The organism is Actinomadura latina NBRC 106108 (assembly GCF_001552195.1).
In the GTDB taxonomy this organism is placed as follows: Bacteria; Actinomycetota; Actinomycetes; order Streptosporangiales; family Streptosporangiaceae; genus Spirillospora; species Spirillospora latina.
The window spans coordinates 1-227029 of record NZ_BCQS01000007.1 but is presented as its reverse complement, the minus strand read 5'-3'; the positions used below and the strand labels follow the sequence as shown (position 1 = coordinate 227029).

The 227029-nt window shown below is 72.1% G+C and carries 218 protein-coding genes, 2 tRNA genes and 3 pseudogenes (1 of these 223 cut by a window edge); 100 read left to right on the top strand and 123 right to left on the bottom strand.

The features are described from left to right. From AL2_RS13145 to AL2_RS13125, 5 genes are all read right to left on the bottom strand, one after another. A protein-coding gene (locus tag AL2_RS13145) for a sensor histidine kinase (protein ID WP_067633512.1) crosses the window boundary here: on the bottom strand, window positions 1-2084 show its 5' portion. The gene continues 625 nt to the left of window position 1, outside the view; 2084 of the gene's 2709 nt are visible here — the first part of the coding sequence; its start codon is at window positions 2082-2084; its stop codon lies off the left edge, out of view. Window positions 2085-2201: 117 nt separating this feature from the next. Further along, window positions 2202-2852 (bottom strand): GTP-binding protein, encoded by a 651-nt coding sequence (locus tag AL2_RS13140; RefSeq protein ID WP_083946468.1) that lies wholly within the window; start codon window positions 2850-2852, stop codon window positions 2202-2204. Continuing rightward, window positions 2833-3213, bottom strand: a complete 381-nt coding sequence (locus AL2_RS13135) for a DUF742 domain-containing protein (protein WP_067633510.1) — start codon at window positions 3211-3213, stop codon at window positions 2833-2835. The genes AL2_RS13140 and AL2_RS13135 overlap by 20 nt, the downstream gene beginning before the upstream one ends. Before the next feature lie 3 nt (window positions 3214-3216). After that, window positions 3217-3672, bottom strand: a complete 456-nt coding sequence (locus tag AL2_RS13130) for a roadblock/LC7 domain-containing protein (RefSeq protein WP_439951365.1) — start codon at window positions 3670-3672, stop codon at window positions 3217-3219. Continuing rightward, window positions 3669-6164, bottom strand: a complete 2496-nt coding sequence (locus AL2_RS13125) for a sensor histidine kinase (RefSeq protein ID WP_067633508.1) — start codon at window positions 6162-6164, stop codon at window positions 3669-3671. The genes AL2_RS13130 and AL2_RS13125 overlap by 4 nt, the downstream gene beginning before the upstream one ends. A 426-nt stretch (window positions 6165-6590) precedes the next feature. On the opposite strand from AL2_RS13125, the gene AL2_RS13120 reads away from it, so the two are divergent. Next, entirely contained in the window at window positions 6591-7433 is an 843-nt protein-coding gene (locus tag AL2_RS13120) for a sirohydrochlorin chelatase (protein ID WP_067633506.1), read from the top strand. A 28-nt stretch (window positions 7434-7461) separates the two neighbouring features. Here the strand turns inward: AL2_RS13120 and AL2_RS13115 are convergent, their stop codons facing one another. Both AL2_RS13115 and AL2_RS13110 read right to left on the bottom strand, forming a co-directional pair. Further along, complete coding sequence (locus AL2_RS13115; RefSeq protein ID WP_067633504.1) at window positions 7462-8259, bottom strand: enoyl-CoA hydratase/isomerase family protein; 798 nt, start codon at window positions 8257-8259, stop codon at window positions 7462-7464. A gap of 4 nt (window positions 8260-8263) precedes the next feature. Next, on the bottom strand, window positions 8264-9166 hold the full coding sequence (locus AL2_RS13110) for an SDR family oxidoreductase (RefSeq protein ID WP_067633503.1): 903 nt from the start codon (window positions 9164-9166) through the stop codon (window positions 8264-8266). Window positions 9167-9377: 211 nt separating this feature from the next. On the opposite strand from AL2_RS13110, the gene AL2_RS13105 reads away from it, so the two are divergent. Beyond that, window positions 9378-10445 (top strand): NAD(P)H-dependent amine dehydrogenase family protein, encoded by a 1068-nt coding sequence (locus AL2_RS13105; RefSeq protein ID WP_067633501.1) that lies wholly within the window; start codon window positions 9378-9380, stop codon window positions 10443-10445. Here the strand turns inward: AL2_RS13105 and AL2_RS13100 are convergent. Continuing rightward, window positions 10442-11128, bottom strand: coding sequence for a DedA family protein (locus tag AL2_RS13100; protein ID WP_067633498.1), 687 nt, complete (start codon window positions 11126-11128; stop codon window positions 10442-10444). The two genes, AL2_RS13105 and AL2_RS13100, sit on opposite strands and share 4 nt — an antisense overlap. A 147-nt stretch (window positions 11129-11275) precedes the next feature. On the opposite strand from AL2_RS13100, the gene AL2_RS13095 reads away from it, so the two are divergent. The 6 genes from AL2_RS13095 (at window position 11276) to AL2_RS13070 (ending at window position 18637) form a co-directional block, all read left to right on the top strand. Further along, entirely contained in the window at window positions 11276-12184 is a 909-nt protein-coding gene (locus tag AL2_RS13095; RefSeq protein ID WP_067633496.1) for a glutathione S-transferase family protein, read from the top strand. 61 nt (window positions 12185-12245) lie between these two features. After that, entirely contained in the window at window positions 12246-12914 is a 669-nt protein-coding gene (locus tag AL2_RS13090; RefSeq protein ID WP_067633494.1) for an AIM24 family protein, read from the top strand. Between the two features lie 84 nt (window positions 12915-12998). Then, a complete protein-coding gene (locus AL2_RS13085; RefSeq protein ID WP_083946466.1) occupies window positions 12999-16715 on the top strand; it encodes a multifunctional oxoglutarate decarboxylase/oxoglutarate dehydrogenase thiamine pyrophosphate-binding subunit/dihydrolipoyllysine-residue succinyltransferase subunit in 3717 nt (1238 codons plus the stop codon). Window positions 16716-16815: 100 nt separating this feature from the next. After that, window positions 16816-16995 (top strand): DUF6104 family protein, encoded by a 180-nt coding sequence (locus AL2_RS13080; protein WP_067633492.1) that lies wholly within the window; start codon window positions 16816-16818, stop codon window positions 16993-16995. Between the two features lie 91 nt (window positions 16996-17086). After that, on the top strand, window positions 17087-17911 hold the full coding sequence (locus AL2_RS13075) for a DUF4097 family beta strand repeat-containing protein (protein ID WP_067633490.1): 825 nt from the start codon (window positions 17087-17089) through the stop codon (window positions 17909-17911). Between the two features lie 3 nt (window positions 17912-17914). After that, window positions 17915-18637, top strand: a complete 723-nt coding sequence (locus AL2_RS13070) for a helix-turn-helix transcriptional regulator (protein WP_067633488.1) — start codon at window positions 17915-17917, stop codon at window positions 18635-18637. A 27-nt stretch (window positions 18638-18664) separates the two neighbouring features. Here AL2_RS13070 and AL2_RS13065 read toward each other — a convergent pair whose 3' ends face one another. The 4 genes from AL2_RS13065 to AL2_RS13050 all read right to left on the bottom strand — a co-directional run bounded on the left by AL2_RS13065 (window position 18665) and on the right by AL2_RS13050 (window position 22419). Next, the gene (locus tag AL2_RS13065; RefSeq protein WP_067633486.1) at window positions 18665-19633 is read right to left on the bottom strand and encodes a zinc-binding dehydrogenase; all 969 of its coding nucleotides are present in this window, start codon (window positions 19631-19633) and stop codon (window positions 18665-18667) included. A 78-nt stretch (window positions 19634-19711) separates the two neighbouring features. Then, complete coding sequence (locus AL2_RS13060; RefSeq protein WP_067633768.1) at window positions 19712-20464, bottom strand: amino acid ABC transporter ATP-binding protein; 753 nt, start codon at window positions 20462-20464, stop codon at window positions 19712-19714. A gap of 127 nt (window positions 20465-20591) precedes the next feature. Further along, window positions 20592-21506 (bottom strand): amino acid ABC transporter permease, encoded by a 915-nt coding sequence (locus AL2_RS13055; RefSeq protein WP_067633484.1) that lies wholly within the window; start codon window positions 21504-21506, stop codon window positions 20592-20594. A 4-nt stretch (window positions 21507-21510) separates the two neighbouring features. Further along, window positions 21511-22419: an ABC transporter substrate-binding protein gene (locus tag AL2_RS13050; protein WP_067633482.1), complete on the bottom strand. Its 909-nt coding sequence runs from the start codon at window positions 22417-22419 to the stop codon at window positions 21511-21513. Between the two features lie 359 nt (window positions 22420-22778). Here AL2_RS13050 and AL2_RS13045 point away from each other — a divergent pair, with 359 nt between their 5' ends. Both AL2_RS13045 and AL2_RS13040 read left to right on the top strand, forming a co-directional pair. Then, window positions 22779-23969, top strand: coding sequence for an NAD(P)-dependent malic enzyme (locus AL2_RS13045; protein WP_067633480.1), 1191 nt, complete (start codon window positions 22779-22781; stop codon window positions 23967-23969). 209 nt (window positions 23970-24178) lie between these two features. Continuing rightward, complete coding sequence (locus AL2_RS13040) at window positions 24179-24742, top strand: CGNR zinc finger domain-containing protein (RefSeq protein ID WP_067633478.1); 564 nt, start codon at window positions 24179-24181, stop codon at window positions 24740-24742. Here AL2_RS13040 and sodX read toward each other — a convergent pair. Continuing rightward, window positions 24643-25119 (bottom strand): nickel-type superoxide dismutase maturation protease, encoded by a 477-nt coding sequence (gene sodX, locus AL2_RS36255; protein ID WP_083946465.1) that lies wholly within the window; start codon window positions 25117-25119, stop codon window positions 24643-24645. The two genes, AL2_RS13040 and sodX, sit on opposite strands and share 100 nt — an antisense overlap. A 185-nt stretch (window positions 25120-25304) precedes the next feature. On the opposite strand from sodX, the gene sodN reads away from it, so the two are divergent. After that, on the top strand, window positions 25305-25709 hold the full coding sequence (gene sodN / locus AL2_RS13030; RefSeq protein WP_207923816.1) for a superoxide dismutase, Ni: 405 nt from the start codon (window positions 25305-25307) through the stop codon (window positions 25707-25709). A 78-nt stretch (window positions 25710-25787) separates the two neighbouring features. Here sodN and AL2_RS13025 read toward each other — a convergent pair whose 3' ends face one another. Then, on the bottom strand, window positions 25788-26258 hold the full coding sequence (locus AL2_RS13025) for a GNAT family N-acetyltransferase (RefSeq protein ID WP_067633474.1): 471 nt from the start codon (window positions 26256-26258) through the stop codon (window positions 25788-25790). A 199-nt stretch (window positions 26259-26457) separates the two neighbouring features. Here AL2_RS13025 and AL2_RS13020 point away from each other — a divergent pair, with 199 nt between their 5' ends. Together AL2_RS13020 and AL2_RS13015 are read left to right on the top strand one after the other, a co-directional pair. Continuing rightward, window positions 26458-26886, top strand: a complete 429-nt coding sequence (locus AL2_RS13020) for an ATP-binding protein (RefSeq protein ID WP_067633472.1) — start codon at window positions 26458-26460, stop codon at window positions 26884-26886. A gap of 89 nt (window positions 26887-26975) precedes the next feature. Continuing rightward, entirely contained in the window at window positions 26976-27734 is a 759-nt protein-coding gene (locus AL2_RS13015) for an RNA polymerase sigma factor SigF (protein ID WP_026401215.1), read from the top strand. Between the two features lie 58 nt (window positions 27735-27792). On the opposite strand, the gene AL2_RS13010 is transcribed toward AL2_RS13015, so the two are convergent. After that, a complete protein-coding gene (locus tag AL2_RS13010) occupies window positions 27793-28299 on the bottom strand; it encodes a hypothetical protein (RefSeq protein ID WP_245666606.1) in 507 nt (168 codons plus the stop codon). Window positions 28300-28350: 51 nt separating this feature from the next. Here AL2_RS13010 and AL2_RS13005 point away from each other — a divergent pair, with 51 nt between their 5' ends. Both AL2_RS13005 and AL2_RS13000 read left to right on the top strand, forming a co-directional pair. Then, window positions 28351-29292: a diacylglycerol/lipid kinase family protein gene (locus AL2_RS13005; protein ID WP_067633767.1), complete on the top strand. Its 942-nt coding sequence runs from the start codon at window positions 28351-28353 to the stop codon at window positions 29290-29292. A 327-nt stretch (window positions 29293-29619) separates the two neighbouring features. After that, window positions 29620-29880, top strand: a complete 261-nt coding sequence (locus tag AL2_RS13000; RefSeq protein WP_067633470.1) for a WhiB family transcriptional regulator — start codon at window positions 29620-29622, stop codon at window positions 29878-29880. A 73-nt stretch (window positions 29881-29953) separates the two neighbouring features. Here AL2_RS13000 and AL2_RS12995 read toward each other — a convergent pair whose 3' ends face one another. Further along, window positions 29954-31618, bottom strand: coding sequence for a GAF domain-containing sensor histidine kinase (locus AL2_RS12995; protein WP_067633468.1), 1665 nt, complete (start codon window positions 31616-31618; stop codon window positions 29954-29956). A 76-nt stretch (window positions 31619-31694) separates the two neighbouring features. Here AL2_RS12995 and AL2_RS12990 point away from each other — a divergent pair, with 76 nt between their 5' ends. After that, window positions 31695-32858 carry an 8-amino-7-oxononanoate synthase gene (locus AL2_RS12990; RefSeq protein WP_067633466.1) on the top strand — a complete coding sequence of 388 codons (1164 nt, stop codon included), beginning with the start codon at window positions 31695-31697 and terminating at the stop codon, window positions 32856-32858. Between the two features lie 112 nt (window positions 32859-32970). Further along, the gene (locus tag AL2_RS12985) at window positions 32971-33699 is read left to right on the top strand and encodes a GntR family transcriptional regulator (protein ID WP_067633765.1); all 729 of its coding nucleotides are present in this window, start codon (window positions 32971-32973) and stop codon (window positions 33697-33699) included. Window positions 33700-33703: 4 nt separating this feature from the next. Here the strand turns inward: AL2_RS12985 and bioB are convergent, their stop codons facing one another. Together bioB and bioD are read right to left on the bottom strand one after the other, a co-directional pair. Next, the gene (gene bioB / locus AL2_RS12980) at window positions 33704-34714 is read right to left on the bottom strand and encodes a biotin synthase BioB (protein ID WP_067633464.1); all 1011 of its coding nucleotides are present in this window, start codon (window positions 34712-34714) and stop codon (window positions 33704-33706) included. Beyond that, on the bottom strand, window positions 34711-35442 hold the full coding sequence (bioD, locus tag AL2_RS12975) for a dethiobiotin synthase (protein ID WP_067633462.1): 732 nt from the start codon (window positions 35440-35442) through the stop codon (window positions 34711-34713). Before bioD ends, bioB begins: the two co-directional genes overlap by 4 nt. A 114-nt stretch (window positions 35443-35556) precedes the next feature. Between bioD and AL2_RS12970 the strand changes: the two genes are divergently transcribed. Further along, window positions 35557-36360, top strand: a complete 804-nt coding sequence (locus tag AL2_RS12970; RefSeq protein ID WP_067633460.1) for a hypothetical protein — start codon at window positions 35557-35559, stop codon at window positions 36358-36360. Here AL2_RS12970 and AL2_RS12965 read toward each other — a convergent pair. The 3 genes from AL2_RS12965 to AL2_RS12955 form a co-directional block, all read right to left on the bottom strand. Further along, complete coding sequence (locus AL2_RS12965) at window positions 36357-38021, bottom strand: carotenoid oxygenase family protein (RefSeq protein WP_067633459.1); 1665 nt, start codon at window positions 38019-38021, stop codon at window positions 36357-36359. The two genes, AL2_RS12970 and AL2_RS12965, sit on opposite strands and share 4 nt — an antisense overlap. A gap of 221 nt (window positions 38022-38242) precedes the next feature. Next, window positions 38243-38425, bottom strand: coding sequence for a biotin synthase auxiliary protein BsaP (gene bsaP / locus AL2_RS12960; protein WP_083946464.1), 183 nt, complete (start codon window positions 38423-38425; stop codon window positions 38243-38245). Between the two features lie 14 nt (window positions 38426-38439). Further along, window positions 38440-39780 carry an acetyl-CoA carboxylase biotin carboxylase subunit gene (locus AL2_RS12955; protein ID WP_067633457.1) on the bottom strand — a complete coding sequence of 447 codons (1341 nt, stop codon included), beginning with the start codon at window positions 39778-39780 and terminating at the stop codon, window positions 38440-38442. Window positions 39781-40114: 334 nt separating this feature from the next. On the opposite strand from AL2_RS12955, the gene AL2_RS12950 reads away from it, so the two are divergent. Continuing rightward, window positions 40115-41053, top strand: coding sequence for a hypothetical protein (locus tag AL2_RS12950; protein WP_067633455.1), 939 nt, complete (start codon window positions 40115-40117; stop codon window positions 41051-41053). Continuing rightward, on the top strand, window positions 41050-41484 hold the full coding sequence (locus AL2_RS12945) for a DoxX family protein (RefSeq protein ID WP_067633453.1): 435 nt from the start codon (window positions 41050-41052) through the stop codon (window positions 41482-41484). The genes AL2_RS12950 and AL2_RS12945 overlap by 4 nt, the downstream gene beginning before the upstream one ends. Window positions 41485-41535: 51 nt before the next feature. On the opposite strand, the gene AL2_RS12940 is transcribed toward AL2_RS12945, so the two are convergent. The 3 genes from AL2_RS12940 to AL2_RS12930 all read right to left on the bottom strand — a co-directional run bounded on the left by AL2_RS12940 (window position 41536) and on the right by AL2_RS12930 (window position 45544). Next, window positions 41536-42357 carry an SCO6745 family protein gene (locus AL2_RS12940; RefSeq protein WP_067633451.1) on the bottom strand — a complete coding sequence of 274 codons (822 nt, stop codon included), beginning with the start codon at window positions 42355-42357 and terminating at the stop codon, window positions 41536-41538. Window positions 42358-42769: 412 nt separating this feature from the next. After that, on the bottom strand, window positions 42770-44803 hold the full coding sequence (fusA, locus tag AL2_RS12935) for an elongation factor G (RefSeq protein ID WP_067633449.1): 2034 nt from the start codon (window positions 44801-44803) through the stop codon (window positions 42770-42772). Between the two features lie 108 nt (window positions 44804-44911). Continuing rightward, a complete protein-coding gene (locus AL2_RS12930) occupies window positions 44912-45544 on the bottom strand; it encodes a GntR family transcriptional regulator (protein ID WP_245666601.1) in 633 nt (210 codons plus the stop codon). A gap of 80 nt (window positions 45545-45624) precedes the next feature. On the opposite strand from AL2_RS12930, the gene AL2_RS12925 reads away from it, so the two are divergent. Further along, window positions 45625-46389 carry an NAD(P)-dependent oxidoreductase gene (locus AL2_RS12925; protein ID WP_067633445.1) on the top strand — a complete coding sequence of 255 codons (765 nt, stop codon included), beginning with the start codon at window positions 45625-45627 and terminating at the stop codon, window positions 46387-46389. Window position 46390: 1 nt separating this feature from the next. On the opposite strand, the gene AL2_RS12920 is transcribed toward AL2_RS12925, so the two are convergent. From AL2_RS12920 to AL2_RS12900, 5 genes are all read right to left on the bottom strand, one after another. Beyond that, complete coding sequence (locus AL2_RS12920) at window positions 46391-47338, bottom strand: catechol 2,3-dioxygenase (RefSeq protein WP_067633443.1); 948 nt, start codon at window positions 47336-47338, stop codon at window positions 46391-46393. Beyond that, window positions 47335-48378: a 4-oxalomesaconate tautomerase gene (locus AL2_RS12915; RefSeq protein ID WP_067633441.1), complete on the bottom strand. Its 1044-nt coding sequence runs from the start codon at window positions 48376-48378 to the stop codon at window positions 47335-47337. The genes AL2_RS12920 and AL2_RS12915 overlap by 4 nt, the downstream gene beginning before the upstream one ends. Then, on the bottom strand, window positions 48375-49073 hold the full coding sequence (locus AL2_RS12910; RefSeq protein WP_067633439.1) for a 4-carboxy-4-hydroxy-2-oxoadipate aldolase/oxaloacetate decarboxylase: 699 nt from the start codon (window positions 49071-49073) through the stop codon (window positions 48375-48377). Before AL2_RS12910 ends, AL2_RS12915 begins: the two co-directional genes overlap by 4 nt. Next, complete coding sequence (locus tag AL2_RS12905; RefSeq protein WP_067633437.1) at window positions 49070-49810, bottom strand: PIG-L deacetylase family protein; 741 nt, start codon at window positions 49808-49810, stop codon at window positions 49070-49072. The genes AL2_RS12910 and AL2_RS12905 overlap by 4 nt, the downstream gene beginning before the upstream one ends. A gap of 169 nt (window positions 49811-49979) precedes the next feature. After that, the gene (locus tag AL2_RS12900; RefSeq protein WP_067633435.1) at window positions 49980-51218 is read right to left on the bottom strand and encodes a YncE family protein; all 1239 of its coding nucleotides are present in this window, start codon (window positions 51216-51218) and stop codon (window positions 49980-49982) included. Window positions 51219-51359: 141 nt separating this feature from the next. On the opposite strand from AL2_RS12900, the gene AL2_RS12895 reads away from it, so the two are divergent. Next, window positions 51360-52022: a TetR/AcrR family transcriptional regulator gene (locus tag AL2_RS12895; RefSeq protein ID WP_245666599.1), complete on the top strand. Its 663-nt coding sequence runs from the start codon at window positions 51360-51362 to the stop codon at window positions 52020-52022. Between the two features lie 123 nt (window positions 52023-52145). Here the strand turns inward: AL2_RS12895 and AL2_RS12890 are convergent, their stop codons facing one another. From AL2_RS12890 to AL2_RS12855, 8 genes are all read right to left on the bottom strand, one after another. Next, window positions 52146-52952, bottom strand: a complete 807-nt coding sequence (locus AL2_RS12890) for a VOC family protein (protein ID WP_067633431.1) — start codon at window positions 52950-52952, stop codon at window positions 52146-52148. Between the two features lie 106 nt (window positions 52953-53058). Further along, the gene (locus AL2_RS12885; protein ID WP_067633429.1) at window positions 53059-53859 is read right to left on the bottom strand and encodes a VOC family protein; all 801 of its coding nucleotides are present in this window, start codon (window positions 53857-53859) and stop codon (window positions 53059-53061) included. Window positions 53860-54004: 145 nt separating this feature from the next. Beyond that, window positions 54005-54562 carry a hypothetical protein gene (locus AL2_RS12880; RefSeq protein ID WP_067633427.1) on the bottom strand — a complete coding sequence of 186 codons (558 nt, stop codon included), beginning with the start codon at window positions 54560-54562 and terminating at the stop codon, window positions 54005-54007. A gap of 68 nt (window positions 54563-54630) precedes the next feature. Further along, window positions 54631-55884, bottom strand: coding sequence for an alpha/beta hydrolase (locus AL2_RS12875; protein ID WP_083946463.1), 1254 nt, complete (start codon window positions 55882-55884; stop codon window positions 54631-54633). A gap of 145 nt (window positions 55885-56029) precedes the next feature. Further along, window positions 56030-57565: an FAD-binding oxidoreductase gene (locus tag AL2_RS12870; RefSeq protein WP_067633425.1), complete on the bottom strand. Its 1536-nt coding sequence runs from the start codon at window positions 57563-57565 to the stop codon at window positions 56030-56032. Between the two features lie 220 nt (window positions 57566-57785). Continuing rightward, the gene (locus AL2_RS12865; protein WP_067633423.1) at window positions 57786-58268 is read right to left on the bottom strand and encodes a PraA/PraB family alkane oxidation protein activator; all 483 of its coding nucleotides are present in this window, start codon (window positions 58266-58268) and stop codon (window positions 57786-57788) included. Window positions 58269-58767: 499 nt separating this feature from the next. Further along, entirely contained in the window at window positions 58768-59736 is a 969-nt protein-coding gene (locus tag AL2_RS12860) for a TIGR03557 family F420-dependent LLM class oxidoreductase (RefSeq protein WP_067633421.1), read from the bottom strand. A 46-nt stretch (window positions 59737-59782) separates the two neighbouring features. After that, window positions 59783-60319, bottom strand: a complete 537-nt coding sequence (locus AL2_RS12855) for a ferritin-like domain-containing protein (protein ID WP_067633419.1) — start codon at window positions 60317-60319, stop codon at window positions 59783-59785. Window positions 60320-60543: 224 nt separating this feature from the next. Between AL2_RS12855 and AL2_RS12850 the strand changes: the two genes are divergently transcribed. The 4 genes from AL2_RS12850 to AL2_RS12835 all read left to right on the top strand — a co-directional run bounded on the left by AL2_RS12850 (window position 60544) and on the right by AL2_RS12835 (window position 63790). After that, window positions 60544-60840 carry a hypothetical protein gene (locus AL2_RS12850; RefSeq protein WP_067633417.1) on the top strand — a complete coding sequence of 99 codons (297 nt, stop codon included), beginning with the start codon at window positions 60544-60546 and terminating at the stop codon, window positions 60838-60840. 99 nt (window positions 60841-60939) lie between these two features. Beyond that, a complete protein-coding gene (locus tag AL2_RS12845; protein WP_067633415.1) occupies window positions 60940-61185 on the top strand; it encodes a hypothetical protein in 246 nt (81 codons plus the stop codon). Next, window positions 61185-62528 carry a hypothetical protein gene (locus AL2_RS12840; RefSeq protein WP_067633413.1) on the top strand — a complete coding sequence of 448 codons (1344 nt, stop codon included), beginning with the start codon at window positions 61185-61187 and terminating at the stop codon, window positions 62526-62528. Before AL2_RS12845 ends, AL2_RS12840 begins: the two co-directional genes overlap by 1 nt. Before the next feature lie 341 nt (window positions 62529-62869). Continuing rightward, a complete protein-coding gene (locus AL2_RS12835) occupies window positions 62870-63790 on the top strand; it encodes an alpha/beta hydrolase (RefSeq protein ID WP_067633760.1) in 921 nt (306 codons plus the stop codon). Between the two features lie 9 nt (window positions 63791-63799). Here the strand turns inward: AL2_RS12835 and AL2_RS12830 are convergent, their stop codons facing one another. Together AL2_RS12830 and AL2_RS12825 are read right to left on the bottom strand one after the other, a co-directional pair. Next, window positions 63800-65029: a PP2C family protein-serine/threonine phosphatase gene (locus AL2_RS12830; protein WP_067633411.1), complete on the bottom strand. Its 1230-nt coding sequence runs from the start codon at window positions 65027-65029 to the stop codon at window positions 63800-63802. Between the two features lie 38 nt (window positions 65030-65067). Further along, complete coding sequence (locus AL2_RS12825; protein ID WP_067633409.1) at window positions 65068-65556, bottom strand: MSMEG_6728 family protein; 489 nt, start codon at window positions 65554-65556, stop codon at window positions 65068-65070. Window positions 65557-65811: 255 nt separating this feature from the next. On the opposite strand from AL2_RS12825, the gene AL2_RS12820 reads away from it, so the two are divergent. Genes AL2_RS12820 through AL2_RS12810 form a run of 3 tightly spaced genes read left to right on the top strand, consistent with a single transcriptional unit; the run spans window position 65812 to window position 69313 of the window. Beyond that, window positions 65812-66675, top strand: a complete 864-nt coding sequence (locus tag AL2_RS12820) for a HalD/BesD family halogenase (protein WP_067633407.1) — start codon at window positions 65812-65814, stop codon at window positions 66673-66675. A gap of 10 nt (window positions 66676-66685) precedes the next feature. Further along, complete coding sequence (locus AL2_RS12815; protein ID WP_067633405.1) at window positions 66686-67495, top strand: methyltransferase type 12; 810 nt, start codon at window positions 66686-66688, stop codon at window positions 67493-67495. Window positions 67496-67519: 24 nt separating this feature from the next. After that, window positions 67520-69313, top strand: a complete 1794-nt coding sequence (locus AL2_RS12810) for a choline/carnitine O-acyltransferase (RefSeq protein ID WP_067633403.1) — start codon at window positions 67520-67522, stop codon at window positions 69311-69313. On the opposite strand, the gene AL2_RS12805 is transcribed toward AL2_RS12810, so the two are convergent. Next, window positions 69314-69907 (bottom strand): antibiotic biosynthesis monooxygenase, encoded by a 594-nt coding sequence (locus tag AL2_RS12805; RefSeq protein ID WP_245666597.1) that lies wholly within the window; start codon window positions 69905-69907, stop codon window positions 69314-69316. Window positions 69908-69969: 62 nt separating this feature from the next. Continuing rightward, window positions 69970-71208, bottom strand: coding sequence for an FAD-binding protein (locus AL2_RS12800; RefSeq protein WP_067633401.1), 1239 nt, complete (start codon window positions 71206-71208; stop codon window positions 69970-69972). Window positions 71209-71349: 141 nt separating this feature from the next. On the opposite strand from AL2_RS12800, the gene AL2_RS12795 reads away from it, so the two are divergent. After that, complete coding sequence (locus AL2_RS12795; protein WP_067633399.1) at window positions 71350-74130, top strand: ATP-binding protein; 2781 nt, start codon at window positions 71350-71352, stop codon at window positions 74128-74130. A 126-nt stretch (window positions 74131-74256) separates the two neighbouring features. After that, on the top strand, window positions 74257-75381 hold the full coding sequence (locus AL2_RS36250) for a phosphotransferase (RefSeq protein WP_083946459.1): 1125 nt from the start codon (window positions 74257-74259) through the stop codon (window positions 75379-75381). Here the strand turns inward: AL2_RS36250 and AL2_RS12785 are convergent. Together AL2_RS12785 and AL2_RS12780 are read right to left on the bottom strand one after the other, a co-directional pair. Next, window positions 75280-76017, bottom strand: coding sequence for a nucleotidyl cyclase domain-containing protein (locus AL2_RS12785; RefSeq protein WP_067633395.1), 738 nt, complete (start codon window positions 76015-76017; stop codon window positions 75280-75282). The two genes, AL2_RS36250 and AL2_RS12785, sit on opposite strands and share 102 nt — an antisense overlap. Window positions 76018-76170: 153 nt before the next feature. After that, on the bottom strand, window positions 76171-76986 hold the full coding sequence (locus AL2_RS12780; protein WP_245666595.1) for a helix-turn-helix domain-containing protein: 816 nt from the start codon (window positions 76984-76986) through the stop codon (window positions 76171-76173). 297 nt (window positions 76987-77283) lie between these two features. On the opposite strand from AL2_RS12780, the gene AL2_RS12775 reads away from it, so the two are divergent. From AL2_RS12775 to AL2_RS12760, 4 genes are read left to right on the top strand one after another with little or no spacing between them, the layout of a single operon-like run. Then, window positions 77284-78570: an ATP-binding protein gene (locus AL2_RS12775; protein ID WP_067633394.1), complete on the top strand. Its 1287-nt coding sequence runs from the start codon at window positions 77284-77286 to the stop codon at window positions 78568-78570. After that, window positions 78567-79031: a roadblock/LC7 domain-containing protein gene (locus AL2_RS12770; protein ID WP_245666593.1), complete on the top strand. Its 465-nt coding sequence runs from the start codon at window positions 78567-78569 to the stop codon at window positions 79029-79031. Before AL2_RS12775 ends, AL2_RS12770 begins: the two co-directional genes overlap by 4 nt. Next, complete coding sequence (locus tag AL2_RS12765; protein ID WP_067633392.1) at window positions 79028-79384, top strand: DUF742 domain-containing protein; 357 nt, start codon at window positions 79028-79030, stop codon at window positions 79382-79384. The genes AL2_RS12770 and AL2_RS12765 overlap by 4 nt, the downstream gene beginning before the upstream one ends. Continuing rightward, window positions 79362-79973, top strand: a complete 612-nt coding sequence (locus tag AL2_RS12760; RefSeq protein ID WP_067633390.1) for a GTP-binding protein — start codon at window positions 79362-79364, stop codon at window positions 79971-79973. The genes AL2_RS12765 and AL2_RS12760 overlap by 23 nt, the downstream gene beginning before the upstream one ends. A 41-nt stretch (window positions 79974-80014) precedes the next feature. Here AL2_RS12760 and AL2_RS12755 read toward each other — a convergent pair whose 3' ends face one another. Next, entirely contained in the window at window positions 80015-81214 is a 1200-nt protein-coding gene (locus tag AL2_RS12755; protein ID WP_083946458.1) for an RNA-guided endonuclease InsQ/TnpB family protein, read from the bottom strand. A gap of 110 nt (window positions 81215-81324) precedes the next feature. Here AL2_RS12755 and AL2_RS12750 point away from each other — a divergent pair, with 110 nt between their 5' ends. Continuing rightward, the gene (locus AL2_RS12750) at window positions 81325-82509 is read left to right on the top strand and encodes a cytochrome P450 family protein (RefSeq protein ID WP_067633388.1); all 1185 of its coding nucleotides are present in this window, start codon (window positions 81325-81327) and stop codon (window positions 82507-82509) included. Here the strand turns inward: AL2_RS12750 and AL2_RS12745 are convergent. After that, window positions 82478-83479 carry an SPFH domain-containing protein gene (locus AL2_RS12745; protein WP_067633386.1) on the bottom strand — a complete coding sequence of 334 codons (1002 nt, stop codon included), beginning with the start codon at window positions 83477-83479 and terminating at the stop codon, window positions 82478-82480. The genes AL2_RS12750 and AL2_RS12745 overlap by 32 nt on opposite strands. A 53-nt stretch (window positions 83480-83532) precedes the next feature. On the opposite strand from AL2_RS12745, the pseudogene AL2_RS36245 reads away from it, so the two are divergent. Next, window positions 83533-85359: pseudogene (locus AL2_RS36245) on the top strand (bifunctional copper resistance protein CopD/cytochrome c oxidase assembly protein); the annotation flags it as partial. 11 nt (window positions 85360-85370) lie between these two features. Here AL2_RS36245 and AL2_RS39150 read toward each other — a convergent pair. From AL2_RS39150 to AL2_RS12720, 5 genes are all read right to left on the bottom strand, one after another. After that, window positions 85371-86702 (bottom strand): HD-GYP domain-containing protein, encoded by a 1332-nt coding sequence (locus AL2_RS39150; protein ID WP_067633384.1) that lies wholly within the window; start codon window positions 86700-86702, stop codon window positions 85371-85373. Beyond that, a complete protein-coding gene (locus AL2_RS12735) occupies window positions 86699-88051 on the bottom strand; it encodes an HD-GYP domain-containing protein (RefSeq protein ID WP_067633382.1) in 1353 nt (450 codons plus the stop codon). Before AL2_RS12735 ends, AL2_RS39150 begins: the two co-directional genes overlap by 4 nt. A gap of 636 nt (window positions 88052-88687) precedes the next feature. After that, on the bottom strand, window positions 88688-89614 hold the full coding sequence (locus AL2_RS12730) for an NAD-dependent epimerase/dehydratase family protein (RefSeq protein ID WP_067633380.1): 927 nt from the start codon (window positions 89612-89614) through the stop codon (window positions 88688-88690). 81 nt (window positions 89615-89695) lie between these two features. Further along, window positions 89696-89992 carry a mycothiol system anti-sigma-R factor gene (gene rsrA, locus AL2_RS12725; RefSeq protein ID WP_067633378.1) on the bottom strand — a complete coding sequence of 99 codons (297 nt, stop codon included), beginning with the start codon at window positions 89990-89992 and terminating at the stop codon, window positions 89696-89698. Further along, the gene (locus tag AL2_RS12720; protein ID WP_067633376.1) at window positions 89989-90594 is read right to left on the bottom strand and encodes a sigma-70 family RNA polymerase sigma factor; all 606 of its coding nucleotides are present in this window, start codon (window positions 90592-90594) and stop codon (window positions 89989-89991) included. The genes rsrA and AL2_RS12720 overlap by 4 nt, the downstream gene beginning before the upstream one ends. 318 nt (window positions 90595-90912) lie before the next feature. Between AL2_RS12720 and AL2_RS12715 the strand changes: the two genes are divergently transcribed. Next, window positions 90913-91749 (top strand): class I SAM-dependent methyltransferase, encoded by an 837-nt coding sequence (locus AL2_RS12715; protein WP_067633375.1) that lies wholly within the window; start codon window positions 90913-90915, stop codon window positions 91747-91749. A gap of 34 nt (window positions 91750-91783) precedes the next feature. Here the strand turns inward: AL2_RS12715 and AL2_RS12710 are convergent, their stop codons facing one another. Next, window positions 91784-92125: a TraR/DksA family transcriptional regulator gene (locus AL2_RS12710; RefSeq protein ID WP_245666591.1), complete on the bottom strand. Its 342-nt coding sequence runs from the start codon at window positions 92123-92125 to the stop codon at window positions 91784-91786. A gap of 25 nt (window positions 92126-92150) precedes the next feature. Next, the gene (locus AL2_RS12705; protein ID WP_067633373.1) at window positions 92151-92945 is read right to left on the bottom strand and encodes an SOS response-associated peptidase; all 795 of its coding nucleotides are present in this window, start codon (window positions 92943-92945) and stop codon (window positions 92151-92153) included. 77 nt (window positions 92946-93022) lie between these two features. Between AL2_RS12705 and AL2_RS38505 the strand changes: the two genes are divergently transcribed. From AL2_RS38505 to AL2_RS38355, 6 genes are all read left to right on the top strand, one after another. After that, window positions 93023-94066 carry a DoxX family protein gene (locus AL2_RS38505; protein WP_067633371.1) on the top strand — a complete coding sequence of 348 codons (1044 nt, stop codon included), beginning with the start codon at window positions 93023-93025 and terminating at the stop codon, window positions 94064-94066. Window positions 94067-94192: 126 nt separating this feature from the next. Further along, entirely contained in the window at window positions 94193-94786 is a 594-nt protein-coding gene (locus AL2_RS12695) for a sigma-70 family RNA polymerase sigma factor (RefSeq protein ID WP_083946454.1), read from the top strand. Next, window positions 94783-95523 (top strand): anti-sigma factor family protein, encoded by a 741-nt coding sequence (locus AL2_RS12690; protein ID WP_067633367.1) that lies wholly within the window; start codon window positions 94783-94785, stop codon window positions 95521-95523. Before AL2_RS12695 ends, AL2_RS12690 begins: the two co-directional genes overlap by 4 nt. A gap of 44 nt (window positions 95524-95567) precedes the next feature. Then, entirely contained in the window at window positions 95568-96839 is a 1272-nt protein-coding gene (aroA, locus tag AL2_RS12685) for a 3-phosphoshikimate 1-carboxyvinyltransferase (RefSeq protein ID WP_067633365.1), read from the top strand. Between the two features lie 57 nt (window positions 96840-96896). Further along, window positions 96897-97862, top strand: a complete 966-nt coding sequence (rsgA, locus tag AL2_RS12680; RefSeq protein ID WP_218003652.1) for a ribosome small subunit-dependent GTPase A — start codon at window positions 96897-96899, stop codon at window positions 97860-97862. Window positions 97863-97901: 39 nt separating this feature from the next. Further along, a complete protein-coding gene (locus AL2_RS38355; protein ID WP_176579694.1) occupies window positions 97902-99422 on the top strand; it encodes a serine/threonine-protein kinase in 1521 nt (506 codons plus the stop codon). An 18-nt stretch (window positions 99423-99440) separates the two neighbouring features. On the opposite strand, the gene AL2_RS12670 is transcribed toward AL2_RS38355, so the two are convergent. Further along, a complete protein-coding gene (locus AL2_RS12670) occupies window positions 99441-100295 on the bottom strand; it encodes a hypothetical protein (RefSeq protein WP_067633359.1) in 855 nt (284 codons plus the stop codon). Window positions 100296-100429: 134 nt separating this feature from the next. On the opposite strand from AL2_RS12670, the gene hisN reads away from it, so the two are divergent. From hisN to lhgD, 3 genes are all read left to right on the top strand, one after another. After that, a complete protein-coding gene (hisN, locus tag AL2_RS12665; RefSeq protein WP_067633750.1) occupies window positions 100430-101233 on the top strand; it encodes a histidinol-phosphatase in 804 nt (267 codons plus the stop codon). Between the two features lie 180 nt (window positions 101234-101413). Further along, the gene (locus AL2_RS12660; protein ID WP_067633357.1) at window positions 101414-101605 is read left to right on the top strand and encodes a tail-anchor membrane protein; all 192 of its coding nucleotides are present in this window, start codon (window positions 101414-101416) and stop codon (window positions 101603-101605) included. 26 nt (window positions 101606-101631) lie between these two features. Next, window positions 101632-102819 carry an L-2-hydroxyglutarate dehydrogenase gene (lhgD, locus tag AL2_RS12655; RefSeq protein WP_067633355.1) on the top strand — a complete coding sequence of 396 codons (1188 nt, stop codon included), beginning with the start codon at window positions 101632-101634 and terminating at the stop codon, window positions 102817-102819. Here the strand turns inward: lhgD and AL2_RS12650 are convergent. Together AL2_RS12650 and AL2_RS12645 are read right to left on the bottom strand one after the other, a co-directional pair. After that, window positions 102816-104333, bottom strand: coding sequence for a carboxylesterase/lipase family protein (locus AL2_RS12650; protein ID WP_067633353.1), 1518 nt, complete (start codon window positions 104331-104333; stop codon window positions 102816-102818). The genes lhgD and AL2_RS12650 overlap by 4 nt on opposite strands. 76 nt (window positions 104334-104409) lie before the next feature. Beyond that, complete coding sequence (locus tag AL2_RS12645) at window positions 104410-105048, bottom strand: TetR/AcrR family transcriptional regulator (RefSeq protein WP_067633748.1); 639 nt, start codon at window positions 105046-105048, stop codon at window positions 104410-104412. Window positions 105049-105153: 105 nt separating this feature from the next. Here AL2_RS12645 and AL2_RS12640 point away from each other — a divergent pair, with 105 nt between their 5' ends. Continuing rightward, entirely contained in the window at window positions 105154-106041 is an 888-nt protein-coding gene (locus tag AL2_RS12640; RefSeq protein ID WP_067633351.1) for an oxygenase MpaB family protein, read from the top strand. Between the two features lie 3 nt (window positions 106042-106044). On the opposite strand, the gene AL2_RS12635 is transcribed toward AL2_RS12640, so the two are convergent. The 5 genes from AL2_RS12635 to AL2_RS12615 form a co-directional block, all read right to left on the bottom strand. Next, the gene (locus tag AL2_RS12635) at window positions 106045-106854 is read right to left on the bottom strand and encodes an SDR family oxidoreductase (RefSeq protein WP_067633349.1); all 810 of its coding nucleotides are present in this window, start codon (window positions 106852-106854) and stop codon (window positions 106045-106047) included. Next, window positions 106851-108206 (bottom strand): cytochrome P450, encoded by a 1356-nt coding sequence (locus AL2_RS12630; RefSeq protein WP_067633347.1) that lies wholly within the window; start codon window positions 108204-108206, stop codon window positions 106851-106853. Before AL2_RS12630 ends, AL2_RS12635 begins: the two co-directional genes overlap by 4 nt. A 99-nt stretch (window positions 108207-108305) precedes the next feature. Then, on the bottom strand, window positions 108306-111329 hold the full coding sequence (locus tag AL2_RS12625) for an AMP-binding protein (protein WP_067633345.1): 3024 nt from the start codon (window positions 111327-111329) through the stop codon (window positions 108306-108308). 56 nt (window positions 111330-111385) lie between these two features. Next, a complete protein-coding gene (locus AL2_RS12620; RefSeq protein ID WP_067633343.1) occupies window positions 111386-113032 on the bottom strand; it encodes an AMP-binding protein in 1647 nt (548 codons plus the stop codon). A gap of 136 nt (window positions 113033-113168) precedes the next feature. Beyond that, a complete protein-coding gene (locus AL2_RS12615; RefSeq protein ID WP_067633747.1) occupies window positions 113169-113537 on the bottom strand; it encodes a DUF3054 domain-containing protein in 369 nt (122 codons plus the stop codon). Window positions 113538-113684: 147 nt separating this feature from the next. On the opposite strand from AL2_RS12615, the gene AL2_RS12610 reads away from it, so the two are divergent. Next, window positions 113685-114635 carry a DUF5996 family protein gene (locus tag AL2_RS12610; protein WP_083946453.1) on the top strand — a complete coding sequence of 317 codons (951 nt, stop codon included), beginning with the start codon at window positions 113685-113687 and terminating at the stop codon, window positions 114633-114635. Window positions 114636-114766: 131 nt separating this feature from the next. Here the strand turns inward: AL2_RS12610 and AL2_RS12605 are convergent. Next, window positions 114767-114840: transfer RNA gene (locus AL2_RS12605), tRNA-Met, on the bottom strand. Window positions 114841-114961: 121 nt separating this feature from the next. Between AL2_RS12605 and AL2_RS12600 the strand changes: the two genes are divergently transcribed. Then, a complete protein-coding gene (locus AL2_RS12600) occupies window positions 114962-116167 on the top strand; it encodes a cytochrome P450 (protein ID WP_067633339.1) in 1206 nt (401 codons plus the stop codon). On the opposite strand, the gene pruA is transcribed toward AL2_RS12600, so the two are convergent. Next, complete coding sequence (gene pruA, locus AL2_RS12595; RefSeq protein WP_067633336.1) at window positions 116164-117795, bottom strand: L-glutamate gamma-semialdehyde dehydrogenase; 1632 nt, start codon at window positions 117793-117795, stop codon at window positions 116164-116166. The genes AL2_RS12600 and pruA overlap by 4 nt on opposite strands. 13 nt (window positions 117796-117808) lie before the next feature. Then, window positions 117809-118717, bottom strand: a complete 909-nt coding sequence (locus AL2_RS12590; protein WP_067633334.1) for a proline dehydrogenase family protein — start codon at window positions 118715-118717, stop codon at window positions 117809-117811. Window positions 118718-118835: 118 nt separating this feature from the next. Between AL2_RS12590 and AL2_RS12585 the strand changes: the two genes are divergently transcribed. After that, window positions 118836-119939, top strand: coding sequence for a PucR family transcriptional regulator (locus AL2_RS12585; RefSeq protein WP_067633332.1), 1104 nt, complete (start codon window positions 118836-118838; stop codon window positions 119937-119939). Here the strand turns inward: AL2_RS12585 and AL2_RS12580 are convergent. From AL2_RS12580 to AL2_RS12560, 5 genes are all read right to left on the bottom strand, one after another. Next, window positions 119936-121510, bottom strand: a complete 1575-nt coding sequence (locus AL2_RS12580; protein WP_245666589.1) for an acyl-CoA synthetase — start codon at window positions 121508-121510, stop codon at window positions 119936-119938. The genes AL2_RS12585 and AL2_RS12580 overlap by 4 nt on opposite strands. Window positions 121511-121805: 295 nt before the next feature. After that, a tRNA-Met gene (locus tag AL2_RS12575) sits at window positions 121806-121879 on the bottom strand. 50 nt (window positions 121880-121929) lie between these two features. Continuing rightward, entirely contained in the window at window positions 121930-122979 is a 1050-nt protein-coding gene (locus AL2_RS12570) for a YlbL family protein (protein ID WP_067633328.1), read from the bottom strand. A 27-nt stretch (window positions 122980-123006) separates the two neighbouring features. Beyond that, window positions 123007-123450: a molybdenum cofactor biosynthesis protein MoaE gene (locus AL2_RS12565; RefSeq protein ID WP_083946452.1), complete on the bottom strand. Its 444-nt coding sequence runs from the start codon at window positions 123448-123450 to the stop codon at window positions 123007-123009. Window positions 123451-123479: 29 nt separating this feature from the next. Further along, window positions 123480-124016, bottom strand: coding sequence for a PPA1309 family protein (locus AL2_RS12560; protein WP_083946451.1), 537 nt, complete (start codon window positions 124014-124016; stop codon window positions 123480-123482). A gap of 173 nt (window positions 124017-124189) precedes the next feature. On the opposite strand from AL2_RS12560, the gene AL2_RS12555 reads away from it, so the two are divergent. Then, entirely contained in the window at window positions 124190-127054 is a 2865-nt protein-coding gene (locus tag AL2_RS12555; RefSeq protein WP_312032913.1) for a UPF0182 family membrane protein, read from the top strand. 43 nt (window positions 127055-127097) lie between these two features. Here the strand turns inward: AL2_RS12555 and AL2_RS12550 are convergent, their stop codons facing one another. Then, window positions 127098-128180, bottom strand: coding sequence for an NAD-dependent epimerase/dehydratase family protein (locus AL2_RS12550; RefSeq protein WP_067633324.1), 1083 nt, complete (start codon window positions 128178-128180; stop codon window positions 127098-127100). Window positions 128181-128269: 89 nt separating this feature from the next. Between AL2_RS12550 and AL2_RS12545 the strand changes: the two genes are divergently transcribed. Genes AL2_RS12545 through AL2_RS12540 form a run of 3 tightly spaced genes read left to right on the top strand, consistent with a single transcriptional unit; the run spans window position 128270 to window position 130432 of the window. Continuing rightward, window positions 128270-129685 carry a zinc-dependent metalloprotease gene (locus tag AL2_RS12545; RefSeq protein ID WP_067633322.1) on the top strand — a complete coding sequence of 472 codons (1416 nt, stop codon included), beginning with the start codon at window positions 128270-128272 and terminating at the stop codon, window positions 129683-129685. After that, window positions 129682-129858, top strand: coding sequence for a hypothetical protein (locus tag AL2_RS37385; RefSeq protein WP_157438125.1), 177 nt, complete (start codon window positions 129682-129684; stop codon window positions 129856-129858). The genes AL2_RS12545 and AL2_RS37385 overlap by 4 nt, the downstream gene beginning before the upstream one ends. Window positions 129859-129871: 13 nt before the next feature. After that, window positions 129872-130432 (top strand): NUDIX hydrolase, encoded by a 561-nt coding sequence (locus tag AL2_RS12540; RefSeq protein ID WP_067633321.1) that lies wholly within the window; start codon window positions 129872-129874, stop codon window positions 130430-130432. Window positions 130433-130479: 47 nt separating this feature from the next. Here the strand turns inward: AL2_RS12540 and AL2_RS12535 are convergent, their stop codons facing one another. The 3 genes from AL2_RS12535 to AL2_RS12525 all read right to left on the bottom strand — a co-directional run bounded on the left by AL2_RS12535 (window position 130480) and on the right by AL2_RS12525 (window position 132653). After that, on the bottom strand, window positions 130480-131130 hold the full coding sequence (locus AL2_RS12535; protein ID WP_210748747.1) for a hypothetical protein: 651 nt from the start codon (window positions 131128-131130) through the stop codon (window positions 130480-130482). Beyond that, window positions 131127-131726 carry a M48 metallopeptidase family protein gene (locus AL2_RS12530; RefSeq protein ID WP_168444864.1) on the bottom strand — a complete coding sequence of 200 codons (600 nt, stop codon included), beginning with the start codon at window positions 131724-131726 and terminating at the stop codon, window positions 131127-131129. The genes AL2_RS12535 and AL2_RS12530 overlap by 4 nt, the downstream gene beginning before the upstream one ends. Before the next feature lie 126 nt (window positions 131727-131852). Then, window positions 131853-132653: an enoyl-CoA hydratase/isomerase family protein gene (locus AL2_RS12525; protein ID WP_067633318.1), complete on the bottom strand. Its 801-nt coding sequence runs from the start codon at window positions 132651-132653 to the stop codon at window positions 131853-131855. Between the two features lie 233 nt (window positions 132654-132886). Between AL2_RS12525 and AL2_RS12520 the strand changes: the two genes are divergently transcribed. Next, window positions 132887-134236, top strand: coding sequence for an ABC1 kinase family protein (locus AL2_RS12520; protein WP_067633739.1), 1350 nt, complete (start codon window positions 132887-132889; stop codon window positions 134234-134236). 209 nt (window positions 134237-134445) lie between these two features. Here AL2_RS12520 and AL2_RS12515 read toward each other — a convergent pair whose 3' ends face one another. The 4 genes from AL2_RS12515 to AL2_RS12500 form a co-directional block, all read right to left on the bottom strand. After that, on the bottom strand, window positions 134446-134646 hold the full coding sequence (locus tag AL2_RS12515; protein WP_157438124.1) for a hypothetical protein: 201 nt from the start codon (window positions 134644-134646) through the stop codon (window positions 134446-134448). Window positions 134647-134737: 91 nt separating this feature from the next. Next, window positions 134738-135016 (bottom strand): WhiB family transcriptional regulator, encoded by a 279-nt coding sequence (locus tag AL2_RS12510; protein ID WP_067633301.1) that lies wholly within the window; start codon window positions 135014-135016, stop codon window positions 134738-134740. A 121-nt stretch (window positions 135017-135137) separates the two neighbouring features. Further along, on the bottom strand, window positions 135138-135458 hold the full coding sequence (locus tag AL2_RS12505) for a hypothetical protein (protein WP_067633292.1): 321 nt from the start codon (window positions 135456-135458) through the stop codon (window positions 135138-135140). A 177-nt stretch (window positions 135459-135635) separates the two neighbouring features. After that, on the bottom strand, window positions 135636-136799 hold the full coding sequence (locus AL2_RS12500) for an epoxide hydrolase family protein (protein WP_067633290.1): 1164 nt from the start codon (window positions 136797-136799) through the stop codon (window positions 135636-135638). Between the two features lie 138 nt (window positions 136800-136937). Here AL2_RS12500 and AL2_RS12495 point away from each other — a divergent pair, with 138 nt between their 5' ends. Then, window positions 136938-139157, top strand: coding sequence for a sensor histidine kinase (locus tag AL2_RS12495; RefSeq protein WP_067633288.1), 2220 nt, complete (start codon window positions 136938-136940; stop codon window positions 139155-139157). On the opposite strand, the gene AL2_RS12490 is transcribed toward AL2_RS12495, so the two are convergent. From AL2_RS12490 to AL2_RS12480, 3 genes are all read right to left on the bottom strand, one after another. Continuing rightward, window positions 139083-139688: a response regulator transcription factor gene (locus AL2_RS12490; protein ID WP_067633286.1), complete on the bottom strand. Its 606-nt coding sequence runs from the start codon at window positions 139686-139688 to the stop codon at window positions 139083-139085. The two genes, AL2_RS12495 and AL2_RS12490, sit on opposite strands and share 75 nt — an antisense overlap. A gap of 40 nt (window positions 139689-139728) precedes the next feature. Further along, on the bottom strand, window positions 139729-140601 hold the full coding sequence (gene tesB, locus AL2_RS12485; RefSeq protein WP_067633284.1) for an acyl-CoA thioesterase II: 873 nt from the start codon (window positions 140599-140601) through the stop codon (window positions 139729-139731). Between the two features lie 131 nt (window positions 140602-140732). Then, the gene (locus AL2_RS12480) at window positions 140733-142799 is read right to left on the bottom strand and encodes an ATP-dependent DNA helicase UvrD2 (protein WP_067633282.1); all 2067 of its coding nucleotides are present in this window, start codon (window positions 142797-142799) and stop codon (window positions 140733-140735) included. Window positions 142800-142936: 137 nt separating this feature from the next. Between AL2_RS12480 and AL2_RS12475 the strand changes: the two genes are divergently transcribed. Beyond that, complete coding sequence (locus tag AL2_RS12475) at window positions 142937-143227, top strand: mycoredoxin (protein ID WP_067633738.1); 291 nt, start codon at window positions 142937-142939, stop codon at window positions 143225-143227. A gap of 85 nt (window positions 143228-143312) precedes the next feature. Here AL2_RS12475 and nudC read toward each other — a convergent pair whose 3' ends face one another. Then, on the bottom strand, window positions 143313-144221 hold the full coding sequence (nudC, locus tag AL2_RS12470) for an NAD(+) diphosphatase (protein ID WP_067633280.1): 909 nt from the start codon (window positions 144219-144221) through the stop codon (window positions 143313-143315). Window positions 144222-144243: 22 nt separating this feature from the next. After that, window positions 144244-145635 (bottom strand): dipeptidase, encoded by a 1392-nt coding sequence (locus AL2_RS12465; RefSeq protein WP_067633278.1) that lies wholly within the window; start codon window positions 145633-145635, stop codon window positions 144244-144246. Between the two features lie 106 nt (window positions 145636-145741). On the opposite strand from AL2_RS12465, the gene AL2_RS12460 reads away from it, so the two are divergent. After that, window positions 145742-146017 carry a DUF4031 domain-containing protein gene (locus tag AL2_RS12460; protein ID WP_067633276.1) on the top strand — a complete coding sequence of 92 codons (276 nt, stop codon included), beginning with the start codon at window positions 145742-145744 and terminating at the stop codon, window positions 146015-146017. Here AL2_RS12460 and AL2_RS12455 read toward each other — a convergent pair. Further along, the gene (locus AL2_RS12455; protein WP_245666587.1) at window positions 146007-146552 is read right to left on the bottom strand and encodes an HD domain-containing protein; all 546 of its coding nucleotides are present in this window, start codon (window positions 146550-146552) and stop codon (window positions 146007-146009) included. The genes AL2_RS12460 and AL2_RS12455 overlap by 11 nt on opposite strands. Before the next feature lie 235 nt (window positions 146553-146787). On the opposite strand from AL2_RS12455, the gene AL2_RS12450 reads away from it, so the two are divergent. Genes AL2_RS12450 through AL2_RS12435 form a run of 4 tightly spaced genes read left to right on the top strand, consistent with a single transcriptional unit; the run spans window position 146788 to window position 152220 of the window. Further along, entirely contained in the window at window positions 146788-147963 is a 1176-nt protein-coding gene (locus AL2_RS12450; protein WP_067633274.1) for an ATP-grasp domain-containing protein, read from the top strand. After that, entirely contained in the window at window positions 147960-149546 is a 1587-nt protein-coding gene (locus AL2_RS12445) for an IucA/IucC family protein (RefSeq protein WP_067633272.1), read from the top strand. Before AL2_RS12450 ends, AL2_RS12445 begins: the two co-directional genes overlap by 4 nt. Next, window positions 149537-151147 (top strand): IucA/IucC family protein, encoded by a 1611-nt coding sequence (locus AL2_RS12440; protein ID WP_067633270.1) that lies wholly within the window; start codon window positions 149537-149539, stop codon window positions 151145-151147. The genes AL2_RS12445 and AL2_RS12440 overlap by 10 nt, the downstream gene beginning before the upstream one ends. Beyond that, the gene (locus AL2_RS12435; protein WP_067633268.1) at window positions 151144-152220 is read left to right on the top strand and encodes an alanine racemase; all 1077 of its coding nucleotides are present in this window, start codon (window positions 151144-151146) and stop codon (window positions 152218-152220) included. The genes AL2_RS12440 and AL2_RS12435 overlap by 4 nt, the downstream gene beginning before the upstream one ends. Here the strand turns inward: AL2_RS12435 and AL2_RS12430 are convergent. Then, on the bottom strand, window positions 152212-153102 hold the full coding sequence (locus tag AL2_RS12430) for a maleylpyruvate isomerase family mycothiol-dependent enzyme (RefSeq protein WP_245666585.1): 891 nt from the start codon (window positions 153100-153102) through the stop codon (window positions 152212-152214). The two genes, AL2_RS12435 and AL2_RS12430, sit on opposite strands and share 9 nt — an antisense overlap. An 86-nt stretch (window positions 153103-153188) precedes the next feature. Between AL2_RS12430 and AL2_RS12425 the strand changes: the two genes are divergently transcribed. Next, on the top strand, window positions 153189-153743 hold the full coding sequence (locus tag AL2_RS12425; protein ID WP_067633264.1) for a dihydrofolate reductase family protein: 555 nt from the start codon (window positions 153189-153191) through the stop codon (window positions 153741-153743). A gap of 92 nt (window positions 153744-153835) precedes the next feature. On the opposite strand, the gene AL2_RS12420 is transcribed toward AL2_RS12425, so the two are convergent. Together AL2_RS12420 and AL2_RS12415 are read right to left on the bottom strand one after the other, a co-directional pair. Continuing rightward, a complete protein-coding gene (locus AL2_RS12420) occupies window positions 153836-154480 on the bottom strand; it encodes a maleylpyruvate isomerase N-terminal domain-containing protein (RefSeq protein ID WP_067633262.1) in 645 nt (214 codons plus the stop codon). Between the two features lie 26 nt (window positions 154481-154506). Continuing rightward, the gene (locus AL2_RS12415) at window positions 154507-155571 is read right to left on the bottom strand and encodes a DUF222 domain-containing protein (protein WP_083946448.1); all 1065 of its coding nucleotides are present in this window, start codon (window positions 155569-155571) and stop codon (window positions 154507-154509) included. Window positions 155572-156424: 853 nt separating this feature from the next. Between AL2_RS12415 and AL2_RS12410 the strand changes: the two genes are divergently transcribed. Next, window positions 156425-157852, top strand: coding sequence for an AMP-binding protein (locus tag AL2_RS12410; RefSeq protein WP_245666583.1), 1428 nt, complete (start codon window positions 156425-156427; stop codon window positions 157850-157852). A 51-nt stretch (window positions 157853-157903) separates the two neighbouring features. Here AL2_RS12410 and AL2_RS12405 read toward each other — a convergent pair whose 3' ends face one another. From AL2_RS12405 to AL2_RS12355, 11 genes are all read right to left on the bottom strand, one after another. Further along, on the bottom strand, window positions 157904-158209 hold the full coding sequence (locus AL2_RS12405) for a hypothetical protein (protein ID WP_067633258.1): 306 nt from the start codon (window positions 158207-158209) through the stop codon (window positions 157904-157906). 54 nt (window positions 158210-158263) lie between these two features. Further along, complete coding sequence (locus AL2_RS12400) at window positions 158264-159043, bottom strand: class I SAM-dependent methyltransferase (protein ID WP_067633256.1); 780 nt, start codon at window positions 159041-159043, stop codon at window positions 158264-158266. Between the two features lie 94 nt (window positions 159044-159137). Next, complete coding sequence (locus AL2_RS12395) at window positions 159138-162488, bottom strand: ATP-dependent helicase (RefSeq protein WP_067633255.1); 3351 nt, start codon at window positions 162486-162488, stop codon at window positions 159138-159140. Between the two features lie 21 nt (window positions 162489-162509). Continuing rightward, window positions 162510-165683 carry an ATP-dependent helicase gene (locus AL2_RS12390; RefSeq protein WP_067633253.1) on the bottom strand — a complete coding sequence of 1058 codons (3174 nt, stop codon included), beginning with the start codon at window positions 165681-165683 and terminating at the stop codon, window positions 162510-162512. Window positions 165684-165833: 150 nt separating this feature from the next. Then, window positions 165834-166142, bottom strand: coding sequence for an MGMT family protein (locus tag AL2_RS12385; protein ID WP_067633251.1), 309 nt, complete (start codon window positions 166140-166142; stop codon window positions 165834-165836). Continuing rightward, entirely contained in the window at window positions 166126-167352 is a 1227-nt protein-coding gene (locus AL2_RS12380) for a S8 family serine peptidase (protein ID WP_245666581.1), read from the bottom strand. The genes AL2_RS12385 and AL2_RS12380 overlap by 17 nt, the downstream gene beginning before the upstream one ends. Continuing rightward, window positions 167340-168107 carry a hypothetical protein gene (locus AL2_RS12375; RefSeq protein ID WP_067633733.1) on the bottom strand — a complete coding sequence of 256 codons (768 nt, stop codon included), beginning with the start codon at window positions 168105-168107 and terminating at the stop codon, window positions 167340-167342. The genes AL2_RS12380 and AL2_RS12375 overlap by 13 nt, the downstream gene beginning before the upstream one ends. 25 nt (window positions 168108-168132) lie before the next feature. After that, window positions 168133-169512 carry a S8 family peptidase gene (locus AL2_RS12370; RefSeq protein WP_083946447.1) on the bottom strand — a complete coding sequence of 460 codons (1380 nt, stop codon included), beginning with the start codon at window positions 169510-169512 and terminating at the stop codon, window positions 168133-168135. Next, a complete protein-coding gene (locus tag AL2_RS12365; protein WP_157438122.1) occupies window positions 169506-170396 on the bottom strand; it encodes a hypothetical protein in 891 nt (296 codons plus the stop codon). The genes AL2_RS12370 and AL2_RS12365 overlap by 7 nt, the downstream gene beginning before the upstream one ends. Window positions 170397-170474: 78 nt before the next feature. After that, window positions 170475-170669 (bottom strand): CsbD family protein, encoded by a 195-nt coding sequence (locus AL2_RS12360; RefSeq protein ID WP_067633247.1) that lies wholly within the window; start codon window positions 170667-170669, stop codon window positions 170475-170477. A 73-nt stretch (window positions 170670-170742) separates the two neighbouring features. Then, on the bottom strand, window positions 170743-170922 hold the full coding sequence (locus AL2_RS12355; RefSeq protein ID WP_067633245.1) for a hypothetical protein: 180 nt from the start codon (window positions 170920-170922) through the stop codon (window positions 170743-170745). Window positions 170923-171146: 224 nt separating this feature from the next. Between AL2_RS12355 and moeZ the strand changes: the two genes are divergently transcribed. Continuing rightward, on the top strand, window positions 171147-172328 hold the full coding sequence (gene moeZ, locus AL2_RS12350) for an adenylyltransferase/sulfurtransferase MoeZ (RefSeq protein ID WP_067633243.1): 1182 nt from the start codon (window positions 171147-171149) through the stop codon (window positions 172326-172328). Between the two features lie 52 nt (window positions 172329-172380). On the opposite strand, the gene AL2_RS12345 is transcribed toward moeZ, so the two are convergent. Continuing rightward, window positions 172381-172668, bottom strand: coding sequence for a hypothetical protein (locus AL2_RS12345; RefSeq protein ID WP_067633241.1), 288 nt, complete (start codon window positions 172666-172668; stop codon window positions 172381-172383). 177 nt (window positions 172669-172845) lie between these two features. Between AL2_RS12345 and AL2_RS12340 the strand changes: the two genes are divergently transcribed. Both AL2_RS12340 and AL2_RS12335 read left to right on the top strand, forming a co-directional pair. Further along, on the top strand, window positions 172846-173700 hold the full coding sequence (locus AL2_RS12340) for a helix-turn-helix domain-containing protein (protein ID WP_067633239.1): 855 nt from the start codon (window positions 172846-172848) through the stop codon (window positions 173698-173700). Further along, the gene (locus tag AL2_RS12335) at window positions 173697-173945 is read left to right on the top strand and encodes a DUF397 domain-containing protein (protein ID WP_312032896.1); all 249 of its coding nucleotides are present in this window, start codon (window positions 173697-173699) and stop codon (window positions 173943-173945) included. Before AL2_RS12340 ends, AL2_RS12335 begins: the two co-directional genes overlap by 4 nt. A gap of 13 nt (window positions 173946-173958) precedes the next feature. On the opposite strand, the gene AL2_RS39145 is transcribed toward AL2_RS12335, so the two are convergent. From AL2_RS39145 to AL2_RS12315, 4 genes are all read right to left on the bottom strand, one after another. Beyond that, complete coding sequence (locus AL2_RS39145; protein ID WP_245666579.1) at window positions 173959-174249, bottom strand: PIN domain-containing protein; 291 nt, start codon at window positions 174247-174249, stop codon at window positions 173959-173961. Between the two features lie 274 nt (window positions 174250-174523). After that, entirely contained in the window at window positions 174524-175645 is a 1122-nt protein-coding gene (locus AL2_RS12325; RefSeq protein WP_067633235.1) for a helix-turn-helix domain-containing protein, read from the bottom strand. Between the two features lie 111 nt (window positions 175646-175756). Continuing rightward, window positions 175757-177169 carry an MFS transporter gene (locus AL2_RS12320; protein WP_067633233.1) on the bottom strand — a complete coding sequence of 471 codons (1413 nt, stop codon included), beginning with the start codon at window positions 177167-177169 and terminating at the stop codon, window positions 175757-175759. Between the two features lie 192 nt (window positions 177170-177361). Continuing rightward, window positions 177362-178084 carry a TetR/AcrR family transcriptional regulator gene (locus AL2_RS12315; protein ID WP_067633231.1) on the bottom strand — a complete coding sequence of 241 codons (723 nt, stop codon included), beginning with the start codon at window positions 178082-178084 and terminating at the stop codon, window positions 177362-177364. A 151-nt stretch (window positions 178085-178235) separates the two neighbouring features. Here AL2_RS12315 and AL2_RS12310 point away from each other — a divergent pair, with 151 nt between their 5' ends. The 3 genes from AL2_RS12310 (at window position 178236) to AL2_RS12300 (ending at window position 183074) form a co-directional block, all read left to right on the top strand. Beyond that, complete coding sequence (locus AL2_RS12310; RefSeq protein WP_067633229.1) at window positions 178236-180383, top strand: MMPL family transporter; 2148 nt, start codon at window positions 178236-178238, stop codon at window positions 180381-180383. Window positions 180384-180510: 127 nt separating this feature from the next. Further along, on the top strand, window positions 180511-182787 hold the full coding sequence (locus AL2_RS12305; protein ID WP_067633227.1) for an MMPL family transporter: 2277 nt from the start codon (window positions 180511-180513) through the stop codon (window positions 182785-182787). Next, the gene (locus AL2_RS12300) at window positions 182772-183074 is read left to right on the top strand and encodes a hypothetical protein (protein WP_083946444.1); all 303 of its coding nucleotides are present in this window, start codon (window positions 182772-182774) and stop codon (window positions 183072-183074) included. Before AL2_RS12305 ends, AL2_RS12300 begins: the two co-directional genes overlap by 16 nt. 20 nt (window positions 183075-183094) lie before the next feature. On the opposite strand, the gene ku is transcribed toward AL2_RS12300, so the two are convergent. Next, complete coding sequence (gene ku, locus AL2_RS12295; protein ID WP_067633225.1) at window positions 183095-183979, bottom strand: non-homologous end joining protein Ku; 885 nt, start codon at window positions 183977-183979, stop codon at window positions 183095-183097. A 113-nt stretch (window positions 183980-184092) separates the two neighbouring features. Between ku and ligD (AL2_RS12290) the strand changes: the two genes are divergently transcribed. From ligD (AL2_RS12290) to AL2_RS12255, 8 genes are all read left to right on the top strand, one after another. After that, complete coding sequence (gene ligD, locus AL2_RS12290; RefSeq protein ID WP_067633223.1) at window positions 184093-185067, top strand: non-homologous end-joining DNA ligase; 975 nt, start codon at window positions 184093-184095, stop codon at window positions 185065-185067. Window positions 185068-185094: 27 nt separating this feature from the next. Beyond that, window positions 185095-186003 carry a non-homologous end-joining DNA ligase gene (gene ligD / locus AL2_RS12285; protein WP_067633221.1) on the top strand — a complete coding sequence of 303 codons (909 nt, stop codon included), beginning with the start codon at window positions 185095-185097 and terminating at the stop codon, window positions 186001-186003. A 108-nt stretch (window positions 186004-186111) separates the two neighbouring features. Beyond that, on the top strand, window positions 186112-187467 hold the full coding sequence (locus AL2_RS12280) for a dihydrolipoyl dehydrogenase family protein (RefSeq protein ID WP_067633219.1): 1356 nt from the start codon (window positions 186112-186114) through the stop codon (window positions 187465-187467). After that, the gene (locus AL2_RS12275; protein WP_245666577.1) at window positions 187464-187730 is read left to right on the top strand and encodes an Rv3202a family protein; all 267 of its coding nucleotides are present in this window, start codon (window positions 187464-187466) and stop codon (window positions 187728-187730) included. Before AL2_RS12280 ends, AL2_RS12275 begins: the two co-directional genes overlap by 4 nt. Before the next feature lie 212 nt (window positions 187731-187942). Then, window positions 187943-188572, top strand: coding sequence for a TetR/AcrR family transcriptional regulator (locus tag AL2_RS12270; RefSeq protein WP_067633217.1), 630 nt, complete (start codon window positions 187943-187945; stop codon window positions 188570-188572). Between the two features lie 146 nt (window positions 188573-188718). Further along, window positions 188719-188943 (top strand): DUF3107 domain-containing protein, encoded by a 225-nt coding sequence (locus AL2_RS12265; RefSeq protein ID WP_067633725.1) that lies wholly within the window; start codon window positions 188719-188721, stop codon window positions 188941-188943. A gap of 125 nt (window positions 188944-189068) precedes the next feature. Then, window positions 189069-189362, top strand: coding sequence for a GlsB/YeaQ/YmgE family stress response membrane protein (locus AL2_RS12260; RefSeq protein WP_067633723.1), 294 nt, complete (start codon window positions 189069-189071; stop codon window positions 189360-189362). A gap of 569 nt (window positions 189363-189931) precedes the next feature. Next, on the top strand, window positions 189932-191422 hold the full coding sequence (locus tag AL2_RS12255) for a DEAD/DEAH box helicase (RefSeq protein ID WP_083946443.1): 1491 nt from the start codon (window positions 189932-189934) through the stop codon (window positions 191420-191422). A gap of 47 nt (window positions 191423-191469) precedes the next feature. Here the strand turns inward: AL2_RS12255 and AL2_RS12250 are convergent, their stop codons facing one another. Further along, a complete protein-coding gene (locus AL2_RS12250) occupies window positions 191470-192180 on the bottom strand; it encodes a glycerophosphodiester phosphodiesterase (RefSeq protein ID WP_067633213.1) in 711 nt (236 codons plus the stop codon). A 102-nt stretch (window positions 192181-192282) separates the two neighbouring features. Here AL2_RS12250 and AL2_RS12245 point away from each other — a divergent pair, with 102 nt between their 5' ends. From AL2_RS12245 to AL2_RS12235, 3 genes are read left to right on the top strand one after another with little or no spacing between them, the layout of a single operon-like run. After that, on the top strand, window positions 192283-193176 hold the full coding sequence (locus tag AL2_RS12245) for an IS982 family transposase (RefSeq protein ID WP_067633211.1): 894 nt from the start codon (window positions 192283-192285) through the stop codon (window positions 193174-193176). Between the two features lie 36 nt (window positions 193177-193212). After that, window positions 193213-194088 (top strand): alpha/beta fold hydrolase, encoded by an 876-nt coding sequence (locus tag AL2_RS12240; RefSeq protein ID WP_067633209.1) that lies wholly within the window; start codon window positions 193213-193215, stop codon window positions 194086-194088. A 55-nt stretch (window positions 194089-194143) separates the two neighbouring features. Next, entirely contained in the window at window positions 194144-194965 is an 822-nt protein-coding gene (locus AL2_RS12235; protein ID WP_157438121.1) for a helix-turn-helix domain-containing protein, read from the top strand. A gap of 41 nt (window positions 194966-195006) precedes the next feature. Here AL2_RS12235 and AL2_RS12230 read toward each other — a convergent pair whose 3' ends face one another. Then, window positions 195007-195930, bottom strand: a complete 924-nt coding sequence (locus AL2_RS12230) for an SDR family oxidoreductase (RefSeq protein ID WP_067633205.1) — start codon at window positions 195928-195930, stop codon at window positions 195007-195009. A gap of 90 nt (window positions 195931-196020) precedes the next feature. Between AL2_RS12230 and AL2_RS12225 the strand changes: the two genes are divergently transcribed. Next, a complete protein-coding gene (locus tag AL2_RS12225) occupies window positions 196021-196587 on the top strand; it encodes a TetR/AcrR family transcriptional regulator (protein ID WP_067633203.1) in 567 nt (188 codons plus the stop codon). 1 nt (window position 196588) lies between these two features. On the opposite strand, the gene AL2_RS12220 is transcribed toward AL2_RS12225, so the two are convergent. Further along, on the bottom strand, window positions 196589-196969 hold the full coding sequence (locus AL2_RS12220) for an ATP-binding protein (protein ID WP_247612214.1): 381 nt from the start codon (window positions 196967-196969) through the stop codon (window positions 196589-196591). A gap of 5 nt (window positions 196970-196974) precedes the next feature. Between AL2_RS12220 and AL2_RS12215 the strand changes: the two are divergent. Both AL2_RS12215 and AL2_RS12210 read left to right on the top strand, forming a co-directional pair. Beyond that, a pseudogene (locus AL2_RS12215) lies at window positions 196975-197325 on the top strand (DUF5753 domain-containing protein); the annotation flags it as partial. Between the two features lie 33 nt (window positions 197326-197358). Further along, on the top strand, window positions 197359-197637 hold the full coding sequence (locus tag AL2_RS12210) for a DUF397 domain-containing protein (RefSeq protein WP_067633197.1): 279 nt from the start codon (window positions 197359-197361) through the stop codon (window positions 197635-197637). A 234-nt stretch (window positions 197638-197871) separates the two neighbouring features. Here AL2_RS12210 and AL2_RS12205 read toward each other — a convergent pair whose 3' ends face one another. After that, the gene (locus AL2_RS12205; RefSeq protein WP_067633195.1) at window positions 197872-199449 is read right to left on the bottom strand and encodes an FAD-binding oxidoreductase; all 1578 of its coding nucleotides are present in this window, start codon (window positions 199447-199449) and stop codon (window positions 197872-197874) included. Window positions 199450-199503: 54 nt separating this feature from the next. Here AL2_RS12205 and AL2_RS12200 point away from each other — a divergent pair, with 54 nt between their 5' ends. Then, window positions 199504-200364, top strand: coding sequence for an oxidoreductase (locus AL2_RS12200; protein WP_168444731.1), 861 nt, complete (start codon window positions 199504-199506; stop codon window positions 200362-200364). A 21-nt stretch (window positions 200365-200385) separates the two neighbouring features. On the opposite strand, the gene AL2_RS12195 is transcribed toward AL2_RS12200, so the two are convergent. Next, window positions 200386-200898: an Imm21 family immunity protein gene (locus AL2_RS12195; protein WP_210748428.1), complete on the bottom strand. Its 513-nt coding sequence runs from the start codon at window positions 200896-200898 to the stop codon at window positions 200386-200388. 145 nt (window positions 200899-201043) lie between these two features. Here AL2_RS12195 and AL2_RS12190 point away from each other — a divergent pair, with 145 nt between their 5' ends. Both AL2_RS12190 and AL2_RS12185 read left to right on the top strand, forming a co-directional pair. Then, a complete protein-coding gene (locus tag AL2_RS12190) occupies window positions 201044-201229 on the top strand; it encodes a DUF1059 domain-containing protein (RefSeq protein ID WP_218003651.1) in 186 nt (61 codons plus the stop codon). Window positions 201230-201234: 5 nt separating this feature from the next. Further along, entirely contained in the window at window positions 201235-201531 is a 297-nt protein-coding gene (locus tag AL2_RS12185) for a hypothetical protein (RefSeq protein ID WP_067633189.1), read from the top strand. 95 nt (window positions 201532-201626) lie between these two features. On the opposite strand, the gene AL2_RS12180 is transcribed toward AL2_RS12185, so the two are convergent. The 3 genes from AL2_RS12180 to AL2_RS12170 all read right to left on the bottom strand — a co-directional run bounded on the left by AL2_RS12180 (window position 201627) and on the right by AL2_RS12170 (window position 203906). Continuing rightward, window positions 201627-201920 carry a DUF1330 domain-containing protein gene (locus AL2_RS12180; protein WP_067633187.1) on the bottom strand — a complete coding sequence of 98 codons (294 nt, stop codon included), beginning with the start codon at window positions 201918-201920 and terminating at the stop codon, window positions 201627-201629. An 82-nt stretch (window positions 201921-202002) separates the two neighbouring features. Continuing rightward, a complete protein-coding gene (locus AL2_RS12175; protein ID WP_067633185.1) occupies window positions 202003-203421 on the bottom strand; it encodes an MFS transporter in 1419 nt (472 codons plus the stop codon). A 26-nt stretch (window positions 203422-203447) separates the two neighbouring features. Further along, complete coding sequence (locus AL2_RS12170) at window positions 203448-203906, bottom strand: MarR family winged helix-turn-helix transcriptional regulator (protein WP_245666575.1); 459 nt, start codon at window positions 203904-203906, stop codon at window positions 203448-203450. A 128-nt stretch (window positions 203907-204034) separates the two neighbouring features. Between AL2_RS12170 and AL2_RS12165 the strand changes: the two genes are divergently transcribed. Beyond that, window positions 204035-204943, top strand: coding sequence for an oxygenase MpaB family protein (locus tag AL2_RS12165; RefSeq protein ID WP_067633181.1), 909 nt, complete (start codon window positions 204035-204037; stop codon window positions 204941-204943). Here AL2_RS12165 and AL2_RS12160 read toward each other — a convergent pair. Genes AL2_RS12160 through AL2_RS12150 form a run of 3 tightly spaced genes read right to left on the bottom strand, consistent with a single transcriptional unit; the run spans window position 204940 to window position 207360 of the window. Beyond that, complete coding sequence (locus AL2_RS12160) at window positions 204940-205776, bottom strand: RecB family exonuclease (RefSeq protein WP_067633179.1); 837 nt, start codon at window positions 205774-205776, stop codon at window positions 204940-204942. The genes AL2_RS12165 and AL2_RS12160 overlap by 4 nt on opposite strands. A gap of 2 nt (window positions 205777-205778) precedes the next feature. Then, complete coding sequence (locus AL2_RS12155; RefSeq protein WP_067633177.1) at window positions 205779-206483, bottom strand: MBL fold metallo-hydrolase; 705 nt, start codon at window positions 206481-206483, stop codon at window positions 205779-205781. 10 nt (window positions 206484-206493) lie between these two features. Next, window positions 206494-207360 carry a PHP domain-containing protein gene (locus AL2_RS12150; protein WP_067633175.1) on the bottom strand — a complete coding sequence of 289 codons (867 nt, stop codon included), beginning with the start codon at window positions 207358-207360 and terminating at the stop codon, window positions 206494-206496. A gap of 167 nt (window positions 207361-207527) precedes the next feature. On the opposite strand from AL2_RS12150, the gene AL2_RS12145 reads away from it, so the two are divergent. From AL2_RS12145 to AL2_RS12125, 5 genes are all read left to right on the top strand, one after another. Continuing rightward, complete coding sequence (locus tag AL2_RS12145) at window positions 207528-209138, top strand: pyranose oxidase (RefSeq protein WP_067633173.1); 1611 nt, start codon at window positions 207528-207530, stop codon at window positions 209136-209138. Window positions 209139-209146: 8 nt separating this feature from the next. Continuing rightward, window positions 209147-210043: a myo-inosose-2 dehydratase gene (gene iolE, locus AL2_RS12140; RefSeq protein ID WP_067633171.1), complete on the top strand. Its 897-nt coding sequence runs from the start codon at window positions 209147-209149 to the stop codon at window positions 210041-210043. 80 nt (window positions 210044-210123) lie between these two features. Continuing rightward, entirely contained in the window at window positions 210124-211020 is an 897-nt protein-coding gene (locus tag AL2_RS12135) for a sugar phosphate isomerase/epimerase family protein (RefSeq protein ID WP_067633169.1), read from the top strand. Window positions 211021-211046: 26 nt separating this feature from the next. Then, the gene (locus tag AL2_RS12130; RefSeq protein ID WP_067633167.1) at window positions 211047-211445 is read left to right on the top strand and encodes a PPC domain-containing DNA-binding protein; all 399 of its coding nucleotides are present in this window, start codon (window positions 211047-211049) and stop codon (window positions 211443-211445) included. Next, window positions 211442-213277, top strand: a complete 1836-nt coding sequence (locus AL2_RS12125) for a glycoside hydrolase family 15 protein (protein ID WP_067633165.1) — start codon at window positions 211442-211444, stop codon at window positions 213275-213277. The genes AL2_RS12130 and AL2_RS12125 overlap by 4 nt, the downstream gene beginning before the upstream one ends. On the opposite strand, the gene AL2_RS12120 is transcribed toward AL2_RS12125, so the two are convergent. Continuing rightward, window positions 213255-214064 carry a bestrophin-like domain gene (locus AL2_RS12120; protein ID WP_067633164.1) on the bottom strand — a complete coding sequence of 270 codons (810 nt, stop codon included), beginning with the start codon at window positions 214062-214064 and terminating at the stop codon, window positions 213255-213257. The genes AL2_RS12125 and AL2_RS12120 overlap by 23 nt on opposite strands. A 149-nt stretch (window positions 214065-214213) precedes the next feature. Between AL2_RS12120 and AL2_RS12115 the strand changes: the two genes are divergently transcribed. Continuing rightward, the gene (locus AL2_RS12115) at window positions 214214-214585 is read left to right on the top strand and encodes a helix-turn-helix transcriptional regulator (protein ID WP_067633162.1); all 372 of its coding nucleotides are present in this window, start codon (window positions 214214-214216) and stop codon (window positions 214583-214585) included. Here AL2_RS12115 and AL2_RS12110 read toward each other — a convergent pair. Then, window positions 214552-215208 (bottom strand): DUF6758 family protein, encoded by a 657-nt coding sequence (locus tag AL2_RS12110; protein WP_067633160.1) that lies wholly within the window; start codon window positions 215206-215208, stop codon window positions 214552-214554. The genes AL2_RS12115 and AL2_RS12110 overlap by 34 nt on opposite strands. A gap of 84 nt (window positions 215209-215292) precedes the next feature. Here AL2_RS12110 and AL2_RS12105 point away from each other — a divergent pair, with 84 nt between their 5' ends. Beyond that, a complete protein-coding gene (locus AL2_RS12105; RefSeq protein WP_067633158.1) occupies window positions 215293-215682 on the top strand; it encodes an NUDIX hydrolase in 390 nt (129 codons plus the stop codon). On the opposite strand, the gene AL2_RS12100 is transcribed toward AL2_RS12105, so the two are convergent. Both AL2_RS12100 and AL2_RS12095 read right to left on the bottom strand, forming a co-directional pair. Further along, entirely contained in the window at window positions 215677-216795 is a 1119-nt protein-coding gene (locus AL2_RS12100) for a CPBP family intramembrane glutamic endopeptidase (protein ID WP_083946441.1), read from the bottom strand. The two genes, AL2_RS12105 and AL2_RS12100, sit on opposite strands and share 6 nt — an antisense overlap. Window positions 216796-217030: 235 nt before the next feature. Next, a complete protein-coding gene (locus AL2_RS12095) occupies window positions 217031-217969 on the bottom strand; it encodes an HpcH/HpaI aldolase/citrate lyase family protein (RefSeq protein ID WP_067633156.1) in 939 nt (312 codons plus the stop codon). Between the two features lie 39 nt (window positions 217970-218008). Here AL2_RS12095 and AL2_RS12090 point away from each other — a divergent pair, with 39 nt between their 5' ends. After that, window positions 218009-218509: a hypothetical protein gene (locus AL2_RS12090; RefSeq protein WP_067633154.1), complete on the top strand. Its 501-nt coding sequence runs from the start codon at window positions 218009-218011 to the stop codon at window positions 218507-218509. Here the strand turns inward: AL2_RS12090 and AL2_RS12085 are convergent, their stop codons facing one another. Beyond that, complete coding sequence (locus AL2_RS12085) at window positions 218510-219406, bottom strand: RNA polymerase sigma-70 factor (protein WP_067633151.1); 897 nt, start codon at window positions 219404-219406, stop codon at window positions 218510-218512. Window positions 219407-219653: 247 nt separating this feature from the next. Here AL2_RS12085 and AL2_RS12080 point away from each other — a divergent pair, with 247 nt between their 5' ends. Continuing rightward, window positions 219654-220952: a magnesium transporter MgtE N-terminal domain-containing protein gene (locus AL2_RS12080; RefSeq protein ID WP_067633149.1), complete on the top strand. Its 1299-nt coding sequence runs from the start codon at window positions 219654-219656 to the stop codon at window positions 220950-220952. Between the two features lie 17 nt (window positions 220953-220969). Then, window positions 220970-221449 carry a DUF1003 domain-containing protein gene (locus tag AL2_RS12075; protein ID WP_210748431.1) on the top strand — a complete coding sequence of 160 codons (480 nt, stop codon included), beginning with the start codon at window positions 220970-220972 and terminating at the stop codon, window positions 221447-221449. A 57-nt stretch (window positions 221450-221506) separates the two neighbouring features. Here the strand turns inward: AL2_RS12075 and AL2_RS12070 are convergent, their stop codons facing one another. Continuing rightward, window positions 221507-221962, bottom strand: coding sequence for a MarR family winged helix-turn-helix transcriptional regulator (locus AL2_RS12070; protein ID WP_245666573.1), 456 nt, complete (start codon window positions 221960-221962; stop codon window positions 221507-221509). 111 nt (window positions 221963-222073) lie between these two features. On the opposite strand from AL2_RS12070, the gene AL2_RS12065 reads away from it, so the two are divergent. Then, window positions 222074-223213 (top strand): Mrp/NBP35 family ATP-binding protein, encoded by a 1140-nt coding sequence (locus tag AL2_RS12065; protein WP_067633145.1) that lies wholly within the window; start codon window positions 222074-222076, stop codon window positions 223211-223213. A gap of 97 nt (window positions 223214-223310) precedes the next feature. Here AL2_RS12065 and AL2_RS12060 read toward each other — a convergent pair whose 3' ends face one another. The 4 genes and pseudogenes from AL2_RS12060 to AL2_RS38030 form a co-directional block, all read right to left on the bottom strand. After that, window positions 223311-223664: a sec-independent translocase gene (locus AL2_RS12060; protein WP_067633143.1), complete on the bottom strand. Its 354-nt coding sequence runs from the start codon at window positions 223662-223664 to the stop codon at window positions 223311-223313. Window positions 223665-223759: 95 nt separating this feature from the next. Then, complete coding sequence (locus tag AL2_RS12055) at window positions 223760-225505, bottom strand: trypsin-like peptidase domain-containing protein (protein WP_083946439.1); 1746 nt, start codon at window positions 225503-225505, stop codon at window positions 223760-223762. 102 nt (window positions 225506-225607) lie between these two features. Further along, a complete protein-coding gene (locus AL2_RS12050; protein ID WP_083946438.1) occupies window positions 225608-226777 on the bottom strand; it encodes a sigma-E factor regulatory protein RseB domain-containing protein in 1170 nt (389 codons plus the stop codon). Beyond that, window positions 226774-227029 (bottom strand): annotated as a pseudogene (locus AL2_RS38030) (hypothetical protein); the annotation flags it as partial. The gene AL2_RS12050 and the pseudogene AL2_RS38030, both read right to left, overlap by 4 nt.

The window sequence follows — 227029 nt, the reverse complement described above, 5'->3', positions numbered from 1 at the left end:
GTCGGGCGGCGCACGGCCGGCTCCGGGTCGGCGGCGTTCTCCACGATGAGCGAGGCGGGGATCAGCGCGATCGCGGTCGTCCCGCCGTAGGGGGACGGGCGGAGGGTGACCGTGATGCCGTGCCGCTGGGCGAGCCGCGCCACGACGAACAGGCCGAGCTGGGCGCTGTCGGACGGGTCGAACTCGGGCGGGTTCGCGAGCCGCTCGTTGGCGGCGCGCAGCCCCTCCTCGGTCATCCCCAGGCCGCGGTCCTCGACCTCGATCGCGAACCCGCTGGCGACGACCTGCCCGCTGACCCGCACCGGCGACTGCGGCGGCGAGAACGTGGTGGCGTTCTCCACCACCTCGGCGAGCAGGTGGATGACGTCGGCCACGGCGGAGCCGAGCAGCGCGACGCGCGGCAGCGGCTGCACCCGGACGCGCGGGTAGTCCTCGACCTCGGCGACCGCGCCGCGCACCACGTCCACCAGCGGGACGGGACGGCGCCAGCCGCGCCCGGCGGTCTTGCCCGCGAGGATGACCAGGCCCTCGGCGTGCCGGCGCATCCGGGTCGCGAGGTGGTCGAGGCGGAACAGGTCCGACAGCTCGGACGGGTCCTCGGTGCGGCGCTCCATCGTGTCGAGCAGGCTGAGCTGGCGGTGCAGCAGCGCCTGGTTGCGGCGCGCGAGGTTGACGAACACCTCGCTGATGCCGCGCCGCGCCGCGACCTCGCCCTCGGCGGCCACCAGCACGGCCTCGCGGGCGCGGTCGAACGACTCGGCGATCTGCCGGATCTCGGTGATGCGGTAGTCGAGCGCCGGTTCCGGCTCCGGATCGGCGGGATGCCCGGCGATGATCTGCTCGGCGAGCTTCGGCAGCCGCTTCTGGGTGAAGTCGACGACGCCGCCGGCGAGCGTGCGGCACTCGCGCACCAGCCGCCGGGAGACGCGGACCGCGATGAAGGACGACAGCACGATCGCGACGAGCCCGAGCCCGCCGGCGAGGCCGAGCCGGGTGAACGCGCCGATCGCGATCTGCTGGCCCTGGTCGGTGACCTCGTCGAGGACCTGGTTCTCCATCTGGTACAGCCGCCCGTTGGCCTCGTCGGCGACGGACCGCCAGACGGACGGCTCGATGACGGCGGGGCCGCGCGCGGCGGACTGCCCGGTGCCGCCGGGGGGCTGGGCTCCATGGCCGTGCGACGGGGTCGTGGCCGCCGTCCCGGTCCCGGTCGTTCCCGTTGCCGCCGTTCCCGTTCCCGCCGTCCCGGTCCCGGAGGCGCCGGGCGTCCGGCCGCGGGCCACGGCGGCGGCGTTCGGCGGTTCGGCGCCGCGGATGACCTGGTCCTCCAGCTTCATCATCCGCATGAACGGCGGGGAGGCCATCAGCCGGTCGTAGCGGGCGCGGGCGGGGGTGGGCAGTTCCCGCGCGCTGACCTCGTGGAGCGTGTGGTGCGCCCCGACCAGCTTGGCGAACTCGGAGCGCTCGGCGGCGGTGATGCGGCCGGCGGCGAGCGCCCCGGTCAGCAGGGCGTCCTCGCGCGCCATGTACTCGCGGGCGAGGCCGAACGAGGTGAGCGTGCGGGCGCTGGCGGCGATCCGGCCGTCCGCGGGGGTGGTCGCGCTGTACATGGCGAAGCCCGCGTCGATGAGCTCGCCGTACTCGCGCAGCACCTCGGCGCGGCCGCCGGTCCGCTCGTCGACGCTGCGGCGCAGCGACTTCAGCGTGCCGAGGCGGGCCACGAGGTCGTCCAGCCGCTTGACGACGCCGGGCAGGATCGCGCCGCGCAGCCCGTCGTCGCGGGACCCGGCGCGGACGGCGGCGCCCGCGTCGTCGGTGGCCTGCCGCTGGGTGCGCATGATGCCCGGGTCGCTGCGGGCGCCGCCGAGCTCGGCCACCGACAGGCGCCGCTCCTTCTGCAGCGCGTCGATGAGCTGCTGCGTGGGCAGCACCGTCTTCTGCTGGAAGTCGCGGCTCTGCAGCAGCTGGTGCGCGTCGCCGTAGGTGATGCCGGTGAGGAACACCCACAGTGAGGCGAGCGCGAGCAGCGGCACGAGGACCAGGAGTGTGATCCTCGCCCGGATGGAGGCGAAACCGCGGGCCATCACGGCTGGCGGACCCTGCTCACTGTCTCGTCCTCCTGCACTGGTTCGTACGGCACTGGGGGTGGGACATGCGGGGAACCTCCCGATGCGTGTAGTACGGGGGTGTGCGGGAGCCTACTACGTCGCGGGTTCGCGATGATCGGGCATCCGATCACCGCCTGCCGCCCCCTCTCCGGCGGCTCCTTCGTCGGGCCAGGTCAGGACGTGCTCCATCAGCGCGACGAGCACCTCCTTGGACGACTCCCGGCGGCGGACGTCGCAGAGCACCACCGGGACGCCGGGGTCGAGGTCGAGCGCGATCGCGATGTCCTCGGCCCGGTGCGTCCGCAGCCCGTCGAAGCAGTTCACCGCGACGACGAACGGGACGCCGCGCCGCTCGAAGTAGTCGACGGCGGGGAAGCAGCTCTTCAGCCGCCGCGTGTCGGCGATCACCACGGCGCCGATCGCGCCGGTCGCGAGCTCGTCCCACATGAACCAGAACCGCTCCTGGCCGGGCGTGCCGAACAGGTAGAGCAGCAGCTGGTCCGACAGCGTGATGCGGCCGAAGTCCATCGCGACGGTCGTGGTCGACTTCGCGCCGACGCCGGACACGTCGTCCACCCCGATGCCGCGGTCGGTCAGCGGCTCCTCGGTGTGCAGCGGCCTGATCTCGCTGATCGAGCCGACCATCGTGGTCTTGCCGGCGCCGAACCCGCCCGCGATGAGGATCTTCGTGGTGACCGGCGGGCGGGACGCGAGGCCCGTCCCCTCAGAGTGCGCGGAGACCATTGAGCACCTCCCTCAGCACGCCGTTCGGCGGGCGGCGGCCCGCCGCGGGCTGCGCCTCGGCGACCACCGCGACGAGCCTCTCGTCCCGCAGGTCGCCGAGCAGGACCCGGACGACGCCGATGGGCAGCCCGAGGTCGGCCGCCAGGTCGACGACCGGGACGGGCGACGCGCAGCGCCGCAGCACGCGCGTGTGGTCGGGGCTGTAGCGCAGCCGGTCACCGGGCGGGACGCCGGTGGCGGCGACGACCGCGATGAGCTCGAAGCCGGCGCCGTCGGGACGGGTCCGGCCCCGCGTCATCGCGTACGGGCGCACGACCGGACCGGCGTCCCGGTCCAGCCACCGCTCTGCCGACGGGTCCATCGGTCAGAAGCCCCGCGGCGCGGTCCCCCCGGCGCCTCCGAAGTCCTCGCCGACCGCCTCCGTCCCGAACCTCGGGCCCGCCTGCAGGTGCTGCCCGACCCGTTTGACCAGCACGGCCATCTCGTAGGCGACGAGGCCGGCGTCGGCCTCGGCGTCGGCGAGGACGGCGAGGCAGGTGCCGTCGCCTGCGGCCGTCACGAACAGCAGCAGCGCGTCCATCTCGATGATGGTCTGCCGGACGTTCCCGCCGGCGAAGTGCCGGCCGGCGCCGCGCGCGAGGCTCTGCACGCCGGACGCCAGCGCGGACAGGTGCTCGGCGTCCTCGCGGGCCAGCTCGTTGGAGGCGGCCACGGCCAGGCCGTCCCGCGACAGGATCACCGCCTGCCGCACCGTCGTCACCCGCTCGGCGAAGTCGTTGAGCAGCCAGTTCAGCTCACCGGTCACGGTGTTGTGCATCATCGGGTTCCCTCTTCCCCCACATCCGTCGCGCGGCCGCGCCGCCATCCCTGCTGTATCGACGCCATCAGCGAGCGTGCCTCCTCGGGCGAGCGTGCGATGCCCCCGGACGCGGTCCCGCCAGGCGGCGCCGGGGGCGGCGGGGGTCTCTTGCGCAGCTGCGGCGCCAGGTTCTTCTGCCTGACCCGGCGGGGCAGCCCGGCGTGGGTCCCCGCCGGCTCCCAGTCGTCGTCCTCGGCGGCCTGCGGCACGGTCGCCACCGGCTGCGGGACGGCGTCGTCCGACCACGGGTTCGGCGCGGGACGCGGCGGGACCGCGGCGGCCGGGCGCTCGGGGGCGCCCCACGGGCCGGTGAGCTCGGGCAGCACGGGCGGCGCCTCGACGGGGTCCGCGGGCTCGGCCGCCGCGGGCCCGGCCTCCACGAGTTCGGCCTCCACAAGCTCGGCCTCCACGGGCTCCGCGTCCGCGCGGTCGGTGTCGCGCAGCGGGACGACGGCCTCGGAGGGCGGCGCGGGCACCAGCACGGGGCTCTGCCCGTCCTCGGCACCGCCGTCGGTGAGCGTGTCGAGCGGGGACGCCTGGGCCGGCTCCGATGCCGGGGGCAGCATGCCCGCCGCCATGTGCTCCGCCGGGACGACCAGGTCGTGCGGCAGTAGGACCACCGCGGTCACGCCGCCGTACGGGGACCGCTGCAGCGTCACGGAGATGTCGTGCCGGGCGGCGAGCCGCGCGACGACGAACAGGCCGAGCTGGTCGGTGTCGACGAGGTCGTACTCGGGCGGCTCGGCGAGCCGCCGGTTGGCCTCGGCGAGCAGCTCCGGCTTGACGCCGAGGCCGCGGTCCTCGATCTCGACGGCGAAGCCGGCGCCGACCCGCTCGGCCTTGACCCGCACCTCGGTGCTCGGCGGGGAGAAGGTCGCGGCGTTCTCGATCAGCTCGGCGAGCAGGTGGATGACGTCGGTGACGGCGGAGCCGACCAGGCCGTCCTCGGAGTCGGTGAGGACGGTGGCGCGGGTGTAGTCCTCGATCTCCGAGACGGCGGCGCGCAGCACGTCGGCGAACCGCACCGGCTGCCGCCAGCCGCGTCCGGGGGTGGCGCCGGACAGGATGATCAGGCTCTCCGCGTGCCGCCGCATGCGGGTGGTGAGGTGGTCGATGCGGAACAGGTCTTCCAGGTCGTCGGCCTCGGCGCGGCTCTCCAGGCCGTCCAGCATCGTGAGCTGGCGGTGCAGCAGCGACTGGTTGCGGCGGGCGATGTTGAGGAAGATGCGGCTGACGCCGGCGCGCAGCTCGGCCTGGCCGACGGCGGCGTCGACGGCGGTCCGCTGCACCTTGGCGAACGAGCCGGCGAGCCGGGCGATCTCGGTGGTGCTGCCCGCGTGCAGCGGCGGCGCCTCCGCGGCGACGTCCACGCTCTCGTTGCGGCTCAGCCGCGCGACGACGCCGGGCAGCCGCCGGTCGGCCAGCTCCTCGGCGGAGCCGCGGAGCCCGACCAGCTCGCGGACGAACCCGCGCGCGAACCGCAGCGACAGCAGCACCGACGCGAGGATCGCGAGCAGGCCGAGCCCGCCGACGACGCCGAGCCTGACGTAGGCCTCGCGGCCGAGCTCGTCGGCATGCTCGGCGGCCTGCTTGGAGTTGGCCAGGACCATCTCGTTGATCGACTGGATCAGCGGGTCGGCGGTCCGCTGCCACTCCTGGGTCCCGATGGGCAGCGTCCGGCGCGAGTCCGCGCCGGCGATCCGGTCCTCGATCGCCTTGAAGCTCTGGTACCGCGGGGACGCGAACACCGGCGCGACGCCGGTCCGGTAGACGACGGGGTCCAGCAGCGTGCGCTGCTTGATCCACTGCCAGCGCTGCTCGCCGACCATCTCGACGAACAGCCGGTGCTCGGCCGCCGTCATCCGGCCGTTGGTGACGAGCGCGGAGGCGATCAGCGCGTTCTCCCGCTGCAGCAGCTCCATGCCGCGGGCGGCGTGCCGGGTGGACAGCGTCCAGCCGTAGACGCCGGCGTCGTCGATGACGATGAGGCCGTCGTACAGCCGGTGCACGTCGTCGACCATCGTGCTGTAGCCGTTGATCGCGGTCAGCCGGTCGACGAGCCGCCCGTCCACCGCCGAGCGGAGCCCGCCGAGGCCGCCGAACGCCCGGAGCACGTCGGTGACGCGGCTCTCCATCTCCTCGGTCGTGGCGTCCCGCGCGGCCTCCGAGCCGGCCTCGCGGCGGAACCGCTCGACGGCCTGGTCGACGCGGGTGCGCTGGGCGACGAGGGAGACGGGCGTCCCGCCGGGGGTGGAGCGCGGCGTGCTGAGGAACGTCGCGGACATCTGCCGTTCCCTGCCCAGCTCCACCAGGACGCTCTGGCCGCTCGGCCCGAACGTCCGGTCGAGCGTGTGGTACTTGCGCTGGGCGAGGGCCTCACGGCCGCTGACGCTCGCGGCGTACCCCCACAGCGCGACGAGGGAGAGCAGCGGCACGAGCAGCAGCGCGGTCACCTTCGAGCGAATCGATCGCGTACGGGGGGTTTTCATGTGACCTCGAACGTTCCGGCCAGGAGGGTCCATGGATCATAAAGGTGGCCCGTGACGAGACCGCAACCCCTTTGGCGCCTTTCGGACGCATTGGCATCATTCCGTGTCACCTGCGGCGATGCGCCCGGGCCGGGTGATCTTGCCGCATCCGCCGCAACCGGATAGCGGCAAATCAGGACAATTTACTTCATTTCCCCCTGTTGCTCCGGAGGATTGCGCCATACTCTGCTTCTTCACCACCGCTCGCGTCGCGCCGGCACGGGAAGGAGATCCGCGATCCATACAGGCAACGACGGAGGCCGGAACGAGGTCGCTCCCGCCGGGCCCAGGGACACGGTCCACCGGGCCGGGAGGACGGCTCCCGGGCCCGAGGGCGTTACGATTCCCGCCGTGAGTCCCGAAAGCCAGGCATCCGAGGCACTGCCGTCGCGACGGCGCCGCACCCCCCGCGGCGGCCGGCACCGCGGCGACGAGTCCTTCCTGCTGCCCCCCGGATCCCCCACGCTGATCCTGGCCGTCCCCGGGCACGCCCGGCAGGCCGGCACCGAGACCGCCGCCGAGCTGGCCCGGCTCGTCGAGATCGAGCACACCGGCCAGCCCGCCTACGTCGGGTACCTGGACGGCGACGAGGCGGGCCTGCACGGCATCCTCGCCGCGCTGCGGCAGGAGCAGGACGAACTCACGGCCGTCGTGGTGCCGCTGTCCACCGGTCCGGACCCGCGGCTCGACCGCGCCGTGCACGCCGCCGTGGCGGGCGCGCCGGTGCGCGCCGTCGCCGCCGAGCCGCTCGGCCCGCACCCGCTCATCGCCGAGGCGCTGCACGACCGGCTCGCCGACGCCGGCCTCGCCCGCGCCGACCGGATCCGGCTGATGACGATGGTGACCGCCGCGTCCGGCGTCATCGTCGCGACGCCCGGGGACGCGACCGCCGTCCGGCAGGCCGAGGTCACCGGCGTGCTGCTCGCCTCCCGGCTGGCCGCGCCGGTCTTCACCGCCTCGCTGAACGACGAGGCGTCCGTGAAGGTCGCGGCGGAGCAGCTGCGCGCCGCGGGCGCCGCGTCCATCGCGGTCGCGCCGCACCTGATCGGCCCCGAGCCGGAGGCCGCGGTGGTCGCGTCCGCCGCCGCGATCGTGGGCGCCGCCCATTCGGCCCCGCTGGGCGCCCACCCGGCCCTGGCCCGCCTGGCCGCCCTGCGCTACGTGGAAGCACTCTCCACCGCACTCGCCGAGTAGCCCAGGGGGTCGCCCCCCTGGGCCCGGCTCAGCGGTTCTTGAACTCGGGCGTGCGCTTCTCCAGCGTCGCCGTCATGCCTTCGGCGAGGTCCTCGCTGAAGAAGGCGAGCGTCTGGACGGCCGTCTCCGCGGCGAGCTGGCGGCGGAGGCCGGGGGCGTCCAGGGACGCGTTGAGCAGCTCCTTCGTACGGCGCAGGCCGTACGGGGACTTGGTGAGCAGTTCATCGGCGAGCGCATCGGCGCCCGCCAGGTCCGCGCCCTCGGCGGTGATCTCGGTGATCAGGCCGAGTTCGGCGGCGCGGTGCACGTCCAGCCGCTGCGCCCGGTAGGAGATCTCCGCGGCCTTCGCCGGGCCGATCAGGCGCGGCAGCAGCCAGGAGAGCCCGCAGTCCCCGGCCGACAGGCCGAGGTCGGTGAACGGCACGACGAACCGGGTGGTCGGGTCGGCGACCCGCAGGTCGCAGGCCAGCGCCCAGGACACGCCCATGCCCGCGACCGGGCCGTGCAGCGCCGCGATGACCGGCTGCGGGATCTCCCGCAGCCGCGCGGTGACCTCGGCGCCGCGCGCGATGCCCCGGTAGAGCCGCTGGACGCGGCCCTCGGCGGTCTCGCCGCCCGGGTCGCCGCCCTGGATGTCCATGCCCGAGCAGAACCCGCGGCCCTCGCCGGTGAGCACGACCACGTGCGTGGACGGGTCTCGCGCCAGCTCGTTCAGGGCGTCGAGCATCTCCTCGGTGACGGCGCCGTCGACGGCGTTCAGTCGCTCCGGCCGGGACAGGGTGATCGTGACCACCCCGTCCCGCCGGTCGAGCTTGATCCCGCCCAACGGCTCAGGAGGTGAGCTGCTGGATCAGGGGGCCCATCTGCTCGCCCACGTTCTTGAACACCGTCAGCGGCTCGGCCGCGCTGATGGCCGCCCAGTTGTCCCGGACGTCCTCGACCGACAGCGTGCTGTTCTGCCCGTAGCCGGGGCCCTCCGCCACGAAGATCTTCGCGATCCGGCCGCCGCCGACGGTGTAGACCTCGCCGGAGTCCTCGTTGCTCTCGTGGACGAGGTAGGCGACGAGCGGCGTCACCTGGTCGACGCCGAGCTTGTCGGCGAAGTCGGCGGGCAGCAGGTCCTCGGTCATCCGGGTCCAGGCGACCGGGGCGATCGCGTTGGCCTTGATGTTGTACTTGGCGCCCTCCTGCGCGAGGGTCTTGGTGAACCCGACCAGGCCCATCTTCGCGGTGGAGTAGTTGGCCTGGCCGAAGTTGCCGAACAGGCCCGCCGGCGACGAGGTGTTCACGATCCGGCCGTAGCCCTGCTCGCGCAGGTGCGACCAGGCGGCGCTGGACACCAGGAACGAGCCGCGCAGGTGGACGGCGATGACCGCGTCGAACTCCTCCACGGACATGTTCTTGAACGACTTGTCGCGCAGGATGCCCGCGTTGTTGACGACGATGTCGACCTTGCCGAACGCGTCGAGCGCGGTCTTGATGACGCCCTGCGCGCCCTCGGGGGTCGCGACGTTGCCGGGGTCCGCGACGGCCTCGCCGCCGTTCTTCTTGATCTCGTCCACGACCTCCTGGGCCGGGCCGGCGGAGGCGCCGACACCGGACCGGTCGCCGCCGAGGTCGTTGACCACGAGCTTGGCGCCGCGCGCGGCGAGCTCCAGGGCGTGCTGGCGGCCGAGGCCGTGGCCGGCCCCGGTCACGACCGCGACCCGGCCGTCGTAGCGCAGTTCCGACATTCGCTTCTCCTCACATCGTGGGGCCCGCCCCCAGGAAATCATCCGGGGGTTACCAAGTGGTACCACTAAACCGAATCTCACTCGGGCAGGCTCCACCGGGGTCGTTCCCGCGTACCATGGACAGGACGGAAGTTGCGCTGATTGCCGCAATTCGCCGAAGCCGCCGCGTAGTCTCGGGCGAACCGCGAGGAGCAACGGAGGTCCCGTCTCGATGATTTCCGTCGACGCGCCGACCGCAGGCCGCCGCCCGTACCGCGTCGTGCAGTGGGCGACGGGCGCCATCGGACGCAGCGCGATCAGGGGCGTCCTCGACCGCGACGACATGGAACTCGCCGGGGTCTGGGTGCACACCCCCGCCAAGGAGGGCGCCGACGCCGGGGCCCTCGCCGGCCGCGACCCGATCGGCGTCGCCGCGACCCGCGACATCGAGGACATCCTGGCCCTGGACGCCGACTGCGTGATCTACGCCCCGAGCCCCGTCCACGACCGGTTCGCCGAACTCGACACGATCTGCGCGCTGCTGGCGTCCGGCAAGAACCTGATCTCTGTCAGCGGGCTCGTCTACCCGCACGCGCACGGCCCGCAGTTCACCGGCGAGCTGGAGCAGGCGTGCAAGCGGGGCGGGACGTCCGTGCACGGCAGCGGCGTGAGCGGCGGCTTCATGGCCGACGTCATGCCGCTCGTGCTGTCGCGGCTGTCCCGGCGGATCACCCACGTCTACGCCCGCGAGTGCTCGGACTTCGCCCGCCACCCGTCCTGGCGGATGGTCCACGACATGCTCGGCTTCGGCAAGACCGAGGAGGCGTACCAGCGGGCGCTGCGGCCGAACCGGGCCGCGATGCGCGCGATGTTCGGCGAGAGCCTGCACCTGGTCGCGGCGGGCCTCGGCGTCGACCTCGACGAGATCGACGTGGACGTCGACTACCGGCTCGCCGGGACCGACCTCGCCACCGCCGCCGGGCCGATCCCGCACGGCACCGTCGCGGCGGCCCGCTGGACGTTCAGCGGGCTGGCCGCCGGCCGGCCCGTCATCACCGTCGAGGTGGTCCACAAGGCCAACGCCGCGCGGATGTCGGACGAGTGGGGCCGCCCCGGGTACTCGCTCCGGGTGGACGGCCGCCCGTCACTGACGTTCGCGATCGACGAGGACTGGGTCTCCGACGTGATCTCCGCGGCGTCCGCGCACGCGCTGAACTCCGTCCCGGCGGTGTGCGCCGCCGATCCCGGGATCCGCACCTACCTCGACCTGCCGATGATCAGCGGCCGGATGCACGTCTAGGTCTCCGGGACGGTTCGCGCGGGTTCCCCGTCCAATCCGGGCTCCCCGGCGCCGGCCTCCGCCGCGGCCTCCTCGAGCGCCTCCCTGCGGCGCTTGCGGACGGTCCACACCGCCAGCCCGGCGACGGCCGCCACCGCGAGCCCGATCGCGAGGCCCCGGCCCGCCAGCTTCGCCGCGTGCTCGAACGCCGTGCCCGCGAAGTAGCCGCCGAGCGTGAACGTCGCCACCCAGGCCACGCCGCCGATGACGTTGAAGACCAGGAACTTCGGATACGGCAGCCGCGAGCTGCCCGCCAGCGCGGGCATGAGCGCCCGCAGCAACGCCGTGAACCGCCCGATGAACACCGCGAACGCGCCCCGGCGGCGGATCAGGTCCTGCGCGCCGGCGACCTTGGCGCGGTGTTTTCGCATGACCCCGACGTCCAGCAGCCGCGGCCCGTACTTGCGGCCGATCTCGTAGCCGACCGAATCGCCCGCGACCGCCGCGGCCACCGCGATGGCGAGCAGCAGCGGCAGCGCCAGCACGTGCTGGCTGGCGAGGACGCCGCCGACGACGATCGCGGTCTCGCCGGGGAACACGAACCCGACGAACAGCGCGGCCTCGGCGAACACCAGCGCCGCGATGACGAGGTAGATCATCGCGGGCGGCAGCCCGTCCACCAGGGCGTTGAAGTGCTCGAGCATGGACCCCCGCCATCTCGTTCCCGGCGCGACCGCGTCCGCGGTCGTTTCACACCTGCTACCGACGGTTATGGTATCCGCGAGGTTCCCGGCCCGGATCGGTCATTCGGACGATGATCCGGGACGGGCGAGCGGCTGCGGGAGGCACGCGTGAGCGTTCAGGAGGTCGAGGCAGGCCGGTTCGTCCGGCAGGCGAACCGGTTCACCGGCCGGATCACCGCGGACGGCTCGTCCGGGTTCCCCGCCGAGCCCGGCCGGTACCGGCTGTTCGTTTCGTACGCGTGCCCGTGGGCCCACCGCACCCTGATCGTCCGGCGCCTCCTCGGCCTGGAGGACGTCATCGGCGTCGCCGTCGTCGACCCCATCCGGGACGAGAAGGGCTGGCGGTTCCCCGACCGCGACCCCGTCACCGGCGCGGTCTTCCTCTCCGAGCTGTACCTCGCCACCGACCCGTCGTTCGAGGGCCGCTACACCGTCCCGTCCATCTGGGACACCGAGACCGAGAGCCTGGTCACCAACGACTTCCCGAACATCACCACGATGTTTGAGACGGAGTTCACCGCGCACCATCGGCCGGGCGCGCCCGACCTGTACCCGGAGGCGCTCCGCCCCGAGATCGACGAGCTGAACGAGCTCGTCTACACGACCGTCAACAACGGGGTCTACAAGGCCGGGTTCGCCACGTCCCAGGGCGCCTACGAGGAGGCGTTCGACGCCCTCTTCGACACGTTCGGCCGGCTCGAAGAGCGCCTCTCCACCCGCCGCTACCTGTTCGGCGACGAGATTACCGAGGCCGACGTCCGCCTCTACCCCACCCTGGCCCGCTTCGACGCCGTCTACCACGGGCACTTCAAGTGCAACCTGCGGCGCCTGGTCGACTACGAGAACCTGTGGGCGTACGCGCGCGACCTGTACTCGGTCCCCGCGTTCGGCGAGACGACGAACTTCGACCACATCAAGCGCCACTACTACGTGACGCAGCGCAACATCAACCCGTCCGGCGTGGTCGCGAAGGGCCCGCTCGTGGATTGGACGGTTCCACACGGCCGGGACCTCTGACTCCGACCCGTCGTTATGCTGGCGGATCTCCTGTAATCCGCACGAAAGGCATGACCCGACCATGCGCAGCCAGTTCTTCGGCAACCTCGACCAGGGCCAGCTTCCCGGCCACTTCGCCCTCCAGAACTCCAAGATGCTCCGCGTCCACCTGAACGGGGACGTCCTGGCCCGGCAGGGCTCCATGGTCGCGTTCCAGGGCCAGATGGAGTTCGACTACGAGGGCTCCGGCGGCATCGGCAAGTTCATGAAGAAGGCCCTGACCGGCGAGGGCGTGCCGCTGATGCGCGTCAAGGGCCAGGGCCTGCTGTTCGTCGCGAACGACGCCGACGACATCCACCTCTTCTACCTGGAGAACGAGGGCATCACCGTCAACGGCAAGAACATCCTCGCCTACGACTCGACGCTGCAGTCCGACATCCAGCGCGTCCAGGGCGCGGGCATCGCCGCCGGCGGCCTGTTCAACACCACCCTGCAGGGCACCGGCTGGGTGGCGCTCACCACGCACGGCACCCCCGTCATGCTCGACTGCGGCCGCGCCCCCACGTTCGCGGACGGCCAGTCCGCCGTGGCGTGGAGCACCAGCCTCCAGGTCGGCGTCAACCGCACCTTCAAGGCGGGCGCCCTCATCGGCCGCGGCAGCGGCGAGGCCATGCAGCTGGCGTACCAGGGCCAGGGCTTCGTCCTCGTCCAGGCCAGCGAAGGCCCGACGGTCGCTCCTCACAGTCACTGAGGCACGCGGCCGGGCCTTCACTACAGTAGCCTGGGGTGCGTCTCAGAACTCACCTGCGAGCAGCGGAAGAGGGCGATCTCCGCCGTGTCGACAGAGTCGTCGCAAACTAGTGCCGACCCAAAGATCACCGATTTCGGCGCCAACGAGTGGCTGGTCGACGAGCTGTACCAGAAGTACCTCGAAGACCCGAACTCCGTTGACGAGGCCTGGTGGAACTTCTTCGCGGACTACCAGCCGGACAGCCGGCCGTCGTCCGCGACCCCCGCGTCCCCACCGGCCACCACCGACGGCGCGGCCCCGGCGGCCGCGAACGGCACCGCGGCCGCTCCGCCGACATCGCAGCGGCCCGCGGCACCGCCGGCGGCGCCCGCGAGGCCGGCCGCCAAGCCCGCGCCGAAGGCGGAGAAGCCCGCCCCGCCGCCGGTGCCGGCGGGCGCCGAGGAGGTCCGGCTGCGCGGCGTCGCCGCCCGGACGGCCACCAACATGGAGGCCAGCCTCGGCGTGCCGACGGCGACGAGCGTGCGGGCCGTGCCGGCGAAGCTGCTGGTCGACAACCGCATCGTCATCAACAACCACCTGAAGCGCGGGCGCGGCGGCAAGGTCTCGTTCACGCACCTGATCGGGTACGCGATCGTCCGGGCGCTCGCGGCGATGCCGGAGATGAACGCCGCGTTCACCGAGGTGGACGGCAAGCCGGTGCTGGTCCGGCCCGAGCACGTCAACTTCGGGCTGGCCATCGACCTGCAGAAGAGCGACGGCTCCCGGCAGCTCGTCGTGCCGAGCATCAAGGCCGCCGAGACGCTGGACTTCCGCCAGTTCTGGGCCGCCTACGAGGAGATCGTCCGCAAGGCCCGCGGCGGCAAGCTCACCCTGGAGGACTTCCAGGGCACCACGATCAGCCTGACGAACCCGGGCACGATCGGGACCGTCCACTCGGTGCCGCGGCTGATGCCCGGCCAGGGCACGATCATCGGCGTGGGCGCGATGGAGTACCCGGCCGAGTTCGCGGGCGCGTCCGGCGACACGCTGTCGCGCATGGGGATCAGCAAGGTGATGACGCTGACCTCCACCTACGACCACCGGATCATCCAGGGCGCGCAGTCCGGCGACTTCCTGCGCCGCATCCATCAGCTCCTGCTCGGCGAGGACGGCTTCTACGACGAGATCTTCGAGGCGCTGCGCATCCCGTACGAGCCGGTGCGCTGGGTCAAGGACATCTCCGCCGCCCATGACGACGACGTCGCCAAGGTCGCGCGCGTCCACGAGCTGATCCACGCCTACCGGGTCCGCGGCCACCTGATGGCCGACACCGACCCCCTGGAGTACAAGCAGCGCCGCCACCCCGACCTCGACATCCTCAAGCACGGCCTCACCCTGTGGGACCTGGAGCGCGAGTTCGCGACCGGCGGGTTCGGCGGCGAGCCGACGATGAAGCTGCGCGACATCCTCGGCGTGCTGCGGATGGCGTACTGCCGGACGGTCGGCATCGAGTACATGCACATCCAGGACCCGGAGGAGCGCGCCTGGATCCAGGAGCGCGTCGAGGTCCCGCACGAAAAGCCGTCGCGCGAGGAGCAGCTGCACGTGCTGCGCCGGCTCAACAGCGCCGAGGCGTTCGAGACGTTCCTGCAGACGAAGTTCGTCGGGCAGAAGCGGTTCTCGCTGGAGGGCGGCGAGTCCGTCATACCGCTGCTGGACTCGGTGATCTCGGCGGCGGCGAAGGAGAGCCTCGACGAGGTCGTCATCGGGATGGCGCACCGCGGCCGGCTGAACGTCCTCGCCAACATCGTCGGCAAGTCCTACGCGCAGATCTTCGGCGAGTTCGAGGGCAACCTCGACCCGCGCAGCGCGCAGGGCTCCGGCGACGTGAAGTACCACCTCGGCGCGTCCGGCGACTTCGTCGCCAGCGACGGTTCCAAGATCCACACCGAGCTGGTCGCGAACCCGTCCCACCTGGAGACGGTCGACCCGGTGCTGGAGGGCGTCGTCCGCGCCAAGCAGGACGTCCTGGACGTCGGCGAGGCCGGCTTCACCGTGCTGCCGATCCTGATCCACGGCGACGCCGCGTTCGCCGGGCAGGGCGTGGTGGCCGAGACGCTGAACCTGTCGCAGCTGCGCGGCTACCGCACCGGCGGCAGCGTGCACGTGATCATCAACAACCAGGTCGGCTTCACCACCGCCCCCGAGTACTCGCGGTCCAGCGTCTACGCGACCGACGTGGCCCGGATGATCCAGGCGCCGATCTTCCACGTGAACGGCGACGACCCGGAGGCGTGCGCCCGGGTCGCGCGGCTGGCGTTCGAGTACCGGCAGACGTTCAAGAAGGACGTCGTCGTCGACATGGTCTGCTACCGGCGCCGGGGCCACAACGAGGGCGAGAACCCCTCGTTCACCCAGCCGCTGATGTACGACCTGATCGACGCCAAGCGCTCGGTGCGCAAGCTGTACACCGAGGCGCTGATCGGCCGCGGCGACATCACGGTGGAGGAGGCCGAGCAGGCGCTCCGCGACTACCAGGAGCAGCTGGAGCGGGCCTTCACCGAGACCCGCGAGGCGGTGAAGAAGCCCCTCGAACCGGGCTCGGTGGTCAAGCCGGACGTCGAGGAGCGCATCCCGATCGACCACGGCAAGGCCGGGTCGGCGATCCCGCCGGAGACCGTCAAGCGGATCATCGAGACCCAGGTCAGCCTGCCGGAGGGCTTCACCCCGCACCCGCGGCTCCAGCCGATCCTGCAGCGCCGCGCCCAGATGATCGAGGACGACGCGATCGACTGGGCGACCGGCGAGCTGCTCGCGATGGGCTCGCTGCTGATCGACGGCCGCCCGGTGCGGCTGGTCGGGCAGGACACCCGGCGCGGGACGTTCGGCCAGCGGCACGCGGTCCTCGTCGACCGCAAGACCGGCGAGGAGTACACGCCGCTGAAGCAGTTCGGGCAGGGCGTGTCGAAGTTCTACGCGCACGACTCGCTGCTCAGCGAGTACGCGGCGATGGGCTTCGAGTACGGCTACTCGATGACCCGTCCGGACGCCCTGGTCTGCTGGGAGGCCCAGTTCGGCGACTTCGCCAACGGCGCCCAGTCGGTGGTGGACGAGTACATCTCGTCCGGTGAGCAGAAGTGGGGCCAGCACTCCAGCGTCGTGCTGCTGCTGCCGCACGGCTACGAGGGCCAGGGGCCCGACCACTCGTCCGCGCGGATCGAGCGGTACCTGCAGCTGTGCGCGCAGGACAACATGACCGTGGCGTACCCGACCACGCCGGCGAACTACTTCCACCTGCTGCGCTGGCAGGTCCTGTCGGGCCGGCACAAGCCGCTGGTGGTGTTCACGCCGAAGTCGCTGCTGCGGCTGAAGGCGGCCACGTCGCCGGTCGCGGAGATCACCGAGGGCGCGTTCCAGCCGGTCATCCCGGAGAGCGACCCGGCGATCGACCCGGCGGGCGTGCGGCGGGTGCTGCTGACCACCGGCAAGATCTACTACGACGTGGTGAAGGCGCGCCGCGCGGCGGGCGCGAACGACACCGCGGTCGTCCGGGTCGAGCGGCTCTACCCGCCGCCGGTGGACGAGATCAAGGCCGAACTCGCCAAGTACCCCGCCGGCGCCGAGGTCGTGTGGGTGCAGGACGAGCCCGCCAACATGGGCGCCTGGCCGTTCATGGCGCTGAAGCTGCCGCACCACATCGAGGGCCTGAAGATGTCGCGGGTGTCGCGCCCGGCGTCGTCGTCGCCCGCGGTCGGTTCGGCGAAGCTGCACCAGGCCGAGCAGGAGGCCCTGATGGCGAGACTGTTCGGCGAGCGGAAGTAGGCCGGGCGGAGAAGGAAGCAGGCAGACCCGAGGGCTCCGGTGCGTCGCGCCGGGGCTCTCGGCGTCCCGAGGGCAAGATCAAGAAAGAAGACACCGCTACATGTACTTCACCGATCGGGGCATCGAGGAACTGACGGACCGGCGCGGCGCGGAGGAGGTCAGCCTGACGTGGCTGGCCGAGCGGCTCCGCGAGTTCGTCGACCTGAACCCGGAGTTCGAGACGCCCGTCGACCGCCTCGCCACCTGGCTCGCCCGCCTGGACGACGAAGACGACGAGTGACCCACCTCGCACAACACGCGATATGTCTTGACTTTCCCGTGACGCGACATATCGTGTCTACTGACGGAGGAGCCGGACGAAGGGCATCGTGATGTCGCGCTGGACGATCGACGAACCCACCACCCTGGACTTCGACGGCGTGGTCGCGCTGCGGATCACGCTGATCGCCGGCAGCGTCTCGGTGCTCGCCTCCGACGAGCGGCCGTCCATCATGGTCGGCGACGTCGAGGGCCCCCCGCTGGTGGTCACGCACGAGGCCGGCATGCTGACCGTCACCCACGAGAAGCTGTGGGAGGGCGTGCTCAGCTGGCTGCGCACCCACAAGGCGAGCGCCGCGATCACGGTGACCGTCCCGCACGACTGCCCGGTCTCGCTGAACCTCGTGTCGGCGGACGCGATCGTGACGGGCATGACGACCCGCACGTCCATCAAGAGCGCCTCCGGCGACGTCACGCTGGACGGGGTGGCGGGCGCGATCGACGCCAACACCGTGTCCGGCGCGATCGAGGCGCAGGGCCTGGACGGGACGGTCTCGTTCACCTCCGTGTCCGGCGACCTCGCGCTCGCCGGCGCGTCCATCGACCGGCTCGGCGCCCGCACGGTCAGCGGCCGCGTCGCCGCCGACGTCGAACTGCCCGGCAGCGCGAGCGTGGACGTCAACACGGTGTCGGGCGAGGTGGCGCTGCGCGTTCCGGAGTCCGCCGGCGCGCAGGTCTCGCTGAACTCGGCCGCCGGGCGCATCGAGACGTCCTTCCCCGAACTCTCCCGGCAGGACCGCACCATCGCGCAGAGCGTCACCGGCAAGATCGGCGACGGTTCCGGACGGCTGGCGGTCAACACCGTCTCCGGCGCGATCACCCTCCTCGGCCGCGACGACGCCCCCGAGACCATCACCGGCCCCCGAATGGAGAAATGAGACGTGAGCCCCGTTTTCGGGCACGGTCGGTTGCGGCTGTACCTGCTGAAGCTGCTGGAGGAGAGCCCGAGGCACGGCTACGAGGTGATCCGGCTGCTGCAGGACCGGTTCCTCGGGGTCTACTCGCCCTCCCCCGGCACGATCTACCCGCGGCTCGCCCGGCTGGAGTCCGAGGGCCTGGTCACGCACGAGGTGATCAAGGGCAAGAAGGTGTACTCGCTGACCGACAAGGGCCGCGAGGAGCTGGAGCGCCGGATGGACGAGCTCGCCGAACTGGAGGAGGAGATCTCCGCCTCGGCGCAGGAGTTCGCGCGCGGCGTGCAGGAGGACGTCCGGCAGACGGTCCGGACGCTGCGCGAGGAGCTGACGCAGGCCGCCCGGACGATGCGCGACCAGGGCAAGACCACGTCCAAGGAGGCGTGGAAGGAGACGACGGAGCGCCAGAAGGACGAGTGGAAGCGCCAGAAGGAGCACTGGCGCGAGCAGAAGCAGACGTGGAAGGAGGAGTGGCGGCAGAACTGGGACGACGCCTGGAAGACGGCGACCGGCACCAGCGAGGACGTCGCCCGCCTCAAGCTGGAGCGGCTGCTCCGCAAGTTCGTCGAGGACGTCCGCAAGTCGGCGAAGAAGGCCGGCCTGGACGACGACGGCCTCGCCGCGGCCCAGGCCCTCCTCGACGAGACCCGCGAACGCCTGAAGAACGAGATCTTCCGCAAGGAGCCGTGACCGGCCGCCCGGCCACGGCTCCCCGGCTCACGGCGTGAAGACGATCTTCCCGAAGAGGTCGCCCTCCGCCATCGCGGCGAACCCCTCGGGCGCCCGGCTCAGCGGCAGCGTCCGGTCGATCAGCGGCTTGGTGCCCGTCTTGACGAGGAACCGCGCGAGCCGCTCCAGCTGCGCCCGCGTCCCCATGGTGGAGCCGACCACCGACAGCTGCAGGAAGAACACCCGGTTCAGCTCCGCCGGCGGCACCTGGCCGCTGGTGGCGCCGGACACCACGATCCGCCCGCCGGGCCGCAGCGACTTCAGCGAGTGCGACCAGGTCGCCTGCCCGACGGTCTCGATGACGGCGTCGACCCGCTCGGGCAGCCGCGCGCCCGTCTCGAACACGGCGTCCGCCCCGAGCTCCTGCGCCCGCTTGCGCTTGCCCTCGCTGCGGCTCGTCGCGTAGACCCGGAACCCGGCGGCCGACGCCAGCGCGATCGCGGCCGTCGCCACGCCGCCGCCGGCGCCCTGCACCAGCACGGACGACCCGGGCTGCAGCCCGGCCTTGTCGAACAGCATCCGGTAGGCGGTGAGCCACGCCGTCGGCAGGCAGGCCGCCTCCTCGAACGACAGCTCGGCGGGCTTCGGCACGAGGTTGCGGCGCGGCACCGCGACCTTCTCCGCGAGCGCCCCCTGGTGGACCTCCGACAGCAGCGACCGCTTCGGGTCGAGCGTCTCGTCGCCGCCGCCCCGGTCCGGGTCGCCGATCACCGAGTGCACGATGACCTCGTTGCCGTCCTCGTCGACCCCGGCGGCGTCGCAGCCGAGGATCATCGGGAGCCTGTCGGCGGGCAGGCCGACGCCCTTCAGCGACCACAGGTCGTGGTGGTTGAGCGCGGCGGCCTTCACCGTGACGGTCGTCCAGCCGTCCGGTACCTCGGGATCGGGCCGCTCCCCCAGCGTCAGCCCGTTCAGCGGATTGTCTGCGTCGATCTGCGTGGCCGTGACAGCGAACATGAACCGACACTAACCGTCCGGCCGGGACGGCCGGCGGCCCGCCCCCGGCGTGGGGACGGGCCGTGGGCCCAGGTCGGGTCACAGCACCTTGGAGAGGAAGTCCTGGGTGCGGCGGTGCCGGGGGTTCGCCAGGACGTCGCGCGGGGTGCCCTCCTCGACGACGACGCCGTCGTCCATGAAGACCAGCGAGTCGCCGACCTCGCGGGCGAAGCCCATCTCGTGGGTGACCACGACCATGGTCATGCCGTCGAGGGCGAGCTGCTTCATGACCTCGAGCACCTCGCCGACGAGTTCGGGGTCGAGCGCGGACGTGGGCTCGTCGAACAGCATGAGCGCCGGCTCCATGGCGAGCGCCCGCGCGATCGCCACCCGCTGCTGCTGCCCGCCGGACAGCTGGCCCGGGTAGCTCTGCGCCTTCTCCGCGAGCCCGACGCGCTCCAGCAGTGCGAAGGCACGCTGCCTGGCCTGCTCCCTCGGGATGCCCTTGACCCACACCGGCGCCCCCATGATGTTCTCCAGCGCCGTCTTGTGGGGGAAGAGGTTGAACCGCTGGAACACCATGCCGATCTCGCGGCGCTGGGCGGCCACCTCGCGGTCGCGCAGCTCGTAGAGCTTGCCGCCCGACTGCCTGTAGCCGACCAGGTGGCCGTTCACCCACAGCCGCCCGGCGTTGATCTTCTCCAGGTGGTTGATGCAGCGAAGGAACGTCGACTTGCCGGACCCGGACGGCCCGACGACGCACATGACCTCGCCGGGCTTCACCTCCAGGTCGATGCCCTTCAGCACCTCCAGCCGGCCGAACGACTTGTGCACCTTCTCGGCCTTGACCATCGGGCCGCCGTTCGCGGGGCCGCCGCCGCTCCACTTGCCCGCGGACACCTCGGCGGCGAACTTCTCGAGGTTCGCGGAGGGCTCGCTCTGCGCTTGCTTCCGGCGTCTCACCATGCCGTTCCTCCGCTCACTGGCCACCGCCCCCGCCGCGGAAGCGGACCCGCTGCGCGCGCGGTTCCCTGCCCCGGCCGATGCCCCGGCTGAAGTGCCGCTCGAGGTAGTGCTGGCCCACCATCATCAGGGAGGAGAGCAGCAGGTACCACAGGCACGCCATCACCAGCATCGGGATGATCTTGTAGGTGCTCGCGTAGATGGTCTGCGCGGTGAACGTCAGCTCGGAGAACGGGATGGCCGCGACGAGCGAGGTGTTCTTCATCATCGAGAGCGCCTCGTTGCCGGTCGGCGGGATGATGACCCGCATCGCCTGCGGCAGCACGATCCGGCCCATGGTCTGCAGCCGGGACATGCCGAGCGCGCTCGCCGCCTCCTGCTGCCCCTCGTCCACCGACAGGATCCCGGCCCGGATGATCTCCGCCATGTAGGCGGCCTCGTTGAGGATCAGCCCGAGTCCCGCCGCGATCATGGCGGTGACGAGCGACTGCGTCTGCCAGGTGTGGAACTCCGGCCCGAACGGGATGCCGATCCCGACGGTCGGGAACAGCGAGCCGATCGCGCCCCAGATGAGCAGCTGGGTGTAGAGCGGCGTGCCGCGGAAGAACCACAGGTAGAACCAGGACGAGCCGCGCAGCAGCGGATTGGGCGACAGCCGCATCAGCGCGAGGACCGTGCCGAGCAGCACACCGCCGATCATCGCGGCGATGGTCAGCAGGATCGTGTTGCGGACGCCCTTGAGCACGGCGACGGACAGGATGTACTTCCGCTGCTCCGCCCAGTCCAGCGCGTCGCTGGTGAGCAGGAAGTGGACGAACATCGCGACCAGCACCAGGACGACCGCCGCCGCCACCCAGCGGCCCGGGTGCCGGACGGGGACGGCCTTGATCGTTTCGGGCCGTCCCCCCTCGACGTCGGTGTCGACGGTCATGCGATCAGCTCTGCGCCGCGTTGATCGCCGGGTCGGAGATCGCGCCGCTCTCCACGCCGTTCTCGGTGAGGATCTTCTTGTAGCTGCCGTCGGCGATGAGCGCCTTCAGCGCGCCCTGCACGGCCTCCTTGAACTGGCCGGAGTTCTTGCCGAACGTGTAGCCGTAGGGGGCGGTGTCGTAGACCTGGCCGATGATCTCCAGCTTGCCGGTCTTCTTGACCGCGCCGCCGACGATCGGCGAGTCGGCCGCCATGGCGTCGACCTTGCCCGCGACCAGGTCGTTGTTGACCTCGGTCTGCTGCTTGCGGACGACCTGCTTGATGGCCGGCTTGCCCGCGTCGGTGCACTTCTTGCTGCGCGCCGTCAGGTCGTCGACCTGCACGGTGCCCTGCTGGACGCCGATGCTCTTGCCGCAGGCGTCGTCGGGGTTGACGCCCTTGGGATTGCCCTTGAGCGCCGCCCAGGCCGTCCCCGCCGAGTAGTAGGTGACGAAGTCGACGGCCTGCTCGCGCTCCTTGGTGTCGGTGAAGGAGGAGACACCGGCCTCGTACTTGCCGGACTGGACTCCCGGGATGATCGTGTCGAAGCCCGCGTTGTGGTACTCGGTCTTCAGCCCGAGCTTGGCCGCGACGGCGTTGAACAGGTCGACGTCCCAGCCGACGATCTTCTGCGACGCGGGGTCGACGGATTCGTTGGGCGGGTAGGACGCGTCGGTGCCGATCGAGATCTTGCCGTCGCTCTTGATGGCGTCCGGGACCATGGCCGCGAGCTTGCTGTCAACGCTCGTGTTCGGGGCGGCTGCGCCCGAGTCGCCAGAATCGTCGCTGTCGCCACATGCGGACAGGGCGAGAGCGCCGGTCAGCACGAGAGCGCTCGCCGCGGCAAGGCGGCGGCGCAGAGAACCGGTGGTCATGGTCCCCCTCCAGGTGGTTACGTCGGATCTGCGTAGATCCGAAGGTCAGGTGCACAGTTTGGCGCACAACCTCCCTGATCTGGATAAAGGGTCCGAAACAATCACGCAACGAGGTAGCTCCGGAACGGCGCGCCGACACCTCCCTTACCCACCGTGTGCTACCGGATCGCTACATGTGGCGACCGTCACGTGACGGCCGACACCCACCCCGGGCCCGAGGGGCGCGCAGGCCCGTGTGGCACAATCGGACAACGGGTGACCCCCGTACGTCGCGAGATGACCACCAGGTGACAGGCCACCACGCCACCACCACCGCGGCGGCATCGCAAGAAAGCCAACTTTCACTGACAGGGGTCGCTGTGGCTGCTGAGCCCATTACCACCGAACCGCTCTCGCTGGACGACGATCCGGCCTTCGCGCTGCACCGCGGCGGGAAGCTGGAGATGCGGTCGACCATCCCGGTCCGCAACAAGGACGATCTCTCGCTGGCCTACACGCCGGGCGTCGCCCGCGTGTGCACCGCCATCGCCGACAACCCCGAGCTGGCCCACGAGTACACCTGGACGTCCAGGGTCGTCGCGGTCGTCACCGACGGCACCGCCGTGCTCGGCCTCGGCGACATCGGCGCCGCCGCGTCCATGCCGGTCATGGAGGGCAAGTCCCTGCTGTTCAAGGAGTTCGCCGACGTCGACTCCGTGCCGATCGCGCTGAGCTGCACGGGCGTGGACGAGATCGTCGACACGGTGATCCGGATGGCGCCGAGCTTCGGCGGCATCAACCTGGAGGACATCAGCGCCCCCCGCTGCTTCGAGATCGAGGACCGGCTGCGCGCCGCGCTCAACATCCCCGTCTTCCACGACGACCAGCACGGCACCGCGATCGTCGCGCTCGCCGCGCTGACGAACGCGGCCCGCTTCGTCGGCAAGCCGCTGTCGGAGCTGCGCGCGGTCGTCGCCGGCGCGGGCGCGTCCGGCATCGCGGTCTCCAAGATGCTGATCGAGGGCGGCATCGGCGACATCGCGCTGTCCGACAGCAAGGGCCTCATCCACGAGGGCCGGGACGGCCTGAACCCGGTCAAGGAGCGCATCGCCGCGATCACCAACCGGTCGCACCTGAAGGGCTCCACCGAGGAGGCGCTGCGCGGCGCCGACGTGTTCATCGGCCTGTCCGGCAGCACCGTGCACGAGTCGTGCGTCGCCACGATGTCGGAGAACGCGATCGTGTTCGCGCTGTCCAACCCCACCCCCGAGGTCCACCCCGAGGTCGCGCGGCGGCACGCCAAGGTCGTCGCGACCGGCCGCAGCGACTACCCGAACCAGATCAACAACGTGCTGGCGTTCCCGGGCATCTTCCGCGGCGCGCTGGACGTCCGGGCGCACACGATCACCGAGGGCATGAAGCTGGCGGCGGCGAACGCGCTCGCCGACATCGTCGGCGGCGACCTGACCGCCGACTACATCATCCCGAACCCGTTCGACGACCGGGTCGCCCCGGCCGTCACCGCCGCGGTGGCCGAGCAGGCCCGCCGCGAGGGCGTCAACCGCATCTGACCCCCGTCCCGGACGGCCTGTGCCCCCACCGGGGCGCGGGCCGTTCGATTGGTCCATAAACTCGGCCATCGCCGGGCCGAATTGGAGTAATTTCGCGCCGCGGTCTCTACAGCGACCGCATATTTTCCCCCGAAACAGGTGTAATCCGCGTCAACGGGGAATAGATCCTGGCACTTCGTCCGAACAGGTGGAGTCCGTCGGGAGCGACAGTGAATCTGGCCTCATACGCAGACCTGGCGATCGATCTCGTGAACACGCACCGTCCCGACGGGGACGACCTGTGCGATCTCGAAGGGCTGCGGGCGCTGCTCGCGCACCGGCCGCATCTCGGGGGCCGGATCGCGCACCGCGATCTCGACGCCATGCGGGAGCTGCGCGCGCAGCTCCGCGCGATCTTCACCGCCGTCGCGCACGGGGACGAGGACGGCGCCGTGGACCGCCTCAACACGATGCTCATCCACCATCCCGTCCATCCGAAGGTCTCCCGGCACGACGGCAAGGACTGGCATCTGCACTTCAACGAGGCCGGCTCCGTCACCGACCGCTACGCGGCCCGCGCCGCGATGGGCCTCGCCGCGAAGATCGCCGCCCAGGGCCTGGCGCGGCTCGGCACCTGCCGGGCGGACGGCTGCGAACGCGTGTTCTTCGACACGACCGCGAACCGCTCCCGGCGCTACTGCTCCGACCGCTGCGCGGGACGTCCCAGCGTGACCGCCGCCTGCCGTCCGGACGGCGCCCGCGTGACCGTCCCCGCCCGCGAGAGCGGCCAGTAGCGGGCGACGACCCGGCCGGCGACGAGCGCGTCCGGGACGGAGCCGAAGTCCCAGCTGTCGCGGCGGCCCGGGGCGCGCTGGTTGTCGCTCTCCAGCCACCACCCGTCCGCCGCGCGGTGGCCGGCGCGCTTGACGATGAGGAGCCCCGGCCGCTCCGGATGCTCCGCGACGACGACCGCGCCGGGCCGGAGCCGCGCGCCGCGCCGCACGACCAGCCGGTCCCCCGGCCGCAGCGCGGGCAGCATCGAGTCGCCGGCGACCTCCACCACCCGGAACCGCCGGGCCCCCGCCGCGAGCGCCGCCGCGAGCGCCGCCGCGAGCGCCGCCGCGCCGGCGAGTGCCCAGAGCACCGGACGGCGCGGCCCCCGGATTCGCATGCTCCTCCTCGCTCGCCCGCATACATCGGCGGACCGTGGTGACAACTCTGCCAGGAAGGGCTCCGGGCCGCGCGCGGCCCGGGTCTTAGGCCGAAATACCGAGCGCCCTGGCCGGACGCGCCCAGGGGCACAAGGGTAATGTCGGTGACCTGAGCATGATCCGCAACGAGGGAAGGGATGAGCAGGTGTTGCTCAAGCTTCTGCGCCCGAAGACCACGGTGTCCGCGCACTGCGACCTGCCGTGCGGCGTTTACGACCCGGCGCAGGCCCGGATCGAAGCCGAGTCGGTCAAGGCGATCTGCGAGAAGTACGCCGCCAACGAGGACCCGGAGTTCCGCGCCCGGGCGATCCTGATCAAGGAGCAGCGCAGCCAGCTGGTCAAGGAGCACCTCTGGGTGCTCTGGACCGACTACTTCAAGCCGCCGCACTTCGAGAAGTACCCGCAGCTGCACCAGCTGTTCAACGAGGCCACCAAGCTCGCCGGCGGTGGCGGCGGCACCAAGGCCACCATGGACGTCAAGGTCGCCGAGGACCTGCTGGGCAAGATCGCGGAGATCGACAAGATCTTCTGGGAGACCAAGCAGTCCTGACCTGCGCGAACATCGAGGCCCAGCCCGCGACGGGCTGGGCCTCGCCCATGTCCGGGCCAGCCCCGCCGGTGTCCGCTGCTACGAGCGGGCGGCTTCGGCGAGGGCGTCGCCGGTCAGGCGGTAGACCGTCCACTCGTCCTGGGGACGGGCGCCCATGGCCTTGTAGAAGCCGATCGCCGGCTCGTTCCAGTTCAGCACCGACCACTCGACGCGGCCGTAGCCCCGGGCGTCGGCGATGCGGGTCAGTTCGGTGAGGAGGGCCTTGCCGTAGCCGTGGCCGCGGATGTCCGGCTCGACGAACAGGTCCTCCAGGTAGATGCCGTGAGTGCCGTTCCATGTGGAGAACGTGAGGAACCACAACGACATCCCGACCACGCGGCCCTCGTGCTCGGCGACGTGGGCGAACACCTGCGGGTCCTCGCCGAAGAGGCGCGCGTGCAGCTGCTCCTCGGTGGCCTTCACCTCGTGGAGGGCGCGCTCGTAGTCCGCGAGCTCGCGGATCAGCCGCAGGATCTCCGGGACGTCGTCTGGGGTCGCGTAGCGAATCACCCCGGCAGGGTATTCGAACGGGACGTATGGGGCGTGCGGGCGCGCGGGGGCGTGACTCACCCCTCGCCCGCCGGAAGTTTGGGACGCGTCCGGTCAGGTCGGCGCGGCGTTCGTAGGAAAGCCACGCGCGCCGAAGTCTCCGAGCACGCCCCGCAGGCGGTAGTTTCGAAGCAGCGGGACCATCCTGCGAGGGAGTGACGTGACCGAGGAAACCGCTGCAATGCCGGCCAGTACGAAGTTGTCCGTCCGCGACGTGGTGACGGTGAGGCTGCCGGCCGCGAGCGCCTACCTGTCCGTGCTGCGGACGGCGACCGCGGGACTCGCGGCCAGGCTCGACTTCACCCTGGACGAAATAGAGGACCTGCGCATCGCCGTGGACGAGGCGTGCGCGATGCTGCTCGCCCAGGCCGTGCCCGGGACCGACCTGACGTGCGAGTTCGAGCTGACCGGGGACGCGATGCGCATCTCCGTGTCGGTGCTGACCGTCGACGGCGAGGTGCCCAGCCGCGACACCTTCGCCTGGACGGTGCTGTCGTCCCTGGCGGGCGAGGTGGACGCCGAGGTGGGCTCCGACGACCGGGTCACCGTGACGCTGCAGAAGCGGCGCGGTGCGGCGGGGGCCCCGTGACGGAGAAGACGACGACGGAGGAGACGACGCCGGAGACGACGCCGGTCCCCGCGCCGAGCAGCGAGCGGAGCGAGCGGTCGGAGTCCGGGGTGCCCGACCGGGCCCGGGCGCGCGCGCTGTTCGAGCGGCTCGCCGAGCTCCCGGAGGGCGATCCGGAGCGCCAGCGCATCCGCGACCAGCTCGTGGAGCTGCACCTGCCGCTGGTGGAGTATCTCGCCCGCCGCTTCCGCAACCGCGGCGAGTGGCTGGACGACCTGATCCAGGTCGCCACCATCGGCCTGATCAAGTCGATCGACCGGTTCGACCTGGAGCGCGGCGTGGAGTTCTCCACCTACGCGACGCCCACGATCGTCGGCGAGATCAAGCGGCACTTCCGCGACAAGGGCTGGGCCGTCCGCGTCCCGCGCCGGCTGCAGGAGCTGAAGCTGTCGCTGACCAAGGCGATCAGCGACCTCGCGCAGCGCGAGGGCCGCGCGCCGACGGTGAGCGAACTGGCCGCGCACCTGCAGATGAGCGAGGAGGAGGTGCTGGAGGGCCTGGAGTCGGCGAACGCCTACTCCACCGTGTCCCTGGACGCCCCCGACTCCGGCGACGAGGACGCGCCCGCGGTGGCCGACTCGCTCGGCATGGTGGACGAGTCGCTGGAGGGCGTGGAGTACCGCGAGTCCCTCAAGCCGCTGCTGGAGAAGCTGCCCGCGCGCGAGAAGAAGATCCTGCTGCTGCGGTTCTTCGGCAACATGACGCAGTCGCAGATCGCCGCCGAGCTCGGCATCTCCCAGATGCACGTGTCCCGCCTGCTCGCCCGGACGCTGGCGCAGCTGCGCGAGGGCCTGACCGCCGACGAATAGCGATCGTGCGGATGCCGAGGGGCCCCGGGTTCGTTCCCGGGGCCCCTCGGCATCTCGGTCAGTTCTTGGTGGGCTGTTCCTTGAGGCGGTCCATGAGCCGCCGCCCCAGGGAGCGCGGCTCCGCCGGCTCCGCAGGCTCCGCCTGGGCGGGCTCGGCGTCCTCGCGCGGTTCCGCGGCGTCGTCGTCGTGGTCGTCGATCAGCCAGGCGGTGCTCGGCGGGCTGAGCACGGTGATCAGCGCGAGGACGGCGACGGCGCCCATCGGGATCGCGATGCCGGGCCGGTCGCTCTGCCACAGCGACCACGCGATGGGCAGCGCGAACAGCTGGGTGAGCACCGTGGGTGCGCGGCTCCACTGGTCGGCGCGCAGCAGCCCCCGGGCGCAGCCGAGCATGCCGAGCCCGCCGGCGAGGGCGAGGACGGTGACCCCGATCGCGCTGACCGGGTCGACGGCGGCGCCGACGGCCGTCTCCACGCCGGTGTAGACGCCGAACCCGACGGCGGCGAGACCCTCCGCGGCCTCCAGGGCGGCGGCGGCCTGGACGGTGATGGGGCGCTTGCTCACACCTGAACCCTACTGGTCGCGTTGACGTACGCGTCCCATACCCTGGCGCACGTGCGCGCCATGCTCATCGCCAATCCCAAGGCGACCTCCACCTCCCGGCGGGCCCGCGACATCCTCGTGCGGGCCTTCACCGGCGACCTCGACCTCGTGCTCGCCGAGACCGGCCATCGCGGCCACGCGACCGAACTGGCCCGGCAGGCCGCGGTGGACGGCTACGACGTCGTGATCGCGCTCGGCGGCGACGGGACGGTGAACGAGGCGGTCAACGGCCTGCTCGCCGAGGGCCCGTCCCCCGATCTCCCGGCGCTGGCGGTGCTGCCGTGCGGGAGCGCGAACGTGTTCGCCCGCGCGCTCGGCCTGCCGGACGACCCGATCGGCGCGACGACGGCGGTGCTGGAGGCGCTGCGGGCGGGCCGGCACCGGACGGTCGGCCTCGGCACCGCCTCCCTGCCGGACGGCGGGGAGCGGTACTTCACGTTCTGCGCGGGCGTCGGGCTGGACGCCGAGGTCGTCCGGGAGGTGGAGCGGCGGCGTGACGCGGGGGTCCGCGCGGACCCGTCGCTGTATGTGCGGACCGCCGTCCGGCATTTCTTCTCCGGCACGGATCGGCGGCGTCCCGCGCTCACTTTGGAACGGCCCGGACGCCCGCCGATATCGGGGCTGTTCCTCGCGTTCATCTCCAATACGTCGCCGTGGACTTTCATGGGCCGCATGCCGGTGAATCCGAGTCCGAAGGCGAACTTCGGCCGGGGCCTGGACGTGTTCGGGATGCGTTCGCTGGAGGTCGGCGCAACAGTGGGGGCGCTTGTCCAGATGCTGACCACGCGCACGCGTCCGCTGCAGGGACGCCACGTGGTGAACGTCCACGATGCGGCGGAGATCACCTTGAGCGCGGCGCGCCCGGTGGCCTTTCAGCTGGACGGCGACTACCTCGGTGAACAGCGGAGCGTGACCTTCCGGTCGGTTCCGAAGGCCATACGCATCGTCATTTGAGTGCGCGGCCGTTCGCGGAGCGGGGTCATTCGCGGCGCACGGGCGGCCAGGTGAGAGCCAAGTAACACGCCCGACCCGCGGGTGTGACACATGCGACACCCATACTTTGAGAATCCTTTCTCAAAGGTCTTGCGTCGCCCCGCGCCGCCCTGACACGCTCAAAGTGCGCCCGCTGGACGGGGACCCCGACGCCGCCGGTCCCCTGCTCACGGCCGCCGCCGAACATTCACCCCTGGACCTGACCCACCGGCCTCCCGGGCGTTCGCGACATGTGAAACCGTTCACAAAAGTGGAGTTTCTCCACCACCTGACGAAGGAGTGGACCGCATGGACTGGCGCCACCGCGCAGCCTGCCGTGACGTGGACCCCGAGCTGTTCTTCCCGATCGGCAACACCGGGCCCGCGATCCTGCAGATCGAAGAGGCCAAGCAGGTGTGCCGACGCTGCGACGTGACCGACGCGTGCCTGCGCTGGGCGCTGGAGTCCGGCCAGGAGTCGGGCGTCTGGGGCGGGATGGGCGAGGACGAGCGCCGCGCCCTCAAGCGCCGCGCCTCCCGCGCCCGGGCCCGCGCGAACGCCGCCCTCTGACCCTTCCCGGTTCGCCGCCTCGCGGCGCCACCGCCTCCCAGCCCCGGCGGGAGAGCATGTGGCGCCGCCGCGGTCAGAACCTCCGGTGGTGGTGGTCCAGCGGGACGTCCACCACCACCTCGGTGCCCCCGCCCGGACGGGGGCGGAAGTCCAGCCGGCCGCCCAGCTCGCCCACGATCAGCGTGCGGACGATCTGCAGGCCGAGGCTGTTGCTGCTCTCCACGTCGAAGTCCGCGGGCAGGCCCACGCCGTCGTCCGCGACGGTCGTCACCAGCCGGCGCCCGGACGGCTGCTCCCCCGTCTCCGCCGCCTGCGGGGCGCGCGGCTCGTCGGCCCCCGGCGCCGACCATTCACCCCAGACCGCCACGCCGCCCGGCTCGCGGCGCTCCTCCCCCTCGCCGTAGCGCCGCGCGGCGACCTCCAGCGTCCCGAACCGGTTGGCGAGGCCGTGCTCCAGCGCGTTCTGCAGCAGCTCGGTGAGCGCCATCGCCAGCGGTGTCGCGACCTCGGCGGGCAGGACGCCGAAGCTGCCGGTCCGCTTCGGGGCGACCTTGGTCTCCGGCGTCGACACCTCCCCCGCCATCGTGATCACGCGGTCCGCGATGTCGTCGAAGTCGATCAGCTCGTCCGGGGTGTGCGACAGCGTCTCGTGCACGATCGCTATGGACCCGACGCGGCGGACCGCCTCGTCCAGCGCGGCCCGTCCCTCCGGGATCCGCAGCCGGCGGGCCTGCAGCCGCAGCAGCGCCGCGACCGTCTGCAGGTTGTTCTTCACCCGGTGGTGGATCTCCCGGATCGTGGCGTCCTTGGTCATCAGCTCCCGGTCCCGCCAGCGCAGCTCGGTGACGTCCCGGCACAGCACGATCGCACCGATCCGCGTCCCGCCGACCACCAGCGGGATCGTCCGCAGCTGCATGATCGACCCGCGTGACTCGACCTCGACCTCGCGCGGCGCCCGGCCGGACAGGACGACGCTCAGCGCCTCCTCCAGCGGCTCGCCGGTGTCGCACAGGTCCGCGGTGATCTGGCCGAGCGCCTCGCCGACCAGGTCCGCCGGGAAGCCGAGCCGCCGGTACGCCGACTGCGCGTTGGGGCTGGCGTAGGTGACCTTGCCGGCGCGGTCGAGGCGCATCAGCCCGTCGCCGACGCGCGGCGAGCGCACCATGTTCGGCTCCTCGCCGGGCACCGGGAACCGGCCCTCGGAGATCATCGTGGCGAGGTCGCTGGCGCTCTGCAGGTAGGTCAGCTCCAGCCGGGACGGGGTGCGCGCCGAGCTGAGGTTCGTGCTGCGCTGGATCACCCCGAGGATCTTGGCGCCGCGCCGCACCGGGATGGACTCCTCCCGGACGGGGATGCCGCTGCCCCACTCCGGGTCGCCCTCCCGGACGATCCGGCGCTCCCGCCACGCCACGTCGATCAGCTTGCGCCGCCCCGTCCGGACGACCTTGCCGACGAGGTCCTCCGAGTAGGCGGTGGGACCCGTCGTGGGGCGTATCTGCGCGATCGCCACCCAGCCGGGGACGGCGGCGCCGGTGTCCAGCAGGCCCCGCTGGCGTCCACCGCGGGACGCCGCCTCGGCGGGCAGCGCGTCCGCCGACCGCAGCGGGACCCACAGCAGCAGGTCCGCGAACGACAGGTCTGCGAGGAGCTGCCAGTCGGACACGAGCGCGTGCAGCCATTCCAGGTCGGTCTCGGTGAGATCGGTGTGATCACGGACCAGATCGGTCAAGGTAGGCACGCGACCATCATCGCCCATGCTCTCCGGTGGCCGGGCGGGTCCCCCGGCCCGTCCGCGGCCTGGCAGGATTCCCGGCATGACCGCAGGAAGAGACCCGCTGGCAAGGCTCCGGGACGCGGCCGCGCGGCGGGCCGCGGACGGGCTGCGCCGGACGCTCCGCCCCCGCCCGGACGGCCTCACCGACCTGGCGTCCAACGACTACCTCGGCCTCGCCGGCGACCCCCGGCTGGTCGAGGGCGCGTGCGCCGCGGCCCGCGCGTGGGGCACCGGCTCCACCGGGTCGCGCCTGGTCACCGGGACGACCGGGCTGCACGCCGAGCTGGACCGGCGGCTCGCCGCGTTCACCGGCAGCGCCGCCGGTCTCGTCTTCTCCTCCGGCTTCCTCGCCAACCTCGGCGCCGTCACCGCCCTCGCCGGGCCGGGCACGCTCGTCGTGTCCGACCAGGTCAACCACGCTTCGATCGTGGACGCGTGCCGGCTGTCGCGGTCCCGCGTCGTGATCGTCCCGCACCGGGACGCCGCCGCCGTCGAGCAGGCCCTCGCCGGCCGCGACGAGGAGGACGCCCTCGTGGTCACCGACGCGGTGTTCTCCGTGGACGGCGATCTCGCGCCGCTGACCGCGCTGCACGCGGCCGCCCGGGCGCACGGCGCGCTGCTGGTGGTCGACGAGGCGCACGCGCTCGGCGTCGTCGGCGACCACGGCAGGGGCGCCGCGCACGCGGCCGGGCTCGCGGGCGAACCCGACGTGATCCTGACCCTCACCCTGTCGAAGGCGCTCGCGTCCCAGGGCGGCGCGGTCCTCGGCGCCCCCGAGGTGATCGAGACGCTGATCGACACCGGACGGTCGTTCATCTTCGACACCGGCCTGAACCCGCCCGCGGCGGGCGCCGCCCTCGCCGCCCTCGACGTGCTGGAATCCGACCCCGGCCTGCCCGCACGCGCGCGGGACCGCGCCGTCCGGATCTCAAACCTCGCGGCCGGTTCCGGCCTGGAGACCGCCGTTCCGGCGGCCGCCGTCGTCCCCGTCTTCCTCGGCGAGCCGCACGCCGCGCTGCGGGCCGCCGAGATCTGCGCTGAGCACGGGCTCCGCACCGGCTGCTTCCGCCCGCCGTCGGTGCCCAAGGGCCGCGCCTGCCTGCGCCTGACCGCCCGCGCCACGCTGGACGAGCCGGACCTCACACGCCTCGGGGAGGCCCTGGCGGAGGTCGCGATATCTACCGCCCGTAGTCTGCACGCATAACATCGGGGAGAACCGGTGATGAACGTGAGGAGTAGCCGTGACGGAGGTCAGGGGCGGACCCCGGCACGGGGGCGGATACGAGCACGGGTTCGACCGTGCCTCGCTCGCCGGCATCGGTAAGCGCCACCCGAACCAGGCGCCCCGCATCCCGAAGTACTACAAGCTCAAAGAGCTGCTGGTGGAGCTGATCCAGTCGCTCCCGGCCGGCAGCCCGCTGCCTCCCGAGCGGTCCCTCGCCGAGAAGTACGAGACGTCCCGCACCACCGTCCGGCAGGCGCTGGCCGAACTCGTCGTCGAGGGACGCCTCCAGCGCATCCAGGGCAAGGGGACCTTCGTCGCCAAGCCGAAGGTCGCGCAGGAACTCCAGCTCGTCAGCTACACCGAGGACATGCGGCACCACGGGCTGCGCCCGGAGACCCGCATCCTGGAGGCCGGCTACGTCAGCGCCGACGAGAGCCTCGCCACGCTCCTCTGCATCCGGCCGGGCGGCCGCGTCCTGCGCGTCCACCGGCTCCGCCTCGCCGACGGCGAGCCGATGTCGATCGACACCTCGCACCTCCCGGCCCGCCGCTTCCCCGGCCTGCGCCGCGAGCTGTCCCGCCACCACTCCCTCTACGAGACGCTCGCCACCGCCTACGACGTCCACCTGACGGAGGCGGAGGAGACCATCGAGACCGTCCTCGCCACCCCCCACGACGCCCAGCTCCTCGGCGTGGACGTGGGCCTGCCGATGCTGCTCCTCTCCCGGCACGCCTTCGACGCCACGGGCCAGCCGGTCGAGTGGGCCCAGTCCCTCTACCGGGGCGACCGCTACAAGTTCATCACCCGCCTGAGCCGCTAGGCCGTCACAGCGTCCGGCTGAGCGCCTTGATGGGCATCTGCAGGTCGGTGAGCAGGTCCAGGTCCTTCTGGGCGGGACGGCCCAGGGTCGTCAGGTAGTTGCCGACGATGATGGCGTTGATGCCGCCGAGCATGCCTTCGCGGGTGCCGAGGTCACCGAGGGTGAGTTCGCGTCCGCCGGCGTAGCGCAGGATGGTCCGGGGCAGGGCGAGGCGGAACGCGGCGATCGTCTTCAGCGCCTCGGTGCCCTCGACCAGCGGCCGGTCCGCGAACGGGGTGCCGGGACGGGGCGCGAGGAAGTTCAGCGGGACCTCGTCGGGCTCCAGCTCGGCGAGCTGGGCGGCGAACTCGGCGCGCTGCTCGATCGTCTCCCCCATGCCGACGATGCCGCCGCAGCACACCTCCATGCCGGCGTCCTTCACCATGCGGAGCGTGTCCCGGCGCTCTTCCCACGAGTGGGTGGTGACCACGTTCGGGAAGTGGGAGCGCGCCGTCTCCAGGTTGTGGTTGTAGCGGTGGACGCCCATCGCGGCCAGCTCGTCCACCTGCTCCTGGGTGAGCATGCCGAGCGAGCACGCGATGTTGATCTCGACGGCGTCGTTGATGGCCTTGACGCCGTCGCGGACCTGCGACATCAGCCGCTCGTCCGGGCCGCGGACGGCCGCGACGATGCAGAACTCGGTGGCGCCGGTCCGCGCGGTCTCCTTCGCCGCCTCGACCAGCTCCGGGATGTTCAGCCACACCGACCGGACGGGCGACTCGAACGTGCCGGACTGGGAGCAGAAGTGGCAGTCCTCGGGGCAGCCGCCGGTCTTCAGCGACACGATCCCCTCGACCTCGACCTCGGGCCCGCACCAGCGCATCCGGACGTCGTGGGCCAGCGCGAGCAGGTCCTCCAGCCGGTCGCCGGGCAGGGTCAGCACCTGGAAGACCTGGTCTTGCGACAGGCCCCTGCCCTCGTCCAGAACCTGCCGGCGGGCGGTTCCGAGGATGTCCGGGTCGAGGATGTCCGTCACGTGTTCTCCTTGTCGAGGCCGTAGCTGTCGCGGAAGGCGGCGGCGTCGAACCCGCCGCCGAGCGAGGGGGCCAGGCCGCGGTGCGCGGCCGGCAGGAACTCCGCCGGGTCCAGGGCGGCGGCCCCGGCGGGCAGCGCGCCCGACAGCGGGCGGGCCGCGATGGTCTCCAGGTCGCGGATGTTGCTGCGCATGGCGAGGTCCGGGTCGTCCGGCCATGCGCCGATCACCACGCCGGCGAGCTGCACGCCGCGGTGCGCCATCGCCTCCAGGGTGAGCGCGGTGTGGTTGAGCGTGCCGAGGCCGGGGCGCGTCACGACGACGGCGGCGGCGCCGAGCCAGCGCGCCAGGTCGGCGATCGTGGTGCCCTCGTCGTCGTAGCGGACGAGGAGTCCGCCGGCCCCCTCGACGAGGACGAGCCGGTGGCCGTCCGCCAGGGCCCGGACGCGTTCGGCCGCTTCCGGCAGCCGGAGCGGCGGCAGCCCGGCGCGGCGGGCGGCGGCGGCCGGGGACAGCGGGTCGGGGAAGCGGGCGAACTCGTGCACGTCACCGATCCCGGCGAGCCGGCGCACCTCGTCGAGGTCGCCGGGCTCCCCGCCGCCCGTCCCGGTCTGGCCGGGCTTGACGACGGCGACCGACGCGCCGCGGGCGGCGGCGACCGCGGCCAGCGCCGCGGTGACGACCGTCTTGCCCACGCCGGTACAGGTCCCGGTGACCACGAGCACACTCACAAGGCGGCAGACTAGCGCGGGCCCGCGTCGCGGACTCCCGCCGGATCCCACAGTCTTCGGCGGGCGTCTTTGTCACGGCCGGAACCCCGTGGCGCGGCGGAGCGTCCAAGCTCCATGGCCGGTCCGTACACACGTTCCCGCTGGGTGCCGGCTCTCGCCTGCGCGGCGCTGACCGCCTGCGCGTCGACGGCCTGCGGCGACGGCTCCGGTGGCCCCGGATCGTCGACGCTCCCCGCACCCTCCACGTCCACTTCCGCGTCCGCGTCCACGACGCCGTCCCCCGCCAAGGACACCCCCGCCGGCGAGCATCTCGTCCTGCGCCGGCGCACGACCGGAGGCATCGCCGGCATCGGCGGTCCCGGCTCCGTCCCCGACTTCTCCCTCTACTCCACGGGACGCGCGGTGTCCGCGTCCCAGGGCGCGCTGACCGAGTACCACCTGAAACCGGGCGCGCTGCAGCGGCTGCTGGCCGAGGCGCGCGCGGCGGGCCTCGGCCGTTCGCACACGGTCGGCTCCGACAGGATCGCCGACGCGCTCGTCACCGTGGTCACCATGGGCGGCGCGACGACCCGCATCATCCAGCCCGAGTCGCAGGCCGGCCGGGAGGCCCGCTTCCTGAAGAAGCTGGACCCGGCCGGCTGGCCCGCGTCCGACCAGTCCGCGAAGCCCGAGCCGTACACACCGGAGAAGACGGCGGTCCTGGCGGGTGAGTCGGCCGCGACCGGCACCGCCGAGAAGTGGCCGCTGGAGCCGCTCGGCGACGGGGTGCGGGTGGCCGGAGCCATCTGCACCCTCGCCCCGTCGGCCAAGGTCCCCGACACGAGGCAGGTCACCGCCTGGCGGAGCGAGGGCAAGAACTACTCCGTCCGGCTGCGCCCCCTCCTCCCCGGCGAGTCATCCTGCCGGGACCTGGGTTAGCGGGCGTCCAGCTCCTCGGCGACCTCCCGGGCCGCCGCCGCCAGGTCCGGGTCCAGCCGGTCCAGGCGCGCGTCGAGATCGTCGGCGAAGCGGAGCCGCTCCACCTCCGGCGCCGGGACCGCCTCGGGCATCCACGCGGAGTGGATCAGGAACGGCACCGTCGTGCCGTTCGGCGGGGCCAGGACGGCGACGGGCCCCCGTCCGACATCGGCCGCGTCGAACAGTTCGACGCGGAACCGGTCGTCGTTGTGGACGGCCACGACCAGGTAGCCCTCGTGCCCGCCGGGCTCCGCGCCCGCGTACCGGCTGCCGCCGCGCCCGCGCGGGACGAACGACGGCGAGGTCGGGTAGTCGTCCAGCGCGAACGTCCACTCGGACAGGGCCTTGAGGTCCTCCCGGTCGTGGCTGACCAGAACCGCCGGGGTCTCCTCCGCCGGGAACAGCGACGGGTCGACGCGGCCTTCGTAGTTGCGCAGGGCGCGCCGGTTGACCGCCTCCGGATGGAAGCCGAGGTAGACGAGGTGGTGCCGGGTCGGGGCGGTCTGCCCTTCGATGCTCCAGTCGATCGCGGACAGCTCCGCCTGCCACCACCGCTCCGGGTCGCGCGCGCGGGCGCGCTCGGTGATCCGGCCGGTCTCCGGATCGAACTGCAGGACGGTCGTGAGCGCGGGCGCCATGCCGTGGCAGTACATGCCGCGCAGGGCCGGGTCGATCGGGCGGCCATGGACGTCGACGTCGTCCTCACGCAGGTACATCCCGATGTCCACGCCCTCGCCGTGCTCCATGACGACCTGGATGCCGTCGGAGTCGTCGTAGCGGGCGTAGAAGTGGTTGACCTCCGGGGCGAGGCGGAACTCCGTGCAGGTGACGGCGCCGCGCCCGGGGACCAGGTCGTCCTTGCGGATCAGCAGGACGGGCCCGTCGGGGTTGTTGGGGGCGGTCCGGTCCCCGCCGAAGATCTCCTCCACCTCGATCTTGAAGGCGGTGTCGGCGAGGACGAGCCAGTCGCGGGTCTGGGTGATGGTGTGGGTGGACTGCGGCAGCACCGCGCCCTCGACGTCCCAGCGCTGGACGCGGGTACCGGACCCGTCGTAGCGGATCACGGAGACGGCGCCGCTCAGCACGTCCCGGCTGACGCTCCACAGGCAGCCCCGCTCGGGATCGATCACCGGGTGGGCGGTGGTGGAGATCAGCGGCAGCACCGCATGGTCCATGGCGGGCTTCCAGTCGTCGCGGTGCCCGACCTCCGCGACGAACTCCAGCGTGACCGGGTCGACCTCGACCGGGCGGCCGGCGTCCCATGTCGTGAAGAGCCGGTCGCCCCACGGGAGCGGCGCGGTGTTGGCGGCGTTGACGAACCCCCACGGCGAGTCGGTGCCGACCGGCCCGGCGGTGAACAGGTCGGGCCGCCTGCCGCGCAGCCGCACGGACGGGGTGTCGATGACGCGGGCGCGCCAGGCGAACCGCCCGCCGGGGCCCGGCCTGAGCGGCATCCGCGCGATGATCCCGTCGCCGAAGAACGCGTGCCGGGGCCGTGTCCGCTGGTCGGACGTGCTGACGACGTAATGGCCGCGCACATCGTCCGGCCACGCGCCCGCGACGACCTCCAGATCCATGTCGCTGACGTCCTGCTTGCCGAGGATGGAGCGAGGAACCGGCATCAGCCCTCCAGACACTATTGACTGCCCGCCAATCAACAGCCCGCCGCACACCACCGTCAAGGCCCGGCACCGCGCCGTCCATGGTCGGGGATGACTCGCGCGCCCGCCGGGCGCGCGCGTCCGTCCGCCGGTACCGCTACGGACGGTGAGGATCGACGGCCGAACAAGTGGGGCCTGGCAACGCGCTGGAGACGCTCCGCTGGACCTGACGCGCCGGCGTTCTAGGGCGCGTCCTGCAGGGCGCCGTGCTGGGAGCAGCGGGCCGTCCAGCCGAGCGGGGTCACCTGGACGATCATGCGGCGGCGGCAGTGCGCGCAGTAGCGGGGCGGTTCCATCTCGCGGGCGGCGCGGCACACGGTGTGGTCGCCCTCGGCGGCGGGCTCGCCGCAGCGGTCGCAGTACACGCGCCCCAGCCTATTCAGCGGGCCGTCCGCATGCGGCCCACGACCCCGGTGTCGTAGGTGCCGTCGGCGAACTCGGGGTGGGCGAGCAGCTCGCGCAGGAAGGGCAGGTTCGTCGGCGGGCCCTCGATGCGGAACGCGTCGACGGCCGCGCGGGCCCGGGCGAGCGCGTGGGCGCGGTCGTCGCCGTGGACGCACAGCTTGGCGAGCAGCGGGTGGTAGGTGGGGGTGACGGTGTTGCCCTCGGCGTAGCCGGCGTCGATGCGGATGCCGTCGCCCACGGGCTCCTCCCACACCTTGATCTCGCCGGAGCCGGGCAGGAACTCCTGAGGGTCCTCGGCGTGGACGCGGAACGCGATCGCGTGGCCGTGCGGCGTCGCGCCGGTGAACGAGACGGGCTCGCCGGCGGCGACGCGGAACTGCTGCTCGACGAGGTCGATGCCGGTGGTCGCCTCGGTGACGACGTGCCCGGACGGCAGGCGGGTGCTCATCTCCAGGAAGGAGAAGTCCTGCGCGGCGGGGTCGACGAGGAACTCGATGCTGCCGGCGCCCCGGTAGCCGATGGCCTCGCCCACGCGGACGGCGGCGGCCAGCATGCGCGCGCGGAGGGCGGGCGTGACGCCCGGCGACGGGGTCTCCTCGACGATCTTCTGGTACCGGCGCTGGACGGAGCAGTCGCGCTCGCCGAACGGGACGATCGTGCCGTCCGCGAGGCCGAGGATCTGCACCTCGATGTGCCGGGCGCCCGGCACGTACCGCTCCAGGAGCACCTCGCCGTGCCCGAAGACGCGGTCGGCGGCGGTGCGGGCCGTCTCGTAGGCGGCGCGGAGGGACGTCGCGTCGTGCGCGACGGCCAGCCCGACGCCGCCGTCGCCCGCGGCGGGCTTCACCATGACGGGGTAGCCGATGCGCTCGGCCTCCTCGGCCGCCGTGCCGGCGTCCGGGACCGGCTCCCACACGCCGGGCCCGACGGGGACGCCCGCCTCCTTCATCAGGTTCCGGGAGTTGATCTTGTCGCTCATCCGCGCGATGGTGAGCGGCGGCGGGCCGACCCAGGCCATGTCGTGCTCGGCGACCTGCCGGCCGAGCGCGGCGTTCTCGGCGAGGACGCCGTCGCCGGGGTGGATCGCCCGCGCGTTCGTGCGGCGTGCGGCCTCCAGGATCGCGGGGACGTTGAGGTAGCTGCGGGCCGGGTCGGCGGGGCCGATGAGGACGGCCTCGTCCGCCTCGGCGACGAACGGCAGGTCGGCGTCGGCCGCGGAGTACACGGCGATGGCCTTGAGGCCCATCGCGCGGGCGGTGTGCAGGATCCGGCCGGCGATCTCCCCGCGGTTCGCCACGAGCACGGACTCGAACACTGCGGACCCTCCCTCACGACCGGCCGGGACCGGATGCCCCGCGCCCGACGCAGCCTAGTCCGGATCGCGGGCGTCGTGTCCCCCGGCGGGCGTATCGGCGAAATCACCGGTCCGTGTCCGAAGGCGTCCGGTGGAATGGCAGCTCAGGCGGGCGCAACGCCATCACTGTGAACCGGCACAATTGACTTGGCACCGGCCGCAGTTCACTGTGTGGGCGTCGCGGCCGACCATTCCCGCATCGTCGCGGAACCCCCTTTCCCGCCGGTCGGCCGCCGCATGCACAAAAGTGCGCCGCGGTTCCCCGCGCGGCGCGGCTCCCCCAAGGAGGAGACCCTTGTCCCTCAGACGATTCCTCGTCCTGATCGGTGCGGTGGCGGCGCTCGCCGGCACCGCGATGTCCCCCGCCACAGCCCAGGCCGCACCGCCCGCGCGGGCCGCGGCGCCGCAGACCGTGACGCTGCGGTACGGGCCCTACACCATTCCGAAGGCGGCGAACGGCGAGCACGGCATGCTGCCGAACCAGCTCGCCTTCAACGTCCAGAAGCCGTGCGAGAACTGCTACGTCACGGGATTCAAACCGAATCTCGTGTACGCGGACGGCAGCAACGCCAACGTCAACACCGGGCCGATGCTGCACCACGCGGTCATCTTCAATTCGGCGGCCTGGGACACCGTGTGCGGCGGGCCGCGGCGCGTCCTCGCGTCCGGGAACGAGCGGATGGAGAGCGTGTTCCCGGCCGGCTACGGGTTCCGGATCGGCGCGTTCGACCGGTGGACGCTGCTCGCCGACCTGATGAACCACTCGCACGAGGAGAAGACCGCCTACCTGGAGTTCACGTTCACCTACCAGCCGGTGCTCGGCTCGCACATCACACCGGTCGTCCCGCTCTGGCTGGACGTCGGCGGCTGCGCCGACTCGACCTGGGACACCCCGGCCGAGCAGAGCGAGAAGTCGCGGACGTGGCGGTCGACGGTCTCCGGGAACCTCGTCCACATCCGCGGGCACCTGCACCACGGCGGCATCGCGGTGCAGACCGAGAACACCAGCACCGGGCAGCTGCTCTGCCGCAGCGTGGCCGAGGAGGGCGGCACGCCCGAGTTCATCGACCACCACGGCATGACGGAGATCTCGAACATGCCGTCGTGCAGCGGCTCCCCCATCGGCCGGATCGAGCGGGGCGACACCCTGAAGATCACCGCGTCGTACAAGGCGTCCGAGGCGGGCCTCACGGACGTCATGGGCATCATGCACGGCTGGGTGACGGAGGGATGATCCCGGTGGACCGGCTGACCGGGCCCGTTCTCGCGCTGTTCCGCGCGGTCGTCGGGCTGCTGTTCCTGTGCCACGGCGTGGCGTCGCTGTTCGGTGTCCTCGGCGGCAACCGGGGCAGCGGCCACGCGATCGAGGCCGGTGCGTGGCCGGGATGGTGGGCCGCGCTGATCCAGTTCGTGTGCGGCGCGCTGGTCCTGGCCGGGCTCGGCACCCGCGCGGCGGCCGTGCTCGCGTCCGGTTCGATGGCGTACGCGTACTTCACCGTCCACCAGCCGCACGCGCTGCTCCCGCTGCGCAACGGCGGGGAGAGCGCGGCGATGTTCGCCTGGGCGTTCCTGCTCATCGCGGTGGTGGGGCCGGGCGCGTGGGCGCTCGACTCCTACCTCGCGGGCCGGCGGCGCGAGCCGGTGAGCGTCCCGTCCCGCACCTGATCCCGCTCATGGAGGAGGGGCCCGGCCACCGCCGGGCCCCTCTTCATGCGGCTAGGCGAGACCGAAGAGGCCGTTGTCCATGACGGCCCTGCCGAAGGGGCGGGCGAGCTCCGCGAGGCGCTCGCAGTCGTCCTCCCCGAGGGCGGCGTAGGCGGGCAGCGCCAGCGCGTCGGTGCGGTCCTCGATGCTCTGCCGGAACGCCTCGCCCTCGGCGGTGAGGGAGTCGCCGTCCAGCAGGCCGCGGGCGCGGAGGCGCTCCGCGGTGGCATCCCACTGCTCGGCGGGCCAAGCCCGCGTCGCTGTGAGGAACGTCTTGGGCATGGTGCCGGTGGCCGCGTGCAGCACGAGGGCCTCGATCGGGGTGACGCCCTCGGCGGTGAGGACGGCGATGTGCCCGTCGCCCCGGAACTCGCGGAGCAGGGTCTGGGCCCACCAGAGCTGGAGGACCGGCTCGTCCGGCCAGGGCAGGGCCGCGTGCGCCGCGTAGAGCGGCCTGCCCGGGGCGTGGCCGCCGGCCGCCTCCGCGGCGCGGCGGGCCAGGGCGGCCGTCTCCGCCAGGCCCGGGAGCCGGTCGATGCCGCCGCGGCGGAGCGCGGCGCCGGCCGCGTCCAGCCTGGCCGCGAGCAGCTGCTCCGGGGTCGTCTTCTCCCAGGCCGCCGGGATGGCGCCGCGGACGACCTCGGGGTTGAAGTTGTAGAACGTCGCGATGACGACCTCGGCGGAGGCGCGGCCGAAGGCCGCCGCGCGGGAGGCGAAGTAGGCGGTCTGCGCGTCCAGGCCGAGTGCCGCGTACCGCTCCGTCGCCTCCGGGACGAAGTAGATCATCGCGTGCACCGGTTCCAGCCGCCGCCATGCCCGCCGTGCCGCTCGCATCCGTCCGCCTCCGTGTCGTCCTGGGTGCCGTGGTCGCCCGGGCGGAATGGGAACATACCGACCGGTCGGGATCCGAATCTAATTCTGGTCGCGACCGGCCGTCAACACTCAGTGGCAGTGACCCTCCGCAAGCACCGACAGGGCGATCTCCGGCGCGGTGCGGGCCTGCCGGACGGGACGATGGAGGGGTTCGGACGAGGGCCCGGTCGCCCTGGCACGCCACCACGCTGGCGCCCGACCGGCGCCCGCCGCTCGCGGGCGCGTTCCGGCGCTTCCTCGCCACCGCCGAGGCGCTGCACATCATGCGCTCCCCCGGTTCGGGCGTCCCGCCGTCCCGCTTCCGTCCCCCGGTCTACGTGACGATCTGGAGCTGAACCGGGGCCGCACGCTCCCGTGCGGCCCCGGTACCCCGTCAGCGGCCGATGATCTTCTCGGCGGCCGAGGCCGGGACCTCGGCGTACGCCGCGAACCGCATCGTGAACACGCCCCGGCCGGACGTCATGCCGCGCAGATCCCCGACGTAGCCGAACATCTCCGCCAGCGGGACGAGGGCCTGGACGACCCACGCGCCGCCGCGCTCACGCGTCCCGCCGACCCGGCCCCGGCGGCCGCCGAGGTCGCCGATGACCGCGCCCAGATGCTCCTCCTGGGCGGTGACCTCGACGGCCATCACCGGTTCGAGCAGCACCGGGGACGCGCGCCGGACCGCCTCCTTGACCGCCAGCGAACCGGCGATCTTGAAGGCGAGCTCGGACGAGTCGACGGGATGGAAGTCGCCGTCGGTGAGGACGACCCGCACCCCCGTCATCTCGTACCCCGCGAGGACGCCGGTCCGCAGCGCCTCCTGGCAGCCCGCGTCCACCGACGGGATGAACTCCTTCGGGATCCGCCCGCCGGTGATCCGGTTGACGAACTCGTACCCGTCCGCGATGGGTTCGAGGGCGAGCCGCACCTTCGCGAACTGGCCCTTGCCGCCCGTCTGCTTCCGGTGCGTCAGGTCGACGCGCTCGACCGCCCGCCGGACGGTCTCGCGGTAGGCGACGCGGGGACGGCCCACGTTGGCCTCGACATGGAACTCCTCCTTCATGCGGTCGACGAGGATCTCCAGGTGCAGTTCCCCCATGCCGCCGATGACGGTCTGCCCGTCCTCGTCGCGGACCTGGAAGGACGGGTCCTCCTCCGACAGCCGGTGGACGGCCGCGCCCAGCTTCTCCACGTCGCCTCTGGACCTCGGCTCGATCGCGACCTCGATGACCGGGGCCGGGAAGTCCATGGACTCCAGGACCACCGGATGCGCGGGGTCGCACAGCGTCTCGCCGGTGGTCGTCCGCTTCAGGCCCATGACGGCGACGATGTCGCCCGCGCCCGCCGACTCGATCTCCACCCGCTTGTCCGCGTGGACGCGGTAGATCTTGCCGATCCGCTCCTTCCGTCCCTGCACGCTGTTGAGCACCGCGGCACCCGACACCAGGCGTCCGGAGTAGATCCGGACGAAGGTGAAACGGCCGAGGTGCCGGCCGGTCATGACCTTGAACGCGAGTGCGGACAGCGGCGCCTCGTCCGGCACCTCCCCGGAGTCCAGCGGCTGGACGTCCAGGGGCGACGGCAGGTAACGCACGACCGCGTCCAGCAGGGGCTGGACGCCCTTGTTCTTGAACGCGCTGCCGCACAGCACCGGGGTCGCGGCCGACGCGACGGTCAGCCTCCGGATCGCCGCGTGGAGCTGCTCCACGGGCGGCTCGACGCCGTCCATGTACAGCGCCATCAGCTGCTCGTCGTGCTCGGCCACCGTCTCGATGAGCGTGCGCCGCCAACGCCTCGCCTCCTCGATCAGGCCGGACGGGACGTCCACGACGGCGTGGCGCTCGTCCGGCCAGACGTGAGCCCGCATGGAGACGAGGTCGACGACGCCCTCGAACCCGGCCTCGGACCCGATCGGCACCTGCACGACCAGCGGAACGGCGCCGAGCCGCTCGCGGATCATCCGCACGCACCGGTGGTGGTCGGCGCCGGCCCGGTCGAGCTTGTTGACGAAGCAGACGCGCGGCACCCCGTACCGGTCGGCCTGCCGCCACACCGTCTCCGACTGCGGCTCGACGCCCGCGACGCCGTCGAACACGGCCACGGCCCCGTCCAGCACGCGCAGGCACCGCTCGACCTCGATGGTGAAGTCGACGTGGCCCGGCGTGTCGATGAGGTTGAGCGTGTGGCCGTCGCCTTCGACGGCCCAGTGGCAGGTCGTCGCGGCCGACGTGATCGTGATGCCGCGATCCCGCTCCTGCTTCATGAAGTCGAGCGCGGCGGCGCCGTCGTGCACCTCGCCGATGCGGTGGGAGACGCCGGTGAAGAACAGGATCCGCTCGGCGAGCGTCGTCTTGCCGGCGTCGATGTGCGCCATGATCCCGATGTTGCGGACCTTGGCGAGAGCAAGGGCTGTGGTTGTCATCGGGATCCTCCTTCGCACTCGATGACGGCCGCCGCCGGACAAGATCGTCCGTCGCGGCATGCGCGACGGTAACCGGCGGCGCCCCGCGAGCGCGAAGGGTTTTCCGCGTCAGGAGAGGAGGCCGCGGCCGACGTCCGGGAGGGTCTCGATGACGCTGCGCAGGTGGTCGCGGGCGGCGCGCTCGGCGGCGTCCGGGTCGCCGGCGGCGATCGCGTCGATGATGGCCAGGTGCTGCGGCAGCGACGCCTGCGGGCGGCCCGGGTGCATGGCCAGCCGGAACTGGTGGCGGACGTTCTGCGCGCGCAGCCGTTCGAGGACGTCCGCGGCCGTCCGCTGCCCGCTGATCTCGCGGACGCGGCGGTGGAGGCGCTCGTTCAGCCGGGAGTAGCCGAGCACGTCGCCGGACTCGACGGCGGAGCGCATCGCGTCCCCGATCTCCCGCAGTCCGGCGGCGTCGGCCGCGGTGGCGCGCTCGGCGGCCTTCGCCGCGCACAGGCCCTCGACCACCATCCGGACCTCGGAGATCTCGACGGCCTCGGCGAGGGAGACCGCGCGGACGCGGGCGCCGCGGTTCTGCACGCGCTCGATGAGGCCCTCGTTGGCCAGGTCGGCGAGGGCCGCGCGGACGCTGGCGCGGCTGGCGGCGAACCGCTCGGACAGGTCCGCCTCGATGAGCCGCTGGTTCGGGACGAACTCGCCGCGCAGGATCGCCTCCCGGATCCCGCCCACCACGTCGCTCACCGGCACTCCCGAATTGTCGCCATTTTTGTCGCTGATCTAGGGTAGCCGCAGCGGGAGGTCGGGCGAGGGAGGGGAACGGCATGCCGGTCATCGCGGTGCTGGGACTGGGCGAGGCGGGCGGCGCCATCGCGGGCGGCCTCGTCGCGGCGGGCGCCGTCGTCCGCGGCTACGATCCCGCCGTTCCCGCGCCGGACGGGACGGTCGCCTGCGCGAGCGAGGCCGGCGCCGTGGCCGGAGCCGATCTCGTGCTGAGCGTCAACAGCGCGCACGACGCCGCCGCGGCGCTCAAGGCGGGCGCGGGGGCGGTCGCCGACGGCGCGGTCTGGGCCGACCTGAACACCGGCTCCCCCGGCCTCAAGCGGGAACTCGACGCGATCGCGAGAGAGAACGGCGTCCGGTTCGCCGACGTGGCCATCATGGCGCCGGTGCCGGGACGCGGGCTCCGCACGCCGCTGCTGATCAGCGGAGAGGGCGCCGCCGAGGTCGCGCAGATCCTCACCCCGCTCGGCGCGGAGGTCCAGGTGCTGGACGGCGCCGCCGGGCTGGCCGCGGAGCGCAAGCTGCTCCGCAGCGTGTTCTTCAAGGGCCTCGCCGGGTCGGTCGTCGAGGCCCTCGAAGCCGCGCGGGCCGCCGGCTGCGAGGACTGGCTCCGCGCGAACATCGTCGCGGAGCTGACCGCGGCCGGCGAGCACACCGTCGACCGCCTCGTCGGAGGCACCTACAGGCACGCGGTCCGCCGCGCCGCCGAGATGGACGCGGCGGCGGCCATGCTGGACGAGCTGGACGTCCCGAACCCGATGGCCGCCGCCAGCCGCGACCTGCTGAGGCGCCTGTCCGCCGGCTGACCTAGTCAACCGGCGGGGTGCCATGGGTGTGGAACGACTCGATCGTCTTCAGGCCCCACGCCTGGCCCTTGGCGCGCTCGGCCTCCGTCCAGGTGATCGTCTTCCAGTCGGGCGCCAGGACGAGCCGGGCGCACGGGTTGCACAGCTCGATGCGGTTGCCGCCCGGCTCGTAGACGTAGAGGAAGAACGTCTGCTGGATGGCGTGCTTGTGCGGCCCGGTCTCGATGAAGACGTCGTTGTCGAGGAAGATGTCGGCGGCGCGGAGGATGTCCTCGCGGGTGTCGGTGGCGAACGCGATGTGGTGCAGGCGGCCGTTGGCGCCCGTCCAGTCCCGCGTGTAGACGATGTCGTAGGACTTGTTGGTGAACGTCATCCAGCGCGCGCCGATGGTGCCGTCGTCCAGCTGGATCTGCTCGGTGGCGTGCGCGCCCAGGACGTCCCGCAGGAGGTCGGTGCTCGGCACGACGTCGGCGGCGAGGAAGTTGACGTGGTCGAGGCGGCGGACGCACACGCCCATCGCCGGGTACGCCTGCGCCTGGTTCTTCAGCGCCGGCGCCAGCTCCGGCGGCGCCTCGTACCACTGCGACTCCCAGTAGATCTCCAGCTCGTGGCCGTCGGGGTCGCGGAACACGTAGGTCGGGCCGAGGCCGGGGTCGCCGTCCCGCCAGCCGATGCCGAGCCCGGCGTCCTCGATGGCCTGGACGCGCCGGTCGAGGGCCTCCTGCGAGGACGTGCGCAGCCCGGTCCGCCGGATGCCGGACGTGCTGTGCGCGGTGAGCTTGAGCGTGTGGTGCTCGTAGTCGTCCCATGTCCGCAGGTACACCGAGTCGCCCTCGGCGCCGACCTCGGTGAGGCCCATGATCCGGGTGAAGAACCACAGGCTCTTCTCGGGCTCGGGCGTCAGCAGCTCGACGTGGGCGACGTGCGCGATCTCGTGCTTGATGTTCATCGGGTGCTCCGGGGGAAGACGGTGCCGTCGAAGAGTTTGCGGGCCGTCCGGACGACGCTGGACCGCCGGACGGCGGTGCCGTCCAGCTCGACCACGACGTCCAGGCGGCCGGCCGGATGCTCGATGCCCATGGGTGCGCCCGGCGGCGGGACATCCGCGAGGTCGTGCCCCACGGCGCCGTCGACCAGCAGCGCGGTCGCGACGCTGACCGCGCCGAGGACGCCGATCGAGGTGTGCATGCGCAGCGGGATGAACGTGCGGGTGCAGATCGTCCCGCCGTCGCGGGGCGGCGCGACGAGGGTCGTCTTCGGCACCGAGGCGGCCGACACGTCGCCGAGGCCCATCAGCTCGCCCGCCTGGAGCCGCAGCGACTGGATCCGGTCCCGCAGGTGGGACAGGTCGGTCTCGTAGCCGGTGACGCCGAGGTCGGACGCGGCGGCGACCACGACCGGCATGCCGTTGTCGACGCAGGTGACGTCGATGCCGTCGATCCGGTCGCGGGGACGGCCGGTGGGAAGCAGCGCCCCGCAGGCGGATCCTTCCGTCCCCGCGAAGTCCAGATCGATCCGCGCCGCCGTGCCCGGCACGCCGGAGATGGCGGTGCCGCCGCCGTAGTCGACCGCGCCGCCGGGCGTCGGGAACGTCGCGGTGGCGATACTGCCGGAGTTCAGCATCCGGACGCGGACGCTCGTCCGGTCGCCGCCCGCCGACACGAGCCCGCGCTCGACGGCGAACGGCCCGACGCCGGCGAGCACGTTCCCGCAGTTCTGCCGGCCGGAGACCGTCGGCTCCTCGACCCCGAGCTGCAGGAACAGGTAGTCGACGTCGGCTTCGTCGCCGGCGGACGGCGACACGACCGCGACCTTGCTGGTCAGCGGGTGCGCGCCGCCGATCCCGTCGATCTGCCGCGGGTCGGGAGTGCCCATGATCCGCAGCAGCAGGTCGTCGCGTTCAGCCGGGTCGGACGGCAGGTCCCCGGCCAGGAAGTACGCGCCCTTGGACGTCCCGCCGCGCATGAGCATGCAGCGAATACCGGTCATCGCCCGATGTACTCCGCGTAGTCGACGTACTCGATGCCCATCCCGGGGAGCCGGTCGCGCAGCCCGTACCGGTCGAGGCCGAGTTCGCCCTGCCGGAAGGCGGCGCGGGTCGCGGCCTCCTTCTCCTCGCGGGCCCGCGCGGCCTTCACCGCCTCCGCGGCGGACTCGCGCTCGACCCGGACGACCCCGTCATCGTCGGCGAGGACCACGTCGCCCGGCCGGATGAGCTGCCCGCCGATCGTGACCGGCACGTTCACCGCGCCCGGCGTGGCCTTCACCGTGCCCTGCGCGCTGACCGCCGCCGACCACACCGGGAAGCCCATCTCATGCAGTTCCGCGACGTCCCGCACCCCCGCGTCGATGACGAGCCCGCGCACGCCCCGCCGCTGCAGCGCGGTCGCGAACAGCTCGCCGAACATGCCGTCGGTGGACGGCGACGTGGTGGTCACCACCAGCACGTCGCCGGGACGGCACTGCTCGACCGCGACATGGATCATCAGGTTGTCGCCCGGCCACGACAGGACGGTCACCGCCGTCCCCGCGATGCGCGACCCGAGGTGCACCGGCCGGATGGACGGCCCGAGGAAACCGGTGCGTCCCATGGCCTCGTGGACGGTGGCGACGCCGTACCCGGCGAGGGAGTCCACCGCGGCGGCGCCGGCGCGCGGCGGGTTCGTGACGACGACCGTCCTCATGCCAGCTCCGCCGTGGTCTGCGGGTACAGCCGGACGTACGCCTCGGCGCGCGTGTCGTGCGGCAGCCCCAGGTTGGGGCCCGCGTTCCGCTTCAGCTGCACGCCCCGCCGTTTCGCGAGGTCGGTGTAGTAGTCCCACATGTGGACCTGCGCGGGCAAGCACTCCATCGCCGCGCGCTTCTTGCCGAACACCGGGGTGATGTCGAGCAGCACGTCCGGCTTGAACTCGCACTGCTCCGGCTGGTGCGGCTCGAAGAAGAACACCGGCGGCGCGCCGAGCGGCTCGCCGGGCGCGTCGTAGCCGATGGCCTGGGCGAGCACGCGGGCCTGCAGCGCCATCCGCGCCGCCGCCGGGTGGTCGCCGTTGTACGGGTCGGCGAGGGTGTGCGTCAGGACGACGGCCGGCACGAACTCCCGGTAGATCCCGACGAGCCGGTCGACCAGCTCCCGCGACTCGACGAGGGGGTAGTCGCCGGCGTCCAGGAACTCGATCTCGGCGCCCAGCACAGCCGCGGCGGCCTCGGCCTCGCCCCGCCGCAGCTTCTTGATCTCGTCCAGCCGCATGCCCTCGCGCCAGGCGCGGGCGGACTCGCCGCGCTCGCCGTAGCTGAGGCACACCACCTTGGCGCGGTCGCCGCGCGCGGCGGCCAGCGCGATCGCGCCGCCGGCGCGCCAGACGAAGTCGCCCGCGTGGGCGCTGACGACGAGCAGCGGGCTGGGAGAGGCCGAAGTACTCATGGCGGCACCCTCCACCCCGTCACCCAAATTGTCAACAATTATGGAGCCAAGTCATGCGCCAGTTCTCCCGCGCCGGGCCTCCAACCACGGGGCGGGAACGGAAGGGCCACCGCGCGGCCCGCCGGATGTGGGTGGCGGCGGGCCCCGCGGTGGCGGTTTCGGGGGCGGGTCAGCCCTTGGCCGGGTCCAGGGACGCGAGGGCCTCGGGGGTCAGCTTGGCGGCCCGTTCCCGCTGCGGGAAGCGGCCGACGTCGATGCGGGCGACCTCCCTGGCGGTCCGGTAGTCGACCACGGAGATCTGGTCGTCCTCGGCGAGCGAGACGAAGCAGTCGTGGCCGTTCGGGCTGGTCTGCGTCCAGTACGGCAGGGCGTCGGTGGCGTAGGTGACGGTCCCGTCCGTGGTGAGGCCGGACCGGGAGACGATGGAGACGTAGTCGTCGATCGTCCCGGCCACGCACAGCTTGGACTCGTCGGCGTTCATCGCCATTCCGTGGTGCGCGGAGTTCTGCGGGTAGTCGTCCGGCTTCATCTTGGCGGCCTTGTCGCTGAACGGCATGGTCACCGTCCGCGTGATCTTCCCGGCCGCCAGGTCGTACTCGACGAACCCGTTGAGGTAGGACAGCTGCGCGTACATCGTCTTGTTGTCGCGGGTGAACACCGCCGGGCGGATCCCGTACTCGAACTGGTACGTGCGCAGCGGCTTGAACGTCGCGGCGTCCACCGCCGTGACGGCCCGCGACCCCTTGAGCCCGTTCAGCAGCTTGGGCAGCGAGGTGATGCCGATGCTGGAGTTGTAGAGGATCGTCCCGTCGGGCGAGTAGTCGTTGGCGTGCGGGTAGGCGCCGGTCGCGAAGCTCGTCCGCAGCGCGCCGGTCGCGGTGTCGATGACCTCGGCCTTGCTCGCGGTGGTGGCCGAGACGATGAACTGCCTCCCGTCCGCCGACAGCGCGGCGTGGTCGGCCTTGAAGCCCTCGGTCTTGTGCCGCCACAGCATCTTCTTCGTGGCGATGTCGAACGCGACGGCGTCCGACAGCGCGCCCCGCGAGATGTAGAGCGTCCGGCCGTCCGGGGAGACGGCCATGTCGTCGACGAGCTTGCGGTAGCCCTGCGCGGCGTTGACGGCCTCGTAGCCGACGCGCTCCACGACGGTCATCGAGTCCAGGCGCTGCTGCAGGTCCGGGACGACGTTGATGGAGCCGAGGTTCTGGTAGGTGGCGGTGTCGATGAAGCTGACGGTGCCGCCCTGGCCGTTGCCGACGGCCATCACGTCGCGCAGCGCCGCCGCCTGGGCCGGCTGGGCGGGCTGCACGGGCTGGGCCTGCGCGGGGAGCGCCCCGGACATCGCGGTCGCCGCGAGGACGGCGCAGCCGAGCAGTGCGGTTCGTCTTCGGAGACTTCGGGAAGGCATCGCGTCCTCCAGTGGGGGGGGTAGGTCTCCAGTCTGAAAACGGCCGTGTTCCGACTCGGTTACTGGACAGTAATCCAGGGTGATGTGCGACACAAGACCCGGATGCGGGAAAATGCCGTCCGGGCCATGGGGAGGAGCGAGGTGGCGGAGAGGCGCGCACGGCCGACCGGCAGGTACGGGGGCAGATCCGCGGCCGAGCGGCGCGCCGAGCGGCGCCGCAAATTCCTCGACGCCGGGCTGGAGATGTTCGGCCGCGGCCCCGGCTACCGGGGCACGACGGTCGCCGCGCTGAGCGAGGCCGCCGGCCTGTCCACCCGCCAGTTCTACGAGGAGTTCAGCACCCTGGAGGACCTCCTCGCCGAACTGCACCTCGAGGTCAACGACGGCGCCGAACGCGACGTCGTCGCCGCGCTCCCGTCCGTCCGGGGCCTCGACCTCGCCGAACGCACGGCGCGGCTCTTCCGCGCCTACGCCGCCAGCGTCACCGCCGACCGCGCCCGGATCCGGATCGCGTTCGTCGAGATCATCGGCGTCAGCCCGCGGATGGACCGGCAGCGCCTCACCCGCCGCGCCCGCTGGGTCGACTTCCTCTGCGCCGAGGCGGCCGCCGCCGCCGCGCGCGGCGAGATCGCCGACCGCGACTACCGGATCGCCGCGACCGCCTTCATCGGCAGCATCAACGGCCTCCTGCACGACTGGAGCGCCGGCTGGGTCGACGCCACCCTCGACGAGGTCATCGACGAACTCGTCCTGATGCTCCTCGGCCGCCTGCACGCCCCTGACCGGCGGCATCCCTCACCTTGACCGCGCTTCATCAAGCCAGCGACGAATCCGGGGCCGCCCGGCTGTCACCTGGGCACGGAGACCCGCCCGTGCCCTCCACCGACCCCTGGCGTCAGCGAAGCCCTGTCGCGGCCGTAGCTCCGGTCAGGGACGGCTCCGGACGGCGGCGTGATCGGGGACGGCCGGGGTGAGGAGCGCCAGGCGGGCGCCGGTCGGGTCGGTGACGATGCAGAAGCGGCCCGGCTTGACGTCGGTCGGCGGGATGTGGACCCGGCCGCCCAGCTCGGCGACCTTGGCGGCGGAGTCGTCGCAGTCGGACACCCAGAAGTACGGGATCCAATGGGCCGGGTAGCCGGGCGGCCAGTGCTCGTCCATCGAGACCATGCCGGCCACGGACCAGTCGCCGACCTTCCAGTTGGTGTAGACGGAGCTGTAGTAGTCGCGGTCCACGGCCTTCCAGCCGAAGACCTGGCCGTAGAAGCGGCGGGCGCCCTGGATGTCGCGGCAGGCCAGCTCCACCCAGCACATCGCGGCCGGCTCGTCCACCACGCCCGCGCCCTGCAGGTGGTACGGGTACCAGAGGGCGAAGTCGGCGCCCTCCGGGTCGGAGCACAGCGCCATCTGCCCCAGGTCGGCGATGTCGGTCGGCTCCACCAGGACCAGGCCGCCCGCGCCGCGGACGGAGTCGAGGCAGGCCGGGATGTCGTCGGTGCGGAAGTAGCACGTCCAGGACGAGGGCAGGGAGTCGTCCGCGAGGGTCTGCATCCCGGCGACCTCCGGCCCCTGGACGCCGCCGAGCGTGAAGACCTCGTACTCGCCGACGTCGGCGGTGAGCGTGTAGGAGTACCAGCCGAACAGGCGGCAGTAGAAGTCCTTCGACCGCTCCGGGTCCGGGCCGGCCAGCTCAACCCAGCTCGGAAAACCGGGGGCGAATGAGGTCACCTCGGGCATAGCCCGCCCCTGACAGCTCGCATGCCTCCAACGCTAGGGCGGCGCGCGCAATCTGCGCTGTCCGGAATCGCCAAGATCGTCCCAACGAGTCCGAATCCCCGCCCGGTCACCGGCGGGGATGGAACCTGTCGCGTGCCCCGGCGGCCGGCGTCAGGACCGCGAAGCGGGCACCGGTCGGGTCCGTCAGGATCGAGAAGCGGCCGGTCTCCACGTCGCTCGGCGGGACGCGGGACTTGGCCCCCAGCTCCACCGCCCGGGCGGCGTACGCGTCGCAATCGGGTACCCAGAAGTACGGGATCCAATGGGCCGGGTAGTCGGCCGGCCAGCGCTCGTCCATCGACACCATGCCCGCCACCGCCCAGTCGCCCACCTTCCAGTTGGTGTAGACCGAGCCGTAGTAGTCGCGGTCCACGGCCGTCCAGCCGAACACCTCGCCGTAGAAGCGGCGGCTCTCCTGGACGTCCCTGCAGGCCAGCTCCACCCAGCACATCGTCGCCGGCTCGTCGGCGACGGGAATGAGGCTCGGGTCGGCCGGCTCGTAGAGCGCGAACCCGGCGCCCTGCGTGTCGGAGCACAGCGCCGCGCGACCCATGTGGGCGACGGTGGCCGGCTCCATCAGCGCCTGCCCTCCCGCGGCCTGGACGGCGTCGAGCGAGGCCCCCATGTCGTCCGTGTAGAAGTAGCAGGACCAGGACGGCGGCTGGGTGTCGTCGGTCAGCGGCTGCATGCCGCCGACCTCCGGGCCATTGACGTCACGGAGAGTGAACATCATGTAGTCGCCGTACCCTCCGGTGGCCAGCGTGTAGGCGTACCAGCCGAACAGCTCGCCGTAGAAACGGCGTGACACCTCGACGTCGGGGCTGGCGATCTCCACCCAGTAGGGCGTCCCGAGGACCCGCCCCGTCATCTCGTACCCGCCCAGCCGTACGCTGCGTCCATGTGCCCACGCTAGGGGCGGGCGCGCAATCTCCATGATGTCGGCGGCAAGGGCGCGCGCCAAAGTGGTTCCAACGTTCGGCAAGGTCGGCCGCGCCGGCACCCTCGGCGCGTTCTCACGTGCTCACCACCGTCTGGAGGAGTCCCCAGACGAAATGCGCGACGTAGGTGTCCCCGTCCGGCATGGTGATCATCGCGTGCCAGCGGCTCGGCGCGTCGCCGTCCTGGTGGGCCACCGCCCCGAACCGCGCGTCGATGTCACTCACCGTGCACGACCACGGGACGAGGTCGTCGGCGCTCGCCAGCTCCGGCACGGGGACGCCGTCGTCCCGGACGAGCCACTCCTGCATGACCGAGCCGTCCGGCGCCATCATGATCTCGAAGCGGAGGCCGGGCCACAGCGGCAGCGGCGGCCACCACGCGGTCGCGCACACGACGTCGCCGATCCGCCGGTCCGCGGTGCCGGCGGCCGGGCCGAGGACGGCCTCGTAGCGGCGCCGGCCGCGCGGGAACGTCCGGGACCGCAGGACGCGCTGCCAGCGGGCGTTGGCCTCCCGCATCTCGGTGCGGGACGCGCCGAGCGCGCGCATCGCGTCCTCGACGAGGCCCGGCTGGTAGTCGGCCATGCGGCGGAGCAGGACGAGCTGGAACTCCCGCCGCGCGAATCCCTTCATCGCCGGCCACGCTACCCCGCGCGTCCCGGCCGGGGTCGCCGATTCCGGTCAGTGGCGGTTCCGGCCGGTCAGGACTTGCGGGCGCCGATGGAGGCGGCGATCTTCGGCCAGCTCGCGGCCAGCTCCCGCTTCCAGTACTTCCAGTTGTGCATGCCGGGCCCGTACAGGTGCGAGGTGACCGGGACGCCCGCGTTCTTCGCGGCGGCGACGAAGTTGTCGTTCATCGTCCCGGCGAGCTGCTCGCCGATCCGCCCCGCGTCCAGCGGCGGCGTCTCGGGCTTGTCGTAGGGGCCGGGCTCGCCGTTGCCGGACGAGACGTAGACGCCGATGCCCTTCAGCTTGGCCACGTTGACGGCCGCGTCGTGCGCCCGCCAGTTCGCCCGCGCGGTGAGCGGGTCGCCCCAGATCGCGGTGCCCGCCTGCCGGTTCATGGACGTCAGGATGACCGGCATGCCCGGCGCGGTGATGTTGAGGGCGCCGCTGTAGGACGCGGCGTACTTGAACTTGCCGGGGTGCCGCTCGGCGTAGGTGATGGCGCCCTGCCCGCCGGACGACAGGCCGATCGCGGCGCGCACCGACCCGGCGTGGAAGTTGCGCTCCATCAGCGGGATGACCTCTTCGATGTGGAAGGTCTCCCACTCGGGGATGCCGCCCTTGCCGCCGTTCCACCAGTTGGTGTACGAGCCGTTCCAGCCGCCCTCGGGCATCACGACCATCGCGTCGTACGGGCCGATGATCTGCTCGATGTTGGAGTCCTTGGTCCAGGACGTGTAGTTGTTGTTGCCGCCGTGGTAGGCGTACACGACCGGCCACGACTTGGTGGCCGTGGACTTCCAGCCCTTGGGGATCATCACCCGGGTCTTCACGGCCGCGCCCAGCGCGGGCGAGGCGATGGTGACGTCGAAGGTCCGCGAGGTGACCTTCTTCACCTCGGTGATCGCGGCGCCGTCCGGGGCCTTGGCGTACTTGCTGGACCCGGTGCCGGGCGGCAGCTGCGGCTTCTTGCCGTGGCTGCCGTTGTCGGTGTCGGGGTTGCCCGGGGCCGGCGAGCCGCCGCCCGTTTTGAACGGGTTGGTGCCGAGCGGGACGCTCGGCAGCTTCGCCGTCTTCGGCGGCGCACCGGGGGACGCGGGGCCGGCGGGCGCCGACGGCTGCGTCGCGGGCCCGAACGAGGGGATCGTCTGGGAGTTGCCCGACGCCTCCGACTTGCCGGTCGGCACGCCGATCCCGGCCTGCGCGAGGCCGACCATCACGGTGGGCAGCAGCACGGCCGCCGCCGCGGTGCCCGCGATGGCGATCTTCCTGTCGGTACGCTTCTTCATGGACTCCCCAGCCGCCCGGACCGCCCCGGGCCCGACGCTCTGCTCGTCCGGACGAAACTACTGTCCCGGACGTCACAGCCGCAAGTATTGGCAACAAATGCAATAAACATGAGACGGGCGTCCGTGACCCAAGTCACTCCCCTGCTCAGGGGCGGATCGACTGCGCGTGCCTGAACACGTTGCACGGGTCCCAGTACCGCTTGACCTCTTGGAGTTTCGTGTAGGCGTCCTTGTAGTAGAGCGTCTCCCACGACTGCTCCGACGTGTTCCACCGCTGATCACCCAGGTCGGCGTCCGGATACCCGATGTAGCAGCCGTCCGTGGTGTCGCCGTCCGCGACGGGCACGCCGCCGGTCGCCTCGAACGTCGCCTTGTACGCGTCGCGTATCCACGCGATGTGCGCGTCCTCGCCGGGGTCCTGTTTCGCCCAGTAGACCTGGTACTGGAGTTTCAGAATGGAGTCGCGCTGCCGCGCCGCGGTCCGGTGCAGCGGCCTGTTGACGGCACTGCCGTACGAGTCGACCTGAATGAGCGCCTGCCGGTTGGCGTAGCCGGTGTACTTCTCGTTGCCGAGATAGGCCCACATCGCATTGGTCTGCTGATCCGTGAAAGGCTTCCGCAGATAGGCGGACTTGTACTTGCCGCAGCGGTTCTCACCACTGGAATTGAGCGCCTGCGTCGCCGTCAGCCACGGCATCGCCCGCGGAATGTCCAGGTGGACGAAGTGCTCCCCCATCACCGACCGCATCTTCGTCGCGGCCGGCCCGATACGCCCGTCGAGGGCCGCGACGAATTCCGCCATCGCCTGCGCCCCGTCCGGATCGTCCGCGTCCACCTGCGCAAGAAGCCCGATCTGCCCGTTGCTCACGTGGTTGAGCTTGAGCATCGCGAACAGCTTCCCGGCCGCCGTCGACGGGTTCTGATGGTCGCGGAAATACTCCCCGAACGCGGTCAGCAGCGCGGCGAACCCGTCCTTGGTGAAGTCCTTCCAGTCCCATGCCAGCGCGGCCAGAAGCACCTGTCTCGGCGGCTGCGGAAGCCCCCGGAACCAGAACCGGGTGACCACGCCGAAGTTGCCGCCGCCACCGCCCGTGTGCGCCCACCACAACTCGTGCAACTTCGCGTCCTGGTCGTCGCGCCTGGCCACCACCAGCTTGACGTTCCTGTCGGCATCGACCACGGCCACCTCGACCGCGTAGAGGTAGTCGACGGTCAGCCCATGCTGCCGCGACAGCAGCCCGAACCCGCCCGCAGGGATGTGCCCGCCCAGCCCCACCGAGAAGCACGACCCGCCCGGCAGCACCTTCCCGCTGACTGGATACAGATGGCCGTACACGTGCCCCAGCGTCGCCCCGGCCTCGACGCAGTACGCCTTCATGGAACTGTCGTAGGACACGCCGCACATCGGGCTCACGTCCAGGATGACCCGCACGTCTTCTCCGCAGACGAAGTCCTCGTAGCAGTGCCCGCCGGCCCGCACCGTGATCCGCGTCCGCGCCGGGTCCTCCGGCTCCTCGCCGACCGCCGCCGCGAGCGCCGCCCGCGCCTCCTCGGGCGTCCGGACCAGCCGCACGTACTCCGGCGCGGCGATCCACCGCTGGTTGAATCCCCGGCTGAGCGCCGGATACCGCTTGTCACCGGACCGCACGACCGTGGTCGGCAGTGTCGACAGCTCACTCATGCCCGCAACGCCCCCGCGCACCTCGGAAAAGGACGCGAAGAACCCTTCCCCACCCACCTCCTACGTAGTCGATCAGTAACACATGGTTAACGCCTTGGAGAGGTCGCCGAGCAGCACTTCAGCGGCCTCCCTGGCCGACGGCGCCGTGCCCCCGGCGGGGGCCGGGGGCACGGCGGTGGGAGCGGCTCGGGTGACGTCGGGCCGGCCGGTCCCGAGGGGGCTAGGAGGCGGCGAAGTCGTAGGTGGCGGTGACGGTGGCGGAGCCGGGGCAGAGCCAGCCGCTCTGCTTCTGGACGGTCTGGTTCGCGAACGTGGCGCTGACCGGCAGGTCGGTGCCGGAGAAGGACCCGCTCAGGTTGCCGCCGTAGGTGCAGCCGATGGCGCTCATCGCGAAGCCGTTGATGGTGGCGACGCCGTTGTCGAGCTTGCCGCTCCACGGCAGGTTCTTCGGCGTGACCGTGACACCGCAGCCGCCGACGGAGGCCGAGGTGACGGAGAGCGTGCCGTCGGACGCGATGGTGCCGGACAGGGTGGAGCTCGTGCAGGAGGCGGAGACCCCCGCGTCGATGGTCATGGTCCCGTTGAGGGTGGCCGTGAAGCCGCCGGCCGTCCAGGCCAGGGCGGGGGTTGCGGTCATGGCGACGGCGACGGCGGCCGCGGCCGTGATCGAGGCGATCGCGGCCGGCTTCTTGGTGCGGGACAAGGGAGTCCTCATTTCGAACGGTGGGCGTCGCGCCTGCACCCGGGGAACGGGGTGGGAGGCCCGATTCGCAGCCGTCACCGCGCCCTTGGCCAAAGGACGGCGGGACGTCGTGAATCGAGGACCGGGAGCCGGGAGCCGTCCAGCTTCATCGCCCGGGACTCGGCGGCTCCAAGTAGAACGCGTTCTATCAAGGACAGTAAGGAAAAGTTCTTTGGCGGTCAATGACCGGACGGAGACGTTCTTCATACGCCCCTTCTCGGGCGTCCGCAACGCAGCTTTCCGAGTGTCCGATAGGGAGTCTCCGCTGGACTTACGGCACTTGGGCGGGCTGCGGCCTCCGCCCGGCCCGGACCGTCCCCCATGCGCCGCCAGCAGCGGGTTCGGCTGCGGGACCGGCGATGAGAACGTGTTGCATCTGGGGGACGTGAACCAATGGACGAATGGCTATATTCGGACCCCGGGTCCCCTCGTCTTTCGGATGGGCGAAATGGGCTCCGGGTCAGCCGAAGCGTTCGCGGAGGACGGGGAGGAGGTCCGCCTCCGCCCAGGTGCGGAAGTCCTTCTGGCGGTCCGGGCCGGACTGGCAGAAGGAGACGTGCGTGAAGCCCGCGTCCGCCCACTGCTGGACGACCTCGACGTAGTCGTCGATGTTGTCGCCGCAAGGGACGGATTCGGCGACGTCCTCGGGGCGGACGGTCTTCGTCGCGGCCTCGAAGTTCACCGGGCCGGGAAGCTCGGCCATCACCTTCCAGCCCGGTGCCGAGAACTTCCAGATGCGGTGGGCGCGCCGCTTGCACTCGTCGTAGTCGTCGCCGAACGCGACCGGGATCTGCCCGTAGGCGGGCTTGCCCGCGCCGCCCTCGGCGCGGAAGAGGCCGGCGACGTCGCCGAGGGGCTGGTCGGAGACCAGCATGTCGGCGTGCCCGGCCGCCAGCCGGCCGGCGCGGGGGCCGGACGCGGCCATCCCGATCCGGACCGGCTGGTCGGGCAGGTCGTAGAGCTTCGCCGCGTCCACCCGGTAGTGCCTGCCGTGGTAGTTGACGTAGTCGCCGCCGAACAGCGCCCGGATGATCTCCACGGACTCCTCGAACATCTCGTGCCGGACGTCCACCGGGGGCCAGTCCCGCCCGACGACGTGCTCGTTCAGGTTCTCCCCCGCGCCGAGGCCGAGGATGAACCGGCCGTCCGACAGGACTCCCGTCGTCGCGGCCTTCTGCGCCACCACGGCCGGGTGGTAGCGCATCGTCGGGCAGGTCACCAGCGTCATCAGCGGGACGCGGTAGGTCGCGTGGGCGAGCGCGCCCAGCACCGACCACGCGTAGGCCGAGTGCCCCTGCTCCTCCAGCCACGGGAAGTAGTGGTCGGAGATGGTGAGGTAGTCGAAGCCGGCCTCCTCGGCCTCCACGCCGTCGGTGACGAGCTGCTTGGGCGGGGTCTGCTCGCAGAGCAGCGAGTATCCGAATTCCATGCCTGCTCGCATACCCGCCCGGCGGCGCCGAATCGTCGAGCCCGGGTCATTGCCCGAGGAGGTCCATCAGGTCGTCGGCGTGCTCCTCCTCCTCGGCGAGGATCTGCTCCATGATGCGGCGCGTGGTGACGTCGCCGTCGCCGAGCCAGCGGATGATCTCCTGGTAGGACTCGATGACGATCCGCTCGGCGACGAGGTTCTCCTGGAGCATGCCCTTGAGGTCGTTCTCGTCGAACGTCTCGTAGGTGGTGTGGGAGCGCTCGGCGATCGTCTTCGGGTCGAAGTCGGGGTTCCCGCCGAGCTGGCTGATGCGCTCGGCGGCGCGCATCGCGTGGTCGCGCTCCTCGTCGGCGTGCTCGCTGAACTCCGCGGCGACCTGCGCCCGGTCGATCCCGGTCGCGCTGATCGCGTGCTGCGCGTACCGCATCCAGCAGACGATCTCGGTGGCGACGACGTCGTTGAGGACGTCGATGACCTCCGCGGGACTCCTGCCGTAGCCGGCCGTCACCGGGCCGTCGGCCATCTTCGCGCGGGCGCGCTCCCTGATCGCCGCCACGTCGATGCTGAAACTGTTGTCGACCATGCCCTCTCCTCCTGATCATGCGCGGACAAAGGCGTCCTACCCACGACGGAGGGCCCATGCGCCGGGCCGTGAAACGACGCGAGAACGCGTCCGGGCACCCCATACTTGGCCACAGTCTGTGACACGTGCTATACGTAGAGCTACCTCACTACGACCCGTGGTGAGGAAGGGACATCCGGTATCCACCTTGAGATCCGGGCGTGACAAGGAAGAAAAGGAACCACATGAAGTCCTTCAGCTACACCGAGCTGGACCTGCTGGCCGGCGAGGTCCTGCCGGAGCGCGCCGTGCTGTCCACCCTTCTCGTCGGTGGCGGCGGCGACGACGACAACCACAACTTCAACCTCAACGCCGGCCACGGCGGCGGTGACGACGACAGCACCACCATCGTGCAGAACTCCTGCGTGAGCACCAACAACCAGCAGAACGCCGGTCTGCTGTCGGCTCTGGGCCTCGCGTCCCAGAACCCGACCAGCACCCACAGCTGCCTGCCGGGCACGGCGATCGCCAACAACGGCTGAGTCGCCTCGCAGTGACCGCGGGCTCCGGCCCGCAAGGGAAGGGCTGGCGTTCTCCCGCCGGCCCTTCCCCCCTTTTCCCGCCCACCCGAAAGCCGTCACATGAGCCTCGAACTGCCTAAGAAACTCAGCTACGCCGACCTCGACCGCCTCGACGCCGAGATTCTGCCGCCGCGGCTCGCCATGTCCGCGCCGCGCGGCGACGGCGACGGCTCCACGGTCGTCGCGTACGCGTGCCAGTCCACCTACTCGCCCGGCACCACCGGCCTGCTCGGGACGGGCCTGCTGGCGCAGCCGCCGCAGTCCACCCTGACCTGCGTCCCGGCCACCGTGGTCGACCAGCACTGATGAGCACCTCAGCGATACGGGAGGTGGACGGCGACGAGCCGCCGGCGCTCACCCTGCCCGCGCTCACCGAGGGCGCCGAACTCGTCGGCGAGTTCAAGAACTCCGGCTACCGGGAACCGCCGCAGCTCGTCTGCCTGCCGAACCGGCAGCTCGTCAAGCTGCCGCCACTGCTGTTCACGGTGGCGAAGGCGCTGCACGAACACCGGGACCTCGCGGGCACCGACGTCGAGCAGGCGCTGGACCGGGTCGCGGACACGGTCAGCGCGGAGGCCGGCGCCCGGCTGACCGGCGAGCAGGTCGTCTACCTCGTCGACCGCAAGCTCGCCCCCCTCGGGGTCACCACCTACAGCGACGGCACGCCGCCGAAGCTGGTGAAGGCCGACCCGTGGCTGGCGCTGCGGTTCAAGGTCGCGGTGTTCCCCGAGTCGTTCACCTGGTTCGTCGGCGGGCTGTTCGGATGGCTGTTCCGGCCGGTGGCGATGGCGGTCATGATCGCCGCGTTCCTGGTGAGCGAGGGGTGGCTGTTCAGCTCCCACTCGATCGCGGACGCGCTCTCGCTGGCGATCCTGAACCCGGTCAGCATCCTGCTGGTCATGGGGCTCGGGGTGGCCTCCTGCGCGTTCCACGAGATCGGGCACGCCACGGCCTGCCGGTACGGGGGCGTCCGGCCGGGCACCATGGGCTGCGGGCTCTACCTGGTGTGGCCGGCGTTCTACACCGACATCACCGAGTCGTACCGGCTCGGACGCGGCGGCCGGCTGCGCGCCGACCTCGCCGGCGTGTACTTCAACGCGATCTTCGTGGTCGCGCTGACGCTGGTGTACCTGCAGACGGGCTTCGAGCCGCTGCTCGTCGCCGTCCTGTACGTCAACATCGAGATGATCCAGCAGCTGCTGCCGACGCTGCGGTTCGACGGGTACTACATCATGTCGGACCTGGTCGGCGTCCCCGACCTGTTCAAGTACATCGGGCCGATCCTGAAGCGGGCGCTGCTGCGGCGCCCCGCCGACGCCCGGCTGAACGACCTCAAGCGCTGGCCGCAGATCTTCGTCACGCTGTGGGTGCTGACCGTCATTCCGATGCTGGTGTTCCAGCTCGGCCTCATCACCACCCAGATCCCCGGGCTGGTCGCCAAGGACTGGTGGATGATGCGCCGGCTCGCGGTGGAGGCGTCGGCGGGGGCGGGCCCGCTGGAGCTGCTCACCTCCGGGCTGCAGATCATGCTGCTCGTGCTGCCGCTGGCCGGGCTCGCGCTGATCTTCTACGGGATCGGCCGCCGGCTCGTGCGGTGGGCCGTCGGCTACATCCAGGGGCCGGCTCCCCGGGCGGTGCCGGACTCCTGACCGTCCCGGACGAAACGCCGGCGAACGCCGGACGCCCGCCGCGGGCGTCCGGCGTTCGCGTGTCCGGCGTTCGCGCGTCCGGCCCCCGCCCGCTCCCGCTCCCGGCATGGCGGAAATGCATTTTATACGCTTTTTACTCTGTGCTTCACTGGCGCACCCGGCGGGAACCTACTCGGAGTAAGGAGAGAAACAGGCCGTACCACGGAACTCCCTTTCTCCCCTCATTTTCCCAGGGCCGGCACAACCCCATGCCGGTGTTCCCGGAAGGCCCCGCATTGCTTCGTCGCATCACCCCCGCCGCATGGCTGGGGGCCTTTGTGCTGCTCATCCCGTCCCCGCTCGTGGATCGTTCCACCGCACTCGCCCAGACGGCAGTCGCCGGCACCGGCGCGCGGGTCGTCGCCGAGACGTCCGTCGCGTCCCGCACCGTGGACCTGACCATCGACTCCCCGGCCATGGACGGCCGGCAGAAGGTCCGCCTCCTAGTCCCCCGCGGCTGGTCGGCGGACGCGCACCGCACGTGGCCCACCCTGTGGCTGCTGCACGGCGGCGTCGACGACTACACCGCATGGACGCGCGACACCGACGTCGCGCGGCTCACCGCCGGCAGCGACGTCATCGTCGTCATGCCGAACGGCGGCCGCTGCGGCAATTACTCCGACTGGTGGAACTACGGGCACGGCGGCTCCCCGCAATGGGAGACGTTCCACATGACCGAACTCCGGCGCATTCTCGAAAGCGACTACCACGCCGGAACCGACCGCGTCATCGCGGGCAATTCCATGGGCGGCCTCGGCGCCATGCTCTACGCCGCCCGCTTCCCCGGCATGTTCAAGGCCGCCGCGTCGTTCAGCGGATACGTCGACACCCTCTACGGCCACAAGCCCGGCGACGACTCGACCGGCTGGGGGCCGTCCTTCGCCTGCCCCGGCACCGACTGGCGGCGCGTCTGGGGCGACCCCGACGACCAGGCGGCGGTCTGGCGCGCGCACAACCCGGCCGACCTGGCCGGGCGGCTGCACGGCGTCCGGCTGTGGGTGGCGAGCGGCAACGGCAGGGCCGGGACGCTCGGCGGCATGCCCTTCACCGACCCGGTGGAGGCCGCCGCCGACGACAACGCACACGCGTTCGTGGCCCGGCTGCACGACCGAGGCGTCCCGGTGACCGCCCGGTTCTTCGACGGGCAGCACGACTGGCCGTACTGGCAGCGCGACCTGCACCAGGCGTACCCCATGCTGATGGACGCCCTCGGGACGCGGTAGGGCGGTAGGTCAGCGCCGGCCCATCACCGTCGGCACGTCCTCCGGCAGGTCCTTCCTCCCCGGCCAGCCGTGCCATTCGACGAGGAGGACGGTGGCATCGTCGTCCAGGCGCCCCGCGTGGTGCTCCAGGATGTTATGGACCAGGCGCCGCAGCGTCTCGGCCGCGGACAGCCTGTCGGCGTTCCGTTTGATCAGGAAGTCGACGAAGCGGTGCAGCCCGAACTCCTGCTTGTCCGGATCGCGGGCCTCGACGATCCCGTCGGTGTAGAGCACGACGCGGTCGCCCGGTTCGAGCTGCTCGACGCACAGCTTCGGCTCGATGCCGAGACCGGTGCCGAGCGGGGTGCCCGGACGGCATTCGAGCGTGGTCACCCAGCGGCCCTTGCGGATGATGACCGGCACGGGATGGCCGTAGGAGGCGAAGGAGAGGACGCCGGAACGGAGGTCGAGTTCGGCGAGGAGCGCCGTGACGAAGCGTCCGCTGCTGTCCTGCTCGACCAGCACGTCCTCGATCCCCTGCCCGGTGCCGAGCAGGTCGGCCCCCTGGAGCCGGTGGTTCCGGAAGGCGGCCACGGCGAGGCTGGAGGTCAGCCCGGCCGCGGTGTCGTGCCCCATGGCGTCGAAGACCCCGAAATGCACGGTGTCGCCCGCCAGGGCGTAGTCGAAGGTGTCTCCGCCCAGCCGGTAGGCCGGTTCCAGCGCCGCGCTGATCACCACCTGGTCGTTGGCGAAGGTCAGCGGCGGCAGCAGCCGCCACTGCATCTCCGCCGACACCGTCATGTCCCGCGTCCGCACCAGCCGGGAGAGCGAGTCGCTGTTCGGGCCCTTGCTGACGATGATCAGCGCGACCATGCCGGCCAGGTACTCGGCGTCCTCCCTGAGCCGCGCGTCATCCTGGCGGATGGTGGTCCGCAGGACGCCGATCCGCTCGGTTCCATCGAGGATCGGCAGCCAGTACTGGCAGGTGCCGTCGTCGAACACGTGGCCGGCCACCGGTGCCATGGTCTGGAACGCCCGGCCCGCGAGCGTCCCCTCGATCTTGAACTCCGGGCTCTCGTCCCCGGGGTCCCCGCCGGCGTCCGCGCCCTTGCCGGTGAGCAGCCGCAGCACCGTCTGCTGCAGGTCGACGACGTAGATGACCACGTCGTGCAGGCCGGCGTCCGCGGCGTGCCGGGCCGCGGCGCCCGGCAGCTGCTCCACCGACATCAGGTGGCTGGCCGCCACCAGCTCTCTCAGCATCGGCTTGCCACCCCGCGCTTTCGGTTGCGCACCATTCCCTACCCGCCCCCGTCCGCATCATGTGGCGGACGGTCCGAGGCCGGCCAGACGTAGGGGAGATCGTCCGGGACATCCGGGAACAGGGGACGGTAGAACCCGGGGTCCTTGCGGACGAGCGCCGAACGGTGGCTGAGATGGAACGCCGGGTCGCCCAGCCAGGGCGGCAGCTCCCCCGCGGCGGCCAGCCGGTCCTGCCGCCGCGGGCGCCGGGTCCCCTTGGCCGCGGCCAGGTCGGCGACCAGCGTCCCGGCGCAGGTGTCGGCGTGGCCGAGGCCGCGCCAGCGGTCGCAGACGTCCAGTCCGTACCGGACGAGCGCCTCCTCGTAGCCCGTCCACATGAGCGCCGCCGGGTGGCGGCGCCAGCCGTAGCCCGGCACGGTGAGCGCCCGCAGCACCTGGATGGTCTCGACGCGCTGCTTGCCCAGCCTCCGCCGGTCCAGCGCTCGCGCCGTCGCGGTGAAGTCCGCATACGGCAGAAAGGTCTGCACGGCCGCCCCCTTCGTCCCCCTGCCCCCGGGTACCTACCCAGTGCGCCGAGCGGCGGACGGGCGGAGGCTACTCGCCAGTAGGTGAGATGGGACACACCGGCGGGGGCGCCCGCGCGGGGCCGGGAACGTTCGAAGGCACAGGTCACGGGCCGGGCCTATCGTTTTCTGACAAACCGCGCCGGAAAGGCCGGCCATGAAATGCCGGAAGGACTGTGCTAAAACCCGTCTGGGGTTCGGCGAAGCGGAAGGAACGCTATGGGCGCGGCGGAGGCTCTCGCACGGGTGGCCGACACGGACCGTTATCCGCTGGCCGAGCCGGGCGGCGCCGGCTGGAACGCGGTCGTTTCCCGGACGCGCGCGGAACTGGCGAAATCCGGATGCTGCGTGCTGCCGGACTTCATTCGCCCCGCATTGCAGGACACGCTGCGAACGGAATGCGCGGCGATCGCACCGGCCGCCCATTATGACGTCGAAACAGTGAACGCCTACAACATCGATGTCGATACGCCATTGCCGGACGGCCATCCGGGGCGCATCACCGTCCGGCGGGGCAACGCGTTCGTCGCGCGGGACCGCATCCCGGCGGACTCCATCGTCCACCGGCTCTATTCGAGCGGCCTTTTCCAGCGTTTTGTGGCGAGCTGCTTCGGGCTGCCGCGCGTACACGAGCTGGGCGACCCGCTGTCGGGGCTCGTCCTCAACGTCGTCAACCCGGGGATGGAACATCCCTGGCATTTCGACACCAACGAGTTCACGGTCAGCCTGCTCACGCAGGAGCCGGAGGACGGAGGCGCCTTCGAGTACTGCCCGAACATCAGGACGGCGGAACGGGAGAACCTCGGCGACGTCCGGGACGTGCTGACCGGACGCGGCGGGCACCTCGTCCAGCGGCTCACGCTGCGGCCCGGCGACCTGCAGCTGTTCAAGGGGCGGTACTCGCTGCACCGGGTGAGCACGGTCAGGGGGGACACGGCGCGGCACACGGCGATCTTCGCCTACAGCGAGCGCCCGGGGGTCATCGGCAGCGTCGCGCGCACGAGGCAGCTCTTCGGCCGCGTCCTGCCCGAGCACCTGGCGGCGGAGGGACGCGCCGTCCGGGTGGACCAGCTGCTCGACTAGGAGGCCGTCGTTGCACGTCGACACCACAGGCAAGATCTCGCTCGACCACATCTACACGCGGCCCGACCCCCGCGCCTATTTCAGCACGCTCCGCGACCTCGACTACAACATCCCGGAATTGGCGAAACCGCACTTCCAGCGGGTCATCGCCGAATACCGGGAGGCGCGCCGGGTGCCGGTTCCGACCGTGCTCGACATCGGCTGCTCGTACGGCATCAACGCGGCCCTGGTGAAGCACGGCGCGACGATGGCCGAACTGTACGATCGCTACAGCGGCCGCGACGCCCACAGGCAGACGCGCGCCACACTGCTGAGCCGCGACCGGGAGCTGGTCCGTTCCGGTGAACCCGCCGACCCTGTCCGCTTCATCGGCCTGGACGCCTCGGACAGCGCCCTCTCCTACGCGCTCGACGCCGGTCTCCTCGACGGCGCCGTCCACGCCGACCTGGAGAACGGCGACCCGACCGATGAGCAGCGCGCCCGGCTCGCCGCGACCGACCTGGTCATCTCCACGGGCTGCCTCGGCTACGTCACCGAACGCACCATCTCCCGGATCGTCGGCGCCTGCGAGGGCCGGCCGCCGTGGATGGCGCATTTCATCCTGCGCATGTTCCCGTTCGACCCGATCGAGGAGACCCTCGCCGCCGCCGGATACGAGACCGTCCGCCGCGACGGCCTGTTCAGGCAGCGGCGGTTCGCGACGGACGAGGAGCAGGCGGGCGTCCTGGAGCGCCTCTCGGACGCCGGCGTCGACCCGAGCGGCCTGGAGACCGGCGGCTGGTTCTACGCGCAGCTCTACATTTCCAAGCCGCGCGGCTAAAGCACCGACGACACGAGGAACGAAGTGAACGCCAGCGAAGAACTCTCGTCCCGCACCTTCGGCAACGAGGAGGGACTTCCGCGCGTGCCGCTGCCCACGCTCGACGCGACCTGCGAGCGGTTCATGGAATGGTGCGGGCCGCTGCTGACCGCCGACGAGCGGGCCCGGACGGAGTCGGCGCTGGCCGCGTTCGTCCGCCCGGACGGCCCCGGCCGCACGCTGCACGCGGCGCTCGAACGCTACGACGCGGCGGAGGGCGTGCACAGCTGGCTCGACACGTTCTGGCCGTACCGCTACCTCGGCCGCCGCGACCGGATCGCGCTGAACGCCAACTTCTTCTTCCTGTTCAAGGAGTCGCCGGAGGGGCAGGTGGAGCGCGCGGCGGGGCTCATCGCCGGGGCGCTCGACTACAAGCTGCGGCTGGACGAGGAGCGGATCCCGCCGGCCCTGCAGCGCGGCCGCCCGCTCTCGATGGTGCAGAACCGGTTCCTGTTCTCGACGACGCGCATCCCCGGCGCCGAGCAGGACACCGTCCGGGCGCCCTACACCGACGCGTGGCCCGGCCCGTCCGAGGCGCGGCACATCGTGGTCTTCTTCCGCGGCAACATGATCCGGATGGACGTGCTGGGCCCGGACGGCCGTCCCCACACGCTCGACGAACTCCGGGCGGGCCTCGGCACGATCATGAAGGCGGAGGCGGCGGCGGAGCCGTCCACCGGGCACCTCACCACCAAGGCCCGCGCCGAGTGGGCGGCGAGCCGCGACGCGCTGCTGGCCCTCGGCAACGGGAAGGCGCTCGACGACGTCGAGACGGCGCTGTTCTGCGTCTGCCTGGAGGACTTCACCCCGGTGAGCACCCTCGACGCCTGCGACCACCTGCTGCACGGCGACAGCGGCAACCGCTGGTTCGACAAGGCCGTGTCCTTCATCGTGTTCGGCGACGGCACGGCGGGCATCAACGTCGAGCACTGCGGCCTGGACGGCACCACGATCCTCAGCTTCGTGGACGCGCTGCTCGGCACGCCTCCCGAGGAGATGTCCCGGCGGTCGGGCGCCGCCGCGCAGGGGCTCCCCGCCATCGAGCCGATCGAGTTCGCCCTGGACGACGACCTGCGGCGGGACATCGAGGACGCCGCGTCCTCCTTCGCCGCCTACGCCGCCGCGACGGCCACGACGACCGTCTCGTTCGACGACTTCGGCGCCGGCGAGGCCAAGCGCCTGAAGACGTCCCCGGACGCGTTCGTCCAGATGGCCTACCAGCTCGCCCACAAGCGCGCCAAGGGCCTCACCGGCACCACCTACGAGTCGATCGCCACCCGCCAGTACCGGCACGGTCGAACCGAGGCGATGCGCGTCGTCACCCCCGAGGTGCTCCACTTCGTCGACGTCATGGACGACCCGGCGGCCGGCCCCGAGGTCCGCCGCACCGCCTTCCGCGCCGCCGCCGAGGCCCACGTCCGCCGCGCGAAGGAGTGCCAGGCCGGGCAGGCCCCCGAGCAGCACCTCTGGGAGCTCCAGCTGATCGCCAAGCGGCGCGGCGCCGAGCTCGGCGTCACCGGGCCGCTGCCCCTGTTCGACACGCCCGGCTGGCTGAAGATGCGGGACGACTACCTCAGCACCAGCTCGGCCCCGTCGGTCAACATCCAGTACTTCGGGTTCGGCTCCACCAGCGAGCAGTGCATCGGCATCGCCTACGTCCTCCTCCCGGACCGGTTCAACCTCTACCTGAGCACCCCGCAGCCGGTCGCCGGCACCATGCACGTGTTCGCGGAGAGGCTCCGGGAGGCCGTCCACGAGCTGCGCGAGCTCCTCGCCTAGTCAGCGTCCCGGCCGGGCGGGCCGGTGGGTCCGCCCGACCGGGTACAGCCAGCGCCGCAGCAGCCGGCTGAGCGCGGGCATGACGAACACGGTGAGCAGCGGGATCACGATCACCGGGAAGACCAGCGCCTGCACCGGCACCGGCCACGCCTTCGTCAGCGGGGTCGCGAACGCGTTCAGCATCAGGCTCAGCGGATAGACGGCGCAGAAGGTGACGGCGACCATCTTCGCCTTGGACGGCGCCGGGACCGATTCGCCGGGCAGGCTGAACCACGTCTCCAGCCCGGTGGTGTCCTGGCGGTGCTCCTCGGCGACCCCGCGGACCCGGGCGAGCCAGTCCGCCCGGTCGGACGACCTGAGCCACCCGTCGAGCGTCTCCTGGTCGGCGAAGTTCACGACCGTGTAGTACCGGTGCCGCGACCCTTCGGCGCGCAGCCACGTGGCCCCCCGATGCCCCGGGTGGCCGGTCGCGACCCGGTGGAGCCCCTCCGCCCACTCCTCGAAGTCGCGCTCCCGGCCGGGTTTCACGTCCCAGGTGACCACGAGCGTGACGGGCTCAGTCTCCGTTTCCGCCATGTCCGAGATGTCACCCATCCCGGCCCGTCCATGCACCCGCCCGCCAAGGGGCAGGCGGCGGCCTCTTTCGCCCCGGGCGGTCAGCCGCGGGGGAAGAGCGCGTCCACGAACGAGTTGCCGAACTTCCCGTCAGGATCAAGCTCGCGTGCCAGCCGGGCGAAGTCGGGGGCGCACTCGTAGCCGGCGATGACCTCCGGGGCGGGCGTGGTGCTGAGCTTTCCCCAGTGCGGGCGGGCGCCCAGCGGGAGGAGCCGATCCTGCAGCTCGGCGACCACGGGCAGCACCCCCTCCGGGTCGTCGTGCCACGTGAAGTGCAGGGTCACCGAGTCCCGTCCGTGGGCCGGGCTCAGCCACAGATCGTCGCCGCGGACGGTCCGGATCTCGGAGATGTGCAGCACCGGCGCGACCAGCCCGGCGAGCCCCCGGACCTCCGCGATCGCCTCGGCCGCCGCCTCCCGGGGCAGGAACCACTCGGACTGCAACTCCTGGCCGGCGCTCGGCGTCAGCTCCGGACGGAAGTGGGGAAGGCGCTCATGCCACGGACCGGGGCTCCCCAGCTGCACGGTGCAGAAGGCGGGGTCCATGCCCGGCACGGGATGCACCGCCTCCGGCGCCGCCCTCCCGCCGTCCCAAACCGGCGCGGGCCCATCGCCGCGGCACTTGAGCCACACGGCGGCCTCGCCGCTGCGCCAGTCGGTGAACGCGCTGACGCTGTAGGCGGCGCCGAAGATCTCAGCGAAACCGGCCGCCACATCATCGAGCGCGACACCGAGCCGGACGCTCTGCGCCACCTCGAACGCGGGCTCGACGTCCAGCGTCAGGCTCGTGACGACGCCCAGCGCCCCGAGCGCGACGACCGCGCCGTCGAAGCCGTCGTCGCCCCGCCGGAACTCGACCTGGTCGCCGTCCGGGCCGACGAGTTCGAGCCCGCTGACGGACGTGGACAGGCACCGCTGCCCGTCCCCCGACCCGTGGGTCCCCGTGGCGCACGACCCGGCGACCGAGATGTGCGGCAGCGACGCCATGTTCGGCAGTGCGAACCCGTTCCGATGCAGCTCCACGGCGACGTCCGCGTACCGCATCCCGGCGGCCACGGTCGCGCTCGACCGCGCCGCGTCGATCTCCACCAAGGGCGGCAGCCCGTCCAGCCGGACGAGATCGCCGGTGGTGTCGGCGACAAGGCTGAACGAGTGCCCGCTGCCGAGCGCCCGCACCCGCCGGCCGCCCGCAACGACACGCCGCAACTCGTCCACCGACTCGGGCCGATGCACCCGGACGGCCCCATAGGCGACGTTCCCGGCCCAGTTGCTGAAACGCAAGCCCTCACCCTGATCCACAACCGCACCGTACTTCCCCCACCCCCGGCGGCCGGTACCCGCCATTTGTGTATTTGTCCATATTGTCCTGATGCGCCGCGCGTTACCGTGAGTTTCGGGTCGAGCCAACCGCGGGGGGCCCGCATGACGACCTTGTTCGGCGAAGTGAATGCCAACGGGGACCTGGTCTCCGGCGACAAGCACGTTCACCTGGCGCCGCCGCAGGAGGCGGAGTCCCCTCCCCGGCAGCTTCCCCTGGACGTTCCCGGCTTCACGGGACGGCGAGACGTCCTCGACCGGCTCGACGCCCTGGTCGCGGGCGAGGGCCCGGCGCCGGCGATCATCACGCTGACCGGGATGCCGGGCATCGGGAAGACCGCCCTGGCGGTGCACTGGGCGCACCTTGTGGCGGACCACTTCCCCGACGGCCAGTTGTTCCTCGATCTGCGCGGCTACTCGAAAAGGGGTCCGATCTCCCCGCGCGAGGCGCTCGGCCAGGCGCTGCGCACGCTGCGGGTTCCGTCCAGCCGGCTGCCGGTCGAAGAGGACGAACTCGCCGCGCTCTACCGCTCCCGGCTCGCCGGCGAACGCGTCCTCATCGTGCTGGACGACGCCGCGTCCGCCCAGCAGGTGTACCCGCTGCTGCCCGGAACCTCGTCCTGCGTGGTCGTCGTCACGGCCCGCCGCAAGCTCACCGCACTCGTCGCGAGATGGGGCGCCCGTGCGATGGCGCTCGACCTGCTGTCCCCGGGTGAGGCGCGCGACCTGGTCGGCGAGGTCGCGGGACGGGAACGGACGCAGCGCGAACCCGCCGCCACCGCCGAACTCGTGCAGATGTGCGCTCGGCTCCCGCTGGCGCTGCGCGTGGCCGCCGCGAACCTCGCCACACGTCCCCACCAGTCGGTGGCCGACACCGTGAACGCGCTCGCCGAGGGCGACCGGCTGGCGACGCTGGCGGCGGGCGAGGATCCCGGCGAGGCCGTCGGCGCGGCATTCGACCTGTCCTACCGGACCCTCGCACCGGAAAGGCGGCGCGCGTTCCGGCTCCTCGGGCTCTTCGAGGGATCGAACGTCGCCCCCGCGGCCGTGGGGGCGCTCCTCGGGACGACGCCGGAGGCCGCCCGGCGCCTCCTGGACGACCTGGAGACCGCCGGGCTCGTCCAGGCGATCGGCGGCGACCGCTACCACCTGCACGAACTGCTCCGCGAATACGCGCAGGGCCGGGCGCTGAAGGAAGACTCGAACGTCGTCCGCACCGCCGCCGTCCAGCGCCTCTCGATGTGGTACCTCACCACCGCGCAGCAGGCGGGACGGTTCCTCGACCGCTACCGCCGGACGATCCGCCAGGAGCTGACCGCGCCACCGGTCGACCCCGACCCCGCCGAGCGGGCCCGCCACCTCGAATGGTTCGCCGCCGAGCAGCAGAACCTCACCGAACTCGTCCGGCAGGTCGCCCGCCTGCACTGGGACCAGCTCACCTGGGAGCTGTCCGACGCCGTCTACGACTTCTTCGAACTCCGCCGCTACTGCCACGAGAACCTGGAGGTGCACCGCTTCGGCCTGGAGGCGGCGCAGCGCGTCTCCAACCCCCTGGCCCGCTTCTTCATGCACCACCACATCTCCGTCATCTACCGCGAGCTAGGCCAGACCCAGGAGGCACTGCTCGAAGCGGCGACGGCGCTCCAGTTAAGCGTCCAGATGGAGGACCGCTACGGGGAGGCGGCCGTCCTGGACAACATGGCCCGGACGCATCTCCAGCTCAGCGACTACCGGATGGCCCTGGACCTGGGCAAGCAGGCGCTCGACATCCGCCGCGAGATCAGCGACCGGCACGCCGAGGCGACCACGCTCGACACCCTCGCGCGCGGCTACCAGGGCCTCAGCAAGTACGACCGGGCGTACGAGTGCGCCGCCGACGCCCTGGAGATCCGCAAGGAGATCGAGGACCTCCGTGGTGAGGCCGAGACCCTCGACAACATGGCGCGGATCTACTACGGCTGGGGACGGATGAGGGAATCCCAGGACTCCACCGAGCAGGCGCTGAAGATCCGCAGGGAGATCGGCGACCGTCACGGCGAGGGCGAGACGCTCGCGTTCCTCGGCTTCCTCTACATGCGGATCGGCCGCCACCTCAAGGCCCGCGCATACGCGGAGGAGGCGCTCAGGATCCGCCGCAAGATCACTGACCGGCAAGGCGAGGGCCACGCCCTGGTGTACCTCTCCACGATCAGGCGGCGGCTCGGCTGGTTCGAGGAGGCGGTCAAGGCCGGACTCGAAGCGCTGGACATCCTTCAGGAGTTGCGCGACCGGCACGGCGAGGCGGAGGCACTGGACAGCATCAGCCGCTGCTACCGGCGGATGGGCGTCTACGAACGGGCCAGGGAGGACGCGAACCGCTCGCTGATCATCCGCCGGTCCATCGGCGACCGGCACGGCGAGGCGAACACCCTGAACGCCCTCGGCCTCATCGAACTCAATGCCGGGCGGCTCGGCCTGGCCCGGCAGGCGGCCAAGCGATCACTCCGCCTGTGCCACATGATCAACGACAAGCGCGGCATCGCCGGCTCCCTCGACCTGCTGAGCAAGGTGTACCTCCGGGCGGGGCTGGCGGAGAAGGCCTTACGCACGGCGGAGAGGGGCCTGAGCCTGGAAGAGGACGTCGGCCACAGTTACGGAAAGGTCGTCACCCTGCGCAACCTGGGCGAGATCCTCCTCCTCTTGCACCGCCCCGCCGACGCCATGGTCCGTGTGCGCATGGCGCGCGATCTGGCCGCGCAGATCGGTGTGCAGCACGAGGAGATCAAGGCGCTCCGCGTGCTCGCGCGGGTATGCGACGTCCTGGCCGATCCGGCCGCGGCCTCGGCCGCCCGCACCAAGGCGGACTCTCTCGACCGGCAGCTCAAGCACCTCCTCGGCACACCCTGACTCCGCGCACCACTACCGCACAGGCACGTTCGATCTGCGGCGAGGCCGGCCCGCCGACGCGGAGCAGGAGACGTTGCTGCGACCGCCACCAAAATCCGCCCCCAACTCAGTGTTGATTCTGCATTCATGGGTTTCGGTCACTCTTCTGTGGTGCAATTTGCACTCTGGGGCCTAAGTGAGGCCCGGTTCTTCACCCAGGGACGTGACTTGCTCCCGAATGACCGTTTTCTCACATGTCGTGAGATTCTCAGATGGCATTACGGCCACCGCCGGCCGACGTTCCTGGGCACCCCGCGTCGCCACTACAGCCTGCACTATACGTACAGGCACGATGACCGAACGTACCTGATATCGAAGGTGCGCAAGGAATCGGGGCGCGTCCCTTTCTCGTGGCAATTCGCCATTATGCAGGCAATTACCGCTACGGCCGCAGGGTCCGTAGTGAGATCATCGGTTGAGACACGGAACGGCGATTCCTGGGTGACGGGCTTACGTAACCGCTGGTTCGTGCGCTCCTATGCCGAGCACGACCCGGCTCCCGACTGGCTGGCGACCTCACTGGTGGAGGACGCCGCGCGAAAACTCGCACTGGTGCACCGGAGTGCGGACGTCATCGACCGGGCGGCACTGGACGCATCGGAATCCGATCTTCACGCTTACGACTGGCCGATGGCTCGCGTCCTTGGTCAAGCCGATCCACTCATTGCGAACATGGTGTCCAGGGGACGCACTCCGGCCCACGTCAAGACGGTGAACGCGGGGCTCGCCCGGCTCAGCGCAGAGCGAGTCGGGTTGTACTTAGGCCCCAAGGGACTCACTCACCATGATCTGCGGACTGAGAATCTGCTCGTCAGAGATGGCGTGGTCACCGAAATCGTCGACTGGGACCGGGCGCATTGGGATGTCCAGTGGTATGACGTCGCGCTCGCCGGACTGCATCTGGCCTATCTGCAACCGATGTGCCTGCGGTGGGACCTGACAGAGGCGTTTGTCGCCGCTTATCAGGAAAACACCGAGCATGAGCTTACGCCGGAGGCGCTGGGGTGGTTGTTCCGGTTCACGGCGGTTCGCAATTTGGCGGTTTCGCGGTCGCCGGAGAAGTGGGCTCGGCTGGTGCGCGGCGTCGAGGAGCGCTGGGGTGGTCTGCCGTCAGTGTTCGTGGGTGATTTTGTTGCCGAGGACCAGGTCGCCGCGGACGTGGACGTCGCCGCTGAAGACGGTGGTTCCCTGGGGGCCGTCGGGGTCGGGTGAACGCGGGGCCGGGGGGTTCGCGCGGCCGGCCAGGTACATCCAGGCTTCGGTGGTGGTCTCTTTGACCTGGAGGGTCACGCGTTCGAAGTCTCGCGGGTCCATCGGGCCGTGCAGGTGGGTCACGAAGGCGTCGTAGACGAACGGCGAGACGATGAAGCCCAGGTCGGCGCCGGTGTCGGCCAGGGCGGTCTTGAGGACGGGGGCCTCCAGGAGGCGGGCCGTCTGGATGATGGCCTGGCCGTTCAGGCCCTCGGCGTCGGGGGTGACGGGGCCGACGTGCAGGGCGACGCGGAGCTGGACGCGGACGGCGGCGCTCGCGCGGTGGTTGTGCCGGCGGAGCGCGACGGCCAGGTGCCCGGCGAGCGGGTCGACCAGGGACGCGGTCGGGACGGCCGGTGAGACGATCACCAGGGCGCCGTCGCCGCGGTCCTCGCGGTAGACGTCCGCGGCCGGGACGTCCGACGCCTTCAGCGCCGCCAGCAGGATGCCGTAGGTGACGTCGCGGACGACCTGGCGGTCCTCGTCGTCGCGGGACGGGTCGCCGAAGCCCGCGACGTCGCAGAAGAGGACGGAGCAGTTCAGCCCCGACCAGGGGACGGTGGCGCCGGCGGGCGCGCGGTCGAGTGGTGCGTCCACAGCATGAGTGAACGCCTCCGGCGGCGGCCTGTCCATGTCACCCGGCACAAAGCCGGATACGCCGGGGACGAGCGGCCGTCGCACGGCGCCGGGAGAGCCCGCATGGTAACGCCGGATCGGTCCGGGCAGAGTGGAAATGCGGGCCAGGCCGGATCAGCGGTGCGCGGCCCGGCGGCGCAGCTCGCGCGGGCTGAGCCCGAAGCGCCGCCGGAACGCGTGGCTGAGCGCGCTCGCCGAGGAGAAGCCGGTCGCGTGGGCGAGATCGGTGATGCTGACGTGCCGGTAGAGCGGGTTGCGGAGCCGGTCCCGGACGAGCCGGAGCCGCTCCTCGCGGATCAGCTCGCGCGGCGTCGTCCCGGCCCGCTGCAGGGCGAGCTGGATCTGCCGCAGCGACCAGCCGAGGTCCTGCGCCATCGCGGCGCCGGTGAGGCCGGGTTCGGCGGCGTGCTCGCGGACGTACCGGCGCACGACCGCCTCCACCTCGGCGAGATGGCCGGGCGCGGGTGGGCGGCCCCGCCCCGCGACGATGAGGCACAGCAGTTCGGTGATGCGGTCGCAGGCGGCGTCGAACTGCGGCTCGGAAAGGGTGCCGCGCTCCTCGCCCACGGCCCGCACCATGTCGGCGACGACGCGGCCGAGGCCGGCGGTCAGGTCGAGGCCGGTCACCGGCCGCCGGGCCGGGAGGTCCAGCCGCCCGTCCACCTCGTGCGCCGGGATCGTCATGACCAACGCGCGGGCGGGGCGCCGCTGGACGACCCGGAGCGGCGCGGCCGGCGGGACGAGGCCGCCCGTCCCCGGGCCCAGCCGCGACTCCCGGCCGTCCTGGAGCATGAGCAGTTCGCCGTGCAGCGGCATGAGGAACCGGTAGCCGCCGGCGGCGGCGTGCTCGGCGGCGAGGTGCCTGGTGCGGTCGGCCCCGTAGAGGGCGAGCCGGTAGGCGCCGTCCGGCCCGCCGACGAGGTCGTCCACCGCAGGCCCTTCCGCCGGTCCGTCCGAGCCGGCCCCGCTCCGGCACGTTGATCGCTTGCGGCCCGAGCGTAGTACGATCACCGCCGCCAAATCAGGCGAATCAAGCGGAAAGTAACGCGAATCCGACTGTCGGTGATCTTGTGATGCGCCCACCGGCAAATTCCTTGCGCGCGAGTACAAGCGCGCCCCCGCGAACCGTCCTACGGTGCCGGTTCTGTGGCGTGTTCTGCGCCATTCCCCCACCCCCGGCCGTGCGGCCGGTCCACCTCGCCCGTAACACCCTGCACCGAGGATCTGATGGAGCAATTCCTCTTGGCCGCGGCGTTCGTCCTCGTGGCGGGCGCCGGCATCGCCGCCGGCGTCCTGCTGGCGCGCCAGCGGCAGGCGACGGCCGAGCTCCGCGCGCAGAACGCCGTGCTGGCACGCGGCCTCGACCTGCGCGAGAAGGAGCTGCGGCACCTCGCGGACGTCCGGCTGCCCGAGCTGATGGAGTCCCTCGCGAACCCGGGCATGCGGGTCACCGGCCCGCTGCACGACCTCGCTCGCGAAGCCCCCGCCTACGGCCAGGCCATGCAGACCGTGATGGACCTGTTCGCCGGGTCCGCCACGCGCGTCCGGGAGCGCGCCGACCGGTCGGCGAAGTCGACGCTGCGCGCGATGATGCGCGCGGTGCAGAGCCTCGCGAACGAGCAGCAGCTCGCCATCTCGCACATGCAGGAACGCCACCACGACCCCGACGTGCTGGAGGGCCTCCTCCGCATCGACCACATGAACGCCCAGCTCGGACGGCGCGCCCAGGCCACCGCCGTGCTGTGCGGGTCGTGGCCGGGGCAGCAGCGGTCGGCGTCGTCGCTGACGGACGTGGTGCGCGGCGCCACCTCCCGCATCCGCGACTACCTGCGGATCAACCTGGAGGGGACGCTGAACAGCGCGGTGACGAGCCGCGCCGTCGAGCCGGTCGTGCTCACCCTCGCCGAGCTGCTGGACAACGCCGCCCGGCACTCCCGTCCCGACACCGCCGTCGAGGTCAACTTCCGCTCCGCGCACAACGGCGTCGCGATCACCATCGACGACGCGGGCGTCGCGATGGACGCCGACGAGCTCAAGCGCGCCGCCGAACTGCTGTCCGGCGACGCGTCCGTGGACATCCACCGGCTCGGCGACCCGCCCCGCGTCGGGTTCGCGGTCGCGGGCGTGCTCGCCGCCCGGTACGGGTTCCGGGTGTCGGTCGACAGCCAGTCCCCCTACGGCGGCGTGCGCGCCGTGGTCTTCGTGCCGAGCGCGCTGCTGGCCGCCGTCCCGGACGAGCGCGTGCCCGAACCCGCGGCCACAACCGCCATGGCGGAGAGCGCCGCGTCCACGTCCGGCGGGCTTCCCAAGCGGAGCCGCGCCGCCGTGGCCGAACGTCCCGCCGAGCCGTCCGGCGACGGCGCCGGCACGCCGGACACCGCCGCCGGGCCGCAGGCCCGCCCGGCCCGGGAGACCGCCGCGGGCCTCGGCGCCTGGCAGCGCGGAACGCGGTCCGGCCGCGCCGCCACACCGCCCGACGGCGAACGCACCGACAGCGAGGATCTGCGGCCATGAACTCTGCGGCCACGAACAAGGGGTGGAACGGCGCGATGGACGACGGCGCGATGGACAAAGGTACGAACCGGCTCGGCTGGATGCTGGACGACGCGCTGCGGATGCCGGAGACCCGCTACGCGATCCTCCTGTCGGCCGACGGGCTGCTGATGGCGCACTCCGAGCGGATCGGGCGGGACGAGGCGGAACGGCAGGCCGCCGGCATGGCGGGCCTGCAGTCGCTCGCCCGCAGCACCGCCGAGTTCTGCGGCGACGCGGGCACCACGTGGCGGCAGACCGTGAACGAGTTCGACGACGGCTACGTGTTCCTCGTCGCGGCCGGGCCCGGCGCCTACCTGGCGGTGTCGGCGACGCAGCGCGTCGACATGGAGACCGTGTCGTTCCGGCTCCAGGAACTCGTGCAGCGGCTGGGCAAGGAGCTGACCACGCCGCCGCGTCCGGGCGCGGGCAGTCCCGCATGACCGCGCGCCGGAACGAGCGCGCGCTGGTGCGCCCGCACGTCGTCACCGGGGGGCGCGCGCACCCGACCCGCAACGTGTTCGACCTCGTCACCCTCGTCATCGCCACCGGCGACCTGCCGCACACCGGCCTGTCCCCCGAAAAGCACCGCATCGCGGAGCTGTGCCGGGGCGGGGCGCTGTCGGTCGTCGAGATCTCCGGGCACCTCGGCCTGCCCGTCGGGGTCGTCAAGGTGCTGCTCTCCGACCTCGTCGACAGCGGGCACCTCACCGCCCGGGCCGCCGCGCCCGCCGCCCGGGACTCCAAGACCCGGCTCCTCCAGGAGGTGCTCGATGGACTCCGCGCCAGCCTCTGACACGGCACGCTCCAGTACGTCCTACGTCCGCGACACCGTCCGGACCGCCGTCAAGGTCCTCGTCGTGGGGCACTTCGCCGTCGGCAAGACCACCTACGTGGGGACGCTGTCGGAGATCCGCCCGCTGCGCACCGAGGAGCGGATGACGCAGGCCGGCGCGACCGTCGACGACCTCGCCGGCATCCGCGACAAGACGACCACGACCGTCGCGATGGACTTCGGGCGCCTCACCCTCAGCGACGACCTCGTCCTGTACCTGTTCGGCGCGCCCGGCCAGCAGCGCTTCACCCGCCTCTGGGACGACCTGGCGCGCGGCGCGCTCGGCGCGCTGATCCTCGTGGACCCGGCGCGGCTCAAGGAGTCGTTCGCCGTCATGGACATCGTGGAGAAGCAGGGCCTGCCGTACGCCGTGGCGGTCAACCACTTCGACGGCTCGCCCGTCTTCCCGGACGCCGAGGTGCGCGAGGCCCTCGACCTCGCCCCCACGACGCCGCTGGTGACCTGCGACGCCCGCGACCGCAGGTCGTCCACCGAGGCGCTGATCTCGCTCGTCGACCACCTCCTCACCCTCGATCGGGAAACAGCTTGACGTCCTCTCCCGCCTGAAGGCAGGCGATTCCAACCCGTCCACTAGACAGAGAGGAGAGCGGGTTGAGGTTCGCGGTTCACCGGCCGGGCCAACGCCCCGCCTCCCCGCGCGGCCACCGTGCGCCCCACGGCGGTGTCTCGGATGTTGCGCGCGGCGTTCACATCGGCGTTGCCCTGCCGCCCGCAGGCCACGCACCGGAACACCGCTTGGCTCTCACGGTTGTCCGGGGCGCGGTGCCCACAGGAGTTGCAGGTCTGCGAGGTGTACGCCGGGTCGACCCGGACCAGACTTCCGGGCGCTTTGTGTTCCAGGCGGTTGACGAGCTGTCCCCACCCGTTGGCCAGGATGCCGCGGTTGAGTCCGGTCTTGGCCCGCACGCCCGTGCCGGGGGCCTCCAGGGTGCCGCGCGCCGACCGGGTCATGCCCCGCACGTTCAGGTCCTCGACGGCGATCACATCGAACCGGCGCGCCAGTTCCGTGCTGGTCTTCTCCACCCAGTCCTTGCGGCGGTCGGCCTGGCGGGCTCTCAGGCGGGCGATGGCGGCCTTCACGCGGTCACGACGGTTGGACCCCCGCTCCGCGCGGCCCAGACGCCGCAGCAACCGCCGCAACCGCTCGGCCTCACCCGGCCTCAACCCCGGCACGCTGGAGATTTCGCCAGTGGACAGCGCCGCGCTGACGGCCACGCCCCGGTCCACACCGACCGCCACACCGTTACCGGGCGCAGGAACCGGGGCGGGCACGTGCGCAAACGCGACATGCCACCGCCCGGCCCGGTCACGGACCACCCGGAACGACCTCACCCCCGGCGGGACGGGCCGCGACCAGCGGAACCGCACCCACCCCACCTTCGGAACCCGCACCTCACCCGTGCGGCGCGACAGACGCCGCACATCCCATTGCCGTCCACGCGCCCCCACGATCCGGAACCCCTCATGCAGCCCGGCCTTACGCCACGTCGGACGCCGGTGCGTACCCGCAAAGAAGTTCGCCATCGCCTGCGCGAAGTCTCTGAGCGCCTGCTGCTGCACCGTCTGCGAACCTGCCGCCAGCCACCCGAACGCGGCACGGGCCTCGGTCAGCTGCCGGGCCTGCGCGACATACCCCGGCGCCGGACCCCGCCGCGGCGTCCACCACGCATGCTGCTCCACCGCCAAATTCCACACAAACCGGGCATGCGAGCAGTGCTCCAGCAGCCCCGCCTCCTGGGCAGGGGTCGGGCACAGCCGGTACCGGGACACGCCCGCAACCTACCGACCGCCACCGACAAAACCCGGAGGGTCACCGTGCCGCACCGTCCCGCGTTTCATTCCCGCCCTGAAGGACGGGGTTTCCACGCTGCGGGTATCCGATGACCGAACCGCAGCGCATCCCCCTGTACGGCCCCGAGTACGCGCAGGACCCGGCCGCGGCCTACGCCCGGATGCGCGCCCACGGCGACCTCGCCCCCGTCGAACTGGCCCCCGGCGTCCCGGCGACGCTGGTCATCGGCTACGAGGCGGCACTGGAGATCCTGCGCGACCCGGACACGTTCCCGCGCTGCAGCGAGGTGTGGGAGGCGGAGGTCGGCCCTAGCTGCCCGGTGCTGCCGATGATGATGGCGCGGCCGAACGCGCTGTTCACCAACGGCTCCGTCCACGCGCGGCTCCGCTCGGTGATCGTCGACAGCATGGACCGCGTCGACCCGGTGTCGCTGCGCGAGCACGTCCAGAACAGCGCGGACACCCTCATCGACCGGTTCGCCGCCGACGGCAAGGCCGACCTCATCGGCCAGTACGCGCGGACGCTGCCGCTGCTGGTGTTCAACGAGATGTTCGGCTGCCCCCGCGACATCGGCGACAAGCTCGTCCGCGGCATGAGCGCGATCTTCGACGCCGAGGGCGCCGAGGAGGGCAACGCGCTGCTCGGCGAGGCCACCGGCGAGCTCGTCGCGCACAAGCGCCGGAAGCCGGGCGCGGACGTGACGTCGTGGATGATGCGCCACCCCGCCGGACTCGACGACTTCGAGATGGCGCACCAGCTCACGCTGCTCGTCGGCGCCGGCACCGAGCCGGAGCAGAACCTCATCGCCAACGGCATCCTGCTGCTGCTGTCGGACGACCGGTTCGGCGGCGACCTGGCCGGCGGCAGCATGCCCGTCGAGGACGCCCTGGACGAGATCCTCTGGACCGACCCGCCGATGGCCAACTACGGGACGACGTTCCCCCGTCAGGACATCGACTTCCACGGGCACACGCTGCCCGCCCACCAGCCCGTCCTGATCAGCTACGCCGCCGCGAACACCGACCCGTCCCGGGCGGCGGCCGACCGGAAGGGGAACCGCGCGCACCTGTCCTACACCGGCGGGCCGCACACCTGCCCGGCCAAGAGCCACTCGCGGCTGATCGCGTCCGCCGCCATCGAGGTGCTCCTCGACCGGCTCCCCGACCTGGACCTGGCCGTCCCGAGGGACGCGCTGGAGTGGCGGCCGGGGCCGTTCCACCGCGCCCTGGTCGCCCTCCCCGTCACCTTCCCGCCGGCGGAGAGCCGTCCCTGACGGCACCGTCCGCCGCGGCGCGCAGCGCGCCGATCACGGCCGTCAGCTGGGTGATCACGCCGGCCACACTGGTCTGGTCGGCCCCGTTGACGGTCACGGTGCGCAGCTCGTCCGGCTTGGGGAGCTTGGCGACGATCTCCGGCAGCGAGGCGATGAGCCGCGCCTGGACGGCGGCCGGCGTCCGGTCGTTCTCGATCGCGGCCCGTGCCGCCTCCCGCTCCAGGTCCAGCAGGGCCTGCTCGTGCCGGGACCGAGCGCGGGAGTCGGCGAGGGCCAGCTCGCCCTCGGCGCGGAGCCGGGCCAGCTCCTGGTCGCGCTCGATGCGCAGCCGTCCCGTCTCGGCCTCCTCGGCATGGCGCTCCCGCTCCATCCGGAGCGCGTGCCGCGTCGTCTCGGTCTCCAGCTCGGCGACCTCGCGGGCGTCATCGTGCTCGCGCCGGGTGCGGCGCAGCCTCTCGGCCGCCTCGGCCTCGAACAGCCGCGACTCGTTGGCGGCGCGCAGCTCGGCCAGCTCCCGCTCGTGGTCCAGCCGCTGCGACTCCTTGGTCCGCGCGGCCGCCATCTCGCGCTGCCCGACGACCTCCTCGGCCTCCAGTTCAGCCAGCCGCGCGACCTGCCCCTGCCGGGCCCGGTAGGGCTTCTGCAGGTTCTCCCAGAGCTTGGACGAGCTGACCACGGCCTCCTTGATCTGCACGGTGACGATCCGCAGCCCGAGCCCCTGGTCGCTGTTGTCCTCGCCCTCCGCCACCGCCCGCAGCCGGGCCGTCAGCTCCTCGATGATGGGCTGCTTGTCGCTGAGGACATCCCGCACGCCCATCGTCGAGACCTTGTCCTTGATCGCGGCCTCGGCCTGCTCGCGGAGCTGGAGGTTCACCAGCCGCATCGGGTCGTCGGCGTCCCCGAAGTCGAGCTTGCGGTAGGCGGTCCCGAAGTCCTGGATGATCCACTGCACGTAGCCCTGGACGAGCACGCCCTGCAGCTCCCCGCAGACTCCGGCCGGACTGCGGCTTGGCCGAAACAGTAATGAACTTTCCGCCGGTTGTACGCGTATCTCCGGCCGTGACGACACATGGGGCGAACCCGGATCGGCCTTCGGCCCGGACCGACCGGGCGATGCTCGTCATCGGGGCCGCGGCGATCGCCCTGGTCGGCCTCGCGCTCGTCATGCGGCTCGGCGGCGCGTTCAGCGAGACCGCGACCCCCGGCCTGTCGCAGGCGGGCGCGCTGACCAAGATCGGCCTGTCGGTCGCGAAGCTCGGCGGCGACGTCGCGGCGGTCCTCACCGCCGGCTGGCTGCTCGTCGCGGCCGTGTTCGTGCCGGCGACGTCCGCGCTCGGCCGCCGCTGCCTGCGCGCCGCGTCGCTGACCGCGCTGGCGTGGGCGCTGTGCACGCTGGCGCTGATCGTGTGCACCGTCCTCGACCTGTTCGGGATCGGGCTCGCGGACGTCACCGGCGACATGATGCGGACGCTCCTCATCGATCTGCCGCAGGGGCGCGCGCTGCTGCTCGTCCTCGCCGGCGCGGTCGCCCTGGCGGTCGCGGCGAGCCTGCCCCGCGCGGCGGGCGGCGCCGGATACCTCCTCGCGGGCGCGCTCGCCGGCCTGCTGCCGCCGCTGTTCACCGGGCACGCCGCGAGCGCCTCGAACCACGCGCTCGCCGTCTACAGCCTCGCCGCCCACGTGCTGGGCGTCGCGCTGTGGATCGGCGGGCTCGTCGCCCTGGTCACCGTCGCACCGGACGTCCAGCAGGACCTCCCCCGGATCGTGGAACGGTACAGCGGCCTCGCGCTCGCGGCGTTCACGGTCGTCGGGGTCAGCGGCGCGGTGAACGCCTGGGTGCGCCTCGGCGGCGTCCACCTCGGGTCGCGGTACGGGATGCTGGTCGTGGCGAAGGGCCTGGCGCTCGCCGCCCTCGGCGCGTTCGGCTGGTGGCACCGCCGCACCACGATCCCCGCGCTGCGGGACGGGACGGGCCCGCGCGCCTCCCTCCGGCCCTTCCTGCGACTCGGCACCGCCGAGGTCCTCGTGATGACGGCGACGATGGCCCTCGCCGCCGGGCTGTCCCGGACGCCGCCGCCCGAGAACGCCCCCGGCACCCTCGACATCACCGCGCTGCGGCTCGGCTTCCCGCTGCCGGGCCCGGCCGGGACCGGGCCGTACCTGCTGGACTGGTGGATCGATCCGCTGTTCTTCGTGCTGATCGCCGCCGGGGCCGTCCTGTACGGGGCGGGCGCCGTGCGCGTCCGGGACTGGCCGCGGAAGCGGACCGCCGCCTGGACGGCCGGGCTGCTCGTCCTGCTGCTCGCCACCGCGAGCGGCATCTCCCGCTACAGCATGGTCCTGTTCAGCGCCCACGCCATCCAGCACGTGCTCGTCGGGGTCGTCGCACCGTTGCTGCTGCTGTACGGGGCGCCGGTGAAGCTGGCGCTCAAGGCGATGCGCGGCGAAGGCCGGGCGCTGCTCGCCGCTGCCGCCGGCAGCCGCGGCCTGCGGGTGCTGAGCCGCCCGGTCGTCGCGTCAGCGCTGCTGCTGCTCAGCCTCTACGCGTGGTACGTATCGCCGCTGTTCCCACCGTCGCTCAGCAACCACGCCCTCCACTCGCTCACCCTGGTCGCCTTCCTCGTCATCGGGCTCGCCTACTTCCATGGGACGGCCGGGACGCTCGTCCCGCTGGCCGTCCTGCCCCTGCACGCGGCCGCCGGGGTGCTGCTCATGCGGGACGGGACCGTCCTCGGCGACTGGTACGAGACCCTCGGCCGCCGCTGGGGCGCCGCACCGCTGGACGACCAGCGCCTCGGCGCGCTCCTGCTGTGGACGGCCGCGGCGGCGATCACGGCCGCCGTCGCGGCGGCGCACGCGGTCTACGGCCGCGGCCGCCGGTCCAGGACCCGGCTGAGCGCCTCCACGACCGTCGGGTCGTACTCGGCGGCCGAGTCGAGCCGGAGCCGCTCCAGCACGGCGGCGCCCCTGTCCCGGTCGGCGGAGTCGCCCACCAGGTCGTCGTAGGCGTTCGCGACCTTGATGATGCGGCCCGCGAGCGGCGGCGGGACCGGCCGCTCGCCCGAGTCGCCGACGGGCTCACGGCCCGCCCGGTACGGGTGCGAGGACAGCTGCACGATGTGCGCCACCCGGTCCAGCACCCCGGTCTGCTTGATCACCTCGGCGCCCAGCTCGGCGATGCGGCGCTGCTCGGCCGGGGACGCCAGCACGGTCGCGCCGCCCGGGATCGGGTCGCCGAGCGACAGCTGCCCGATGTCGTGCATCAGCGCCGCGTACTCCAGTTCGAGCAGCTCCTCCTCGGCCATGCCGAGCTCGCGCCCCATCGCGACGGCGAGCCGCGCCACCCGCCGCGAGTGGCCGGCCTCCACGTAGCCGCCGACCTCGGTGACCCGCGACAGCGCGCGGATGGTCTCCAGGTAGGTGGCGCGGATGCCCGCGTACCGCCGGAACGCGAACTGCGTCACCAGGATCGGCACCGTGAAGATCAGCAGCGCGGCCTCGCCCATCGCGGTCGTCGCGACCGCGATCAGCATGGCGGTCGCGCTGGTCGCGGCGCACAGCGCCATCTTCGCCTCGATCTCGTCGCGCAGCGCGATGCCGAACCGGGCCCGGACGGTCTCCGCCCGGATCATCGCGGCGATCAGCACGTCGGTGAAGCAGGACGCGACCACGACGACGCCCATCACGGCCAGCAGCAGGTACCAGGCGGGGGCGAGGTCGAGCATCGGCCGGAAGCACAGCGCGATGACCGCGACGTTGAACAGCCGGCGCGCCATCGCGTCCGGGCGCGGCGTCCGGCCCACCGCGATGTGCGGCAGCGAGCCGACCAGCATGCCGACCGCCGCGACCGCGACGACCTGCAGCGCGGAGTGCTCCGCCGGGACGACGCCGAGCCACGCGTCCGGCGCGGCGCCCTCCGGGCCGACGCCGACCAGCAGCGCGTACCCCATCGCGCCCGCGCTGGCGATCGGCGCGACCTCCCGGTTGCCCGGCATCACCATGCGGAACAGCTCGCCCAGCGCGATCAGCACGCCGAAGATGATCGCGACGTTGGGCTGGTGCAGGCCGACGGCCGCGACCTGCGTGATCGCGACGACGGCGAACAGCCCGGCGGTCGCGATCAGCAGCAGCTGGCCGGAGTCGATGGTCTGCCACGCGGCCCGCTCGCGGGCGGGCAGATGACCGGTCGTCACTGGCGCCGCACCTCGTCGCCGCCGGTGACCCGCAGCGGCGCGCTCGGGTCGTCGTGGTCCTGCCGGGTGGTCTCGACGACGTCGTCGTCCGGCAGGACGACGGGGGCGGGCGGCTCCCAGCCGTCCCGGTCGAGGGCCCGCAGGAACGCCTCGACCATCTCCGGGTCGAAGTGGTCGCCCATCCCGCGGCGCAGCTCGGCCACGGCCTCCCCGATGCTGCGGGCGGCGCGGTAGGAGCGCGTCGAGGTCATCGAGTCGAACGCGTCCGCGACGGAGATGACCCGGGCGAACTCGGGGATCTCGTCGCCGGCGAGGCCCATCGGGTAGCCGCGGCCGTTCATCTTCTCGTGGTGGTGCATGATCCCGGCGAGCGCCTCGTCCAGGAACCCGATCTCCCGGACGATCTCCAGCCCGCGCATCGGGTGCAACTGGATCGCGGCGAACTCCTCCTCGGTCATCGGCCCGTTCTTCTGCAGCACCTTGGTGGGGACGCCGAGCTTGCCGACGTCGTGCAGCATCCCGGCGTAGCGGATCGCCTCCACCCGGTCGGCGCGCATCCCGATCTCCTGCGCGATCATCACCGACCCGCGGGAGACCCGCTCGGAGTGCCCGCGGGTGTAGAAGTCCTTGGTCTCGACCGCCTGGCACAGCGCGGCGAGGGTCGCGGCGTGCGCCTGCTGCTGGGCGTAGGCCTGGTCCATCGCCCACCGGGCGATGAACAGCGGGAGCAGGACGAGGACGGCGGCGAACGGCCCGACCCGCGGCCACAGCCCGGCGATCAGCAGCCCGACCATGCCGTAGCCGAGGCAGCCGACGGCGAGCTGGCCGCTCTCGTGCAGCAGTTCGCGCGGCGCGGCCTGCCGGCTGAGCAGCAGGACCCCGGCCGTCAGCGCCAGGTTGACGAGGACGAAGGTGACGAGCGCGCCGAGGAAGGGGCCGATGACGTTCTCCACCCAGCGGGCCTGCTCGGGGTGGAAGCGGGCGCCGCCGAGCACGTCGAAGACCGTCCCGGCGATGAACCCGCTGAGCGCGAACTGCGCGCCGTTGAAGATCCGCTTGACCGGCGCGAAGATCCGCTGGCCGGTGACGACGGCGACCAGGCCGAGCAGCGCGGCGCCGACCGGGCCGAGCAGCACCACCGAGGCCAGGCTCGCGGCGAAGCTGAGCGACACCCGGGCGCGGGTGATGTTCAGCCGCGCGGGCGCCGAGTCGCAGACGAGGAACAGCAGGGCCAGCACGGCCAGCTTGCTCCAGTCCAGCTCCGCGAAGGACGACGTCGCGACGAGGCCGGCCGCGAGGGCCACCACACCGCAGACGTACGCCCAGGCAGCGAGAGGTAGTCCACGCATTGCCGCCCCTCGGGGAGTGACGAGATGGCGGGCCGCCGCCGGGGTGCTGTGCGCCTTCCGGCACCTAGACCCAGGACACGCCCTTGGTCAGCATCAGCGACGACGCCGCGGCGCTCGGGCGCCCGCCGTGTCCTGCCGGCGACACACGCTTGAGCATGGCTCCTTGCCTCCCCCCGCCGAACCGGGCCGTCCAGGCCTCGCGGCCGGCCTCCGTCCGGGGCCGGGCGCGGGCCCGGCTTCCCGGGCGAGCACGTACCCCGAATTACACCGGCGCGCACGTGCTCCCGTCGCTGATTTCGGCATAAGCCTAACGCGAACTGCCCAGGTCACACACGCTTGAGGGAAAAACTGAGCAAAGCGTGAAGCGGTCGTCACCATAGGTGATCAATTGCGGCGGTGAATGCACGCAACGTAAGCGCACGACGTGATTGCACAATAGAATGCACGTGCATCGGCGAATGCACCGGGCAACCCCGGCCCTTTTCCTCTCCCACCCGCCCTGCGGTACGACCTACCGTACCTCTCGGATCAAAAAGACTCACCCCAAGGAAATGGCCACAATGCGACAACCCCGTGTTTTGGGGTATGCAGCCGAATTCAGTCGCGGGGTGATCTCACCCGCCGCGCGTGCCGCGCTCAGCCGCGCACGGGGCCGCGCTCGCGGGCCCAGGCGACGGTCTCGGCGAGCCCCTCGGCGAGGCCCACCGCCGGCTCCCAGCCGAGCACCTCCCGCGTCGCCGCCGGGTCGACGGCCATCGCAGGCAGGTCGCCCAGCCGGGGCGGCGCGAACTCCGGGTCGTCCGGCGCGCCCGCCGCCTCGGCGACCAGCGTGTGCAGGTCCCGGTCGGCCGTCTGCAGGCCGGTGCCCACGTTGAAGCGGAGCCCGCCGCCCGCGTCCCCCGCCGCGCGGGCGAACGCGTCCACCACGTCCAGGACGTACACGTAGTCGCGGGTCTGCGTGCCGTCGCCGTAGACCTTCGTCGGACGGCCGGACAGCAGCGCGTCCGTGAAGATCGAGACGACGCCGGCCTCGCCCTCGGGCGTCTGCCGCGGCCCGTAGACGTTCGCCAGCGTCAGCGTCGTGTAGTCGATGCCGTGCAGCCGCCGGTACATCCCCGCGTAGACCTCGCCGGAGACCTTCGAGGCCGCGTACGGCGACGCGGGCCGCAGTTCGGCGCCGGCCGGGACGGGCAGCGCGTCCGGCACCCCGTACACCGCGCAGCTGGAGGTGAACACGACCTTGCGCCCGCCGGCCGCGCGCGCCGCCTCCAGCACGTTGGCGGTGCCCAGCACGTTCGTGCGGGCGTCCGCCAGCGGGTCGGACACGCTGACGCGAACGCTGACCTGCGCGGCCAGATGGCAGACGACCTCGGGGCGGCGCGCCGCGGCCTTCTCCACCAGCGCCGGGTCGGCGACGTCCATCTCCCACAGCTCCACGCCGGGACGGACGTTCGCGCCGGAGGTCATGTCGTCCACGCCGATGACCTCGTGGCCGTCCGCGAGGAGCCGGTCGACGAGATGGGATCCGATGAATCCGGCCGCGCCGGTGACGAGTGCGAGCACCCGCAGCACGATACCGAAGCGGCGGCCGGCAAGGCGGTCCGGAGCGACGCCGCGGCCGGGCGCTCCTGTCGGGCGCTCCGGTCAGGCGCTCTCGGTCTTCTCCGCGCCGCCGGACGCCTTGATCTCGCCGCAGATCTCCTCGATCCGGCCGAGCACCTTGGCGCGCAGGTCGGTCGGAGCCTGCTCGCACCCGCAGGACTTGTTCACGATCTTCTTGACGGCCTCTTCGAGCCCGTACTCCCGCAGGCACGGCCCGCACTCGTCGAGGTGCTGCCGGACCTCGCCGCAGCCGCCCTGGTCGAGCTCACCGTCGAGATAGGTGTAGACCCGCGCCAGTACCTCGTCGCAGGGCGTCTCGTGGTGGTTGCCGCAGCTCATGATGACCCCCTGCCCGCACGGGTGAGCCCGCGGTCCTCAGCGTAGTCCTCCAGCATGCCGCGGAGCTGGCGCCGGCCGCGGTGCAGGCGGGACATCACCGTACCGATGGGCGTGCCCATGATCTCGGCGATCTCCTTGTAGGCGAAGCCCTCGACGTCGGCGAGGTAGACGGCGATGCGGAACTCCTCCGGCAGGTCCTGCAGCGCCCGCTTCACATCGCTGTCGGGCAGGTGCTCCAGCGCCTCGGCCTCGGCGGACTTCAGCCCGCTGGAGGTGTGCGACTCGGCGCGGTGGATCTGCCAGTCCTCGATGTCCTCGGTGGCGGCCTGCTGCGGCTGGCGCTGCTTCTTGCGGTAGGAGTTGATGAACGTGTTGGTCAGGATTCGGTAGAGCCACGCCTTGAGATTCGTCCCCTCCTTGAACTGGTGGAAGGACGCGAAGGCCTTGGCGAAGGTCTCCTGGACGAGGTCCTCGGCGTCGGCCGGGTTGCGCGTCATGCGCAGCGCGGCCGAGTACAGCTGGTCCAAGAACGGGAGCACGTCGCGCTGGAACCGCTCCTGGCGCTGCTCCACGGTCTCCGTGGTGCCCGGTACCTGACCCACCCCCTCGACTGTGGCGCCCTTGGCCCCGACTGGGCCGGCGGCGTCGTACCCCCCAGACGATATCGGTCCTCGCGGCCTGCCGACGCGTACGGGGGGCCGCCCGTCGCCGCGGGGGGCCGCCGTGCCGCCTCCCCGCTGCTGATCGGCGACGGCTGTGGTCATCGGCCTGCACCTCCGTGTTACTCGCTGTGAGACGGTGCAACACCGGAACGGCCCAGCCGATTCCCCGGAGTGCCCCCGCCGACCGGGTCACTCAGGGTGGTGAGCGGCCCCGGACGGGGAAAGATGTGACATACACGGCGAGAACAGGAGCAATCGGTGCACTCCGTGCCTTCGGCGCGACCTTCCGAGACCAGCATCGCCAGCCTGCGTGACGGCTCCGGAGCCGCGGCCGGGGAGTCCCTGGCGCGCTACTGGACCTTCTACCGGGCGGTGGCGGACGCCCAGCTGGCCGGCTGGCTGCCGCGCCGGCCGTCGCGGGTGCTGGACATCTCCGGCGGGCACGGGCGCAGCGCCGACCAGGCCGCCGGCGCCGGCCACGCGGTACTGGAGGTGCGCGACCTCGACCGGCCCGGCCGCGCGCCCCGCGCCGAACCCCGCGCCGAACCCCGCCCCGGGGCCGACCCCGGGCCGGGCCGTTCCGCTCCGGGCACGATCCCGCTGGTCGGCGACTCCGGCACGCTCTCCTACCTGGTGGACGCCTCGGTGGACGCCGTCATCGCGGAGAACCGGGTGCTGTCGCGGCACCTCGCCACCGAGGCCACCATCGCCGAGATCGCCCGCGTGCTGCGCCCCGGCGGCCGCGTGCTGCTCTGCGTCGACTCCCTCACCCTCGGGATGGCGCTGCTCGCCGAGCGGAACTACTGGGCGCACCTGTCGGACGTGCCGAGCGCCGAGGTCGTCCTCGTGCCCTGGCCGGACGGGACCATCACGCGCTCGTTCTCGTCCCACCAGCTCCGCGAGCTGCTCGCCGACGCGGGCCTCGACGTCGAGTGGATCAGGCCCCGCACCGCGCTGTCCCCCTCGACGGTCGAGCACGTGCTGGCCGAGTCGCCGCGCGCCCTCCCCCGCCTGGTCCGCACCGAGCTGAACGCCCCGCAGGAGGACGAGTCCCTCGGTGTGCACCTGCTCGCCAGCGCCCGCAGAGCCCGCTAGTACCGGCCGAACTCGCTGGTACGGCGGCCCCCCGTTAGCGCCGCCGGTCGTGCTTCGCCTGGCAGGTGATGCAGCGGGCGGCGTCGGGACGGGCCTCCAGGCGGCCCTCGGGGACCGCCTCGCCGCAGTCGGCGCACCGGCCGTAGGCGCCGGCGGCGAGCCGCTCCAGCGCGGCGGCCACCCCGCCGCGATGGCGTTCCAGGGACGCGAGAGCGGCCTCTACGCGGTCGTGGGCGGTGAGGCCGGCGCCGGCGTCCGCGGCGGAATTGTCGTACTCGGGGGTCTCGCCGCGGAGAATGGCGATGGAACGATCCAAATCCGCGAGCATGACCTCAAGGCGGGAACGGGCGGCGGCGCTGTCCACGATCGTGCGCACTCCCCTCCCCCCGAGGCGGCGGCCGTCAGAACAAACTGTCGGACGGGTTACCCGGACTATCCCCAGAAATCATCGGTTCTATGAGTTCGGGCCCGTTGTTTCGCACGCTGTTGACCGCCTTCGACACGGGGTAGGCGTCCATTGTCCCGGCCATGGCGGGCACCAGGAGCCCCCGCACCCGGTCAATGCCGGTCAGCTCCGGATCGAGCCAGGCGTCCCAGCGGTCCGGCTCGACGATCATCGGCATCCGGTCGTGGATGCGGCCGAGGTCGTCCGGCGCGTCGGTGGTGATGACGGTGCACGTCCACACCCACTCGTCCTCGGGCGACTTCCACAGTTCGTAGAGCCCCGCCATCGCCATGACGGCGCCGTCGTTCGGGCGGATGAAGTAGGGCTGTTTCTGCGGCTTCTTCTTCGCCTTCTTCTCACCGTCCGCGGGGTCCGGCGAGTCACCGTCGTTCTGCAGCGCGTACCACTCGAAATAGCCGTCGGCCGGCAGCAGGCAGCGGCGGCGCGCGAACGCCCGCCGGTACGAGGGCTTCTCGTGCACGGTCTCGAACCGCGCGTTGATCATTCGGGACCCGATGGACAGGTCCTTCGCCCAGGACGGGACGAGGCCCCAGCGCACCGTCCGCAGCTGGCGCACCGCGGGCTCCTCCTCCGGCGCGTCCTTCGGGCGCCGGTCGAGGACGACCGGGACCTGCTTCGTCGGGGCGACGTTGTAGTCGGGCTGGAGGTCCCCGTCGACGGCGTCGACCTGCACCTGGAACTCGTCCAGAAGCTCCTGACGCGCGCGGGTGGTGGCATAGCGTCCGCACATGCGTCCCATGAGACCACGAGCCGACGACACTGGGCGGGCGCGCGCTTGAGGTGCGGCGCGCTGGGCATGTGAGGGTCATGCGACCCTTCACGACCCTGGCCCGCCCGCTCGTGGCGGCGCCCTACATCATGACCGGCCTGGACGCCATCCGCGATCCCCGCGAGCGCGCCGAGCAGGTCGGCCCGGCCGTCAAGCCGGTCGCCGACCGGCTCGACTGGATGCCGAAGGACCCCGAGACCCTCGTCCGCATCGAGGGCGCGCTCAGCCTCGGCACGGGCGCGCTGCTGCTGACCGGCAGGTTCCGGCGGCTGACGACGCTGGTGCTCGCGGCGCAGCTGATCCCGGCGCTGGCGACCGAGCACCGCTACTGGACCGAGGACGACCCCGAGCGCCGCGCGAACGAGCGTTCCCACCTGCTGAAGAACGCGGCGCTCTTCGGCGCGCTGCTCATGTCGGCGACCGAGCCGCGCCGCGCGCCCCGGACGGCGGAGCTGCGGCGCGCGATGCGCGAGTCGCAGATCAAGACCGGCGCCGAGGTGAAGGCCATGCGCCGGGAGGCCGCCGCGACGCTGCGGAACGCCCGCCGGGAGGCGTCCCGCCAGGTGCGGGTGGCCCGCGCGGAGAGCGGGCGCAAGGCCGCCAAGCAGGCCGCGAAGGCGGCCAAGGCGAGGCGGACCGCCATGCCGGGCGGCCTCGTCAAGGCGGGCCGGACCGGTGGGACCGGTCTCTTCAAGGCGGGCAAGGCCACCGGTGGGACCGGTCTCTTCAAGGCCGGCCGGGCGGGCAAGGGCGGCGTGCTCCGGGCCGGCAAGGCGGGCGGCGCGCTGACCAGAGTCGGTGCGGCCGGCACGTTCAAGGCGGGCAAGGCCACCGGTGCGCTGAAGGGCATCGGGTGGCGGGGCCGGTCCAAGGGCGGGCCGTTCTCCCGTGGCGGCAACCCGGACATCCGCGAGATGGCGGCGTTCCGCGCCGGCCAGGCGGCGAAGGCCGGCAAGGCCGCGGGCAAGACCGTGAAGGCGGGCACCGCCACCCAGGCGGCGAAGGCCGCGAAGGCCGGCCGGACGGTGAAGTCGGGCACGGCCGTCCAGGCGGGCAGGGTCATGGAGGCGGTCAAGCGCTGACTTCCCGAAGAGAACCTTAAAAGACCCTCAAGAGCGTTGAACCGTGGGGCGCGGCGGTCCCGTACTGCCAGGAGACACCGTCCACCGGCCCCCACCCGCCGCCAAATCCACGGAGACGCCCCGGCCATGGCACTTCCCGGACCGACCGGTCGCCAGCCCGGCGGGTTGCGGAGCCTGCTCCGCCGCCCCGGCACGGCACGGCCGCCATCGGCCGCCAGCGACGAGGAGATCGCCGCCGAGCTGTACCGCGAGTACCATCGGCCCCTCCTCGCGTTCGTCCTCCGGCTCACCGGCGGTGACCGCCAGTGGGCCGAGGACGTGGTGCAGGAGACCATGATCAGGGCGTGGCGCAGCGCGGACCGGCTGGACGACCGGACGTCCTCGCTGATGCCGTGGCTGGCCACGGTCTCCCGGCGTATCGTGATCGACAACCGGCGGCAGCGCGAGGTCAGGCCGCCGGAGGTCGGCGACGGCCCCCTGGAGAACCTCCCGATGGCGGACGAGATGGACGGCCTGCTGCGCAAGGTGGTCGTGACGGAGGCGCTGGAGTCCCTCTCCCCCGCGCATCGGCAGGCGCTGACGGAGACGGTGCTGCGCGACCGTACGGTCAACCAGGCCGCCGAGTACCTCGGCATCCCGGTGGGGACGGTGAAGTCCCGCGTGTACTACGCGCTGCGCGCCTTGCGCGTCGCCTTGGAGGAGAGGGGGGTGACCTCATGAGTTCCCAGATCGAGCACACCGACGTCGGCGCCTACGCGCTGGGCCTTCTCGAAGACGGCGATCGGCGGGCGTTCGAGGCGCATCTGCCCGGGTGCGGCCGGTGCCAGGCCGAGCTGGGCGAACTGGCCGGGACGGCCGGGGCCCTCTTCGAGGTGGCGCCCGGCGCGGCGGCGGGGCCGGGCCCGGAGCCGGGCCCGGAGGCCGCCGCGGAGGAGGACGAGCCGTCCACACCGCCGGCGCCGGTGATCGACATGATGCGCCGGCGGCGGCGGGCGGACCGGCGGTTCCGCCGCGGCGCGTACGCGGCCGGCACCGCCGCCGCGGCGGTGGCGCTGGGCGCGGGCATCGCGCTGGGGACGACGCTGAACGGCGACGAGGGCGCGAACCCGAAGCCGCCGCCCGTGGCGCAGCCGGTCACGGGGCAGCAGTTCCGCGCGACGGACGCGGGCACGGGCGCGTCCGGGACGGTCGGCCTGGTCGACAAGGGCTGGGGTACGCAGGTCAGCCTGGAGCTGCGCGGTATCAAGGGCCCGCTGCGGTGCCATCTGGAGGCCGTGTCGCGGGACGGTGAGCACAGCGTCGTCGCGGGCTGGCGCGTCCCCGACAAGGGCTACGGCGTGCCGGGCCAGCCGAAGCCGCTGATCATGCAGGGCGGCACGGGGCTCGACCGGCAGCAGATCGACCACTTCGCCGTCAGGCTCGACAGCGGCGGGACGCTGCTCACCATCCCGCTGTGATCCGCTCCCCGCTCCGATTCGCCCCGGCCCGATAACCTTGGGGCATGCCCACTCCGCATTGGTCCGCCCCGGTCGCGCACGCCCCGGTGGACGCCACGGTGCCGCTGCCCGGTTCGAAGTCGATGACCAACCGCGCGCTGGTCCTGGCCGCGGTCGCCGCCGCGCCCGGCCGGATCGTCCGGCCGCTGCGCAGCCGCGACACCGATCTGATGGCCGCGGCGCTCGGCGCGCTCGGCACGGGGATCGCGCAGGACGGTGCGGCCTGGCGGATCGTCCCGGGTGAGCTGCGCGGCCCGGCGAGCGTCGACACGGGCCTGGCCGGGACGGTGATGCGATTCCTGCCGCCGGTCGCGGCGCTCGCGTCCGGCGAGGTCTTCGTGGACGGCGACCCGCGCGCCCGGGAGCGGCCGATGGGCCCGATCATCACGGCGCTGCGGGCGCTCGGCGCCGCCATCGACGACGGCGGGCGGGGCGCGCTCCCGTTCACCGTCCGGGGCACGGGCTCGGTGAACGGCGGCGAGGTCGTGATCGACGCGTCCGGTTCGTCCCAGCTGGTGTCGGGGCTGCTGCTGGCCGCGCCGCGCTTCGAGAAGGGCGTCGAGGTCCGGCACGAGGGCCCGCCGGTGCCGTCGGCGGCGCATCTGGCGATGACCGTCGGGATGCTCCGCGAGGCGGGCGCCGCGGTCGAGGCGGAGCAGGACGCGTGGCGGGTCGCGCCCGGCCCGCTCCACGGCCGCGACTGGACGATCGAGCCGGACCTGTCGAACGCGGCGCAGTTCCTCTCCGCCGCGCTCGTCACGGGCGGGCGGGTGACCGTGCCGGGCTGGCCGGCGGAGACGGCGCAGCCGGGTGACGCGCTGCGCGGCCTGCTCGCGACGATGGGCGCCGAGGTGTCCCGCGGGCCGGACGGCCTGACGGTGCGCGGCCGGGGCGGGTTCGCCGGGCTGGACGCCGACCTGCACGAGGTCGGCGAGCTGACCCCGGTGCTCGCGGCGCTGTGCGCCCTCGCGGACTCGCCGTCCAGGCTGACGGGGATCGCGCACCTGCGCGGCCACGAGACCGACCGCCTCGCGGCGCTGGTCGCGGAGATCAACGGGCTGGGCGGCGACGCCACCGAGCTGCCGGACGGACTGGAGATCCGCCCGCGCCCGCTGCGCGGCGGCGTCTTCCACACCTACGACGACCACCGGATGGTGATGGCGGCGGCGCTGCTCGGCCTGGCCGTTCCCGGCATCGAGGTGGAGAATCCGGGCACCGTGGGCAAGACTCTTCCGAACTTCACTCGGCTGTGGGCGTCGATGCTGGCGCCCGCCTGACGGCAGGGGCGGACACTGGCTCGACGAACGAGCGACTACGACGAGGACGACGTCCGGGTGCGGCCCGGGCGCCGCGGGTCGCGACCGCGCACCCGCCGCCGTCCCGCGCACGAGGACGCCTCGCGCGGCCTCGTGCTGGCGGTGGACCGCGGCCGGTACCGCTGCCTGGTCGGCGCCGGCACCGGCGACGAGCGCGGCGTCACCGCGATGCGCGCCCGCGAGCTGGGCCGCAAGGGCGTCGTCGTGGGCGACCGGGTGGCGCTCGTCGGGGACGTCTCCGGCGATCCCGACACCCTCGCCCGGATCGTCCGGGTGGAGCCGCGCACCTCGTCGCTGCGCCGCACCGCCGACGACACCGACCCGTTCGAGCGGATCATCGTCGCGAACGCCGACCAGCTCGCCATCGTGACCGCGCTCGCCGACCCGGAGCCGCGCCCCCGCATGATCGACCGGCAGCTCGTCGCCGCCTACGACGCCGGGATGGACCCGCTGCTCTGCCTCACCAAGGCCGACCTCGCCGACGCGGACGCGCTGGTCGCCGAGTACGCGCCGCTCGGCGTCCCGTACGTGGTGACGCGGCGGGGCGGCGACCTGGCGGAGCTGCGCGGCCACCTGACCGGCCGCACCAGCGTGCTGGTGGGCCACTCGGGGGTCGGCAAGTCGACGCTGGTGAACTCCCTCGTCCCGGACGCGGAACGCGCGGTGAGCCACGTCAACGCGGTCACCGGGCGGGGCCGGCACACCTCCTCGTCCGCGATCGCGCTCGAACTGCCCGGCGGCGACGGCTGGATCATCGACACCCCGGGCGTCCGCAGCTTCGGCCTGGCGCACGTCGAACCGGAGAACGTGATCAACGCGTTCGACGACCTCGCGGAGGGCGCCGCCGAGCGCTGCCCGCCGCACTGCGACCACTTCCAGGACGATTGCGGCCTCGATGAGTGGGTCGCGGAGGGCCGCGCGTCCCGGGCCCGCCTGGACTCCCTGCGCCGCCTCCTGTCCTCCCGCGAGGCCGACGCCGAATAGCCCGCGACGGCCACCGCGGCCCGTCGGTAGGGTCGCTGCATGCCTCAGATGATCGCGGCGCGGTACGAGCTCCTGGAGATGCTCGGCCGGGGTGGAATGGGCGCGGTGTGGCGGGCCCGCGACCGGACGCTCGACCGCGAGGTGGCGGTCAAGGAGGTGTCGCTGCCGCAGGGCCTGGACGACGCGCAGGTCGAGCGGCTGTACGCGCGGACGTTCCGGGAGGCGCGGTCGGCGGCGCGGCTCGACCATCCGGGAATCGTCACGGTCTACGACGTCGTCGAGGAGGACGGCCGGCCGTGGATCGTGATGCAGCTCGTCCGGGCGGAGGGGCTCGACAAGGTCATCGCGCGGGAGGGTCCGCTGCCGCCCGCGCGGGTCGCGGCGATCGGCCTCGACCTGCTGGACGCGCTGGGCGCCGCCCACGGGGCCGGGGTCGTGCACCGCGACGTCAAGCCGGGGAACGTGCTGCTGCCGCCCGGCCGGGCCGTCCTCACCGACTTCGGCATCGCGACCGTGGCGGGCGACGAGACGCTCACCCAGGCGGGCGCGATCGTCGGGTCGCCCGCGTACCTGGCGCCCGAGCAGGCCCGGCACCAGAAGGCGACCCCGGCGTCCGACCTGTGGTCGCTGGGCGCGACGCTGTACGCCGCCGCCGAGGGCCGCCCCCCGTTCGGGCGGCCGGACGTGTGGGGCGTGATGGCCGCGGTCCTGTCGGACGATCCGGACCCGCTCCGCCTCGCCGGCCCCCTCGCACCCGTCCTGCACGGGCTGCTGCGCAAGGACCCCGGCGAGCGGATGGGGCCGGACGAGGCCGGGCGGCTGCTCCGGGTCGCGCGGGGTGCGCCCTCGCCAGCGTTCACGCCGGTGGAGGCGCCCCACAATGTGACGCTGCAGCCTCCGGTGGCGTCGCCGACCGTTCCGACGGTTCCGCCGGTTCCGCAGCGGCGGCGGAGGCGCTTCCCGTGGCCGCTGGTCGTGCCCGCCGGGATCTTCGCGGCCGCGCTGGCCGCCGCCGTCGTCGCGGTCGTCGTGTTCGTCGACGGCGACCGGGGGCAGAGCGGGAACGGGCGGCCGGGGACCTCGCCGTCCGCGCCGTCCGCGCGGGCCTCCGTGCCGGAGGGCTTCCGCGAGTACCGGGGGTCGACGTTCACCGCGGCCGTCCCCGCAGGGTGGAAGGAAGAGGCCGAGGGCGACGACGTGACGTTCACCGACCGGGCGGCGGGCGTCACGCGAGGGCTGGCGTTCCAGCGTCTCGGCTCATCCTTCCAGAGCCCCGGAGACGGCCTCGCGTCCGCCATCGGCCAGATGAAGAACGACCCGGCCTCGTACCCCCGCTTCAAGCAGGAGGATTTCGACCGGGACGTCCCCTACAAGTACGGGCCGGCGGCCGAAGTGCAGTTCACCTTCGTCAAGAACGGCACGCCGGGGCGCACGCGCGTGCGGGTGTTCAAGTCCGGCGGCGTCTTCTACCAGGTGCTGCTCGCGACCGACCAGGCGCACTGGGACGAGAGCGTCCGGTACTACGAGTCGTTCCTGCGGTCCCTGACCCTGACGTCCTAGCCGCGCAGTCCTAGCCGCTCAGTCCTGGCCGGGCGGCTCGCCGAAGAGGGCGCGGGCCTTGGCCTCGGCCTCGTTCAGCGCCCTGACGTGCCGGGGCGCGAGCTCCTCCACGCACCGGGTCATCTCCTCGGTGACGTGGCTGAACGCGCTCTCCTCCGCGCCGCGCAGCGCCGCCCGCACGACGGCCGACCGGGCGCCGAGCGCGGACCACTCCAGCTCCAGCCGCGCCACGGCCTCGTCGAACGCCCGGGACGTCTCGGCGCCCGCGTCCTTCAGCTCGTCCGGTACCGGCCCCCGGCCCGCCTTCCGGGCCTGGCCGGAAAGGGCCGAGATGCGGCTGGCCAGCGCCAGGCCCTCGCGGGCGAGCGGCAGCACGTCGTGGATCAGGTCGGTGACCGCCCTGGCCAGCTCCTCCACCCGCGTGAGCAGCGTCTGCGTCGCGTCCTCCAGCGCCTCGGAGGTGCGTTCGGCGACGCGTTCGGCGACGTCCTTCTGCTGCCTGGACAGCACCGGGACGATGTCGCGGTCCAGCAGGCCGCGCAGCTCCCGCTCCCGCGCGCCGCGGTCGCCGGGCCCGGCCTGCTCGGCCCAGTCCGCCCAGACCCGCTCGATGCGCTCCTCCCCGGACGCGGCGATCTCCGCCGTGATCTCGTCCAGGGCCTCGCTCACCCGGGCCTTCAGCCGCTCCACGCGCCCGTAGAGCGCTTCGCGCTTGAACGGGTCGTTGAGCTCGTTGAGCTGCGCCTGCAAGCGGCGGGACACGTCGATGGCGTGCTCGGCGAGGGGGACGAGGCGGTCGGCGAGCTCGTCGAGCGTCGCCGCCCGGCGCGGGTCGGTCAGCTCGGCCACCCACGCGGGAAGGTCGTGCGGCATGGCCCCCATGCTGCCACTGCCCGGCCCGCGAAACCGGCCATCGGCCCGGCGCGCCACGTCCGGACGACCGAAAAGCCGGATCGGCACGGGTAAGTGTGTCTGGACCGGCGGTGATCAGGGTAGCGTTGCACGCCGTGGCGGGCTATTCCGATGACCTGCGTCTCGCGCATGTGCTGGCGGACGGGGCCGACGACATCACGACCAGGCGTTTCCGCGCCCTCGATCTGGCCATCGAGACCAAGCCGGACCTGACGCCGGTCAGCGACGCCGACCGCAGCGTGGAGGAGCAGATCCGCGGCACGCTGAAGCGGGCCCGCCCGCGGGACGCGGTGCTCGGCGAGGAGTACGGCAAGACCGGGTACGGGAACCGCTGCTGGATCATCGACCCGATCGACGCCACGAAGAACTTCGTGCGCGGCGTCCCGGTGTGGGCGACGCTGATCGCGCTGATGGAGAACGACGAGATCGTCGTCGGGGTGGTGTCGGCGCCCGCGCTCAACCGGCGCTGGTGGGCGGCCCGCGGCGGCGGCGCCTGGACGGGCCGCAGCCTCACCCGCGCCAGCCGGATGAACGTGTCGTCGGTGACTGAGATGTCCGATGCGTCCCTGTCGTTCTCCAGCCTGAGCGGCTGGGAGGAGCAGGGCCGCCTCCCGCGCTTCCTCGACCTGACCCGGTCGGTGTGGCGGACGCGGGCGTTCGGCGACTTCTGGTCGCACATGATGGTCGCCGAGGGCGCGGTCGACATCTCCGCCGAGCCGGAGGTGTCGCTGTGGGACCTCGCCGCCCTCCAGGTCATCGTGGAGGAGGCCGGCGGGATGTTCACCGACCTGTCCGGCGTGCCGGGCCCGGACGGCGGCAGCGTCGTCTGCACGAACGGGAAACTGCACGCCGAGGTCCTGCGGACGCTGGGCGGCGGCCAACTCTCCCTGCGCATCTGATCACCGACGCATCTGAGCACCGCGCATCTGAGCACCGCGCATCTGACCGCCCGGCGCCGGGCATACCTCCCGTGGAGGCCAGATCATCATGGCCATCCGCCCGACTCGCGACATATCGTGGAACAGCGGTCGCGGGACGGCCGTTGTCACAGATGGGCGGCCCGTAAACGGAGGTACCAGATGTCGACCCAGACCAAGGTAGTGATCGGCGGAGTCGTCGTCGGTTTCCTGACCCTGTTCGTCTTCCCGTGGTGGCTGAGCGCGCTGATCATCCTCGGCGTCATCGGCGCGCCGCTCGTCGGGTACATGATGCTCGACCCGTCCCAGCGGAAGCGGGTGCGCGCGCAGGGGCGCAAGCGCCTCGGGAGCTGACCGCGGCCCACCGCTAGGGTGCGGATGTGGCGGAAACACGGGTCGGGGTCGTCGGCGCGGGGATTCTCGGGCTGGCGATCGCGCGCCGGCTGACGCAGACGCGCCCCGGCGCGACCGTCACGGTCCTCGACAAGGAGGACCGTGTCGCGGCCCATCAAACGGGCCACAACAGCGGCGTCGCCCACGCGGGCCTGTACTACGCCCCGGGCTCGCTGAAAGCGACGCTGTGCAGGCGCGGGATCGGCCTGCTCAAGGACTACTGCACCGACCGGGACCTGCCCTACGAGGAGTGCGGCAAGGTCGTCGTCGCCCGCGACGCGTCGGAGACGGCCGCCCTGGACGAGATCGAGCGGCGCGCGGCGGCCAACGGGGTGCCGGGGCTGCGGCGCCTGGCGGGCGGCGGGCTGCGGGAGATCGAGCCGCACGCCGCCGGGGTGGCCGCGCTGCACTCCCCCACCACCGCGATCGTCGACTTCCCGGCGGTTGCCCGCGCGTTCGCGGGCGACGTCGTGCAGGGCGGCGGAGAGGTGCGGCTGGGGTTCGAGGTCGTCCGTCTCGGCCGGGCCGGCGACCGCGTCACGGTCGCGTCCGCGCACGAGGAGCTGGTGTTCGACGCGCTCGTGGTGTGCGCCGGGCTCCAGGCCGACCGGGTATCGCACCTGGCGGGCGACTCACCGGCCCCGGCGATCATCCCGTTCCGGGGCGAGTACTACCGGCTCGTCCCGTCCCGGACGGACCTGGTCCGCGGCCTCATCTACCCGGTGCCCGACCCCCGCTACCCGTTCCTCGGGGTGCACTTCACGCGCCGCGTGGACGGCGGCGTGGACGTCGGCCCCAACGCCGTCCTGGCGCTGGCCAGGGAGGGCTACCGGCGGCGCGACGTCCGCCCGGCCGATCTGTGGGAGACGATCCGCTGGCCGGGCTTCCGGCGCCTGGCGCGGCGGCACTGGCGGACGGGCGCGAAGGAGCTGTACGGGTCGGCGGTCAAGCGGGCGTTCGTCGCGGAGGCGCGCGCCTTCGTCCCGGAACTCGCGGCGGCCGACGTCGTCGCGGCGCCCGCCGGGGTCCGCGCGCAGGCGGTGGACCCCGACGGGTCGCTCGTCGACGACTTCCGCATCGGACGTGTCGGCCCGGTCGTGACCGTCCGCAACGCCCCGTCCCCGGGGGCCACGTCGGCCATGGCCATCGCCGAGCACGTCGTCGAGCGGCTCTAGTCCCAGAGCTTGCGGATGTCGCCGCGCGGGTCGCGGACGACCTCGTCGGACGGCCCGCCGAACGTCTGCACCGCCCGCGTGGACGGGTCGAAGCGCTCCCAGCCGGGGTCGCCGGCGGCGGCGAACCGGGTCCAGTGGCGATGCATCCGGTCGGCGAGCTCCTGCGGCGGGTTCGGCCCGGTCAGCCCGTCGGGTTCGGCGGTCAGGGTGTCGAACACGAAGCCCAGCTCCAGCGCGTGGCAGGCGCCGAGGTCGTGGTTCGGCGACCGCCACGCGAACTCGTACATCCAGGTCCGCCCGCCGGACGCGGCGTGCCCGGCGGCGGTGCGGTTGGCGGGGATCCGGAACAGGTGGTCGGTGATGATCGTGGCCGTCAGCTCGCCGGCCGTCATGTCCGGGTGGCGGTCGCGGTAGGCGGCGGGCAGCCCGGCCGGGACGCCCATGCCGGCGGCGATCAGGCCCGTCACCTCGTCGGTGAGCTGGGCCGCGAGGCCGGTCGGCATCAGGAAGAGCCGGAACTCCTCGGAGGTGTAGCCGATGAGGAGGTCGACGTCGCGCCCGGCGCCGGCGGCGATGGCGTCCTCGGGGCGCCGGGAGAGCAGCTCGCCGTCCAGGACCGGGGTGAGGGACATGGCGCCCGCCGCGGTGGTGGCGCCCCAGCGGCCGGGGTCGGGCACCATCGAGACCTCCGCGGCGACGGACGCCTGCGCCGGGATGATCGCGGCCGGGTCGAGCGCCGCGAACGCCTCCGCGGTCGGCTCGATGCCGAGCCGGGCGGCCATCTCCCTGGTGACGAGCATGGCGTCGTCCGGGTCCTGCGCGATGCCGCCGGCGCCGCTCTGCGCGATCACCCGGCGGAACAGCCCGAGGTCGAGGGAGAGCAGCGTGGTGACGCTCATGCCGCCCGCCGACTCGCCGAAGATCGTGACGTTGCCCGGGTCCCCGCCGAAGCCCGCGATGTTGTCGCGGACCCACTCCAGGGCGGCGATCTGGTCGAGCAGCCCCCGGTTGAGCGGGGCGCCCGGCAGGTTGGCGAAGCCCTCCACGCCGAGCCGGTAGTTGATCGTCACGCAGACGACGCCGTCGCGGGCGAAGTTGCGGCCGCTGTAGACGGGCACGGCGCCGGACCCGTTGCGGAACGCGCCGCCGTGGATCCACACCATGACCGGAAGCCCGGAGGCGCCCGGCTCCGGCGTCGTGTCATTCAGGGGGGACGACCCCCCTGTACCCCCCGAGAAGCAGGGCGTCCAGACGTTCAGGTTGAGGCAGTCGTCGCCGGGGACGTCGGGGTCGGGCAGCAGGGTGTCGAACGGCCTGGGGTAGCCGGGCTTGGGCGCGGTCGGCCCGTACTCGAAGGCGTCTCGGACGCCGTCCCACGGCTCGGGCGGGCGCGGCGCCCGGAAGCGGTTCGGCCCGAACGGGGGCGCGGCGTAGGGGATGCCCAGGAAGGCGGTGACACCGTCCCGTGTCCTGCCGCGCACCTTCCCGTGGGACGTCTGTACGACCGCCTCCATGCCGCGCCTCCGGTTCTAGAACAGAATTCGACTAGCCAGAGCGTACGGGACGGAGGCGGCCGGCGGAACGCCGCTGCTACCCCTTCCGCGGCGCGGGGCGGAGCATGCGGGTGAGGTACCCGCGGGCGAACGCGCGGATGGCGTCCTCGTCGTCCAACTCCAGGCCGCCGCCCGGGAGCAGCAGCAGCGACACCGCGAGCCGCAGCAGCACCTCGGCGACGGTGTTGTGGTCCTCCGCGTCGCCGGGGCGGGCGCGGCGCAGCCGGTCGGCGAGGATGTCGCGGGCCGCGAGCATGACCGCGCCGCCGTTCATGCTGAGCTGCGGGAGGAACGCCTCCGGCTCGCTCTCCAGGACGCGCCTCATCAGCGGATGCGTGCGGGCGCTGCGCAGCCCGACCACGAACCCCTCCACGACGGCGTCCTCGGCGGACTCCAGGTCCTCGGTGGCCTCGGCGATCGCGGTGAGGAACCGGTGGCACTCCCGCAGGATCACCGCCTGGAGCAGCTGCTCCTTGTTGGTGAACCGCCGGTAGATGGTGGTGCGCGCGACCCCGGCCCGCTTGGCGACGTCCTCGACGCTGACCCTGCGCAGCCCGTAGGTCTCGAACTCGGCGAGCGCCGCGTCCAGGATGCGGGTGTCGAGGTCGTCGGCACCGCCCTCCGGCGCGGCCAGCCGCGCCAGCAACGCGTCCGAGGTCGTGGCATCCGTCGTCATGACCAGCACCCTAACCGGATCCGGTGTCCGGCTCGTGACGCCGGACGAGACAGAGCTACAATAATCGTCGATCTGTACTCCTGTCTCTCCCCCGCGGCGGTGCACATGACGGACCAGGCCGAGACGCAGCCCCCGGCCCCGCTCGGGCCGGGCTCGCTGACCTGGCGCTACTTCGGCGACACCCGGATGTTCCTCGTCGGGCCCCGGGCGGCCGTCCTGCAGAACATGCTGCCGGCGCTCGGCCAGGGCGTCCTCGACCACTCGGTGTTCTTCTCCGAGACGTTCGCGCGGGTGAAGCGGTCCGCCGGGCCGATCCTGGACACCGTGTACGGCGGTGAGCGGTCCGCCGAGACGGGCCGGAAGGTCCGCGACTACCACCGCGACATCAAGGGGACGCTGCCGGACGGCACCCGCTACCACGCGCTCGACCCCGAGACCTACTACTGGGCGCACGCCACGTTCCTCGACACCATGCTGTACGGGATCGAGACGTTCATCCGCCCCCTCGGCGAGGCGGAGAAGCGCCGGATCTACGAGGAGTCGAAGACCTGGTTCCGGATGTACGGGGTCAGCGACCGGGCCATGCCGGCGGACTGGGAGGCGTTCCAGGTCTACTGGAAGCGGATGCTGGACGAGGAGATCGTCCCGCACAAGACCGCCCGGTACGGCGTCGGCTACGCCAAGAAGGGCCTGCCGCGCCCGAAGCGGGTGCCGGCGCCGGTGTGGCGGGCGATGTCGGCGCCGCTGAACGCGGTCGCCCGGTTCCTCACGGTCGGCGGGCTGCACCCGCGCATGCGCGAACTGCTGGACCTGCCGTGGAGCGCCGCCGACGAGCGCCGCTACCGGCGGTTCGCGGCGGCCGTCCGGGCGGGGAACCGGGCGTGGCCGCTGCTGCCCGAGGCCGTCCGCTACCTGCCGCAGGCCCGCCGCGCCCGTGCTTCCGAAAGGGCACTCCGGAAGGCGCGGAAGGCGCGGAAGGCGCGGCGGGCCTGACGGCTATCCCTGTGACCGGATCCGGGCGTCGTACTCCTTGCGCGCGTCCGGGTCGTACTCCAGGAAGATCTTGTCGAGCCCGAGCCGGCGGGATGTGGCCTGGCGGAGCCGCTCGGGGAGCAGCGCGCCGAGCTTGACCTGCGTGCCGAGCTTCTTCGGCACCGCGACCTGCGGGCGCGGCTTGCCGACGAGCTCGACGATCGCGGCGGCGATGTCCTCGGGCTCGCAGTTCTTCTGCCCCTTCGGGCTCTCGGTGCCGGCGACCAGCTCGGTGTTGGTGAACGTCGGCATGACGGCGCTGACGTGCACGCCGCGGTCCTGGACCTCCAGCCGGGTCGCCTCGGTGAACCCGACGACGGCGGCCTTGCTGGCGTTGTAGAGGGCGAGGCCGGGGGTGAACATGACGCCGGCGAGCGACGCAATGTTGATGATGTGGCCCTCGCCGCGCGGCAGCATCCGGCCGAGGGCGAGCTTGGTGCCGAGCATGACGCCGTGCACGTTGATGTCCATGCAGCGGCGGGCGTCGGCGTCGCTCTCGTCCACGACCGGCCCGATCGGCATGATCCCGGCGTTGTTGATCAGCACGTCGAGCCGGCCGGCGGCCTCTTCGGCCTGGTCGAGGAACGCGCTGAACGACTCGCGGGACGTGACGTCCACGGTGAGGCCGGTGACGCCCAGCGACTCGGCGGCCTCCTTGACGGCGGCCTCGTCGATGTCGCCGATGACGACGGTGGCGCCCTTGGCCTTGAGCGCGCGGGCGGTGGCGAGGCCGATTCCCCGCGCGGCTCCGGTGATGGCGATGACCTTGCTCATTGGTGCTCCAGGCGGTCGAGCCGGACGGGAAGCCCGTCCTTCGGCGAAGGGAGGGACGTGGTGTCCAGGGGCCATTCGTACCGCGCCGGGACGCTCCAGCGATAGCGCTGGAGCACCTGGTGCAGGATGGTCTTGACCTGCATCCCGGCGAAGTACATCCCGATGCATTTGTGCGCGCCGCCGCCGAACGGGGCCCACGCGTACTTGTGGACCTTGTCCTCGCGGCGTTCCGGGGAGAACCGCCCGGGGTCGAACGTGTCCGGATCCGGCCACCACTGCGCCATGTGGTGGTTGCTGAGCATCGGCACGACGACGAGGGAGCCGGCCGGGATGTGGAAGCCGAGGATGGAGGTGTCCTTGACGACTTTGCGGGGCAGCGCCGGAACCGGCGCGACCATCCGCAGCGACTCCTTCATCACCATGTCGATGCCGGTGAAGCGGTCGAGGTCGTCGTAGCCGGGCTGCGCCTTGCCGAGGGCGAGGGACTCCGCGCGCAGCCGCGCCTGCCATTCGGGGTACTTGGCCAGGTGGTAGGCCACCGTGGTCAGCGTGATGGTGGTGGTGTCGTGCGCCGCCATCAGCGCGAAGATCATGTGGTTGACGACGTCCTCGTCGGTGAACCGCTCGCCGTCGTCGGTCTCGGCCTGGCAGAGGGCGGCGAACAGGTCGTCGCCGCCGTCGCGCCGCTTGGCGGGCAGGTGCCGGTAGAAGAACTCCTCCAGCACCTTGCGGGCCTGGAGCCCCTTGTGCCAGCGCAGGCCGGGGACGGGGAACCGCACGTAGGCCGTGCCCGCCCGGACGGCGTCGATGAACGCGCCGTTGATCCGCGTGCGTTCCGCCTCGTCCAGTTCGACGCCCATGAAGACGTCCACGGCGAGGTCGAGCGTGAGCTTCTTGATGTGGTCGTACACCTTGAAGCCCGGGCCGGGCTCCCACGACTCGACGCCCTTGATGATCCCGGGCGCCATCGCCTCCATGTACGCCTGGAGCCGGGGGCGGGTGAACGCCTCCTGCATGATGCGGCGGTGGTGCAGGTGCTCCTCGAAGTCCAGGAGCATGATGCCGCGCGTGAAGAACGGGCCGATGAAGTAGCTCCACGCCGGGCCGTTCGCGAACGCCTTGTCCCGGTTGACCAGGACGACCTGCGCGGCCTCGGGCCCCTGGACGGTGACGGTCCGCTGCCCGAGCAGCCAGCCCCAGGCGACGGGACCGTACTGGTCGTACCGCTTGCGGGCCATCCCGATCGGGTCGCGCATCACGGCGAGCGTGCTGCCGATGTACGGGACGCCGGGCACGCCGGGGACCGGTTTCAGGCCGCTGCCCTGCGGCGGCGGCGCGAGGACGCTCGTCATGACCCCTCCGGACGCGTGCAACAAATAACCGAAATCTGTTGCTTTGTTCTAACGTAACGGGCGCCCGTAAGTCCAGACTTATCGCCGGTGACTTGCGCGTCAGCGCGCCTCGCGGGCCGCGCCGGCCCGCAGCAGCCTGCGCCGCGCGGTCTCGGTCAGCGGCCGGTACGCGCCCGACCTGTCGCGGTAGTAGGTCCGCCCGTCGCCGGCGGCGGGGATCCCCTCGGCGCGCAGCGGCGCCGTCCGCAGCCGCCCTCCGGCCGTGACGGGCACCTCGTCCACGACCCGGACGAGCGCGGGCCGCAGCCCCGGTTCCACCCGCAGCAGCGCCTCCGAGAGATCGATGGCCTTGACCGTCTCCTCCACGGGCGGCCGCCCCCCCGCGGCCCGCAGGCTCACGGCGGCGGCGGCCAGTTCGGTGCCTCCCGCGGGGATCCCGTAGACGGCGACGCTGTCGACGTAGGGCAGATCGCCGAGCGCGTCCCGGATCGGGCCGGGCGGGACGATGCCCTCGGCCGTGCGGATCAGCTCGGCCTCCCGTCCGACCAGCCAGTAGTCGCCGTCCGCGTCGCGCCGGAACAGGTCCCCGGTGATCGTCCAGGCGTCCTCGGGCCGGAACACGCCCCGCACCGGACGCGCCGCGGCGCCGATCGCCGAGAGCCGCACCCGCGCGAGCAGCATGCCGATCTCCCCCGGCTCGCACCGGACCGCGAACCCGCCGGGCCCCTCGGCGAGCCGCCCGTTCTCCAGGTCGTACCGGGCGAGCCGCACCCGCGCGCTGCCCGGCAGCGGCCGCCCCAGCGAGCCCGGCTTCTTGCCGCTCAGGTTGACCAGCACCGCCTCGCCCTCCGTCGAGGCGTAGAACTCCAGGACCCGCGCGGGCGCGAACCGCTCCTCGACCCGCCGCCACAGCCCGCGCGGCATGCCGGACCCGATGAACAGCCGGACCGCGTGGTGCCGCTCGGCCGGGTTCGGCGGCGCGTTCACGAGGTCGCGCAGCAGCGTCCACGTGTAGGACGCGACGGTGACGCCGTAGCGGCGCGCCTCGTCCCAGAACATCTCCGGGTCGATGTCCTGGTGGGGGGACGAGCCCCCGCGCACCCCGGGAACCGCGATGGGAGCGCCGGCCAGCGCGAGCCGCGCCCCGCCGGCGACCGCGCCGCCGATGCTCATCAGCAGCGCGGACGGATGCTGGAGCGGCGTGACGCTGTACACGGTGTCGGACGACGACAGGGCGGCCGACGACGCGGTCCCGAACGCCGACAGGGCCCACCGCCGGTTCGTGATCCGGCTGGCCCGCAGCTGCTCCCCGTCCCCCCGGAACACCACGAACGCGAGATCACCGGCCCGCCCCGGGTTGGGCCGGTACCACCCGGGCAGCTCGACCTGCCCGGGGTCGATGCGCTCCATGTCCACGAGCGACCCGCGGTCACCGCGCCCGGCACCGCCGAGCAGGTATCCCTGGACGTCCTCCAGCTCCGCGGCCCGCGCCGCGTGCTCGGGATCGGCGATGACCCGCGTCACCTGGCTCAGCCGCGCCTCCGCGGCGGGGTCGCCGTCGGGGCGGAGCAGCACGGCGACGGCCCCGAGCCGGCTCAGCGCGGCCACGAGCGCGAGCGCGGTGGGCCGGGTCCCCATCAGCACGCCGACGGCGTCGCCGCGCCGCACACCGATGTGGATCAGCCCGCGCACGACCGCGTCGACGCGCCGCTTGGCCGCGTCGTGCGTATGCGCGCGCCCCCGGTACAGGAAGAAGACGTCGCCGGGCCTGTGGCGGGCCTGCTCGTCGAGCAGCAGCCCCATCGACATGCGGGTGTCGGACTGGATGCGCTCCAGCCGCGCCAGCCGCGGCAGGTTCTGCGCGGCCTCCCCGCTCAGCTGCCGGCTCCCCCGGACGATCTGGGAGGCGGTCCGGAACGCCGACCGCGCGGCGCTCGTCCCGATGCCCATCGCCAGCTGGAGCCCGTACCCGGCCGGCCCGCCGGGGAGGTCGGCGGTCTCGGCCTCCTCGTCCCCCGCCACGGGCGCGACGATCTCCGGAAGCTCGTCCTTCCCCTCCCGCCACAGCGCCCACGACGCGACGGCGGGCCAGGTCTGCGCGATGGCGAGGCTGCCCACGACGAGCCCGAAGTGCCCGGCCCTGAGCGACGCCTCGTACACCTGGGCGCGCGGCGCGGCCCGCCTGATGCCGCGCACCATCGGCGGCGGCGCGATCTCGTCGACCTCGCCGACGAACGTGAGGACGGGGCAGGTGATGTCGGCGAGCGTCACGAGCCGGTCGCCGATGACGAACCCGCCGGTCAGCATCCGGTTGTGCTGGATGAACTGGCGGAGGAACTCCGCGAGCGCGGGGCCGGGCCACGAGACCCACCCCTCCCGCTCCAGGAACCGCCGCTGCCGTTCCCTCGGCGCCAGCCGTTCCCGGTCGTGCAGCTGCAGGATGAAGTCGACCCGCGACCGCACCGACTTGACGGGGCTGAGCGCCTGGAATCCCAGCCGCGTCACCCATCCGGGCACCGCGAACCCGCCGAGCACCCAGTCGGGGATCCGCTCGACCCCTTCCGACGCCAGCCAGCTGGGCAGCCCGAACGGCAGCCCCTGGCTGATGTCGGACGGGCTGCCGAACGTCACGATGGACTCGATGCCCTCGCTGCGCCGGTACGCGGCGGCCTGGTAGACGAACATGCCGCCCTGCGAGTAGCCGGCGAGGTGGACGTCCCGGCCGGTCGCCTTCCGGATCCGGTCGACGGCGTCGCTGACGGCCAGCACGTGGTCGCTGATCGTCCGTTCCAGCCCGCCGGGCTCCCGCTCGGGCGCGCCGAAGTCCACCACCCACGGATCGACGCCGAGGTCGTGCAGCACCCCGACCGCGCTGACCCGCGACGAGATGTCGTACACCTCCGCGGTGATCATCAGCGGCGGGACGAGCAGCATCACGGGCCCGCCCGCCGCGTCCGGGAAGTAGTGCCGCAGCCGGTACACCCGCTGCTCGGTCACCACCTCGCACGGGGAGGCGTCCTCGTCGGTGTCGAATCCCCCGAACCGGGCGACCTCCAGGGCGTTCTGGGCGGTGGAGCCCAGGCGGGCGCCCAGGCGGAACAGCGTCTTGGCAACAGCCGGCATCGTCGACCTCTCGCAGCGTCAACGACATGGTGTCCTGTTGTCAGCGGCTTTAGCAATCACGCGACGGTGCGCGCACCGTCCAGGTGACCGCTCTGGAGCCGCTCCCACATGTACCTGCGGCGGGGTTTGCCGCTGGACGTCCGCTGGATCAGACCGGTGCCGACCACGACGGTGATCTCGACGTCGTCCCCGACCCGGCGCCGCAGCGTCTCGCGCACCGCCGGGATCCACTCCTCGGTCTGCGTCTCGGCGAACAGCGCGAGCCCCTTCTGCCCGGCGCCCGGGACGCCGACGACCACGATGCGCCCCTTCCCGAGCCCGCTGACCTCGGCGATCTTGGATTCGAGATCCTCCACGTACACGGACCGCCCGCGGACCTTGATGCTGTCGCCCATCCTCCCCAGGACGAACAACTGCCCCTCATGGAAGAACCCGGCGTCCCCGGTGTAGACCTTCCCGTCCATGAACCGCGTCGACTTGGCCTCGGCCCCGGCGTAGTACCCGGGGCAGGCGGACGCCCCGCCGACCACGATCTCGCCGAGCAGCCCGTCGGCCAGCTCGTTGCCGTCGTCGTCGACGATGACGACGGGCACGTCGCCTTCGGGCGTCCCGCATCCCACGACCCACCCGGCCTTCGCGCCGATCGACTGGGCCCCGAGCCGGTGCTGCTCCAGGATCCGCACGGGCTGCCCGAACGACAGCGCCTCGGGGTCGGGCCGGACGGCCAGCGGATCGCGCGGCGCGTTGTCCATGGTGACCAGCAGCGTCGTCTCGGCCATTCCGTAGGCGGGCTTGAACATCGTCCGCGAGAACCCGTACGGCTCGACGAGCTGCGCGAACACTTCCAGCGTGTGCGGGTCGATCGGCTCGGCGCCGATCAGCGCCATCTTCCATCCCGACAGGTCGAGCCCTTCCAGCTGCTCGGGCTTGACCCGCCGCGCGCAGTAGGCGTAGGCGAACGGCGGCGCCGCCGTGTGCCGGGCTTCGGCGAAGCACCGGATCCACCGTGCCGGGTCGCGGATGAAGTGGTCGGGCCGCATCAGCCGCAGGATCCCCTGCCGTGCGATCGGGGTGATGAACGTCCCGATGAGCCCCATGTCGTGGTAGAGCGGCAGCCACGTCGCCACCACGTCGCCGTCCTCGTACCCGGCCATCCGCGCGATCAGGTCGCTGTTGGCCTCCAGGTTCGCCCAGGTGACCATGACGCCTCGCGGGGCGCCACTGGACCCGGACGTGAACTGCAGCAGCGCCAGCTCCCCGGCCGGCTGCACGTCCGCCTCCTCGCCCTGGCGGGGCTGCCACGGCTCGCCGCTCAGCCCGGCCTGGTCCATGGCGCGCCCGGCGTACTCGCTCAGGTCCTTGGACGCGACGACGAGCGCCGGCGACGCCTGCCGCAGGATCGCCGCGACATGCGCGACGTAGTCGTCCCCGTCCTGGAACAACGGCGGCGTGATCAGGCAGACGGTCGCCCCCGCCGCCCAGACCGCGTAATAGGTCTCGATGCAGGTGAAATCCGTGGGCAGGATGAGGCACACGACATCGCCCGGCCGGACGCCCTCCTCGATCAGCGCCCCGGCGGTGCGTCGCGCGGCGGCGGCCAGCGCACCGTAGTCGCGGAACTCCCAGCCGCCGTCGTCGGCCGCCAGGTGCACGCCACGTCCGGTGTTCGGCTTCTCCAGCCATGCGCGCAGCGCAGATGCCATCGGTGTTTCCCTTTCAACATGATCACGGTCACCCACGTGACTCGCGGGTAACTTCACCAGGACGGCGCGCCCCCGTCAACTGATTGACCCACTCAAAAAGACCAGGCGGTCATTTGTAGGAGCCCCACGAGTCCCGTCACTCGGCGGCGGACACCTTCCGCCCCTCCACGACCCGTACCAAGGCCCGCCACCCGAGCAGCGCCACTCCCAGAAACACCGACGCCACCACCACGAACGCAACGGCGGTCCCCTGTCGGGAGACGACCCGAAGCACCATTCCCACGCCGACCGCGCACGCCCAGACACCAACCCCCACAGGCACCAACACCTCAGCCCGCCGCCACGCCCGGGTCAACCCCCACCCGACGGCGGCCCCCACCAGGAACGGCCAGGCAGTACTAGCGAACCCGCCCAGACTGGCGGCCTCCTCATGCGAAGCCCGCCCGATCATCACAAAGACGAGCACGCAGCAGACATCCGCCACCCCGCCCACAAGATTCCGCATCCCCACAGGCTAGGCGACCTCTCCCCGCCTCCGGACGCCACAGGGCAGTACCCGGCTCCGCACTCTTCGTGAATGGCGGGCCATCCGGGGTATCACACTCCGATCATGGCCGGTGACCGGCCGAGGGTGCGTTCACCTGGAGGCGTGATGGGCGAGCGAGCAGAGCAGCGGCCCCGCAACTGGCCGCGGCTGAGGGTGGCGGACTGGACGCAGACCCGCGACACCCTGCACATGTGGACGCAGATCGTCGGGAAGATCCGGTTGGCCCATGCGCCGATGCTCAACCATTGGTGGCAGGTCACCCTTTACGTCAGCCCTCGGGGCCTGACCACTTCGGCGGTCCCGTACGGGGCGGGCGTCTTCGACGTCGAATTCGACTTCGTCGATCATGTGCTGCGCATCAGAAGCAGCGACGGCGGGTCCCGCACGGTCCCCTTGGAGCCCAAGCCGGTCGCCGACTTCTACGCCCAGACCTTGGAGGCGCTGGGCGAGCTGGGGATCGAGGCGCCGATCAACGCGCGCCCGAACGAGGTGGACCCGGCGATCCCCTTCGCCGAAGACCGCGAGAACGCCTCCTACGACCCTGATGCGGCGCGCCTGTTCTGGGGCCAGCTGCTCCAGGCCGACCGGGTCCTGGGCAGGTTCCGCTCGCACTTCGCGGGCAAGGTCAGCCCGGTGCACTTCTTCTGGGGAGCGATGGACCTGGCCTGCACGAGGTTCTCCGGCCGTCCCGCCCCCCGGCACCCCGGCGGCGCCCCGAACTGCCCGGACTGGGTGATGGTGGAGGGCTATTCCGGCGAGCTGTCCAGCGCCGGCTTCTGGCCGGGCGGAGGCGAGGAGGGCGCCTTCTACTCGTACGCCTACCCGGAGCCCGCGGGCTTCGCCGACCATCCGGCAGGCCCGCCCGGGGCCTACTACAGCCACGAGCTGGGCGAATTCGTGCTCCCGTACGAAGCAGTGGCCGCCGCCGAAGACCCGGACGGAACCCTGACCGAGTTCCTCCAGTCCACGTACGAGGCCGCCGCAGTGAACGCCGGCTGGGACCGCTCCACCTTGGAGAACACCCCGACCAGCCCAAGGCCCCACAAGGGGGGATAGGGGCGGAGCCCCAGGGGCGGGCGGGCGGGGGATGGCGGCGGAACCGGGGGGCCCCGGGGGGTCGCCCCCCGATGAAAGCGAAGAGTCCCCCGGGAAGCCGCAAAGCGGCGACCAAGGGGACTCCAGACTCGTAGCGGGGGCAGGATTTGAACCTGCGACCTCTGGGTTATGAGCCCAGCGAGCTACCGAACTGCTCCACCCCGCGGTGATGGGTTAACTGTATGGGGCGGGGGGTGGTTAGGCAAACTGGTTTGGGTGGGGGCTTGGAGGGTGGCTCTCCGGTGTGCGTTAATGACGACGCCTGTTACAGCCGGGAGGCCCGTGCCATGGCGGACGCGTACGATCCGTTCGATCCCGGATTCCAGGCTGACCCCTACCCCGCGTACCGGCGGCTCCGCGACAGCGATCCCGTTCACCGCCATGAGGATCCGCCGTTCTGGGCGCTGTCCCGGTTCGCTGACATCTGGGCCGCGACGCGGGACGCCGGCACGTTCTCGTCCGCGCAGGGCCTGACGTTCTATCCGGACGAGATCGGCACGCTGGGCTTGGCCCCGACGATCGTGATGCTGGATCCGCCGCGCCACACCGTCCTGCGGCGCCTGATCAGCCACGGCTTCACCCCGCGCAGGATCGCCGCCCTGGAGGATCTCCTCCGCGAGTTCGTCCGCTCCCGGATCACCCTGATGGAGCGCAAGGCGGCGGACGGCGAGACCCCGGACCTGCACCAGGACTTCTCGTCTCCCCTGCCGACGTTCGCGCTGGCGCGTCTGCTCGGCGTCCCGGAAACGGACAGGGCACGGTTCGACCCGTGGGTGTCCGCGCTGACGACCCTCCAGGACGAGGGCTTCGGGCTGAAGGCGCTGCGCAGGGGGGCGGTCGAGGCCGTCGCGGAGATGTTCGGCTATTTCACGGACGTGATCGCCGCGCGCCGCGCCGGCCCGTCCGATGACCTGATCAGTGCGCTGACGGCGGCCGAGGTGGACGGGGAGCGCCTCACCGACTGGGACATCCTCGGGTTCTGCTTCGTCATGGTCGCGGGCGGCAACGACACGACGGGGAACCTGATCTCGCACGGGGTGGCGTTGCTGGACGGCGCCCCCGCGCAGCGCGAGCGCCTGGCGGCCGACCCATCGCTGATCCCCAACGCGCTGATGGAGTTCCTGCGCCTGGAGGGCTCAGTGCAAGCGCTGGCCCGAACCACGACACGTCCCGTCACTCTTCACGGCACTGAGATCCCGGAGGGCGAGAAGGTGATGATGCTGTTCGGGTCGGCGAACCGGGACGAGCGGGAGTTCGGCCCGTCCGCCCACGAACTGGACGTCAGCCGGGAGATCCCGCGCCACCTGGGCTTCTCCAGCGGCGTCCACTTCTGTATCGGCTCGCATCTGGCCAAGCTCCAGGCCCGCGTGGCGCTGGAGGAGCTTCTCCAGGCCCACCCGCACGTCGGTGTGGACCTGGAGAGGTCCGAACGGATCTCGTCGCCCTTCACCCGCGGCTGGGTCTCACTCCCCGCCACGGGCATCGGGATCTAGCCCATGTGGGGGTAGCGGTAGTCGGTCGGCGGGACGAACGTCTCCTTGATGGAGCGCGGCGACGTCCAGCGCAGCAGGTTGAACACGGACCCGGCCTTGTCGTTGGTGCCGGACGCCCGCGCGCCGCCGAACGGCTGCTGCCCGACGACGGCGCCGGTGGGCTTGTCGTTGATGTAGAAGTTGCCGGCCGCGTACCGGAGGACCTCGGCGGTGCGCGCGGCGGCGGCCCGGTCGTTCGCGATGACGGCGCCGGTCAGCGCGTAGTCGGCGGCCGACTCCATCTGGGCGAGCATCTCCTCGTACCGGTCGTCCTCGTAGACGTGGACGCCGAGGATCGGCCCGAAGTACTCGGTCCGGAAGATCTCGTTCCCGGGGTCCCCGGACACCAGTACGGTCGGCCGGACGAAGTACCCGACCGAGTCGTCGTACGTCCCGCCGGCCAGGATCTCGACGCCGGAGTCGGCCCGCGCCCGGTCGATCGCCGCCCTGTTCTTCGCGAACGCGCGCTCGTCGATCACCGCGCCCATGAAGTTGGCCAGGTCGGCGACGTCCCCCATGGTGAGCCCGTCGACCTCGGCGGCCAGTTCCTCCTTGAACCCGCCGTCCCAGATCGACCGCGGGATGTACGCCCGCGAAGCCGCCGAGCACTTCTGCCCCTGGTATTCGAACGCGCCCCGCACGAGCGCGGTCTTGAGCACGGCCGGGTCGGCGGACGGGTGCGCGACGACGAAGTCCTTGCCGCCGGTCTCCCCCACGATCCGCGGGTAGCTGCGGAACTTCTCGATGTTGTTCCCGACCGTCTTCCACAGGTGCCGGAACGTCGCGGTCGACCCGGTGAAGTGGATCCCGGCGAGTTCGGGATGCCGGAGCGCCACGTCGGACACCGCGAGCCCGTCCCCGGTCACGAGGTTGATGACACCGGGCGGCAGTCCGGCCTCCTCGAGCAGCCTCATCAGCAGCACGGCCGAGTACGTCTGCGTCGGGGACGGCTTCCACACCACCACGTTGCCCATCAGCGCGGGCGCGGTCGGCAGGTTCCCGGCGATCGCGGTGAAGTTGAACGGGGTGATCGCGTAGACGAACCCCTCCAGCGGCCGGTGGTCGGACCGGTTCCACACCCCGTCGCCGCTGATCGGCTGCTCGGCGAGGATCCGCCGCGCGAAGTGGACGTTGAACCGCCAGAAGTCGATCAGCTCGCACGGGCTGTCGATCTCCGCCTGCTGGACGGTCTTGGACTGCCCGAGCATCGTCGCGGCCAGCAGCGTCTCCCGCCACGGCCCGGCGAGGAGGTCGGCGGCGCGCAGGAAGATCGCGGCCCGGTCGTCGAACGACAGCGCCCGCCACGCCGGCGCGGCCTGCAGCGCGGCGCCGATGGCGTCCCGCGCGTCGTCCTCGGTCGCGGTGCCGAACGTCCCGAGCACCGCCGCGTGCCGGTGCGGCTGCACGACGGCGACCTTGGCGCCGGCCCCGAGCCGGCGCTCGCCCCCGATCGTCATGGGCAGGTCGATGGGCGTCTCGGCGGTGAGCTCGGCGAGCTTCGCCTCCAGCCGGGCCCGCTCGGCGCTGCCCGGCGCATAACCGCGCACCGGCTCGTTCACCGGCGTCGGAACGTTGGTCACGGCGTCCATGGAAAGGCCCTCCTTAGCGGGAGACGAACGAACGGAGAAAGAAGACGAGGTTGGCGGGACGTTCGGCGAGGCGCCGCATGAAGTAGCCGTACCAGTCGGCCCCGTACGGGACGTAGACGCGCATCCGGTGGGCCTCCGCGAGGCGCCGCTGCTCAGCGGCCCGGATCCCGTAGAGCATCTGGAACTCGTAGGACGAGGGCGGCCTCTCGGCGGCCAGCGCGAGCGCGATGTCGATGATCCGCGGATCATGGCTCGCGACCATCGGGTAGCCGTCGCCTTCCATCAGCAGCCGCAGCCCGCGCACGTAGGCGCGGTCGACCTCGTGCCGCCCCTGGAACGCGACCGATCCAGGCTCGGCATAAGCCCCCTTGACCAGCCGGACCCGCGAGCCGTCCCCGGCGAGGTCGCGCAGATCCCCCTCACTGCGCCGCAGCATCGCCTGGACCGCGACGCCCACCCACGGGAAGTCGCTCCGCAGCTTGCCGAGGGTCTCCAGTGTGGAGTCGACGGTCGTGTGGTCCTCCATGTCGAGGGTGACGGTCATGCCGACCCGTCCGGCGGCGGCGCAGATCTCCCGCGCGTGGTCGAGCGCGAGTTCCCCCGGAAGGGCCTGCCCGAGCGCGGACAGCTTCACCGACGCGTCGGCGCCACCTGCGAGCCCGTGCTCCTCGAACGCCGCGAACATCCGCAGGTACGCGTCCCGGGTCGCCTCCGCCTGCGCGGCCTCCCGGGTGTCCTCCCCCAGATGGTCGAGCGTGACCCGGAGCCCCGCGTCCGCCAGTTCCCGCACCGCGCCGAGCGCCGCCTCAAGATCGTCGCCGGCCACGAACCGGTCGACGACGCCCCTGGTGAGGGGCACGGACGTGACGAGACCGCGCATCCGTTCGCTGCGCGCGGCGGTGAGAAGGAGAGGACCGAGCATGGGAGCCTCCAACGTCGAGGAACACCTCGAACGGTAGAAGCGCCGCCCTCGTCCCCCTATAGCCAAACGCCACTTTCAGCCCGGCTAGACTTCATACAAACGTATGAAAGCAGGCCACATGGCTCCCGACCTACAGGACATCGCGGAACAGGCGGCCGACCTCCTGCGCGCTCCCGCCACCCTGGAGGACCGCGACTTCCACCTCGTCGCCTACGCCGCCCACGGCGACACCATCGACCCCGTCCGGATGGACTCGATCCTGCACCGCCGCGCGTCCGAGGCGGTCCGCGCCCGCTTCGAACGCCACGGCATCGCCCGCGCCACGGGCCCGGTCCGGATCCCGGCCGACACGTCCCTCGGCCAGCTCGGCCGGCTCTGCCTGCCGGTCCGCTGGAACAACGTCACCTACGGCTACCTGTGGCTCCTGGACGACCAGGAACGCATCACGAGCAGCCAAGCGGCCAGGGCGATGCCCCTCTGCGAACGGGCAGCCCTCCTCATGGCCCGCCAAGCCAGAGAACGGGACGACCTGACCTGGAAGGTCGCCGACCTGCTCTCGGCGCACGCCGAGACCCGCGCGCAGGCGGCGAACGACCTGACGGAGGCCGCGGCTCCCGACACTCCGCTCACCGTGGCCGTCCTCCGAACACCGTCCCCCGAACCGCTCAACCCCTGGCAACTCCCCCACTCCGTCCTGACCACGGTCTGGCAACGCGACCACGTGCTGGTGATCCCGGCCTCGACACCCACGCCGGGGACCCTCGACAGAGCCCGCCGCCTTCTGGAGGAGCGCAACGCCCCCGTCCGAACAGGCGTGTACTGGCCCTGCCCGACCTTGCAGGACGTCCATGAAGGCTGGCTCCGCGCCCGCGTCGCCGCCCGCACCGCCGCGCCCGGCGAAACCCGCGACTGGACGACCCTCGGCGTCCTCCGCCTCCTCCGCACGGCAGGCGACGAGGCCCTGACCCAGACAACCCAGACCCCCGGCACGGCCCACCTGCTAGAACACCCAGACCTGACCGAAACGGCCCGCACCTACCTGGACCTGGCCGGCAACGTCCAGAAGACAGCGAAAGCCCTGAACATCCACCGCCAAACCCTCTACCACCGCCTACGCCGCATAGAGGATCTAACGGCCTTGACCCTCGCCAACGGCCAGGACCGCCTGACCCTCCACCTGGCCTTGACCCTGACTCCCCACCTGAAGCAGGAAGGCCCCTAACCTTCCGCCAGGCCACCGTGGCGGTGGCGCAGCTCCCGCTTGAGGATCTTGCCGCTGGGGTTCTTCGGCAGCGAGTCGGCAAGGACCACGTACTTGGGCCGCTTGTAAGGAGCGAGCCGCTCCCGCGCGTGCGCGTCGACGTCCTCGGCGCTCAACGCCGCACCCGCCTTGGGGACGACGACGGCGGTGACGGCCTCGATCCAGTGCGGGTGGCTGATGCCGAAGACGGCGACCTCGGCGACGCCCTCCAGCTCGTAGATGGCCTCTTCGACCTCGCGGCTGGCGACGTTCTCACCACCGGTCTTGATCATGTCCTTCTTGCGGTCGACGACGGACAGGTACCCGTCCTCGGTCATGATCCCGAGGTCGCCCGAGTGGAACCACCCGCCCCGGAACGCCTCGGCGGTCTTCTCCTCGTCCCGGAAGTATCCGAGCGCCGCATGCGGACTCCGGTGGACGATCTCCCCGATCTCCCCCGCGGCCACCGGGTTCCCGCCGTCGTCCACGAGCATCGTCTCGACGTTGATGGACGCGCGTCCCGCGCTGCCGGCCCGCTCCAGCTGCTCGTGCGGGCGCAGGATGGTCGCGAGCGGCGCCATCTCCGTCTGCCCGTAGAAGTTCCACAGCCGCACGTGGGGCAGCCGCCGCAGCAACTCCCGCAGGACCTCCACCGGCATGGGCGAGGCCCCGTAGTAGCCCTTCCTCAGACTCGACAGGTCCCGCCGGTCGAAGTCGGGGTGCCGCAGCAGCGAGATCCACACCGTGGGCGGGCAGAAGAGCTTGGTGACCTTCTCCCGCTCGATCGTCTCCAGCAGGACGGCCGGGTCGGGCGAGGGCAGGATGACGCTGGTGGCCCCGAGATAGACGTCGACCGAGAAGAAGCAGTCGAGCTGCGCGCAGTGGTACATCGGCAGCGTGTGCACCTCGACGTCGTCGGCGCTCATCTCCCCGTCGATCACACAGCTCACATACTGGCTGATCAGCGACCGGCTGGACAGCATGACTCCCTTGGGCCGCGACTCGGTGCCCGACGTGTACATGAGCCGCAGCGGATCGTCGTCCCCCACCAGGACGTCCGGAGCCGAGCCGGGCCCTTCACGCCACCAGGAATCGACGTCCTCCCACCCGGGTCCGGGTTCGGCGCCCGTCAGCGGAATCCACCCCCGGACACCGCCCTCGACACCGGCCGTGGCGAGCGCCTTCTCCGCGGTGGCCGCCAAGGCGTCTTCCGCGATGATCCCGGACGCCCCGGAATGCCCGACGATGTAGGCGACCTCGTCGGCGGTGAGCATGAAGTTGATGGGCACGAGCACCACACCGAGCTTCGCCGCGGCGAACGCGATCAACGCGTACTGCCAGCAGTTGTGGCTGAGCAGCGCGACCCGGTCCCCCTTGCCGACCCCACGCGCCGCCAGCGCGTGCGCCGCCCGGTTGACCGCGACGTCGAACTCCGCGTACGTGACCCGAAGATCCCCGCTGACAACGGCGAGCTTGTCCGGGTACCGCCGGGCCGTCCGATGCAGCAGATCCCCCACCGAGTGCTGACGAGCACGAGCCACCGAGTCGGACACAACCGCCCCCTTCGACAAAACCCCAGGTCAGCGGCATGCAACCACACCAACGCCCCTGCCACCACCCCCAAAAGGGGGTAGGGACTCATCCCCCCAAGAACCCCAAGGGGACACGAGAACCAAAGCCCGAGGGGGGATAGGGGCGGAGCCCCAAGGGGGATAGGGGCGGAGCCCCAGGGGCGGGCGGGTGGGGGATGGCGGCGGAACCGGGGGGCCCGGGGGGTCGCCCCCCCGACAAAATGCGAAGAGTCCCCCGGGAAGCCGCAAAGCGGCGACCAAGGGGACTCCAGACTCGTAGCGGGGGCAGGATTTGAACCTGCGACCTCTGGGTTATGAGCCCAGCGAGCTACCGAACTGCTCCACCCCGCGGTGGTGTCTTAAGTCTATGGCATGGCGGGGAGTGGTTCGGTCGGGTGGCGTTATCTGGTGCAGGCGGGGATGTCGCCTTTGCCGGTGTTGAGGGCGTTGATGGCTTGGATGCTGGTGTGGAGGGTGTCGGCGCGGACGAGGCGGAGGCCGCCGGGGCGGGCGGCGAGGGCGTCGGCGCAGTTGTCCTTGGGGGTGAGGAAGACGGTGGCGCCGGCTTTGCGGGCGGCGATCATTTTCTGCTGGATGCCGCCGATGGGGCCGACTTGGCCTTCGGGGGTGATGGTGCCGGTGCCGGCGATGAACGCGCCCTGGGTGAGGGGGCCGGGGGTGAGCTTGTCGTAGATGGCGAGGGAGAACATGAGGCCGGCGGAGGGGCCGCCGATGTCGCCGACGCTGATGTCGATCTTGAAGGGGAACTTGTACTGGTCGGAGAGGACGATGCCGACGACGGCGCGTTTGCCGGTGGGGTCGGCGACGGTCGTGAGGGTGGCCTTGCCCTCCTTGCCGTCGCGCTTGTAGGTCAGGGTGACGCTGTCGCCGATCTTGTGCTTGGCCATGGTGCCGGTGACCTGGGAGACGCTGGTGACCTTGGCGCCGTCGAGCGCGGTGATCTCGTCGCCGGGTTTGAGGGCGCCGTCGGCGGGGCGTCCTTTCTGGACGCCGTCGACGATGACGCGGGTGGTGAGGGGGACGCCGAGTTCGTGGAGGGCGGCGGCTTCGGCGTTCTGCTGGGAGTCCTGCATCGCCCGGCTGTTCTCCTGGTCGACCTCTTTCGGCGACTCGTCCTTGGGGAAGATCGTCTCTTCGGGGACGATGGCGGTGTCGCCGTCGAGCCAGCCGCGGAGGGCGGTGAAGAGGTCGATGCGGCCGCCGGGCCCGCCGCGGTAGGTGACGGTGGTGAAGTTGAGGTGTCCCTGGTCGGGGTAGGTCGTGCGGCCGTCGATGCGGATGAGGGGCTGGCCTTTGTCGTTCGTGCCGAGGGTGTTGCTCGTGGGTCCGGGCATCAGCGCGACGTAGGGGACGCGCATGACGGAGCCGACGACGGCGAGCACGAGGACGAGCACGCTCGCGACGGTGAGCGTGGTGGCACGACGAGACATGCCGGAAACTCTATGCGCTCAGGGCGCTCAGCAGGCCCCGACCCACTCGTCGTCCCCGTCGGTGAAGGTCTGGTGCTTCCAGATGGGGACGCCGGCCTTGAGGTCGTCGATGAGCCGCCTGCAGGCGGCGAACGCTTCGCCGCGGTGGGGGCAGGACGCGGCGACGACGACGGCGATGTCGCCGATCTCCAGGTCGCCGACGCGGTGGACGGCGGCGAGGCCGAGGACGGGGAAGTCGGCGGCGACCTTCTCCATCACGGCGCGGAGTTCGCGTTCGACGGTGGGGTGGGCGCTGTAGGACAGGCGGGTGACGGCGCGGGCGTGGTCGTTGTCGCGGACGGTGCCGGCGAAGACGGCGATGCCGCCGGCGCCGGGGGCGCCGACGGCGGTGTACACCTCGTCGATGGACAGGGGCGTCTCGCGGACGCCGATCAGCCGGATGACGTCCCCGCCCGCAACGCTTTGGCTCACGTCCCGCAGGCTACCTCGCCGGGAGCGGCCTACTCCTCCCCGGACGCACCGGGTTCGTCGGGGTCGAAGGTGGCGGCGAGCGCCGCGGAGATGGCGGGGACGAGGTCGGGCCCTTGGAGGACCTCGTCGTCGTTGTCGTGGCGGCGCAGCCGGAGGGCGGAGTGGCGGGCGCCGTCGCGCAGGACGCCGACGACCATGCGCACGTCCTCCCGTTCGGGGTGGGACGCGGCGAACGCGGCGGCTTCGGCCTCGTCCTCCGGGATGTCCTCCTCGGCTTCGGGTGGCAGGACGACGCGTTCCATGACGAGGGCGCAGCCTTCGACGGCGTCGGGCCAGGCGATGGAGGCGAGGGCGTCCTCGATGGCGTCCTTCTCGGGCAGGGCGGGCTGTTCGAGCGCGGCGAGGGTGTCGGCGTCGGGGGGCAGGCCGAGCTGGTCGGCAAGGCCGGGTTCGGCGCGGCGGAGCTCGGTGCTCCGGACGAGGGCGTAGAGGCGGGGCGCGCTGTCCCAGCCCTCCTGGGCCGAGTGACGTTCGAGGTCCAGCACGACTTCTTCCAGATGACTCACGGGCCCATCTTTCCCCCAATCAGGACCCGCACATGCCGGAACCCTCGCGGCAGTCGGTAAGTTGCATCTACAGCACCGGCGGGCGGCCGGTGAGCGAGACCTCGATCGGAGGGCCCGATTTGACCTTCCGGACTCCCGCATTCGGGCGCCGGCTCGGTACCGGACGGACGCGGTTGGTCCTGCCGGTTCTGGTGGCGCTGGCCGTACTGCTGGTCGTCTTCATGGTCTTCACGACGACCTACACGAACCTGCTGTGGTACCGGTCCATCGGCTTCTCGTCGGTGTACACGACCCAGCTGCAGGCGAAGATCATCCTGTTCTTCGGGGCGGGGCTGCTGATGACGCTGGTCGTCGGCGCGAACGTGCTGGTCGCCTACCGGCTGCGTCCGGCGTACCGGCCGCTGTCGGTGGAGCAGCAGGGCCTGGAGCGGTACCGCTCGGTGATCGACCCGCGGCGCCGGCTGATCTCGGCGGGGCTGCTGGGCCTGCTGGGCGTGCTCACGGGCTCGTCGGTGGCGGGCCAGTGGCCGGTGTGGCTGGCGTTCCTGAACCGGACGCCGTTCGGCGTGACGGACCCGCAGTTCCACAAGGACGTGTCGTTCTACGTCTTCACGTACCCGTTCCTGCGGCTCGTCCTCGGCGTCGTCTTCGCGACGGTGATCCTGTCGATCCTGGCCGCGGTGATGGTGCACTACCTGTACGGGGGGCTGCGGCTGCAGGGGCCGGGCGACAAGGCGAGCCCGCCGGCTCGGGCGCACCTGTCGGTGCTGTTCGGGCTGTTCATCCTGCTCAAGGCGGTCGCGTACTGGTTCGACCGGTACGGCCTGATGCATTCCGAACGCGGGGTGACGACCGGCGCGTCCTACACGGACGTCAACGCCCTCCTGCCCGCGAAGACGATCCTCTTCGTCATCGCGCTGCTGTGCGCCGCGATGTTCTTCAGCAACCTGCTGCGCCGCGGCATGATGCTGCCCGGCGTCGGGTTCACGCTGCTGGTGCTGTCGGCGATCCTGCTGGGCGGCGTGTACCCGCTGCTCATCCAGCAGTTCCAGGTGAAGCCGGACGAACTGGCCAAGGAGCGCCAGTTCATCCAGCGCAACATCAAGTTCACCCGCGAGGCCTACGGGGTCAACAGCGCGAAGGTCGTCCCGTACGGGTCGGAGGCCGTGACGGACAAGAAGGCGCTCCAGGAGGACGCCGACAAGCTGAAGAACGGCGGCGTCCGCGTCCTCGACCCGAACGTGGTGGGCGAGACGTTCCAGCAGCTCCAGCGGATCCGGCCGTTCTACCAGTTCCCCGACACGCTCGACGTGGACCGCTACCAGGTGGGCGGCAAGCCCGTCGACACGGTCGTCGCGCTCCGCGAGCTGTCCGGGGCCCCGGCGGGGCAGCGCAGCTGGATCAAGGACCACATGGTCTACACGCACGGCTACGGCTTCGTGTCGGCCTACGGCGACCGGTTCGACTCCCGGGAGCCGGACTTCATCACCCGCGACATGCCGGCCTCCCAGAACCAGCAGATCAAGGTGACGCAGCCGGAGATCTACTTCGGGGAGCGGTCGCCGCGGTACTCGGTGGCCGGCGGGAGCGGCCAGCAGGAGCTGAACTACCCCGACAACAGCGACTCGGGGCAGCAGAGCAGCACCTATGACGGGCAGGGCGGCGTCCACGTCGACTCGTTCTTCCGCAAGCTGCTGTACGCGGCGAAGTTCCAGGACAAGAACCTGCTGCTGTCGGGCGCGATCAACAAGGACGCCAAGATCCTCTACGATCGGTCGCCGCGCGACATGGTGCAGAAGGCGGCGCCGTGGCTCACGCTGGACGGCGACCCGTACCCGGCGGTGGTGAACGGCCGCATCCTGTGGATCGTGGACGGCTACACGACGTCCAGCAGCTACCCGTACTCGGAGGAGATGAGCCTCGGGGAGGCGACCCGGGACACCATCACCGACACCCGGTCGGCGGTGGCGCGGCAGGCGAACGACCACATCAACTACATGCGGAACTCGGTCAAGGCCACGGTGGACGCCTACGACGGCAGCGTCCACCTGTACCAGTGGGACGAGAACGACCCGGTGACCAAGACGTGGATGAAGGTGTTCAAGGACACCGTCCAGCCGCGTTCGTCGATCCCGCCGGAGCTGGAGGCCCACTTCCGCTACCCGCAGGACCTGTTCAAGGTGCAGCGGAAGGTCCTCACCAAGTACCACGTGACGGACCCGTCGGCGTTCTACAACGGCGAGGGCTTCTGGGAGGTCCCGCAGGACCCGACGGTGAAGGGCAAGCGGCAGCCGCCCTACTACCAGAGCCTGCGGATGCCCGGCCAGGACGCCCAGTCGTTCGCGCTGACGACGGTGTTCAACCCGCGCAACAACCCGCAGCTGGCGGCGTTCATGTCGGTGGGGTCCACGCCGGGACGCGACTACGGGCAGATCCAGATCCTGCAGATGCCGCGCAACGCGCAGCCCGCCGGGCCCGGCCAGGTGCAGAACTCGTTCGAGACCGACTCGAAGGTGAAGAACGACCTGTTCGCGCTGCGGCAGGGCGGCACGAAGACCGTGGCCGGCAACCTGCTGACGATCCCGTTCGGCGGCGACCTGCTGTACGTGGAGCCGATGTACACCAAGGCGTCGGGCGGCAAGGAGCAGCAGCCGTACCCGATCCTCGGCAAGATCCTGGTGCGGTACGGGGAGAGCATCGCCGCCGCCGACACCTTCGACGACGCCCTGGACCAGGTCCTCGGCGGGACGGGCTCCACCACGCAGCCCGCCCCGCAGCCGGAGGCTCCGCCGGGCGGGGAGCTGACCGCGGCGGCGCAGAAGGCGATCAACGACCTGAACAAGGCCGTCACGGACTACGAGAACGCGCAGAAGAAGGGCGACTACCCGGCCATGGGCGACGCCTGGAAGCGGATCAAGGACGCGCAGGCGGCGCTTGCCGCGGCGGGCAGGGCCGTGCCGAAGGCGTCGCCGAGCCCGTCCCCGTCCGGGTCGCCGTCGCCGAGCGCGACACCGAGCGCCACGCCGTCGTCGAGCTGACGCCGCGCCCGGGCCGGCCGGCCTACCGGCCGACCGGGCCGGGCTATCTGCGGCGCTTGCGGGCGCGGCGGATCGCGGCGGCGGCGCCGATCGCGGCGACGGTGGCGCCGGCGGCGGTCGCCATCGTGGCCTCCTTGCCGCCGACGCGGCGCCCGACGACGGCGTGCCGTCCCGCGGTCTCCTCCATCACGGTGCGGAGCGCGGCGGCGTTGTCGTACATGGGCTTCCAGCCGGCGGCGCGCAGCCGGGCGCAGTCGACGACCCACGGGTAGGCGACGTAGTGCAGGTCGATGGCGGGCGCCGGGGTCATGCCGAGCCGGTGCAGCCGCTGCGCCATCCCGAAGGTGAGCGCGGCGGGCAGCTCGAAGCTGCGCTTGCCGGTGATCTCGGTGACCTCGTCGGGGCCGAGCCAGCCCTCGCAGCCGACGGCGACGGGCCCGCGCACGTCGTCGGTGACGACGGCGTCCAGCGCGGACGCGAGGTCCTCGATGTGGCAGAACTGCCAGCCGGGCGTGCTGCCCTTGACCGACAGCAGCCGCGGCGCCTCGAAGTGGCGGGTGACGACGGTGTCGATGCCGGGGCCGACGACCGCGGCGGGACGGACGACGGTGACGTCCAGGCCGGGATGGGTGACGGGCGCGGTCGCGGCCAGCTCCTCCATCTCCAGGTAGTCGCCGGCGATGCTGGTGCTGGCCTCGGCGAGCAGCGGCGCGTCCTCGCCCAGCGGCACCTCGTTCTCCGGGCCCGCCCCGTACACCATCGCGGACGTGACGAGGACCACCCGGCGGACGCGGGCGGCCGCGGCGGCGGTGACGACCGTCTGGGCGCCGCGGACGTTGTGGGTGCGGCGCTCGCGCGGATCCGCGTCCGGGGACCGCTCGATGTCGAGGTTGACGATGACGTCGACGTCGGAGAGCCGCCCCGACAGCAGCGGGTCGCGGATGTCGGTGACGCGCCAGGTGACGCCGGGCACGTCGCCGCGCTGCCCGTCGATGGCGACGACCTTGCGTATCTCTTCCCGTTCGGCGAGCCGGGCGGCCAGCAGCCGTCCCGCCCCGGACGCGGCGCCGGTGACGGCGACGACCGGGGCCTTGCTACGCCGAGGGCGAACCTTGCCCGTTGCCACGGGGCTGCCCCCTTCCTTGAGTACGCGACCTTGCCGGGACCGGCTAACGTTGCGGATATGAGCCCATCATGCATCCCAGGGGCGATCCGATGAGCAACACTCCCTTCGGCTTCAATCGTCCCGGTGACGGAGACGACGACGACCGGCCCCAGGATCCGTTCAAGGGCATGGGCGGCGACATGGCGCAGTTCGCCGACATGCTGCACCGGTTCGCCGACATGATCGGCGCGCAGGGCGCGGGCGGCGCGGCGGGCGGCCCGCTGAACTGGGATCTGGCCAAGAACATCGCGCGGCACACGGTGGTGGAGCAGGGCGATCCGTCGGTCGTCGACAGCGAGCGGCGCCAGGTCGAGGAGGCGCTGCGCCTGGCCGACCTGTGGCTGGACGAGCGGACGACGCTGCCCGCGGGCATCCGGACGCCGCAGGCGTGGAGCCGGTCCGAGTGGATCGAGCAGACGCTCCCCGTGTGGGCGAAGGTGTGCGACCCGATCGCCACCCGCATGGTCGAGTCGATGGGCGGGGCGCTCGGCGGCGGTGAGATCCCCGCCGACATGCAGGCGATGGCCGGCCCGCTGATCGGCATGGTCAAGCAGATGGCCGGGGCCATGGTCGGCGGCCAGGCCGGGCAGGCGCTCGGCGCGCTGGCCCGCGAGGTCACCGGCTCGGCCGACGTGGGCCTGCCGCTCGCCCCGGACGGCGTCGGCGCGCTGCTGCCCGCCGGCGTCGAGGCGTTCGGCGAGGGGCTGGAGGTCTCGTCCGACGAGGTCCGGCTCTACCTTGCGCTGCGCGAGGCCGCCCACCAGCGGCTCTTCACCCACGTCCCGTGGCTGCGCTCGCACCTGCTGGGCGCGGTGGAGGAGTACGCGCGCGGCATCACCGTCGACCTCTCGGGCATCGAGCAGGCCGTGCAGGGCCTTGATCTGAGCAACCCCGAGGCGCTCCAGGAGGCGCTCGGCGGCGAGATCCAGCTCCAGCCGGAGGAGACGCCGCGGCAGAAGGCGGCGCTGGCGCGGCTGGAGACGGCGCTCGCGCTGGTCGAGGGCTGGGTCGACACGATCGTGAACGAGGCCGCGGAGGGGCGGCTGCCCGAATCGGTGAAGCTGGCCGAGGCGGTGCGGCGCCGCCGCGCCACCGGCGGCCCGGCGGAGCGGACGTTCGCGACGCTGGTCGGCTTGGAGCTGCGGCCCCGCCGCCTCCGGGAGGCCGCCGTGCTGTGGCGGTCGCTGACCGAGGCGCGCGGCACGCAGGGCCGGGACGCGGTCTGGGACCACCCCGACCTGCTCCCGACGGCCGGCGACCTCGACGACCCGGAGGGCTTCGTCCGTGGTGGCGACGAGATCGAGGGCCTGTCCGACCTGGACCTGTCCAACCTGACCAAGGCGCCCGTGGAGGACGAGAAGCCCGACGACAAGGACCTCGGCGACGGCCCCGGCCCGGAGGATCCCGGTCCTGACGGCCCCGGTCCTGACGACGGCGGGCCTGACGACGGCGGGCCGCGCGCATGAGCGGGCCGCGTCCGTCCCGGGTGAACGGCTGCCGCTACGAGCCCGGGTCGTCCACGAACGCGATCCGGCGCCGCGTCGCGCGGGCGAGCCTGTGCTGGCAGCGCCCCCTCGACCAGGAACGCCGGCGCCGCCGCCCCGACAGCTCCCGCTACCCCCGCGTGGGCCGCGCATGACACGCCCCACCGCATGACGAACCCGGCGCGGGGTGTCCTCTATGAGGATGCCGTGCGGGTGCTGTCATCGTGGCGGGCGCCCGATGGGGAGCAGGAGCGGGTGCGGCGGGAGTTCCTGCGGCATCTGGAGGAGTATCCGGGCGACGGGATGTGGCGGGCGTGCGCGGCCGGGCACATCACCGCCAGCACCGCCGTACTCGATTCGTCCCGTGCCCGGGTGCTGCTGACCTTGCACGCGAAGGTCAAGGCGTGGCTCCAGCTCGGCGGTCACTGCGAGCCGGGCGACGCGACGCTCGCGGACGCGGCGTTGCGGGAGGCCACGGAGGAGTCCGGCATCGCGGGTCTGCGGCTGCTGCCGGAGCCCGTCCAGCTGGACAGGCATGCCGTCCGCTGCCATCCGGGGGGAAGCTGGCACCTGGACGTCCAGTACGTCGCGATCGCTCCGGAGGGGGCCCGGCACGCGGTGTCGGACGAGTCGGACGACCTTCGCTGGTTCCCGGTGGACGGTCTCCCCGACTCGGCCGATGACGCCGTCCGGCGCCTGGTGGCGCGGGCGATCACCGCGACCGGCTGACACTTCCGGAGGACCACGGGCGCGGCGCTTCTTTCCCGGTCGCCGGGTCAGCGGCTGAGGGGGTGGCCCTCCAGGAGGGCGCGGGTGTTCTCCCAGCCTTCCAGGCCCGGGTCCAGGAGGCGCAGGTCGTCGAGGGTGCGCAGGCGGTGCCAGCCGGGGCCTTGCGGGACGAGGCCGGGGCGGGGCGCGGCGGCGCGGAGGCCGGCGAGGGCGCCGGGGGTGTCGAGATCGACGTCCCGGAGGGCCGTGGCGAGCCAGTCCGGAAGCGGCAGGCGGGCGGCGAGTGCGACGAGTGCTCCGCCTTCGGCCTGGCAGGCGGCGGACGGGGCGCTGCCGAGGGCGCGGAACAGCTTGCCGAGCAGCAGCGGCGGCAGGTCGGGGGCGTCCGGCGCGACGAGCGCGGCGGTCTCGGCGCCGAGCGCGTGCAGCGCCGCGAACGCGCCGGCGAGCGTCGCCTCCCGGACGATGGGGGTGCCGGGCCAGGTGACCGCCTCGGCGTCCGGCTGGTCGGGCGGGTCCAGGACGAGCGCGGCCGTCACCAGTTCGAGCCCGGCGACGACCTCGTAGGTGTCCTCGAGCAGCGCGAGCCGGAGTTCGTCCGCGTCGATCCCCGGCGGGACGTCCCGGTCGCGGGGGGACGAGAGCACCGCGGCGAAGCGGGCGGAGGCTCCGGGCACCGGGCCTGGGGCGTCGGTCACCCGGCGACCTCGTGCGGGTACTCGTCACCGGGGTGCAGCCCGTCGCCGTGGTGCATGCCGTCCCCGGCGATCTCGCCGTCGGGCGCGTCCGCCTCCAGCGGCAGGTGCGCGGCGGCGGCCACGCCCTCCAGGTAGCCGCGGGCGCGGTCGGCCTTCGGATAGTTGCCGACCAGTTCCCAGAAGTCGGCGCCGTGGCCGGGGATGAGCAGGTGCGCCAGCTCGTGGACGAGGACGTAGTCGACCACCCAGCCGGGCATGCCGCGCAGCCGGGTGGACAGCCGGATCGTGCCGTCGTCCGGCGTGCAGGACCCCCAGCGGGTGCGCTGGTTGGCGACCCAGCGGACGCTGACCGGGTCGGCGCGGCCGTCCAGGTAGCGGCGGGACAGGTCGCGGGCGCGCGACTGCAGGTCGGCGTCGGTGGGCCGCCTGCGGCGTTCGCGCTCCTGGAGCCGTTCCAGGATGGTCGCGATCCACTGTTCCTCTTCGGCCTTGGTGAGCCTGGACGGAACCATCACCACCACCTTGTCGCCGTCGCGGTAGGCGGACACGGTTCGCCTGCGCCTGGCGCTGCGGCGGACCTCAACGTTAGGGGGCACGCCTGAACCGTACTCGAAAATTTGCCTCCGCCAAAGGGGGTGTTTGACGTCGCCGCAGGTCAGAGCCTATGTTTTGACCATCCGGCGGGAGGCTTCTGCAAATCCCCGAGAGAGGTGTCCACGGCTTTACTCGCCGGTGAATTGCGGGCTGCGCTTCTCCTTCTGTGCCGCCAGTCCTTCGATCATGTCGCGGGACGACATCGTCACCGGCTGCGCGAGCGACTCCCATCGCAGCGCCGACTCCATGTCGGTGTGCCCGCCGCCCGACAGGGCGACCTTGGTGAGCCGGGTCGCGATCGGCGCCTGCGCGGCGATCCGCGCGGCGACGCCGAGCGCCTCGTCCAGCAGGTCCGCGCGCGGGAACGCCCGGTTGACGAGCCCGTTCGCCGCCGCCTCGGCGCCGCTGAGGACGCGTCCGGCCAGCAGCATCTCGCGGGCCAGCGGCAGCCCCGCGACCTCGGGGAACAGCCAGGTCGCGGCCATGCCGGGGTGCAGTCCGAGGGCGGTGAACGGGGCGAGGAGCTTGGCGTCGTCCGCCGCGTAGCGCAGGTCGCAGGCGAGGGCGAGGCACAGTCCGGCGCCGACGGCGTGCCCGTTGACGGCGGCGATCGTCGGGACCTCCAGGCCGCGGATCGCCAGCCACGTCCGGTAGAACCCCAGCATGCGGTCGCGCAGCGGCGGGACGGCGACGGAGTTGGTGTCGGCCAGCCAGGAGAGGTTGCCGCCCGAGGTGAACGCGCTGCCGGCGCCCGTGACGACGACGCAGCGCAGGCCGGCGTCGGCGCGCAGGTCGTCGATCGCCGCCTTCCACGCGGCGGTCATCTCGTCCGACATCGCGTTGCGGCGGCCGGGGTCGTTCAGGGTGAGGACGGCGACCCCGTCGGGACGGCGTTCGACCAGCAGCACATCGGCGGAGTCTCCGGACATGCCCCGCACGCTACCGAATCCCACTCTGCCCACGTCTCCCCGCACCCGGCCGACTGGCCCCGCACGCTACCGAATATCACTCGGCCGCGCCCGCCGCACGCTCACGGACCCGCCGTGAGAAAGCGCACACTTACCATGTTGGGGCAGGTCAGGATTGGGGGCCGGTTTCGGCACCGGCGATACTTGCTGATGGTTGTGGCGTGAACGACACCCGATCACCGACAATGTACGGCGTGAGCGATCTTCCCCGCCGCGCGGTGACGCGGTCAGCAAAGCTGGCGTCCCTCCCCATCGGCTTCGCCGGACGCACCGCGCTCGGCGTCGGGAAGCGGACCTTCGGCAAGCCCGCCGAGGCCGTCGCGATGGAGATCCAGACGCGGACCGCCGAGCAGCTGTTCAAGGTCCTCGGCGAGCTCAAGGGCGGGGCGATGAAGCTCGGCCAGATGCTGTCGATCTTCGAGGCGGCGCTGCCGCCGGAGATCGCCGGCCCCTACCGGGCCACGCTGACCAAGCTGCAGGAGGCCGCTCCCCCGCTGCCGGTGTCGACCGTCCACAAGGTGCTCGCGGAGTTCCTCGGGGAGGACTGGCGCGACTACTTCGAGTCGTTCGACGACCGGCCGGCCGCCGCCGCGTCCATCGGCCAGGTGCACCGCGCCGTCTGGCACGACGGCCGGGCCGTCGCGGTGAAGGTGCAGTATCCGGGCGCCGGCAAGGCGCTGATCAGCGACTTCAACCAGCTCGCCCGGCTCGGCCGGCTGTTCGGCGTGCTGATGCCGGGGCTGGACGTCAAGTCGATGCTCGCCGAGCTCAAGGAGCGGGTGGTCGAGGAGCTCGACTACACGATCGAGGCCGAGTCGCAGTCCCTGTTCCGCGCGGCGTACCTGGACGACCCCGATTTCTACGTCCCCGAGGTCATCGCGCAGTCCGGCAACATCCTCATCACCGAGTGGATGGACGGCACCCTCCTCTCGAAGATCATCAGCGACGGCGACCAGGACACCCGGAACCACGCGGCCCTGCTGTACTGCCGGTTCCTGCTGTCCGGGCCGAAGCGGTGCGGGATGCTGCACGGCGACCCGCACCCCGGCAACTTCCGGCTGCTGGCGGACGGCCGGCTCGGCGTCCTCGACTTCGGCGCCGTCGACCGCATCCCCGGCGGCTTCCAGAAGCGGCTCGGGCTGCTGCTGCGCATCGGCACGATGGCCGACATCGACGAGATCGAGGACGCCCTGCGCCGGGAGGACTTCATCCGCGAGGGCGTGGAGGTCGACGCCGAGTCGCTGCAGGCGTTCCTCGCGCCGGTCACCGAGCCGTTCGTCACCGAGACGTTCAAGTTCAACCGGGAGTGGCTGCGCGACATGGCCGCCCGGGTCACCGACCTGCGTCCGTCCAACGTCGTCCGGCAGCTGAACCTGCCGCCCGAGTACGTGATCATCCACCGGGTGCTGTCGGCGGGCACCGGCGTGCTGTGCCAGCTGGAGTGCGAGATCCCGGCCCGCGCCGAGTCCCTGAAGTGGGTGCCCGGCTTCGCCGACGACGAAGACGGCAGTGTTGATTGCGACGCCCTTGGCGTCAGGCCCTAGAGGGCCTTCCTTCGGCGGGCGCCGCGCGCGATCGCTGCATCGCTCCGGCTCGCCCAGAGGCTCGCTGCGCGATCAGGTTCTCGCAAGCTCGAACCTGCCTTCGGACGCGATCGCAGCGGCCGAGGTCGCCGGTGGCTGAACCGGATGGCTGATGAGAGTGCGAGCAGCCCGCGACCCCGCGCACTGATGAGGTGCGCGGGGTTCGTGCGCTAGTGCCTGAGCCCTGGGGTCGGGACGTGGACGTACGTTTCGCCCGGCACCGTCGGGGCGAGCAGGACGCGCCGGACGCGGGACGCCCTCGTCCGGGCATCCCGGCGGGCGCGGCGGAGCGCGCGCACGCGGGCGGCCAGCTCGTCGGGGACGGTCACGGGTCTTCGTTCACGGGCGAGGTCCTGGCTGAGCATCGTCATCTCGTTCTCCCCGGCGGCCCGGAGGCGCGGTCCCCGCGTGGGGGCCACGCCTCCGGGGTCGATTCGGCTGAGCATGGCGGGCATCACTGCCTCACACCGTCACTTCGTCCGGCCGCGGGTGCTTGCGCGGGCGGCCACGCGGCCGCTTGCGCGGCACGATCACGCCGCGGACGAAGAGCTCACCGCCCCAGACGCCCCAGGGCTCCTGGCGCTCGAGCGCGCCGGCGAGGCACTCCTTGCGGAGCGGGCACTCCAGGCACAGGGCCTTGGCGAGCTCGACGTCGGCGGGAGCCTCGGCGAAGAACAGCTCCGGGTCGGTCCGGCACGGAAGCGTGAGGTCCTCCTCGCTGATCGCGAGGGCCCCCTGCATCACAGTCACCCTTGTTCCTCTCGTTGGATCTCAACGGAATGTGTCGGTGGGTTGTCTGGGCAAAGAAGAAGGCCGCGGATCCGGTGTCTGGATCCGCGGCCTGGGGGCTTGCCGGCCTTTTCTAGACCGGTCGCCTCCAGGGGTACGGACCCGACACGCCACGCTGGACGGTGGCGCCCACGTGGGCCGTGGCCGGAGCCGGAGCGTTCGTGTCCTCGATGAGGTGTTCGAAGACACTCCGCCCCTGGTCGTCCTGGATCAGCTGCTCAAAGCGCAGATCCGCGCGCTGCCACTCGCGCAGTCGCCCGCCGGGCGCCTGGAGATAGGCGCCGGGCATGGAGACGCGGGACATGGAAGCGCCGCGCACCGAGACACAAGGCATGGAGAGGCCGAGGTCGGCAGCCGTGCAGGACGACGCGAATTTCAGCAACGTGTTGCTCACCGGACTGCACACCACCTCTCTGGCTTCTCGGGGCCGGGGGCCGGCGGATCAAGATCCACACGGTCGGCCGGTTGATTGCTCGCGACGAGCGTACGGGGATTCCGCCGAATCAAGCAAGATATTTTTGACCTGCGGTTTCGTGGGTGACTTCACCCATTCCCCGGGAAACCCGTCCCGTCACCCCCGCGACTGGTCGCGCAGGCCGCGGAAGAACTCCCGGACGTCGTCCAGCAGCAGGTCGGGGGCGTCGTGGGCGGCCCAGTGACCGCCGCGGTCGTACTCGCGCCAGTGGACGATGTTCTTGTGGTCGCGCTCGGCGAAGCGGCGCAGGGGGCGGAAGTCGTAGGCGAACGACGCCAGCCCGATCGGGAACGTGGTGGGTTCGGTCTCCTGCTGCTCGTGGTGGTTCTCGTAGTAGAAGCGGGCCGTGGACGCCGACGTGTTCGTCAGCCAGTAGATGGTGGCGATGGTCAGGATCGTGTCGGGGTCGGGCAGGGCGGCCAGGAGCTGGCCGACCCAGGCCAGCTGGCCGGCCGGGGAGTCCGACAGCGCGTGCGCGAGGGTCTGCGGCTGCGCCTCCTGGGCCCGGTCGTGGATGGAGTGCTGGACGAACCCCTGGAGGAACTCCAGGTACTGCCCCTCCTCCGGGGTGAGCCCGGTGAGCTCCGCCGGGTCGCCCGCGGGGAAGGAGAAGATCTGGTTGACGTGGACGCCGATCACCCGGTCCGGGTGGCGGCGCCCGAGCCACGGGCTGACGATCGCGCCGGCGTCGTTGCCGTGCGCGCCGAAGCGGTCGTAGCCGAGGCGCGCCATCAGCTCGGCCCAGGCGTCGGCGGTGCGGGCCGAACCCCAGCCACTGGTCCGGGTCCGCGCCGAGAAGCCGAAGCCGGGCAGGGACGGGACGACGACGTGGAACGCGTCCGCCGGGTCGCCGCCGTGCCCCGCCGGGTCGGTGAGCGGGCCGATCAGGTCCAGGTACTCCACGAACGTGTTCGGCCAGCCGTGGGTGAGGATCAGCGGGGTCGCGTCCGGCTCCGGCGACCGGACGTGCAGGAAGTGGATCAGCTGGCCGTCGATCTCGGTCGTGTACTGCGGGAACTGGTTGATCCGCGCCTCCTGGGCGCGCCAGTCGAAGTCGATCCAGCGGGCCACCAGGTCCCGGACGAAGGAGACGGGCACCCCGTACTCCCAGCCCGGCTGGACCGGGCCCTTCTGGACGCCGTCGGTCACCTCGCTCTCGGGGAGCTCGTCGGCGAAGCGCGTGCGGGCCAGGCGGTCGCGCAGGTCGTCCAGGTCGGCCTGCGGCACGTCGATGCGGAAAGGTGTGATCTCGAAGCTCATCGGAGCCCTCCTCGTTCGGTACTCCGAGTCTGCTGAGCGGCGGCGCGCGGGAGTAGTGCCCCGTGCACCGGCCGGACTGCGGTCCGCACGCGCCCGACATGCAAAGTGCACATCCCTGCGAACTGCATAATTGCCGCCATGCACGACAGCCGCCTGCCGCTCTTCGCCGGGATCGTCCTGTTCTGGACGTACCGGGTCCTGGTGCTGTGGGTGGGCCCGGCCCCCGGCGACCGGGCCGGGGCGGCGGCGCTGCTCGCCGGGACGTGCGCGGCGCTCGCCCTCGGCGTCCTGCAGGCGCGGGCGCTGGCCTGGAGCGGCTCGCTCGGCAACCTCGCCGCGCAGGCGGTGCTGGTGTACGCGCCGCTGCTCGTCCTCGGCAACGCCTGGCGGCCGGCGGCGCCCCTGCTCATGGCGTCGGTGCTGCTGCTCGCCGCGCCCGCCCGCCTGCGGTGGCCGGCCGCCGCGGCCATCGTGGCCGCCGAGTTCGCGATCAGGACGGTCTGGCTGCCCGACGCCGGCGCGGGGTACGCCGTGTGGGCCGCCGTGGTGACGCTCACCGGCGGCCTCCAGTTCCTCGCCCTGGCGCGGCTCGGGCACCTGGTCCACGCGCTGGAGGCCACCCGCACCGAGCTGGCCGCCCGGCGCGCCGCCGGGGAGCGGCTGCGGATCGCGCGCGGGCTGCGCGCCGAGCTGGGGCGGCGGCTGTCGGCCGCCGCGGCGTCCGCCGACCCGGACGAGATCACGGCGGCCGCGCGGGCGGCGCTGGCCCGCGCCCGCTCGGTCGCCGACGACTACCGGGACCGGTCGCTGGCCGCCGAGATCGAGGCGGCGCGGGCGGTGCTCGCGGCGTCCGGCGTGCCGGTGCACGTCGAGGCGGACGCGGCCGCCCCGCGGGAGCCGAAGGCCGACGCGGCGCTGGCGGGGGTGCTGCGCCGCACCGTGGTGGCGGCCCTGCGGCACGGCGCCCCGGACGGCTGCGTGATCGAGTGCCGCACCGGTGCCGGCGGGCCGGAACGGCTGCGGGTGGCCTTCTCCGGTCCCGTGCCGTCGTTCGCGGAACCGCTCTCGGCCTCGTCCGCCGAGGTCGCCGACCTCGGCGGGCGGCTCGTCACCGGCCCCGCCGTGGAGGCGGAGATACCGCGGGCGCATGCCTGGACGGGCGGCCCGGTCAGCGCGGCGCCGTGGCTGGCCTTCGCCGTCCTCCTGGTCCTGGAGCTGGACCATCTCGGCACGGTCGCGACCAGCGTGGTCATGGCGCGGGACGCCGGCGTCGCGGTGGACCCGGCCCGCCTCGCGGTGGCGGCGGCCACGCTGCCGCTCGTCGCGGCGCTGCAGCTCTACCATGTGCTGCCGCGCGGCGAGGGCCGGCCGCGCCGCTGGGCGCTGCCGGCCCAGGTCGTGCTGATCCTGGCGGCGTTCGCCGTCGCGGGCCCGCTCGTGCCGGCGGACTACGGCGGGCTGCCCGCGACGTACGGGGGGCTGGTCGCGGGCGTGGTGCTGCTGAACGTGCGCCCGCCCTGGTCGTGGGCGGCGGCCGCCGCGCTGCTGCTGGTGCCGTTCCCGCTGCTGTACGGCCCGCGCCCGCCGGTGGTGGCGCTCCTCAGCCTGCTCGGCTCGGCCGCCTTCATGATCACCGTCTACGCGCTGGGCCGGCTGCCCGTCGCGGCGGCCCGGCTGGACGGGGCGCGCCGCGAGCTGGTCCGCACGTCGGTGCTGCGCGAGCGGCTGCGGATCGCGCGGGACGTGCACGACCTGCTCGGCTCGCAGCTGTCGGCGATCATCATCAGGGGCGGGATGGCGGCGGGCCCGGCGGACGCCGCGCGGCTGGCCGGGCTGGCGGGCGCCGCGCTGGCGACGGTCCGCTCGATCGGCGCGGAGCCCGCCCCGCTGCGGCTCGCCGCCGAGGTCGAGAGCGCGCGGGACCTGCTGACGACGGCGGGGGCGCGGGTCCGTGTCACCGTGGCGGAACCGCCGGCAGACGTCGCGGTCCTGTTCGCCGTCGTGCTGCGGGAATCGGTGACCAACGTGGTCCGGCACGCGCGGGCCCGGCGCTGCGAGATCACCATCACGCCCACCCGACTCCGCGTCTCCAACGACGGCGCGGGCAGGACGCGGCCCGGCGCTGGTGGGACACGCTCCGGCGCGGGCAGGACGCGGCCCGGCGCGGGCGGGACGGGGCTGGCCAACCTGCGCTCGCGCGCGGCCGAGGCCGGCGGCGCGCTGGCCGTCGAGCACGCGGCCGGCCGGTTCACCCTGACCGTCGAGGTGCCGGACGCGGGCCCGTCAGATCCAGCCCGCCTCGGTGGCGATGCGGATGGCGTCGACCCGGTTGCGTGCCCCCAGCTTGGTCACCGCTGACGCCAGGTAGTTGCGGACGGTCCCGTAGGACAGCCCGATCCGGGCGGCGATCTGCGGCGGCTCGGCGCCGGACGCGGTCAGCCGCAGCACCTCGCACTCGCGGTCGGTGAGCGGGCAGTCCGGGGCGTCGAGCGCGGCGAAGGCGAGTTGCGGATCGACCACCCGGCCCCCCGCGGCGACGGTGCGGACGGCGTCCACCAGCTCACTGGGCGCGCTGTCCTTGACCATGAACCCGGCGACCCCGGCCGCCATGGCCCGCCGCAGCGTCCCGGGCCGCCCGGCCCCGGTCAGGATCAGCGTGCGGCAGCCGGGCAGACGCCGGGCCAGTTCCGCCGCCGCGCTGACGCCGTCCAGGCCGGGCAGTTCGATGTCGAGCACGGCGACGTCCGGCTCGTCGCGCAACGCGGCGGCGACGATCGCGTTCCCGGCCGCGACCTGCGCGACGACCTCGATGTCGTCCTCCCGGTCGAGGAGCCCGGCCAGCGCCTCCCGCAGGATCCGCACGTCCTCCGCCAGCAGAACTCTGATCAACTGCCTGCCCCCTCGATCCCCCGCGGGCGGGGTGCCTCGTTCAGCGCCTGGGCTCGTCCGAGACCCGGACGAGGCCCTCCTGCATGACGGAGACGACCAGCTCGCCCGACCGGGTGAACACCTGGCCGCGGGCGAGGCCGCGGGCGCCGCCGGCGAACGGCGTGTCCTGGTAGTACAGCAGCCAGTCGTCGGCGCGGAACGGCCGGTGGAACCACATCGCGTGGTCGAGGCTGGCGCCCATCGTCCGCTTGTCGCCCCAGGCCAGGCCGTGGTTCAGCAGGACGGTGTCGAGCAGCGTCATGTCCGAGGCGTAGGTCATGAGGCAGACGTGCAGGAGCGGGTCGTCCGGCAGTTCGCCGTCCACTTTCAGCCACACCTTCGACTCGGGGGTGGCGAGCGACGGGTCCTTGGCCGCCTCCCACGTCAGCGGCGTGGCGTGCCGGATGTCGAAGGGGCGCCGGGTGACGAACTCGCGCGCGCCGACCTCGCCGAACACCGGCGTGAGGCGCGCCAGGCCGTCCGGCAGCGTCTCCGGGGCGGGGGCCTCCGGCATCGCGGCCTGGTGGGACGGCCCGTCCTCGACGATCTGGAACGACGCCGACAGCGTGAAGATCGCCTTGCCGTGCTGGATCGCCATGACCCGGCGCGTCGTGAACGACCGTCCGTCCCGGACCCGGTCGACGGTGTAGACGATCGGGACGAGCGGGTCGCCGGGCCGGATGAAGTAGGCGTGCAGCGAATGGACGGGCCGGTTCGCGGGGACGGTGCGCCCGGCGGCGACGAGCGCCTGGCCGGCCACCTGGCCGCCGAAGACGCGCTGCCGCCGCTCCTCGGGGCTGCGGCCGCGGAAGATGTCGGTCTCGATCTGTTCGAGGTCGAGCAGGTCCAGCAGGGCCTTCAGCGATTCCTTCACGGCGGTCAGTCTTCCCTATCGGCCACGGTGACCGGGATCTCACCCCCGCAGCACCTCGGGCGGGCCATCAGCCGGGTGACCAGGATCTCCCCAGGTGCCCGCCCCGCCGGGCGACGGGATCTTTTCCGGACTCAGTGTCCGCACAGGGTCAGGACGGCGTCGCCGTAGCGGTCGAGTTTGACCTTGCCGACACCCGGGATGCGGGCCAGGTCCTCCAGGGACTCGGGGCCGTGTTCGGCGATCGCCTGGAGGGTCGCGTCCGTGAACACGACGTACGCGGGGATCTTCTGCTCGGCGGCCACCTGGGCGCGCCAGTCCTTCAGCGCGATGAGGAGCTCCTCGTTCAGCTCGGACGGGCAGTCCTCGCAGCGGCCGAGCTTGCGTTCGACGGCGGCGGTGAGCGGGCGTCCGCAGACCCGGCACGGCTGCGGGCCCTTGGCGGGGCGGCGCTTGGAACGGTCGGCGCGGGGCGGCGTGTGCGTGGTGGTCTTGCCCGTCAGGCCGTCCAGGAAGCGGGACGGGCGGCGCGTCTGCGACCCGCCGGGCGAACGCGACAGCGCCCACGAGAGCGCCAGATGGACACGCGCCCGCGTCACCCCCACGTACAGCAGGCGGCGCTCCTCCTCGATCTGCGCGGGCGTCTTGGCGTAGATGATCGGCAGCGTGCCCTCGGCCAGCCCGACGAGGAACACCGCGTCCCACTCCAGGCCCTTGGCGGCGTGCAGGGACGCCAGCGTGACGCCCTCCAGCGGCGGCGCGTGCTGCGCGGCGGCGCGCTCCTCCAGTTCGGCGACGAAATCGGGGAGCCCGGCCTTCGGGTTGTCGGCGGCCATGTCCTCGGCGAGCTGGGCGAGCGCGGCGAGCGACTCCCAGCGCGCGCGGGCCGCGCCCGCGCCCTCGGGCGGCAGGTCGGAGAACCCGGCCCCGGACAGGACGTGCCGGACGGTCTGGATCAGCCCCATGCCGTCGGTCTCGGCGTCGCCGCCCGCCCGCGCCGCGCCGCGCAGCCGGACCACCGCCTCGCGCACCTCGGGCCGTTCGAAGAACCGCTCCGCGCCCCGCAGCACGTACGGGACGCCCGCCGCCGCCAGGGCCGACTCGTACGTCTCGGACTGCGCGTTGATCCGGAACAGGATCGCGATCTCCCGCGCGGGAACGCCCTCGTCGATCAGCTTGCGGGCCTGCCGCGCGGCGTCGTCGGCCTCGGCGACCTCGTCGTCGTACTCGTTGAACACCGGCTCGGGGCCGTTCTCCCGCTGGGCGAGCAGCTCCAGCCGGTGCCGCGCGCCCCGCGCCTGCCCGATCACCCCGTTCGCCAGCCGGACGACCTGCGGCGTCGACCGGTAGTCGCGGACGAGCTTCACGACCTTCGCGTCCGGATGCTCGCGGGTGAAGTCGAGCAGATGCGACGGGGACGCGCCGGTGAACGAGTAGATCGTCTGGTTGGGGTCGCCGACGACGCACAGGTCGTCGCGGTCGCCGAGCCAGGTGTCGAGGAGCATCTTCTGCAGCGGGTTGACGTCCTGGAACTCGTCCACCACGAAGTACCGGTACTGCTCGCGGACCTGGTTCGCGACCTCCCGGTGCTCGGTGAGGACGGCCGCGGTCAGCTCCAGCATCCCCTCGAAGTCGAGCAGGTTGCGCTCGCGCCTGAGCTGCTCGTACATCGCGTAGACGCGGGCGACGTCCACGATCTCGGCGGGCGGCTTCCGGCCGGCCTTGACGACGGCGGCGGGGTAGTCCTCGGGACGGTTCTGGGTGACCTTCGCCCATTCGATCTCGCTCGCGAGGTCGCGCAGCTCGGTCCGCGCGAACGACAGCCGGCACGCCCGCGCCGCGTCCGCGACGACGCCGATCTTCGAGTCGATGATCTTGGGTGGCTCGCCGCCGACGACGCGCGGCCAGAAGTAGGTGAGCTGCCGCAGCGCCGCCGCGTGGAACGTCCGGGCCTGGACGCCGGGCGCGCCCAGCTGCCGCAGCCGGCTCCGCAGCTCCCCCGCCGCCCGCGTCGTGAACGTCACGGCGAGCACCCGCTGCGGCGTGACGACACCGGTCAGCGTCGCGTACGCGATCCGGTGCGTGATGGCCCTGGTCTTGCCCGTCCCGGCGCCCGCGAGCACGCACACCGGCCCCTTCACCGCCTCGGCGACCGACCGCTGTTCGGGGTCGAGTCCCGCCAGCACCGACTCAGCCAACATGCCCCCATACTCGCAGCCCGTCCCACCTGCCTCAGCCGGTACGCCCACCTGTGGACAACGAAGGAATGCGCGCGGCCTGCCCGCTGTTCTGCCGTAGGCACGAATTCGTCCGGACGAACGAGGGAGACGACGAAGCGATGGCGACGCCTTCGACCGCCCATGGCGCGGGCCCGAGCGGCCAGCTCACCATGTACACGACCACCTGGTGCGGGTTCTGCCGCCGGCTGAAGAGCCAGCTCGCCCGGGACGGAATCGAGATGGTCGAGGTCGACATCGAGCGCGACCCGGCGGCCGCCGACTTCGTCATGAGCGTCAACGGCGGAAACCAGACGGTGCCGACCGTGCTGTTCCCCGACGGTACGGCCGTGACCAACCCGAGCGCCAAGGACGTCAAGCGCCGCCTGGCGGAGATAGCGAAGACGCACTGAGCCCGTCGTGAAGAAGGCCCGCCGGCCACCAGGCCGGCGGGCCTTTCTCAACCCCGCGTATCTCAACCCCGCGTGCCCGGGCGGGTCAGAAGGGCTGCATCTTGGGGAGTTCGCCGCCGTACCAGCGCATGATGAGCTGCGCGGCGATGGACAGCGGGCCCGGCGCGACGATCTCGCCCGCGTCGATGGCGGCGCGCAGTTCGCCGCGGGTGTACCAGGCGGCGTCCAGGATCTCCTCGGGGTCGGGGTTCAGCGGGACGTCGCCGTCCGCCCGCGCGGTGAAGCCGAGCATGAGGCTCTGCGGCAGCGGCCACGGCTGGCTGCCGAGGTAGTGGACGTCCCGGACGGCCAACCCGACCTCCTCCTTCACCTCGCGCGCGACGGCCTGTTCGAGCGATTCGCCCGGTTCGACGAACCCGGCGAGGATCGAGCGGCGGTCGGCGGGCCATTGCGGGCCGCGGGCGAGCAGGACGCGGTCGGCCTCGTCCGTCACCAGCATGATCACGGCGGGGTCGACGCGCGGGAAGTGCTGCGAGCCGTCCTTCGGGCAGACGCGCACGTGCCCGGCCGACGACACCCCGGTCTCGGTGCCGCAGCGCGGGCAGTACCGGTTGGTGTTGTGCCAGTGCTCCAGCGCGACGGCGTGGGTGAGCAGCCCGGAGTCCCGGTCGCCGAGGAGGGCGCCGACGCGGCGCAGCCCGGCCGTCTCCGCACCCTCGATGGCGGGAAGCCGGCCGGACACGCCGAAGTAGACGGTGCCGTCGTCGTCCGCGCCGAGCAGCCAGCGCTCGCCGTCCGGCGCCCGGTCGGGCGGGAGCAGGACGAGCGCGGGGTCCGGCTCGTGGGTCACGAGCGCCCTTCCGTCCTGGACGACGAGGACCCGCGTCCTCGGATCGGTCCAGGCGGCGTCCAGCCAGGCGTCGTCCTTGCGGTTCAGCGCGACCCGGTCGAGCGTGCCGCGCGCGAGCGCGAGCCACTCAAGGCTCTCTGTCACAGGGGGCTCCTCTCCGGGTGTGTCAGCGCAGCGCGGTGGCGAGTTCTTCCCACAGGTGCGCGGCGGCCTCGGCGCCCTTGAGCAGCAGCGGGATCTCGACCTTCTCGTTGGGGGCGTGGATGCGGTCGCCGTTCAGCCCGACCGCGACGAAGATCAGCGGCGCGTCCAGGACGTCGGCGAGGTCGGCTTCGGGGCCGCTGCCGCCCTCGCGGGTGAACAGCACCTCGGTGCCGAACGCCCGCTCCATGGCGCGCCGCGCGGCGGCGACGCCGGGCGAGTCGATGGGCGAGAAGCACGGCCGGACGCCGCCGCCCGGGGTGCGGACCTCGGCGTCCACGCCGGGCGGGACGTGCTCGGCGACCCACGCCTTGAACGACTCCTGGACCTTGGCGGGGTCCTGGCCGGCGACGAGCCGGAACGAGATCTTGGCGTGCGCGTCGCGCGGGACGATCGTCTTGCCGCCGGGCCCGGTGTGCCCGCCCCACATGCCGTTGATCTCGGCGGTCGGGCGCGCCCAGATGCGTTCGAGGGTGGTGTAGCCCTTCTCGCCCTGCGCGGCGCGGCTGTCGCCGGCGGTGCGGAGCCACTCGTCCTCGTCGAACGGGAGGCGCGCGAACAGTTCGCGCTCCTCGTCCGTCAGCGGGACGACGTCGTCGTAGAAGCCGGGGAGGGTGACGCGCCCGTCGGCGTCGTGCAGGGCGGCGAGCAGCACGGCCATCGCCTGCAGCGGGTTCGGGACGGCGCCGCCGAACGAGCCGGAATGCAGGTCGGTGGACGGGCCGCGCAGCGTGACCTCGGCCTCGGTGAGCCCGCGCATACCGGTGCACATGGACGGGACGTCCGCCGCCCACATCGTGGTGTCGCTGATGACGACGGCGTCGCAGGCGAGGCGGTCGCGGTGGGTGCGGAGCAGGTCGGCGAAGTGCACCGACCCCGACTCCTCCTCGCCCTCCACCAGCAGCTTGACGGTCACGGGCGGGGCCTGCCGCCCGGACGCGGCGAGCAGCGCGCGGATGCCGAGCGTGTGGAAGAAGATCTGCCCCTTGTCGTCGGACGTGCCGCGCCCGATGAGCCGGTCGCCCCGCTCGACGGGCTCGAACGGCGCGGTCTCCCACTCCTCCAGCGGCTCGACCGGCTGGACGTCGTGGTGGCCGTAGACGACGACGGCGGGCGCGTCCGGGTCCTCGGCGGGCCATTCGGCGAAGACGGCGGGCAAGCCGCCCGTCTCCCAGGTCTCGACGGTGGGGAAGCCCTGTTTGCGCAGGTGGGCGACGAGCCAGTCGGCCGACGCCCGCACGTCGGCGGCGTGGGCGGGGTCCCCGGAGATGGACGGGATCGCCAGCCACTCCTTGAGGTCGGCGACGAACCGGTCCCGTTCGGCCTGGATGTACCCGGCTAGGTCGTTCACCCGCATGCCCCTTTGCATGTGTGTTGTCGTACCGTTGCACCTGCACCGGTCTTCGCAGGCCATACCGCCGCGAGCTTACATCGGTGTCAACGCACTGTTAGGGGAAGCAGCTTTGATCCTCATAGATCCGCCGCTGTGGCCCGCGCGCGGCCGTGTCTGGTCGCACATGGTGAGCGACGTTTCGTACGAGGAACTGCACGCGTTCGCCGCCGAACTGGGGATGCCACCCAGGGCGTTCGAACGCGACCACTACGACGTCCCGTCCGAGCTTTATGAGGCGGCCGTGCTGCAGGGGGCCCGGGCGGTGGGCTGCCAAGAGCTGCTCTTGCGGCTCACCAGGGCGGGCCTGCGTCGGCGCAAGGAGTACCACCCGCGCGTCATGCGCTGAGCAGCATCAACTCTGTGCGGACGTTGTTGCGCGCGCGCTCTTCGAACCGTTCGCGGGCGGCGGGCGTGTGGAAGAGCTTGGGGAGCGCCAGCAGGCCGTTGAGCACTTCGGCCCGTCCGGCGTTGAAGAACTCGTCGGGGACGAACGCGTACTCCTCCCGGACGGCGGCGGCGTAGGCGGCGTACTCGACGGGGTCCGCGCCGAGGATGGCGAGGTCCGCGTCGCACAGGACCTGGCCGTTGCGGTCGTCCTCGTCCGGTGCGTGCGTGGCGGTCAGCTCCACCAGCCGGACGACCTCCTGGACGTCGGCGGGCGCGAGGTCGGTGTCGGCGAGCATGCGGGCGGCGAGGCGGGCGCTGCGCTCCTCGTTGTCGGCGCGCTCGGGGTCGTAGACGGCGTCGTGGAACCAGGCGGCGAGCCGGACGGCGTCGGGGTCGGCGGCGTGCCCCGCCAGCTCGTCCACGAGGTCGAGGACGGCGGTCAGGTGCGCCCGGGTGTGGTAGCGGCGGTGCGGCTCGCCGTAGCGCTCGTCCAACTCAGTCCCGATATGCCGGATATGAGGCCCTGTCAGCGCGACCCACCGGTCGACAAGATCCATGACCCCATCCTGGCGGATGCCGCCGCGGCCGGGACACGCGGTGCCGCCGTTCTTGCGTGCGCCGTGCCGCCCCGCCACTATGGTGATCACTAAGAGTTAGGCAAGGCTTACCTCACTACCGCTGACCTCACTACCGCCCGAGCTGGAAACGCCCGAGCTGGAAGGGCCGATCGTGGCCGCCTCTGTCCACCTGGTCGCCGGGAAGGCGACCGACTCGGTGACGCACGGGTTCCTGCCCGCCGCCGCGCGCCTGGGCCTCGACGTGACGCTGCTCACCGACCGTCCCGAGCTCTACCGGTGCGGCCCGCACGCGTTCGGCGGGCCGGTGGTCGAGTGCGACGTCTCCGACTTCCGGGACATCGTCGCCCACGCCGCCCACGTCACCGGTGGCGCCGGCGCTGAGCCCGCCGCCATCTTCTCCAACAGCGACTTCCTGCAGGCGCCCGCCGCGCTGGCGGCCGCGTATTTCGGGCTGCCGGGCAAGGACTGGCGTGCGGCGACGCGTGCGAAGAACAAGGCGCTCATGCGCCGGCACCTCGCGGCCATCGACCCCGTCTTCTCGGCGGACGCGCGCCGGGTACCGGCGGACGCGCCGTATCCGCTCGTCCTGAAGCCGCGTGAGGGCGTGGCCAGCGAGGACGTGTTCCTCGTCCAAGACGCCGTGGAGCTGGCCACCCGGGTCGGCGAGATCGCCGCCCGACGGGACGATCCGCTGGTGGCCGAGGAGTACCTGCCGGGGCGCCTTCACACGCTGGAGACTCTCGGCGATGGGCGCGAGCTGCGCGTGCTGGGTTCGTTCCGTACGTCCCTGTCACCGCCGCCGTTCTTCGTGGAGGAGCGCCTTGAGTGGACCGACCCGCCCCCAGAGACCCCGCAGGTTCTGCGCCAGCTGGAGGAGCTGGGGATCGGGTTCGGTGCGTGCCACACCGAGTTCGTCGTCCACGAGGGCCGCGCCCGCATCATCGAGGTCAACTACCGGTTGATCGGCGACCACTGTGACTTCCTCTTGGCCGACCTACTGGGCATCCCGCTGTTCGAGCAGATTCTGCGACTCCATCTTGGGGAACCGCTGCCGGGGCGGCGGGTGCCACGTCCGCGGCACGCCATCGCAGAGCCGGTCATCGCCGACCGCTCCGGCACGCTGACCTCGGCGCCCGGCCCACTGCGGCTGGACGACGGCCCGGTGCAGCTCTACTACCGCCCACAGCGCGCAGTAGGAGACCCGGTCGCGGTGACTCGCACGAACCGCGACTACTTGGGCACGGTGCGCGCTATAGGCCCCGGCCCGGACGAGGTCAACGCCGCCCTGGCGCGCTTCCGTGCGGCCCACGACTGGACCATCACGTGACCGCCGATACCGAGGCGCCGCTGGCCGCCCGTGTCCTGGACGCGTTGCTGCGCGAGGACTACGGAGGCATACGTCGCTTCGTCCGCGGCAGGACGTTGGAACTGCCGGGCCGTTCCGTGCGCTTATTGCAAGCACGCCCGGTGTTCCTCGCCGAACTCGTCGTGGACCCTGGGCAGGACCTCAAGCTGAGTGACGTGTTCCAAGCCGTCCGCACGGTGGCCGATCCGCGCGACGACACGGCGGCCTTCGAGCGGGAATGCCTGGACGCGCTCGCCACCGCCAAGCTCCACGACGACGCCCGCCCGGCCGTGCACCGGCGGCTGGCGCGCATCCCGGACGAACAGCGAACCGGCCCCGGGACGTTCTACGAGACGCTGGCGGCCTACAACGACCATCCGGTGCACCCGGCCGGGCGGTGTCGCGCCGGCCTCTCCATGGCCGATCTGAGCCGCTACGCGCCCGAGTTCGCGCCGTCGTTCCCGCTGCGGTGGGCCTCGGTCCCGGACCCGGTGCTCGCCGGCGCGCTGCCGGAGTGGTGGCCGGTGCCGTCCGACGTGGGACTGGATTCGGGTTCGGCGCTCTTCCCCGTCCATCCGTTAGCGGTACGGCAAGTGCGCGAGCAACCCGGCGTGGCCCTGGCCCCGGAATCCTTCCTGCGAGTCGGCCCGACGCTGTCGATGCGCACCGTGGCCGTCCTGACCGGCGACGTGCCGCTGGCGCACGTGAAGATGCCGCTGCCGACCAGCACGCTCGGCCTCCGCAACCGGCGCACCATCATGCCCGGCACCCTCCCGGACGGCGCCCTGGTCGAACGCATCCTGCGCCAGGTGCTTCAGCGGGAGCCGGGGCTTCCCGTGCTTCTCGCCGATGAGCAGACCTACGGCCACGCCAACGACCCGCTCCTGGCCTACCTGGTACGGCGCTTCCCGCCGGAGACGGCGCGCGCGCACGTCGTCCCGGTGGCGGCCTTACTCGCGGACGCTCCAGATGGCGGCCATGTCATCGACCGCTGGGACGTAGAAGAACTGTTCGGCACCTACCTGTCGGCACTCCTCTCCTGGAACGTCACGCTGTTCCGCTACGGCATCGCGCTAGAGGCACATCAGCAGAACGTCGCCCTCGTCCTCGACGACGTGTCTCCGCCCCGTCTCCTCATCAAGGACAACGACGGCGCTCTGATCGACCCCGACCGGTTCAGGGAGCGTGTCGCACCGTCCCCGGGCACCGACCCGCGCGACCTCATCGACCGCCGGATGGCGACCGCCGACCCCGACGCGCTCGCCCGCGTGTTCGTCACCATCACGCTGCACCTGTGCGCCGCCGCGCTCGCCGTCGGCCTGGCGGAACGCGGCCTGCTGCCGTGGCGCACGGCCCGCACGATGATCCGCGAGCGGCTCGACGCCGCGCTCGGCCCGGACGACGCGTTCCTGCGCTCGCGCACCCTCGACGCCGACACGCTGCCGGGCAAGGCCATGGTCACCGCCGGGACCCTCGTCGGCAAGGCCAGGACCGGCGCCGCCGACATCAACAAGCACTACGGCCCGCCAGGGCCCAACTACCTACGGGACGCGACGTGCTGCTGACAGGACTGCCCGGATCGGCCGTGACGGCCGGCGACGCCACCGCGACCGCGCTGCTCAACTGCCTCATCCGGGAGGTCTGCGCGCCCGAGCAGCAGGTATGGCCGGACGGCGACCGCCTCGTCGCCCGCCTCCCCCGCGCCGGCGTCGTGTTGCGCACGGGCCTGTCCCGGCCCCCGGTCGGCGCCACCTACCGCCTGACGCCGCCCTACGAGGAGCGCCGCGAGGACGACTGGATCCCGGCTTCCTGGGACAGGCTGGCGAACCTGGTCGCGGGCGAACTGGAACTGTCGACCGGCCGTCCCAATCCCGAGTTCCTCACACAGGTGGACGACAGCCACACGGCTCTGGCCGCCATCCTCGCCGCCAGAGGCGAACCCTCCGACGACAGGTACATCGCCTCAGAACAGGCTCTCGTCGCAGGGCACCGCTTCCACCCGTCCCCGAAGTCTCGCCAGGGGGCACCCAGCGACTGGCTCCAGTACGCACCTGAGACGAGAGCTCGTTTCCGCCCGCACTGGCTGGCCGTCCCGGAAGACCTCATCGCCGAAGAGGGAGACCCGGACGCGTTCACAGCCCTGTCGTCCTACGGGCCCGCCGCCCCGTCCGGCCGGAAGCTGCTCCCCGTCCACCCATGGCAGTTCTCCCTGCTCGCGGACAACCGCGTCCTGCGGCAGGCCCTGGTCGACGGCCTCCTAGTCGACCTCGGCCCGTCCGACATCGAGGCGATACCGACGTCGTCCGTCCGGACGGCCTACCTGCCTGACGCGGACGGGTTCTGCAAGTTCAGCCTGGACGTGCGCATCACCAACTGCGTGCGCAAGAACGCCTGGTACGAACTGACGGGCGCGGTAGTCCTCAACGAACTCCTGCCGCCCCTCTTCGAGAAGCTGAACGCGACGTTCCTCTCAGAGCCCGCCTACCGCAGCGTCACACTCGCCGACCGGCGCCTGTACGAGGGTCTAGGCGTGATCCTGCGCCAGGGAGTCAGGGGCCTTCCCGGTACGCCACTCCTGGCAGGCGCCCTCACCGACCCCTACGGCACGTTCCTCGCGGACCTGCCCGCCCTGGCGGCACCGGAGAGCGCCCAGGCATGGTGGGACGCCTACGTGGAGAAAGTGGCGCCGCCCGTACTCCGCGCCTACCTGGACCACGGCGTCGTCCTAGAGCCGCATCTCCAGAACGTGCTCGTCTGCGTTGATCCGGCGGGCATGCCCATCCACGCCGCGTTCCGCGACCTGGAAGGCACCAAACTGACCGCCGGCCACTGGGACCTGACGCACCTCCCGCCGCACGTGGTGGACAGCCTCACGTACGCACCCGACCAAGGCTGGAACCGCGTCGTCTACTGCCTCCTGGTCAACCACCTCACCGAAATAGCCGCCGCCGTAGCCGACCTGCACCCGCACCTTGAACGGACGCTTTGGCAGGACGCGAGAAAGCACTTCGCCGCTCACGACCATCACCCTCAGATCAGGGCGCTCTTGGCCGGAGTCCCCTTGCCCGCCAAGGCGAACCTGCGCACCCGCTGGTCCCGCACGGCCGACCGAGGAGCCGCCTACGTCCCGGCCCCCAACCCGCTCGCCGCGCCCCGGCCGCTATGAACGAACTCGCCCTGAGCCTCGGCACGTACCCGGCCTACATCTACGACCTGCGGGGCCTGGAAGACCACATCAGGGCCATCCGCGCGGCCCTCGGCTCCACGGAACTGTTCTACGCCGCCAAGGCGAATCCGGACGCCGAAATACTCCGCACCCTGGCGCCCCACGTGGACGGCATAGAGGTCTCGTCGGGCGGCGAACTGACCCACGTCCGAGAAACCCTGCCCGGCAAACCCCTGGCTTTCGGCGGCCCCGGCAAGACCCGTGAAGAACTGCGCCTATCGCTCAGCGCGCACCGGATCCACGTGGAGAGCCCAAACGAACTGAGGAAGCTGGCCGCCTTGGGCCCGGCCGACATCCTCCTCCGGGCGAACCTCCCACTGACCACCCCCAATGCCGCCCTGACCATGAGCGGCCCCTTCGGCATGGACGAGGACGCGCTGAACGAATGCGCCCGATTCCTGACCGGCAACCGGCACCTCACCCTTCGCGGCATCCACGCCCACCTGGCCTCCGGCCTGGACGCCCCCACCATGCTCGACCTGGCCAACCGGATAGCCGATTGGGCGCTCCCCTGGCTGGAAACCCGAGGCGTCGAAAGCCCCGAACTGAACGTGGGCGGCGGTATGGCCGTCGACTACGCGTCCCCGGAAACCCTCTTCGACTGGCAGGTCTACGGCTCGGGCCTAACGTCCGTCCCGGCCAGAGTCCGCATAGAACCCGGCCGCGCCTTGACCGCCTACCACGGCTGGTATGTCACCGACGTCCTCGACGTGAAAACGACGCGAGGCGAAACCTACGTCGTCCTCCGCGGCGGAACCCACCACCTCAGAACCCCGGTGACGAAAGGCCACGACCAGCCCTTCCAGGTCCTCACCGCCACGGGCCCGGAATCCCCCGCCACCCTCGTCGGCCAGCTATGCACCCCGAAGGACGTCTTCGCCCGCGACGTCCCCGTTCCGCCCTTGGCCCCCGGCGACGTGATCGCCTTCGCCATGGCAGGCGCCTACGCCTGGAACATCTCCCACCACGATTTCCTCATGCACCCCAAGCCGGCCTTCCACTACCTACGCTGACCCGGGCTCTTCCGCTCGGCGGGCCTCACCGCCGACTCCCGAGTGGATGATGGAAACGATGTGAAGCGCCGCCTCGGCAAGCGTCCTGTCGCCCTGTATCGATGCCCGTTCACCCGCGTCCTGCGGTGTGATGCCGCGGGTGCACAGCCGCCACGCCGTGTCCGCATCGAGTTCGACCACGGAGACGGGCCGAGGAACGATCTCCCGTCGCAGATTCCAGCGCCCGGCCGCACGGGCACAGGCCCAGCCGCCGAATCCCTGGATCACGACCTGAAGAACGGCGCCCTCGTCCGCCCGCACGTCCCGCATCGTGTGCGGCAGCGCCCGCATGAACGTGTCCAGGACGGGGCCGAGATAGCGCGGGGCCGTCAGCCCGTCGCGGCCGGTGGCGTCACAGATCTGCTGCTGGTGCGTCCAGTACTCGCTGAAGTCGCGTGCGGCGTCCAGCCACACGGGATGCGCTTCTGGACCGGCCCAGCTGACAGAACCGCCCAGCGCTTCCATGTCGACGTCCTGCCAGAACGCCACGACCTGCTCACCGACGTCCACCAGCAGCGCGACGAGCATCGCCGGACTGATGCGCCGGGCCGCGGTGACCCACTCGGCATTGATGCGGTCAAGGAAAACGGGGAACGGCTCGCCCGTCCGAGGCCCCACCCCGGGGAACTCGTCGCGGTGTCTGGAAAGCCGTCCCACGTGGTCGCCCAGTACATGAGCGGCCACGTCCTTGACGTCCCATCCCGGGCAGACGGTGGGTCGCGCCCACTCATCGGCGTCCAGCCCGCGCAGCAGGCCGATGAAGGCGGCCTGCTGCTCGGCGAACAATGGCCGGACGTCGATCGGCGGGCCCAGGCCCGGCATCCCTTCGTCGCTGCTGATCACCGAACCGACGATACGACCGATGAGTCAGCGCGGTCACCGAGGTCCACACAGGGAACACCGTCACGACTGCAGCGGCAAGGAGAATCATGCGCGAACTGAGAGTCGACGTGTTCAGCACCGTTGACGGGTACGGCGGCGGCGGCCCGCGTCCGGTCGCGTACTGGGGCTACGACGGGCCGGGGTTGTCCGGCTGGATCAACGCGCAACTCGCCGAAGACCACGTCATGCTCATGGGCGCGACGACGTACCGGCAGATGTCGGAGGTCGTCGCGAGCGGCGACGCCCCGTCCTTCCCTCGGATGGCCGAACTTCCCAAGATCGTCTTCTCCGGGACGCTCAAGCCGCCGCTGACTTGGGCCAACACCACGATCATCGACGAACCGATCGAGAAGTCCGTCCCCGAACTGAAGGCCCTGGCGGACGGCCTCCCCATGCGCACCATCGGCAGCGCCTCGCTGGTGCGCAGCCTGTTCCAGCACGGCCTCGTGGACCGGGCCCGCGTGATGCTCTTCCCGATGATCCACGGCGTGGAGGGAGAGGGCCCCGTCTTCGCCGACCTCCCCGCCACCGACCTGACCCTGACCGGCACCACCGTCCTGGACGACCGCCTGGTGCTCCTCGACTACCAGGTCGGCGACTGACCGCACCGCCTGAAGCACCCTGCCTGTACCCGGTCGCACTGCCCGCACGCTGGGACGCCGACCGTCCACGCGGCCAAGACGTTCATGGAGGGCTAGTTCGGCGGCTGCGGTGAGGCGTGCCAGCGCCAGCTGGTCGGGCGGGGGCGTCCGGGGAGGTCCGTGCGGCCGGTGACCCACAGGAGGGCCGGCCAGGGGGCGGTGTCGGGCGGTGCGTCGGGGAACAGGCGTCCGAGTACTCGGGAGCACAGGCCGGCGGGCGGGTCCCACGGGAGGCCGAGGCCTTCTGCCAGGTCGTGGGTGTGGACGAGGGTTTCCGCGATGCCCATGGCGGCGAAGCCTTCGGCGTCCGCCACGCCGAAGACGTGGTGGGCGCGGACGTCAGGGGAAGTGGTGCGAACCATGGCGACCAGGAGCCCGCCGCATGCGTCGAGTACTTGCAGGAGCCCGTCCGGCCCGGCCTCGGGGTTCGCGTGGATGACGTTCGCCGGGCCGGACGGGCGGCGGCTTTCCCATACGAACGGCACCGTGTCGTCCACCGGCGGTGTCTTCGGGCCGAGTTGGGCGGCGTAGGCGAAGAGGTCGTCACTGAGGTGTTCGACGGTTTCCCAGCAGGTCCATTCGAGGGATCCGGCCTTGGCGTCCCAGGTGTCCGGCGGTGCCGTCCTGAGGACGGAGATGGCGAGCTGAACGGCCAGCTCCAGGTCGTCGGCGCTCACGGCATCGGCTGAGGTGGGCATGCCTCGACGCTAGTCCAGGCGACGGCTCACCGCCGATCGGGCCGGACGATGTGCCAGCCTCCGGACGGGGTGGTCCACAGGAGGAGGCCTGGCCAGATCTTCTGCCCCACCATGCGCGCGAACGACCGGGCAAGAGCCTCCTCAGCGGCTCGGCCGGCGTCGACCGCTCCCGCCGCGTCCCCGGCGGCAACGCCAGGCTCGTCGGAACGCGGAACCTCCGTGTCCTGGAGTCCGACGCCGCCGGGTGCGCTGCCCTCACCTGATCGATCGAGGAGGGCGCGAACGGCGGCGGGCAGTTCGGTTCCGTGGAGGAGGAGGGTTGCGAGGTCGGCGCGGATCTGAGGCAGGGGCCGGGCGTCGCCGTCCAGCTTCAGTCCGTGGGCGGCGGCGCTGATCTTGTTGTAGATCGCGTGGGCGTCTTCGGGGGCCAGATCGCACAGGGCCAAGTCGGTCGTCCCGGACGGGGTGTCCCACACCTCCAGCCGCCGGTGGCGCACGGCTTCGCGCTTGCGTTGCTCGGCGGCGGCCGGGGCCAGCCGATGCACGATCCGCCTGATCCGGCGGCGGAGCTGGCCGGTGGTCTGGCCGGACGCTTTGTCCAGGGCAGCGGTTTGAAGTCGCTCGGCGACCTCGTCCGGCAGGTTGTCGGCGGCGTCGCAGACGACGCGAGCTTTCGCCATGTCGATCTGCCCGGTTTCGAGGGCCCGCCCGGTGGCGGCCAGGGGACCGGTGAGGCGTTCGGCCAGATGGACCAGGGTGGCGGCGGCGTTGCCCGTGACGGTCAGCGCGGCGGCGATCTCCTCGGTCACCGACTCGTGCGCCGACAGGAAGCGATGGTCAGGGTCGCCATCGGCCTCCGCCTCGCTGCGGCGACGCGAGAGTTCGGCAATGGCGGCCAGTTCCCGGGCCTGCGCCCAGGAGGTCTGGCGACGTGCGGCGGCCGCGACCTGAAGGAGTTCGCCGTCGGTCAGATCGGTCAGCCGCTCTTTTCCGCCGGACAAGCAGATCGCCAGTTGCGGACCAGGCGGAAACCACTCCCGATCTCCCCATTCAAGCTGCCCGCCGGCAATCTCAACAACGTCGGCAACCATCGACACGGTTTTGCACCCCCCATCTCAACCTCTCCACCCAATCATACGGCAGCGTCCCCACAATACTGGCGGACATTCTGGACACCACACATTCATGTCACCAAAAACCTTCCAGTATTAACCACCAAAAGAACGCCCACCCCAAAGCAGTCGCCCGACGACCCGTAGAGGCTGAGGTCAGTGTGCCGATCACAGTTAACCGACCGCCTTCACAGAGACCTCATATGCTGCCGCTGCCGCGCGTAGCGCGGAAGGTAGAGGGCCACACGCCAAGCAGACACCATAAACACATTGCCCCGCCGACTACCGCAACCAACGTGACAGCAACCGGCGGAAACGTAAACGGGCGCGACCGCCTTCGGGAGGCCACCTCAGCCGTCCACCTGGCGGAGCCAAACTTGAACCGGCAAAAGGGAGACCTCAGCCACGCACACGTCCCGAGCATGCGCGCCAGGTCTTCTTTCACAATCTCCCCAGGAAACGAAAGCGTCCGAGACGGAGACCGTAGCCGCCAACCCGCATCACGTACTGCGGCAGCGAGGGGAAGATCTATCGCCACAACCAGAGCGCACTGCTCAGCGCGCGCGAGGCGCGCCCCAGGGAGAGCGAGGAGAGCGAAGAGAGCGGGGTGGTCAGTATCTGGGGAGATGCCGGGTATGGCCTTGTTCGCTGGATCGTGGGCGACGGAGGAGAGACGGTGCTCGAGCGGGTGCGGTGGGCCGTGCGGTTGGGAGTCCGGGCGGGGCGGGGCGTGCGGGATGTGGGGGTCATGCAGCCGATACGTCCGGATCGGGCTGCGCGGTTGCTGTTTCCTTATGTGCGGTTCGGGGCTGTTCCGGCGACGGTCGGGGCTATGTCGGCGCTGCGGTTCCCCGGGCGCACGGCGCTGGTCGACGAGCGCGGGGCGCTCTCGTACGCGGAGCTTGAGCAGCGTTCAGCGGCGCTGGCCACTGCCCTGAGGCAGAGGATTGAGGACGGACGAGTCGGTGTTCTGTGCCGCAACCACCGGGGGTTCGTGGAGGCGGTTCTCGCGGCGTCCCGGCTGGGCAATGACGTCGTCCTGCTCAATACCGATTTCTCGGGGACTCAACTCGGCCAGGTCGCGGAGCGCGAGGGGATCGAGTTGCTCGTCCACGACGAGGAGTTCGGCGCGACAGTGGACGAGTCGGGCTTCCACGGACAACGTGTGGTCGCCTGGGGCGATTCGGGCACGCTCGACTCGCTCATCAGGGCCACCGAGCCGGAACCGATCAAGTCCGCCCGGGCCAGCGACGTGATCGTGATGACGTCCGGCACCACCGGCACGCCGAAGGGCGCGCGGCACGACATGTCGCTTTCGGCGCTGTTGCCGGCCGCGCTCACCCATGCCATGCGCGTGCCCGTCCGGTCCGGGGCGCCGATCGCGATAGCGCCGCCGCTGTTCCACATCCTCGGCTTCGCCTATATGACGGTCGGTCTCGGGATGGGGATGCCGCTCGTCCTGTCCCGGAAGTTCGGTGCGCGGGAGACGCTGCAGGCCATCGCGGACTGCGAGGCGGAGGCACTGGTCGCGGTTCCGATGATGCTGCAGCGCATCCTGGACGTGGACGGCAAACCGGAGACGCCGAGTTTGCGCGTGGTCGTGTCCGGCGGCTCGGCGCTTCCTCCTCACTTGTCGGAGGCGTTCATGGACGCGTTCGGCGACGTCCTCGTCAACGTGTACGGGGCGACGGAGACGGGCTGGGCGACCATCGCCACGCCGGACGACCTGCGGAGCGCGCCCGGCACCGCCGGGAAGCCGTCCCTGCGGATCACCCTCAAGATCCTCGATGAGGACGGGCGCGAGGTGCCGCGGGGCGAGACCGGGGAGATCTACACCGGCGGCGGCCTGCGGTTCGCCGGATACACCGGGGGCGGCGGCAAGCGGATACTGGACGGCCTGACGGGCACCGGCGACCTCGGTCATCTCGACGAGGCGGGACGGTTGTTCATCGACGGACGCGCCGACGACATGATCGTGTCCGGCGGGGAGAACGTGTTCCCCGGCGAGGTCGAGAACCTGCTCGGCGGGCATCCGGACGTCGCGGACGTCTCGGTGTCCGGCGTGGACGACGAGGAGTTCGGCCAGCGGCTCGCGGCCCACGTCGTGCGGGCGCCGGGCTCCGCGGTCGGCGAAGATGATCTGAAGGCCTACGTGAAGGAGCACCTGGCCCGGTACAAGGTGCCGCGTGAGATCCGGTTCGTCCGGGAGTTGCCGCGCACCAGCACGGGCAAGGTCAAGGCGGGGGCGCTGCCCGGTTGAGGGCGGCGCCCGGGGCCAAGGCCGCACGGTCCCGGACGCGCCCGGTCATGATCAGGCGGCGCCCCGGGTCTTGGCGGCCATGCAGATGCGGGCGAGGTCGTTGAGGGCATCGGCGCGGCGTTCGTCCAGGGAGCGGCGGTCGCCCGGGCCGGCCTCGGCGAGGGTGTCGATGACCAGCGAGAACACCGGCCATTCGGCGGGGCCGATGGCGCCCTGGAAGTCGACGCCGTCCTCCAGGTCGTCGAGGTCGAGGTTGCGGGCGAAGGTGGCGAGGGCGGCCTCGGCGGCGACGACTCCGATGCGCATCGCCAGCGCGGCGGGCTCGCGGTCGAGGGACCGCACGGTGTTGGAACCCATGTTCGACAACATAGAACATATGAGCGATCCACGTCGAACGTCTGGTCGAAAACGTTACCCGGCGATCGCCTGCTGGAACAGGTACGAGTGCGTGAAGTGCAGGACGCCGTCGACCATGCTCGGACGCATGCCGGTCGCCGGCCCGCCCGCGAGCTCCTCCTCCAGCTCCCGCCTGATCCGCGCGGCGTCGCCGGACGGCGTCTGGGAGAACTCCAGCCACGGGTCGAGCGGGCGGACGTAGTCGAACTGCTCGGCGCGCTTGACCTCCGCGCCCGCCGCCGTGACGAGGTCCGCGATCTGCGACTCGGTGAGCATGGTGCCGTGCGAGGGGTCGCGGAGGCGTTCGATGCGGTCGGCGTCGCCGTCCAGGCCGCCCGGGCGGATCAGGTCGGCGATGATCAGCGCGGCGCCGGGCCGGCTGACCCGGACCATCTCCTTCACCACGGCCCCGGGGTCGGCGACCTGGTGCAGCGAGAAACGGGTGACGACGAGCGTGAACGACCGGTCGACGTACGGCAGCGCGGTGGCGTCGCCGCGCGTGAAGGTGACGTTCATGAGGCCCGCGTGGTCGGCGTCGCGCTTGCCTTCGGCGAGCATCGCGGGCGTGAGGTCGAGTGCGGTCACGTGCCGGACGCGGTGGGCGATCGCGCGGGACACGAGGCCGGTGCCCGCCGCGACCTCCAGCACGACGTCCTCAAGGTCGAGCTCGGGGTCCATGAAGTGGACGAGCCGGTCCAGGTGGCGGGTGAACGCGACGTTCAGCCTCGGGTCCGCGAATCCAGCCGCCTGCTTCGAGAACTCCTGTACGACTTTCTCGTCGTGGGTCACCGTCACCGTCGCCTCCCTCGCATGGTTGCCCGGATCATCCCCGAATCCGTGCACGGTGAACAGGGGTGAGTGAGACTCATCACGCCGATCCGGGGACGGATCACACCGCGGGGACGGCGTCCAGCAGCGCGGCGAGCCCGGCCGCGTCCAGCAGATCGGCCGGGCGGACGGTGACGTTGGCGCTGACGTAGTGGAACGCCGCGCTGACCTGCGCGACGTCCAGCCCGGTCAGCTCCGCCCACGCCAGCCGGTACGCGGCGAGCTGCACCGAGACGAACCGCGCCTCCTCCCCGGACGGCGGCGAACCCGTCTTCCAGTCGACGACCTCGTATCCGCCGCCCGGCGACCGGAACACGGCGTCCATCCGGCCCCTGATCAGCCGGTCGCCGATGATGGTCTCGAACGGCACCTCGATGTCGAGCGGTTCGCGCGCCGCCCACTCCGACTCCTCGAAACGGGACCGCAGCCGTTCGAGATGGGAGTCGTCGGCGGCGCCCTCGTCGGCGGCGCCGGGCAGCTCGTCGGGGTCGAGGAGGCGCTGCTGCCCCCAGCGGCCCTCCAGCCAGGCGTGGAACGCGGTCCCGCGCCGCGCGTAGGGCGCGGGCGGGCGCGGCATGGGACGGCGGATCTGCCGGGCCAGCGCCGCCGGGTCGCGGGCGAGCGAGACGAGGGACGACACCGACAGGTGCGCGGGCAGTTCGACGAGCAGGCCGTCGCCGGAGCGGCCCCGGTCGCGTTCGGCGAGCAGCAGTTCGACGTCGCGCGCCCACGCGGTCATGCGGGACCGGTCGGCGTCGGACAGCCCGGTGTCGCCGGCCCAGTGCCGCGTCCGCCCGGCCATCTCGTCCTCGACCATGCGGGCGCCCGCGAGGACCGCCTCGTAGCGTTCGCGGGCGGTGATGCCGGAGTGGCCGCGTTCGCCGGGCGCGGCGGGCCACTGCGCCTCGTCGGGGTCGGCGAGCAGCGGGTTCGCGGTGCCCTCCGCCGGCGGGTCGGTCCATACGGGGACGGACCCGGCGCCGGTGCCGCAGACCGCGCGCACCTCCTCCAGGAACGGCGACGGGCCGAGCGGGCGCCCCGACGACCCCCACCAGTAGCCGGTGGTGATGAGCAGGGCGGACGCGCGGGTGACGGCGACGTAGGCGAGCCGCCGCTCCTCCCGCAGGTCGCGTTCGGCGCACGCCTGGTCGAACGCGGCGAGGTCGTCCTTCTCCAGCCCGGTCAGCGCGGGCAGGTCGGCGCGGTCGCCGCGCAGCATGAACGGCAGGACGCGCGGGTTCGCCGTCCAGCGGGTGGCGTTCTGCGGCGGCGACGGGAAGATCGAGCCCTTGGCGGGGCCGCCGTTCTTCTGCGGCGTGTACGACAGGCCCGGCACGACGACCACGGGCCACTCCAGCCCCTTGGACGCGTGGACGGTGAGGAGCTTGACGCTGTCGGTCTCGCCGACGCGTCCGGCCTCCAACCCGAACTCCTCGGTCTCGGCGGCCTTCAGGTAGGCGAGGAACGCGCCGAGCGTCGGGTCTTCGGCGTCGCCGGCGAAGGTGGCGGCGGCGTCGATGAAGGCGTCGAGGTCGGCGCGGGCGGTGACGGGGTCGAGCCCGGACCGCGCGGCGACCTCGATGTCGAGGCCGAGCGCCCGCTCGACCTCGGTCACGAGGTCGGGCAGCGGCAGCCCGGCCTGGCTCCGGAGGCCGCGCAGCTCGTCGCGGAGGCGCCGCAGCCGCCCGTATCCCTCCGGCGAGTACGCGGCCGGCGGGCCGAGGTCGTCGAGGGCGTCGACCAGGCTCCCGGTCTCCTGGTTCAGCTCCCCGACGAGCTGCCGCAGCGGGTCGTCGGCCGGCTCGGCCTCGTCCGCGACGTGTTCGGGCGCGCCCTCGGGCGGGGTGACGTCGCGGGCGGACTCCTGGGCCAGGGTGCGGGCACGGCGGCCGAGCGCGACGAGGTCGCGGGGCCCGAGGCGCCAGCGCGGCCCGGTGAGCACGCGGGCGAGGGACGCGCCGGCGGTCGGGTCGTGCATGACCCGCAGCGTGGCGACGACGTCCTGCACCTCGGGGACGGTGAGGAGACCGCCGAGCCCGACCACCTCGACGGGGATGCCGCGCGCCTCCAGCGCCCGCCTGATCAGCGGGAACTGCGACCGCTTCCGGGCGAGGACGGCGACGTCGGAGTACCGGAGCGGTTCCGCCTGCGGGCCGCCGTCGGGCGCGGTCCCGGGGTCGGCGGCCATGAGGCCCGCGATGCGCGCGGCGATGCGGTCGGCCTCGTCCTCGACCGTGGGGAAGAGGGCGCATTCGACGCGTCCGCGCCCTTCGCGTCCCGCGCCGGGAATGAGGCGCGGCACGGCCTTCGTCTCGGCGCGCAGTTCCTCCTGCACCTTGGCCGCCGCCTCCAGGATCTGCTCCCCGTTGCGGAACGACCGGCTCAGCTGGACGACGGGCGCCGGCACCGGCCGTTCCCCGTCGTCCCCGGGCCGGCGCGGGAAGTCGTGGGCGAACCGCAGCAGGTTCCCGGCGCTCGCGCCGCGCCACCCGTAGATCGACTGGCACGGGTCGCCGACCGCCGTCACCGGATGCCCGCCCGCGAACAGCGACCGCAGCAGGACGAGCTGCGCCTGGCTCGTGTCCTGGTACTCGTCCAGCAGGACGACGGAGAACCGGGACCGTTCGATCATCCCGACTTCGGGATGCTTGTAGGCGATCCGCGCGGCGAGCGCCATCTGGTCGCCGTGGTCGATGACCTCCCGGTCGGCCTTGGCCCGCCCGTACGCGTCGATCAGCGGCATGAGCTGCTCGCGGACGGCGTGCTTGGCGAGGATCTCGCGCTGCGCCTTGAGCGGCTTCTTCACTGCGGCGAGCCGCTCGTCCAGCCAGCTGCCGACCTTGCGGACGTCCTCGGCGGTCCGCAGATGCTCCGCCAGGTCACCGGAGAGTTCCATGACGGCCTTGGTGACGGTGTCGGGCTGCCAGTCGATGCGGTCCATGGGCCCGTTGTAGGCGTCGACGACCCGCGAGCAGATCTGCCAGGCGACGGCCGGTGAGATCAGCCGCATGGTCGGTTCGAGGGCCTCGCGCAAGGCGTGGTCACCGAAGAGCCGCGCCGCGTACGAGTGGTACGTCGACACCATGGGCTCGCCGTCGAACAGGGACTCGCCGCCGAGCCGCTCGAGCTCGTCCCCCGGCAGGACCTCGCGGAGCTTGCCGAGCCGTTTGCGCACGCGCACGCCGAGCTCGGCGGCGGCCTTGCGGGTGAACGTCAGCCCGAGGACGCGCTCCGGCCGGACGAAGCCGTTCGCGACCAGCCACACCACCCGTGCGGCCATCGTCTCGCTCTTCCCGGACCCGGCGCCCGCGATCACCGCCATCGGCGCCATCGGCGCCTCGATCACCCGGGCCTGCTCCTCCGTGGGCTCCGGGATCTCCAGCAGCCGGGCCAGCTCTCCCGGCGTGATCACCTCGCTCCCCCCGAGCTAGTCTCAGTCCCCGACTTGGCCGCCTTCATCATGGACGGGGCAGCAGGAGCGTACGGGACAGGTGCGACACTTGTCGTTCGCCCGCGCCTGGAAGACGTCGCTCGCCATGCCGGTCGCGACGACCTCGATGAGCTTCTTGGGCCATTCGGGGTCGGCGTCCTCGGCGGGCGGCGGCTGCTCCTGCTCGCGCGCCTTCGCGGTGAACGCGGCCTTGCCGACCTGGACGAGCTTGGCGCCGCCGGGCTCGATCAGCCCGTGCCGCTCGAACGCGCCGAGCATCACCGCGTACTGGTAGACGCCGAGCTGCGGGTGCCGCGCCAGGTCGTCCTTGGGGACGGCGGTGGAGGACGTCTTGATGTCGATGATGACGGCGCGGCCCTGCTCGTCGCGTTCGGCGCGGTCGATGCGGCCCTTGATGACGACGCGGCCGAGGTCGACCTTGAAGGACTCCTCCAGCGCGACGACCTCGTTGGGGTTGTCGCGGTGCCAGGCGAGGAACTTGTCGACCATCGCGGTGGCCTGCTCGCGCTGCTTGTCGGAGTACCAGGAGCTGCGGAACTCCAGGTCGTTCCAGATCTCGTCGAGCCGCTCGGCGACGTGGACCTCGTCGATCCCGTCGTCGGCGCCGGCCATCTCGGCGACCGCGTGGATGACCTTGCCCATGGTGCTGTACTCGTTGGGCCCGCCCTCCTGCGCGCCGACCGCGGAGGCGAGCAGCCAGCGCAGCCCGCAGGTGGTGAACGCCTCGACCTGGGACGGGGAGACGGTGATCTGCTCGTCGTCGGCGAACGCGGGCCCGGAGTCGGACAGCGCGGTGATGGCGTACCAGTTCTCCGGTCTGGCGCCGCGCACGCCCGCGCGCGCGAGGCGGGCCAGGTGGCCGGCGGCGGCGCGCCGCAGCGGTTCCGGACGGGACGGGTCCGCGACCACCGAACGCAGGTCGGCGACCAGCGCGGACAGCGACAGCCACCGTGTCTTCTCGTCCAGTTGCGATTGCTCGATGGCGCCTGGAAGCAGTTCGTTGAGGAACCGCGACGGCCGTTCCTCGGTGTCGTCGCCGCCGACGGCCGTCACGACGAGGCGCTTGCGCGCGCGCGTCACCGCGACGTAGAAGAGCCGTCGTTCCTCGTCGAGCATCTTGGCGGCCATGGAGGCGCCGGCCGCGGCCTCGCCCTCCGGCTCGGCCCCGGCGGCGTGCTCGATGAGTTCCTCGATGCCCAGCAGCGACCCGCGGAGGCGGACATCGGGCCAGACGCCCTCTTGGACACCGGCCACCACGACCACGTCCCACTCCAGGCCCTTGGAGCGGTGCGCGGTGAGGATGCGGACCGCCTCGCCCTCCGGTGCCTGCTCGGCCAGCGTGTCACCGGCGATCTCCTGGGACGCGATGTTGTCGACGAACAGCTCCGGCCCCGCCTGGGGAAGCCGGTCGACGAACCGTGCCGCGTGGTCGAACAGCGCCACGACGGCGTCCAGGTCACGGTCGGCCGCCGCGCCGCGCGTCCCGCCCTTGACGCTCTGCCGCAGCAGGACGTCGGCCTGCCCGCTCTCCTGCCAGACGGCCCACAGCACGTCCTCCGCCGTCCCGCCGTCGTGGACGGACCGCCGCGCCACGTCGATGAGATGCGCGACCCGTTCAGCGGGCGCCCGCACCTTCTCATGGACGAGAATCAGCTCGCGGGAGTCGTTGACCGCCGCGATCAGAAGCTCCCCGAGCGGGCGGTCCCCGCCCGACAATTCCTCCAGGTCGCGCAGGGCCCGCTTGAGTCGCCGCATGGCCAGCGCATCGGCGCCACCGAGCGGGCCCGTCAGAAGGTCTTCGGCGACGACCTCGTCCAGGAAGCCCTTCTTCAGTGCGGCCCGCAGCAGAACCAGCAGCGGCCGGACGGCGGGCTCCGCGATCAACGGAACCTCGTCACCCGCGACGACCACCGGTACACCGGCCTGAGCGAGCGCACGCCGAAGCACCGGAACCTGCCGCACGGCACTCCGCACCAGGACGGCCATACGCGACCACGGCACACCGTCCAGCAGATGGGCGCGACGCAACTCGTCGGCCACCAAGGCCGACTCCTGGCTCTCGGAGTCGGCGATGACGGCGCGCACTTCGCCGTCGTCCAGTTCCTCGACGGGACGCAGCGCCCGGTGCTCGGCGGCCCCGGCCGACCCGGCGGGGAGCCGGCGCGCGATACGACGCGACGCCGCCAGGATCTCCGGCCCCATCCGGCGGCACGTCCGCAGCGCCACCACGGGCGCGGGCTCGCCGTCCATCGTGGGGAAACGGCTGGGGAACTCCTGGATGCCCCTGACGTCGGCGCCGCGGAACCCGTAGATCGACTGGTCCGGGTCGCCCACGACGACGAGGTCGCGTCCCTCCCCGGCGAGGTGGTGCAGCAGGGCCTCCTGCGCGGGGTCGGTGTCCTGGTACTCGTCCACGAACACCACGTCGTAGGCGTCCCGCTCCCTGATGCGCACTTCCTCCTCGGCGAGCATGCCCGCGGCCATGTAGATCAGCTCGCCGTAGTCGTACGTGGGCACAGGGTCGAGCAGGAACCGGTCGACGTACCGGTCCATGAACCCGCCGATGGCGGACCAGTCGTCGCGCCCCCGCATGCGCCCCAGCGCGACGAGGTCTTCCGCCGCGTACTGGCGCTCAACGGCCCGCAGGGTGAAGTCGCGCAGTTCTTCGGCGAACCCGCGCGTCGCCAACGCGGCCCTCAAGCGCTCCGGCCAGGCGCGCGCACCGTCCGCCAGCTCGCCTTCCAGCAGCCGGCGCACTTCCAGGAGCTGCTCCGGCCCGGACAGCAGCCGGGGAGCCGGCTCTTCGTTCAGCACGGCATCGCGCCTGAGCAGCGCGTACGCGTAACTGTGGAACGTGAGGGCGAGCGGTGTGCGCGTCGTCCGGTGCAGGCGCCCGGTGATCCGCTCCCGCAGCTCCCCCGCCGCCTTCCGGCTGAACGTCAGGACGAGCACGCGCTCCGGGTCGGCGCCCCGGTTCTCGATGCGGTCGACGACCGCCTCGACGATCGTCGTGGTCTTCCCGGTGCCCGGACCCGCGAGCACGAGCAGCGGCCCGCCGGCGTGCTCGACCACCCGCCGCTGCTGCTCGTCGAGCACAGGCGGGACGGCCCGCGCGGGACCGGCGCGGCGCACGAGACGGTAGGAACCAGAGGGCACAACAGTTCATTGGAACAGATCACCGGGACGGTTCTGACCACAACGCACGCATGTCGCCCGGGAGAAAACCCACACCCGGCGCTCAGGCCGCGGCGACCTTCTCCTCGGGTGCCGGCGGCCGTGCTCGCCGGGGCCTTCCGCCTCCATACGTCACGAAGGGCCCGGCCACCGCGCGCGGGCCATGTCGACGCGGAGGCCGTCCGGGCGGAGCGGGGTCCCCTCGGCGCGGTAGTGCTCGTGGGCGCGGCCCTCGTGGCATCGCGGCGGGCTCCCGTCGGCCCGGATCACCCGCCACCAGGGGACGGCGCCCCCGTACAGCGACATGACGCGTCCGACCTGCCGCGGGCCGCCGCGTCCGACAAGTTCGGCGACGTCGCCGTAGGACAGGACGCGGCCCGGCGGGATGCGCTCCACCGCGTCCAGCACCGCCTCGGAGTACTCGTCAGGTTCGGACTGCATCCGACGATTCTCCCGGATCGTGCGGGGCGCCGCGCAAGCACACGGCCGCGCCCGCCAGGCCGAACAGGGCCAGCGCGCAGACCAGGACGCAGGTGAAGACGAGCCCGCCCGAGCGGTGCACCACCCGCACCGGGCGGACGGGATCGTCCGCGAAGCGGCGGTCGCCGGGCAGGCCCGCGCCGCTCATCCGCGCCCCGGCGAGGCCGTCGGACGCGGCCAGCGCAGCGGCGGCGTCGACCCGCCCGAACCCGACCGCGCGGTCGTAGCCGCGCTCCGGCCGGTTCTGCGTGCTCGCCACGATCGCCTGCGTGACCAGGGCGGGCGCGAGGCCGGGGTGCCGGGACCTGACGAGCGCGGCGATGCCGGAGACGAACGCGGTCGCGGGGCTCGTGCCGTCCCCGACCCAGTAGCCGCCGTCCGGCCCGGCACCGATGATCTGCACGCCGGGCGCGGACACGACGACGCCGGAGTTGCGGTTGGAGAACCCGGCGTGCCGGCCCGCCGCGTCCACGGCGGCGACGGAGATCACGCCGGGGAACGACGCCGGGTAGGAGTACCGGGTGTGCCCGCCGCGCTTCGCCGTCCGCTCCGCTCCCCCGTTGCCGGCCGCCGCGACCACGACCACATTGCGGCGGACCGCGTACGCGACGGCCTCCCGCTCGCGCGGTGTCGGGTACGAGCGGCCCAGCGACAGGTTGATCACGTCGGCGCCGTGGTCGACCGCGTACCGGATGCCCTCGGCGATCGTCCCGGCGAAGCGCTCGGCGCCGGTGAACTCGGTGAAGCCCGGCTCGTCCCGCTCCAGGATCACCCGCAGGGACAGCAGCCGCGCCTCGGGCGCGACGCCGATCATCCCCAGCGCGCCACCGGGGCCGTGCCCGTGCCCGGCGATGATGGACGCCATGTTGGTGCCGTGCAGCCGCTTCGGCCGGGCGCCCGCCGGGCCGGCGCCCTGCGCGAGGTCGGGCCCCACGGTGACCGACCCCGCGAGGTCGGCCTGGTCTGCGTCCACTCCCGAGTCGAGGACGGCGACGGTCGCACCGGCGCCCTTCGACATCGTCCACGCGCGCGGGACGTTCAGCGACTCGAGGACGGGCATCACCGCGTCCCGCACCTGATCGGCGTGCGCGGGAGGCACGGGCATGAGGGTGAGCGCCGTCAGGGCGGCCAGGGCGGCCGACGCGGCGGCGAGCCGCCTCAGCACCGCCACTCCCGCTCCCCGCAGCGGACCGTCGCGGGCGTCGCCAGCGGCCGGAGCACCCCCCGCACCAGCTGCGGCGCGAGCTCGGCCAGGTCGGCCTGCGCGCCGCGCAGCGCGGGCCGCCCGTCGGCGTAGCCGGCCGTTGCCGCGACCACGTACGGGCCGCGCTGCGCGGCGGCGGACGTCTGCCGGGCCGCGTCGCCGAACCGGGCGGCCACCGAGTCCGCGAACGGCAGCGCCCGCAGGCCGGGGCGCGGCTCGCCGTCCGGGAACCAGGCGACCGCCTCGCGCGCCGACCGCTCGTCCGGGAACACCACCACGCCGACCGTCACCGCGAGGCCCTGCGCCTGGTCGAGGTAGGTGGCGCGGAGCACGGCCCGGCAGCCGCGGGACGTCAGGGAGCGGACGAGCGCGTCGTCGGCGGCCGTCTCGCAGCGGGTGTCGGTGCCGATCCCGACCCGGCGGGCCGTCTCCGGGGCCGACTGGCCGAGCGTGTACGGGATCTCGGCGGGGAAGATCCGCCCGGCCGGCCAGGTGCGGTAGCGGCCGGCCGGCTCCGCCGCCGCGGCGGCGGCCCGCTCGGCGGGCGTCGGGCCGCGGGTCAGCTCCGCCGACAGGCGCACCGCGGCGACGGCGAACACCGTCGCGCACGCTGACGCGGCCACCAGCGCCGCCGTCCGGCGCGACACCCGCCAGCCGCCGGACGGGTCGCCGGATCCCGGTTCCGGCTCGGTGCCCGGGGCGGTAATCACGGCGCGCGACACCCAGCGGAGCGTAGCCGAAGCCGGGTCAGGACGGGGGCGCGAGCGGCGGACCGCCGGGCGCGGCGCGCGGGCCGGGCGGCGCCGGCCCCGGCGGGCGCGGCGCGATGTACGGCGGGCGCGGCGGCGGGCCGTACGGGCGCGCACCGTACGGGCCGGGCGGCGGGCCGGGGGACGGGCCGGGCGGCGGCCCGTCCGCGGGCCTCGCGTGGCGGCGCCGGAAGGCGAGGGAGAGGGCGCCGGCCCCGGCCGCCCCGCCGATGCCGAGCACCAGGATCACGACGATCACCCAGCCGACCCAGACGGGACGGTCGATGACCCGCACGGGCTCCGGATCCGCCGCGCCGAACCGCTCGCGGGCGGGCTTGCCCTTGCCCGCTCCGGCGGGCGCCGACGCGATCGAGGCCGCCGCCGACAGCGCGCGGGCCGCGTGCACCTCGCCGAACCCGACCTCCGGGTCGTAGCCGTCCTTCGGCCCGTACCGGGTGCTCTGCACCAGCGCCTGCGACACCAGCGCGGGCGCCATCTCCGGATACTTGGCGCGGATCAGCGCGGCGATCCCGGAGACGATCGCGCTGGCCTGGCTGGTGCCGGCGCCGACGAAGTACCGGTCGGCGCCGGGGGCCGCGGAGGTGACGCCGACGCCCGGCGCGGACAGCACCACCGAGTAGTTGCGGTTGGAGAACGGCGCGCGGGCGTGGCCCGGCTGCGCGGCCGCGACCGCGATGACGCCGGGATAGGACGCCGGATAGGAGTACGGCGCGAACCCGTCCTCGTCCAGCAGGCGGTCCTTGTCGCCGTCGTTGCCCGCCGCCGACACGACCACGACGCCCTTGCCGATGGCGTAGCCGACGGCCTCGCGCTCGTCCGCGATCTCCTCGGCGCTGCCGATCGAGAGGTTGATCACGTCGGCGCCCTGGTCGGCGGCGTACCGGATGGCGCGCCCGACGGCCTTCCGCGCCGGCTCCGACCGCTTGTAGCGGGCGTAGCCGGCGTCCTCCGGCTCGCTGATGGCGCGGATCGCGAGGACGCGCGCCCGCGGGGCCATGCCGATGATCCCGGAGCGGCCCCCCGCGCCGTGGCCGTGCCCGGCGATCAATGACGCCATCCCGGTGCCGTGCAGCCGCGCGGGCCTCCCCCGGTCGACGAAGGCGATCATGTTGGGCCCGGTGGTGACCTTGCCGCGCAGGTCCGCCTGGTTCGGGTCGACGCCCGAGTCGACGACCGCGACGGTCACGCCCTGCCCTTTGCTGATCTTCCACGCGGCCTCCATGCCGAGCAGCTTCAGCATCGGCCGCTGCAGGTCGCGGACCACGTCCGCGTGCGCCTCGACGGGCGCCAGCCAGCTCCCGGCCAGCGTCCCCGCCAGCAGGACGGCGGTCACCCGCCCCCGCGCACGCCTCAGCACTGCCACTCCGGGTCGTCGCAGTCGGGCACCGACTTGGCGGCGAGCGACCGGGCGACGGCGTGGCCGATCTGCGGCGCCACGGCGAACAGCTCGCCCGGCCGCGCCTTCTTGATCTCGGCCGCGGGACGGCCGTCGGACTGCCCCGACGTCGTCAGCACGACGTACGGGCCGCCGCGGTCGCTCGTCCGGTCCTGCCGGGCCTCGTCGGTGAACCCGGCGGCCGCCGTGCCCGGGAACGGGGCCGCGAGCAGCGCGGGCTCGACCGAGCCCTCCCCCTCGTCCGGGCCCTGCGAGCCCGGCAGCTCCTTGAACGCGCGGTCGGCCTTCCACGGGTCGGGGAACACGACGACGCCGATGGTGACGACGACGCCCTGCAGCTGGTCGACGTAGGTTGCGCGCAGGACGGCGCGGCAGCCGTGCCGGCCGAGCGCCGGCACCATCTCCTCGTCCACGGCCTGGGCGCAGGCGGTGTCGGGGACGATGCCCGTCCGGGTCGCGTACTCGGTGTGGTCCCCGATGGGGCGGTACGGGATCTTCTCAGGGAAGATGCGGCTCGCGGGCCATGCCTGCCAGCGCCGCGCGACCTCCTTGTTCGCGGCCACCTGGAGCTCGGCGGTGGTGGGCTCGCGGTGGAAGGTCGTCCAGGCGCCGGTCATGGCGATCCCGGTGGTGACCAGGTAGCAGCAGCCGACGACGAGCGCGACGACCATCCACTGGCGGCCGGTCAGCCCCAGCACCGCCAGCGGGTCGCGCGGCGAGGGCGGCGGGGCTGGCGGGGGTGGCGGGCCCATCGGCCGGGGCGGTCCCACGCGGGGCGGCCCCGGCGGCGGGCCCGGGTACGGGGGACGCGGCGGCGGCTGCTGGGAGGGGGGCGTGAATGCCACAACAGCCAAGATTAACTGTGCTTCGCGACATTCCGCCCTGGCAACCGGGTAAGGCCCGCGTCCGCCCGGCCCCGCGGGTCAGGACCCGAACGTCCGGCGGGCCTCCTTGGCCGCGTCCTTGGCCTGCTCACCGACCTGCTTGGCGCCGCCGGCCGCGCGGTCCTTGCGGCCCTCGGCCTCCATGCGGGGGTCGCCGGCCTGCCGCCCGGTCTCCTCCTTGCTCCGGCCCTTGGCCTTCTGCGTCTTGTTCTTCAGCTTGTCCAGGAAGCCCATGGCTTCTCCTCACTCAGGAAGGTCTGTGGACGAGTCCGCACGGCGCCCGCCGGGTGGCGGGCCGCGCGGCGCGTCAGGTGGCGCGGCGGATCCGGTCCGCCTCGTGGTGGATGCGGGCCTCGGTCTCCAGGAGCCTGGCCTCCGCCTCCCGGGTGCGCCGGCGCGCCCGCCGCTCCCGCAGCGTCGGCTTCCGCCCGGGTCCCGCGCCGCGGCCACCGGCCCGGCTCCGCGAGAACCGCTTGAGGAACCCCATGCCCCGTCACCTCTTTCACCCGCGGGCCGATTCCGTCGACCGGCCCCGCGTCCGACTGGTGTGCCCTTTTCCTCAGGGTTCATTCCGCATCGTCCGGGTGACGTGGGCGTCGCGGGGGCGGGCGGCCGCAGGGAATTCCGCGGGGCGTGGCAAGGTTGTGCGGACGAGGACAGTGACGTCCCGCCCTCTCATCACAGCCGAGCGTCAGCACAGGAGCACCCACCGTGTCGTTGCCACCTCTGGTCGAGCCCGCAGCGGAGCTCACCCGCGACGAGGTCAACCGCTACTCGCGGCACCTGATCATCCCCGACGTGGGCATGTCCGGGCAGAAGCGCCTCAAGAACTCCAAGGTTCTGATCGTGGGCGCCGGCGGGCTCGGCTCCCCCGCCCTCCTCTACCTCGCCGCCGCCGGCGTGGGCACCCTCGGCGTCATCGACTTCGACGTCGTGGACGAGTCCAACCTGCAGCGGCAGGTCATCCACCGCCAGTCGTCCCTCGGCAAGCCGAAGGTCGAGTCGGCGGCGGAGACGGTCCGTGAGATCAACCCGCTGATCGACGTCGTCACGCACAACACGGCGCTCGACCGCGACAACATCATGGACATCTTCTCCCAGTACGACCTGATCCTCGACGGCACCGACAACTTCGCGACCCGCTACATGGTGAACGACGCGGCCGTGCTGCTCGGCAAGCCGTACGTGTGGGGCTCGATCTACCGGTTCGACGGCCAGGCGTCGGTCTTCTGGGCCGAGTACGGCCCGTGCTACCGCTGCCTCTACCCCGAGCCGCCGCCGCCGGGCATGGTCCCGTCCTGCGCCGAGGGCGGCGTCCTCGGCGTGCTGTGCTCCTCCATCGGCTCCATCCAGGTGAACGAGGGGATCAAGCTCCTCACCGGCATCGGCGAGCCCCTCGTCGGCCGGCTGATGATCTACGACGCCCTCGAAATGACCTACCGCTCGGTCAAGGTCCGCAAGGACCCGGAGTGCCCGCTCTGCGGCAAGAACCCGACGCAGACCGAGCTCCTGGAGGACTACGAGGCGTTCTGCGGCGCGGTCTCCGAGGAGGCCACCGAGGCCGCGAAGGACTCCACGATCTCCGTCCGCGACCTCAAGGCCATGCAGGACAACGACGAGGACATCTTCCTCGTGGACGTCCGCGAGCCCAACGAGTACGAGATCGTCTCGATCCCGGGCGCGACGCTGATCCCGAAGGGCGAGTTCCTGAACGGCTCCGCCCTGGAGCGCCTCCCGCAGGACAAGAAGATCGTCCTGCACTGCAAGTCGGGCGTCCGCTCCGCCGAGGCCCTGGCCGTCGTGAAGAACGCCGGTTTCAGCGACGCCGTCCACGTCGGCGGCGGCGTCCTGGCCTGGGTCAACCAGATCGACCCCAGCCAGCCCAGCTACTGACGCCACCAGAAGGCCCCCGAACCCGCCGAGGACTCGGGGGCCTTCGGCCGTGCTACGCGGGAGTCAGCCAAACCAACTCCGAGCCCATCCGCCGCGAAGCGCTCTCCGGCGTGAGCCACCGCCCGAACCCGCGCCCGCCGAGCGGCACGGTCGCGGCCGACCCGTCCGGCATGACGATCCCGTAGGCGACGATCTCGTCCACCACCGCGTCGCCCTCACCGGGGTCCTCCCGGACGAGCACGAACAACCTGGGCGCCACACCCCCGCCAAGCTCCACCGCCCACTCCGCCACCTCGGCGTGGTAGACAGGCAGCTGTTCGGATTCGTGGACGTCATCCATCCGGATACTCCCTTCCGAGCCCCCGGGCCGGGACGGACGGTAGCCGCCAAGCATCGCTCCGCCCCGGCCCGTCTACAACGATCTCCATCGCAGACCGTGACCTGTGCATTACAGTGTGCATGCTTTCACCGGATCAAACGATGGACAAGTTGTTCACCAAGATTCTTGCGAGGAGAGATGGCCGAACGGCAACGGGTGACGCTGCGCTCCCAGTGGCTCGGGCAACAGCTCCGCGAACTGCGCGACGGCAGTGGCCTGATGCTCAAGGAGGTCGCCGAGTACCTCCAGCGGGACCCCGGCACGGTCAGTCGCTTCGAGTCCGGCTTCTACCCCATCCGCCGTCCCGACCTGATGGCCCTGCTGGACCTGTACGGCGTCTCCGATCCCCAGCGGCGGGAGGCACTGATGACGCTCAGCCAGGACGTCTGGCAGAAGGGCTGGTGGGACGGGTATGCCAGGGACGTCGCGGGCTCTCTCATCGACTACGTCTGGCTGGAATCCCGCGCCACCCACATACGGTCGTACGCCGCCATGGTGATCCCGGGCCTCCTCCAGACCCCCGAGTACGCCGAAGCGGTGATCCGCATCAATGACACCAATGCCACGATCGAGCAGATGGAGCGCTGGCACGAACTGCGGATGAACCGGCAACAGATACTGGTAGGCGACACCCCACCCCGGCTGACAGTGGTTCTGGACGAGGGGGTCCTCCGCCGCCAGGTCGGCGACTCACAAGTCATGGCGGACCAACTCCGCCACCTCGCACAATGCGCAACCATGCCCACCGTGGATCTCCGCGTCCTGCGCTTCCGCGCAGGCACACCGGCCAGCACCCACGGAGCCTTCACGATCTTTGAGCTGCCGGCCCCCTTCCCAGAAGTGGCTTACACGGAGACGATGGCAGGTGCCATCTACATCGAAACACCCGAAACCGAACGTTTCGCCAAGGCTTACGCTGGTCACCAGAGTCTGGCTCTGACGCCAGGTGAATCAGCCGACCTGGTCTCGGCGGCAGCAGAGGAATGGCAGTGAGCGAGTCAGAAGCGCCCGAAGCACTCACCCCCCAGGAGCGCGCCAACGTCGCCTGGTACATCAGCAGCTTCAGCCCTGATCACGGCGGCAACTGCGTGGAGGCGGGCCCCCTCGCGGACGGGACGGAACGCGTCGCCGTCCGCCACAGCCACCACCCCGACGCCGAAGCCATCATCTACACCCGCGCCGAGTGGGAAGCCTTCCTCGCCGGCGTCCGCAACGGCGAATTCAACTTCTTCGACTAACAGCGGCCACCGGTCATGCCTTCTCCTCAACAGGCGGTTCGTCTTTGAGGTCGACGCCCAAGCCAAGGTTCTCACGTGCCCAACGTTTGAACTCGCCAGGGCCAAAGGGGAATCGATACTCGCCTTCCAGCAGGTGATCGGCCAGTTCCGACACAAGATCGAGAGTGAGGAAGCCCTCCCGGACGCTGGTGCAGAGCAGCCCGAGAGTCCCCTGGAACAGAACCCGGTGGTCCTTCGCTGCCTTCCGGGCCGCGCCATCGTCGATGATGGCCGTCGCACCGTGGGCCTTGGCGTACGCGAGCACTCCCGCCTCACACCAACGAGCAGCGCGCTAAACGTGGCGAACTCGTCGAGTTCGGCCACGAGTTCCCGCCGCTCTATCCAGGGGGCGTCCAAGACCGATCTAAGGTGCGGATGCTGGTGGACACCATCCTGCAACTCCGCTACCACGGTGTCAGGAATGACCGCCGATCTTGCACCGACCACGGCGCGGAGGCATCCGAGCCATCCTTCTTTTGCGAAGTGGCTAAGCGGGCCGGTGTCGAAGACGAGGACTTCGACCCCTTCGGGAACGGCCATTAGACGAACTGCCAGATCTCACCTTCGGCACGTGGATCGAGAGGGGGCAACGCTCCCTCTTCCCACGTGCCGAAGAACAGATCCATTGCCCGCGCACTCGAGATGATCTCGTCACGGTACAGACCGAGTACCGCACGCTCGAACGCAAGGGGAAGCACGGGGGAGGCCAACTCGTCCCTCGCGACGACAAGGCCGAAATCCACGATGTCCACACGTGTCGTCCTGACCTCGCGGATCTTCCGTGCGTCGGTGCTGCCGACGATCTCGAGTTCCCGCAACCGCCGCGCCAGGGTCGCCATATCGACGCGGTAGATGCTCGCCATACGTACTGCTGCCGCGCGAAGTCCCCCCTCAGGACCCGAGTTGAACCGGCGCCAGTCCTTCTCCATGCTCCCGCGCGGGAGAAGCAGAGCTCGAGCGAAGTGATCGAGCAGCCCTTCGCGCCGCTCGGTGTCCGGCGTCTCAGCGACTCGCCAGTCAACGTAGTACTCGTCCGCCACCAGGAAGTGGCCCAGTTCGTGAGCCAGCGCCAGGCGCCTGCGGCCGACGCGCCGGTCACCGTTGATGATCGCCACTCCACCGCTACGGAGAAGGATCATCGCGGCATCGGCCGACTCACGACCAAGGTCAAAGGAGAAAGACAGCAGCCCCAGGTCGGCGAACCCTTCCACCAGGTTCGTGAGCACGCCCTCTTGGTGCACACCGAGCATCGCCCTAGCGCTCTCCGCCAGTTCCTCGGCTTCGTGCCGGTCCCGCGGCATGGCCCTTTCCGGAGAGTCACTGAGCTGGAGACTCTTCGAATGCTCGGACACGAACTCGACTGCACGCGCCACCCGCTCGATCATCAGATCGATCTCCGGGCTCGGAGCTCCTGGATCCTGCGCGTTCCGCCTGGAGACGATCGCCTTGGGCGCGTCCTCAAGAAACCACTCGATGCGGGTTCCAAGCTCCTCTGCCAGTCGCGCGAGTTCGATCGCCGTCACACGGCGGCTGCCACCTTCGATCTTCGCCAGCGACGAGCGGGCTAGAGCGATCCGGTCGGCCAGTTCCGCCTGCGTCAGCCCGGCTCGATCACGGGCCTCGGCAAGCCGCCTGCCGATCACCTCTGCGTCCACTGCCATGTGTTCCAGAATAGAACATCACCCCTTCCCGCGCACGACGGTGCCCGTCATTAGCCCAAGAAGGCGACCAGCCCGGCTCCAGCGGTCGTGGGCTTCGGAGTGCCTGTGGCGCTACTTTTTCAAGTTTCCTTGTGCCGGATCGGGCGGGGCTTCTGGATGGCCGGACGGGTTCAGGGCTCGGGCGGCGTCGGCGTCGTAGTGGCGCCGGCCGCCGAAGGTGACCAGGGTCCCGGCCAGCAGCGGGAGCAGCAGTACCGTGAAGGCGCCGCGCAGTGACCCGGTCAGGTCGGAGGCCGCGCCCACCAGCAGCGGCCCGGCCGCCCCGCCGAGCGTGATCAGGAACTGCAGCACCGCGAACCCCAGTCCGCGGCGGTCCGCGCTGACGATGTCCGCGCCGGCCGCCGTGAGGGTGGGGATGGCGATCGAGAACCCGATGTTGGCGAGGCAGTAGAACGCGATCTGCGCGGGCAGCGCCGGGATCAGGACCGCGCCCGCCAGCCCCGCCGTGCCGACCGCCAGGCCGATCGCGCCGAAGTGGACGCGCCAGCCCGGGGAGCGTCCGTGCCGCCGGTCCCCGTACCGGCTCCCGATGAGCGTGCCGATGACCATCCCGGCCAGCCCCACGCCCCCTGCGATCGCCGCCGCCGGGCCTTCGGCGAGGCCGTAGGTGCGCTGGTAGTAGCTGGGCATCCAGAAGAAGAGGCCGCCGAGGCCGAAGAAGAGGATCGTCAGCCCGAGGACCACCGAGCGCAGCGTCCGGACGGCCAGCAGGGAGCGCAACTGGACCGCCAGGGGCTCCCGCGCCGCCACGACTGCGGGGGCGCCGCTCGCCGCGTCGGCGCCGGGTCCGCCGGAGCGCATGGCCTCGATGCGGTCGCCCAGGCCCCGTACGGGCTCGCGGACGGTGAGGCAGAGCAGCGCGATGACGACGCCCGGGACGGCGACCAGGAAGAACATCGTCCGCCAGCCGAACGCCTGGGCCAGCGCGCCGCCCGCCATGATCCCCAGCGGGAGCCCGGAGTAGTAGGCGAAGCGCTCCAGCCCGAACGCGCGGGCGCGTCCGGAGCCGGGGTAGTAGTCGGCGATCAGGCTGGAGCCGGACGGGTTGTAGAGCAGCCCCGCGCCGCCGAGGAAGACGCGGACGGCGAGCAGTGTCGCGTACGACTGCGCCAGCCCGCTGCCGACCGTCAGCAGCGACCAGACCGCGACCACGGCGGCGATCGTCCAAGTCCGCCGGGTGCGGTCGGCGAGCCGTCCGGCCGGGATCAGCAGCACCACCCCGGCCACGGCCGCGGCGGTGGCGATGGCGCCGCCTGCGGTGTCGGAGAAGCCGAACTCCTCCTGGATCCGGGGCAGCGCCCCGGCCATCAGGTTGGCCTCGACCCGGTCGATCAGCGCCACCAGGGCGATGCAGATCGCCGGCCACCAGCCGAACGGGGCGGCTCGCGCGGGGTCGAAGGGGACCGGCGGACGCCCGGGGAAGGCGACGATCCGGCCGGACGGGGTCGGTGGGGCTGCGCTCATCGGGGTCCGTTCTCTCGTGCCGCGGGTGCGGACGCGGGCTGAGCGTGCCTGCCGTTTCTGTGAGAGAAACGGCGTTTCCAGAGCAGGGCCCCAATTAAGCATGCTCGCGGACGCGCTGGCAATGGGCGGGTCGGCCGAGGTCGAAGAGCGGCAGGCGGCGAACGGGACGCCGGCCGGCGCGGCGCGGGTCGTTCAGGCGCCGGAGGACGGCGGGGTGTACGTGAGACCGAGGTCGGTGGAGATGTCGGCGAGCATCAGCTCGAACATGGGGGCGGCGTCGTCCAGGGCGAAGGCCAGGTGGCCGAAGACCTCCAGGCTGACGCCGCCCTGGAGACGGATCCAGCACTTCAGGAACTGCTGGATGACGCCGAGCGGCAACTCTATACCGAGGACGTCGTCGCGGTAGCGGCGGAGCTGGTCGCGCAGGACGGGGTCGATCTCGTCGTCGGACGGGATCCGGAACGGCCCCCTCCTCCACAGTTCGAGGAAGAGCGCCATGAACGTCCAGCCGAACTCGCGGGCGCAGTCCTCGGCGAAGTCGATCTCCTCCTGCTCGGCGGCGCCGCGGACGGGGGCGCCGAACAGCAGGGCGTACTCGCGGGGATGGGCGAGGGACCAGGCGCGGAACTGCCGGGAGACGGTCAGGAGCTTGCCGCTCATGTCGTCCTGCGGCACGTCCTTCAGAGCCGCGTGCAGCTCGCCGGTCAGCTCGGTGAACAGGTCGCCGACCAGGTGCCGCAGCAGCTCGCCGTGGCTGCCGAAGTAGCGGTAGAGCGCCGGGGCGGTCATGCCCATCTCGCGGGCGATCGCCCGGAGCGTCGCCGCTTCGGGGCCCTGCTCGACGAGGATCCGCCGGGCGGTCTCGGAGATCTCCCGGACCGTCGCCGCGCGCACCCGGTCACGCCGTGTTTCCACTCCGCCGCCCTCTTCTCCCCGCCCTTCGGCCGTCCCCGCATGATTCCCCAGAAACACCCTTGACGGAAGCTAACACCGTATGCGAAGTTAACGCTGTTCGCAGTTTACAGCATTCACTTCCATGATGGGCGTTCGCAGAGGGGAACGGGTCATGTTCGAACGATGGGGACGGTGGATCCACCGGCGCAGGCGGTGGGTCCTCGCGGTGGCAGGCGCGGCACTGGTCTTCGCCGGCGTCTGGGGGACGGGCGTCTTCGGCGCGCTGACCTCCTCCGGCGGCTTCGACACGCCGGGCAGCGAGAGCGCGAAGGCGGTGCGGATCGCCGAGCAGGACCTCGGCCGGGACGAGGCGGACGTCGTCGTCCTCTACCGGGGACCGGCCACCGTCGACGACCCGTCCTACCGGGCCTCGGTCGAGCGGGCACTCGCCGCGCTGCCACAGGACAAGATCGCCTCGACCGCCACGTACTGGACGACCGGCGCACCGCAGTTCGTCAGCGAAGACCGCAGGTCCACCTACGCGGTGCTGCGACTCGCGGGCGCCGACGAGGGCGCGCGGAGCGACGACTACAAGGCGATGCGGGACGAGCTGACCGAGGTCGGCGGCGGGCTCACCGCCGCGGTCGGCGGGTCGGTCGGCACCGAGACCGCGATCAACGAGCAGGTCTCGTCCGACATCGGGCGGGCCGAGGGCATGGCCATGCCGATCCTGCTCGTGCTGCTCGTGCTGATCTTCGGGGGCCTGGTGTCGGCGAGCCTGCCGATGCTGATCGGCGGCGTCGCGATCCTCGGCTCGTTCACCGCGCTGCACGCGCTGTCCTACGTCACCGATGTGTCGATCTTCGCGGTGAACATCACCACCTTCCTCGGCCTCGGCCTCGCGATCGACTACGGGCTCTTCATGGTCAGCCGGTTCCGCGAGGAGATCGGGCACGGGGCGTCCGTCGAGGACGCCGTGGCCGCGACGATGGCGACGGCCGGACGCACGGTCGCCGTCTCCGGTGTCACGGTCGCGGTGTCGCTGTCCGGACTGCTGCTGTTCGACCAGAACTTCCTGGTCTCGATGGGCTACGGCGGCATCGCGACCGTGTTCGTGTGCATGGTCGCCGCGCTGACCGTGCTGCCGGCGCTGCTCGCCGTCCTCGGGCCCAAGGTCAACGCGCTGTCGATCCGGCGCCGGGCCAGGACGTCCCGCGGCTGGTGGGGGCGGCTCGCGCACAGCGTCATGCGCCGTCCGGTGGTCTACGTGGTGGCGACGGTGGCGCTGCTCCTCGCGCTCGGCAGCCCGTTCCTGCACATCAACTGGGGCGGTGTCGACGCCAGGGCCATGCCGGAGGGCGCCGAGGCGCGGGTCGTCGCGGAGGCGCTGGAGACCCAGTTCCCGCGCAACGCCACCAGCCCGATCGAGGCCGTGGTGACCGGGACGTCCGACCGGGCCGCGATCCAGGCGTACGGGGACGACCTGGCGGCGGTGCCGGGAGTGACGGGCGCGGCGGTGACCGGCGCCGAGGGCACGACGACGCGGATCGCGGTGACCTACCGGGCCGAGCCGAACTCCGGTGCGGCGCGCGACCTCGTGCAGAAGGTCCGGGACGTCCAGGCGCCGCCCGGCGCGCACGTCCACGTCGGCGGCATGACCGCCGAGGTCGTCGACCAGCTCGACAGCATCGGCGGGACGCTGCCGTGGCTGGCGCTGCTGGTGGGCGGGGCGACGTTCATCCTGCTGTTCCTGGCGTTCGGCTCGGTGGTGCTGCCGCTGAAGGCGATCGTGGTGAACATGCTGTCGCTGTCGGCCACCTTCGGCGTGGTCGTGCTGATCTTCCAGGACGGGCACCTGTCCGGCCTGCTGAACTTCACCGCGACCGGCGCGATCGACCCGGCGATGCCGATCCTGATGCTGGCCATGCTGTTCGGCATCTCGATGGACTACGAGGTGTTCCTGCTGTCGCGGGTCCGCGAGCAGTACGACCTGACCGGCTCCAACACGGCGGCCGTCGCCGCCGGCATGGAGCGCACGGGCTCGATCATCACCAGTGCCGCGCTGCTGTTCATCGTCGTGATCGGCGCGTTCGCGACGTCCGGGATCACGTTCATCAAGATGACCGGCGTCGGGATGGCGATCGCGATCCTGATGGACGCGACGATCGTCCGCGCGCTGCTCGTGCCGGCGGCGATGCGGCTGATGGGACGCGCCAACTGGTGGGCTCCGGGTCCGCTGGCCAGGTTCTACGGCAAGTACGGCATCCGCGAGGGCGACTCCCCCGCGCCGGCGCGCTCGCGGCTGGAGCCTGTGCGCTGACCGGGACGTGCGGTGGCCGGCGGCGACAAGGCCGTCGGCCACCAAACTATGTCAAAGCAGTACAAAACGCTGTTTACCCTGCTTGGCGGGAGAGGCACCGGATGTCGCGGCGGGCGGGGGACGACGGATGTTCGATCGATGGGGCCGGTGGGTCCACCGGCGGCGCCGGTGGGTCCTCGCCGCCGCGGGCGTCCTGCTCGTCTTCGCCGGCGTGTGGGGGACGGGCGTCTTCGGCGCGCTGAGCGCGTCCGGCGGCTTCGAGACCCCCGGCAGCGAGAGCACCAAGGCGACGCGGATCGCCGAGCAGGCCCTCGGCCGGGACGCCGCCGACGTCGTGATCCTCTACCAGGGCGGGACCACGGTGGACGACCCGTCCTACCGGGCCTCGGTCGAGCGAGCCCTCGCGGCGCTCCCGCCGGAGAAGGTCGTCGGCACCGCCACGTACTGGACGACCGGCGCGCCGCAGTTCGTCAGCGAGGACCGGACGTCCACCTACGCCGTCCTCGAACTGGCGGGTGCCGACGAGACCGCGCGCGACGGCGCCTACCAGGCGGTCAAGGACGATCTGCACGACGTGGGCGGCGGCCTCACCGCCAAGGTCGGCGGCACGGCCGCCACGTCCGCCGCCATCAACGACCAGGTCGCCTCGGACCTCCCCCGCGCCGAGGCCATCGCCATGCCGATCCTGCTCGTCCTGCTCGTGCTGATCTTCGGCGGGCTGGTCGCGGCGAGCCTGCCTCTGATCGTCGGCGGCATCGCGGTCCTCGGCTCGTTCACCGCCCTGCACGTGCTCGCCCAGCTCACCGATGTGTCGGTCTTCGCGGTGAACATCAGCACCTTCCTCGGGCTCGGGCTGGCGATCGACTACGGCCTGTTCATGGTCAGCCGCTTCCGCGAGGAACTCCGGCGAGCGGGGACACCGGTCGAGGACGCCCTCGCCGCGACGATGAACACGGCCGGGCGCACCGTCGCCGTCTCCGGCGTCACGGTCGCGGTGTCGCTGTCCGGGCTGCTGCTGTTCGACCAGAACTTCCTGGTGTCGATGGGGTACGGCGGCATCGCGACCGTGTTCGTGTGCATGGCCGGCGCGCTGACCGTCCTGCCCGCCCTGCTCTCCGTCCTCGGCCCGAAGGTCGACGCGCTGCCGCTCCGGCGCCGGCACCGGCCGTCCCGCGGCTGGTGGGGACGGGTGGCCTACAGCGTGATGCGCCGCCCGGTGATCTACGTGGTGGCCACGGTCGCGCTGCTCATGGCGCTCGGCGGGCCGTTCCTGCGCATCAACTGGGGCGGCGTCGACGCCGCCGCGCTGCCGGCCGGCACCGACGCGCGAGCCGTCGCCGAGGCGATGGAGACGCGGTTCCCGCGCAACGTCACGAGCCCGATCAACGCGGTCGTCACGGGGACGTCCGACCGCGCCGCGATCGACGCCTACGGCGACCGGCTGGCCGCGCTCCCCGGCGCCGCCGACGCGACCGTCACGGGCGCCGGCGGCACGACGACGCGGATCGCGCTCCGCTACGACGCCGACCCGTACTCCGACACCGCGCGCGGCCTCGTCCAGAAGGTCCGGGACGTCCCGGCGCCGGCCGGGGCGCAGGTGCACGTCGGCGGCGCCACGGCCGACGTCGTGGACGAGCTGTCCGGCCTCGGCGGCACGCTGCCCTGGCTCGGGCTGCTCGTCGGGGGCGCGACGTTCGTGCTGCTGTTCCTGGCCTTCGGCTCGGTCGTCCTGCCGCTGAAGGCGATCATGATGAACATGCTGTCGCTGTCGGCGACGTTCGGCCTGGTCGTGCTGATCTTCCAGGACGGGCACCTGTCCGGCCTGCTGGACTTCACGGCCCTCGGCGCGATCGCGCCCGCGATGCCGATCCTGATGCTCGTCCTGCTGTTCGGCATCTCGATGGACTACGAGGTGTTCCTGCTGTCGCGGGTCCGCGAGGAGTACGACCGGACCGGCTCGAACGTCACGGCGGTGGCGGCGGGAGTCGAGCGCACCGGGTCCATCATCACGAGCGCGGCGCTGCTGTTCATCGTCGTGATCGGCGCGTTCGCGACGTCCGGCATCACGTTCATCAAGATGGTGGGCGTCGGGATGGCGGTCGCGATCCTGATGGACGCGACGATCGTCCGGGCGCTGCTCGTGCCCGCGATGATGCGGCTGATGGGACGGGTGAACTGGTGGGCGCCCGGACCGCTCGCCCGTCTCTACGGCAGGTACGGAATCCGTGAAGTCCCGGCCACCAATCCGCCGAAACCGCTTGTGGTCCCGCTCACACACCGCGAGACTGAACGGCATTCCACCGGCAGTACCGCGCGTGACGCGTACCGCGACGGACCATGCCCGGCGGACCCCCACACGACGACACGGGACGTCCCTTTGGAGGCACCATGGCCACGCGCATGATCACCGAGACCGGCACGGCGCTCGGGCATCTGGACCGGCTCACCGACGCGCTCCGCGGCGCCGGCTGGGCGGTCGAGGTCGCCGCGCCCGGCGACCGCCTGCCGTCCGCGCTCGTCGCCGACCCGCACATGCGGCGGATCAACGAGAGCGTCATCGCCGCCCCCGAGGGGACCGGCGGCGCCTGGTCCTACTTCTACGGCTGGGGCGAGCGCATCGCGCCGTGCACCGACGCGGCCGGCGCCGCCGCCACGCTCGGCCGCGTCCTCACCGCCCGCCGCGACAACTGACCCCTCTCCCGGGCACGAACTCACGCGGACTTGCGGCCGCGGCTCTTCGCCGGCTCCTTCTTCTCGCCGGACTTCGGCGACGGCTTGCGCGCGGGCTTCGTCCCGGACGACGCCGCCTTGCCGTCCCGCTCGCCGCGGCTCTTCTTGGCGGCCTCGACGCTGGCGCGCAGCGCGCTGAGCAGGTCGGCGGCGGGCTCCTCCTCGGCCTCCTCCGGCCGGGTGACCTCCCTGCCCTCGACCTTGGCGTCGATCACCGCCTGGAGCGCCTCCCGATAGGCGTCCTTGTACTCCGAAGGGTCGAACTCGCCCTCCATCGACTCGATCAGCGACGTCGCCATCGACAGTTCCTGCTTGCGGATCTCGATGTCCTCGTCCAGGAACGGGAAGTCGGGGGTGCGGACCTCGTCCGGCCAGAGCATCGTCTCCAGCACGAAGACGCCGTCGCGGACGCGCAGCGTGGCGAGCGACTCGCGCTGCCGCAGCGCGACCTTCACGACGGCGACCTGCCCCGAGCTCTCCAGCGCGTCGCGGAGCAGCACGTAGGGTTTGGCGCCCTGCGCGTCCGGCTCCAGGAAGTAGGACTTCGCGAAGTAGATGGGGTCGACCTCCTCCTGCTCCACGAACTGCAGGACGTCGATCCGGCGGCTGGACGACAGCGGCAGGTCGGCGAAGTCCTCGTCGGTGAGGATGACCATCTCGCCGGTGGGCAGCTCGTAGCCCTTCGCGATGTCGGAATAGGGGACCTCCTCGCCGTCGACCGTGCACACCCGCTTGTACTTGATGCGCCCGCCGTCCTCCCGGTGCACCTGGTGGAAGCTGACGTCCCTCTGCTCGGTCGCCGAATAGAGCTTCACCGGTATCGTCACCAGCCCGAACGAGATCGCGCCCTTCCAGATGCTCCGCATGATCCGTCCTTACCCAGCACGTTCCGGCTCCTAGCGTCGCAACCACGCGTGATTTGCGCCAGAACGGCGCCTTGATCCTTTTCTGCGGGGCGGGGGCCGGGTAAGACGGCGGTATGACCATGTCGTGGCCCGTTGAGCCGATGATGGCCGCCACCGGGGAACTCCCCTCCGACGGCGAGCACTGGGGCCTGGAGCTGAAGTGGGACGGCGTCCGCGTCCTGTCGCACGTCTCGGCGGACGGCGTCCGGGCCGTGGGGCGGCGCGGCGGCGACGTGACGGGCCGGTACCCGGAGCTGTCCGCCCTGGCCGACCTGCTACCGGATCACGACGTCGTCCTGGACGGCGAGGTCGTCGCCTTCGACGAGGGGCGGCCCAGCTTCGAGCGACTCCAGCGCCGGATGCACGTCGAGCATCCCGACCCCCGCCTGATCCGTCTCGTGCCCGTCCGGTACGTGGTGTTCGACGTCCTGTACCTGGACGGGCACCTCTTGTACGACGTGCCGTACACCGACCGGAGGTCGCTCCTGGCCGAGCTGGACCTGGCCGGATCCGGCCCCGTGGAGGTCCCCCCATACCTGCACGGCGAAGACCGGTCACAGGTGGAGGAGTTGCTCGCCTTCACCCGCGAGCAGCGTCTGGAGGGCGTGCTCGCCAAGCGGCTCGACTCGCCCTACCGTCCCGGCCGCCGCGTCGACTTCTGGCGCAAGGTGAAGAACTTCATGACGCGCGAGGTCGTCATCTGCGGGTGGAAGCCGGGCAAGGGGCGGCGTGAGGGCGGCGTCGGTTCGCTCCTCCTGGGCGAGTACGACGTGAAGGGCCTGCTGGGGTTCGTCGGCCACGTCGGCACGGGCTTCAGCGACCGCGCCCTGGACGAGCTGTACGAGACGCTGTGGCCGCTGCGCCGTCCGACGAGCCCCTACGACGAGGCCGTCCCGCGCGAGTTCGCCAAGGACGCCCAATGGGTTGAGCCACAACTCGTCGGGGAGGTCGCCTACAGCGCCCGCACCAGGGACGGCCGCCTGCGCTTCCCGTCCTGGCGGGGCCTGCGTGACGACAAGGACCCCCTGGAGGTCACGATTGAGCAGTAGCCCGGCCCCGGCCACCGGCGGTGGCGCGTGAGCGGCGAGAAGACCACGGTCGAGGTGGACGGGCGGCAGCTGACGCTGTCCAACCTCGGCAAGAGCCTCTACCCGGAGTTCACCAAGGGCGAGGTCATCGACTACTACGCGCGCGTCGCCCCGGTGATGCTGCCGCACCTGAAGGACCGCGCCGCCACGCGGATCCGCTGGCCGGACGGCGTGGACGGCGGCAAGTTCTTCGAGAAGAACGCCCCGTCCCACACCCCCGGCTGGATCCGCACCGCGACCGTGCCGAGCCCCGGCAGCACGCGGGGCCGCGAGACGCTCGACTACGTCGTGGTCGACGACCTGCCCACGCTCGTGTGGTGCGCGAACCTCGCCGCGCTGGAACTGCACGTCCCGCAGTGGAAGGTCGGGCCGCGCGGCAGGGTCCACACCCCCGACCTCGTCGTCTTCGACCTCGACCCGGGCGACCCGGCCACGGTCGTGGAGGCGTGCGAGGTGGCACGGCTGCTCCGCGACCTGCTCGCCGAGGACGGCCTGGACTCCCACCCGAAGACGAGCGGCAAGAAGGGCCTGCACCTGTACGTCCCGATCAAGGAGCCGGAGGACGCCGAGCGGACGTCGGAGTACGCCAGGTCCATCGCGCGGCGGCTCGCCGAGGAGCATCCCCGGCTGGTCGTCGCGAAGATGGAGAAGCGGCTGCGCAAGGGCAAGATCTTCGTCGACTGGAGCCAGAACAACCCCGCGAAGACGACCGTCGCGCCGTACTCGCTGCGGGCGGCGAGCCGTCCCTCCGTCTCGACCCCGATCACGTGGGACGAGCTCGAGTCCTGCGAGGACGCGGCCGACCTGGTGTTCGGGCCCGGCGAGGTGCTCTCCAGGGTGGACAAGCACGGCGACCTTCTCAAGCCGCTCCTGGAGGACCACCGCCCCCTTCCCTGACGATCCCCGGAGGATTCGTGTGCCCTATGTGTTCGATCCGGCACTCTCCGGCACCGGATTCCGCCACCATGGACGCGGGGACACCGAGCGGGGCGGAAGGAAGAGCAGTTGTCGCATAACCACCACTACGACGCCGTGGTGCTGGGCGGGGGGACGGCGGGGGAACTGGTCGCGGCCGGTCTCGCCCGCGCCGGACGGGACGTCGCACTCGTCGAGAACCGCCTGGTCGGCGGCGAGTCGCCGTACTTCGCGTGCGTCCCGTCCAAGTCGCTGCTGCTGTCGGCGCGGCGCGGCGAGACCTGGGAGATGGCGCTCGCCCGGCGCGACGCGCTGACCCGGTACCGGGGCGACGACCCGGCCGTCGCGCGGATGGCCGAGGACGGCGTGACCGTGCTGCGCGGCCGGGGGCGGGTCCTCGAACCCGGGCGGATCGAGGTGGACGGGGCCGTGCACGGCTTCGGCGACCTCGTCGTCTGCACCGGCAGCGAGCCGGTGGTCCCGCCCGTCGAGGGGCTCGCCGACGTCCCGCTGTGGACGAGCGCGGAGGCCCTGTCGGTCCCCGACCTGCCGCGCCGGCTGGTGATCCTCGGCGGCGGCCCGGTCGGCTGCGAGCTGGCGCAGGTGTACGCGGCGTTCGGCTCGCAGGTCGCGGTCGTCGAGTCGTCCGGCCGGCTGCTGACCGCGGAGGCGCCGTTCGCCGGCGAGGTTCTCGCGGACGCGCTCCGCCGGATGGGCGTCGACCTGCGGCTCGGCGCCGCCGTCGGCGACGTCGAGCGCAAGGACGTCGGCGTGCGGCTGTGGCTGTCGGACGGCGGGACGCTCGACGCCGACCGCGTCCTCGTCGCCGCCGGGCGCCGTCCCCGCGTGGAGGGCCTCGGGCTGGAGAGCCTCGGCGTCGCCGTCACGCCGGGCGAAGGTATCCCCGTGGACGAGACTTGTGCGGTGCCGTCCGCCACGGGGGGCGTGTGGGCGGCCGGCGACGTCACCGGCATCGCGCGTACCACCCATGCGGCCCGCTACCAGGCACAAGTCGCGCTGTCGAACCTTCTCGGGCGGCGCCGTGAGGCCGACTACCGCGCGATCCCCCGCGTCGTCTACACGTCCCCGACCGTCTACTCGGTGGGGATCTCGCCCACGCAGGCGGAGGAACTTCGCATAGACCTCCGCACCGCCGGGTACGACCTCGCCGCGACGGCGCGGGCGGCGGTGGAGGCCGACGAGCGCGGCCGGGTGGAACTGTACGCCGACCGCTCCCGCGGACTGCTGGTCGGCGCCGCCGCGGCCGGGCTCAACGCCGAGGAGTGGATGAGCGAGATCGCGCTGGCCATCCGCGCGGAGACGCCGCTGAGCCTGCTCGCCGACGTCGTCCACGCGTTCCCGACCTACGGCGAGGCCGTGGAGGCGCCGCTGCGGGAACTGGCGGGCGGACTGCCCGGCGGCACTGCTGAGGAGGATCCGAGATGAGCGAGACCGACGACCTGGACCGCCTGGCCCCGGACACCGGAGACCAGGCCGGCATGGCCGAGCGGCGCGGCGCGCTCGACGAGCGCGCCGAACGCGCCCCCGTGCCGGACGAGGCCAACGAGGCCGACGCCGCCGAGCAGCGGGCCGCCATCGACGAGGCCGACGACCGCGTCGAGGGCGCCCCCATGCCGGACGACGCCAACGAGGCCGACGTGGCCGAGCAGCGGCGCGAGGTACCGGTGGACGAGGACGACTACCGGTGACCTGGATTGTCCGGCGGCACAGATAACAAGGTTTTCGAAAAGGACCGGCGCGGGGTGGCCCCGGTCCCGGCGGGAATACACTGACCTGCGCGAAGGAACGTCGCCGGTCCTTGTGTGTGACCGACGGAGTTACCCGCGCGTAGGATGATGTGATTGTCAACACGCGACGGACACCCCCTCCCGTCGCGACGATTCGGTGATCGGAGAGTGTGGTGACCGCGACCCCGGACGCCCGCCCCCGCGGCACGAGGCTGCCGCGGCTGGCGCGCCGCAGGCAGCTGCTCGGCGCGGCCCAGGAGGTGTTCGTCGCGCAGGGCTACCACGCTGCGGCGATGGACGAGATCGCCGAGCGCGCAGGCGTCAGCAAGCCCGTGCTCTACCAGCACTTCCCGGGCAAGCTCGAGCTGTACCTGGCCCTGCTCGACGAGCACGCCGAGGCCCTCGTGAAGATCGTCCGCGAGGCGCTGGAGTCCACCACGGACAACAAGCTGCGCGTCCAGGCGAGCATGCAGGCCTTCTACGACTTCGTGGCCGGCGACGGCGAGGCGTACCGCCTGGTCTTCGAGTCCGACCTGCGCAACGTGGCACCCGTCCGGGCCCGCGTAGACCGTGCCAACCAGCAGTGCGCCGAGATGATCGCCCAGGTCATCGCGGAGGACACCAACGCCCCCGCCGAGGAGGCGCACCTGCTCGGCATGGGCCTGGTCGGCATGGCCGAGGTCAGCGCCCGGTTCTGGCTCTCCCAGCACCGCACCATCCCGAAGGACACCGCCGAGAAGATCATCGCCCGGCTGGCCTGGCGCGGCATCTCCGGCTTCCCCCGCACCACCGACCAGACCTGATCCCCCCGCCGGCCGCCTCCGGCCCGGCCGTGTTCCGCGTTCACCCTCGGCTCAACCGGGTGACGGCGGATCCGGTGATCTCCGTGCGACCATCGGAAGGGTCCGCCGGTGGTCGGCGGGACGTGACGGACGAAGGGAGCAGCGCGTTGCAGGTTCGCATCGGGGTGCAGAACGTTCCCAAGGAGCTCGTGGTGGACACGGCGCAGTCGGCCGACGAGGTGACGGACGCGCTGTCCGACGCGCTCGCCGAGCCGAACGGGGTGCTCGTCCTCAAGGACAGGCGCGCCGGGCGGATCGTGATCCCGGCCGCCCGCGTCGGCTACCTGGAGATCTCCGAGGACGAGCAGCGCAGCGTGGGGTTCGGCACGTAGTACGCGGGACGGCTTGACCCGGTTCACCGGGCCTTGACCTGCGTTTTGTTTCAATCCGACAGAACGGGCATATCGATCGTCGTTCACGGGCCGCCAGGCCCACGGAAAAGGAATGGATGATCGACATGCTCACGACGGTCCTCTGGTTCATCGTCGTCGGTGCCGTCATTGGAGCCCTCGCCCGGCTGCTCGTCCCGGGCCGCAATCCGATCGGCATCCTGCTGACGATCCTCGTCGGCATCGCCGGCGCGATCCTCGGAGGTGTGGTCGCGGACGCGCTCGGCGCGGGCACCGTCATCGCCTTCGTGTTCGCGGTCGTGATCGCCGCACTCGGCGTGGCCGGCCTGACCGCGCTCAACACGCGCGGGCGCGGCAGCGGCCGCAAGAGCGGCTGGCGCACGCGCCGCGGCACCTACTGACCGTCCGCCCGGCCCCCGCAGCGAAGGCCCCCGCCTGCCAGGCGGGGGCTTTCCCCGTCCTCGGGGACGGACTCGGGGCGAGAGGCCCTCGGCCGTGCCGCTCGTCCGGTGAGCCGGCCGCCCGGTCGCGGCGTGTCCGGATGTGGCCGTCCGCGCGGACCCCGCCCAGGGGCCGCGGCGCCCCTCCGCCCCCACCGGATAATGCCTGGAGGAACGGGCATGGAATAGATGAAACTACGGAAACGTTGAGTCCGGTGATCGGCTATTGGTGTATGCAACTGCCGGTCGGTACACTGCGTCGCGGAGTGTGACCGCACGCAGCCACAGCGAGTGACTGCTCTCAACCCCTGACTGCGGTCGCCGAGAGATTTGATCAACGGCTGGTCCCTCCCGCGCGAGCGCGCGGCCACAGGAACGACGGACACGTCCGCGAGGACGGAGTCGCGCCGGCGAGCCGCGCCGCACCCGGGGGCCGAGACCCCGCATATTGGAGGCTGAAAGCCCTGACTACCTTTCGTGAACTCGGGGTCGTACCCGAGATAGCAGACGCCCTTGAAGCAGAGGGCATCGTGGAAGCGTTCCCCATCCAGGAACTCGCCCTGCCGATCGCGCTGGGCGGGCACGACATCATCGGCCAGGCCCGCACGGGCACCGGCAAGACCCTCGCGTTCGGCGCCGCGCTGCTACAGCGCATCGAGCACGGCGGCAAGGAGCCGCGCGCGCTCGTCGTCGCCCCGACCCGCGAGCTGGCCCTCCAGGTCACCGACGACCTCCTGGTCGCCGGCGGCAAGCTCGGCAGCCGCGTCCTGTCCGTCTACGGCGGGCGCGCGTACGAGCCGCAGATCAGCGCGCTGCGCGACGGCGTCGACGTCGTCGTCGGCACCCCGGGCCGGCTCCTCGACCTCGTGAAGCAGAAGCACCTCGACCTGTCCAAGGTCGAGATCCTGGTGCTGGACGAGGCCGACCGCATGCTCGACCTCGGCTTCCTGCCGGACATCGAGCGCATCGTCCAGCGGATCCCGGTGAAGCGCCAGACGATGATGTTCTCGGCGACCATGCCGGGCGAGATCGTCGCGCTGTCGCGCAAGTACCTGACCCGTCCCACCAACGTCCGGGCCGAGTCGCACACCGAGTCGGACGCGACGCCACAGGTCGTCCAGCACGTCTTCCAGGCCCACCAGATGGACAAGCCGGAGATGATCGCCCGCCTGCTGCAGGCCGAGAGCCGCGGGCTCACGATGATCTTCTGCCAGACCAAGCGGGCCTGCGACCGGGTGGCCGCCGACCTCGCGCAGCGCGGCTTCGACGCCGCCGCCGTGCACGGCGACCTCGGGCAGAGCCAGCGTGAGCGGGCGCTCCGCGCGTTCCGCAGCGGCAAGATCGGCGTGCTGGTGGCCACGGACGTGGCGGCCCGCGGCCTCGACGTCGACGACGTCACCCACGTCGTCAACTACGAGTGCCCCGACAGCGCCGACACCTACGTGCACCGCATCGGCCGGACCGGCCGCGCGGGCAAGGAGGGCGTCGCCGTCACGTTCATCGACTGGTCCGACCGCACCCGGTGGAAGCTGATCAACAGCACGCTCGACCTGCCGTTCGCCGATCCGCAGGAGACCTACTCGACGTCCCCGCACTTCTTCGAGGCGCTCGGCATCCCCGAGGGCACGAAGGGCAAGCTGCCGAAGGACCAGCGGCACGGGCGCGCCGGGCTGGACGCCGAGGAGCTGGAGGACATCGGCGAGACCGGGAAGATCCGCAGCCACACCACCCGCGGTGCCACCCACGCCGACCACGACGGGGACCGGGAACGTCCCCGGCCGCGCCGCCGCAAGCGCAGCCGGACCCGCACGCGCGCCGGCCAGCCGGTCGAGGCGGGCGCGACGGAGGCCGAGACCGCCGCGGACGTCGCGGAGCCCGCGGACGGAAAGACCGCTGACGGCAACGTCGTCGACGCGGTCGCGACTGAGCGCAAGCGCAGCCGCACCCGCCGCCGCACCCGTGCGGGCAAGCCGGCCGCGGCCGCCGCGGCCGACTCCGCCGAGGCGTCGCAGACGGCGTGATCCGCCCGGTGACGACCGCGAGACCCTCACTCGGTCTCGCGGTCGAGCTATGTGCGGGCGCGCCCGCTCCGGTCGTCCCGGCCGTCCCGTAGCCGCAGGGCGGTGCCGGGGTGGTCGGTCACGAGGACGGCGACGCGCGGGTCGCCGAGGAAGCGCCGCATCACGGTCTCGGCGTTGACCGTCCAGATCATGGCGGGGATCCCGGCGCGGCCGCACTGCCGCAGCACGCCGACGCGCGCGAGCCGGTGGTTGAGCGCGACCATGTCGGCGCCCGCCCGGCGGACGAGGCGCAGCGGCGCGAAGTCGTGCGCGGCGCCGCGCTCCCACAGGTTGCGGCCCACCGACAGGGCCGTCCGGACGCCCGGGAAGCTCTTCTTGATCTCGTACAGGGAACCGACCTCGCGGGTGGTGACGACGAAGCCGTCCCGCCCGAACGCCTCCATCGCGAGGGCCACGGTCTCGTGCTCGCAGCCGCGCTCCTTGAGGTCGAGATGACCCTTGGCGCGGCCCGCGATGATGTTCATGGCGTCGCCGACGAGCGGGACGGGCCGGGACGCGAGGTCCTGGATCCGGGCGTAGCTCAGCCGGTTCAGGCGGAGCCCGCCGATCTCCGGGTCGTGGTGGACGACGAGCCGGCCGTCCCCGGTCCGCCGGATGTCGATCTCCACGTACTCGGCGCCGGACCCGGCGGCCTCGCCGAGCCCCGTCAGTCCCGCCTCGTCACGGCGGTGCGCGGAGATGGCCGGTTTCGAAGGCACGCTCGTGACGCTACCACCGGGACTTTTGCACCGACGTCCATTGACTAGACGAGTAAGTCCGAAGTCCAGCGGGACGCAGTGAAGGGTCCCGATGATCGTTTTGTGACGAACGACATCGAAACCCTTCTCACCGCACTGTACGTGAAGATCGACGACGAATTGGGAGGACCGCGATGGACGGGCAGGCCACCGCGGCTCACCGACGCGGAACTGGTCTGCCTCGCCGTGGTCCAGGCACTGTTCGGGTTCACCTCCGAGACGCACTGGCTGCGCTATGCCCGCAAGCATCTGACGGGCATGTTCCCGTACCTGCCGCAGCAGTCCGGCTACAACAAGCGGCTGCGGGCGGCGCTTGGCCTGGTCAAGCGGGTCATCCGGATGCTGGCCCGGTCCAGCGACTTCTGGCTGGACGACTGCTGGGTCGTGGACTCCACCCCGGTGCCCTGCGGGATGTCCCGGCCGACGGTGATGCGCTCGGAGCTTGCCGGATGGGCGGGGTACGGCTACTGCGCCAGCCACTCGCGGTTCTACTGGGGACTGAAGCTGTACCTGGTGTGCACTCCAGCGGGGATGCCGATCCTGTGGGCACTGGCCAACCCCAAGATCGGCGAGCGCGAGGTACTGGCCGCGATGCTCGAGATCGACGCGGGTGTGACGGCCGAACACGACGGCATCCTGCTGATCTGCGACAAGGGGTTCGCCGGGAAGGACTTCGAGACGCTGCTGGAGGAGTACCGGATCACCATGCTGCGTCCGTCCCGCAAGGACGAGAAGGCCCGCCACGGCGAGCCCATGCTCAAGAAGGTCCGCCAGCTGATCGAGTCGGTCAACGACACCCTCAAGGGCCAGCTGGATCTGGAAGATCACGGTGGACGCTCCATCGCCGGCGTGGCGATCCGCATCGCCCAGCGCGTCCTGGCGATGACCGCCGCGATCTGGCACAACAACGCAACCAACAGCCCGATCTCCCGATCACTGATCGCCTATGACCACTGACCAGAGATCGGACTTACTCGTCTAGGCTGGTGGTCCGTGAGTACGCCCCGGTTCCTGACCCTGCCCCCCGGCGTGAGCCGTACGACCGTCGAGACGCCCCGCGGCCCGCTCGCCGCGCTGGAGGCGCTCCCCGGCTCGGGTGTGCCCGAACGCTTCCCCGCCGTGCTCGTCCCGGGCCTGACGGGCAGCAAGGAGGACTTCCTCGCCGTCCTGCAGACGCTCGCGGCGTCCGGCCGCCGCGTCATCGCCGTCGACATGCGCGGCCAGTACGAGTCGATCGGCCCCGACGACGTCTCGGCCTACACCCGCGCCGCCCTGGGCGAGGACATCGCGGCCCTCCTGGACGGCCTGGGGCCCGACCCCGTCCACCTCGTGGGGCATTCGTTCGGCGGGCTCGTCTGCCGGGAGACCGTCCTGTCGGGGGCGCTTCCGGCGTCGCTCACGCTGATGAGCTCGGGCCCGTCCGCGGTCGGCGGCCAGGCCGCCGCGAAGGCCCGCGCCCTGCGCGACGCCATCCCGGAGCTGGGGATGGAGCAGATCTGGGCGCTCAGCCTCGAACCCGACTATGCCGGACGGGGCGTGCACCGCGAGATCGTCGCGTTCCTCAAGGCCCGCACGCTCGGCAACTCCGAGAAGGGCCTCGCCTGCATGGCGAACGAGATCCTCACGGCGCCCGACCGCGTCGACGAGCTCGCCAAGTACTGCACCGACTCGGGCCTGCGCACCCTCGTCCTGTGCGGCGAGGACGACGACGTGTGGTCCCCGTCCACCCAGGCCACCATGGCGGAGCGCCTGAACGCCGCCAAGGTCGTCATCCCGGGCGCCGCCCACTCCCCCGCGTGGGAGGCCCCCGAGACCACCGCCGCCGCCCTCCGTGCGTTCTGGAACGAAACGGAACACACCCTGAAGTAACGGTCAGCTATCGGATCGTCGCACATCGTCGGCCCGGCCGTTCTACGCTGTGCGCATGCCGGTGGATTACCGAGCCCCGAACATCAACGCGCGGAGCGTGGGGCAGCATCTGCGCCAGATCCGGGAGATCCTGGAACTGTCCTACGGCGAGGCGGCGGCCCGGCTCGGCGTCGACGCCGACTGGCTGGCCCGTGTCGAGACGGGCTTCGGGCCGGTCACGCCCGGCCAGGTCGCGGAGATCCTCGATTCCTACGGCACCCCGGCGCACATCCGGGACGCCGTGGTCGACCTGTCGTCCCGTCCCGCGGGCCCGCCGTGGCTGGCCCGCCATGTGGGGCGCATCAAGGCCCTCGTCCGCGACATCTACACGATCGAGTCGGAGTCTTCGCTGGTCCACGTCTTCGGCATCGGCCGGATGCCGGAACTCGTCCGCTGCGAGGAGTACGCGCGCCTGGTGTTCGAGCACCAGTACCCCGCGGTCGACGTGGACGAGGAGTGGGACCTCCTCCGCAGCCGCCAGCGGCACCGGCCGCGCACCCTCGACGTGATCCTCGACGGCCTCACCCTGGAACGCCACGGCGGCCCGCCGGACATCATGCGCGCGCAGTTCACCCACCTGCTCGAACTTCCCGCCGACGGCCGGTCGACCGTCCGCGTCGTCACGCCGGACGCGGGCGTCCACCCGGGCCTCAACGGGTCCTTCGACGTCCTGGAGTTCCCGGGCCTCCCCGGCCGGATCTCCATCGTCCACACGGCCCTCGGCATAGACGCCGCGCAGGCCGACCTCTGGGACAGCTGGCAGACGATCGAGGCACTGGCCCTCTCCCCGGCCGGCTCCAGGACCTTCCTGACGGACTGCCTCGCCGCCCTGGAGTAGCCGCCGGGGGACGGCTCGCGCCCCCCGGCGGCCTGCCTCCATCAGGCGAAGTAGTGCCCCTTCTCCAGGTCGTCGACGAGGCCGACCTGAGTCGGATGCCACCCGACCAGTTCACGGGTCAGCGCACTCGACGCGGGGGCGTCGATCCCGATGAACGGAGCCAGCCAGCCGAAATGCCCGGCCGCGTCATCCGGGGCGACGGACACCGCCTCCTGGCCGAGATGGCGTCCGATCACCTCGGCGACGGCCCGGATCGGCACCCCCTCATCGGCGCTCGCGTGCAGCGCGGACCCGGCCGGTGCCTTCTCCAGCGCCAGCCGGAACAGGTGCGCGGCGTCGAGCACATGCCCGGCGGGCCAGCGGTTCGCCCCGTCCCCGATGTAGCCGGAGACGCCCTTCTCGCGGGCGACGCCGACCAGGCTCGCGATGAAGCCCTTGTCCCCGTCGCCATGCACCGTCGGGGGGAGCCGCACGATGGACGAGCGGATCCCGCGCGAGGCGAAGGACAGCGTGAGGTGTGCGGTGGCCAGCCGGGCCGCCGGCCCCGCCGGTATGTCGAGCGACGGGTCGGGCACGAGGGCGTCCCGTTCGGTGGCCACACGTCCCGGCAGGAGGCCGACCAGCCCGGAGGCCAGGACGAACGGCCGGCCGGTACCGGCGAGCGCGTCGCCGAACGCCTCGACCGCCCGGCGGTCGGCATCCGCCGCGTCCTGGAACCGGCCCTCCGCGAAGGCGACGTCGTGCTTGAACGCGAGGTGGATCACCCCGTCCGACGCCGCGGCCGCGTCCCGCAGGACGTCGAGATCGTCCAGGCTGCCGCGCCGCACCTCGGCCCCCGCCTCGCCCAGCGCGGAGGCCGAGGCATCGGAACGCGCGAGCCCGATGACCCGGTGCCCCGCGCCGATGAGTTCGGGGACGACGGCGGACCCGATCCAGCCGGACGCCCCGGTGACGAAAACGCGCATGAGAACCTCCACTACCGCAACCGATGTCAGTCACTGTCATCAACATAGCACACCTATGTCAGTGACTGTCATCGACTAGGATCTACCGGCATGGGGCGATGGGAGCCGAACGCGCGCGGCCGGCTCGAACAGGCGGCACTGGACCTCTACGGCGAACGCGGATTCGAGAAGACGACCGTGGCGGAGATCGCCGCCCGCGCGGGCGTCACCGAGCGGACGTACTTCCGCCACTTCGCCGACAAGCGCGAGGTCCTCTTCAGCGGCACGACCGAACTCCGCACCATGCTCACGGACGCCGCAGCCGGCGCACCCGCGTCCGCGCCTCCGCTCGAAGCGACCGCCGCCGCCCTGGAGACCATCGGCGCCGTCTTCGTGGGAAACCGCGAGCGCTCCCGCCGCCGCCAGGCGGTCATCAAGGCGAACCCGGAACTCCGCGAGCGCGAACTGGTCAAGATGGCCGCCTTCGCCGCGTCCCTCGCCGAGACCCTGCGCGGACGCGGCGTCCCGGACCCGGCCGCCACCCTGACCGCCGAGGCCGGAATCGCCGTCTTCAAGGTCGCCTTCGAACGCTGGCTCAACGCCCCCACCGAGCAGGAACTCCCCGACTTCATCCGCGAGTCCCTCGACGAACTGAAATCCCTAACCGCCGCCACCTGACTCATCGATCACCGCGATGGGCCACCCGGTTCGCCGCGCGAGCGGAGACTCCGTGTGCGCCATCGCCGGGACGGGCCCGGCTCGCGGCAGCGCTCGGCTGGACAGGCTCACGGGGATTCGGGGCGACGGTGTGCGGCACCTCGAACCAGACCCGCAGCCGCCCGTCGTCCAACTGCTCGAAGCCCCAGGACTTGGCGAGCATCGCCAGGATGGGCAGGCCGCGCCCGTGCTCGCCGTGCGGGTCGTCGACGTGGTGCGGGAGGCCGGTGCCGCCCTCGTCGGTGACCTCGATCCGGATGTTGGCGGTACCCACGTAGGCGTCCACCTCCACGAGGTCGCCCTTGCCGTGGACGATCGCGTTGGTGAGCGTCTCGGAGAGCAGCAGCAGCCATCCTCAACGAGGCAGTGATCCGACGGCAGGTCGGCGACCGGGAGACGATGCGTGAACAGCTCCAGCACCTCTCCGAGTTGGCGAAGCTCGACCACATCAACATCGTGGTTCTCCCCTTCTCGGCAGGTGCGCACCCCGGCATGGAAGGCGCGTGCAACGTCCTCCGCTTCCCTGAGCCAGCCGATCCCGATGTCGTGTACGTCCAATACCGGTTGGGAAGCATCTACCTGGAAGATCCCTCCGATGTTGAAGAGTACGTAGATCTCTTCGACCACCTGCGCTCGCGAGCGCTGGGCCCAGACCAGTCTCTTGCGCTGATCGCTAGGGTGGCCAACGAAGTCTCGTAGGCCAGGAGAGCTAGCTAGGAGTGCAGGGTCATCATGAAGCACTCAGACATGCGGTGGCGCAAGAGCAGTCACAGTGGGGAACAGGGCAACTGCGTCGAGGTTGGCGCCACTTGGAGCACGAGCAGCCACGGCGCGGGCAACGGTGGTCAGTGCGTAGAGCTGCGGGCCGACGAGGCGGTGGTGCTGGCGCGGGACTCCAAGGACCCGGACGGACCAGTGCTCGGCCTCGGCGTCGACGCCTGGCACGCCTTCCTCACCACGGTGAAGACCGGCCGCCTCGACCTCTCCTCAGCAACTGCGAAACTACGTTGAGTTGCGGCGTGTTGCCCTTAACCGATCGCTCTTAAGGGCAACACGCCGCAAGTGAACGAAGCGCACGAGGAGCCGTCAAGGTTCGGCTGCGCTCTCGGATCACCCGCCACGGAGGCGCCACGAAAACCGCCATCGATGACCGTCCGCGCAACGGCGAAGACACCCGGGCAGCGGACCGCAGACTGTGTCGACACGCATGATCCGCCGCTCAACGTCTGGATATCGTTCGCCAGTTCAGGTCCCGGCGGGGTCTAGGAGCACGCCCGGGTTGAGAATGGCGGCCGGGTCCAAGGTGGATTTGACGGCGCGGAGGGCGGCGGCGAAGGGCTCCGGGCGTTGGCGGTCGTACCAGGGGCGGTGGTCGCGGCCTACGGCGTGGTGGTGGGTGATCGTGGCGCCCTGATCGGACAGGACGCCCGAGACCGCTGCTTTGATCTCGTCCCATTGCGCCACGGTCGAACCCCAGCGGCCGGTTGCGTAGACGCCGAAGTAGGGGGCGGGGCCGTCCGGGTAGACGTGGGTGAAGCGGCACGTCACCACGCCTTGGGCGCCGACCGCGCGCATCGCGTCTTCGGCCGTTGTCACGACCACCTCGCGGAGGGCCGGGAAGGCGCCCCAGGTGCAGGCGGTCTCGAAGGTCTCCACGATCATGCCGTGGGCGGCGAGGGCGTCGCGCTGGTACGGCATCCGCAGGAACGCGGTGCGCCAGGTGTCGGACGCGTTGCGTGCGCCCGAACTCGGCTGCGGGCGGCCGCCGTGGTCGCGGCACAGTTCCAGAGCCCGGTCCAGGGCTGTTTCGACGGGGTGGTCGGCGGATTCGAAGCCTAGGACCAGGACGCCGCCGGGTGAGTCGGTGCCGGCGTTCAGCAGCGCCTCCATGGGGTCGAGCAGGCGGCAGTTGGCCGGGTTCAGGCCGGATTGCGCCAGGGCGCGGGTCGCGGCGACGGCGTCGTCATAGCGGGCGAACAGGACTGAGGCTCCCGCACGCCAGCGTGGACGTTCCTGCAGGCGCATCCACGCCTCGGTGATGACGCCGAGCGTGCCTTCCGAGCCCAGGAACATCCGGTCCGGGGACGGGCCCGCGCCCGAGCCGGGCAGCCGCAGGGACTCGCTCACGCCTATCGGAGTCACCACCCGCAGGGATTCCACGAGATCGTCGATGTGGGTGAGCACGGTGGCGTAGTGGCCGCCCGCCCGGGTGGCCAGCCATCCGCCGAGCGTCGAGAACTCGAACGACTGCGGGAAATGCCGCAGGGTCAGCCCGTGCGGGCGTAGGCGGTCTTCGAGGGCCGGGCCGTAGATACCCGCTTGGATCCGGGCGGCACGGGCGGTGGTGTCCAGTTCGACCACGTCGGCCAGCCGACCCAGGTCGAGGCTGACCACACGATCACCGTCCAGCCGCGGCTCGACGCCTCCGACGACCGAGCTGCCGCCGCCGTAGGGGATGACCGCGATTCCCGCGCCGGTGCACCAGTCGAGGACGTCGATCACGTCGCGTTCGTCGCGCGGCCTGACCACCAGGTCGGGAACCTGCCCCACATCGCCCAGCAGATTGCGGGCCACGTCGCGGAACGCCTTGCCTCGGGCGTGCCCGGCCCGGTCGGCCGGGTCGTCCGAGCAGAGGACGGCAAGTGGCGCGGGCGCCTCCACCCGTGGCGACCCGACGTCCAGGTCACCGATCACCGGAGGCTGGTGGTCGACCAGTTCGGCGTCCGGCAGCAGGGCGGCCACCCGTCTGATGAGCGCCGCCCGCTCCGCGCCCGTGACCGCGTCCTCCAGATCGCCCCAACCCCACCAGGACCGCGTCCCCATCACACCCTCCAGATCCGACGACCTGCCGCAGTGCGGAGCCTAAAGTAGGCGATCATGACGATGGAACAGTGGGCGTTGGGCGGGGACCTGAAGGTCGCCCGGATCGGGTACGGCGCGATGAAGCTGACCGGTTGGCCGCGGGGCGACCGGCCCGAGCGGGAGACGGCCCTGGCCGTCCTGCGCCGGGCCGTGGAACTCGGGGTGAACCACATCGACACCTCGCACTACTACTCGCGGGACGGGGTGGCGGCGAACGAGCTGATCCGGGAGGCGCTGCACCCGTACCCCGACGACCTGGTGATCGTGACCAAGGTCGGGGCGCTGGTCGAAGGCTCCGACCTCACCGTGCCCGCGGCGGAGAAGACCGGCCTCACCCCCGGCGGCCTGCGCCGCGGCGTCGAGGCCAACCTGCGCTCGCTCGGCGTGGACCGGCTGGACGTGGTGAACCTGCGGATGGGCGACCTCGACCGCTCGGAGGCATCGCCCGCCGCCCCGCTGGAAACACTGCTCGCGCTGCGGGACGAGGGGCTGATCCGCCACCTCGGCGTCTCCAACGTCACCGCCGCGGAATTCGCCGAAGCCCGGGCGATCGCGCCGATCGCCTGCGTCCAGAACCTCTACAACGTGTCCAAGCGCGATGACGACGCGCTCGTCGACGCCTGCGCCGAAGCGGGCATCGCCTACGTCCCGTTCTTCCCGGTCGGCGGTTTCCAGCCCATCACGGCCGGACGCCTGGAGGCCGTCGCCGCCCGCCACGGTGCGACCGTGCCGCAGGTGGCCCTGGCCTGGCTGCTGGCCCGCTCGCCGAACGTCCTCCCCATTCCCGGCACCGGTTCGCTGGAGCACCTGGAGGAGAACATCGCGGCCGGGGCGCTGCGGCTGACCCCGGACGACCTCGCGGAGCTGGGCCTCTAGACGAAGCCCATGACCCGGCGGTCAGTGCGGCGGAGCCGGCTGGAGCTGGACGAGGATCATGCCGTTGACGCCGTCTTCCCGGTAGGCGGCGCGGACGCGGTAGCGGGCGGGCGGCAGGTCGACGGCCAGGTGGTTGCCGGGCTCGGGGGTCGCGCCTGGCCAGGCGGAATCGACGAGGACGACCGGACCGTCCACGTCCCAGACGAGGTCCTCGTCGTCGTCCCAACGGACGTCCTGGAGGGCTTTCCGCGCGGCGGCGACGAGTTCGGTCTCGGAGTTCGCCGCCGTCCGGCGCAGGAAGAGCCGTTCGTCCGGCAGGTAGGTCGTGGTGGCGGGCTCGTCGCCGAAGACGAGCCCCTGCCCGGCTCCCACGCCGACCAGCCCGATGTAGCCCTCGACCGCGCACGCGCGCCCGTAGTCGCCCCAGGTCTCCACGGGGCCGTCGTCGTCCGTCACGCCGCACCACTGGGCGAGCTGTGACGCGGGCGCGGCCAGCAGCGGCCCTCCCCCGGACTCGACCCAGGCCAGCTCCATAGGTCCCCGCCTCTCCATCGGTGGCCGCGCCACAGTACAAGGCGCGTCCGACATCCGCGCACGTCTTCACTCTGACCAGGTCATATGTGAGGATTGAAGGTACTTGTGACGGTGCGGCGGGCCGTCAGGAGGAAACATGCGCAAGATGGCCGACTGCAGGGACATGCCGAGCGAGTCGGGGTGCACGCTCGCCATCAGCGGCGAGGAGGACGAGGTCGTCCGCGCCGCCGCCGAGCACGCCGCCTCGGTGCACGGGCACACCGACACCCAGGAGCTGCGGAACGAGATCCGCGATCACCTCAAGGACGAGCCGGCGATGGCCAGGGGTTGAGGCACATGAGCTTCGTGCAGATCATCGAGTACGAGACCGACCACCAGGACGAGCTGAACGGGCTGTTCGACGACTGGGCGACCGCGACCGAGGGCAAGCGCGCGGCGACCCACGAGTTCCACACCCGTGACCGCGAGAATCCGACCCACTTCGTGGACATCGTCGAGTTCCCCACCTACGAGGAGGCCATGCGGAACAGCGACCTGCCCGAGACCCGGCACATCGCCGAGCAGATCCAGTCGCTCTGCAAGACCGGCCCGAGGTTCATGAACCTGGACGTCGTGCGGTCTGACGACCTGTGACACCTCCGCCGCGCCCGTGCGGCCGCGGGCGCGGCGGCTCATCCGGGTGATCCCCGCAGCCGGCTTCGTGTTCGTCGCCGACGCGGCATCGGTCGTCAGTCGAGGCCCTCGACGATGCGGAAGTCGCGCTCGACGCCGTCGGCGAGTACGGCCAGCGCCTCCTGGTAGGCCGCGCTCGCGCGTGCGGCGACCGCCCGTTCGAAGCTGTCGAACTCGATCAGGATGACGCGCTCGGCGATTCCTGCGTCGTGTGCGGCGACCCGCTCGCCGCGGGTGAGCAGCCGCCCGCCCGCGGCCTTGACGGCTGGACCGGCCAGCTTGTCGTAGGCGGCGAGCCTCTCGGGGTCTGCGATGGTGCGGTAGACGCTGACCCAGTAGCCCTTGGGCACGGTACCTCCTGTGTTCGGATCCATGGCCGGCGCGCCGCGGGTCAGCGAGCCGACGGAGTGCGTCGAGGTCGGACGGCTTCGATCAATCGGCTGGGGATGCGGTCGGATTGGTCTCGGGTGAGCGTCGGCGGGCGAGGACGAGGCTGGTCATCGTCGTGATCGCCATCGCGGCGACGCCGACCAGCGCCGCGGTGGTGTAGGCGCCGTCGTTCGGGAAGAGGCGGCCCGTGGCGGTGCCGGCGGCCAGGACCAGACCGCCGATGGCGCTGCCCAGGGAGTACCCGACGCTGCGGACGACGTAGTTGAAGCTCATGGCGCTCGACGTCTCGCTCTTGGGCGTGACGGCCAGGATGACGCCGGGCATGGCGGCCGAGAAGCTGCCGACGCCGAGGCCCAGCACGCCCATGGCCGCGAGCAGTTCGGCCAGGTTGGACCGGGCGGTGGCGAACAGGACGAACCCGCCGCCGACGAGGGCGGCGCTGCCTGCCAGGAGCAGGGGGCCGTCGATCCGTTCGCGGACCCGGGGCGTGAGCCTGCCGGCGACGAACCCCAGCAGGGAGAACGGGATGAGGACCAGCCCCGCCGCGAAGGTGTTCAGCCCGAAGCCGTAGCCGGCGCTGTGCGGCGTCTGCGCGTAGCGGGTGATGAGCGTGAGCAGGAGGTACATGCCGCTCCCGCCGACGAACATGGCGATGTTCGCCCCGGCGACCGCCGGGTGCCGTACCGCCCGGACGTCGACCAGAGGCGTCGTGCTGCGCAGCTCGGAAACGGTCCAGACGCACAGCAGAAGCACGGCGGCGACGGCAAGGGTCACCGCCACGGCGAGGTGTCGGCTCCACAGGCTCCTCTCGCCGGCCAGGAACAGGACGAGGAGCAGTCCACCCGCCAGGAGGAGCGCACCGGCCACGTTCACGGGGGCGGAGCGGCCTTCGGGGGCTGCGGGCATGGAGCGCCAGGCGGTCAGGAATGCGATGCCGGTGACGAGCAGGCCGAGGCCGTAGGCGGCCCGCAGTCCGCCGAACTCGGCGAGCAGCGCGGCCAGCGGGTAGCCGACGCCGGCTCCGATGATGGAGACCACCGAGATCAGGGCGATCGTGGCCGCGCTGCGCGCCTCGGGAAGATGGTCGCGGGCCACGCCCATCATCAGCGCCGTGAGACCGAGTCCGACGCCTTGGGCCGCTCTGCCGGCGAGCAGCCAGGCGAACGGCAGCGGCAGCACGGTGAGCGCGCTGCCGACGACGACGATCGCCAGCGTGGCGAGAATCGCGGCCCGCCGGTGCGGACCGGCTCCGAGCCGGCCGAGGACAGGGGTGGCGACGGCGCCGCTGAGCAGGGCGATGGTCAGCGTCCACTGCGCGCTGTCGAGGGAGACGTGGCACGTGGTCGCCACGCTGGTGATGAGCGGCGTCCCGAGGCTGGCGACCGCCGCCACCACCAGGGCGATGAACACCAGGGCGGGGACCAGCAGACGTGCCTCGGAACGCATCTGGGCAGTACTCATGGGCTTGTCATGAGCCCGGGCCGCGGTCACCGGTCCGACTCCTCTCGGGCGCGGCCTTCGAGCTCCGCCAGATGCAGCAGCGCCGGAAGGGCCGCTGTCAAGGCCTCGACCTCGTCACCGGTGAGCTCGTCGATCAACCGCGCGTACGCGTCGACGCCCGCCTGGCGCCGCGTCCGGACGTACGACGCGCCGGCCTCGGTCAGGCGCACCAGCGTGACCCGCTTGTCGGACGGATCACCCTTCCGCTCGACCAGCCCGGATTCCTCCATCACCCGGACCAGGACGGTCATCGCGGGCTGGGTGACGCCCTCGGCCACCGCCAGATCGGTGATCCGTCGCGGGCCGGTCTTGTCCAGGGTGGCCAAGGTGGCGGCGGACGTCAGGCTCATGTCGCGGGGAAGGCGTCTCACGGCCCTGGTGGCCAGACCGTAGAGGGCTGACCCGATGGCATCGGATGCGCCGTGCGCGGCGCCTTGGCGACTCACACCTGAAGCATAGCAGCTTTATATGAATCCTTTATGTATCTTCCGATCGGGGTGACAACAAGGGGGCGGTGTCGAGGTCGCGGGGCGGTAATGACACACTTACTGAAGTTTGTCTCACGGAGGTGTCTATGCCCGCGACGATCCAGCCCCCCGAGAGCGTCACCTGGCGCGTCCACCTCGACCGGTCCATGTGGATCGGCGGGGTGCGCAGCCTGATGCTCCAGGCGTTGCACCCCATGGCGATGTGGGGCGTCTGGCAGAACTCCAACTTCCGTGAGGACCCGTTCGGGCGGCTCCAGCGGACGTCCGACTTCGTGGGGCTCGGCACATTCGGCAGCCCGGAGGAGGTCGAGAAGGCCGCGTACCGGGTGCGGGAGATCCACCGGAGCCTGCGCATCCTCAACCACGACACCGGCAAGAAGGAGCGGCTCGACCAGCCCGAGCTGCTGCTGTGGGTGCACTGCGCCGAGGTCTACTCCTACCTGGAGGTCGCGCGGCGGGCCGGGCAGCCGATCACCGGCGCCATGGCCGACCGGTACCTGGACGAGCAGCGCAAGTCCGCGACGCTCGTCGGGCTGCACGCCGAGGACGTCCCCGGCAGCGTCGCCGAGATGGAGGCGTTCTTCGCCGAGATGCGGCCCCGGCTGCGGGTCACCGAGGAGGCTGCGGAGACCGTCCGGTTCCTCATGTGGCCGACGCTGCCGGACAACCTGAAGTTCCTCTCGCCCGGAAAGCCGGGCTACTTCCCGTTCGGCGCGCTCTGCTACTACTCGCTGCCGGACTGGGCGCGCGAGATGTACGGGGCGCTGCCCGAGGTGCCGCAGCCGGTGGTGACGGCGGCGCTCAGGTCGTTCCGGCTCGCGATGAACTCGGTGCCGGAGCGGGTGCACGACTACGCGTTCGCGAAGGACACCCGCGACATGCTCGAACGGACCCGGCAGCGGCTCGCCGCCGAGGGCTACGACGTGAGCAGGGGCCTCTACGGGCTCCGCGACCCGCGCCGCTGGCCGGACCGGCGGGCGCTGGCATCGGCCTAGTCGGCCGGGAGGGCCGCCCAGGGCTCCTTGCGCGGGGCGGCCTCCTGGCCTTCCGGGCAGTGCCGGGCGAAGTCGCACCACCCGCACAGGCCGCCCGGACGCGGCGGGAAGATCTCGTCGTCCGCCCTGCCGTGCGCGCGGTACGCCTCGTCGGCCGCGGCCGCTTCGGCGGCGATCTGCTCGGCGCGGCGCATGTGCCGGGCGAGGGACTCGTCGGTGTGCTCCCACACCGCGACCTCCCCGGACGGCAGATGGTGCAGTTCGACGCGGCGGCACGGGCGGCGCAGGACGCGGGCCGCCGCCACCGCGTAGATCGCCAGCGCGAGGGAGCCGCGGGCGTCGTCGGAGGTCAGGATGTGCCGGCCCGTCTTGTAGTCGACGACGACGAGTTCGGCGCCGCGCGCGTCGAGGCGGTCGATGCGGCCCGACACGGCGATCCGGTCGGTGCGGGTCGCGACCGTGCGCTCCACGCCGAGCGGCTCGTCGGACGGGTCGAGGCCGGCGGCGTACCGCTCGGTCATCTCGCGGGCCCGGTCGCGCCACCGCGCGGACTGCGCCTCGTCCCGGAATCCGTCCGTCAGCCAGCCCCGGGCCAGCAGCCGCCCGGCGGCCTCGGGGGTGCGTTCACGCAGCGGCAGCCGCCACCAGCCGGCCAGGGCGTTGTGCACGCTCGCGCCGACGCTGTTGTGCGCCCACGGCGGGCCCTTCGGCGGCATCGGACGATCGAGGTACGTCATCCGGTAGCGGCGCGGGCAGTCAAGCCACGTGTTCAGCCGCGACGGCGTGCACGTGTACAGCCGCTGGGGCATCCCGTCGAAGCCCAGCTGCTCCACCGCTAGTCGTCTTCGTTCGCCAGCGAGCCCCAGGTCTCCCAGCGGGCGTCCTCTTCGCCGACCGTGGTCTCCTCGCCCTGCGCGGGCAGGACCTTCAGCTCCTTCGGCAGCGGCGTCAGCAGCGCGCCGATCGAGTTGAGCTGCTTGCGCAGGTCCTCGTAGACGCCGCCGATCGAGCCGGGCCGGCCGCGGTGCAGCGTGTCGCCGGAGAACAGCGTGCCGAGCTGCTCGCTGATCACGCAGACGCTGCCGGGGGTGTTGCCCGGGGTGTGCACGATCTCCAGCTGCGCGTCACCGATCTCGAAGACGCCGCCGTCCTCCAGCCAGATGTCGGGTTCGAGGGACCGGAGCGCCTTGGCGTCGTCCTCGTCCTCCTCCTCTTTGGCGAGGCGGCCGAAGTAGTCGCGCCACAGCAGCCGGTCGGCGCGGTGCATCGCGATCGGGGCCCAGTCGTCCTCGTCCTCCTCGCCGGCTGCGGCGACCTCCAGCACCACGCTGAGGCGGTGCTCATTGCCGTCGGTCAGGATGACGGCCATGACGTCCCGGTCGCCGACCTCCTTGAGGATGGCCTCGGCGTCGTTCGCCGGGTCGATCACGATGACCTCGTCGTCGTCGCCGACGATGTAGGTGTTGTTCTCGACGTCGTACTCGGTGTCGTCCAGGGTCAGCGTCCCCGGCGTCACAACCTGTTCGATGCGCGCGTCCACGCAAGGCACCCTACCGTGCTTCGCGGCCTCCATCCCGCACACGGAGATCACTGCCGGACGCGGCCTCCGCGAGGCGCTCGAAGGCGTCCGGCGCGGTCGTCCCGGCGCCGAGCCGGTCGCCGGTCAGCGCGCCGTGGTCGTCGCTGGAGCCGGTCGCGGCGAGCCCGAGCGCGGCGGCGAGATCGTGCAGGCGGGCGCGGTCCCCGGGGACGTGGTCGGGGTGGTCGGCCTCGATCCCGGCGAGCCCGGCGGCGGCGAGCCGCTCGATCACCTCGTCGTCGAACACGTAGCCGCGGCGGCGGGCCCGCGGATGCGCCAGCACGCACACTCCCCCGGCCGCGCGGACGAGCCCGATCGCCCGCTCCGGGTCCAGCGCGTACCGCTCGGCGTAGGCGCGGCCGCCCTGCGCGATCCACTGGGGGGTGAACGCCTCGCCCGCCGTCCTGATCACGCCGGCCTCCACCATGGCCCGCGCGATGTGCGGGCGGCCCACCGCCTCGCCGCGCGCGAGCGCCCGGACCATGCCCCAGGTGATGTCCACGCCGAGATCGCGGAGCCGGTCCACCATGGTCCGCGCCCTGACCACGCGGTCGTCGCAGATCCGGGCCAGCTCGGCGGCGAGCGCCGGATGCTCCGGGTCGAACAGGTAGCCGAGCATGTGCAGGCTCCGGCCGTCCTGGGCGCAGGACAGCTCGATGCCGGGGACGAGCGTCAGGCCGTCCGGCAGGGCGCCCGCGGCCTCGTCCCACCCCGCGACCGTGTCGTGGTCGGTCAGCGCGACGACGTCCAGGTTCCGCGCCCGCGCCCGCCTGACGACCTCGGCGGGCGGCCTGGTGCCGTCGGACGCGTCGCTGTGGCAGTGCAGATCGATCCGCATGCCCCCTTCCTACCAGCGGCGCCCGGCTAGTGACGGCCACCACTTACCTCCTCACGGCGCGAGGTGTGTGCTGGTGACCGACGTACATCGCGCACACCGGCGCACCCGGCCGACGGCCCGGCCGGACCCTCCGGCCGGCGTCCGCTCAAGGTGACGGGGAGGCGGTCATGAACCACGAAACCCGCACGGTAGACGCTCTCATCGTCGGCTCCGGGCCCGTGGGCAGCGCGTTCGCCCGCGAACTGGTCGAGGCCGGCCGCAGCGTCCTGATGGTGGAGGCCGGGTCCGCGCTGTCCGCCCGTCCGGGGGCGCACCTGAAGAACGCCTACCTCTACCAGCGCAACCTCGACCTGTTCTCCTCGGTCATCAGGGGCCATCTGAGCCTGCTCTCGGTGCCGTCGAACGACCGGCCCGAGGTGACCCTCGACCCCGCGTCGTTCCGGGTCGACTTCGACCGGCACCGCGGGTTCGTCCGCAACAACCAGAACCCCGACCAGGACCACACCGTCAACCTCGGCGCCGAGGCGGTCACCTACGGGGTGGGCGGCATGGCCACGCACTGGACGTGCGCCACGCCCCGGCACCATCCCGTCGTCGAGCGCAGCGACCTGCTCGCGGAGCAGGAGTGGGACGTCCTCTACGGCGACGCCGAGCGGCTGCTCAACACGCACGACGACGCGTTCGACCACGCCATCCGGCACACCATCGTGCGCGAGAAGCTGCAAGGGGAGTACACCGATCTGCCTGAGCGGTACGGCGTGTGCAACCTGCCGCTGGCCGTGGAACGGCGCACCGACAATCCGGACTTCGTGCACTGGAGCGGCGCCGACAGCGTGCTCGGCCCGCTCGCCGACGGCGCCCGCGACGACCTCTTCGACCTGCGGCCGGACCACCTGTGCCGGCGCCTCGTCCGCAGCGCCGACGGAAGCCGCGTCGAGTACGCCGAGATCCAGAACCTCGGCGACTGGGGGACGCTGCGCGTGGAGGCCGAGCACTTCATCGTCGCGGGCGGCGCCGTCCTCACGCCCCAGCTGCTGCACGCCTCGCACATCCGGCCCGAGGCGCTCGGCCGCTACTTGTGCGAGCAGCCCGTGGCGTTCTGCCAGATCGTGCTCCACCAGGACATCGTGGACGGCGTGCGGGACGACTCCCGCTTCACCGACCGGATCGGCGAGCACCGCAAGCGGAGCCCGGAGGACCCGATCCCCATCCCGGAGAACGATCCCGAGCCCAACGTGTGGATACCGGTGTCCGAGGAGCGGCCCTGGCACTGCCAGGTCCACCGGGACGCCTTCCACTACGGGGAGGTCGCCCCGAACGTCGACACGCGGCTGGTCGTCGACCTGCGCTGGTTCGGCATCGTGGAGCCGCGCGAGGACAACCGCGTGGTGTTCTCCGACTGCCATCGCGACGCCTTCGACATGCCGCAGCCGACCTTCGCCTTCCGCCTGGGCGAGCGGGACCGCCGCAACCAGCACGCGATGATGCGCGACATGCTCCGCGCGGCGAGCGCGCTCGGCGGCTTCCTGCCCGGATCGGAGCCGCGGTTCGTGGAGCCGGGGCTGCCGCTGCACGTGACCGGCACCACCCGGATGGGCGACAACGCCGAGACCAGCGTCGCCGACACCCGCTCGCGGGTGTGGGGCATCGACAACCTCTACCTCGGCGGCAACAACGTCATCCCGCGCGGCACGGCGAGCAACCCCACGCTCACCAGCGTCGCACTGGCGATCAAGGCCGCGCGGCACATGCTCGGGCGCTCGCCCGGGACGACCTAGGGGGCGCGATGTTCGACGGTGACCGGGTGTCGTTCGGGATCACGCCCACCGGCTGGACGAACGACGACTTCCCCGAGATCGGCGACGACATCGCCTTCGAGCAGTGCGTGAGCGAGATGGCGCTCGCCGGCTTCGAGGGATGCAGCGTCGGCCACAAGTTCCCCGCCGACCCGGAGGTCCTGCGCCGGGCCCTCGGGCTGCGCGGCCTGCGCGTCTCCGAGCCGTGGGCCAGCACCTACTTCACGGCCGAGGGCATGCGCGAACGCACCCTGGCGACCTTCCGGGAGCAGCTGGACTTCATCCGCGCGGCCGGTGGCGACGAGATCGTCGTCGCCGAGCTGGCCGGCGCCGTCCACCAGCGTCCCGTCGCGCTGCGGGCGAACAAGCCGGTGTTCGACGACGCCGAGTGGGAGCTGCTGCTGGACGGCCTGGACGAGATCGGCGGCCTCGCGGCGGCGGCGGGCATGCGGCTCTGCTACCACCACCACATGGGCACCGGGGTGCAGACCCGGGCGGAGATCGAGCGGCTGCTCGCCGGGACCGACCCCGGCCGGGTGCTGCTGCTGCTCGACACGGGCCATCTGGCCTGGTCCGGGGACGATCCGCTCGCGCTCGCCCGCGACCACGTCCACCGCATCGGGCACGTCCACCTCAAGGACCTGCGCCAGGACGTGCTGGAACGGGCCCGCCGGGACGACCCCAGCTTCCGCGACGCCGTCCTCGCGGGGATCTTCACCGTCCCCGGGGACGGGATGACCGACTTCGAGCCGATCCTCCGGGCGCTCGACGACGGCGGCTACACCGGCTGGCTGGTCGTCGAGGCCGAGCAGGACCCCGCCAAGGCGGAACCGCTCGCCTACGCCAAGAAGGCCCGCGAGTACCTGCACGCCGTGACGGGACGCTGACGGACGGGACGCTGACGGACGGGACGCCGCCGGACGGGACGCCGCCGGACGGGGCGCCGTCCTCCCGGGAAAGGACGATCATGCAAGCACCTACTCTCGGCATCCACGCCCTGGTCTGGACGGGCGACTGGAACGAGGGCCGGGCCCGGTACGCCGCCGAGCGCACCCGGGCCTGCGGCTACGACCGCCTGGAGATCCCGCTGCTGGACAGCTGGCACATCGACGCCCCCTCGACCCGGCGCATCATGGCGGAACACGGCCTGGCCGTGACCGGCAACCTGTTCCACACCCGCGACACCGACATCACGAGCGAGGACCCCGCCGCCGTCGCCGCCGGGGAGCGGCGCCTCCGGCAGGGGGTCGAACTCGTCCGCGACATGGGCGGCGACCGCCTCTGCGGCACGATCTACAGCATGCTGGGCAAGTACGACCGGCCGCCCACGGCGCGGGGGCGCGCCCAGTCCGCCGAGGTGCTGCGCCGGACGGCCGACCTGGCGGCCGACGCGGGCGTCCGGCTGGGCCTGGAGACCTGCAACCGCTACGAGACCAATCTGGTGAACACGGCGGCGCAGGCGCTGGCCCTCGCCGAGGAGATCGACCGGCCCAACGTGGACGTCCACCTGGACACCTACCACCTGAACATCGAGGAGCCGGACACGGCGCACCCGGTGCTCGTGGCCGGCGACCGCCTCGGCTACGTGCACGTCGGCGAGAGCAACCGGGGCTACCTCGGGTCCGGCGACATCGACTTCGCCGGCTTCTTCCGCGCCCTGCACCGGGCGGGCTACACCGGCCCGATCATCTTCGAGTCCTTCTCCTCGGCGGTGATCGCCCCGGAGCTGTCCAACGCCCTCTGCATCTGGCGGGACCCGTGGGACGACTCCGACGACCTCGCCGGGCACGCGCAGCGCTTCATCACCGAGCAGCTGTACTCCGCCGCCCTGGAGTCGCCGCCGGCCGTGGCCGCGCACTCATAGGGAGACCACTCGTGAGGGAGACCACCATGAGCACCGACCCGACGAACCGTGCCGCGGCGTCCCCGGACGGGGTCCGCAACCTCTCCCTCCGGGTCGCCGCCGGCGACGAGGTCGTCACGCGGATCACCGCGTTCGCCGCCGAGAACTCCGTCGAGCACGGCTTCCTCGTGGCCATCGGCGGGTTCGACGAGTTCACGCTGGCCCGCTACGACATGCCGTCCGAGCGGTTCGTGGAGCTCCAGGTCCCCCACGAGCACGTCGAGGTGCTCAACGTGACCGGCCAGGTGGCGCTGGACGCCGAACCGCGGGTGCACCTCCACGCCGTGCTCGCGGGCCCCGACGGCAACGCCTTCGGCGGCCACCTGGTGCGCGCGGTGGCCCAACCCATGCTGCTGGTGTCGCTGACGGAGAGGCGGCCGTCATGAGCTACAAGGACATCGAGGACTACGGGCTGATCGGCGACCTGCACACCGTGGCCATGGTCGCCCGCGACGGCTCGATCGACTACCTGTGCCTGCCCGACTTCGACTCCCCCACCATCTTCGCGGCGCTCCTCGACGCCGAGGAGGGCGGCGCCTTCCAGATCGGCCCGGCCGGGGAGAAGGGGCGGCTCAGGCAGATCTACCTGCCCGACACCAACGTGCTGCTGACCCGGTTCCTGTCCGACGGCGGCGTCGCCGAGATCACCGACTTCATGCCGGTCGGCGAGATGCGCCACACGCACACCGTCGTGCGCCGGGTCACGGGCGTGAGCGGCCGGCTCCGGTTCCGGCTGCGCTGCGCGCCGAGGTTCGGCTACGCGCGGATCCCGCACAAGGCGTTCAGCAGCGACCGCGAGGTCCGCTTCGAGCCCGAGGGCGGCGGCGGGAAGGTGCTGCGCCTGCGGACCCCGGTCCCGCTGCGCGTCGAGGACGGGGACGCCGTGGGAGAGTTCGAGCTGGCCCGGGGCGACCGGCTCGACTTCGTCCTCGAGATGATCGGCCCCGACACGGCCTCCGTGACGGGCCGGCAGGGCTGGGTCGACCACGCCTTCCGGCACACGGTCGAGTTCTGGCGGGACTGGGTGGACCACGGCGCCTACCAGGGGCGCTGGCGGGAGATGGTGACCCGGTCGGCGCTGGCGCTGAAGCTGCTCACCTCCGAGGGGTACGGCTCGATCGCCGCCGCCGCGACCTTCGGCCTCCCGGAGCTCGTCGGCGGCGAGCGCAACTGGGACTACCGCTACTGCTGGATCCGCGACGCCTCGCTCACCGCCGCGATGCTGCTGCGGCTCGGCTTCACCGACGAACCCCGGCGCTTCATCGACTGGGTCACCCAGCGCTACCGCGAGTCGTCCGGGGACGGGCGGCTGCAGATCATGTACGGCATCGACGGGCGGCACGACCTGAGCGAGGAGACGCTGCCGAACCTGTCCGGCTACCGGGGCTCGACGCCCGTCCGGGTGGGCAACGGCGCGTACGACCAGCTGCAGCTCGACATCTACGGCGAGTTCCTCTACCTGGTCGACCTGTACGACCAGCGGGTCCAGCACGTCTCCCACGAGCTGTGGGAGCACCTGCGCAAGTCCGTCGACTGGGTCGCCGCCAACTGGGCCGAGCCCGACGAGGGGATCTGGGAGGTGCGGGGAGGCCGCCAGCAGTTCCTGTTCGGCCGGCTGATGTGCTGGGTCGCGCTCGACCGGGCGATCGCCGTCGCCGAGCGCAGGTCCCTGCCGGCGCCGATCGACCGCTGGCGGGAGGTGCGCGACCGCATCCACGCCAGCATGCACGAGGAGTTCTGGGACGAGCAGCTCGGGACGTTCGTCCAGCACCGCGGCAGCACCATCGTGGACGCCGCGGTGCTGCTGATGCCGATCACCGGGTTCATCTCCGCGCACGATCCCCGCTGGATGTCGACGCTGCGCGCGGTCGACGACCGCCTCGCCGACGACGCGCTCGTGTACCGCTACCGGACGGGGGACGGCGCCTCCGACGGGCTCACCGGCACCGAGGGCACCTTCTGCATGTGCTCGTTCTGGTACATCGACTCCCTCACCCGGTCCGGCGACCTGGAACGGGCCCGGCTCTCCTTCGAGAAGGTGCACTCCTACGCCAACCACCTCGGTCTCTTCGCCGAGGAGATGGACTCCGCCGGCCGGTACCTCGGCAACTTCCCGCAGGCGTTCAGCCATCTCGGCCTGGTCGGCGCCGCGCTGTCCCTGGACGAGGCGCTGTCGTCGGCGCCGCGCAAGCAGCTCATCGTCCCAGTTCCCGGATGACGTGCTCGGCGACGTCCGGCCGCACCGACAGATCGCCCTTGAACGGGTAGTTGAGCTCCACGATGAGGAACAGGTTGACGGCGATCACGATCGTCACCCCGGCCACCATGAGGTAGTGCAGGCGGGCGTTCTCCAGCCCGAAGACCAGGCAGAACGCGAGGGTCGCGGCACTGGAGATGATCACCGCGATCCACAGCAGCACGTCGAGGGAGCCGTCGGCGGCCTCGACCTCGAGCTCCTGGTGCTCGATACCGGCCTCCATGAGCCGGCGGGAGGCCTCCCAGACGAACGCCTCCTGGGTCTGGGTCGTCGGCCGGAGCCCCTCCATCTCGGTCTGCAGCCGCTCCAGCGCCCGCGGCGGCGCCTCGGCGCTCCCCTCACCGGGCGGCCACGAACCGATCACCGCGTTCTCGTAGGCGACCACGCGCGCGGTGATCCGCCGCTGCGCGTCCGGCCCCATGACCCGGCTCTGCTGGGCGATGGCCAGGAGCGTCAGGGCCTCCGAATGCGCCGCGGACTTCGCCTCGTTCCGGGCGTCGTGCAGATCGATCAGGATGAACCCGGCCGACACCGCGTAGATGACGCCGATGACCGCGAGGAGGAACCCGGCGACGTCGTTGTGCCGCCGCAGGCTCAGCACCGGGAAGCGGTGCCGGATGAGCGCCTGGAGCACGGTGACCAGCACGGGCAGGCCGACGATGATCAGCAGCCCGGTCACCCAGGTCGGCAGCGTGACCAGGATCGACGCCAACGGGAACAGCGCGTCGAAGGTAACGGCCGTGTCCACTGTCCCCCCTGCTGGTTCCCGGCCCGGGCCTGGGCGCGGGCCACGGTTCGCCCCCGTACCCCGGGTTAGGCACCGGCTGACGGGATACGTTCGCCATTGCGCTCCGTATCTGCGTTTTCACTTTATGTGGCGAAGGTGGCGGTGGGAAGATGAGGTCGGTCGTCAGACTCCTGCAGCCGTGCCTGCTGCTGCTTCTCAGCGAGCGGCCGGGGCACGGCTACGCGCTGATCGAGCACCTCCGCTCGTTCGGCCTGCTGCTCCAGGACGACCCCGGCGCCGTCTACCGGGCCCTGCGCGAACTGGAGCGCCGGGGACTGGTGGAGGCGCGCTGGGAGCCGAACCCGGCGGGCCCCGCCCGCAAGGTGTACAGCATCACCGGCCCCGGCCTCGCCGCGCTCACGGACTGGGCCCGCGACCTGGAGGCGCTGCGGAAGCTGCTCGACTCCTATATGAGCCGCTACCAGAGCCTCGCCTCAGCCTGGTTCGGTCACTCGTCCAGCCGCGGGCTGTGGGCGCCGTAGGGGAGATCGAGGTCCATGCCCGGTTCGCGCAGGTCGAGGAGGTTCTGGGTCTCCAGCATCAGGACGCCGGAGTCGGCGGGCCACAGCACCGCCCACAGCCAGTTGCCCATCGCCTCCCCGACGAAGACGGCCCGGTCGGCGCGGTCGGGCCCGGTCCCGACCGCCCACATGGGCACCGACCGCCCGCACGTCGCGGCCGGACCGCTGACGTCGAGCTTCACGTGCGGCGGGCTCCCGTTGAACGCCTCGCCGGGGTCGGAGCCGTCGAGCCCGGCGTAGTGGGCGCCGAGCCCGATGCCGGGCTCCTCGGCGATCAGCACAAGGTCGGCGGGGCCGCGCAGGAGCCCCGGCCCGGACACGGCGACGGCCGTCGCCCGCGCACCCGAACGGTCGTCCCCGACCGTGGCGAATCCCGTGACGAGCCAGGCCGGCGGAAGGGGCCAGGGCGTCCAGACGGGGACTCTCGCGTCGCGCAGCACGGCGGCCAGCCCGTCCGGGCCGGGACGTTTGGACGGCTGCCTCGGCAGTACGGCGCCGTGCACACCACAGGTCCAGTCGCTCGACCAGAGTCCCGGCGCGCGAAGCGGACCCGCGCAGCGCGGGCACATCGGCTCCGCCCTCATGATTACCCACCTTGCGCGGCGGCGTCCCCGATCGTCAAGTTCGGACAGGTAGCCGCATGGGAAAGGGGGGGACAAAATGGAGTCATGGGAATTCGTTGCGTCGGCGGGATCGTGCACGACGGCGACGGGCGGCTGCTCCTCGTCCGGCGCGGGCGCCCGCCGGGCGAGGGCCTGTGGTCCGTCCCGGGCGGACGGGTCGAGCCCGGCGAGGACGATCCGGCCGCGGTCGCGCGGGAGCTGAAGGAGGAGACCGGCCTGGACGTCGCCGTCGGCGCCCTGGCCGGGACGGTCGAACGCCCCGGCCCGGACGGCGTCGCCTACGAGATCCACGACTACACGGCCACCGTGACCGGCGGGACGCTCCGCGCGGGCGACGACGCGTCCGAGGCGCGCTGGGTGCGGCCGGACGACCTCGGCGACCTCCCCGTCACGCCGGGGCTCCTCGACGCGCTCGCGCTGTGGGGCGTCCTATGACACCGGGACCGGTCGCGAGTCCGGCGTGACCGGCACGCCGTCCCGCGCCGTGACCCGCTGGACCCGCATCCGGCGCGCCAGCCGCACGACCACCAGCGCGTAGAGCACCATCGGGACGACGTCCGCGAGCACCACCTGCCATGGGACGCTGCCCTGCTCCATGTCCAGCTTGCCGACCGCCGCCGGGAGCAGGAACGCCATCAGGTTGTTGAACACGTGCAGGGCGATGCCGGACTCCAGCCCGCCCGTCCGCACCGCCAGCCACGCCGCGATCGCACCGAACAGGAAGATGTCGAGGATGCCCCAGCTCGTGTAGCCGTGCCCGGCCGTGAAAAGCGCCGACCCGACGACGATGCCGGGCCACGGGGTGCGGAACACGGCGCTGAAGAACCGTCCGATCCCGCTCCCGGCGTTCTCCAGCGTGCAGGCGCCCACGGCCTGGAGCACCCAGCCGCGGAAGACGTACTCCTCCGCGGCCGCCTGGAACGGCACCAGCAGGACGATCACGATCGCGGGAGCCAGGAACGCGCCCCAGCCGACCCAGTGCTCGTCACCGCCGGACTGGTCGTCCATCGCGACGGCCGCCACGATCGACGTCCCGTACGACACGACGCAGAACATGACCGCCAGGCCGGAGCACGCCAGCATCCAGCGCCACCGCAGCCGGCCCGCGACCGACGACAGCGTGCCCGGCCGCCGCCGCTGGACCAGCCACGCCGCGCCCAGCGCCACCGGCAGGAACAGGGCGAGCGACCCCAGGTTGAACGCGAGGTCCGCCGTGTCGTTCCCGAAGATCGAGTCGGTGCCCGTCCCGGTGGGGTCCGGGACGTCGCCGGTGGCCGCCACCTTGACGACCATCCCGGCGAGCATCAGCAGGATCGCGGAACCCGTCCCCACGGCGATGATCGCCAGGCTTCCCACCAGCGGACGCCACCACCGGTGCGCCTCGTTCCGCGCCGCCTGGTGGAACGGCCTGCCCTCCGGCGGCTCCACCGGCCACCGCCGCTTGGCGGGCGGCGCGCCGTACGCGGGCCCGTAGGCTCCGGGCCCATAGGCACCGGACCCGTACTCCCACCCGCCCGGCTGCGCCGGCGATCCCTGCCAGTAGGGCATTCCAGGCGCGTACTCAGGAGCACCCCCGTACCCCTGAGCCTGCCCGTAAGGCTGCGGCATTCCGCCGTCGGGCCGCGGTGGGGCGGACGTCCGCTCGGGGTCGGGCGGAGCGAGGCGGCCGTGCGGCTCGGCAGGGGTGGAATCCGGGGGCGCCCAGCCGTTGGTCTCCCCTGGTTCTGACACGTCGACCCCTCCCGTGAACCCTTCGCGTACGTGGGACGAATCGTACGGGGCGTCAGTTCCCCGGCGGGTCGGAGCGCCGGGTGCGGGCCAGCCCGGCGGCGCGGCCCTTGGCGGCGATGACGAGCGCCATCTTGCGGGACGCCTCGTCGATCATCTCGTCGCCGAGCGTGGCGGCGCCGCGGCCCTCGCGCAGGGAGCGGTCGTAGGCGTCCAGGATCAGTTCGGCGCGGTCGTAGTCGTCCTGGGACGGGGAGAACACCGCGTTCCCCGCCTCGATCTGCGCCGGGTGCAGGACCCACTTGCCGTCGAAGCCGAGGGCGGCGGAGCGCCGCGCGACCCGCGTGAAGGCGTCCACATCGCGGACGTTGAAGTACGGCCCGTCGATGGCCTGCAGGTCGTGGGCGCGGGCGGCGATCAGGATCCGCATCAGGATGTGGTGGTAGGCGTCGCCCTCGGTGTAGCCGGGCGGCTGCTCGCCGACGACCAGGGTCTTCATGTTGAGGGACGCCATGAGGTCGCCCGGCCCGAGCACCAGGGCCTCCAGCCGGGGCGAGGACGCGGCGATCGCGTCGATGTTCGTCAGGCCCCGGGCGTCCTCGATCTGGGCCTCGATGGCGATGCGGCCCACCGGCAGGTCGACCGCCCGCTCGATCTGGGTGAGGAGCCGGTCGAGCCACTGGACGTGGGTGGCGTCCGACACCTTCGGCAGCATGATCGCGTCCAGGTTCGCGCCGGCGCCCTCGACAACCTCGATCACGTCCCGGTAGGCCCAGCGGGTCTCCACGTCGTTGACGCGCACCACCCGCGTCCTGCCCGACCAGCCGCCCTCGTTGAGCGCGGCGGCGACGGTCTCGCGGGCGTCCTCCTTGGCGGACGGCGCGACGGCGTCCTCCAGGTCGAGGAAGATCTCGTCGGCGGGCAGGCCCCGCGCCTTCTCGATGAAGCGCGGATTGCTGCCCGGGACGGCGAGGGTGGTACGTCGAGAGCGCATGGCCCGGATGCTATCCAGCGGGTGTGAGACCCTTCGGGCATGGGTCTGAACAGGGCGCTGGTGGAGGAGGCGGCCAAGAAGTCGGGGCTGCTGTGGCTGGACCTGCCCGGCCTGCCGCAGCCGCGGGCCGCCTGGCACGTGTGGCACGACGGCTCCGCGTACGTGCTGACCGGCGGCGAGGGCGAGCAGCCGCTGCCGGGGCTGGCCGAGTCAGCGCACGTGCCGGTGATCCTGCGCAGCAAGGACAAGGGCGGCCGGCTCGTCGCGTTCATCGCCGACGTCGAGGTGGTCGAGCCGGGAACCGAGCAGTGGGACGCCGTGACCCCGGTCCTCGCCAAGGAGCGCCTCAACGCCCGCACCCACGAGGAGCAGGTGGAGACGTGGGCGACCGAGTCGTGGATCGTCCGGCTGACCCCGGCGGACGAGATCGCCGGGGCGGCGGACGGGTACGCGGCCGTCCGCCCGGTGCCGACCCCGGCGACGACCGCCGGCGCCCCGCCCCGCATGTACGGCGGGAAGCGCCGGCAGGTCGACCGGTAGCTACATCGGGAGCCGGCGGCCCTCCGCGACGGCGCGCAGCTTGTCCGGGTTGGCGACCAGGTGGACCGTCTGGACCTGCCCGGCCGGGTCGATGTCGACCGTGAAGACGGTGATCGGGCCGTCCGGGCCGTCCACCACGACGGCCGGCTCGCCGTTCATCTCGACGCGCCGGAACCGCATGTCGGCGGGGGCGACGCCCGCGTACGTCACGCCGCGGATCCCGCCGAGGAAGCGGCCCACCTTGTCGGCGCCCAAGATCACCCGGCGCGGCGCGCGGACCTTGCCGCCGCCGTCCGACCACAGCGCGACGTCGGGGGCGAGGACCTCCATGAGCCGGTTGATGTCGCCGCCGAGGACCGCGTCGAGGAACCGCTCGGTCGCGGCGCGCCGCTCGGCGCCGTCCGCCTCGAAGCGGGGGCGCCGCGCCTCCACGTGCTTGCGGGCGCGGGTCCCGACCTGCCGCACGGACGCCTCCGACCGGTCCAGCGCCTTCGCGATCTCCGCGAACGGGTAGCCGAAGACCTCCTTGAGGACGAAGACGGCCCGTTCGAGCGGACTCAGCGTCTCCAGGACGACCAGCATCGCCATCGACACCGACTCCGACAGCTCGGCGTCCTCGGCGACGTCCGGGGACGTCAGCATCGGCTCCGGCAGCCACGGCCCGACATAGGTCTCGCGCCGGACCTGCGCGGACCGCAGCCGGTCGAGCGCGACGTTGGTGGTGATCCGGACGAGGTACGCCTTCGGGTCGGCCACGCCGGACCGGTCCCCCGCGGACCAGCGCAGCCAGGCGTCCTGCACGGCGTCCTCGGCATCGGCCGCCGTGCCGAGCATCCGGTAGGCCACCGCGAACAGCAGGTTGCGGTGCTCCTCGAAGGGTTCAACGGACTCGTCCATGGTTGTTCAGCCTCGCATGCCGGGATGCCCATCAAAACATCACTTCTCACAACGAGGCACCCACCCTGAATGTGACATCTCCGGTCATTCCGCGCGCATGGTCCCCCGGCACACCCGCATGCTCTCGTCCTCTGAAAAAGGAACACCAATGGCCCGAATTGCGGTCGGGCCGATTTTCGGGGGCTGAAGAGGGGCGGAACCGGGGCGGGTCCGGATCAAGGGGGCGATCATGGGTAGTGTCCCGTCCATGAGCGCAGCTCCGACACGGGTGTTCATCGCCCGGCTGGCGGGCATCGCGGTGTTCGACCCGGCCGGGGACCAGGTGGGCAGGGTCCGCGATGTCGTGGTCGCGCTGCGGCTGGCGCCGCGCCCGCCGCGGGTGCTCGGGCTCGTGGTGGAGGTCGCGTCCAGGCGGGCGGTGTTCCTGCCGATCACCCGGGTGACGGTGATCGAGGCGGACGCGATCATCTTCGACGGGCGGCTGAACATGCGGCGTTTCCAGAAGCGCGAGTCGGAGACGCTGGTCATCGCGGAGATGCTCGACCGGACGGTCCGGTTCTCAGGCGACGGTGAGCCGGTCTCCGTCGTGGACGTGGCGATGGAGCCCACCCGCACCCGGGACTGGCTGGTCGCGAAGGTCGCCGTCAGCCGCCGAACCGGCCGCGGGCTGCGCAAGCGCGGGGAGAGCATGATCGTCGACTGGGACGCCGTGGAGGGGTTCTCCGCGGTCGAGCACGGCCAGGGCGCCGCCGGGCTGATCGCCGCGTTCGGCCAGATGAAGGCCGCCGACCTCGCCAACATCGTGCACGAGCTGCCGTCGAAGCGGCGCACCGAGGTCGCGGCGGCGCTCGACGACGAGCGGCTCGCCGACGTCCTGGAGGAGCTGCCCGAGGACGACCAGGTCGAGATCCTCGGCAAGCTCGGCGTGGATCGGGCCGCCGACGTCCTGGAGGCCATGGGCCCCGACGACGCCGCCGACCTGCTCGGGGAGCTGCCCACCGAGCAGCGGGAGCGGCTGCTGACGCTGATGGAGCCGCAGGACGCCGCGCCGGTGCGGCGGCTGCTCACCTACCCCGACCACTCGGCGGGCGGGCTGATGACCACCGACCCGGTGATCGTCCCGCCGGACGCGACGGTCGCCGAGGCGCTCGCGCTGATCCGCAACCCCGACCTGAACCCGGCGCTGGCCGCGCAGGTGTACGTGTGCCGGCCGCCGACCGCGACGCCGACCGGCCAGTACCTCGGCACGGTGCACTTCCAGAAGCTGCTGCGCGAGCCGCCGCCGACGCTCGTCAGCGGCATCGTGGACGCGGAGCTGGACCCGCTGCGCCCCACCATGTCGCTGGAGGCCGTCGCGATGTTCCTGGCCACCTACAACCTCGTCGCGGGCGCCGTCGTGGACGACAACGGCCATCTGCTCGGCGCCGTGACGATCGACGACGTGCTCGACCACCTGCTGCCCGAGGACTGGCGGGAGGCCGTGATGGACACCGCCGCCGAGGAGTCCGCGGATCCCGAGGAAGAGGCACTCCGGGGGACCACATGATGATGACGACACGCCCGATGACCGCGCGCCTGGACCAGCCGAGGGAGATCCGCCGCACGCTGCTGCCGCGGATCCACTACGACCCCGAGTCGTTCGGTCGGCTGTCGGAGCGGATCGCGCGGTTCCTCGGCACGGCCAGGTTCATCGTCTACATGACCGGGTTCATCGCGGTGTGGCTGATCTGGAACGTGTTCGCCCCGTCGTTCCTGCGGTGGGACCCGTACCCGTTCATCTTCCTGACGCTGATCCTGTCGCTCCAGGCGTCCTACGCCGCGCCGCTGATCCTGCTCGCGCAGAACCGGCAGGATGACCGGGACCGCGTCCAGTACGAGCAGGACCGGGCGCGGGGCGATCGCAGCATCGCCGACACCGAGTACCTGACGCGGGAGATCGCCGGGTTGCGGGTGGCGCTCAACGAGGTCGTCACCCGCGACTTCCTGCGCTCGGAGCTCCAGCAGATCATCAGGGACCTGGACGCGAAGGAGCACGTCCCCTAGGTGTACTGCCCAGGGACGTCGGCCAATCTGGTGATGGGTGGTTCGCCGCCGCCGTGTTCAGACGGGGAGCCGCTCGTCGGCGAGCTTGTCGAGGATGTGCCCGAGAGTGCGCAGGTCGGACTCGTCCAGCCGGCTGAGCATGTGGTCCTGGACGCCCTGCCGGTAGGTGGGGACGGCGTCGGCGAGCCGGTCCCGGCCGGCGGCGGTCAGCGCGGCGTACAGGCCGCGCGCGTCGTCCGCGCAGGACTGCCGGACGACCAGCCCGTCGCGCTGCAGCCGGTCGACGAGCCGGGTCAGCCCGCTGCGCGACAGCAGGACGCGGTCGGCGAGGTCGTTCATCCGCAGCCGCCCGCCCGCCGCCTCGCCGAGGTGCATCAGCACCTCGTAGGCCCCGAGCGCGAGGCCGTGCCGGGCCAGCAGGTCGGCCTGCAGGCGGCGGGAGAGCTGCGCCTGCGCCCGCAGCATGGTCCGCCAGACGACCAGCTCCGCGGCCGTGAGGGTACCGTCGGTCACCGAACCGATGTTACGGCCGCGGGGTCGTCCGCGCGATGGAGACGCACGCGACATGTGAGGACGGACACCCTGATTAACGGGTACGGCCTCGGGGTTCATACCATGGGAGGCATGGCCTCCCAGTTGACGACCGAGCGGGTGACCGAGGCTCTCGCCACGGTGAACGATCCAGAGATCCACAAGCCCATCACCGAGCTCGACATGGTCAAGAGCGTCGACATCGCCTCGGACGGCACCGTCCGTGTCGGCGTCTACCTGACCGTGGCGGGGTGTCCGATGAAGGACACCATTACCAAACGCGTCACGGAGGCCGTCTCCAAACTCGACGGGGTCGCCTCCGTCCAGGTCGACCTCGACGTGATGAGCGAGGAGCAGCGCAAGGACCTGCAGACCAAGCTCCGCGGCGGGCAGGCCGCCAAGGAGATCCCGTTCGCCAAGCCCAACTCGCTGACCAAGGTGTACGCGGTGGCGAGCGGCAAGGGCGGCGTCGGCAAGTCGTCGGTGACCGTGAACCTCGCCGCCGCGCTGGCCGCGCAGGGCCGCAAGGTCGGGGTCGTGGACGCCGACATCTACGGCCACTCGGTGCCGCGGATGCTGGGCGTCAAGAACGCCCCCACCAAGGTCGAGGACATGATCCTGCCGCCGACGGCGCACGACGTGAGCGTGATCTCCGTCGGCATGTTCACCGCCGGGAACCAGCCGGTCGTGTGGCGCGGGCCGATGCTGCACCGCGCGCTCCAGCAGTTCCTCTCGGACGTGTACTGGGGCGACCTCGACATCCTGCTGATGGACCTGCCGCCCGGCACCGGCGACATCGCGATCTCCGTCGCGCAGCTGCTGCCGTCCGCGGAGATCCTCGTCGTCACCACCCCGCAGCAGGCCGCCGCCGAGGTGGCCGAGCGGGCGGGCGCGATCGCCGCGCAGACGCACCAGCAGGTCGTCGGCGTGATCGAGAACATGTCCTACCTGTCGTGCCCGCACTGCGGCGAGCAGCAGTTCATCTTCGGCGAGGGCGGCGGCCAGACGGTCGCGGACGCGCTCACGAAGACGCTCGGGACCCGCGTCCCCATGCTCGGCCAGGTGCAGATCGACCCGCGGCTCCGCGAGGGCGGCGACAACGGCGTCCCGCTGGTCCTGTCGGACCCCGACGCCGGCGCCGCGAAGGAACTGCGCACCATCGCCGACAAGCTGGCCGGCCGCAGCCGCGGCCTCGCCGGCATGTCCCTCGGCATCAGCCCGAAGGGGAGGTAGGTCCCCGCGACCGCCGGAAGGGCCGGGCAGCCGGAGGGCGCCCGGCCCTGACGGGTTCGAGGTCTGACCGGGGGTTCCAGGGAGTCGAGCCCCTGGGCTAAGTGGCCTCGTTGTCGAACGGGGGGCGCTCGCCGGTTTCGAGGCCGCCGGCCATGGTCGCGTAGGAGGGCTCGTCGTCGAAGAGGCCCGTGCCGTTCTTGGCCGGGTAGGTGTCGTCGTCGTCCAGCAGGTGCTTGCGGACGAACGTCTTGGGGTTGAGGTCGTTCAGATCGAAGTCCTTGAACTCCGGCCCGAGGCCCTCCTGAAGGTCCGCCTTGGCGCTGTCGGCCATCTGCCGGAACTGCCGCAGCATGCGTCCGGCCTGCCCGGCGACCTGCGGCAGCTTGTCGCCGAAGATGACCAGGGCGAGGACGACGAGCACCGCCATCTCACCGAGTCCGACGTCGAACAACCCGTCCTCCACAAGCCGTCGGGGGCCGGTCCGCCCGGACCGGCCCCCTCAGCGTATCCCGAGCCCGGACGAACCGGACCTGCACGTCCTGCCGTCTAGTCGGCGCCCAAGGTCACCTGGGCCGTGCTCTCCTTGCCGTCGCGCTCGTAGGTCAGCTTGATCCGGTCGCCGGGGGCGCGGCTGCGGATCTGCGCGATCAGGTCGGTGGCGTCCTCGATCGGCTTGTCGTCGATCTTGGTGATGACGTCGCCGGGCTTCAGCCCCGCCTTGTCCGCCGGGCCGCCCTTGATCACCGGGTCCTGCCCGTTGACCTGCTGCGACATGATCTTGGCGCCGCCGTCCTGGTAGCGCGGATCCGGGAACACGCCGAGCTTGGCCTGCCGGACGGTGCCGCTGCGGATGATCTCCTCGGCGACCCGCTTGCCCTGGTTGATCGGGATCGCGAAGCCGAGGCCGATGCTGCCGCTCTGCTGCTCGCCGCCGAGCGACTGGCCGCCGAGCGTCGCGATCGCGGTGTTGATGCCGATGACGCGGCCGCTCGCGTCCACCAGCGGACCGCCCGAGTTGCCGGGGTTGATCGCCGCGTCGGTCTGGATCGCGTTCAGGTAGGACGCGTCGCCGCCGCCCTCGCCCTGCGTGGGCACGGCCCGGTTCAGCGAGCTGACGATGCCGGTGGTGACCGAGCCCTGCAGGCCGAGCGGCGAGCCGATCGCGATCACCGGGTCACCGACGGCGATCTTGGCGGAGTCGCCGAGCGGCAGCGCCGGCAGCGAGTGCCGGCCCGCCGGCTTGAGGACGGCGACGTCCGAGCTCGGGTCGGCGCCCTTGACGGTCGCGGGCAGCGTCTTCTTGTCGTTGAAGACGATCTGGATCTGCCCGCCGCCCGCGCCCGCGACGACATGGTTGTTGGTGATGACGTAGCCGCCGTTGACGATGAAGCCGGTCCCGCCGACCTCGCCCTGCGCGGACTGCACGCGGATCATCACGACGCTCGGCAGCACCCGCTGCGCGACCCCGGCGACGGAGTCCGGCGGGCGGTTCTGCACCTTGGCGTCGCTGCCGCTGCCGCCGCCGAGGCTCACCGAGCCGCCGCCGCCGTCGCCGTTGGTGGCGATCACGCCGATCCCGGCGCCGAGCGCCCCGGCCACCAGCGCGACGATCAGCGCGATGACGGCGAGCAGCCCGAGGCCGGGCCCGCCGCGCGAGGACGGCGGCATCGCCGGCACGGGAGCCCAGTTGGGCCCGGTGCCGCCGGGCGGCATCCCGTAGCCCGACATCGGGCGGGGACCGGGACCGCCGGGCGGCGGTCCCAGCGGCGCGGGCGGCGGCGCCAGCGGCGGCCGGGCGCCCGCGGGCGGCGGACCCTGGTGGGACTGGTGCGGCCAGCCGCCGGGCGGGCCGCCCTGCGCGGCGCGCGGGTCGTGGTTGTGCGGGACGAACCCGGGCCGCGGGCGGTCGTCGTCCGCGCCGGGCTTGTCGAGCGGCACGGGCGGCGGGGGCTGCGGCATGTCGTGCGGCCGGACGTCCTGCAGCGGCACCTCCTGCGGCCCCATGTCAGCGGCGCCGCGGGAGAACACGTCCTCGCTGGTGTCCGGCAGGCCCCCGAGCGAGTCCGGCGGGGCGAACCCGCCGGCCACCAGCCGGTCGCCGTCCGCCGCGCCGGGGGCGGGCTCCGGGTCGTCCGCCGGCTCGGGACCGTCCACCGGCGGAGCCGCCGGGATCTCCTGGTCGGTCACCGTCTCGGGAGGAGCCGCCGCCTCCTGCCGCTCAGGCTCCCGGCCGGAGGCGACCTCGTCGTCCTCCGAAGGCGCCCTGACCGGCCCGCGGTTGTCTTCCGTCATCCCCATCTCTCCTACCGAGCATGGTCCTCGTCATCCGTGCTCATGCTGCCCCGAAAGGCATGTGGCGAGCATAAGACCTGAATTCAATGGGCTCATCCCGGGTCAGTCGAACGGATTCACCGACGAGGTGAGGCGCCGCGCACCGCGGGAGACGCGCGTCCAGAACGGTTCGGTGCCGTGCGGCATGTTCACCGCGACCGCCTCCGCCGTGCTCTGCGGGGCGTCGGTCAGAACGGTGTAGACGTAGCCGTGCGCGGCGGACACGGCCCAGCGCCGCAGCGCCTCGCGCCGGTACACCGTCCGGCCCCGGCGGAAGGTCTTCTGCCAGCCGGCCATGCCGCGCTCGTCGAGGCTGCCGCGCTGCACGAACACCGACACGGCGGCGAGGCCGTCGGAGTAGGTGAGGTGGACGGCGCCGCCGCCCCGCTCGCGGCGCGCGTCGTAGAGGGTGAGCCGGCCGGGCAGGTCCTTCGGGACGGGCCAGCCGCGGTCGCGCAGCCCGGCGATCCCGGCACGGTCCAGCCGCTCGCCCCACGCGCTCCCGGCGCCCTCGACGGGCCCGCCCGCGCTGGACCCGGGGAAGCGCAGCAGCCCGCCCCGGGGCTGGCCGAGCACGGCGTGCTCCGCCGGCGGCATGGTGAAGCTGATCTCGCTGAACCCGGTGACGACCACCGGCCGCCCGGTGGCGTCGATCAGCTCCCGGTGCAGCATCAGCCCGGTCTCGCGGTCGATCCAGAAGCGCCCGGCGGGGCTGCCGTCCGGCCGGCGGGCCTCGACGACGCGCGCCCGCCGCCCGCAGACCGCCGCGTCCTCGGCGCGCACCACCGAGTAGTTGCGGGTCAGCAGGGCGAGGGTCTCCGGGGTCAGGCCGGTGGTGTCCCCGGCGGCCGGCTCGGGCCGGTACCCCGCCCCGCTCGCTCCGGACCGGTAGCGGATGCCCTCGCCGGGCCGGTGGGCCACGCTGACGCGGGACGTGGCGGACCGGCTGCGGTCCCACGTGGTGAGGAAGTGGCGCCCCTCGTACGGGACGCGCTGGGCGGCCTCGGCGGCGGCCCGCAGCAGCCCCACGGCGCCGGGGTCGCTGCGGACGCGGCGGACGGCGGCCGGATCGCCCGACAGCAGCCCGGCGACCGCGAGCACCCCCGCGATCCCGCCGGCCAGGACGGCGCACCGCCGCCCGCGCCCGCCGCACCGTTCGAGGAGGGACGGCCCCCCGGGCCTCCCGAAGCGCCTCCGGCGCCGTCCCTCGCCGGTCGCGGCCGGTGCGGTCACGGCCCCGGGGAGACCTGGACCTGGTAGACCGGGTCGGTGAGCGGGTCGGTCAGCGGCGCGTCCCCTGAGGTCAGCGCGTGCTCGACGGCGAACCGGTCGAAGGCGGGCGTGACGGTCGGCGCGTCCTGCCGGCCGCCCGCGGCGTAGGAGGCGGTGCCGAGGCCGATGACGAGCGTGGCGGCGCCGACGACGAGTGCGCGGCGCCGCGGGTGGACCTGTACGGCGGCCGCGTGCCCGGCCGGCCGGGCACGC

Bases quoted from the DNA above. Each gene is read 5' to 3' on its own strand.
- AL2_RS13140 (WP_083946468.1), bottom strand. From the start codon at position 2,852: ATGGTCTCCGCGCACTCTGAGGGGACGGGCCTCGCGTCCCGCCCGCCG.
- AL2_RS13135 (WP_067633510.1), bottom strand. From the start codon at position 3,213: ATGGACCCGTCGGCAGAGCGGTGGCTGGACCGGGACGCCGGTCCGGTC.
- AL2_RS13130 (WP_439951365.1), bottom strand. From the start codon at position 3,672: ATGATGCACAACACCGTGACCGGTGAGCTGAACTGGCTGCTCAACGAC.
- AL2_RS13110 (WP_067633503.1), bottom strand. From the start codon at position 9,166: ATGTCGGAACTGCGCTACGACGGCCGGGTCGCGGTCGTGACCGGGGCC.
- AL2_RS13105 (WP_067633501.1), top strand. From the start codon at position 9,378: ATGATTTCCGTCGACGCGCCGACCGCAGGCCGCCGCCCGTACCGCGTC.
- AL2_RS13100 (WP_067633498.1), bottom strand. From the start codon at position 11,128: ATGCTCGAGCACTTCAACGCCCTGGTGGACGGGCTGCCGCCCGCGATG.
- AL2_RS13090 (WP_067633494.1), top strand. From the start codon at position 12,246: ATGCGCAGCCAGTTCTTCGGCAACCTCGACCAGGGCCAGCTTCCCGGC.
- AL2_RS13080 (WP_067633492.1), top strand. From the start codon at position 16,816: ATGTACTTCACCGATCGGGGCATCGAGGAACTGACGGACCGGCGCGGC.
- AL2_RS13075 (WP_067633490.1), top strand. From the start codon at position 17,087: ATGTCGCGCTGGACGATCGACGAACCCACCACCCTGGACTTCGACGGC.
- AL2_RS13065 (WP_067633486.1), bottom strand. From the start codon at position 19,633: ATGTTCGCTGTCACGGCCACGCAGATCGACGCAGACAATCCGCTGAAC.
- AL2_RS13060 (WP_067633768.1), bottom strand. From the start codon at position 20,464: ATGGTCAAGGCCGAGAAGGTGCACAAGTCGTTCGGCCGGCTGGAGGTG.
- AL2_RS13055 (WP_067633484.1), bottom strand. From the start codon at position 21,506: ATGACCGTCGACACCGACGTCGAGGGGGGACGGCCCGAAACGATCAAG.
- AL2_RS13050 (WP_067633482.1), bottom strand. From the start codon at position 22,419: ATGACCACCGGTTCTCTGCGCCGCCGCCTTGCCGCGGCGAGCGCTCTC.
- sodX (WP_083946465.1), bottom strand. From the start codon at position 25,119: ATGCGAATCCGGGGGCCGCGCCGTCCGGTGCTCTGGGCACTCGCCGGC.
- AL2_RS13000 (WP_067633470.1), top strand. From the start codon at position 29,620: ATGGACTGGCGCCACCGCGCAGCCTGCCGTGACGTGGACCCCGAGCTG.
- AL2_RS12990 (WP_067633466.1), top strand. From the start codon at position 31,695: ATGACCGCAGGAAGAGACCCGCTGGCAAGGCTCCGGGACGCGGCCGCG.
- AL2_RS12970 (WP_067633460.1), top strand. From the start codon at position 35,557: ATGGCCGGTCCGTACACACGTTCCCGCTGGGTGCCGGCTCTCGCCTGC.
- AL2_RS12965 (WP_067633459.1), bottom strand. From the start codon at position 38,021: ATGCCGGTTCCTCGCTCCATCCTCGGCAAGCAGGACGTCAGCGACATG.
- AL2_RS12945 (WP_067633453.1), top strand. From the start codon at position 41,050: ATGATCCCGGTGGACCGGCTGACCGGGCCCGTTCTCGCGCTGTTCCGC.
- AL2_RS12940 (WP_067633451.1), bottom strand. From the start codon at position 42,357: ATGCGAGCGGCACGGCGGGCATGGCGGCGGCTGGAACCGGTGCACGCG.
- fusA (WP_067633449.1), bottom strand. From the start codon at position 44,803: ATGACAACCACAGCCCTTGCTCTCGCCAAGGTCCGCAACATCGGGATC.
- AL2_RS12925 (WP_067633445.1), top strand. From the start codon at position 45,625: ATGCCGGTCATCGCGGTGCTGGGACTGGGCGAGGCGGGCGGCGCCATC.
- AL2_RS12920 (WP_067633443.1), bottom strand. From the start codon at position 47,338: ATGAACATCAAGCACGAGATCGCGCACGTCGCCCACGTCGAGCTGCTG.
- AL2_RS12915 (WP_067633441.1), bottom strand. From the start codon at position 48,378: ATGACCGGTATTCGCTGCATGCTCATGCGCGGCGGGACGTCCAAGGGC.
- AL2_RS12910 (WP_067633439.1), bottom strand. From the start codon at position 49,073: ATGAGGACGGTCGTCGTCACGAACCCGCCGCGCGCCGGCGCCGCCGCG.
- AL2_RS12905 (WP_067633437.1), bottom strand. From the start codon at position 49,810: ATGAGTACTTCGGCCTCTCCCAGCCCGCTGCTCGTCGTCAGCGCCCAC.
- AL2_RS12900 (WP_067633435.1), bottom strand. From the start codon at position 51,218: ATGCCTTCCCGAAGTCTCCGAAGACGAACCGCACTGCTCGGCTGCGCC.
- AL2_RS12890 (WP_067633431.1), bottom strand. From the start codon at position 52,952: ATGCCCGAGGTGACCTCATTCGCCCCCGGTTTTCCGAGCTGGGTTGAG.
- AL2_RS12885 (WP_067633429.1), bottom strand. From the start codon at position 53,859: ATGACGGGGCGGGTCCTCGGGACGCCCTACTGGGTGGAGATCGCCAGC.
- AL2_RS12880 (WP_067633427.1), bottom strand. From the start codon at position 54,562: ATGAAGGGATTCGCGCGGCGGGAGTTCCAGCTCGTCCTGCTCCGCCGC.
- AL2_RS12875 (WP_083946463.1), bottom strand. From the start codon at position 55,884: ATGAAGAAGCGTACCGACAGGAAGATCGCCATCGCGGGCACCGCGGCG.
- AL2_RS12870 (WP_067633425.1), bottom strand. From the start codon at position 57,565: ATGAGTGAGCTGTCGACACTGCCGACCACGGTCGTGCGGTCCGGTGAC.
- AL2_RS12860 (WP_067633421.1), bottom strand. From the start codon at position 59,736: ATGGAATTCGGATACTCGCTGCTCTGCGAGCAGACCCCGCCCAAGCAG.
- AL2_RS12855 (WP_067633419.1), bottom strand. From the start codon at position 60,319: ATGGTCGACAACAGTTTCAGCATCGACGTGGCGGCGATCAGGGAGCGC.
- AL2_RS12850 (WP_067633417.1), top strand. From the start codon at position 60,544: ATGAAGTCCTTCAGCTACACCGAGCTGGACCTGCTGGCCGGCGAGGTC.
- AL2_RS12845 (WP_067633415.1), top strand. From the start codon at position 60,940: ATGAGCCTCGAACTGCCTAAGAAACTCAGCTACGCCGACCTCGACCGC.
- AL2_RS12840 (WP_067633413.1), top strand. From the start codon at position 61,185: ATGAGCACCTCAGCGATACGGGAGGTGGACGGCGACGAGCCGCCGGCG.
- AL2_RS12830 (WP_067633411.1), bottom strand. From the start codon at position 65,029: ATGCTGAGAGAGCTGGTGGCGGCCAGCCACCTGATGTCGGTGGAGCAG.
- AL2_RS12820 (WP_067633407.1), top strand. From the start codon at position 65,812: ATGGGCGCGGCGGAGGCTCTCGCACGGGTGGCCGACACGGACCGTTAT.
- AL2_RS12805 (WP_245666597.1), bottom strand. From the start codon at position 69,907: ATGGGTGACATCTCGGACATGGCGGAAACGGAGACTGAGCCCGTCACG.
- AL2_RS12795 (WP_067633399.1), top strand. From the start codon at position 71,350: ATGACGACCTTGTTCGGCGAAGTGAATGCCAACGGGGACCTGGTCTCC.
- AL2_RS36250 (WP_083946459.1), top strand. From the start codon at position 74,257: ATGGGTTTCGGTCACTCTTCTGTGGTGCAATTTGCACTCTGGGGCCTA.
- AL2_RS12775 (WP_067633394.1), top strand. From the start codon at position 77,284: ATGGAGCAATTCCTCTTGGCCGCGGCGTTCGTCCTCGTGGCGGGCGCC.
- AL2_RS12770 (WP_245666593.1), top strand. From the start codon at position 78,567: ATGAACTCTGCGGCCACGAACAAGGGGTGGAACGGCGCGATGGACGAC.
- AL2_RS12765 (WP_067633392.1), top strand. From the start codon at position 79,028: ATGACCGCGCGCCGGAACGAGCGCGCGCTGGTGCGCCCGCACGTCGTC.
- AL2_RS12760 (WP_067633390.1), top strand. From the start codon at position 79,362: ATGGACTCCGCGCCAGCCTCTGACACGGCACGCTCCAGTACGTCCTAC.
- AL2_RS12750 (WP_067633388.1), top strand. From the start codon at position 81,325: ATGACCGAACCGCAGCGCATCCCCCTGTACGGCCCCGAGTACGCGCAG.
- AL2_RS12735 (WP_067633382.1), bottom strand. From the start codon at position 88,051: ATGCGTGGACTACCTCTCGCTGCCTGGGCGTACGTCTGCGGTGTGGTG.
- rsrA (WP_067633378.1), bottom strand. From the start codon at position 89,992: ATGAGCTGCGGCAACCACCACGAGACGCCCTGCGACGAGGTACTGGCG.
- AL2_RS12705 (WP_067633373.1), bottom strand. From the start codon at position 92,945: ATGTGCGGACGCTATGCCACCACCCGCGCGCGTCAGGAGCTTCTGGAC.
- AL2_RS38505 (WP_067633371.1), top strand. From the start codon at position 93,023: ATGCGACCCTTCACGACCCTGGCCCGCCCGCTCGTGGCGGCGCCCTAC.
- AL2_RS12695 (WP_083946454.1), top strand. From the start codon at position 94,193: ATGGCACTTCCCGGACCGACCGGTCGCCAGCCCGGCGGGTTGCGGAGC.
- AL2_RS12690 (WP_067633367.1), top strand. From the start codon at position 94,783: ATGAGTTCCCAGATCGAGCACACCGACGTCGGCGCCTACGCGCTGGGC.
- aroA (WP_067633365.1), top strand. From the start codon at position 95,568: ATGCCCACTCCGCATTGGTCCGCCCCGGTCGCGCACGCCCCGGTGGAC.
- AL2_RS38355 (WP_176579694.1), top strand. From the start codon at position 97,902: ATGCCTCAGATGATCGCGGCGCGGTACGAGCTCCTGGAGATGCTCGGC.
- AL2_RS12670 (WP_067633359.1), bottom strand. From the start codon at position 100,295: ATGCCGCACGACCTTCCCGCGTGGGTGGCCGAGCTGACCGACCCGCGC.
- AL2_RS12660 (WP_067633357.1), top strand. From the start codon at position 101,414: ATGTCGACCCAGACCAAGGTAGTGATCGGCGGAGTCGTCGTCGGTTTC.
- AL2_RS12650 (WP_067633353.1), bottom strand. From the start codon at position 104,333: ATGGAGGCGGTCGTACAGACGTCCCACGGGAAGGTGCGCGGCAGGACA.
- AL2_RS12645 (WP_067633748.1), bottom strand. From the start codon at position 105,048: ATGACGACGGATGCCACGACCTCGGACGCGTTGCTGGCGCGGCTGGCC.
- AL2_RS12640 (WP_067633351.1), top strand. From the start codon at position 105,154: ATGACGGACCAGGCCGAGACGCAGCCCCCGGCCCCGCTCGGGCCGGGC.
- AL2_RS12635 (WP_067633349.1), bottom strand. From the start codon at position 106,854: ATGAGCAAGGTCATCGCCATCACCGGAGCCGCGCGGGGAATCGGCCTC.
- AL2_RS12630 (WP_067633347.1), bottom strand. From the start codon at position 108,206: ATGACGAGCGTCCTCGCGCCGCCGCCGCAGGGCAGCGGCCTGAAACCG.
- AL2_RS12625 (WP_067633345.1), bottom strand. From the start codon at position 111,329: ATGCCGGCTGTTGCCAAGACGCTGTTCCGCCTGGGCGCCCGCCTGGGC.
- AL2_RS12620 (WP_067633343.1), bottom strand. From the start codon at position 113,032: ATGGCATCTGCGCTGCGCGCATGGCTGGAGAAGCCGAACACCGGACGT.
- AL2_RS12615 (WP_067633747.1), bottom strand. From the start codon at position 113,537: ATGCGGAATCTTGTGGGCGGGGTGGCGGATGTCTGCTGCGTGCTCGTC.
- AL2_RS12610 (WP_083946453.1), top strand. From the start codon at position 113,685: ATGGGCGAGCGAGCAGAGCAGCGGCCCCGCAACTGGCCGCGGCTGAGG.
- AL2_RS12600 (WP_067633339.1), top strand. From the start codon at position 114,962: ATGGCGGACGCGTACGATCCGTTCGATCCCGGATTCCAGGCTGACCCC.
- pruA (WP_067633336.1), bottom strand. From the start codon at position 117,795: ATGGACGCCGTGACCAACGTTCCGACGCCGGTGAACGAGCCGGTGCGC.
- AL2_RS12590 (WP_067633334.1), bottom strand. From the start codon at position 118,717: ATGCTCGGTCCTCTCCTTCTCACCGCCGCGCGCAGCGAACGGATGCGC.
- AL2_RS12585 (WP_067633332.1), top strand. From the start codon at position 118,836: ATGGCTCCCGACCTACAGGACATCGCGGAACAGGCGGCCGACCTCCTG.
- AL2_RS12570 (WP_067633328.1), bottom strand. From the start codon at position 122,979: ATGTCTCGTCGTGCCACCACGCTCACCGTCGCGAGCGTGCTCGTCCTC.
- AL2_RS12545 (WP_067633322.1), top strand. From the start codon at position 128,270: ATGAGCAACACTCCCTTCGGCTTCAATCGTCCCGGTGACGGAGACGAC.
- AL2_RS37385 (WP_157438125.1), top strand. From the start codon at position 129,682: ATGAGCGGGCCGCGTCCGTCCCGGGTGAACGGCTGCCGCTACGAGCCC.
- AL2_RS12540 (WP_067633321.1), top strand. From the start codon at position 129,872: ATGACGAACCCGGCGCGGGGTGTCCTCTATGAGGATGCCGTGCGGGTG.
- AL2_RS12525 (WP_067633318.1), bottom strand. From the start codon at position 132,653: ATGTCCGGAGACTCCGCCGATGTGCTGCTGGTCGAACGCCGTCCCGAC.
- AL2_RS12515 (WP_157438124.1), bottom strand. From the start codon at position 134,646: ATGACGATGCTCAGCCAGGACCTCGCCCGTGAACGAAGACCCGTGACC.
- AL2_RS12510 (WP_067633301.1), bottom strand. From the start codon at position 135,016: ATGCAGGGGGCCCTCGCGATCAGCGAGGAGGACCTCACGCTTCCGTGC.
- AL2_RS12500 (WP_067633290.1), bottom strand. From the start codon at position 136,799: ATGAGCTTCGAGATCACACCTTTCCGCATCGACGTGCCGCAGGCCGAC.
- AL2_RS12495 (WP_067633288.1), top strand. From the start codon at position 136,938: ATGCACGACAGCCGCCTGCCGCTCTTCGCCGGGATCGTCCTGTTCTGG.
- AL2_RS12480 (WP_067633282.1), bottom strand. From the start codon at position 142,799: ATGTTGGCTGAGTCGGTGCTGGCGGGACTCGACCCCGAACAGCGGTCG.
- AL2_RS12475 (WP_067633738.1), top strand. From the start codon at position 142,937: ATGGCGACGCCTTCGACCGCCCATGGCGCGGGCCCGAGCGGCCAGCTC.
- AL2_RS12465 (WP_067633278.1), bottom strand. From the start codon at position 145,635: ATGCGGGTGAACGACCTAGCCGGGTACATCCAGGCCGAACGGGACCGG.
- AL2_RS12435 (WP_067633268.1), top strand. From the start codon at position 151,144: ATGAACGAACTCGCCCTGAGCCTCGGCACGTACCCGGCCTACATCTAC.
- AL2_RS12425 (WP_067633264.1), top strand. From the start codon at position 153,189: ATGCGCGAACTGAGAGTCGACGTGTTCAGCACCGTTGACGGGTACGGC.
- AL2_RS12420 (WP_067633262.1), bottom strand. From the start codon at position 154,480: ATGCCCACCTCAGCCGATGCCGTGAGCGCCGACGACCTGGAGCTGGCC.
- AL2_RS12415 (WP_083946448.1), bottom strand. From the start codon at position 155,571: ATGGTTGCCGACGTTGTTGAGATTGCCGGCGGGCAGCTTGAATGGGGA.
- AL2_RS12410 (WP_245666583.1), top strand. From the start codon at position 156,425: ATGTCGGCGCTGCGGTTCCCCGGGCGCACGGCGCTGGTCGACGAGCGC.
- AL2_RS12405 (WP_067633258.1), bottom strand. From the start codon at position 158,209: ATGGGTTCCAACACCGTGCGGTCCCTCGACCGCGAGCCCGCCGCGCTG.
- AL2_RS12385 (WP_067633251.1), bottom strand. From the start codon at position 166,142: ATGCAGTCCGAACCTGACGAGTACTCCGAGGCGGTGCTGGACGCGGTG.
- AL2_RS12360 (WP_067633247.1), bottom strand. From the start codon at position 170,669: ATGGGCTTCCTGGACAAGCTGAAGAACAAGACGCAGAAGGCCAAGGGC.
- AL2_RS12355 (WP_067633245.1), bottom strand. From the start codon at position 170,922: ATGGGGTTCCTCAAGCGGTTCTCGCGGAGCCGGGCCGGTGGCCGCGGC.
- AL2_RS12345 (WP_067633241.1), bottom strand. From the start codon at position 172,668: ATGGATGACGTCCACGAATCCGAACAGCTGCCTGTCTACCACGCCGAG.
- AL2_RS12340 (WP_067633239.1), top strand. From the start codon at position 172,846: ATGGCCGAACGGCAACGGGTGACGCTGCGCTCCCAGTGGCTCGGGCAA.
- AL2_RS12325 (WP_067633235.1), bottom strand. From the start codon at position 175,645: ATGGCAGTGGACGCAGAGGTGATCGGCAGGCGGCTTGCCGAGGCCCGT.
- AL2_RS12320 (WP_067633233.1), bottom strand. From the start codon at position 177,169: ATGAGCGCAGCCCCACCGACCCCGTCCGGCCGGATCGTCGCCTTCCCC.
- AL2_RS12310 (WP_067633229.1), top strand. From the start codon at position 178,236: ATGTTCGAACGATGGGGACGGTGGATCCACCGGCGCAGGCGGTGGGTC.
- AL2_RS12305 (WP_067633227.1), top strand. From the start codon at position 180,511: ATGTTCGATCGATGGGGCCGGTGGGTCCACCGGCGGCGCCGGTGGGTC.
- AL2_RS12300 (WP_083946444.1), top strand. From the start codon at position 182,772: ATGGCCACGCGCATGATCACCGAGACCGGCACGGCGCTCGGGCATCTG.
- ku (WP_067633225.1), bottom strand. From the start codon at position 183,979: ATGCGGAGCATCTGGAAGGGCGCGATCTCGTTCGGGCTGGTGACGATA.
- ligD (WP_067633223.1), top strand. From the start codon at position 184,093: ATGACCATGTCGTGGCCCGTTGAGCCGATGATGGCCGCCACCGGGGAA.
- AL2_RS12275 (WP_245666577.1), top strand. From the start codon at position 187,464: ATGAGCGAGACCGACGACCTGGACCGCCTGGCCCCGGACACCGGAGAC.
- AL2_RS12260 (WP_067633723.1), top strand. From the start codon at position 189,069: ATGCTCACGACGGTCCTCTGGTTCATCGTCGTCGGTGCCGTCATTGGA.
- AL2_RS12235 (WP_157438121.1), top strand. From the start codon at position 194,144: ATGCCGGTGGATTACCGAGCCCCGAACATCAACGCGCGGAGCGTGGGG.
- AL2_RS12230 (WP_067633205.1), bottom strand. From the start codon at position 195,930: ATGCGCGTTTTCGTCACCGGGGCGTCCGGCTGGATCGGGTCCGCCGTC.
- AL2_RS12225 (WP_067633203.1), top strand. From the start codon at position 196,021: ATGGGGCGATGGGAGCCGAACGCGCGCGGCCGGCTCGAACAGGCGGCA.
- AL2_RS12210 (WP_067633197.1), top strand. From the start codon at position 197,359: ATGAAGCACTCAGACATGCGGTGGCGCAAGAGCAGTCACAGTGGGGAA.
- AL2_RS12205 (WP_067633195.1), bottom strand. From the start codon at position 199,449: ATGGGGACGCGGTCCTGGTGGGGTTGGGGCGATCTGGAGGACGCGGTC.
- AL2_RS12200 (WP_168444731.1), top strand. From the start codon at position 199,504: ATGACGATGGAACAGTGGGCGTTGGGCGGGGACCTGAAGGTCGCCCGG.
- AL2_RS12195 (WP_210748428.1), bottom strand. From the start codon at position 200,898: ATGGAGCTGGCCTGGGTCGAGTCCGGGGGAGGGCCGCTGCTGGCCGCG.
- AL2_RS12190 (WP_218003651.1), top strand. From the start codon at position 201,044: ATGGCCGACTGCAGGGACATGCCGAGCGAGTCGGGGTGCACGCTCGCC.
- AL2_RS12185 (WP_067633189.1), top strand. From the start codon at position 201,235: ATGAGCTTCGTGCAGATCATCGAGTACGAGACCGACCACCAGGACGAG.
- AL2_RS12175 (WP_067633185.1), bottom strand. From the start codon at position 203,421: ATGAGTACTGCCCAGATGCGTTCCGAGGCACGTCTGCTGGTCCCCGCC.
- AL2_RS12165 (WP_067633181.1), top strand. From the start codon at position 204,035: ATGCCCGCGACGATCCAGCCCCCCGAGAGCGTCACCTGGCGCGTCCAC.
- AL2_RS12150 (WP_067633175.1), bottom strand. From the start codon at position 207,360: ATGCGGATCGATCTGCACTGCCACAGCGACGCGTCCGACGGCACCAGG.
- AL2_RS12145 (WP_067633173.1), top strand. From the start codon at position 207,528: ATGAACCACGAAACCCGCACGGTAGACGCTCTCATCGTCGGCTCCGGG.
- iolE (WP_067633171.1), top strand. From the start codon at position 209,147: ATGTTCGACGGTGACCGGGTGTCGTTCGGGATCACGCCCACCGGCTGG.
- AL2_RS12135 (WP_067633169.1), top strand. From the start codon at position 210,124: ATGCAAGCACCTACTCTCGGCATCCACGCCCTGGTCTGGACGGGCGAC.
- AL2_RS12130 (WP_067633167.1), top strand. From the start codon at position 211,047: ATGAGCACCGACCCGACGAACCGTGCCGCGGCGTCCCCGGACGGGGTC.
- AL2_RS12125 (WP_067633165.1), top strand. From the start codon at position 211,442: ATGAGCTACAAGGACATCGAGGACTACGGGCTGATCGGCGACCTGCAC.
- AL2_RS12115 (WP_067633162.1), top strand. From the start codon at position 214,214: ATGAGGTCGGTCGTCAGACTCCTGCAGCCGTGCCTGCTGCTGCTTCTC.
- AL2_RS12110 (WP_067633160.1), bottom strand. From the start codon at position 215,208: ATGAGGGCGGAGCCGATGTGCCCGCGCTGCGCGGGTCCGCTTCGCGCG.
- AL2_RS12105 (WP_067633158.1), top strand. From the start codon at position 215,293: ATGGGAATTCGTTGCGTCGGCGGGATCGTGCACGACGGCGACGGGCGG.
- AL2_RS12100 (WP_083946441.1), bottom strand. From the start codon at position 216,795: ATGCCCTACTGGCAGGGATCGCCGGCGCAGCCGGGCGGGTGGGAGTAC.
- AL2_RS12095 (WP_067633156.1), bottom strand. From the start codon at position 217,969: ATGCGCTCTCGACGTACCACCCTCGCCGTCCCGGGCAGCAATCCGCGC.
- AL2_RS12090 (WP_067633154.1), top strand. From the start codon at position 218,009: ATGGGTCTGAACAGGGCGCTGGTGGAGGAGGCGGCCAAGAAGTCGGGG.
- AL2_RS12085 (WP_067633151.1), bottom strand. From the start codon at position 219,406: ATGGACGAGTCCGTTGAACCCTTCGAGGAGCACCGCAACCTGCTGTTC.
- AL2_RS12080 (WP_067633149.1), top strand. From the start codon at position 219,654: ATGAGCGCAGCTCCGACACGGGTGTTCATCGCCCGGCTGGCGGGCATC.
- AL2_RS12075 (WP_210748431.1), top strand. From the start codon at position 220,970: ATGACCGCGCGCCTGGACCAGCCGAGGGAGATCCGCCGCACGCTGCTG.
- AL2_RS12065 (WP_067633145.1), top strand. From the start codon at position 222,074: ATGGCCTCCCAGTTGACGACCGAGCGGGTGACCGAGGCTCTCGCCACG.
- AL2_RS12055 (WP_083946439.1), bottom strand. From the start codon at position 225,505: ATGACGGAAGACAACCGCGGGCCGGTCAGGGCGCCTTCGGAGGACGAC.